We start from the raw sequence: 230,686 nt of genomic DNA on the forward strand, positions 1-230,686 counted from the left end.
GGCGTCCTGCGTCAAGAAATCACCAGGTTCGCCAACTGCGAGAAGGAACTCGATGGCGCGAATCTCCCCCTGCGCGACATCATGCCAGCAGACGAGCGCACGACAACGGACACCCGCCCCGTCACCACCCGGCTGGAGCGGCTCGCCGCCATGGACTTCGCCCACCGCCTCGCCGCTGTCCTCAAGCAGCCCGGCACGAGCCAGCAGACCCTCGCCGGCGCCGTCGGCGTCCACGTCACCCACCTACGCCGTTATCGCCCAAGCCAGCTGACTAATCAGCGGCGCGCACGTGCCGGGCGGGCACGCAGTCGGCGAGCCACACCAACTCGTTGCCTTCAAAGAACGTCGTCCCGTCCGAGGCGGCTGCCGCAGCGTCGACAACCAGCAGCACCGGACTAGCGCTCTTGCGTCGACCCACCTTGACTGCGGTCTCGCGGTCCACCGAAAGGTGAACGAACTGGCGCCGCATCGGGCGTAGCCCATCAGACTGGATGACTTTCCAGGTCTCCGGCGCGGTTCCATGGAATAGCAGCTGGGGCGGCGACGCCGGACGTCGCTGGATACGGCCGGGCACAGAGTGGCCGTAGAGCGCTCGGATGCGATCACCATCGAGCTCGTGACGCCGCTTCTTGCTGTTCGTGATCATCCGCTCAAGCCCGTCGCCGTCAACCGACCCCCAGGAGCCGCCCCTCTCACGAAGTGACGTAAGTAGCTGGTCAACCGGCGCCCAACCCTCTTCGTCCATCTCGAGCTCGTAAAGCCAGGGCTCGTGACGCAAAGCGTGAGAGACAGCCCGGCTCAGTTCCGCATCATTCAATGTCACGAGGCAGCTTCTTCCGCCAGCATTGAGACGTCCTCGGCAGCGACCTCGTACGCGCCTGCGCCGTCGAGGTAGATCAGGAAGTGTCGGATCTTCCAGCGGCCCCAGGTCTCGCTCGCCTCAGCGTCGAGGAGTTCGGCAAGCCAGGACGAGGGCTCAACTTCGACGACAGTGTCGTAGGCCCCCTGCACGTGCCAGGAGGTGCAGTGGCCTTCGGCACGGAACCTGAAGGCTCGAACGCGACTGAAGCGGAGCCCCGAGCGGACGCGGACACCATCGCGTTCGAACTCAATGCGCAATTCTGCAGATCCCCCTGGATGGACGAACTCGGGATCATCTTCGAGCGCAGTCGACGCGACGGGCAGGGTGATGAGCGGCTTCTTCTCCATAGCGGCGGCCATCAGTTCGAAAACACGTAGCCGCTGCTATTGAGACCGTTGCGACGGAGTTGCTCGTTGAGGAGCCCCTCGAAGAAGTCGTCGCCTGTGCGGTCGAGGACGTTCCAAGAGCTTCGTGGGACGCCGGCCCTCGTCAGCGCAGTCGCCGACCGCGTGTTCAGAATCAGCGTGTTGCCATCGCGAACGACGACATTGATCGGAACGTCCTTCGGCGTGAGCGCTCCCGAGCGGAGGTCTCCGGCGACATCATTGATTGTGCGGCCCTCGAACAAGCCGCCCTTCTGGAAGCCCTCGCGGACCGCTGTCTGAGCGAACCTCGCGCCGGCAATGTCTACGCCGTTTGCGGCGTTCCTTTCTGCAAATCGGGTGAGTGCTCTACCTACTGCGCCTCTCATGATTCCGAACAGGCCGTCTTTGGCGAGGCCGCGGGCGGCCAACTTCGCCGCGAGACGGCCTGGTAGGGCCGCGAGAGGGCCGCCTGGAAGCGGAATCAGGTATGGCGCGACGACCACCGCACCATGGGTGAATTCATTCTCACCTTGCTCGATGAGCTCGGCGCCGCGATCTTGCCGTGCGCGCCCGCCTGGCGTTACCGGGTCACCTGACAGACCGAGGGCAGCTCCCTCGAACATGTGTACAGGACTCACTACGAGCGACGCGACGCCGCCGGCAAACTCCTGCGCGAGATCGCGGATTGTTGCAGAGACCGGATCAATGTAGGGCCCGGTTCCCTGGTTGCCCCCATAGAGACTGAACTCGTCTGAGTCATACGCACAGGTGTACGGGCAGTCGTGTCCGTATGCAGCATCCACGACCTCGTTGCGGTATAGGCCGCTGGGGTCCGATCCAGAGATCGGGTTGTTGCGTGCATAGGTGTAGGGGTTGAAGGACTGAGGATCCCCCGGGTCGAGGACGGGGTCTGGGGTGCCCAAGGTGTTGAGGTTGGGCGTGTAGTTGCGTTGATCCAGGCGGATGTCGCCGGTGGGGTCGTGCGGGTGATTGAGATATCCGGCCCGATTGCCGGTCGCTGGGGCCTGCGTTGTGGTGAGGTCGCCGTAGGGGTAGTAGGTGGGCCGGGCGATGTCGCCGGCGGTGTTTCCGTTGGCGCCTTGGTTGTAGGTAAGACGGATGCTGTTTTGGGCGTCGGCGGTGAGCCACGTCCACTGGGCGTCGTGGTTGGTGCCGCCGGCGGTGTTGCTGGCACTGGTGGTGGTTTGAGTGGCGATGGGTGTGCCGTCGGGGGTGGTGAAGGACCGGACGCTCTCGGTCTTGTTGAGGAACGTGGTTCTGGTGATCTCCGTGTCGTCGGCTAGATCGATGGTGGTGACTTCGCGGCCGACCTTGTTGGGGTCGCTGCTGAAGACGCGGCGGGCGAAGCGGGTGCCGTCGGCGTTGTAGGCCTGACCTTGGGTGTCGGTGAACAGGCCGTTGATGCCGCGTTCGGCTTGGGCGTAGGTCAGTTGCCCGAGGTGGTTGTAGGTGTAGGCGTAGGCGGTGTTGTTGAGCAGGCCGCTGAGGATGCCCGCGAACTCGTCGGGTGACCAGTGTTCGATGCGGCCGTTAGTGTCGTTGACGATCACGCCGGGGATGGGCATCGCGTTGGGCCAGTTGAAGTTCGCGCCGAGCGCTTGGTGGGTCAGCTTGGTGGTGTGGTGGGGTCGCAGCCCGGCGTCGTCGGCGTTGGCGTCCTCGGTGAGGTAGTTGACCTCGAGGGGATCCGAGCTGAGGAGCGTGGTGTGGAGGTTGTCGGTAACCCTGGTGAGCCGGTCGCCCTGGTGGCCGTAGGTCAGGTCGTAGGTGGCCGACACCGGGTTGGGGAGGGTGGTGTTGAGGTAGCCGACCACGTCACCGGGTGCTGCTTCGGGATCAGGGCAGCCGGCGGCGTCGCCGGTTTGGGCGTGGGTCAGGCGGTTGAGACCGTCGTAGTGGTAACACCAGAATCCGGGGTGGTCAGCGAAGTCGCTGGTGGTTTCGGCGTAGCCCTCGATGCTCGTGGGGTTCCCGCCGCCGTCGTAGGCGTAGGCCAGCGACAGCCCCAGCTTTGAAGGCTGCGTCTGGCCGCCGCTGGCGGGTGGCTGCACGGTCGCGCCGACGTAGGCGAACAATCCGGTGTCGTCGGCGAAGTCATAAGCCCGGGTGAGTCCACTGACCAGGGTGGCGGTTTGGGTCGTGTCGGTGTACTCACCAGAGGTGAGGGTGTCTGTGCGGCCGATGTTGTTGTAGGCGATCTGCGCAAGCCGAAGCGGGGGTTGGTTGGCTTCGATGAGCCGCATGGTCCGCAGGCGTGCGCCGGTCGTGTAGCTGTAGCCGATGCTGGCTGCTGGTAGTCCGGGGACGGCGGGGTAGTCGATCTGGGTGGGCTGCCCACCAGCGTTGTAGGCCGTGGTGGTGGTGCGGGTGATGGTGCCGTTGACGTTCTCGTCGGTGATCCAGCCCGCGTAGCTTTCACTGGTCGAGGTTGCCAGACCCTCGGGGTTGTAGGCGTTGACGCTGGCGAGGTGGGTGTGGGCGGTGCCGAGCGGAATAGTCGGTGGACGGATGCTGTCGTCGACGTCGTGGCTGATGCTGGTCACCAGCCCGGCGCTGTTGATGACGGCGGGGTCATCGTAGGTCCAGGTCGTTAGGACCGGTGGGGCGTCGTCGTCGGGGTCGGTCTCGTCAACGACGCTGGTGGCTCGGTTGAGCCGGTCGTAGTTGGTGGTGATGACCGAGGTGGGGTGTAGGGCGATGGGCCGGTAGGCGCCGTTGGTGGTGAGGTCGAGCGCGTCGGCCTTGGTGCCGATTTCACCAGTGGTGACGGTGCGGGGGTTCCCGGCGTCGTCGTAGGTGGTGGTGGTCAGGCCGGTGTCGGGGTCGAGTGCCCAGATCTGGCGGCCGACCATGTCGTAGCCGTACGACCACGTGTAGGACGCGGCGTCGATGGTCTTGGTGGCGTGGTCGAGCTCGCCGCGGGTGTTGTAGGTGTAGCTGACCGCGTCGTCGGGGGTGTCGGTGACATCGGCGGTGTCGTGAAGTTCCACCGCAGTGGGGCGGTTCCACACATCCAGCAGGGTGAGGGTGTTCCCGCCGACAGGCGGGTCGACAGTGGTCTTGTCACCGCCGTACATGCTGCTGGTGTCCGCCACCGTGCTCGTGTAGGACTTGTCCTCAGACAGGGTCGGGCGACCCGCGCCATCGAAGCTGGTTTGGGTGTAGCGCACCACCGTGGACATGTCCGCATCGAAGACCGTGGCGAACCCGGTGCCGCCGTCGGTGGCGGGCATCGTGTACCGGGCCAGGCCACGTTCGTCGTAGCCGGTGGCGGTGACAATCCGTTTCGTCGGGGTCTCGGGTTGGGGGACCTGGGTCTCGACCTGGCGGCCCCAGCCGTCGTAGAAGCTGTAGGAGTCGTCGTAGGTCCCGACACCGGAGGTGTTGACGCTGCGCAGCGTCTGGGTGCGGATCCTGGAAGGGAAGGTGTTGGAGTTGGTGTAGATGTAGCGCACCGAGGGGTTGGTGGTGCCGGTCTGGTCGGGGGTGTAGACCTCGGTGGCCTGCCCCAGCGGGTTGTACTTGATCTGGGTGTGCCCGCCGTTAGCGTCCACGACCTCAGTCGGTAGGCCGCGGCCAGGGTCCAAGGTGGTGGTCGTGACCATATCGCTGCTCGACCGCGAAGGATTGAGCACGTTCTGCTGGGTGACCTGCATCGAGGTGATCGCCTCGGGGCTGTCTGTTCCCCAGTTGTACATAGTCTGGGTGGTCAGTTCATGGGCGGTGTCCCCGGGGCCGACGGTCTGGGTCACCCGGCCATAGGAGTCGTAGGCGCTGGTGGTGTGGATGACGTTCACGCCTGTGGTCGGGTTGCCGGCCGGAGTGACCCAAGTGTCGGTCGCGGTCGGCAGACCTCGGGTCAGGGTAGTGCCGTCGTCGTAAGTCACGGTGGAGCGGCTGACGATCGCCGTGGTGCTGGAGTCGGTGGTCGGGCAGTTGCCCTTGAAGCCCTTGTTTTCATTCGGAACGCGGATCCAGGCCGTCGCATCGGTCTGGTAGCGGGTCATCTCGCATTTGTCGTCGGCGGTTCCGGTGTCGCCGTGGTCCCACACTGAGCGCAGCGCCCCGTTGAGAGGGTCTGTCCGCGAGGTGGGCCATCCTGTGGGCGGTGTCACCAGCGGGTCGTAGCGGTAGTAGCCGTAGTCGATCGTGTGCGTACGGGAACCGTCGAGGTCACCGTCCTCGTCGTAGATCGCGGTGTGAGTCTTAACCGTCTTGGTGACCCGCATGCGGGCGGCCTCGTTGGCCGGGCTCTCCTCGTCGCCGACGGTGACGATGCGGTCGTAGTCGGTGTAGGTCCGCTCGATCAGGCTGCCGTCGCCGTTGAAGGCGGACGTCTCCGCGGTCAGGCCCTCGAAGTCGTTGAGGTCCAACGGCTCCGCCGTCGTGGTGTCGTTAGTCCCGTCATCAGCGAACTCGTCGGTGTCCAAGTGCACCTTGTTGCGAGGCAACGCAGGATTGTCGACCTGGGCGACGCTCGTGGGGGCGAGGTTCATACCCCGGAACCGAGTGACCTTCTGCCGCGCCACATCGGTGGTGCCGTCACCCACCAGCGTCCCATCCTTCGTAGCGGCACGCGTGTGGATGATCGTGGTCATGTAGCCGCGCCAATCGCTCCACGACTCCAGGTCGGTCGGCACGTTCTTCGAACCAGCAAACCGCCACGCCGGTGAGCCCTGGTAGTCATAGTCGTAGACACCGACCTTGCCCAACGACACCCCTGGGGTGGTCGTGGACCCCATCCGCAGCCCTAGGGTGTCATCGCCAACAGCCATCCTGGTGACCACGTACTTGTGGTACCAACTGGTCTCCGTCTTCGAACGATCGCCGGCCTTGTGGCTTAGCTCGGCGAAACACTCACGGGTTCTGGCGGTGATGGAGTCAGGCTCGATGTCGGTGCCGTTGGGCTTGACGATCGCCGTGCTGCAGGCTTTTCCGGTTACGTGTCCGTAGGTGACGTCGAGGCGACCGCCGGTCTCGTTGCGCACCGAAGCGATGCGGAACTTCTCGAACGCCTCGATCCCTGAGGCGACGACCTTGTTCGGTTTGGCGACCCCGGTGAAGGTGAGATCGGGCAGCGATTGAGATCCGGCGCCGGTGTACCCCGTGCGGGTGATCGACTTCAGCCACAAGTCTGCGGGACTGGTGCCTGCACCTGAAGCATCGGGGTCGGGAAGGCTGTAGGTCAGGTCGTAGACATCAACGGTGTCCCAGGAGGCGTCAGCAAGCCGAACACTGGTGGTGACCTTTGAATACCGCTGGGTGGTGAAGAACGACGGCCCCGTCGCGCACCCCGGATCGTTCAGCGAGTTGCAGATCAGGTCGGTGGGTACGTCAGGCCACGCGTCGTGGTTCGCGGTCGGGCTGTTCGTTCCCGTGCAGGCCACGGGGTTGGCCTGCAGCTCGAGCGTGCAGCGGTTGCCGTGGTCGAAGACCACCTTCATGTGCGGGGTCTTCTGCGCGGTGGTTCCCGAAGACTTGAACCCGTACGCCACGGTGTTCAACAGCCCGCCGCTCACATAAGAGGTCGGCGCGGCAAAATTGCCGTTGAGGTAGTACTTGTTGGACTCGGTCGTGTAGCTGTAGGTAATCACATTGCCCGACGGGTCCACGACCCGGTCCAAGTTCCATCGCCAAGCCTGGGGGCAGTTGGAGCCAGACGCGGCATTGCAGGGTTCACCGGCGTCGTTGCCGAACACTGGCACCGTCCAAACCGCATTCGCGGCATCCGCATAGCCGAACCAGTACTGGGTGCCGTCCGGGGTGTTGACCCTGAATCCTTCGTCGTCGTTGTCGGCGTTGACCACGGAGCTGTTCGACGGCCCGTTGACGCCGTTGAATCGTTGGATGCGCCACCCCGGGTCCGACTTCAGCCGGAATCGATCCCCGACCCCGGTCGGAACCAGACGCGCGACCTGACCGTTCAGCGACAGTGTTAGCTCATCGACGACTTTGCCGTCTTCGGTGTGCCAGCACAGGTCGTCTTTGTTGGAGTCGTTGAACGCGGGATCATCACCGCAGGAGGCGTAAGACCGGGAGATGTATCCCGGGTCCAAGCTCCAACCCACACCCGCAGGCGACGCCTGGCCGTTCTCGGCCTTGGTCATCCCGTCCACCGCGGCCGAGGAGTACACCATGCTCAAACTGGGTGCCGCACCACCCACGCTCGGCGGAACCTTGAACCCGTAGGAGTAGGAGAATTCCCCCGACCCCGGGCCGACCTGCCACTCCCCCGCCGGCGCCACCGGCGTCGGACCATACCCACCGGGCGCCGAGGACAAGCTGTACACCACACCGCCGACCGGATCCGTTGACAGCGACAAGCGGGCCGGGAGCGCGTCTCCCGCCTGACCCAGGTCAGCCGGCTCCTGGACCGTGGGATCCTCTGCTGCGGGGTCCTCGCTGTCGGATCCGTCCTGGTTCTGGTCGCCGTCGGTCGACCTCGTCAAGGACGAGTCGTCGATGGCGGCCAGACCGGTTGCAAGGTCCTCAGTGCTGATGGTGGTGAATCGAAGCAGGTCCTCGGCAGTGTTGTTCGCCGCAGGGATCTGGATGCTCTGCGCACACTCGGCCAGCTCCGGAGTTGTGGCGTAGCACGCCGGATAGGCACGGATCACCAGGCGGTCAGACCAGCCCGCCCCGTAGAGGCTGTCGAAGCTGGAGTAGTCCACCCGCACCCCGGCACCGGCAACCTCTCCAGTGGGGTCAGCAGTAGGTGCCACCGATAGCAGCACTACGCCATCGGACAAGTCGTCAGCGCGGTCCCAGGTGATTTCAACCTCAGGCTCGCCCACCACGTCGTCAGCGTCGGTATCGGTATCGGTGGCGCTCGGCGGACTATTCGGGTTAGAACCGTCTTCGCTCGGGTCACCGGTGGCGACGGCAGATGGCCCATCAGAAGGCTGATCGGTCGGTGCCTCATCGGAAGGCTCCTCTGAAGAACTGTCCGAGGCCCCATCCGAGGGAGGCGCGTCATCGGCGGGCTGCTCGGTCATGACCCCGTCAGGAACCCGCACCTCCACCGGCAGCTGCGGCACATCAGTCCACGACGGGTCAGCCTCGATTTGTCCGACAGTGTCAGCCGGCACATCGCTCAGTTCATCAGCAAGCCCGTCAACGGCGGCTGTCGGGTCCTCGGCCGCAGGAAGTTCTTGGATCGGCACACCCACCGCTTCCGGCACGTCCGGGTTCGGTCGATCCAACGACGCCGCAGCCGACGCCGACGCGACCAGCCCCGGGGCCCCGGGCACCAGCGACAAGCCAGCACCGACCACCACCAGCGCGAGCGCACCAACCAACTGACGACGCATCCGAACCCTCCCCGAGCCGAAATCAAGGTCCACACCTTTACCCAGCCGCTACGGAAACCGCAGCGGAATCTGAAAATCTCCTGACTTCCCACAGCAGGCAATCCCGCGTCACGAGCCAGCGCCGCGTCTCTACGCAAACATCGTCCTCCTCCGGTTCGACCGCTCCCGCCGTTCGCAGGCCTTGGATCATCCCGTCGTCATAGCGCCACCTATCGAACCGGCCCGCTGACCATCCAGAGCGGTCTCAACCCGCCTACGGGCCGTCCTCGCAGGACAGGCGCACCCGAGACCGACCCTGACGCATCTGCCGACTGGGCCCACACTCGCCTCGCGGGGTCCAACCGTCTCGCGGGACCACAGGACTACCGACCTCCCCCAGCGCCAGAAAACCAAGTCTTTCCCGGCGACGATCATCGGCTTGCGGATCGCCCGCATGCACGAGAGACCTCGCCAAGACCTTCGTGACAGACGACCCCAAGAGAGCACCGTGTCGAGCAGCCAGCATCACCACCGAAACGGATCTCCCCATGCTCTACGTCACGACTCCGGGCACCACCGAACCGCTCCACCCTTGCACCGGTGAGCGATACGACCTGAGCGGTCAGTTCGTGGCATGCAGCGCCGCCTGCCGGGCCCATTGGGACACCGAACAAGTCGACGAACGGGACTGGGACAGGCCCCTCAGCAACCACGCGCTCGCAGGATTTGGCTCCTGACTGGTACCAAGCTGGCGAACGAACTTCTCCCAGTCGATCCAAGAAACGTCGACCTCCGCGACTTCTGCATCATCTACTACAACGACCAGAACGTTTTCGACGCCGCCGGCCACGTCGTACCCTCCTGGGTAGTCAGCTTCTTCTACGAGGAGAACCTCGAGTGGCACTTCGCGGCACTCTTCACCGCGCCGACCGACGCTGCCGCGTTCGCCGCAGACGTCTCCCGGCCGCGCCCTCGCCCGTGAGCTCGTCCGCCTGGCACGCTGAGCAGGTGCGCTGCATCGGTTCGCCATCACCAGTGAGGCGACGCTCGGGTCCGCAGCGACGGCCTAGCGGGCCGGACACCGCTCCCTAGGCCACTGCCTGTTCCACCCAGTCCAGTGAGAACGGTCTCGGGGAGGCCACCATCTGTGATGTCGAAGTCGACGTCCTCCCCCAGGCCGCTCAAGAGGTCGTGCAACGTCGCGAACGCGCCGTCCAACGACACCGCAGAGACCGTGATCGCCACGTGGAAGGAGTACCGGCTCACCGCGTGCCGTGAATCTAGCTTCTCTTTCATCAGGCCGACCGTGCGTGGCCAGAGCCGGACGACAACCAAGTAGCACGCACCATCGGACGCGCCCTCAGAACCGCGGGGCCGCTCTCGGACCTCGCACTGCGCAAGGAGCTGGCCCGGGAGAACTCCCCCGGGCCCGCCACCGCTCTTGCGGCTGCATCCAACTGGGTTGAATCGTCCCCGGCGCGTCCACCAGCGCTAGGGCCGGTCGAACGCCGCCGACCATGCAGCAGACCGTCCGGCGCCCCGACAACCGCGCAACGGCCGCCCGCGTCATCCCAGCGCGGCCCCGAGGCGCCTCTTACACACGGTGCCGGTTGCACACCTCAGTTAGGTCTGCGAGGCGAGGGCCTGCTGCACCTCTCCGCGCCGAACAGACCCGCGTCGTGCGCGAGCCAGCAAGCGTCTAGCCGCGAGGGCGACTAGGTGTACGGGACAATGTTGGCATGGCGCCCGCGGATCCTGACGATGATCTCACCATTCCTTTTCGCGACGTGTCTGTCGCGCTCTCCGCGATCGAGAAGATCGCGTCAGCGATGGACTTCGAGGAGGGGATCGCCGACGCGATCACCCGCGCGCTACTCACAGCCGACCCCACGAGTGCAGATCTGCTTCCCGAGGTTGGGGCCGTCGTCGATGCCGAGAGCGCCCGATTACATCTGCATCGGATCGCCGCCCGCTTGCGCGAGCATGTCCCAACGACCAATGCGCCGCTCGCTCCGCCGCCGGTGACACAGCCCGAGCATGTCCATGGCGGCATAGAGGTCCGCCGTCCCAGTCGCAGCTATGCCCTAGAACACGACGAACTCGCCCGCTTCGCGGTCCCATGGTTGAACATCACCTGGGAGCACATCAATGCCTACACGGAAGTCCTCGAATTTGCGGAGACGGAGCGCCCACTGCAGACACATCTAGCCCAGTATCCTTTGCTGCTTGCTCAGCATCTCGGGGGTGGGCACGGTCGGTGGGTCATTCCACAGAAGCGTCTGGGCGCGGAGTATGTGCCTGACTTCGTCATCGCGGAGAAGCACTCTGGCGGTTTCGTGTGGCAATTTGTCGAGTTGCAGAGCCCGCAAGCCAAGCTCTTTGTTCCCAGTTCCGGCCGCCAGAGTGCACAACTAGATGAAGGCCTACGCCAAATTCTGGAATGGCGACGATGGTTGGAATCTAACCTCGACTATGCGCGCCGGCCGAGATCGCAGCATGGACTCGGACTGACTGAAGTCGGACCTCGCGATAAGGGGTTGCTCATCATTGGGCGTGAGCGCGACCTAGACGATGTCGATCGTCAACGTCGCCGTCAGCTTAGTGAAGTCAACAGCATCGCCATCCACACCTACGACTGGCTCGCCAGGGAGGCAGGCGCACGGGTCCGAGAACTGTCGTCCGCCAAGCACACCGAGGCGACCCCTGATTGAGCCACGATGAGGTCTGCTGCACGAGGCAGCGACAGCGAGTCTAACCGCGCGCCGAGTTACGTAAGGGTCGCGAGCCGCAGGAACGGTTCTCCATGGACGGAAGCCGCCTTAATCTTCTCGCGGAACGCGTCGCGGATCTCGATCGAGCCGACGCCGGCGCCGTTCGTCGGCGGACCGTTCCGGTTCACTCCCCTCGCGAACCTGATCGAGATCCTGGAGGATCCCCCCGGAAGAGTCGTAGCCGAGCGCCAGAACTCAGGTTCAGACTTCTGGCTGGCGCGGACTCGCTTCGACCAGGTCAGCGACGTGATTCAGCGCGTTCGCAAGTCTTACAGTCATGTGGGCGAATGCTTCTAGCGGCGACATCCCGTCGATGCCGAGCCTGGCGCTCGCGGCGTCGGCTTTCGACCCGCCAAGGTGAGCGACGCCTCCAGCCGAACGGAACGCCTGAAGTGCAGCGAAGACCTCTGCAGTGTCTTCGGTGTCACCCAACGATGACAGTAGGCGGCGCAGGAGCGCGATCGACTTCTCACCAGGCTCGCTTCCACCGAGGAACTTCTTCAACGGCGCCGGATCCATCCCATCAACCAGGGACTTTGTCAGCGTGATTGTCGGAGCGGTCAGGGCAGACGGATCGTTGCTCGTCGGGCCAAGGAGCGCCTCGAACTCGGTGGCCGCCTGCGAATCAAGGCCGCGCCAGAGCGGTGCGCCGAGCAGCGCACTGGTCGCCTCGGCTGCCCTGCGGCGGGCTCGCCGAAGGTCGCCGACCGGGTCAGGAGAACCAACGGACTGGTTCAAGAAGTCTCGACGGAATCGCCCTTCGTCCATTTCTCCTTCCGGAGGGATGTTGTGAGCAAGCCAGTGCGCCTGTTCACCTTCGGGCAACGCCCCCAGTTCGCCGAGGTAGACCTCGATCAGGCCAGCGGTGTTGGTGCTGATGTCGAGGCCCCACAGATCCAGGCACCAGATCCGACTGGCTGTCACCTTGTACCGGCTGGGCTCGCTCGCGTATCGGTTGAGCACCTCCCGGCTGAAGTAGACCGGTGTCATCGAATGGAGGCGCGAATTGTCGGCGTGGTCGCCCAGCAACCTGGGGTTGCACGTGTGCCGTCTCATGTCGCCCGTGCCAGGGTCGACCGCGTAGACGTACTCGACGTAGTTCTTATCCGCGTTCCGCGCTTCGATCCGGCGCACCCGTGCCGTCACCGTGCCTTCGACGACGTATTTGCCCATCACATTCGAGAACGCGGAGGCGTCGCCGATGAAGCCATCGTCCATGATCGCGAACCAGTCGAAGTTCGACCAGGTCGTGCGGTGGTTGTCGTCGACCCGTTCGAACTGATCGATCTCGACGGTCGTAAGGATGGTGTAGTCCATCTGAACGAGCAGTTCGCGACCGGACGCAGCTAGGAACGTGCGCATCTCCAGAGCGGACACATCGACTTTCCATTCGTCCATGGAGATCGCAATCCGGATCAGCTCGACACTGCGCCCTGCCGAGTCGAGGTACGACCAGCCGCCCTCGCTGGGGAACGCGTCCCAGTACCAAAGGAACGTGGGCGTGATCTCGAATGTGGGGAGAACGAACCTGTGGTGCTCGCGGACGGCTGCGAAGAACATCAGTCCGTCGTCGCCGTCGCGGCTCGCGGTCAGACCGTCGGAGAACGTGCCGTCGCTCCAGAGCTCGACTTTGCCAACATCGCTTCGCCCCGACCAATGGGTGCCCGACTGCAGCACATGCTCGCGGAAGCCAGCATCGATGAGGACGCTGTGAGTTCCTCCGTACATGTCGTCGGAGCGATGGAAATGCTCCTCGATGGTCAGCCAACCCGTCGGGTCATGACACACGCGCAGCAGTTCGGTTCTCGGCCAAAGCCCTGCAGGATAGTCGCCGTCAGGACGGGCCCACAGGCGTCCCAGACTCGGCGGGCCGTCGTGGACTTCGTAGCCCGGGGTCGAAGGAATGTGCACCGTCGAAGTATGGGCCGAAGCACGGACACCACGTCGCATTCGATTCCGCTCGCTCGACATGCTAAGGCAGGTCGGTAGTCCCGTTGGGCGAACCAACTCCAGTCGACGCACGTCTTTCCGCCGCCTGTGAATCTCACAACGGATGCGGCTCCCGTAGGGCAACGCAACGCGAAACGAGCCCGGGAGGATTCTCCCGGGCTCGTCGCCACCGCTGCTGCGGTACTGCGCTGCGCGTTCGTCAGCGCTGGGGTCGGTCCAGTTGGCCGGCCGTGAGATCAATAGTCCCCCGCCGCGCGCACCGCGCAATCAGCCGCCACGACAGGCGAGGGCATCGAGTGACCCCGGCCTGATCGACCGGTAGCCCTGATCTCAGCCGCTTGCCCACTCGCGAATGCCAAACCGCCGCAGCACCTGATTGCCGCGCCGAAGGGACCTCGGACGGTCGCGGTGGAACGGGCTCCGAGGTTGCCACGCAGCTAGCCCTTTCCCGGTAGCGGTCGCCCAGCCGGAGCCACCTAAGATGCAGGACGGCGCGCGCCGACGGCCCGTAGAGCTGGGCGTGCTGTCGGCGGACAACTAGATCGATCCTCGAAAGACTTAGCGCTCCCCTGACGTGGAGTGCGAGAGCCGTCTGCGGCCTATCCCGAGAATCCTTCCAGCCCGGCTGGCTGGTACCGGAGCACGCGCGGGACACGCCATTACGGCTGCGAACGCCGAAGAAGCAGTTGAACAGCTTCAAGGTGGAGGGTGTTGACAGCGCCAGCGATGCTGAGGAAGTAGTCGTCATTGACGGAAAGGACAGCATGAAAACCGCCCGGAACACTGCGACTTGCAGATTTGTCGGAGGCCCGGAGGTAGGCTCCGATTCGGCAATGCGCAAGACCGGATAAAGCCTTCCAGATCGCCTGAAACATCACTCCTTCATGCTCGCCGTCGCGAGCGCACGACAGCCGAGACAGTTCCTCCAAAATCTTCGGCCCAGCTGGTGGGTAGCTCAACCCCATCTCTACCGCTTCGCGGCGGTAGACGGCCTCGTTTCGCGCCGCCGCTTTTGCGAACTCCCGCTGCAGAAGAGACGCATCCCCCTCGTTGCCCTCGTCGAGGACAGGTAGCAGATCCTTGTAGTAGAGCGCGTGCTCACGCTCATCCATGACCTCCACTCGCAGCGCCCGTTGACGTCGTTCGATCCCATCCTCGGGATCGAGAATCCACGCGGCGTAAAACGAGGCCTCAAACGTCGCGCGCAAGAGGTTCCAGGGCGCAGATAGGCTCAGCCCGTGGGCGCTCCCCAGCAGAGAAACTAGAGCCCGATGGTTGTCTCGTGCGATCGCGAGAAAGCGTTCCACCGACATGTAGACCCGGTGCCCCGCGATCTGCGCCTCGTCAAACATTCGTGCATGGAAGATGGGGGACGGCCGTGCACCCACGGACTGCAACGTCCGGTAGCCGCTGTCGAGCAACTGCCACTGTGGGGCGAGCGAGGTCAGATCTGTGGTGCCGGTCGAGATCGCGTCGTCTATCACTAATCAGGTGCCAGACGACGCGGCCCGGCTACTCGGCTGACGGAAGATCTCGACGACGCGCGCGCGAAGTAGGCTCTCCGCCAGCCGACCAGCTTCGGCTTCTGCGGTGACGATCTCGGTGCGAAGGAGGATTTCACCGCCGAATCGGACCTCGCCGTGCCACCGCCCGGGAACCTCGTCACACACCGCAAACAGGTCGAAGTCCATCGCGCCGCGGGTCGTCGGCACTCGTACTGCGAGTCCTGGCCGGAGTTCCTGACTGTTTGATGCAAAGTGAGTCACCGTAATCATGGGACCATGTTGCAGGATGGCTCCGACACATCCGCGCGGCCGAGGAGCTCTCTCGGTGGGTGGAGTCGGTGTGGGACGTCATGCTGCCCCATCTGGATCGAGTCGGACGGCCGAGGTCCTGCGCCACGACTATTGGCGCTCGGCTGCTAACCGTTCCAGTGCGGAAACGACAGGTCAGCAACGACCTGGAGGCCCCGCGCGGTGCGCCACCTGCCAATTCCGGGTCCGCAGACGGGAGCGTGTGTGGCATGCTCCAAGCCGCTCGCGTCAAGGAGAGGGACCGATGGCCTACAAGCAGTTGCCGATCGTTGAGGTTGCGGTCGCTGACCTCCGCCTCGACCTGGACAACTACCGGATCCCGGTGAAGCCCGACGACGAGGCAGCCGCACTCAAGTACCTGTTCGCCTCAGAGGACGTCATCGGCCAGGCGAAGTTGTTTCTTCGGGACGGTTACTTCGACAACGAAGTCCCGATCGTCGTCAAGGAAGGTCGCCACTACGTCGTCCTGGAGGGAAACCGCCGAGTCAGTGCGCTCAAGGCGATCGCGGACGCTGGGCTGGTGCCTGAGCATGAGCACGAGGTCAACGAGCTGCTGACTCGGTACGCGTCAGAGATCGCGAACATGCCGACGGAGGTCCGGGTCATCGTTGCTCCGAGCCGCGCGGCCGCAGCGCCGCACATCGCTCGCCTTCATACCGGCATCCCCAAGCGCCGCTGGAGCCGTGATCAGCAAGCCAACTATTACAATTCACTGCTCGGTCCCCAGGTGACCGTTGACGACCTGAAGGCGCTCTACCCCGGCGTCGACGTCGTGCGCTTCCTGCGGATGGTCGCGATGCGTCGCTTCCTGACCGGCGTAAAGTTCAAGGACAAGAGTCTCCGCGACTACGTGCGCAGTTCATCCTTGACGATGTCGGCATTCGAGTACGCGTACCGTCCCACGCTACTGGCAGCCGCACTGGGCGTGACCTTCGACGGCGCGCGGATCAAGCCGACGCGGAAGGAGCCTGAGCGGATCGGCGCCTCGATCACGTCGCAGCAGCGCGATGCGGTCGAGTACCTCATGGCGGGGTTCCGCGCGGGTGACTTCAATACCCGCTCGCCGGAGTTCAAGAAGGGGACGGACGCGCAAGCCCGGCTGCTGGCGACTCTCCTCGGAGTCGCACCGGGCGATCAGGATCTGGACGAAGATGACGAGCCGCACGACGACGACGCCGAAGACGAGGCGGAGGACGACGGCGACGGCGACGGCGGATCGGGAGGCAGCGGCCAGGAACCGCCTGGAAGCGGCGGAACTGGCCCGCGCGGACCGAATCACCCCGATCGCAAGCGGCTCTCCATCGCTGGCTTCTCGTTCGCCAAGGCGCCTGCCAACCTCGAGAAGCGCTACCAGGAGCTTCGAAAGATCTCGGTGGCCGACACCTCCACGGCAGCGGCAATGCTGATCCGCTCCGTGCTGGAAGCGACGATCAAGTTTCACTTCAGCGGGACACCGAAGGCCGTCAGTGGAGAACTTGGCCGTGTGATGCCAGCAGTGGTTGCGGAGTACGGCAAGCAACGCCCTCTCAAGGACGTGATCAACACCATCGCGAGCGGGCCGGTCACCAAGCCCGGCAGCGTGAACTGGTTCAACGCCGCCGCGCACAATCCCGACTACCCGATTACCGAGGCCGAGGTTCGCCAGGCCTACAGCCTTGTTGAGTCGCTGCTCAAGCGCCTGCTGACGCCCTACACGCCTCCGACGACTCCGTGAGCACGCGGCCGACCTGCTCGGAGGCCACGACCAACTCCGAGGCCTTGCCGGGATACCGCGCGGAGTAGTTCAGATCGAGCGCAGCCTGGAAGTGCTTTCCGTAGAGGCGCTGGATGAAGGGTGACTCGTCGTAAGTCATAAGCCAGTGCGCGCCATTGATGCGGTTCACCGCTTCAGCAAGCGCCTGGTGGTCGCGCCCATCGAAAGCATTCAAGTACAGCTGCGATCCTGCGTGGACGTACGGCGGGTCGATGTAGAGGAACGAAGTGCGGCGCCGTCGGTGACGCTCGATCACCGTGCGGCCGTCGAGTGCCGTGACCTCAATCGCGCCAGCAAACTCGCTGAGCGCGCAGATCCTGCCCGCCAGCGTGGAGCGATTGAACCGGGCATCGATCTTGTACCTCCCACCCTGGTCCTGCCCACCGATCACCCCTGCGTTGAGGACTCCCGACCTGTTAGTGCGGTTGAGGTAGAAGAACGCGCGCCCGAGCTGATCCAGGTCCGCGGGTTTGGATCGGTAGACCCCACGCTGCGACCGCCACTCCTCGATCGTGAGCGGCACCTCCATCACCCAGTCAACGAACGCGGCATTGTGATTGACAACGGAATGCCAGAAGGCATGCACGGCCGGGTCGATGTCGTTGATGACAAGGCGACTTACTAAACCTTCTCGGAGCAGCGCTATGCCGGCTCCAGCGCCGCCCGCGTACGGCTCGACATACGTGCAGTTTCGTACGCCGAGTTCCCCGATGACGTCTGCGAACAAGCCAGCCAGCGCTGCCTTGCCGCCCGGGTATCGCAACGGCGAGAGGGTCCCGTAGCGCCTCGCAGCCACAACCCGAACTGTGCCGGTCATTTGATCGTCTCCTGACGTCGCCGGTAGTCGGCTGTGCGGCACCGACCCGAGCAAAACAGCGCTCCGGCTCGTGCAACGAACTCGCTGCGACAGCTGAGGCAGCGGTGCACCCTGCCGCGCCGTCGCAGGGTCTCAATGCGCACGGCATCGCGCAACTCGTCCAAGCCGTCCGCGCTCAAGGACTCAACAGATCGAAGCATGTGACAGTTATAACTGTCACGCAGATCGAAGCGTAGGGTCCGCCTCGGCGTGGCGCCGACCCGTCGTCGCCAACGCCCACACTCGCCGCGATCGGGGAGGCGCCACTCGACAGCGGGGACGCCACACTCGCAGGCGTGGCGGTGAGCAGGTCCGGGCGTCGTGCGGAGTCGGGAGAGCGCGCCCGCGTAGGTGCGATTCCCGCACTTCCACCGCCGTTGCCACGGCGTAGCAGCGCGGACGTTCGTCGGTCCCGTGCCGCCGGTCTCCCAGAGCCGTCGATAGTGCGCCCGGCACGACTCGCCCATGCGCGAACGCCGACCTACCGCACCTGATTGCCGCGCCGAAGCGACCTCGGACGGTCCCGGTCGAACGGGCTCCGAAGTTGCCACGCAGCTAGCCCGTTCCCGGTAGCGGTCTCTCCGGTTCGTGCAGGCTAACCCCGTTGACACATTGTTGCTTCTAAACAACAGTGGGTTGTATGGGCGAAGCCTTCCTGACCCCGACATCGACCGACCCGGTCGCCGCAGTTCAACTCGCCAGAGCCTGGATGGCCCTAGCAAGACGAGCAAACAACACGACTGCCAGTCTCAGCGGCGAGGACGGCGCACAGGACAACTCATGCACAACCCACCCGACCAAGCTCCCCACCGCGCCACCGGGCTGTTCGGCATCAGAGAGAGCGACGAATGGGACCGCCAGCTCTTCGACGCGATGCGACAGCAGACCTACGCCAGATTCCGCCACGTCCCAGAAGTCCAAGCAATCATCGCAGCAGGCCTCGCTCCCCTCGACGCGCCAGACTCCTTCGAAGTGACGTTCCAACCCGACGGCCAAGAACCCATCACCGAGACCGTCGTGATCGAACACCTCAGCCGCGGATCAACCAAAGCGATCCTGTTCCACCACCGCGACTACTGGCACCTGTGGTCACAAGCCTCCGCCGCCAAGACCGGCGACCAAGGAATCAACGACTTCACCGCCATCCTCATCGACGTCATCGAACGGATTCGTCCTCTCAACCTCTACGCAGCCAACGTCTCCCGACTCGTCCGATCCCTCAGCCAAGGACACCGCCTCCAAGCAGCCTTGGACGGCAACGTCGACACCGTCTGGGCCGGCGACCTCCCCTTCGCCTTCACCGGACCGCACAAAGTCGTCGGATCGATGATGTTCTCAATGTTCGCCATGATCGCCTCGATGGAACGCGACTGGATCGTCCAGCGTCTCCTCGCCGGACGCATCGCGAAATGGCGCCGCAACGAATGGCCGTTCGGCAAGAACACAATTCCCTTCGGCTACCGGCTCGACGACGCCCGCCGACTCGTCCCCGACCCCGAGCTCCGTCCGACCGTCCGCGAAATGCTCATGATCCTGAGCAACTACGACACCCCACCCTCAGAGCTCGTACGCCAACTCAACCGCATCGGCGTGACCGGGATGCGCAAACACCGCCGCCTCGACATCAACATGCCCGCCGGCGCCCTCGCCTCCCCCGACTCCTTCATCACCTCCCTCTACGCGTGGGCGCCGCTGTGGATCCAAGGCGAATACCTATGGCGTGTCTCCAACGCCTTCGCCGACATGGACGAGATCGCCGGACTTCCCGTCGTGCGCCACCCCAACAACGACGAGGATCCCGGCGAAGTCCAGATGCTCTACTGCCCCGGAGTCCCCGACAACGGTTGGGCCGAACCCGAAATCCTCGCCTCCTTCGCCGCCGCCGCAACCGCCCGCACCAAACGACTCAAGAGCAACGACCGCACCCCACCCCGGCCCCTCTCCCCCACCGTCAGCAACTCCTCGGCCGACCCGGTCCTGCACAGCCAGCTCATGAACTCTCTCCACGCCCGACTCCTGGACAACACCCACCGAGACCGCCGACGCGCCGCCCGAGCCCAACAACGCATCGCCCCCTTCGCAGGGCGCGAATGGACCGAGGGCGAATGGCACTACGAGCTCCAAGTCCTCCACACCGGCACCTACCGGCTCATCCGCTGGCCCAACAGCCGCCAGGAGGGCCGATGAGAGCCGGACGACCGATCAGCAGCCCCATCACCACCGACGCCGGCCACTCCCAAGTCGTCGCCTACCTCGACAGCCACCAGCTCACCACCGGATTCGTCGACGCGTTCACCGCCGCATGCCGCACCGGCATCGGCGCCAAACAACTCGCCGGACACACCACCTTCCACCGATCACGAGGCCACCTCACCGTCGACGTCATCGCCCAGCGCATCACCGCGCTCGAACGGCTCGAAGCAGAAGCAAACAGGCGCGCCAGCCGAGCCCACCAGTTCTCGCTCGACGCAGCCGACGAAACCGAAGGCCAGCAATACCGAGCCAGCGCACGAGCCGCACGAGCCGAAGCCCAAAAACACCAAACCGACATCGCCGCCCTCCGCTCCGCCCCGCCCCGCCCCAACCAGGCCGAAACCTTCGATGCCTACACCGACGTGCTGCTCAAGGCGATGCACCGGCTCGCCACCTGCAACAACCGGGTCACCCAAGAGGAATACAGCGCACTGAAGACCCTCATCCCCCACCTGACCATCACCCGCCGCGACGGTGAGTACTGGGCCAGCGCCACCGTCAGAGTCAACACACTCGACGGCATCGCCGAACTAGGACCCATCCAATGGAAAATCGGCGGCGCAGGCATCGGAACCCAGGTGCTCACCAGCCAAATCGAAATGCCAACCGAATCCCACCACACCTCTCGCCGACTCCTGGTCCACCAACTGCGAGAGGCCGGCACCACCCACGAAGCAGCGCTCGTCCTCGCCAACGCCCCGTTCCCCGCGCTCCCCCACGTCGTGCTCGGACACCTCACCGGAAGCCCGCCACCCGAATGGGTCGGCGACCAATGGCGCGACCCGACCTTCACCGCTTGGGTGAGCCAGGTCTACGCCCATCGGGGATTCACCTGGCTCGGTCGCGGCAAATACACCAAGGTCTCCCGCGCCCGCCAAGCAATCACTGCCTTCGCCGCACGCCACCACGACTTCACCCTCGCCGACCTGCGCGCAGACCTGCCCCTCGACGAGCGCTTCCAGATCCGGCGCTACTGCCGACCCGAGCGCGCCGCCAGAGCAAACATCCGCCCCTGGATGCCCATCCTGATCGAGTCCACACCGCACGCTCGCCGCCTGGACCAAGCCACGTTCAACGGCGTGCAGTGCACATGCGGACGCATCGCAACGATCGTGACCCGCGTCCCAGAAATCCCCTCCGACCTGTTATGTGCCTGCCTGCGGATCCCCGACCCGGTGACCTGCCCAGCACCGCCCGAACTCAAGTTCCCCGACGAATACCGCCACCTCGAGCTGCCCGCCGAGGACTGCATCGCCGAGCTCCGACGACGCCACGACACGTGGCACCAGCGGATGCCCCCCGCCATCCGAGACCTCTTCGACCAGCGCGACCTGCTCAGCGTCGGCGCCACCGAAACAGCACTACGAGCACGAGTCGGTCGCGACACCCACGTGTTCCGCTCCCTGCGGTCCTTGGAAGAACACCAGCTCATCAAACGTGATCACAACCGCCCAACACTGTGGACCTACACCGAGAACGGGCACCAGATCGCCACAGGCAACGAACCAAGACCAGGGCCACGAACCTGGCTCCCTAGCGGCGATCGCACCCCCGACGTCTCGGATCGCGGCCAAGGAGCATTGGAGTGCCTCGAGCTCCTCTCGACGGGACCGACGTTACGGAGTTGAGATGGCTTCAGCATCCTCGAAACGGCTGAACCCAACACCGTCTCCCAGTCTTCATCTCGAATCCCGAGTCGAGGCATGTGCGTCGCATAGACCAGCTTCGCGAATGACCGAGTCGATGTCCCCGTCCAACCGGTCCTGCAGCGCGAAACCGAATCACCCGAGGCAGTCGATCACGCGCTCGAGCGCGGTGCGTTCATCGTCGGCGAGGACGCCTTGCGTCTCCATACGAGGAGTGTCGGCACCTTGGGCGCCTCGCGACGCCGCTGGCGCGATCCCGAGGGCGACGAAGAGCGCAGCGGGCCTTGACGCGCTGCGATTAGCAAAGAGCGCATCTACCCTCACAGTGAGGAGCAGAGGGAAAGAGTGCGCCTAGCAACTACCCGACACAGCGACTGTCCTGCCGATGCCGCGCGGCTTGAACCAGCCAAGGAACAGAGTAGGTACCGGCGGCAAGGTCGACCGTGGGAACGACTCCGATCGGCAGGCGCTCCGTGTGCGGTTACCGCGGCTACCGACCGCCCCAAGCTCAAGGAACGCGATCAGCGCCAGGAGAGCCCGAACGCGACTGCAGCAGGGCTCGCCCGACGGCGCGGCACATCCATCGGCTACCCGTCCCAGCTTCATGTCCCTCCCCGAAATCACAAGTTTCGACGACGAACGACGCCTGTCAGGGTTAGCCTGGCACCCGAGGGGACCGCCCGGTCGACTTTCGGCTCTCGCAACTGCGATTTGCCACGCGCTCGGCACGCTGGCGAAGTCGGTGGCAGCGTTGTCAATGAACCGTGACTGCGAAGCAGTCCTGGCTTGCGCCCGACAACCCATCCATCGACGACTTCACCCACAGATTGGAAGGTACGTCGAATGGCTTGGAACCCCCGCGCCGCGGACCACCGCAATATGTTCGTCGCGGCGTTGTGCACTACCGCTTTGGCCGCCGGAGGCCTGGCCGTCGGCCCAGGCGAAGTCTCGCCGGCTGGGGCGGTGCCTCTGCCGCAGAACGCCGCGGACGACCCCGAGCCGGTCGCAGAGCTGGCCACGGCAACAAGCAACACGTATCGTCAGCCAGACGGATCCTACGAATACGTCGGGTACGCGACCCCCATCAACTATCTCGACTCTGACGGCACATGGCAGCCCATCGACAACCAACTCGTATCGTCGCCTGCCGCCGCGTATGCGGTCGAGAACGCTGAGAACGACTATGTCGTCAAGATCCCCGAGGACGCTGGTTCCCACCCAGTCAAAATCGTGACCGCCGGGCAATGGCTCTCCTTCTCCATGGCCGGCTTGGACGGCTCGCCCGAAGTGGACGGCACCGAAGCGACCTTCACCGAAGCTCCCCTCGGAGTGAACGAGGTCACCTACGATTCGCGACCTGACGGAGTCAAGGAATCGATCGTTTTGAACGCGCCGCCGTCTGCTGCGCCCACCTACATATACGGCCTGGCCGTCAGCGCCGGACTAGAACCGCGCATTCGACCGAGCGGCGAAATAGAAATTGTCGATGCGGCCACCGACAAGACCGTCTTCGAGTTGCCTGCACCATTCATGACGGATGCGGATAACGTCACGTCGAACGACGTGACCTATGACCTGAGCGCCAACGGGAGCGAATGGACTTTGCTCGTCCGACCGTCGCTCGCCTGGCTCCAGAGTGACGATCGCGCGTATCCGGTCGTAGTCGACCCCACCGTCGTAAAAAATCCGACGACCGACGCTTGGATCACCGAGGCCTCGCCCACACAGGTCAACGCGGGCGGAGCTTATCTCAAGGTCGGCGGAGGATCCGGAGATCGATCGCGTTCCTTGCTCAGATTCGACATCTCGAGCATCCCGGCCAACGCCGTCGTGCAAAGTTCCGACGGGTCGCAGCCCGCCCTCCTTCAGATGTATCTCGACGCCAGCCTTTCCGAGGGCACCGGGACAACGACGCTCGTAGCAGCTCGCGTGAGTCGCCTCGAGCCTTGGACGCCTGGTGCGCTGAACTGGGCCAACCGAGGAAGCGGAACCCCGTGGACGAGTGCGGGCGGTGACTACGGAGAGATGAGTCCTGCCCTCACCGTCAACCTCGGAATAGCGAACTACAAGAACTTCAACGTGCTTGAGACGGTCCAGAACTGGGTCAACAAGCCAGCCTGGTACGACAACAACGGGTTCATCGTCATGCAGCAGCCCGATTCGACCAAGAAGCTGTGGTTCCATTCTCTCAACACCACTACCGGGTACCCGCCAAAATTGGTCGTCAAATATCAAATGCCACCGAACAAGCCGACGAACCTCACCATCTCCCCAGTCGACTCGACTCAAAAGGTCAGCGATAGCGCGCCTACTCTGTCGGCGAAGGTCACTGACCCAGATGGCGGTGCACTCCACGCGCAATTCAGCATCCTCGACAATACCGGAACGCAGGTTTGGACCGCGTCCGGTTCAACGGTCACGAGCGGCTCTCTGTCGACAGCCCACGTTCCTGACGGCGTGATTTCCGCCGACAACTCCTATAATCTTCAAGCGATCGCAGTCGACGACGCGCTGTCGTCCAAGGCATCTGCCTCTCTCGCGTTCGACACAATCGGCGGGAGTATCGCGGTCGCGGGGTTGACTGTCGGTCCGGACGGCTGGATCACTTACAACGATGACTCGGTCCAGACCGACCTGAATCTGACACCTGGCACCATCACCACCCTTAACGGCACCGGGTCGACGGACGGATGCAGTTTTGACGAGGAGTCAGACTTGGAAAATGACGGGCCGGCGATCTTCGTGGAGGTCGGGTACAACCCGGTCACGTGCCAAGAACGCGTGCAGATGACGCCGCTCACACAGGCTGCAACGGACGAACTGGAGGCCCAAGATGCTTCAGCCGAATCCGCGGGAAGCTCGACAGAGTCCGGCCCGTCTTTCTACTACGCGGGAAATGCTGATGCGCCCGTTTCAGAACCGGATGTGAATGCGCCGTCGTTGGCGGCATCGTCCTACCCGAATCATGCGTGGGTGAAGGCGCGGTGGATCGACCCTGTAAACATTACGATCACATCTTTGAAAGAATCGATGAACTGGGAATATGGATATAATCCAACAGGGACGTTCTCTTCCGTTTCGCATGCGTGGAAATATTCACTTGACGTAACACACACGGGGCCTGCCGATTGGCACAACTTCGGTCATGACGCCAATCACGTTTGGGACAGCGTCAAGCGGAGTTATTGGAATAGCAGCTTTGCAACAATCATCGTTGGCGCTCTCGGCCCCGCGGGGTGGGCAGCGTGTGGCTTCTGGACGTCTCCGCGAGCTGACTTCAGCCACAACTTGACCCTCAAAGGCGACAGTTGGGGCGGCGCGGACGCATATATCCACAGCAGGAAGCACGGGGCGTGCACCAACCTGGTTCATCACAAGGTCAATACCTCATGGGATTGAGAGTCCGTCGGTCCGACGGGGCACTAAGGAGGTCTGCGATGATCCATTGGGTCAGGCTGTTGACAGTTGCGATGGGCCTTTGCTGCGTGGCGGCGTTCGGCGGGTGTGGCAACGACTCCGGCGGCAGCAGGGATCTCCTCGGTGCGCCGGCACACGCAGCACCGGGGGACGATGACCAAATTCCGTCTGTCGCGCGCCACTACCTGCGCAACCTGTTCGCGGGCAGGTACGCGCGGGCGAGCGGGTATGTTGCTCCTAGCAGCCAGGGAGTGCTTGATGCGATGTCGCTGAGCCGCGCGGATATCCCGCCCACGACTGTTCGGAAACTGCAGATTGGAAGGATCTCGGTCAAGGGGAACACTGCGACCGCAGTGTTCATGGGCCAGCTCTGCCGTCCCTCGGGCGTGGCGCACCGATGCGTAACGAATAGGAATCCCGTTTCGCGTAAGCCCGCGTTTCGGCTACACCTGGCGTACCTCGAAGGTAATTGGCTTATAATTTTCCCGACTCCGACTGGGAGGTCCTTGTCGCAGTCGTCGACGGATGTCCCGCATTAGATGAGCACCTGGTTGGATTTCAAATCGGAGGTTGCGTGTCCGAACCCAGCACGGACAGTGACTGCGGAGGACCCTTTTGGGTTCGATCACGTGGTCGAAGAAGGGTTGCCCCCGTCAAGATTTCATGGGCGCTGAGGTCGGAGACCTTTGCGTCTCGCTCCTGTGGCGGTTGGCGAAGCCGCACGTTCGCAAGCTAGGAGATTTCATGTCGGTTCCGAGAGTCGCTCGAATCATGTCGTGGTTAGCGCTGGCCGCGGGGTCGGCGTGGGGTGTCGCCTTGATTGCTTTCGCGTGGTTGGCGCCTGTTTACGATACTGAAGGGTCGACCTCGGGAGGGGATACGAGCGGGTCCGAGACCTTGGTCGGGGAGAATGGCAGCGGAATCATCGTTGTCTTCGCAGTCCCACTTCTCGCGACCCTGCTTGTTGGACTTGTGCTGCTGTTCCGCTCTCACACGGCCGCCATGAGAGCGGCGTGGACGCTCACGGCGTTAGTGGTGATATTCAACGCATTCACGTTGCTGACTGTCGGCATCCTGATCTTGCCGATTGCGGCGGCGCTTGTTGCCGCGTGCGCCTTCGCGCGGATATCGACTTCGGCCAGCACCGGATGATGAGGCCTGCCCTGAACTGAACGGCGCGGCGTCGTTCAGCGCGAACGCGAACCTCGTGGTATCTGTTTGGGTTAGTCGTCGTCACCGGCCCGCCCGCGGAAGGATGCTACGACGGTGATGCACCCTTGATTCCCGCTCTCGCGTCGCTAGTGCGTGAGGCGACACGGACCGCCACGTCCCGCCGCTTGATCTGGACTTCGTGCCGGGTGACCAGCAGCACTTGAACGGGAAGGGGCCAGAGCGGCAACGACACCACCTTCACCTACAACTGCGGCGATCCGCTCACCGCGCTGGCGAGAGCACTGGTGCAGACCCGACGCGGCGCGCAAGTAGATAGCACGGGGAGGCCAGCAGCTGGGCGTGAGACGCCTACTAGATGTAGGAGGAACGCGGCCTTCGTTGTGAGGGCCAGGAGCGTGTTCGACGGGCAAGCCGAATGGCTCCGCTCCCGCGACGGCCGCGCCGATTCCGCCTCACTGGGCGCATCCGTTCGATCGCGACGAGTACTGCTGCTTGAAGGCCCTCCCCACCAAACGGCGGTCGCACCAACGAAGCGGTCACACCTCCGAGACGACCACCACCAAGCCGCGCCCGCGCGCTTAGGCGCCCAGGTGCGCAACAGTTCCCTGCCCCATGGTCCACGCACGGCGCGGAAGCCCTCTTTTCACCACCGCGACCAACTACGACGCAGGCCCGGGTGTGGCGCTTGGGCGTTGCCGGCCGGAGAGAGGCGCTCAGACGAGTCGCCCAGCGGGATCGCGGACGCCTGCCAGGCTGCTGTTACGCGTGTGCCTTCTCGTACGCCTCAAGGACCGCTGCCGGAACGCGTCCGCGCGTCGACACCTCGTGACCATTCTCCGCGGCCCACGCGCGCACGGCTCGCAGGTCCGTCGTCGCTGACGACCGCGTGGCGGACTTCCTGCTTCGAGTGCCTGTCCCGCTCCGCCGCGGCACCCGCTTGCCGGCGTCGACATACGGCTTCAGCGCCTTCTCGAGAGCGGCTCGATTTTTCTTGGCCAGATCGATCGTGTACTCGACACCCATGAAAGCGAAGGACACCTCTTCCGCGTTGCTTGTTCCGTCGATGTCGTCGGTAATCTGCGTAATCGTAGTGCGCGCCATAGGCGCATCATCTTCAATCGAAGCCCAATAGTCTATTCACAGAGCCGTTCCGCTGCTGACGCCACCCGACTACCGTCCGCCTCGCGCCAAATTGCAGGCATTCCCATACAGGCGCCCGATATCACCGAAGCGTCATGAGTAACTTGACGCGCATTCATGGCGCCCACCGCTGCTCCCAGCGCGTGCGAGCGAACTGCGACCCATTGCTGCTGCTACCGACCGGCCCGCTAGCCGTAGCGCGACTCGCGACCGCCTGGGTGCTCTGACACAACAAACAAGCAGCACACCACGCGTCCTATCAGACAGGCAGGACGGAGGCAGACTTGAAATAGCCGGCCATCTCGTCGTCACAACGATCGCTTCGCGGAACGTCCGAGCGAGCCGGCGCACCTACTGGGACCGTTCCGCAACAGAACTCATCCCCGCCGACCGTTGCCCTTAAGCGGCCCGCGTGCCAAGGTTGTCTTGACTCTCGGGTGACTCACTTCTCAAAGAGGTGCCAAGGTGTCCAAGACCAACGACCGCGCACTTGACATCCTGGAACGCGCAGGATGGACCGCTGGACAACAATTCGTCGCCGTCCTCCTCGCCAACGGCGCCGCTAGGCCGGTCGTGGACATCCCGTGGGAGTTCGCCATGAGCACCTCGGCGGGCGCGGCGGTCGTCAGCGTCGCCACAACACTCGTGCAGTACCTCACCAACTTGACCGACAAGCCGTTCTGGATCGACCTGGGTATCCGCCTCCTCAAAACCTTCCTCGCCTCGATGCTGGGCAGCGTCGGGGCCGGAGTGCTCGATGTTGTGGCGTTCGACTGGTCCCGAGCTCTCGATCTTGCGCTCGTCGCGGCACTGGGCGCACTAGCCAAAGGACTCCTCGCCCGCGAACCCGACTTCGCTTCCGCTACCGGACGGCCCAGCCCGTCAACGCTGCCCAACGCCACTTATCGCCGCGCCGTCGCCTAACCGCGCCACACGATCCGCGGCCGCCAAATAACAAGGGCTCTGGCCGCCCGAACCGATCACCTCCTCCGACAAGTGCGGCTCTCTTACAACGCTCCCGCCGCACCCCGCTTGGCGCGATGGCTGCAGACAACCCACCGCACCAATCGGCGGCCTCCCGCCCCCCATCAGCCAGCCGAACCACCCGGCTGGACGACCTGGCTGGACGACCTCACTGGACATCGCAGTCCGTTGGCAGCGGTGCGCCCGATTGGGCCATCACTCACAATCCGCGCCGCGCGGCCTCCCGCGCCAACTGGGCAATGCGTCCCTTCGACAGCCCGCTCACCTGCGCCAGACGCTCATACGTCCAACCCTCAGCTCGCAGCCGCGCAATCGCCCGCAGACGCGGCACCGCAATCTCCTCCAACGCATCATCAAGTGCCGCGAACGCATCACCGACCGCCGCCACCACGGCGAGCGGATCGTCAACCTCATCCAACCGGGCAGCCTCCATTGAAATCGCCCGCTTCAACTCCGGCGAAAGCTGGCCGGGTCGATATCCGGCACGACGACGGCGAGGAGGCACAACCCCACTCGATTCCGTGTAGAGGACTACACACACGCAGGCGCGCCGCTACCCCCTCGAGCACTGCCTGGCAGCCCCGGACTCGGGCGCACGCACGAAAGGGTGCCGGCCTCGTCCTCGCGGCATACGGAAAGCAAAGCTGCGCCAGCTCGGCCGTGGCGGCCTTCCAGCCCAGCGCGGTAGGAACGTCCGGTGGCGGAGCCAGCACCGCCCTACCGCTCCCGCAACTTCGCATGAGTCGGGGGTCCGTCCGCGTCTCCCCACCACCCCGGTCGCACCAAGGCGGGCGCGACTGCAGCACTCAGTCGTGAAACGGACACTGCGGATGCGCCCGCAGCTGCACACTGCGCCAACGCACCGGCGAGGGATGTCCGTTCTCGTCACGCAGGTCGGCGACGAAGTAATTGCCGCCCAGATCGCCGTCCCCGACGAGGTGGTGCATCGCGACCCGACTGGCATGGTGAGAGATCGTCGCCAGGTCGGGGCGATTGCCGGTGAAGGCCACGCTGCTGCATCGCGGCGGGTTGACCCAGCCGTGGGGATCGGCGCCCGGCACCGGCAATCGGGCGTCGGTTGGCTGCGAGGCGGAGGCGGCGCGCCATCGCTCCACGCACTCCCAGCAACCGCTGGCCGAGGTCAGCAGCGCCACGACGCCCCCGAACACGCCGGCAGTGGCAGAGACGTGGAGGAAGGGGGCGCCCTGTTGGCGTCGCACCGCAGAAAGCCAGCGGGTCACGGCTCGGTTCGCGGTCGCATCGATCACCAGGTCTGCTTTTACCAGCCGACGGTTCAGGTTGTCCAGAGTCTCCTCGAGCTCCGCGCGACGGAACCGGTCCCAGGCGCTGCCGACGTCCACCTGGTAGCCGATGACCTCACTCCACGGGTTCGCCGCACGGATCTGCGCAGCGATCAGTACGGACTTTGGCTCCCCGGCCCACGTCGCCGGCGCCGGTTGCCGAGACGCCGTCGCAACGTCGACGATGTCGTGATCGACCAGCGCGAGGCTGCCTACGCCTGAGAACCCCAGATCGTGGGCGACGTGGCAACCCAGGGCACCGAGCCCCACGACAACCACGCTGCGGGCCCCCAACGCGGCATTGGCCGGGGTCCGCACCGCGGCACTGGGTCGCACCAGGTGCTGGCTGGTGCCCAACCGGAGCTGATGGCGGGCTTGGGCACCCCCACCATCACGGCATCGAACTCGGATGAGGAACACCCACGACTCCCCCATCGATCCGAACCCGACCTCGTCGGGGACCAGCAGCCCCACGGTCTCCACCTCACGGTCCACACCGGGAAGGATCGAGGGGTCAACCTGAGGTTCCGGCACCGGCGCAAGCCGAGGAATCACCCGCCTCCAAAGGGCGGCTGCAGGCTCGGCGGGGTCGTAGTCGGGGTGTCGAATCCAACGTCCGAGCGAGACCACCGGAAATCGTTGCCGCCACGTCGCGTCCGGCACGCCACAGTGCACGGCGATGTCTTCTCCCAGGACACTCGTGACCAATCCGGTGCCCAGAAGCTCCTCGCGCAGCCCGAAGGTGAAACGCACGACCAGTGCACCCTGCTCCACACCGCTCGGCACCGGCTCATCGGGCACCAGGACCGTCGGTCCGTCGAAGGGCCGCTGGCCCGAGACAGGTTCGGGCACCGCAATCTCATCGGGCCACGACGGTGGGGTTGACGATGCGGCCACGGGCGGCGACCCTGCGGGTTGCGCACCGGTGCGCAACAGCTTCGGCACCTGCTCGCGCAACAGCCTGACCACCGTCCACTCCGGAGCCCAGTCCTCCTCGTGCACCAAGCACAGCTCTCCGCCGGCGGAGCGGTGACGGCGAAGACCAAGATCGTTGCCCCGGTCGTAGACAAGTGGCGGGAAGTACGGATATGTCTGCCGAAATCTCACCTGAAGGCGCGCACTGCGTCCGGCCGATGGTTCTCCGACCGTGGCCTCGTCCGCCCGCCCGGATGCCGACAACGGGAAGTCGACGCGGAGACGCACCGCGCCATCGCGGTAGACCACAGTGAAAGGCCACCCGGCCGTTCTCAGCTCATCGAGCTCCTGACGCCACCGCTGCGGATATCGCCGATGCCAACCGGCCGGCCGGCCCGATCGAGGCCCGCTCACACCCATGACGGCCTCGCCACCGGGCTCATCCGACCGGCGCCGGATGGTCACCCGGCGGTGCATGAAAGGCCGGCAGCGGGACGTGCTCGGTGATGGTCTCCTCAACGCGTTCTCTCGTCGACGTTCGCCGAATGGTGCGCCGAGTGATGCGCTGCCCCCCGCCTGCGGTCAGTTCGGGGTCCGAGTCGACCTCCCCCTGCGACGATGAGTCGCGATTGGCCTGGTGAACCCCCGGAGCATGCGACGAAGACGTGTCCCTCACACGATCAGGCGTCAGATCCTCCTCATGAGGCTCCGGCGCGCCACCCTCGCCCGAGCCGACACCTGGCTGGTCTGCGTCCGTCATCCCGGCTCCCTACGTGACAGGTCGTATCTTCTAAAGACCAATCTAGGTGTAGACCTCTATACAAGAGCATGTCAAGAGGCGCCCGGACCGATCGAGGCGGCGGGAAGGTCGGACTCGCTCAGACCGCGACCATCGGCGATCACCCCAGTGGAGGGCCTCCGTGGTGGTGGCCAGAGGCAGTGGCGGCCTGAGGCAGTGGCGGCCTCAAGCGGTGGCGCCGGGGTCCTCGCGACGCCGACGCAGCACGGGGGCGTTCGCGGGCCACAAAGAGGTGTCCAGCGCGAGCTCCAACTTGGCGATGCTCAACGTGTCGGGCCAGCTGGTGCCTTGCAAGATCCGATAGAGGACAGTGCGCTCGATACGGGCATGCGATGCGACTGCTGACTTGTTCTTACCTTCCAGCGCCGCCTCCAACGCCCGGGCGATCTCCACCGCGTAGGCGACAGCGTCGGGGCTGTCCTGCTGGAACTCACCGTCGGGCCAGGTCCCCGATGCCAGCCAGCGGCAAGGGGGTCGGTCCAAGTCGGAACGTCGGGGCACATCTGGAGATTAGCCGTGAGACGCGACAGTGTTGGACCGCGCCACGCCTCGCCCGCGTTGAGGGTTCCGTCGCAAACCTGCACGTCCCGCCGAGAACGTCGAGCGCCGCGGAAGAGGCCGCCCTCGCCATGCCCTGACGCTTGAGGTTCCAGGCTGGGCCCTGGGAAGACTGGCAGTCAAGGCGGGCACGGCTGCAGGCCAGTGCGTCAGGGCGTCCCAGCTACGCACTCATCCGCAGGCCCGCCGTCGATAATGTCGAACTCGACTCCCAGCGACGCCAGGAGGTCGTGGAGCTCCCCGAAGGCATCGTCGAGCGACGCGGCGCCGAGTGCCACGCCGACCTCGAAGCAATACGTGGAGTCAGCGGTGGGATCGTTGCAGAGGTTGCTCACCGCCGTGACTGTGCCGGGCCAGCCATCCACCGCAACGTCATCCGCCGCGACATCTGCGCTGCGGCGGCTGCAGTGCAGTTCCTTGCACGACGCCTGCCGCCACTCCTCCATGACCACTGTTGCCACCGTTGGCAACACGGCGTATACTTTCTCAGTGCGAACACAGAACGCAGCCAGTTCGGCCGCCTCCCTGCTGCGATCGCTTCGCGAGACGCAGGGACGGTCGCTGCGCGGAGCAGCTGAGGATCTAGGCGTCGCGCCATCGCAGTTGTCCCGCATCGAGCGCGGACAGCGAGGTATGGCTGAAGGTCTTCCCGAACGGCTCGCGCAGTACTACGGGGTCTCGGAGGACTTCATCGCCCTCGCTGAGGGGCGCGTCCCCGAGGACGTCTTGCTGATCCTTGCCCAGCATCCAGAGGAGATGACGTTCCTTCGTGACAAGTACCGCGGCAGTGTTGAAGGTCGTGCGAGCCCGGCGAGTTCAGCCGATGCCGACCTTGCGTAAGGCGGCGATATGGGGTCCGGTTCTCCGCAGCACAGGACTGGGTCCCTACACCGTCGGCGATTGTGTCGGGGAAGGCTGCTTCTGCATGGTCTTCGAAGGACACGCTCCGCCGTCTGCCGACACGGTTGCGCTCAAGGTTCTGGAGCCAGTCAACGCCGGCCTCGAGGATCAGTTCGACTTCAAGAACGAAGGGATCCTGCTGCGCAAGCTGGTCAAGTCCCGGGCGGTCGTAGACATCTTCGAGTCGCGGGTCGATGTCGTTCCGCTACAAACACCCCAGGGGATCTCGGTACCCGTTGAGGTGCACGCGCACGTGCTGGAGTACGCCGACGGAGCACTCGAGGAGCTCTTGGAAGACGACGTCATGCGGGAGGAGTGGGACTGGTCGGAGCGGTTGAGTCATTGGCGTGCGTGCGTGCTCGGCATTCACGAGATGCATCTCAAACGAGTCGTCCACCGTGATCTCAAGTCGAGCAACTGTCTGGTGTTTCTCGGCAACGCCGATGTGCCGTGCAAGGTCTCAGACCTGGGCCGGTCACGCGACCTCGACAAGCTCGCCCATGTACCTGCGCAGGACTACCTCCGCGGCCGCGGTGATCTGCGGTTCGCGCCGCCGGAACTGCTGTGGCTCACCGGGGAACCCGCCAACGCAGCGGCTTTCAAAGCCGCGGACGTCTACGCCCTCGGCTCTCTGCTCTTCGAACTCGGGACGGGGCAAGGCATCAGCGCTGCGGCCCTGCCCACGCCTGCCGAAGCGTTGCGCGAAGCCCTCGCCGACAGAGCCGCAGGCGTCAGCCGTGATCTCGCTGCCCTCAGACCACGGTATGAAATCCCGTTGAGCCACTTCCGTGAAGCCTGTCCGCCAGCCATCCGCAACGAAGCCACTGAACTCATACGTCTGCTTTGCGACCCTGTACCGAGCGAGCGTCAACCGAAGATTCTTGGACACCGCAAGTCGAACGGGCCGGGCCTCACGTGGCTCCTCAGGCGCGCCGACATCCTTGAGAGACGCCTCAAGCACAACGCACGCCGATCACCCCACCGGCCAGCCGGCTCTTAACCAGCGCTAAGGATCGAGAGTCCCCACCATGCCCGCAATTGCCCTCACCGACGGCCCCTCGGCGCCGGAATCATTCATGTCCGAACCGTCCTTGCTCAAGCCGAGCGCCGATCCCACGCCACCACACACCGCCGGCACCCGCAAACGACTCGCTGTCGAGGACGACGCCTACGCCGCTTGGCTCGACCGAGCGCACGAGGTCGTCCGTTCCGCAGAAGCGCGAACGGCCGCCGTCCCCTCCCCGACCAACTGGATCCGGCTTGCCCAGGCCCAATACGCCGCGGGAGAGGTGAGCGACGCCGGAAACAGTGCCCACACCGCGATGACCGAGGCGATCCGGCTCATCGAGAGCCAGCAGTGCAGCGCCTCCGCGATGACACTCGTCCTCGGGTCGGGCGCCAATCTGCTTGCCCGGTCGGGCCGACAGGCCGAGGCCGCGGTCCTGCTGCGGCGCGTCGGCCCACCGGAGGTTCTCGAGTTGACCTATGCCTCGCTACTGATCGACGACGAACGCCTGCAGGACGCGTTCGACGCGATTACGGGCGCGAACGACCCGCAGGCTGACGCCATGCGCGGCTACATCCTCGCCCGCCAGAGCGAGACTCAACGAGCAGTGCACTACCTTCGCAAGGCTTTGCGAGAAGCGCCCGAAGATGCAGACAGCGTCATGAACCTCGCGTCGGCCTACTGGAGGCTCGGATCCCGTCGCAAGGCGATCAACACCGCTCTGCGCGCAGCCCGGCTCGCGCCCAGCCGCCAGGACATCTCGGTCAGCTACATGACTCTCCTGCTGGAGGACAATCAACCCGACCGGGTCCTCGCCGAGCTCAAGAGATTGCGACGTGCCGGCGTGGTGGACAGCGCACGTTCGCTGATCGTGCGATGCCGGGCCGAGCTTGCCGTCGGCGACGCCAAGAAGGCGCTGACCTTCTTGCGGCGCGCAGTTGCTGCGGCGGAGAACGAAGGAGACACCGAGCTGCGTGACGAAGCGTCGGCCAATCTTCGCGTTCTCGAATGCTCTACGAGCGGACAAGACCGGGCCAGCACGCGACGGGTGGCCCTCGAGTGCGTCAAGGACGCGCCCCAGAACCTCGCTGCTGTTCGCCAGCTAGCAGCCCATAGCGCTCGGCGTCATGAAGCACACGATCTCCAGCAAGCGATCGCCAACTTGGGCGCATTGCCGGAGCTGGCGCGCTTGGACCTGGAGGCGCGGCTCGCCTACATTCGCTGCGACTTCGAGGAGAGTCTTCGGGTCGCTGAAAGAATCGTCGAGCTCGACCCGATGGCCGCGGACCACTGCGCCATGACGGTACTTCTCCAGGGCTGGCACCGCGGAGACTGGGAAGCCGCCGCACGCAATGCGAGTGCGTGGATCAAACGCGCTCCTTTCAACGATCAACTTCTCAACAACGCCGCTTATGCGATGGCCCTCGGCGGGATGGCCGCGGAGGCGCTCAAGGTGTTGGACCAGCATCCTGAGGCCGAGGACTTCGTTCCGGTAGCAACCCGCGGGCTGGCACATCTCGCCCTCGGCGAACTCGATGCCGGCATGCGCTGGTACCGCCGAGCTGCCGAGATCGCGCACGCGGTCGGCGCTGGAGACATGCTCACCCTGATGGCTCTGCACCAAGCCGCCGGCCTGAGGAAGTTGGGCGTCACCGACGTGGCCAGCGAGGAGTTCCTCGCTGCAACATCCCTGCCTGACACCCCCCTACCGGCAGATTGGGACGACCAACCTGGTTTCGTGATGATTCAACAGGGCTGCACACGCGAGGGCTGGCCGTGGCCGCCGAATCTTCATTTGTGAACCTCTGACACCTCTCACCCCCACCCCTGACGCGCGCTCCGTCCTCGCGAGTGGCCGAACGTGTCGTTGCGCAACTTGGCACGGTGTCACCTGCGACGCGCCACCACGCGGTCGATGGGCTCTGCTCCTCACGGCCGAACCTCTGCCGAGGTCGCAAACAACTGGTCGCTGGAGCTTGCCCAACTAATCCAGCAGCGGCGCTGCCGGGGACGCAACCGCGCCACCAGTCAAGACGAACTTGCTTTCCCCTGCGCGAACTCCACCCGCATTGAGACGATCGCCTCGTGACGTCTGGACCTGCAACATCGCCACGCCATCACCACGTGGCGACGTTTCTGGTGCTCGTCGCCGCCGTCATGACCCTCGACCTGGTCGTTCTCAACCTCTTAGGAGTACTCAACGGAGTCATCGTCGCCGGCCTGGCGACCGGCGGCGCGACCATTGGCCTTGCCGGGTCGGCCTTGCAACACGACGCGTGGGCGGGGCGGACAGGTGCGAAGGTGCTCGGACTGACCCTCCTGGCGACCGTCCCCGTCGGGCTCGGCTTCATGACCCGCGCCCATCCCGACGACACGAGCAAAAAGATCCCCGCCGACACGATGAACTTGGCCGCCGATCCGGACGTTATCGGCATCTCCGGAGGCTGCGAACCCTTCGCGGTTTGGGGCCAGAACCGGTGGGAACCCTACGGAGCGAAGATCCTCGCCCGACCACTCCGCGAAGCTCGCCAAGTTGGAGGTGTCGCCCCCAACAAGACGGTCTACGTGGACGGGTGGGTCCGAACCGAGGACGGCAACCTGACCAACCGGCCGCCGTGGAACAGCAACATCTGGTTCCACCTGGCAGACGGCACCGGATGGGTGTCCTTCGCAGGCACACGGGGAGCTCCCACGACACACGACCCGACCGGCGGATTCAGCGACGACGGCGGCACACCCCCACCCCACCCCGACGCTTGTCGAGCCGCACTGCGATGACCAAATTCCCCAACCATCCAGACCCGGTCCTCTGGCGCGGACCGACACCGATCGCACGGGCTCGATTCGACCCGCGCCCTGCCACCACGAGTCATCGGCGACTCCTCATCGAAACGGAGCAACGATGACCCCCTCGAGCCTGACCCAATACCTGCTCATCGTCGCCTTTGTCGTCCCCGGAATCGTCTACCAGACGGTGCGCGCACGCTACCTAGGCGAGGTTCGGCAAAACAGCGACCTTGCGGCGAAGGTGCTGCGAGCTTTGGCCGCAAGCACCCTGCTCGCCCTGCTGTATGCGATCGTCTTCGCCGACACCGTCGCGCACACCCTGACCTCAACCCCCGCGCAGGTCCGCAAGCACGCCGAAGAGCACGGATCCGGCTACGCGTGGTGGGCCTTCATTCTCGTGTTCGCTGTACCAGCGATGCTGGGTCGTCTGGTCGCCGCGTGGCCCACAGCACGGTTCCGTCTCGTCCAACTTCTTTGTCGAGCAGTCAACGCAGCCCCACAAAGCAAGTTGAAGCGGACGCGGAAGTTCGCCGAACGACTTCGCGACCGCACCTCAAACCCCCAAGGGCTGCGGTTCGAGGCGACCGTGAGCGCCTGGGACTGGGCGGTGAATCACGGCGGCACCAGCAACGGGTTCGTTCGAGTCCAAGACTCCGCAGGACAATGGTGGGGAGGAGCGTTCGGCAACTCCTCCTACTTCAGCGACTACCCCGAGGACCCGGCAATCTACGTCGAGGTGGCGTGGACACTTTCCGCCACCGGGGCGTTCGTAGAACCACAAGAAGGATCTCGAGGCGCTTGGATTCCTTGCAAAGATTGCCGCACCGTCCAGTTCCTGCAATCCAGCAACATTTCCCCCGCTTAAGGAGCGACTAGTGGCGAACGAGAAGCCGACCAACACCCCGCGGCCCGATCCGTTCCACAAACGCGGAGGCAGAGTACCCACCGGGCAGCCTGCCGGTGGACTCAAGCCGCCCCCGGGAGGCGGAGCCCAGGCCCCGAAGCCGGAACGCGAGAAGGCCGACTGAGATCGTGACGGCCCCTGCCCCGCGAGCGCGTCAGCGCCGCCGGGCCGCTGCTCAGCGGCGCTGTCAGCCACCCGGGCGTTCAGCATTGCCTCATCGCCGTTCCCAGAACTCCTCGGCGTTGTGAATAAGCCTCGCGAACCAGGCTGGCTGACTTACGGAGGCGCAGGCGACCGATATGCCGGCGCGCGCGAGCAGCTGCGCCAGGCCGAGGCGCATCTGAAAACTCTTCAAGGTCATGCCGCCGATCTCACCGAGCTCGCGCAAGCCTGGTACCGGGTGGGTAGGGCGCGCAGCTACGCGCTGCACCTTCCTCCCGGCCGGCGGTTCGCCTCAGCACATGAAGCGATGCGCAACGCCGTCGACATCGGCGAGCGCGTTGGAGACATCGCTCAGCGAGCACGCTGGTGGAGCGGCTTGGGGACAGCGCTGAAGAACCTCGTCACCGACCCCGATGACCCCACGGCCCACGAGCTGAACCTCGAAGAGGCCTTAAAAGCTCACGCGAAGGCAGTCGAGCTGGCCAAGGAATCCTCTGACCATGAACTACTCGCCGCTGTCTTATCAGCTGCCGCCCTCGCCTACCACTACCGCGACCAGGGGGAAAGGCGGGACAACATCGATCGGGCTGTCGCGCTGCTCACCGAGGCGATCGGATGGCGGCTACAGCTCGGGCAGCACGCCGAAGCAGCTATCGCCGCCACCACCTGCGGGATCGTATGGGCATCGCACCCCGACTCCTCCCTCGGCCTGGACCGCGCGATGAGTTGTTATGACCTCGCGCGCCGTCACCTCAACACCGACCACTACCCCGCCCATGCCCGACGGCTCGGCCGAAGCGCGGGTCACGCGGCGCTGCGACAAGGCAAGTGGGACGCAGCCGCCGGTTGGTACGCCCTAGCGTGGGCGGGCGTGCGGCTGGCGATGTCTAGGGCCTCAGATGCAATCGACAGGCGCAACGAACTGGCCGAATACGGTGACGCCTCCAGTCGCCACGTGTACGCATTGGCTCGGGCCGGCCCCTGGCTAAAGCCGTTGCATTGGCTGACGAGTACGCCCTAGCGGCAGCCCTCGCACCCGCACCTGCCCTACCGAACTCATCGGCTGCGCTGCCGGAGGCGAGCCGCGACGCCTTGTGCTACCTCATCGGCTCCGGCGTAGGGTCCGCGGCCGTGCTGACCTGGCAGCGCACAGCGAGCGCCGGGCGGGACCGCGAATACAAGCTCGTCAACCTTCATGAGATCGACGCCGAGCGGCTCAAGAACACCCTCGCGTGGCCACAGCCGCGGCCCGCGCACGGCTCCGGCGTGGTGTCCCAACTCCTAGACGACACCGCCCTCCACGACCGCCCGCTCACCAGCTCGGGTCTCCACTTGCTGAGCACGCAACTGGCCGCTCCCATCGCCCGCGCCTGCGCGGCAGAAGGGATCGATCAAGTGACGCTGATCCCCCTGGGCGTGTTCGCAGACGCCCCCTTGAGCGCCGCATGGGCTCTAGCGGCCTCAGGGCTGCCGACTCTTCCGCTGCCATCCGGCCACGGGCGGACAGCCACGGCGACAGTCGACGCAGTCGGCGTGGCGCCCTCGGCGCGCAGCGTTCGTAACCGAACCCCGGGCACCGCCGCGACCAGACATTCGCACCTGCTCACCGTCAGCGCCCACCAGACCGCCGCCGGTCCGCTGCCCTGGGCACATGCCGAGAGCACCGCGATAGGCCGCCTCTTCCCCGGCACCGCGACACTGCTACGCGGCGCAGACGCCACGGTCGCCGCCGTGCTGAGCTCCATCGCCCACGCAAGCCACGTTCACTTCGCAGGCCACGGCGCTTTCGCCCACGCCGACCCCATGCAGACCTATCTGGAGTGCGTCGACGGACCACTGACTCTGGCGGACCTCATCAGCGCCGGGGCGTTGACCGAAACGAGACTCTTCATCGCTTCAGCCTGCTCGGTCGGGGCGGGAGACACCTTCCGCACACCCGACCAAGCACTCGGACTGCCGACCGTGCTGCTCGACGGACACGGATGCGCACTTGTGGCCCCCATCCGACCTGTTTACGACATCGCCGCGGCCATCTTCGCCATCCGCGCAGCCGAACTCATGTGGAGCACCCCGACCCGCACACCGGCGCAGGCGGTCTGGAGAGCACAAAGCTGGCTCGCCCACACTCAGGTCGGCGACCTTGTTGCATGGGGAGCAGCTCATCCTGCGCTGCACCTCGCGGAGGCGTTCGCCGAAACTGACCCTCGGCTCAGCTGGCTTTCCCGGCCCGACATCTGGGCGCCGTTCACCTATTTCGGCCGCTAGTTGTGATGCCCAGCCAGGTTGTCCAACCGGGTGATGGGTGGGAGGCCACCGAGGGCTGAGTGGGGCCGGTGGTGGTTGTACTGGTGCAGCCATCCTGCCAGCGCTGCGCGTCGGGCGTTCTCAGAGCTGTAGAGCTTCTTGTAGGCCCATCCGTCGTTCAGGGTGCGGTGGAGTCTTTCGATCTTGCCGTTGGTCTGTGGCCGGCGTGGTCGGGTTCGCTTGTGCTTGATGCCTAGGTCGGCGCAGGTGTCGCGCCACAGGAAGGAGACGTATGCAGATCCGTTGTCGGAAAGCACGCGCTCGACGGTGACGCCGCGTTCGGCGAACCAGGCGACTGCGCGGTAGAGCACACCGACCGCGGTCACTGCGGTCTCGTCGTCGTGGCACTCGGCATAGGCGACGCGGGAGTAGTCATCGATCACGGTGTGCACGAAGCAGGTCCCGATCCTCGGATGCCGGTCGGCGGTGGTGAGACGAGTGCGGTTCCGGGTCGCTTGCCGGTTGCGCTCACCTTGTTCTACTCCGACGAACCGCCAGCCGCCGCCGTCGGGGATGCTGCCCAGCTTCTTCACATCTACGTGGATCAACTCACCGGGGCGCTCCCATTCGTAGCGGCGGGCGGGTTCCCCGGTGACCCGGTCGATGTGGGATAGCCGGTTGAGCCGGCAGCGGGTCAACACCGCGTGCACGGTCGAGGCCGGCATTCCGAGCTTCGCAGCGATCGGGACCGGTCCGAGGCGTTGCTTCCAGCGCAGGTGCACGATCTTGCGCACGACCGGCTGCGGGGTCTTGGCGTGCTGGGTGTGCCGGGCCGAGGTCCGGTCGACCATCCCTGCTGGCCCTTCGTCACGGTAGCGCTGGGACCACTTCGCTGCGGTGCGCCAGGAAACATTGAAGAACTCAGCTGCTCGAGATGGTGGCCAGCCGTCATCGACGATCAGCCGCGCCAGGCGCAGTCGGTGTTTCGGGGTCAGTGCCGCGTTAGCGTGAGCCATGAAGGCCTCCTCGTGGGTGGAAGTCCTAGACAGCTCCACTCCACATCCGGGAAGCCTTCACCTATCTACGGCTCGCCGTACCCGATCGCACAACGTGCCTGGGCATCACAGTAGTACCGCCGCGACAACTCGGTTCGAGCCGAACCTGCTCGGTCATCCCCGCGGATGAGAATGAGGAATGATGTTCGAACACGTCGAGCAGCGCCTCGGAGTACGCTGCTCAACCCATCACTCTCCAAGGCCGTGCTTTAGCCGACCAGCCTCGCGCAGCCACGGGCGGCCGGTTGCGTCACGCCGATCGACGATTGTCTCGAAGCAGTTCCGAAATCAGTTCGGCGGCCGACGCGCTCTCTGCGGCGTCCTGGTCTTCGGCAGGAGCATCCGCGTACACGTCCGGGATTGAGGCTTGCGCCACGAGCCTCTCGCCGTCCCGCGTCAACTCCTCCTGCACGCGCTCAAGAAGGTCGGTACGCCACGGGGCGATCGGCTGATGGGTGCTTGCGACGTAAGCCACGTCATCACCCTCGGCCACGTCGCTCCAGTCAAACGCGGCGAGACCCGCACCAAGCATGAGGGCGTACTGCTCCTCGGTGACCTTCTCGATGTCGGCATCGGTTTCCCGAACGGCCGCGTCTGTCGAGGCACGCAGGTAGGTCATCGCAAGTTCGATGATGGCCTCGGGGGAAGGATCGGGCGTTGCGGTCGTAGTCACGTCGCCGTCTACGCCACGAACGCGCTTGAACATGCGGCGCCGGGACGCGGCAGCACTTCGCGTGCCGCCTGCCCGTCCGCCAGCGCGAACACGAGACGATGATCCCACGGCTGCCTCCTTACCTCACACGATAGGGGCGCGTTTGAACGCCGCCAATGCTTTCCAGAAAGCGATCACATTCCCGACCAGGAGGCAGGCAACCACGACAAGCAGTACCAGCAGAAGACCGCCTTCGATCCACAGTGCGATCTCGATCCCGCGCGGTGCAGGGAAGTCGGTCGGCGGCTCGCTGAGGTGCCCGCTCCGAGCGCGGGCGGCGCTGGTGGACCACACGGCCAACAGTACGGACAAAGTGATGGACGCGGCCGCCGCCACACCGCTTCCGATGCGGGCCACAAGAGGGCCGCGCACTCCCTTCGATTGGTGGGCAACGAAGAACGACGCACCCAGAAGACCAGGGAGAGCCAACACCAGGGACGCCAGATTCTGGCCAGGAAACGCAACGAACTTGTCCCCGAACGAGCCGACGGCGACAACGGCGAGAAGCGCGAAGAGCAACCTCGCAAAGGCGCTTCCCAGTTGGCCCATGGGTTGCTCGCGAACACCGAGTTCGAGAAGTAGTCCGTTGCGTGCCCGCCGATCCGCACCGATGCGTCGCAGGTGAAGGTGTGCCAGCCCCCGGGAGTCGGGTTCCATGCCGCGAGCGCGGGCACTGCTGGCGCCGAACGGCGCAACATCGAATTTGCGGACGCGTTGCTGCTGGGCGACACCGGCTGCGATGCGCCGCGAGCACGCTACCGAGGACACGTAGTGAAGGTCGGGGGCGTGCATCCTGAAGTGGTAGCTCTGCGCCCACAACGCGACGTCGATGTTGAACCGAAGCTCTTGAGGAAGGCGCCCGGCGAGAAGTCGCACATGCTCACCGAATCCGCCGCCGGAGAGCTCGACCCGACTGACGTCGCGAACAACTTCCACTGCGGTGAACTCCGACTCGGTGTGGCACGGGACGAGGAGTGGACGTCGCCCGCACAGGAAGAACAACGACTGGAGGAAATCGTTTTGGTCGCGAGTCAATGTCTGGTCGGGTGAGGCTGTCAGCAGGGCTTGGCGCAGCGCACTAGCGATGGCCGTGGCAACCTCGCGAGACTCCGACGGCACGAGCTCGCACACGCGGTCAACGAGTTCGGGGCGAACACCCGACAGGTCGATCACCGCGGCTTGGGCCCTCAACATGGTTCGCAACGCCGTGATGGTTTCTGCCCTGCCGAGGACGAGCGGGATCACGCCATCGGTGTCTTCGATCGCGATCAGATCGTCGAGCTGTCCGACGGGAAGGAAGGCGATGGGGAACAGGAAGTCGGCGTGCGGCGTCCGGACCTCGAACTTGGTGTGCCTGCGGACCTGCTCTTCGCGAAGGTCGACGTACTCGGAGATGCGGACGATGTGCTGGGTCGGGTTGAAGACGAGCGCCAGCGTGGTCGCGAGCGAAGAGGGCCCGAGGAAGGCATCGAAGTCCCGCCGCGGAGCTTGATTTCCCACGACTGTTCCGGGCGCGCATTCGGTTGCCCCGGGCGCCGCCGCGGCTGCCCCGGGTCGGTCCGCGGTCACGGTATGCGTCTCCTGCCGAGCCAACTGGAGGCAGGTCGACTCCACAGTCGGCGCGGCGCCTTCACAGCAGCCCGCGATCTTGGAGACGAACCAGCACCTCGTTTGCCGCTGCCGTCAAGGCCGGCAGATCGTCCGCGGCAAACCACCCCTGCCCGCTGATCTCGAAGCTTCGGGTCCGGCTCGCCCCGTCACCTTGAGCCGTCAGGCTGAAGACGTGTTCGTAGTGGCGCGCCCACGGCTGGCGGTACTCCATGACGTGCTCGAGATCAGCGGGATCACACGAGACCTTGGTCTCCTCCCGCAGTTCGCGCGCGGCACCGACCGCTGGGTCTTCCATGGGGTTCAAGAAGCCGCCAGGCAACCCCCACTTGCCCCGTTCGCGACGCCGTTCCCGCACCAACAAGAACTCGTCGCGATCGTTGCGCACCCAGACCAGCGCCCCATGGCTGTACCACGCACGGGCGGGCATCGACGCGACGCGAATCAAGCGGGTACCGAGTCCTGTAGGCTTTGGGGTGGGGCGCTGCAACGACACGGCGACTTCCTTGGCTGAACGGACTCCTATCGGCGCAGCCGCGGACACCCGGGACGTTCTTGACGCCCGCAAGATTACACCGAGGCCGGTCTGCTGCCGCGCAATCACACCTCTAACGTCAAGAAAGTTCTGACAGCCCGCCCCGGCCGCCAGCAGGTGCCCCGTGCCAGCTGATCCGAACCCCTCAATGCGCACCTTGCAGGTTCAGCACGACGACGCCAACCACGATCAACGCGAGACCGCAGACCTTCACCACGTCCCAAGACTCTCCGAGCCACATCGCGCCCACAAAGGCGATAGCGGCGGTGCCGACCCCGGACCACAAGGCGTAGGCCGTCGAAACCGGCAAGCGCTGCACCACCACCGCCAGCAGCCAGATCGACGCCGCATAACCAGCGATCACCACAGCACTCCACAAGGGGTCGCGGAACCCGGCGGTGCGCGGCAGCGCCGAAGTCGCAACTACTTCTATCGCGATCGCTGCCAGGAGCAACCCGAACGCGGCGTACATGATCAAAACCCTTCACTTGTAGCATCTGCTACACACGAACGTAGCACATGCTACAGTCATGGTCATGGCCGCGAGCTCAGAGCGTCGTGAGGAGTGGACCCCCGCAGCCACTGACTACGTCCTCGCGCACGGGCTCATCGGCCTCAGCCTCCGCCCGCTCGCGGCCGCGCTCGGCACCAGCGACCGCATGCTGCTCTACCACTTCGACACCAAGGACGACCTGGTGGCGGCCGTGCTTTTCGAATCCAACGCCCGTGCGGTCCAAGCCGTCGAGGCACTCCCCCGGTCTGTCGACCTTCGCGCAGCCGTGCGCGATCTGTGGTCGGTCGCGAACTCGGCCGAGTTCGAGCCCTGCTCACGGCTTTACGTCGAGGCGGCAGCACTCGGCCTCCTCGGCCGCGAGCCCTACGTCTCCGTCGTTCGAGAGGCCAACAAGCGCTGGTTGGGATGCTTCGTCGCCCATCTGATCAAGTCCGACGTACCCCGTCCGATAGCCAAGCGTGCCGCGACAGTGATCGGCGCGGCCTTCCTCGGCCTCCAACTCGACGCGCCGCTCGACATCAGCGGCGCCGCCCGACGACGCGCTGTGGCCGATCTCGCCGACGCCGTCGCGGCGCTCGGAGGCTAGCTGCTCTGATCACGGATGTTAGGTACGGCGTGCCTGCAGGACGATGACGAAGACCTCCGGGTGAGGGGTGAAGCGACCAAGCATTCACTCGCCCACGAAACTCCGGAGGTCTTCGTGTCCCACGCTAACGCCCAACTGACTCCTGCCGGTCGTCTGCGCCTGGCAGCTCGTCGTGGACAAGGGGTGGCCGCTGCGTCGCCCCGCCGAACGCTGGAACTATTCGGTGACCACAGCGAAGCGGTGGGCCGACCGCTACCGCGACCAGCGCCGGGCCGGCATGGCCGACCGGTCCTCACACCCGAACACCTCACCGCGACGCACCCCGGCGCGGGTCGAGCGGCGAGTGCTCGAGCTGCGGGTCTGTCGACGTGGGGGACCAGCGCGTTCGCCTATCACCTGTGGATGGCGGTCTCCACGGTGCACAAGATCCTGCGCCGCTACGGCTGCCCGCCGCTGGCCTGGATCGATCCTGCGACCCGGGGTCCGGATCAAATGGGCCCGACGCAAGATCAACTCCGACGTGCACGAGGCGCCCGGCGACCCGATCCACGTCGACATCAAGAAACTCGGCCGCATACCCGACGGCGGCGGCTCGCGCATCCAGGGACGCCAACAGGGCAAGAAGAACGCCGGCAGGACCAAGTCCGGTTACTGGTACATCCACAACGCCGTCGAAGACTGCACCCGCCTGGGATACAGCGAACTCCTAACCGACGAGAAGAAGGAGACCGCGGCTGAGTTCTGGCAGCGTGCCCGCGCCTACTTCGAGGCTGCGGGCATCGTGGTCAAGCGGGTCCTGACACGACAACGGCGCCTCCTACCGATCCAAGCCCTTCGCCGCACCTCTCGGCGACGCGATCCCCCACAAGCGCACCGGGGCCCCGTACCGGCCCCAGACCAACGGCAAGGTCGAGCGGTACAACCGCACCATGCTCGAGGAGTGGGCCTACGCCCGGCCGTATGCCTCAGAATCCGAGCGCGCTGCCTCCTTCGGCGACTGGCTGCACCTACTATCACCACTGCCGCCACACCGCCCTCAAGGGCGAGTCGCCAGCCGACCTCGTACCAAACTTGTTGGGACAGAACAATTAGCCGCCGATGGGCGGGCGTTCGACCACCTTACGAACTGGTTCCGCCGGCGAAGCGGCTGTGAAGCGGTGCTGATCGCGCGAGGTGCCTGCGCGTCGCGTCCTGCAGAAGTTCGGCAATCTCTTCGCCGTCGGTGATCCGCAGGGGGATCGTGACGACGAGACGGAGTCCTCGACGGCCGCACGGCGTACGGGGACCTGCCGATACGAGTGCGCTCAGAGGGACCGCAGTTGGCGGTTGCCATCATCAGATCGAAGATGGCACCTGTGATTTAGGCTGCGTCCGTCCACACCGTTCGATCATTGATGAACTTGGCAAAGCACCAGTCACCTGTACCGTCCGGCTCCAGCCATGTGCCTTCATGATGGACGCGACAGTGCGAAGAGTGTCAGGGGCGGCGAGATCTGTGCGGAACGTCAGGGCAGTCGAGGCCGTTCCGTCGTCCTCGGCACCACTCCCCGCGCGCCGCCATCACGTCCCAACGGGGTTAACGCCATCAGGACGGAGCTCGAGCTGTCACGGACTCGGCTTTAACTGCCGCCCTCTTACCTCCTCGTGTAGCCGGGTGCTGGCAGCGAGCTTGGCGGCTTGACCTCCGCCACACGCGACCGCTGGTCGGCCTCGCGCTGAGCCGGGTCGCCCGGTATCTGCCATCGGTGACGTTGCGGCGCAGCTCGCGGCTCGCCGTCGACTTGTCGAACCCGATCACCGACGCGATTTCGCTCACCGTGAGGCGCTCGCGCTTGAGATGAGCGATTTCTTCACGATCTGCCATGATCAGCCTTCGGCCGTGGCGAAGCCTCGCCCACGGCGACGCGGGCTCGCGGACAGCACGGAGCATCATCACACCGCCCGATGCTGCAAACCATCGATACCCACCGGCCTAGACACGCTGACTTCTGCCGCAGCGTCGGTGACCGAGAGGCGAACCGCCACGTGCCGCCAGAACGCCTTCTGCTTCTCACGCGGCCAGGCAGGACGGCCGATCAAGACACCTCGATCAGATCAAGGCGTTGCACTCCCGCTCGAGTTCAAGGGCGTCCGTCGTCTCACCCAGCCGCGCGCTGCCTTCTCTCCGCACACCAGCACCGCCCCCGGCCGGACGCTTGCGGCGTCGCGGACAGGACCGGCAGTTGCGAGCGCGAGGACTCTGGTCCACGACGGTGTTGCCGGCCGGCACGTTGCTCGTGTCGCGAACATGACGCATCCCGGCTGCCACGCCAGTGCCCGAGAGGGACATGCGCCATCGCCGCCCGCTGTGCGCTGCGTCGCCATCAGCCTGACCCCGAGACCGGTCTCTTCGCGCCTCACAAACGGCACACAGCTGGCACACCCGGGGTGTTGCGGCACGTGCCGGCGTGGTGCGGCATGGCACATCCCGACCTGACAGATTCCCGCCAGCACGCCAGCCTACGAAAGCGACATCCCGAGCTAAAGGCGCGCTGACCTGGGCAAACACTGCAATCAGAGCTGCGACTGGATGCCCGAGAGGAGCTGGCGGGCCATGACGATGCGCTGCACCTGGTTGGTGCCCTCGTAGATCTGGGTGATCTTCGCGTCGCGCATCATCCGCTCGACCGGGTAGTCGCGGGTGTAGCCGTAGCCGCCGAGCACCTGGACGGCGTCGGTCGTGACCTCCATCGCGGCGTCGGAGGCGAAGGCCTTGGCCGCCGCGCCGAAGAACATCAGGTCCTTGTCGCCGCGCTCGGAGCGACCGGCCGCGGCGTACGTGAGCTGCCGGGCGGCCTCGACCTTCATGCCCATGTCGGCCAGCAGGAACTGCAGGCCCTGGTTGTCGGCGATCGGGCGGCCGAACTGCTGGCGCTCCTTGGCGTAGCCCAGCGCGTAGTCCAGCGCACCCTGCGCGACCCCGACGGCCTGGGCGGCGATCGTGATCCGGGTGTGGTCGAGGGTCTGCATGGCGTACTCGAAGCCCTTGCCCTCCTCCCCGATCAGCCGGTCGGCGGGGATCCGGACCTTGTCGAGGTAGACCTCGCGCGTCGGACTGCCCTTGATGCCGAGCTTCTTCTCCGGCGCGCCGAAGGAGACACCTTCGTCGGACTTCTCCACCACGAAGGCCGAGATGCCCTTCGTGCGGGAGTCGGGGTCGGTGGTGGCGAGGACCGTGTAGTACTCCGAGACGCCGGCGTTGGTGATCCAGCGCTTCACGCCGTCGAGCACGTAGAAGTCGCCGTCACGCACCGCCCGGGTCTTCTGGTTCGCCGCGTCGGAGCCCGCATCGGGCTCCGAGAGGCAGTAGGAGAAGCCGCCCTCACCGCGGGCGAGCGCGCCGAGGTACTTCGCCTTGAGCTCCTCCGAGCCGCCGATCAGCACCGGCAGGGAGCCCAGCTTGTTGACCGCCGGGATCAGCGAGGACGACACGCACGCCCGCGCGACCTCCTCGATGACGATCACGGTCGCGAGCGCGTCGGCACCGGCGCCGCCGTACTCCTCGGGCACGTGAGGGGCGTGGAAGTCCGCCGCCAGCAGGGCGTCGGCCGCCTCCTGGGGGTAGCGGGCCTGCTCGTCGACCTCGGTCGCGTAGGGCGCGACCTTGTCGTCGCAGATCGCGCGCACGGCCTCGCGGATCGCCTGGTGCTCCTCGGAGAGGCCGTAGTAGGGGAAGTCAGCGTTGCTCACGTCCCGATAGTAGGAAGTCCTACTTGTTGCCGACGACTCGGCTGCGCCCCCGAGACGCTCGTTGTGAGCGACCTCACGCGCCGGTCACGACCCGCGGCGCTCGCGCTGGAACCACTGCTGCGAGGGACAGACGTCCATCACCATCGGCACGCCGGCCTCGGTCGTACGGCGGAACGCCTCCTCGTCGACCACGCCCATCTGGAACCACACGCCGCCGGCCCCGATCTTCACGGCCTGGTCGGCGAACTCGCCGGCCGCCTCGGAGCGCCGGAACACGTCCACGACGTCGATCGGGAAGGGCACCTCGTCGAGCGAGGCGTAGACCAGCTCGCCGAGCACGGTGCGCTCCCCGTCCGCGCTCGGGTGGATCGGCACGATCCGCTTGCCGCGCTGCTGGAGCTCCTGGGCGATCGAGTAGGCGGTGCGCCAGGGGTCACCCCCGAGGCCGACGACGGCCCAGACCTGCCCGTCGTCGAGCATCCGGTCGATCGTGGCCCGGTCCTTCCACGCTGCGCTCATGCTGGGTCAATACCCAGCCGGCCGCGGTTCTTCCCGCGTCACCCCGCGGAGGCGTCGCGGACGACCGCGCCCTTCTCCTGGGCAGTGGCCTTGAGCTCGGCCTGGAAGGCCGTCATCCGCTCCTGCAGCACGGGGTCGCTCGCGCCGAGGATGCGTACGGCGAGCAGGCCGGCGTTGCGCGCGCCGCCGACCGCGACCGTGGCGACCGGCACCCCGGCCGGCATCTGCACGATGGAGAGCAGGGAGTCCATCCCGTCGAGGTACTTCAGCGGCACGGGCACACCGATCACCGGGAGCGGCGTGACCGCCGCGAGCATGCCGGGCAGGTGGGCCGCGCCACCCGCGCCGGCGATGATCACCGAGAGCCCGCGCCCGGCGGCCTGCTTGCCGTAGTCGAGCATCTCCTGCGGCATCCGGTGGGCGGAGACGACGTCGGCCTCGTAGGCCACGCCGAACTCGGCCAGCGCCTCGGCGGCGGCCTGCATCACCGGCCAGTCGGAGTCGGAGCCCATCACGATGCCCACCCGTGCAGTCATGGCCGAAGGCTATCGAGCGTCGGCCGCACGGCCGCGGCTGGTCGTGCCCGCTCATCCTGAGGTGCCGCGACCCGGCACCTCAGGCCGAGGCGCGGCACCCCTCGTCGTACCTAGCGTCGTCGGCATGTCACCACTGCTGTTGTCGGACCCGCTCGTGTCCGCGCTCCCCGTCGCCGAGAACGGCGAGCCTCTGGTCGAGCTGCACCCCGGCATCGCGCCCGGCGGGGCGCGGGTGCGGGCGGCGCTCGCCGACCGGCTCTATCGCGCCGACCTGTCCCTGCCCCCCGGCATCCGGCTCCTCGTCGTCGAGGGGCACCGCAGCGCCGCCGACCAGCAGCGCATCATCGACGCCTACACCGCCCAGGTGCGGGCCGCCCACCCGGGCGCGACGGGTCCCGAGCTCGATCGCCTGGTCAGCCGGTTCGTCGCTCCGATCGACGTGGCGCCGCACGTCGCGGGCGCGGCCGTCGACCTGACCCTGGTCGACGAGTCCGGGCAGCAGCTCGACCTCGGGACCACGATCGACGCGACACCCGAGGAGAGCCGAGGGCGCTGCTACTTCGCCGCACCCGACATCTCCCTGGAGGCCCGTGCGCTGCGCCTGGTCCTCGGCGACGCGCTCACCTCGGCGGGCCTGGTCAACTACCCGACCGAGTGGTGGCACTGGAGCTACGGCGACCGCTACTGGGCCCTGATGACCGGAGCCGCCCGCGCGCACTACGGCGCGGTCGGGTCCCGCGTGCCGGCGGGTGCGGTCCGGTGACCGCGCTGACCCTGGACCGCGCTCTCGACCTGCGGGGGCGCGGCGCCGCCCTCCAGGTGGACGCGTCGGCGATCGCGGCCAACAGCCGCCTCTTCGCGGAGCGCTCCGGCGGGGCCCTGATGGCCGTCGTCAAGGCCGACGGGTTCGGGCACGGGGCCGCCCTGGTCGCGCGGACCGCGCTGCGCCACGGGGCGTCGTGGCTCGGCGTCACGAGCCTCGACGAGGCGGTCGCGCTCCGCCTCGCCGGCATCGAGGCACCGGTCCTCAGCTGGCTCAACCCGGTGGCGAGCGACTTCCGGGCCGCGGTCCTGCACCACGTCGACGTGGCCGTGCCGGGGCCGGCGCACCTGGCCGCGGTCGCCGGCGCCGCGCGGACGACGGGCCGGCCGGCGCGCGTCCACCTCCATCTCGACGTCGGGCTGGCCCGCGACGGCGCCGCCCCGGCGGACTGGGCACGCCTGTGCCACGCCGCGCGGAGGGCCGAGCGCGAGGGCACCGTTCGGGTGGTCGGCGTGATGGGCCACCTGGCCCGCGGCGACGAACCGGGGCACGAGGCCAACCGCGCCGCACGCGACCGGTTCGCCTGGGGCATCGGGGTCGCCCGTCGCCACGGGCTCCGCCCGCCCCTGCGGCACCTGGCGGCGACCGCCGCCACCCTGACCGACCCGCTCAGCCGCCACACGCTCTGCCGCGTCGGCGCCGGCCTGGTCGGCATCGACCCGAGCGGCACGACGCCGCTGCGCCCGGCGCTGACTCTCACGGCCCCGGTCGTCTCGGTGCGCGACGTCGTCGCGGGCACCCCGGTCGGCTACGGGCACACCTGGGCCACTGCTCGAGGGACCCGGCTGGCCCTGCTCCCCCTCGGCTACGCCGACGGACTCCCCCGGACCGCGTCCGGGCGGGCCGAGGTGCTCGTCCGCGGACGTCGCTGTGCCGTCGTCGGCCGGATCTCCATGGACCAGGTCGTCGTCGACGTGGGGTCCGCACCGGTGGTGGCCGGCGAGATCGCCACCGTCTTCGGACCGGGCAGCGAGGGCGAGCCGACCGTCGCCGAGTGGGCAGGCTGGTCGGGCACCATCGAGCACGAGATCGTCACCGGCATCGGCGCGCGGGTGCGGCGATGAGGACCGACCGGCTCCGCGTCGCCGTCGTCGGCGGCGGCGCCAACAGCGAGCACGAGGTGTCCCTGGCCTCGGCCGCCGCGGTGCGGACGGCGCTCGGGACGTCGTACGACGTCGTGCCGATCACCCTCACCCGCTGCGGCGGCTGGCAGGACCGCGAGGGACGGCCGCTCGGCGTGCTGGGCGCGGTCGCGCTGCTCTCCTCCTGCGACGTCGTCTTCCCCGCCGTCCACGGACCCGGCGGGGAGGATGGCGCGATCGCCGCGCTGTGCGCGCTCGCCGGGCTGCCGTGCGTGGGCTCGCCCGCATCGGCCGGCGCGACCGCGATGGACAAGCACCTCACCAAGCTGGTCGCCGCGGCCGCGGGCATCGACGTGGCCGCGGGTGTGCTGCTCTCCCCCGCGACCGCCGGCGACTACCGCTGGTCCGGACCCGTCGTCGTCAAGCCGGTCGCCGCGGGCTCCAGCCAGGGCGTCTCGCTCGTGGCGGCCGCGGCCGACCTGGAGGCCGCGCTCAAGGAGGCCTTCGTCCACGACGACCGGGTGCTGGTGGAGGAGGTCGTGCACGGGCGCGAGATCGACGTCGCCGTCCTCGGCGGCCGCGACGGCGAGCGGCTGGTCGCGCCCCCGCTCGAGATCGTGGGCCCCGGGATCTTCGACTACGCCACGAAGTACGACGGCTCAGCCGACCTCCGCGTGCCGGCGGCTGTCACCCCCGACGAGGAGGCGTCGCTCGCGGCTGCCGCGGTCCGGATGTACGACGCCCTGGGCTGCCGCGGCCTGGCGCGCATCGACTTCTTCCTCACGGCGGAGGGTCCGGTGCTGCTGGAGGTCAACACGATGCCGGGCCTGACCGAGCACTCGCAGGCACCGCGGATGTTCGCGGCGGCGGGCATCGCCTACCCCGACCTCCTCGGCCGCATGGTCGCGGACGCGGTGAGGTGATCCGCCGGACCGACGGGTCCGGGTGGCACCATCGGGGCGTGCAGCACCCACCCGAACCGCCGCGGCGCCTCCCCGCCGGGACGGTCCAGGCCGTCCTGGTCGGGCTGGCGGTCGCGGTGCTCGGCACCTGGGAGGTCGGCTTCGCCGACATCCGCACCCAGATGAGCGACCGCGACCAGATCCTCTTCGTCTGCGCGTTCGCGGTCGCCGTGGCGTCCTACCGGCTCCGACCGAGCCTCGCCCTCGGACTGCTCTGGGCCCTCGCCTTCCTCCAGGTCTGGAACGGCGTGCCCCTCCTGCTCGTCGAGCTGAGCGTGGCGGTGATCGCCTTCGGCTGCGGGCGCTACGGCTCGGTCGCCACGCTCGTGGCGAGCGCCGCCTCGGTGCCGGCGATCGGCCTGCTGCTGGTGCTGACCTACGGCGCCGGCCTGGAGCTGCTGGAGGTGCCGTCGGCCAACGAGGCCTACTACTCCGCACTGTGGGCGGGCTCGCTGCGCTCGCTGCTGACCCGGGTGCTGCTCTTCGGGACGGCCCTGCTGATCGTGCCGTGGCTGGTCGGCGTGCTGGTGCGGGTGCTGCGCCGCGAGGCGCGGACGCGCGCCGAGCAGATCGAGACCGCACGGGAGCGCGACCAGGCCGAGGAGCTCGCCGAGGTGAAGGAGGGCCAGGCGCGGCTCGCGCGCGACGTGCACGACGTGGTCGGCCACTCCCTCGCCGTGATCCTGGCGCAGGCCGAGTCCGCGCAGTACCTCCCGGACGACGACCCCGCCCGGCTCAAGGACACCCTCGCGACCATCGCCACGTCGGCCCGCACCTCGCTGCAGGACGTGCGCCACGTGCTGGGCGCCACCGGCGACCGCCCGCCGAGCGGCGGGCTCGACACGCTCGTCGAGGGCGTCCGGGCGAGCGGGCACGAGGTGATCTCGACCGAGATCGGGGAGCCCCGCCCCCTGCCACCGGAGCTCGCGACCGTGGCCTACCGGGTGCTCCAGGAGATGCTGACCAACGCGATCCGGCACGGCCGGCGCGACGAGCCGCTGCACGTGGAGCGGCACTGGCAGGACGAGCTCAGGATCGAGGTCAGCAACGTGGTGGACACCGCCGGCGTGGAGACGGTGCCGATCGCGGCCCGGGACGTCGCTCCCGCGCCCGGCAACGGGCTCGAGGGCATGCGGCGCCGGCTGGAGTCGGTGGGGGGCCGCCTCGACGTGCGGCCGCGGAGCGGCGCGGGCTTCCCCACCTTCACCGTGACGGCCTGGCTGCCCACGAGCGCGACATGACGACGCCGCCGACCGCGGGCGCGACGCCCGTCGAGGACATCCGGGTGCTCCTCGTCGACGACCAGGACCTCTTCCGCGAGGGCGTGCGGGTGATCGTCGACGCGCAACCCGGGATGCGCGTCGTCGGTACGGCGGCCGACGGCCTGCAGTCGATCGAGGTCGCCGACCAGACCGATCCCGACGTCGTGCTGATGGACCTCCGGATGCCCGAGATGGACGGGGTCGAGGCGACCCGGCAGCTGCTCGCGCCCGAGCGGGCCGCCCGCCGCGCGAGGGTGCTGCGCGTCGTCGTGCTCACCACCTTCGACCTCGACGACCGGGCGGCCGCGGCGATCAGGCACGGCGCCAGCGGCTTCCTCCTGAAGGACACCACCCCGCAGCAGCTGGCCGAGGCGATCCGCACGGTCGCCGCCGGCAACGCCGTCCTCGCGCCCACCGACCTCACCCGGCTGCTCGACCGCACGTTCGCCACGCCGACGGAGCCGCCGCCGCCGTACCTCGCCCTGACCGAGAAGGAGCGGGAGATCTTCACCGCCGTGGCGCGGGGCCTGTCCAACAGCGAGGTCGCGGCCGTGGTGCACCTCAGCGAGTCGACGGTGAAGACCCACGTCGGCGCCATCCTGCGCAAGCTCGGGCTGCGCGACCGGGTGCAGATCGTGGTGTTCGCCCACGACCACCGGCTGCTCGGTTGATCCCGGGTCGTCCGGGCGGGGGTCAGTCCGAGTCGTTGCCGAGGTCGCCGCGGAACCACGCAGCGGCGTGGCGTGCCCGCTCGAGCACGTCGTCGAGGTCGTCGCCGTAGGCGTTGACATGGCCGACCTTGCGCCCGGGACGGAGGTCCTTGCCGTAGAGGTGGACCCGCAGGTGCGGGTCACGGGCGAGGGCGTGCGGGTAGCCGTCGTAGAGGTGGCCCACCTCGGGGTCGGCAGAGCCGAGGATGTTGACCATCACCGTCCAGGGTGCCCGCGGGGCGGGTGACCCGAGAGGGAGGTCGAGCACCGCGCGGAGGTGGTTCTCGAACTGCGAGGTGACGGCGCCGTCCTGGCTCCAGTGGCCGGTGTTGTGGGGGCGCATCGCCAGCTCGTTGACCAGGATCGAGCCGTCCTGCGCCTCGAAGAGCTCGACCGCGAGGATGCCGGTGACGCCGAGCTCGCCCGCGACGCGGAGCGCGAGCTGCTGCGCCTCCCCGGCGCGGGCCGGGTCGAGGTCGGGCGCGGGGGCGACCACCTCGTGGCAGATGCCGTCGAGCTGGGTGGTCGCCACGACGGGGTAGGCCGCGGCTTGGCCGCTCGGCGAGCGCGCGACGATCGCCGACAGCTCGCGGCGGAAGTCGACGAGCTCCTCGGCGAGCAGGCGCACGCCGGCGCGCTCGGCGGCCGCGAGCGGCTCGTCGATGTCGACGGCGGTGCGGACGACCCAGACCCCCTTGCCGTCGTAGCCCCCGCGGCTCACCTTGAGCACGCAGGGCAGCCCGAACGCCTCGACCTCCGCGGCCGTCGAGACGACCGACCAGCGGGGCTGCGGGGCGCCGAGGCGGACCATCGCCTCGCGCATGACGATCTTGTCCTGGGCGTGCACGAGGGCCTCGGGACCGGGCCGGCACGCCACGCCCGCGTCCTCGAGGGCATGGAGGTGCTCGGTCGGCACGTGCTCGTGGTCGAAGGTCACCACCGAGCAGCCGTCGGTCACCGACCGCAGCGTGGCGAGGTCGCGGTAGTCGCCGACGAGCCGGTCGGGGATGACCTGGGCGGCGGAGACGCCGTCGGCCTCGGCGAGCAGCCGGAGAGGTACGCCGAGGGCGATGGCCGGCTGTGCCATCATCCGGGCCAGCTGGCCCCCTCCGATGACGGCGATACGAGGAGCGGCGTCGGGCACGCCCGCACCCTACCGAGACGTTCAGAGGACGGCCGGTGCGCCCGTCTCGAAGCGGAGACCCTGCCCGCGCACAGTCGTGATGAGGGTCGGGTGCCGCGTGTCGTCGCCGAGCTTGCGGCGCACCCAGCCGAGATGGACGTCGATGGTCTTCGACGAGGTCCAGAACGTCGCGTTCCACACGTCGCGCATGAGCTCGTCGCGACTCACCACCGATCCCGCCTTCGAGATCAGGGCCTGGACGAGGTCGAATTCCTTGCGGGAAAGCTGAATCTCCCGACCGCCTCGCCACGCACGGCGACTTGCCGGGTCGAGCCGCACGTCTTGCACCTCGAACACAACCTCAAAATAGGAGTGCGAGGGCGTCGGCCGTTGGTGCTTCCCACATAATTTTGCAATTGGGCTCCGGATTCGTACCTGATCCGATAACGGCTCGCCCCGAGGGGCTCGTCGTCAGATGCGACGAGCCGTCAACGGCTCCATGACGCCGAACCCGCGCATCGGGCGCGCCGGCAGCGGCCGGGTCTCGAACTGGTCGTCGGGCAGCACGTCGGCCGTGGCCCGGTCGACGATGATCCGGTTGCGGCGCGCGACCTGGGTGAGCCGGGCCGCGAGGTTGACCGGTGGCCCGAAGACGTCCCCCAGTCGCGGCACGACAGCGCCGGTCGCGACGCCGATGCGCACGTCCGGCATCCGCTTGTCGCGGCCGACGACGTGGATGATCCCCTCCGCGGTCTCGTAGGCACGCAGGGCGTCGTCGTTCACGAAGAGCACGGCGTCGCCCATGCTCTTGATCAGCCGGCCGCCGTTGGCCGCGATGACGTCCCCGCACCGCACCTCGAAGAGCTCGACGAGGTCGCCGATCTTGTCGCGCGAGAGCTCGTTGGACAGCGCCGTGAAGCCGACGATGTCGGCGAAGCCCACGGTGAGGTGGGTGGTGTGCGGGTCGGCATCGATCGCCCGCGTCGTGTCGATGCGGGCCACGGCCGCCGCGACGTGCCGGCGCCAGGTGTAGAGCAGGACCTCGTCGAACCGGTCGCCGTACTGCTCGAAGAGCCAGGCCGTCGCCTCCGACGGCGACCTGCCGGGGCCGACCCGTTCGGCGACGACCTCCTCGATGCGGCCGAGGAGCGCGCCGACCTCCCAGTCGGCCAGCCGGGCCATGCTCAGGCCCGCGCCCCGCACCACGTTGAGCACCAGGTCGACGTCGAAGACGCCGTCGGCCACGAGGTCGGCCAGCACCGACATCGCGGCGACGTCCTGGTCGTCGTAGGCGCGCTCGTCGCCGCGCTCGGGGAAGCCGAGGGTGCGCCAGATCCGGCGCGCCAGTGCCTCGGGCAGCCCTGCCCGCCCGGCCACCTCCGCGGCGGTGAGCGTCGGCTCCGGGCCGAGGGGTACCCCTCCGACGTCGTCGCCCGAGGGCTCGTCCTCAGACACCTTCGCTGCGCGGGTGCGGGGCGCCGCGGCCGTCGAGCGCGTGGAGCAGCTCGTTGATCCGGCGCTGCGTCTCCTCGACCCGCGGGATGTCGTTGAGCCGGACCTCGCCGAAGGTCGAGGCGTCGGTCACGATCAGGCTGCCGCAGCCGAAGGGGCGATCGATGAGGTTGATCTCGATCGACAGGTCGCTGATGCGCGAGAGGGGGATGTCGTGGCCCTTGCGGGTGAGGATGCCGCGGCGGGTGATCAGCCGGCGGTCGGTCACGCCGTAGACGGTCGTCATCCAGTCGAGGAACGGCCGCAGCACGAACCAGATGATCGCGAGGGCGCAGAGCACCCAGACGACGCGTGAGGCCCACGTGCCGGCGTCACCGTCGGGGAGCACCACCTGAAGGACCACTCCGACAGCGAGGAAGAAGACCAGCGCGAGGATCGGCACGAACAGCGCCTTGGGGTGCTGCCGGGACGACACCACCAGCGTCTCGCCGGGGTTGAGCAGCTTCGATGAGATGGCCACCGGACGATCATCCCATTGCGAGCGGCATTCGGGGAGGCGTCATCCCGGAACGACGTGGACCACGTCGCCCGCGCCGACCTTCTCCAGACCGTCGGCGGTCTCCACCACCAGTCGTCCGTCGCGGTCGACGTCGACGGCACGACCGCTGATCGCCGTACCCCCGGGGAGGTCGACGCGCACGTCCTGGCCCACGGTCGAGCAGGCGGCGGCGTAGGACGACGCGAGCCGCTCGCCCGCCTCGGACCCACCGGCCTGCCACGCGTCGTAGCCCTCGCGCAGGCCCGCCACGACCGCCAGCAGCACGCCCTCACGGGTCGGCGTGCGGTCGCCGTGGGCGATCCGCAGGGACGTCGCCGTGGGCACCGGCAGCTCGTCGGGATCGGTCGTCACGTTGATGCCGACGCCGACGACCGCAGCAGCGCCGCTCCCGGTCTCGATGCGCTCGACGAGGATGCCGGCCACCTTCTTGCCCTCGATCAGCACGTCGTTGGGCCACTTGACCCGGGCGTCGTAGCCGAAGGAGTCGAGCGCCTTGGCCACGGTGTGCCCCGTCAGCAGCGGCAGCCACGGCCACGACGCGGCCGGCACCGTCGGCCGGAGCAGGAGCGAGAACGTGATCGCCGCGCCCGCCGGCGTCTCCCAGGTGCGGTCGAGGCGCCCCCGGCCCGCGGTCTGGTGGTCGGCGACCACGAGCAGTCCGTCGGGCGCCCCCTCGCGGGCACGGTCGGCCGCGACCCGGTTGGTCGAGGGGCTCTCGGGGAGCAGCTCGAGCGTCAGGTCGGGGGTCAGCGCGAGCTCCTCGGCCAGCAGCGCCGCATCGAGGGGTGGGCGCTGGTCGGCGTCTGCGGTCACGCCCACTACCCTTCCACTCGAACCTTCAGGAGGCCAAGAACCGTGACTGCCGAAGCGACCAGCACCCCCACCGACGAGTCCGGGATGCCCGACATCCACACGACCGCCGGCAAGCTCGCCGACCTCGACAAGCGTCTGGACGAGGCTGTCCACGCCGCGTCGGAGAAGGCGGTGGAGAAGCAGCACGCGAAGGGGCGCCAGACCGCGCGCGAGCGCATCGAGCAGCTCTTCGACGAGGGCTCCTTCGTCGAGCTCGACGAGCTGGCGCGGCACCGGTCGACCGCGTTCGGCCTCGAGAAGAACCGCCCCTACGGCGACGGCGTGATCACCGGCTACGGCACGATCGACGGTCGCCAGGTGTGCGTGTTCAGCCAGGACTTCACGATCTTCGGCGGCTCGCTCGGCGAGGTCTACGGCGAGAAGATCACCAAGGTCATGGACCTGGCGATCAAGACCGGCTGCCCCATCATCGGCATCAACGAGGGCGCCGGCGCTCGCATCCAGGAGGGTGTGGTCTCGCTCGGCCTCTACGGCGAGATCTTCCGCCGCAACGTGCACGCCTCGGGCGTCATCCCGCAGATCAGCCTGATCATGGGCAACTGCGCCGGCGGACACGTCTACTCCCCCGCGGTCACCGACTTCACGATCATGGTCGACAAGACCTCCGCGATGTTCATCACCGGTCCCGACGTCATCAAGACCGTCACCGGCGAGGACGTCTCGATGGAGGACCTCGGCGGTGCGCGGGCGCACAACACCAAGTCGGGCAACGCCCACTACATGGGCGCCGACGAGGAGGACGCGCTGGAGTACGTCAAGGCGCTGCTGTCCTACCTGCCGCAGAACAACATGGACGAGGCGCCGTCGTACGACGACGTGGCTGATCTCGAGTTCAACGACGAGGACCTCGCGCTGGACACCCTCATCCCCGACAGCCCGAACCAGCCCTACGACATGCACGACGTGATCACCACCGTGCTCGACGACGACGAGTTCCTCGAGGTGCAGCCGCTCTTCGCGCCCAACATCATCGTCGGCTTCGGCCGGGTCGAGGGTCGCTCGGTCGGCATCGTGGCCAACCAGCCGATGCAGTTCGCCGGCACCCTCGACATCGACGCCTCCGAGAAGGCCGCGCGGTTCGTGCGCACCTGCGACGCCTTCAACGTGCCGGTCGTGACGTTCGTCGACGTGCCCGGCTTCCTGCCCGGCACCGACCAGGAGTGGAACGGCATCATTCGCCGCGGCGCCAAGCTGATCTACGCCTACGCCGAGGCCACCGTCCCGCTGGTCACGATCATCACCCGCAAGGCCTACGGCGGCGCCTACGACGTCATGGGCTCCAAGCACCTCGGCGCCGACATCAACCTGTCGTGGCCGACCGGCCAGATCGCGGTCATGGGCGCCCAGGGCGCGGCCAACATCGTGCACCGGCGCACCCTGGCCGAGGTCGAGGCCGCCGGCGGCGACGTGGAGGCCAAGCGCGCGGAGCTGATCGACGAGTACGAGACCACGCTCGCGAACCCCTACATCGCGGCCGAGCGCGGCTACGTCGACGCCGTCATCCAGCCCCACGAGACCCGGGTCGAGATCGTCCGGGCCCTGCGGCTGCTCAAGACCAAGCGCGAGACGCTGCCGCCCAAGAAGCACGGGAACATCCCGCTCTGATGGCTGACGACGTGGAGCCCGAGGTCGCCGAGGAGCAGCGCCCGCTGCTCAAGGTCATCACGCCGACCGCGACCCCCGAGGAGGTCGCGGCCATCGTCGCCGTGTTCTCGGCGATGGGAGGCAGCGCGCCGGCGCCGGAGGAGCCCCGTTCGGAGTGGGCCTCCCCGGCTCGCCGGATGCGCGGCGCGCACGTCCACTACCGCGGTGCCTGGCAGGCCAGCGCCCGCGGCGGCCGCTGACCGCTGCTGTAACTCAGTGTTGGGTCCGCTCCCGGAGCGGAACGGCCACTCCCTCGGCGATGTGACGAGTCACAGCACCGAGGGAGCGCACCCAACACCGAGGTAGTGGTCAGGCGAAGAACACCCGCAGGTCGGCGACCACCTCGTCCGGGACCTCCATCGCGGCGTAGTGACCGCCTCGCTCGTGCTCGGTCCAGTGCTGGATGCCGGCGTTGTCGCGCTCGGCGAGCGGGCGGATCGTCTGGAAGTCGTCCTTGAAGACGGCGACGCCGATCCGGCCCCTGCTCACGACCGGCTCGGCCCCGGACCGCTGCTCCTCGAAGTGGTAGCGGGCGGCGGAGCCGTAGGTGTTCGTCAGCCAGTAGAGCGTCGCCTGCGCGAGCACCTGCTCGGGGGTGACGAGGCTGGTGCCGTTGCCGAAGCTCTCGAAGAGCTCGCTGTAGGCCAGCACCGCGACCGGCGAGTCCGCGAGGCCGGCGGCGACCGTCTGCGGCCGGGTGCCGTTCATCTGGTTGTAGCCGCCGACGGACTGGAACCACCCGAGGTGCTCGAGCGCGGCGTACTCCTTCGGGCCGAAGGCCTCGAACTCGCTCGGGTCGCCCGACGGGAAGGAGAACAGCTGCAGCACGTGCGCGCCACGGAAGCCCTCGGGATCGAGCACCGCGAGCTCGCGGCCGACCATCGCGCCACCGTCGGAGCCGTGGACTCCGTACGACGGGTAGCCGAGGCGGCGCATCAGCTGGTCGTAGGTGCCGGCGACCCGCGCCATCGTCCAGCCGGTGTCGACGACCGGGGTCGACCAGCCGAAGCCGGGCATCGAGGGGATCACGACGTGGAACGCGTCGGCCGCCGTGCCTCCGTGGGCCTCGGGGTCGACCAGCGGGTCGATCATGTCGAGGAAGTCGAGGATGGAGCCCGGGTAGCTGTGCGCGAGCAGCAGCGGCGTGGCGTCCTCCACCGCCGAGCGGACGTGGAGGAAGTGGATCCGCTGACCGTCGACCTCGGTCAGGAAGCCCGGGTAGGCGTTGACCCGGTCCTCGACCGCGCGCCAGTCGAAGGCCTGCCACCGCTCGACCATGGAGCGCAGGTAGGCCTCGGGAGTGCCGTAGTCCCAGGAGTCGCCGGGCACGGCCGGCGCGAACCGGGTGTGTGCGAGGCGCTGCTGGAGGTCGTCGAGGTCGGACTGGAGGACGGTGAGGGCGAAGGGCTCGATCTGGTTCATGTCGCCGACACTAGGAGCCATTCAGGAACAGTTGGTTCCTGATAAAACGGGTTGATGAAGAAGACGTCCGGACGGGTCCTCGAGCTGCTCGGGCTGATGCAGGCGCGAGCCGACTGGACCGGCCCCGAGCTCGCCGAGCGGCTCGGCGTCAGCGACCGCACCGTGCGCAACGACGTCGCGCGTCTCCGCGAGCTCGGCTACCCCGTCGACGCCACCCGCGGCCGCGACGGCCACTACCGACTGGGCGTCGGCGCGAAGCTCCCGCCGTTGCTGCTCGACGACGAGGAGGCGGTCGCCGTCGCGGTCGGGTTGCGCACGGTCACCGGCGTCGCCGGCTTCGAGGAGAGCGGCGCCCGTGCGCTGGCCAAGCTCGAGCACGTGCTGCCCGACCGGCTGCGACGCCAGCTCGCAGCCCTGCGCGACGCCACCAGCGCGGGGCCGGCCAACACCGACTCCAACGTCGACGACCCCGAGGTCGACCCGGCCGTCCTGACCGCGATCGCCTCGGCCATCCGCGACCACGACGGGCTGCGCGCGTTCTACCGCCCGGCCGGCACCGAGGAGCGCGTCGAGATCGAGCCCTACCGCCTGGTCGCCTGGCAGCGGCGGTGGTACGTCGTCGGGCGCGATCCCGCGAGCGGGTCGTGGTCGCCGTACCGCGTGGACTGGCTGACCCTCCGCACTCCCGGAGGTCGCCGTTTCGTGCCGGTCGACTACCCGGGCGACCTGACCGAGCTCGTCGTGCGGGAGGTCGCACGCACCGGATGGGCCGTGCACGCGCGGCTCGTCATCGACGCGCCCGCCGACGAGGTGGTGGCCCGCATCAACCCCGCCGTCGGCACCGTCGAGCCGCTGCCGGACGGGCGCAGCGTGCTGGTCACCGGGGGCGACAGCCTCGAGGTCGTCGCGGTGTGGATCGGCATGCTCGGACTCGACTTCACCGTGGAGTCGCCGCCCGCACTGGCCGACCACCTGCGCGTGCTGGCCGATCGCTACGCGGCCGCCGCGCGCTGAGATCTCCGACCACGGACGGATGCCCCGTCGCTGCCGAGGCGGAAGGATCGGGCCATGAACCGACTCATCGCCTTCGGCGCCGTGTCCTACGCCGGGCTGGGCGTCGTCTCCCTCCTCAAGCCGTCGGTCGTCCCCGCGGTCGTCGACATCACCGCGCCCACCCAGGACGCGCGCACCGAGGTCCGCGCCGTGTACGGCGGCCTGCCCCTCGCCTTCGCCGCGAGCCTCGTCGTGGCACCCGCCTCGTCGGGCACCGCGATCGGGGTGGCGACGGCCGGCATGGCCGCCGGACGGATCGCCTCGTCGGCCTTCGAGGGTCGCCCACCGAGCCTGAAGATGGCGGGCTTCATCGCCCTCGAGACGGCGATCGCCAGAGCCCTGGTGCTCGGCGCGCGGCGCTCCCGGGCCTGACCCCTGCGGACAGGCGTCACCCCGACCATCACCCTCGCGAAGATTCTCCGGTGCGCGCTGTCCGCGGCCGGACATAAGGTCGTCCTATGACGCGACCCGTGGATGCCCGCACCGACCAGTACGTCGAGGACGTCGTGGCCCTCGACCCGATCACGGCGACGTTCGCCGGCATCCCGGGTCACGACGACCGGCTGCCGGACATGTCGCCGGACGGGTTCGACGCCCGCGACGAGCTGCAGCGCCGGGCCCTGGCCGAGGTCCGGGCGATCGAGGCGACCGACGAGCGCGAGCAGATCGCGAAGGACGCCTTCCTCGAGCGGGTCGGCCTCATGGTCGAGAAGATCGACGCCGGCTACGACCGCTCCTCGTTCTCGGTGATCAGCAGCGGCATCCACGAGATCCGCGAGGCGTTCGACCTGATGCCCACGAGCACGACCGAGGACTGGCAGACGATCGGCGACCGGCTCGCCGCGGTGCCGGCCGCCGTGAACGGCTACCGCCAGACGCTGGACGCCGAGGCGGCCGCCGGACGCGTCTCCTCACGCCGGCAGTACGTCGAGGTGGCCCACCAGCTGCGCGGCTGGACCGGCCAGGAGGGCGCCACCGGCGACTACTTCGGCAACCTGGTCGCGACCGCCCCCGAGGGGATGCGCGACCGGTTGGCCGCGGTCGCGGCAGCGGCATCGGCGTCGTACGCCGACTTCGGGCGCTACACGGAGACCGAGCTGGTGCCCCGGGGCCGTGAGCGCGACGGCGTCGGCCGCGACCACTACGCGCTGGAGTCGCGCTACTTCCTGGGCGCCGAGGTGGACCTCGAGGACACCTACCGGTGGGGGTTCGAGGAGCTCGCGCGCATCGAGGCCGACATGCGCGCGACGGCGCAGCGGATCGTGCCGGGCGGCTCGGTCGACGACGCCGTCAAGGCGCTCGAGGCCGACCCGGCCCGCGACTGCGGCAGCCGCGAGGCGTTCGAGGCGTGGATGCAGGAGAAGGCCGACTCGATCCTCGCGAGCTTCGACGGCGTCCACTTCGACATCGCCGAGCCGATCCGCACGATCGCCTGCAAGGTGGCACCGACCCACGACGGAGGCGCCTGGTACACGCCGCCCTCGGAGGACTTCTCGCGCCCCGGCACCATGTGGTTCTCCTTCACCGACGACCACGAGCGCTACTCGACCTGGCAGGAGACCACGACGGTCTTCCACGAGGGTGTGCCCGGCCACCACCTGCAGTGCGCACAGGTCGTCTACCGCGCCGACCTCCTCAACCGCTGGCAGCGGCTGATGTGCTGGGTCAGCGGCCACGGCGAGGGCTGGGCGCTCTACTCCGAGCGGTTGATGGACGAGCTCGGCTACTTCGACGACCCGGGCGACCGGCTCGGCTTCCTCGACATGCAGGGCTTCCGCGCGGCGCGGGTGATCGTCGACATCGGGGTGCACCTCGGCCTCACCATCCCGGCCGACAACCCGTTCGGCTGGCGCGGCGGCGAGGTGTGGGACGGCGAGCTGGTGCACGAGTTCATGCGCGCGCACTCCCAGATGGAGGACGGCCAGCTCGGCTTCGAGGTCAACCGCTACCTCGGCTGGCCGGGCCAGGCGCCGAGCTACAAGGTGGGCGAGCGGATCTGGCTCGAGGCACGTGACGAGGTCAAGGCCAGGAAGGGGGCCGACTTCGACCTGAAGGCCTTCCACACCGCGGCGCTCGACCTCGGCTCGATCGGGCTCGACCCGCTGAAGGCCGCGCTCGCCCGGCTCTGAGCACTGCGTGCTCACGCTCGACCTCGCCCGGGCGCGGCAGATCGCCGTGCGCGCGCAGCTGCTCGACGCCGGCCGACCGGAGTCGCTCTTCGCCACCGTCGACCAGCTCACGCTGGTCCAGATCGACCCGACCGCGGCGATCGCGCCCAACGTCGACCTCGTGTCGTGGTCGCGCCTGGGCGACGGCTACGAGCACTCCGACCTGCGCTTCGCGGTGGAGGAGGAGCGCTCGCTCGTGGAGCACTCCTCCTTCATCCGTCCGATGGACGACATCGGCCTGGTCCTCGCCACCGCCCGCGACCGGATGCACGCCACCAGCTACGAGTGGCTCGAGGCCAACGCGGGCTTCCGTGCCGACGTGATCGGCCTGCTCGCCGCCGAGGGGCCGCTCACCGCGGCCGAGGTGCCTGACACGTCCCAGGTGCCGTGGCAGTCATCCGGGTGGACCAACGACAAGAACGTCGACCGGATGCTCGAGATGCTCTGCCGGGTCGGCGACGTGGCGATCAGCGGGCGGCGCGGCAAGCTCCGCACCTGGGACGTGCCCGAGCGGGTCTACCCGGCCGACCTCGAGATCCCTTCCTACGACGAGGCCAAGGCGATCCTCGACGAGCGCCGGCTCGCCTCGCTCGGCATCGCCCGGCGCACGACCAAGCTCCAGGGCGAGGAGGTCGCCGCCGCGCACCGGGGCGAGCCGTGCGTGGTCGACGGCATCGACGGTGAGTGGCGCGTCGACCCCGACGCGCTGGCCGCCGCCGACGACGACGACTTCGCGCCGCGGACGGCCCTGCTGTCGCCGTACGACCGGCTGGTCTACGACCGCGAGCGGGCGCTGGACCTCTTCGACTTCGAGTACGTGCTGGAGATGTACAAGCCCGCGGCCAAGCGGCGGTGGGGCTACTTCGCCCTGCCGATCCTGCATGGCGACCGGCTCGTCGGGAAGCTCGACGCCAAGGTCGACCGCAAGGCGCGCGTGCTCAACGTCTTCGCCATCCACGAGGACTTCCCCTGGGACCCCGACATCGGCGACGCCGTCGAGGCCGAGATCGACGCCCTCGCCGGCTGGCTCGGGGTCGAGGTGGTGCGCCGCTAGCGGCCAGAGCCGGCGACCCACGCCCACTGGACGGCGCCTTCGGGCACTTCGTCGATCAGGGTGCAGGTCAGCGCGACGACGTCGCACCGGGCCAACTCGTCGACGAGCGGGGGCGCATCGGGATCGGGCTGGTCACCTGGCACGAAGAGCAGCAGCTGGGTGTCCGACTCCCACGCCACGAACTGCCAGAACTGCGCATCCGGCAGTGCGATCGTGGTCGGGTCACGGCCGTCGGCGTACTCGAGGCTGAGGTACTTGCCGTCCCCGGGAGGCTCGTAGTCCGTGTGCAGGTAGGTCGCGTAGACCTTTCCGCTGGGCGACCACGTGCCGACGCCGCTCGCCAACCGCGAGAGGGTCCCGACCTCGTGGAAGGTCCCACCGTCGTCGACGGTGCCGAAGACGTCGCCAAGTGTCGTGCCGATGCCAGTCCCGCCCTTGACCCGCCTGTACGCCAACCCGCCCGGCCAGTTCGTCGTCCCGAGGGCGCTGGGCGAGACTCCGAGCAACGGGACCGGGTCGTCACCGGGCACCCACATCAGCGCCGAGTCGCGCTGGTCGGTCAGGAAGACCCGGCGGTCCCGGTCGATCCCGACCACGAACTCGGGCTGGGCCTTGTCGAGGGGGATCTCGACCGACGCGATCTCGCTGCGGGTCTCGACGTCCCACGCGCTGAGCCGTTGCTCGACCGACGACGTGGACTCCAGCAGCACCACCATCTCTCCGTCCGGCGAGATGGCCGGCTGCACCGCGTGCTCGCTCTCGACGATCGGCACCAGCCCGTCGCCGTCAACCAGGGCGTACTCGCTACGACCTTCCTCGTCCGTGGACCCGACGACGGTCGTTCCGGCGACGAAGAGCGTGGAGGCGAGGTCGGTCTCGATGGATTCGTCGCCCACGTGGAGCGTGCCGTCGACCCAGTACGGGATGTTGGTCGGGTCCGACCCCGTCGGCACGTCCGGGCTCGGCGCCGGCTCCGGCGCGCCGCCGTCACCGCCGCCGACGACCTGCGTGACGCCGACGATCGTCGCCACCGCGAGGGCGGCAGCTCCGACGGCGATCCCCCGGCGGCGGGCGCGATGGCGACGTCCCTTCGCCAGCACCTGGTCGTAGTCCGGGACGCGAGCGGCATCAGCGGCTGCGTGCGCGATGTCATGCATGGCTGCCTCCGAAGATGTCGCTGTCACCGAGCGCGGCAGTGAGGGCGGCGCGGCCACGGCTGAGCCTGGCCTTCACCGTCCCGAGCGGGACGCCGAGCGTCGCCGCCACGTCGGCGATCGGCATGTCGGCGAGGTAGTGGAGGGCGAGGGTCTCGCGTTGCGCTGCGGGCAGGGAGCGCAGCGCTGCCACCAGGGCGATGCGGTCATCGCTCAAGGCCGGCCGGTGCTCGTCGCCCGCGGAGTAGGTCCGGCGGAGCAGCCGTTCCCCCAGCTGCCGGCGGCGGTAGCGGGTGCGGGCCAGATTGACGGCGACCGTGCGCAGCCAGGCCTCGGGGTTGTCCATCCGCTCGAACGAGCGTCGCCGGCTCACGGCGCGGGCGAACGCCTCGGCAACGACCTCCTCCGCCTCCGTCAGGTCACCGCAGACGCCGTACAGCTGGCCGACGAGGCGCCGGTACGACGCGTCGAAGCACAGCTGGATCGGGTCCTGCGCTCCACTCGTGTCGCTGTCCATGGTCACCTCCTCGGAGTGTGTCGCATCTCGTACGACCATCGAGTGACCCCGGAGGTTGCAACGATTTCGTGGCGCGTTGCTCATCTAGGGTTCCGGACATGCCGACGTTCGTGCTCGCCTCCGCCTCCCCCGCCCGGCTCGCCACCCTGCGCAGCGCGGGGCTGGACCCGACGGTGATCGTGTCGGGGGTCGACGAGTCGCAGGCCGACGGGCTGCCGCCCTTTGAGATGGCCCTGCAGCTGGCCGAGCTGAAGTGTGCGGCGGTCGCCGGGCGCGACGAGGTGCCCGCCGACGCACTGGTGCTCGGCTGCGATTCGGTGCTCGAGCTCGACGGCGAGGCTCTCGGGAAGCCGGCAGATGCTGCCGTCGCCCGGGAGAGGTGGCACGCGATGCGCGGCCGCTCCGGCGTCCTCTACACAGGCCACTGCCTGCGCGACACCGCGAGCGGGCAGGTCGCCGCCGCGACCGCGTCGACCACCGTCTTCTTCGCTGACGTGTCGGACGAGGAGGTCGAGGCGTACGTCGCCACCGGCGAGCCGCTCCATGTCGCCGGCGCGTTCACGGTCGACAGCCTCGGCGGCGCCTTCGTCACCGGCATCGAGGGTGACCACCACAACGTCGTCGGTGTCAGCCTGCCGCTCCTGCGCGACCTGGTCATCGAGCTCGGCCACTCCTGGACAGACCTCTGGGCGTCTCGTCCCTGACGTGCCGGTCCGGAATTCGCCGATTCAGGACCCACACGTCAGGGACGACGCGACTCACTCGACAGGTAGGCCCAACCCGCGGGCGATGAGCATCCGCTGGACCTCGCTGGTGCCCTCGCCGATCTCGAGGATCTTGGCGTCGCGGTAGAAGCGGGCGACGGAGTACTCCTCCATGAAGCCGTAGCCGCCGAAGACCTGGGTGGCGATGCGGGTCGCCGTCACGGCCGACTCCGACGTGTACAGCTTCGCGATCGAGGCGGCGTGCTTGAAGGCCTGGGTGGACGGGCCACCGGGGGTGTCCATCGCGTCCTTCATCGCGGCCGCCTTGTAGGTCAGCAGGCGGGACGCGTGGAGCATGACCTCGAGGTCGGCGATCTGGAACGCGACGCCCTGCTTGCGGCCGATCGGGCCACCGAACGTCTGGCGCTCGCCCGCGTAGTCGACGCACAGGTCGACGCAGGCCTGGATCAGGCCGACCGCGAGCGCGGCGATCGCGACCCGCCCGTCGTCGAGCGTGGCGAGGAACTGCGCGTAGCCGCGGCCGCGCTCCCCCAGCAGGTGGTCGGAGGGCACCCGGCAGTCCTCGAAGCTGAGCGGGTGGGTGTCGGAGATGTGCCAGCCGAGCTTGTCGTAGGCGGGCTCGGCGGTGAAGCCGGGAGTGCCCGCCGGTACGACGATCGCGCTGATCTCCGCGCTGCCGTTCTCCCGCGTGCCGGTGCGGGCGGTCACGGTCACGACCGAGGTGATGTCGGAGCCGGAGTTGGTGATGAACTGCTTCGCGCCGTTGACGACCCACTCATCGCCGTCGAGCACCGCCTTGGTGCGGGTGGCGCCGGCGTCGGAGCCGGCCCCCGGCTCGGTCAGGCCGAAGGCGGCGAGGGTGCGGCCGGCGACGAGGTCGGGGAGGAAGCGCTGCTTCTGCTCGTCGGTCCCGTAGGTCAGGATCGGGTTGATGCCGAGCCCGACCCCCGCCTCGAGCGTGATGCCCATCGACTGGTCGACGCGGCCGAGCTCCTCGATGGCCAGGCAGAGGGACGTGAACGGGCCGTCCTCGGGCGCGAGCCCGGCGCCGCCGTACTCCTCCGGCGCGACGAGGCCGAACAGCCCGAGGTCGCCCATCTGGTGCACCACGTCGGTCGGGAAGTGGTGGTCGCGGTCCCACTGCGCCACGTGCGGCGCGATCGCGGACTCCGCGAAGTCGCGGACGGTGCGGCGGAACTCCTCGTGCTCACGGGACAGCTCGAACGTCATGGGAGGCATCGTAGCCCGCGAGGTTAACGATTGTTAACCTCCGCGGACCACCTTCCAGTTGAAGTACGGCGACCCGACCGCTCCCATCACCCGCAGCCAGGCGGGCATCATCCACTCGGTGCCCCGTGCGGTCGTCACGTCCCCGAGGTCGACGACGTCGGTGTGCCCCAGCTCGGTGAGCAGGGCCGCGACCACCTCCTTGGCGGCTGGGTCGTCGCCCGACATGAAGACCGTGCCCGGGTCGGGCAGCTGGTCGGGGTGGGCCATCACGTCGGCCGTCATCGTGTTGAGCGACTTCACCACCAGCGCCGCCGGGTGGGCACGCTGGACCTGCTCGGCCATCGAGTCGTCCTGGGGGAACGTGATGCGCGGCGGGAAGCCGCCGGAGAAGTCGAGGCCGTTGGAGATGTCGAGCACGATCTTCCCACCGAGCTCACCGGCCTGCGCGAGCACGTCGAGGGTCGCGTCGCCGTTGGTGGCGTTGACCACCAGCGCCGCCAGCTCCGCCGCACCGGCGAAGGTCGCGAGGCCGACCTCGGGGTGCGCGGCCTGCCAGTCGGCGTACTCCTGCCGGGCGGCGGTGGCGGCCGGGTCGCGCGTGCCGATGGTCACGTCGTGGCCGAGCTCGGCGAAGCGGGGGGCGAGGGTCCGGCCGACGACGCCGGTGCCGAGGACTGCGATCTGCATGTGCCGTGTCTACTCGCCGGTACGCGGGGGCACAACGTTCATAACTGAATGCCCGGTGAAGTGGTGCCCCGCAAGAGCCCTAGACTGCCGGACGATCCGAGACGACGAGGAGATGTCGCGTGCCCGAGACCAAGCCGTTGCAGAAGGTTCTGATCGCCAATCGTGGTGAGATCGCGGTCCGCGTGATCCGGGCGTGCAAGGACGCGGGCATCGGCTCGGTGGCCGTCTACGCCGAGCCCGACCGTGATGCGCTGTTCGTCCGCATGGCCGACGAGGCGTACTCCCTCGACGGCGCCACGCCGGGCGACTCCTACCTGGTGATCGAGAAGATCATCGCGGCGGCCGAGGAGTCCGGCGCCGACTCCGTGCACCCGGGCTACGGCTTCCTCGCCGAGAACGCGGCGTTCGCCCAGGCCGTCATCGACGCCGGCCTGACCTGGATCGGTCCCTCGCCCGACGCCATCGACGCCCTCGGCGACAAGGCCAAGGCCAAGCAGATCGCGCAGAAGGCCAACGCGCCGCTCGCGCCCGGCCTGAAGGACCCGGTCAAGGACGCCGACGAGATCATCGCGTTCGCCGAGGAGAACGGCCTGCCCGTCGCCATCAAGGCTGTCTTCGGTGGGGGTGGCCGCGGACTCAAGGTCGCTCGCACGCTGGAGGAGATCCCGGAGGCCTTCGAGTCCGCCACCCGCGAGGCGATCGCCGCGTTCGGTCGCGGCGAGTGCCTGGTCGAGAAGTTCCTCGACAAGCCCCGCCACGTCGAGACCCAGTGCCTCGCCGACCAGCACGGCAACGTCGTGGTGGTCTCCACCCGCGACTGCTCGCTGCAGCGCCGCCACCAGAAGCTCGTCGAGGAGGCGCCCGCGCCGTTCCTGTCCGACGACCAGGTCGCGCGTCTCTACGAGTCCTCCAAGGCGATCCTCAAGGAGGCCGGCTACGTCGGCGCCGGCACCTGCGAGTTCCTCGTCGCCGCCGACGGCACGATCTCCTTCCTCGAGGTCAACACCCGCCTCCAGGTCGAGCACTGCGTGTCCGAGGAGGTCACCGGCATCGACCTGGTCCGCGAGATGTTCCGCATCGCGGCCGGCGAGGAGCTGGGCTACGACGACCCCGAGATCCGCGGCCACGCGATCGAGTACCGCATCAACGCCGAGGACGGCGGCAACAACTTCATGCCGGCCCCCGGCACGCTGACCGCGTGGAACCCGCCGCAGGGCCCCGGCGTGCGCGTCGACGGCGGCTACGAGAACGGCGAGACGATCCCCGGCTCGTTCGACTCCCTCATCGCCAAGCTGATCATCACCGGCAAGGACCGCACCCAGGCGATCGAGCGCTCGCGGCGCGCGTTCTCGGAGTTCGAGGTCGACGGCATGCCGACCGCGCTCACCTTCCACGAGGTCATCGTCAACGACCCGGCCTGGGTCGGCGCCTCCAACCCGTCCGGCAAGGGCGAGTTCACGGTCTACACGACCTGGATCGAGACCGACTTCGACAACCAGATCACGCCGTACGGCGGCGCGCCCGGCGAGGCCGAGGAGGCCGGCGAGCGGCAGAAGGTCGTCGTCGAGGTCGGCGGCAAGCGCCTCGAGGTCGTCCTCCCCGCCGGTCTCGGCGGCCTGTCCGCAGGTCCCGCGGGCGGCGCGAAGAAGCCGAAGCGCGCGGGTGGCAAGAAGGCGGGCGCCGCCGCCTCCGGCGACTCCGTCACCAGCCCGATGCAGGGCACGATCGTCAAGATCGCGGTCGAGGAGGGTCAGGAGGTCGCCGAGGGCGACGTCGTGGTCGTCATCGAGGCGATGAAGATGGAGCAGCCCCTCAAGGCCCACAAGGCCGGCACCGTGACCGGCCTGAAGGCCGAGGTGGGCGCCACCATCGGCAACGGCGAGGTCGTCTGCGAGCTCAAGGACGCCTGATCAGCCCTGGGCGATCCACGGCGTGAAGGCGCGGGGCTGACCCAGCCAGTCGGTCAGGCCGCGCGTGGTGCCGTCGGTGCGACTGCCGCCGACGCGCACGGCGATCCGGACGTCCGTGGCGTCGCCGATCGCTGCCCGGGAGATCTTGAACCGCACGGTGTCGGCCTTGTAGTCGACCTTCATCCGGTAGTCGCCGTCCTCGACCGGGTCGCCCCACTGGCTGACAGCGAAGCCCTCGGTGTGCACCAGCTGGTAGTCGGTGCCGTCGGTGAAGCCGCCGACGAAGACATATTCCGGACCGAGGTCCTCGGGGTCGGTGCTGATGAAGATCGCGCCGGCCGAGCCGGTGCTGGGGTCGCGTCGGAGGTTGTCGTGCGTGGTCACGACGACGAGGTCGTCGGCGCCGTTGCGGATGTCGACGGCGTGGAGGTCCGACCCGTGCGGGCTGTCGTCGGGGTCGTCGATGCCGTAGCGCTCTGCGTGCGCGATGCCCGTCGTGCCGGCGATCAGGCCGGCGGTGAGGGCAACGGCCGACAGGGCGGCGGCGGTGCTGACGATCTTGTTCATCGGGGTCTCTCCTCGAGGGGTTCGGGTCGCCCTGGGGGGCCGTGCTCGGATCGAGCACGAGCAAGGGACGCGATCTCACGAGGATGGGTTGCAATCCCCTAGGGATTCGGCGAGCACGCCCCGAACTCCGCGGCCACGCAGACGGCGTACCGCGGGCTGCCGTCGACGTAGTCGCTGCCGCTCCCGGCGTCGATGTAGTGGGGTCCGACGCCCCGCACCTGGGCGAAGTCGTCGCCGCCGTAGAGGTGCGCGCGCAACCGGCCGTCCAGCGCGGCCACCGCGTCCTTGCCGTTGGTCCCCCGGTACACCCAGTCGTGATCACCGAAGAGCAGGTAGGACTCCCACCCTCGCATTCGACCGCGCGGGCCGCGCCCCAGGCGCAGGGTCGCGGTGCGTTCGCTGATGTAGACCGGCGACGTGTCGGGAGACTCGTCCACGCGGAGCGTGAGGAGGTCGAGACCCTCACCGCCGATCAGGGTCGCAGGGACTCCCGGCACGGTCACGATGTTGAGGTCGTCGTCGCCGGGACCGGCGTTGACCGAGCCGCCAGCCGGGAGCCAGAGGGCGAACGCGTCGTCACCCGGTCCGAGCCACAGGTCGACGGGGCCCGGGTCTCCGTAGAGGTCGAAGTAGTCCTTGCCGGCACCGAGCCGCACGACGTCGTGCCCCTCGCCGGCGATCACGCTGTCGTCGCCGTCTCCCCCGATGACCACGTCGTCACCGCCGAGGTCGAACACCTGGTCGGAGCCTCCGTTGCCGCACACGGTGTCGTCACCGGCGCCGGACTCGATGCCGTCGTCGCCGGCCAGGGCGACGATGACGTCGTCGCCGTCGGTGCCGACGAGGTGGTCATCACCGGCAGTGCCGACGATGGTCGCCTGCAGGCCGTTGCAGAGCCGCACCGGCGCGGCCGCCGTCGTCGCGGGCACGCCTGCGCCCAGTGCGGCCACCAGGCACGCCGCCGCTCCTCCACCGAGGACCCTCCGCATCACGTGCCCTCCCGTGCTCGTGTCCCGCCAGGGTAGGCGAGACCGCACTCCCGCGCGGCGGATCAGCCCTGACGTCAGCTCGCCACGCGCAGCCAGTAGCTGCGCCGCAGACCGGGAGCGTCGGCCGCATCGCCTGCGGTGAGGACGACGGTGTCGTCGACGACGGCGAGGTCGTAGCGGATGTAGTCGATGTCCTCCGGCACGGACCAGACGCCCGTCTGCTCGCCGGTGTCGCTGTCGAAGCGCTGGATCTCGGCCGGACCGAGGTCGGGGTCACCGACCAGCGCGTAGAGGTCACCGTCGGTGCCCCGTACCACGCGCATGACGCTCGGTCGCTCCCCCCGCTCGACGCTCGGAGTCGGCGTGACGTCGGTGCGCCACAGCTGACGTCCGGCGTCGAGGTCGAGCGCCAGGACCGAGGTCTGCTCGTCCTTGGGTGGGCCCGCCGCGACGAAGAGCCGGGAGCCGTCGACGGCCTCCGACCGCGAGTAGCTGGGCTCGAAGAGCGACAGGTACGACCAACCGATCACCGCCGCGCGGTCGAGGCGACCGGTCGCAGCATCCAGGTGGCCGACGGCCAGCCTGTTGCGGGTGAGCGAGGCGACCACCGGCGCGCCGATGCCGTCGAACAGCTCCACGTTCAACGGCGACGCGAGGTCGTGGAACCCCACGCCCTTCGGACTCTCGGGCGTGACCCAGGCGATCTCCGCCGAGCCGTCCGCCGCGGGGCGGATCCCGAACCACTCACGGCGGTAGCGCTTGGTCGTCGGCGTGCCGTGCCCCACCTCGACGATGAACAGGTCGCCGTCGGGCGGCACGGCCACGCTGTAGGTCTGGTCGTCCCCGCGGAGGTGGAGGTCGTGCTTCCCGAGGACCGTCGCCGGCCGGCCGGTCTCGTCGACGGAGCCGACCGCGTCGTCGGCCGTCCACCACACGGAGCCGGCGACGACCGCGAACGCGCGGATGTGGCGGTAGAACGTGATGTCGTAGCCGGTGAAGGTCTTCGAGATGAGCGGCACGTCGCTCACGACGTCGCCCGTCTCCAGGTCGATCAGGACGATGCGCGCACAGTCGAGCTGGTCGATGGTCATGCCGATGACCAGGTGCGCGCCGTCGGGCGACACGACGGGATCGGTGCACAGCCCGTCCTCCCGACCCTTCGCGCGCTCGGTGAAGTCGTGCTGCCAGACGGCCTCGTGCGTCGCCCGGTCGACGACGCGGATCACGTCGTCGCCGGTCGTCTCCACGACGCGGTCGTCGGTCACGAGGACGCCCGGCGGCGCGCCACCGGTCGAGCGGGTCGCGCCGAGCCGGCCGCTCCTGGCCTCGACCGCGAGCGCACCACCCTCACCGAGGGTCACCGGTGCGGGCTCGGCCGAGGTCGACGCGCCCGACCCCGGATCACCCGACCCACCGCCCTCGTCGGCCGTGCACGCGGCCAGCACGACGGCCAGCGCGACGCTGAGAAAAATGGCAGCAACCTGTCGATCCCCCCGAGACATGCCGGCCATCCTCTCCGGTCGTGCGGCGAGAGACAAGTGGGCCCGCCCAACGACCGTCTGGCAGGGTGACGACCGTGACCGACTACCGCCCCGTCGCCGACGGCCGCCCCGATCCCGGCGAGGTCTGCTGGGCCTGGGTGCCCTACGAGGACGACCCCCGTCAGGGCAAGGACCGCCCGGTGCTCGTCATCGCCGCCCGCGAGGACGACGGGGATCGGGTCGTCGACTGCCTGGTCATGACGAGCAAGGACCACGACCGCGACGCTGCCCAGGAGGCCAGGGCGGGCCGGCACTGGATGGACGTGGGCACCGGCGGCTGGGACCGCGAGCACCGCCCCAGCGAGGCGCGCCTCGACCGTCTGGTGACGCTCCGCGAGTCCGACGTACGGCGCGAGGGCGCCGCGCTCGACCCGGAGACCTACGCCGAGGTGCTCGCCGCCCGCGCGGCCCTGATCGGCTGACGCCGCTAGACCGGACGCGCGCCGGGCAGGACGACGGTCGGCGGGCAGTCGCCCCACTCGACCTCCGCGCAGCTGTTCGCGCCGCCCTGCACGGCAGCGGCGTCCTTGCGGCCGTCACCGCCGTTGACGATGTCGTCGCCGCCACCCGCGGAGACGACGTCGTTGCCGCCGTACGTCGACGCGCTCAGGTGCCCGTCCACCGCGATCAGGCTGTCGGGCTCGTCGGTGCCGACGTAGGTCCAGGAGTGGTCGCCCTTGAGCCACACCAGCTCCCAGCCGCTGATCGCGCCCGGTGAGTGCTCGGGCTCCGGACCGAGGATGAGCACCTGCTCGGCCTGGTCGACCAGCACCGGCTCGGTGCCGGTGACCGTCAGGGTCAGCAGGTCGAGGCCCTCGTCGCCGAGCAGCGTGACCGGGTTGTCGGAGCTGGTGGTGAGGTCGACCGTCTCGTCGCCCGGTCCGCCGACGACGCGGTCGCCGCCGGCCGCACTGGTCACCCAGTCGTTGCCGTTGCCACCGATCGTGACGTCGTTGCCGTCGCCGGTGAACATCTTGTCGTCGCCCGCACCTGCGCAGATGACGTCATCGCCGCCGTACGTCGTGATCGTGTCGTTGCCGCCCTTCGCGACGACGACGTCGGCGCCGCTGGTGCCGGTGATGGTGTCGTTGCGGTCGGTGCCGACGATCGTCGCGGGGAGGCCCTCGCAGGTGGCGCCGGCGGCGGACAGCTCGGCGCCCGGGTCGTGCGAGGCGACGCCGAAGAGCGTGGCGAGCACCGCCAGCCCCAGCAGCGCCGCCACCGCTGCCAGCATCGCGCGTCCGCGCATCGTGCCTCCTCAGCGTCCGAGAGTACGGCGGCAGGTCGGCCAGGAGGCCGCGCAACGCCGCCGTTCGTGGGTACCGGTGTCCCATGCCCGCGCCCTGCTGCCCCGTCGTTCCCGACCCTAGGCTGACCTCATGTTCCTGAAGGTGCTCGTCGCCAACCGAGGCGAGATCGCGATCCGGGCCTTCCGAGCCGCCTACGAGATGGGCGCCCGGACGGTCGCGGTCTTCCCCTACGAGGACCGCTGGTCCGAGCACCGGATGCGGGCCGACGAGGCCTACGAGATCGGCGAGCGCGGCCACGCCGTGCGCAGCTACCTCGACCCCGACGCGATCGTGGAGGTCGCGGTGCGCGCCGGCTGCGACGCCGTCTACCCGGGCTACGGCTTCCTCTCGGAGAACCCCGCGCTGGCCGAGGCGTGCGTCAACGCCGGCATCACCTTCGTCGGACCGCCTGCGACCGTGCTGGAGCTCACCGGCAACAAGGCCCGCGCGATCGCAGCCGCCCGCGAGGCCGGCGTGCCGACGCTGCAGGGCGTCGAGCCCTCCACCGACGTCGACGCGCTCGTCGAGGCGGCCGGCGACCTGCCGTTCCCGGTGTTCGTGAAGGCGGTGGCCGGCGGCGGCGGTCGCGGCATGCGCCGCGTCGACGACCCGGCGCGGCTGCGGGAGGCGGTCGAGGCCTGCATGCGCGAGGGCGAGGCGGCCTTCGGCGACCCCACGGTCTTCATCGAGCAGGCCGTGGTCGACCCGCGGCACATCGAGGTGCAGATCCTGGCCGACGACACCGGCGAGGTGATCCACCTGTTCGAGCGCGACTGCTCCGTCCAGCGGCGCCACCAGAAGGTCATCGAGATCGCGCCGGCGCCGCACCTCGACCCGGCCCTGCGCGACCGCATGTGCGCCGACGCCGTCCGCTTCGCGCGCGCGATCGGCTACCGCAACGCCGGCACGGTGGAGTTCCTGCTCGACCCGAAGGGCAGCTACGTCTTCATCGAGATGAACCCTCGCATCCAGGTCGAGCACACCGTCACCGAGGAGATCACCGACGTCGACCTCGTGCAGTCGCAGCTGCGCATCGCGGCGGGCGAGACGCTCGCCGACCTCGGGCTCTCGCAGGACAGCGTGCGGCTCCGCGGTGCCGCGCTGCAGTGCCGCATCACCACCGAGGACCCCGCCAACGACTTCCGTCCGGACACGGGCAAGATCACGACGTACCGCTCCCCCGGCGGGCCCGGCGTCCGCCTCGACGGCGGCACCACCTACAACGGCGCCGAGGTCAGCCCCCACTTCGACTCGATGCTCTCCAAGCTCACCTGTCGGGGTCGCACGTTCGACCAGGCGGTGCAGAAGGCGCAGCGCGCGGTGGCGGAGTTCCGCATCCGCGGCGTGCGCACCAACCTCGGCTTCCTGCAGGCCGTCCTCACCGACCCCGACTTCTCCGCGGGCGGCGTGACGACCTCCTTCATCGAGACCCATCCGCAGCTGCTGCGGGCGCGCAAGTCCGTCGACCAGGGCGGGCAGCTGCTGCGCTACCTCGCCGAGACCACGGTCAACAAGCCGTACGGCGACCCGCCCGTCACCCTCGACCCGGCGACCAAGCTGCCGCCGCTGTCGCTGGACGTGCCGGCTCCCGACGGCACCCGTCAGCAGCTGCTCCACCTCGGTCCGGAGGAGTTCGCCCGTCGGCTGCGCGCCCGCAAGGACGTCGCGGTCACCGACACCACGTTCCGCGACGCGCACCAGAGCCTGCTCGCGACCAGGGTTCGCACCATCGACCTGCTCGGCGCTGCCGGCCACGTCGCCCGGATGACCCCGCAGCTGTGGTCGGTCGAGTGCTGGGGCGGGGCCACCTACGACGTCGCCCTGCGGTTCCTGTCGGAGGACCCGTGGGACCGCCTGGCCCGGTTGCGCCAGGCGATGCCGAACATCTGCCTGCAGATGCTGCTGCGCGGCCGCAACACGGTCGGCTACACGCCGTACCCCACCGAGGTCACCGAGGCCTTCGTGCAGGAGGCCGTCCAGTCCGGCCTGGACGTGTTCCGGATCTTCGACGCGCTCAACGACGTCGACCAGATGCGCCCGGCGATCGACGCCGTCCGCGGCACCGGCACGGCCCTGGCCGAGGTCGCGCTCTGCTACACCGGCGACCTGTCCGACCCCGGCGAGAAGCTCTACACGCTCGACTACTACCTGCGCCTGGCCGAGCAGATCGTCGACGCCGGCGCACACGTGCTGGCGATCAAGGACATGGCCGGCCTGCTGCGCGCACCCGCGGCCCGCCGTCTGGTCACCGCGCTCCGCGAACGGTTCGACCTGCCCGTGCACCTCCACACCCATGACACCCCTGGCGGCCAGCTCGCCACCCTCCTCGCGGCGATCGACGCCGGCGTCGACGCCGTCGACGCGGCCGCGGCCTCGATGTCGGGCACCACCTCCCAGCCCTCCCTCACCGCTCTCGTCGCGGCGACCGACCACTCCGACCGGGAGACCGGCCTCGACATCGCCGCCGTGAGCGCCCTGGAGCCGTACTGGGAGGCGGTCCGCCGCGTGTACGCGCCGTTCGAGTCGGGTCTCGCCTCGCCGACGGGCCGCGTCTACCGCCACGAGATCCCCGGCGGCCAGCTCTCCAACCTGCGGCAGCAGGCGGTCGCGCTCGGGCTCGGCGAGCGCTTCGAGCAGATCGAGGACATGTACGCCGCGGCCAACGACATCCTCGGCGACATCGTGAAGGTGACGCCCTCCTCGAAGGTCGTCGGCGACCTCGCGCTCGCGCTGGTCGGCCTCGGCGCGGACCCTGAGGAGTTCGCGGCCGACCCGGCCAGCTACGACATCCCGGCGTCGGTCATCGGGTTCCTCCACGGCGAGCTCGGCGACCCGCCCGGCGGCTGGCCCGAGCCGTTCCGCACCAAGGCCCTCGAGGGCCGCACGTGGGAGCCCCCGACGGGCGAGCTCACCGACGAGGACCGCGAAGGGCTCGCCAAGGACCGCCGGCACACCCTCAATCGGCTGCTGTTCCCCGGGCCGACGAAGGAGTACGACGCCGCGCGCTCGACGTACGGCGACGTCTCGATCCTGCCGACGCTGGAGTACCTCTACGGCCTGCGTGCCGGCGAGGAGCACGCCGTCGACCTCGAGGAGGGCAAGCGGCTGCTTCTCGGCCTGGAGGCGATCAGCGAGCCCGACGAGAAGGGCTACCGGACCGTCCTGTGCCTGATCAACGGCCAGATGCGGCCGATCCCCGTGCGCGACCTCAGCATCACCGCCGACACCGAGGGTTCGGAGAAGGCCGACCCGGCGGACCCCGACCAGGTCGCGGCGCCGTACCAGGGCGCGGTCACCCTCGCCGTCGAGGAGGGCGCGGAGGTCGCCGCGGGCGACACCGTGGCCACCATCGAGGCGATGAAGATGGAGGCCTCGATCACCGCTCCGCGCGCGGGCACCGTCAAGCGGGTCGCCTTCAGCGGGACCCGTCCCCTCGAGGGCGGCGACCTGGTGCTGGTGCTGTCGGACGCCGAGTAGCCCTCGCCGTTCCGCTCGCCGTCGGCGGGCACCTCACCGGGTCTCGATACGCGCCCTTCGCGTGTCCACGGGCCCGTCCTCGTACCTCGGACGGCCTCGTCACGCCTCGCAGTGGGCCTTGACCTCGGTGACGCAGACGTCGCCGCCCGGGCCGCCGTCGGCGACGTCGAAGCCGTGGTCGCCGAAGATCAGGTCGTTGCCGCCGTTGCCGCGGATCCGGTCGTCGCCCCCCGAGCCGCGGAGGAAGTCGCCCTTGGCCGTGCCGGCGAGCGTGTCGGCATGGCGCGTTCCGACCATGACCTCGATGTTCTGGATGGTGACCGAACGGTTGCCCCAGGTGGCCTTGCCGCCGAGGGCAGCGGTCACGCCGCGGCGCACCTTCTGGAAGGTGATGATGTCCGCACCGCCCTGGCCGTCGGCGGTGCCGCCGCCCTTCGAGAGCACCTGGAAGAGGTCCTTGTCCTTGCCGCCACGGGCGGTGCCGTTGCGCATCACGAAGCGGTCCTTGCCCGCCTCGCCGAGCGCGACGCCGACGCGGCGGACGATGAAGACGTCGTCGCCGACGCCGCCGTGGGCGACACCGGACGACACGCGCAGCACGTCGGTGCCGCCGTTGCCGTACATCTGGTCGTCGCCACCGCCCCCGGCGAGGTCGTCGGTGCGACCGCTGCCGTTGATGACGTCGGCGAGCTTGCTGCCCTCGAACCGCTCGGTCTGGCCGATGATGTCGCTGCCGTCGCCCTCGACCGTGCCGGAGCCCGCGTCCCACGCGGCGGTGACGGGCTCGGGCGCCTCGCGGTAGCTGACGATGTCCTTGCCCTTGCCGCCGGTGACCTGGTCGTCGCCGACGTTCTCGAGGGTCAGGTCGGCGCCGCCGCCGCCGCGGATCGTGTCGTCGTCGCCCTCCCCGCGCAGGATGTCGTTGCCTGCGGCACCGCGGATGTCGTCGTCGCCGTTGCCGCCCCAGACCTTGTCGTTGCCACCCCCGGCGTCGAGCACGTCGTTGCCGTCGCCGCCGAAGAGCTTGTCCTTGCCGCCGCCGCCGCAGACGACGTCGTTGCCCTCCTTGCCGTAGAACTTGTCGTTGCCACCGAGCAGCACCACGACGTCGGCCAGGATCGTGCCGTGGATCTCGTCGTCACCGTCGGTGCCGACGATGGTGGCCGTCTGTCCTTGGCAGGTCTCCTGGGCATGGGCGGGCGCAGCGGCGACCACCGGCGCGAGGACGGCGGCAGGGGCGATCAGGGTGAGGGCAAGTGCTCGACGCATGCCTGGCTCAACGAAGCGGAGGCGCAGGAGTGCCGATCGAGCTCCTCACGCCCACGGTATGAGACGGGCTCAGCCCTCGCAGGCCCCGGCACGATCGTCGGGTGGGCTTCCTAGACCTCGCGGAACCAGGTGGAACGGAGGCTGAGGTCGTACCGGAAGTCATCGCCGGTCACCGTGACCGAACCCCGGCGACCGACGACCTTGATGCTCAGCACCCGACCGTTCCACGTGCCGTGGCCGTCGCGCTCGAGCACGTCGAGCCGCCGGAAGTCGCCGATCGAGCCGTAGGCCCGCTCGATCTTGGTCGCGGGCAGCCGGTAGCGCCACGTGTTCACCGGGTCCCAGGTGTCCTGCTTCGCAACCAGGTACGGCTGGGAGCCGGCGACGGTCCACCCGCCGTTGCTGGAGGAGAACTCCGTGTACGCCGACGCGCCGTCGCTCTGCAGCACCTCGTGCGCGGTCGCCCGGATCGCGGCGTCGCTCTCGGGCTCGCTGTTGCCGACCCCGAGGTAGACCTGGCACAACGTGGAGGAGCAGATGTCGTAGTAGGACTTCGGGTGGTCGCGGGCGTAGTCGGCGTAGGTCCGCGCCGCGACGGCCTGGGCCTTCACGGCGTCGGGGTCCCACTGGGCCGGCATCTCGCTGGGCACCACGCCGCGCAGGTAGTCCTCGAGGGAGACGACGTTCACCGTGTCGCGGTCGCCCTCGGGCGAGGTGGTCGAGCGCAGGGTGCCCTGGTAGCGGCGGGTGCCCGCGGGGTCGACGAGGGTGACCGCCTTCGAACCGCCGCTGAACTCGGCCTCGCCGGGGACGACCTTGTAGGAGTGCCAGTGGGAGGTGAGGTAGGACACCCGGGTGGCGGCGTTGCCCCGCGCTGCGGTCAGCTTCCACTTCGTCGCGCGAGGGGCGGCGTCGCCGAGCTTCCACGACCTGCCGTTCGAGACCTGCCGCACCGACAGGCTCGCCGTCTTCTTGACGACGACGTCGTCGCCGGTGTCGGAGGAGATCAGCACGCTGATCGTGCCGCTGGCGTCGCCGATCGTCAGGCCGGGGTAGTAGAACCGCAGGATCCGGCGGTAGGTCTTGCCGTGGTCGGAGGCGGCCGACTGGGCGCCGTACTGGGACATGCCGCGGCCGTGACCGAAGCCACGGCCCTTCAGCACCACTGCCGCCGGCCCCCGCTGGTCGGGGTCGTCCGCCGCGTGCGCCGGGGTCGCGACGGGAGCTCCGACGAGGAGCAGGGTGGACACCGCGAGGAGACCGATCGCCTTCACCATCCGCCCGAGGTTAGTGCCTCGATTCAAAACCCGTGGTGCGACGCCAATAGGATGGAGGGCTATGACCGAGAACCCGCAGGCAACCGATCCGACGAGCACCCAGCCCGGTGCCGTCGAGGTACCGGCGAAGCCTGCCCTCGAGGGTCTCGAGGCCAAGTGGTCCGAGCAGTGGAGGGCCGACGCGACCTACGCGTTCGACCGCACGCAGACCCGCGACAACGTGTACGCGATCGACACCCCGCCGCCGACCGTCAGCGGCAGCCTGCACGTCGGCCACGTGTTCTCCTACACCCACACCGACCTGATCGCGCGCTACCAGCGGATGACCGGCAAGTCGGTGTTCTACCCGATGGGCTGGGACGACAACGGTCTGCCGACCGAGCGACGCGTCCAGAACTACTTCGGCGTGCGCTGCGACCCGTCGCTGCCCTACGACGCCGACTTCACCCCGCCGGAGAAGCCCGATCCGAAGCGGCAGGTGCCGATCAGCCGGCCCAACTTCATCGCCCTGTGCGAGCAGCTCGTCGAGCAGGACGAGCAGGTCTTCGAGTCCTTGTGGCGCACCCTCGGCCTCTCGGTCGACTGGGACACCACCTACACGACGATCGGCAACCGGGCCCAGGCCGTGAGCCAGCGCGCGTTCCTGCGCAACCTGTCCCGCGGCGAGGCCTACCTCCAGGAGGCGCCGACCCTCTGGGACGTCACCTTCCAGACGGCTGTCGCGCAGGCCGAGCTCGAGGCGCGTGACTACGCCGGCCACTACCACCGGGTCGCGTTCCACCGGCCGGACGGCACGCCGGTGCACATCGAGACCACCCGCCCCGAGCTGATCCCGTCCGTCGTCGCGCTCATCGCGCACCCCGACGACGAGCGCTACCAGCCGCTCTTCGGCACCACCGTGACCTCGCCTGTCTTCGGCGTGGAGGTCCCGGTCGTGGCGCACCCGGCAGCCGAGATGGACAAGGGTGCCGGCATCGCCATGTGCTGCACGTTCGGCGACCTCACCGACGTCCAGTGGTGGCGTGAGCTGCAGCTCCCCGTCCGCACCGTCATCGGCCGTGACGGCCGGCTGCACCGCGACACCCCGGAGTGGCTCGGGAGCGAGACCGCGTCGGCGGCGTACGCCGACCTCGCCGGCAAGACCGTGTTCTCCGCCCGCGAGGCCATGGTCGCCAAGCTGCGGGAGACCGGCGACCTCGACGGCGACCCCACCCCGACCCAGCGGATGGCGAACTTCTACGAGAAGGGCGACAAGCCGCTCGAGATCGTCTCGACCCGCCAGTGGTACATCCGCAACGGGGGTCGCGACGCGGCCCTGCGCGACCAGATGATCGCCCGCGGCGCCGAGATCGAGTGGCTCCCGCCGCACATGCGCCACCGCTTCGACAACTGGGTCGGCGGCCTCAACGGCGACTGGCTGATCTCGCGGCAGCGGTTCTTCGGCATCCCGTTCCCGGTGTGGTACCCCCTCGACGCCGAGGGCGAGCCCGACTACGGCAGCCTGTTGCTGCCCACCGAGGCCCAGCTGCCCGTCGACCCGTCGACGCAGGCGCCCGAGGGCTACACGGAGGACCAGCGCGGCAAGCCGGGCGGGTTCATCGGCGACCCCGACGTGATGGACACCTGGGCGACGTCGTCGCTCACCCCGCACATCGCCGGCGGCTGGGTGGACGACGACGACCTGTGGCAGCGGGTCTTTCCGATGGACCTGTGCACCCACGCCCACGACATCATCCGCACCTGGCTCTTCAGCCGGGTCGTCCGCGCCCACTTCGAGAACAACGCCTCGCCGTGGTCGCACGCGATGATCTCCGGCTTCATCGTCGACCCCGACCGCAAGAAGATGTCGAAGTCCAAGGGCAACGTCGTCGTCCCCAACGAGATCCTCGACAAGTACGGCGCCGACGCCGTCCGCTGGCGCGCCGCGATCGCGCGGCCGGGCCTGGACTCGCCGTTCGACGAGACGCAGATGAAGGTCGGCCGCCGGCTGGCCATGAAGGTCCTCAACGCATCGAAGTTCGTGCTCGGCAGCGTCGGCGCGACCGAGTTCAGCCCGGCGCTCGTCGGCGAGCAGGTCGACGCCGCCCTCCTCGGTCGGCTCGGTGGCGTCGTGCGCCGCGCGACCGAGGCGTTCGACGCCTACGACTACACGACCGCGCTCGAGGTCACCGAGAAGTTCTTCTGGGAGTTCTGCGACGACTACCTCGAGCTGGTCAAGGAGCGGGCCTACGCCGACGACGGCGCCCAGGACACGGCGACCGCGTCCGCGCGGGCGACCCTGGCGCTCGCCCTCCACGTCCAGCTGCGGCTGCTGGCACCGTTCCTGCCCTACGTGACCGAGGAGGTCTGGTCGTGGTGGCAGGAGGGGTCGGTCCACCGCGCCACCTGGCCGACGGTCAACGAGCTCGGCTCCGCCGGAGCGGTCGACGGTACGGCGATCGACGCGGTCGCCGCCGCGCTGGCCGGCATCCGCGGGGCGAAGTCGACCGCGAAGGTCTCGATGCGCACCGAGCTCTCCCGTGTCGAGATCACCGGGCCCGAGCGCCTGGTCAAGCAGGCCGAGCTCGCGACCGCCGACCTGCGCGCCGCGGGCAAGATCACCGGCGACCTGGTCTTCACCGTCGACGAGGACAAGAACGAGCTCTCGGTCGCGGCGGAGATCGCCGACCAGGCCGGGTAGCTCGGTCTCCACCACCTCGTCCGCGGACCGATGAGTATCGGTCGGCGGCGCGGTCATTCCCCCACCAGTCGACGACACGAACAGGGGCGAGGAATGAGCGACGTCAAGGTCTTGGTCAGCGGAGCCAGCATCGCGGGACCCGCGCTGGCTCACTGGCTCTCCCGGCGCGGCGCCGCGGTGACGGTGGTCGAGCAGGCGCCGGCGTTGCGCCCGGGTGGCCAGGCCGTCGACGCGCGCGGGGTCGCCAAGGAGGTCATCCGGCGGATGGGCCTCGAGAGCACCGTCCGCGCGGCCTGCACGGACACCGCCGGTGCGTACGTCGTCGACGCCGACGGTGCCGTCCTCGAGACGTTCCGCGCCGAGGACGACGGCGGCGACGGCTACATCTCCGAGATCGAGATCCTGCGCGGCGACCTCTCCCAGCTGCTCCACGACGACACCTGCGACGACGCGGAGTACCTCTTCGGTGACCGCATCGCCGAGCTCACGCAGGACGCCGACGGCGTCGACGTGGCGTTCGCCGCTGGTGGTCGGCGCCGCTTCGACCTGGTCGTCGGAGCCGACGGCCTGCACTCTCCCCTGCGCGCGATGGAGTTCGGGCCGCGCGAGCAGTTCGTGCGGCACCTGGGCATGGTGCTCGGCTTCTACACCGTGCCCAACGAATTCGGTCTGGACCGGTGGATGCTCGACTACCACCAGGGCGGTCGCTCGGCCGGGCTCCGGCCGGTCCCGGACCCCACGAGGGCGATCGCCATGGTCTCCTTCGCCTCCCCTGGCTTCGAGATCGACCACCGCGACGTCGAGGCGCAGAAGCAGCTCGTGCGCGAGCAGATGGACGGTGTCGGCTGGCTGACGCCGCGCATCCTCGAGCACCTCGACGACGCCCCGGACTTCTACCTCGACCAGGTCGCGCAGGTGGTGATGGACGACTGGCACCGCGGTCGGGTCGGGCTCCTCGGCGACGCCGCCTTCTGCGCGTCGCCGATGTCCGGCGCGGGCACGGGCCTGGCCCTGGTCGGCGCCTACCTGCTGGCCGGCGAGCTCGCCACGGCCGGGTGGGACCCCGAGGCGGGCTTCGCCGGCTACCGGACGCGGATGCGGGGGTTCGTCGAAGCCAACCAGGAGCTCGGCCGGATGCACGTGCAGAGCCTCCTTCCCCAGGCCCCCGACACGCCGGCCGAGGAGCCGGACATGGAGGTCCTCACCGCGTTGATCGAGCAGGCGGTGGGCGGTCCCGAGCTGCCCGCGTACGACGACGTCCCGGACCTCGGGCCGCGGTCCGAGCGCTAGCGCGCCGAGGCGCGCTCGTGGAGCGCGCGCATGGTCTCGTCGAGCGGGGGCACGGGGCCGACCACCTCGATGCCGGGGGCGACCGCCTGGATCGGGAGCACGGCGACCGGTGACTCCGGCAGCCCCCAGCCGGCACGCCAGCTCGCGAGCTGGGTGCTGGAGGCGGCGTACACGATCCGGCCGAGGCCGACCCACGCGTGCGCGGCCGCGCACATCGGGCAGTGCTCACCCGAGGTGTAGATCGTGGCGGCTCGCCGGTCCTCGGCCGAGAGGTGGCGGGCAGCCCACTGGGCAAGGGCGAGCTCGGGGTGCGCGGTCGGATCGGCGACGCTCACCTCGCAATTCACCTCCTCGGCGAGGACGGTGCCGTCGCCGGCGACCAGCAGCGACCCGAACGGGTGATCGCCCGCGTCGAGGGCCGCGGTCGCGAGCTCGACGGCGCGCTGGAGGAACCGGAGGTCGTCGGCCGTCGCTGTCATCGCCCTATTCAAGCGCGACCCTCAGGTCGGGAGGTGGAGGTTGGCGGAGTCCGAACGCAGGCCAAATGGCTGTGCCGTGGAGGAGCCGTCGGCGTACGCTCCTTGGCCAGGCCGAGCGCGCCCCGCACATGAGAGGAGGTGGCGATGTGAAGCCCACACACCCAGCCTGACCGCCCGGTCGGGCTTCGAAAGGAGCTTCACATGTCCACCCGCCGTCTCTACCGGCGCCGGTTCCTCAACCGTCCCGGCCACCACGCCGGCGCCTACGCCATCGCCGAGGTGAAGGTGTACGCCGGCCGCGGCCAGCGCGAGGGCTACGTCTCCGCGTCCCTCGCGATCGCCGACTGCAGCCGCGTCGTCGACCTCGACTTCTACGCCGGCGACGAGTCGAGTGCCGCGAACGCCCTCTTCAAGGCTCGCCGCCTGCGCGAGATCGTCGTCGACTTCACCGAGGCCTACGAGCAGGCCGTTGCGGACCTGCGCGCGGAGCGTCGCGGCGCGGCGGAGCGCAGCGACGGGCGCGCCGAGGACGGGTGACGCGGGCCCCTAGTTGCAGGGAGCGCCCTCGCAGCACGGCCGGATGTAGCCGCATCCGTCACAGCGCTCGTGCGAGGTCTCCCACCGCATCAGCGTGCTGCAGTTGGGGCAGGGCTCGGTCAGGTCGGCCATGCGCGAAGGCTAGATCGGCCGAGCCCTGCGCCACCGCCGACTCACCGGCGTGGGGCTCGCGCTGTTGGAGACTAGGAGGCATGACGAGCATCAAGGGCTTCGACCACATCGGCGTGACCGTCTCCGACCTCGACGCGGCCACCGCCTTCTTCGTCGGGATCGGCCTGGAGGTCGAGGGGCGCGCGTCCGTCGAGGGCGAGTTCATCGAGACGGTGTGCGCCATCCCCGGCGCGCGGTGCGACATCGTCATGCTGCGGCCGCCGGGTGGGGGCACCGGGCTCGAGCTGGCCACCTTCGTGCGGCCCGACCATGCGCCGGGGTCCCCGGACGCGATGGCCAACGAGATCGGCCTGCGCAACGTCTGCTTCGAGATCACCGGTCTGCGGGCGACCGTCGACCGCCTCGCACAGGAGGGCTACGGCCTCGTCGGCGGGGTCGGCAACCACGAGGACACGTTCCTCATGGCCTACGTGCGCGGCCCCGACGGGATCGTGGTCTCGCTGGCCGAGCGCATCGGCTAGGCGGACTTCTTCTTCTTCGTCTCGCGCAGGACCAGCGTCGGCGCCACGTCGTCGTCGACGACCTCGCGGGTGACGATGACCTTCTCCACGTCACCGCGGCTGGGCACGTCGTACATCACGTAGAGGAGGACCTCCTCGATGATGGCGCGCAGCCCGCGCGCACCGGTGCCGCGCTCCATGGCCTTGTCGGCGATGGCCTCGATGGCGTCCGGGGTGAACTCCAGCTCGACGCCGTCGAGCTCGAAGAGCTTGCGGTACTGCTTCACGAGCGCGTTGCGCGGCTCGGTCAGGATCTGCACCAGGGCTTCCTGATCGAGCTTCGACACGCTGGCGATCAACGGGAGGCGGCCGATGAACTCGGGGATGAGACCGAACTTCGTGAGGTCCTCGGGCCGCACGAGCTGCAGCAGGTCCTCGGCCTCCTTCTCCTCCTTGCCGCGCACCTCGGCGGTGAAGCCGAGCGTCTTCTTGCCCACGCGCTGCTCGATGATGTGCTCGAGACCGGCGAAGGCGCCGCCGACGACGAAGAGGATGTTCGTCGTGTCGATCTGGATGAACTCCTGGTGCGGGTGCTTGCGCCCGCCCTGCGGCGGCACCGAGGCCGTCGTGCCCTCGATGATCTTCAGCAGCGCCTGCTGCACGCCCTCACCGGAGACGTCGCGCGTGATCGAAGGGTTCTCGGCCTTGCGGGCCACCTTGTCGATCTCGTCGATGTAGATGATGCCGGTCTCGGCCTTCTTGACGTCGTAGTCGGCGGCCTGGATCAGCTTGAGGAGGATGTTCTCCACGTCCTCGCCGACGTAGCCCGCCTCGGTCAGCGCCGTGGCGTCCGCGATGGCGAAGGGGACGTTGAGCATGCGGGCCAGCGTCTGCGCCAGGTAGGTCTTGCCGCAGCCGGTCGGGCCGATGACGAGGATGTTGGACTTGGCGACCTCGACGACCTCGTCCTTGGTGTGCTTGCCCTTGCCCTCGCCGATGCCCGACTGCACGCCGGCCTGCACCCGCTTGTAGTGGTTGTAGACGGCCACCGCGAGCGACTTCTTGGCCTGCTCCTGGCCGATCACGTAGGAGTTGAGGAAGTCGAAGATCTCCTTCGGCTTCGGCAGCTCGTCGAGCCCGACCTCGGTGCCCTCGTTGAGCTCTTCCTCGATGATCTCGTTGCAGAGATCGATGCACTCGTCGCAGATGTAGACGCCTGGACCCGCGATCAGCTTCTTGACCTGCTTCTGGCTCTTTCCGCAGAAAGAGCACTTGAGCAGGTCGCCTCCGTCACCGATGCGTGCCACGGGCGGTACTCCTCACGTAATTCGGACTCCCCGACGGTACTCCCTGGCGGCCCCTCGAAGGGAGGGGACACGAGCGGCGCGTCGGGCGGATCATGCTGGGGTCAGGAAGTGAGAACGGGCGTGCCCTTGAGCGAGGCGAGCACCGAGTCGATCAGACCGTATTCGATCGCCTGCTCCGCGGTGAGGATCTTGTCGCGCTCGATGTCGCGGCTGACCTCCTCGATCGACTTGTTGCTGTGGTCGCTGATCATCTTCTCGAGCATCTCGCGCATGCGCAGGATCTCGTTGGCCTGGATCTCGATGTCGGAGGTCTGGCCGAAGGTGCCCTCGGTGTAGGGCTGGTGGATGAGGATCCGGCTGTTGGGCAGCGCGAGCCGCTTGCCGTGGGTGCCTGCAGCGAGCAGGATCGCGGCCGCCGAGGCGGCCTGTCCGATGCACACCGTCTGCACGTCGGGCTTGATGAACTGGATGGTGTCGTAGATCGCGGTCAGCGCCGTGAACGAGCCGCCCGGGCTGTTGATGTAGATGCTGATGTCCTGGTCGGGGTTCATCGACTGCAGGCAGAGCAGCTGGGCGATGACGGCGTTGGCCACGTCGTCGGAGATCGGCGTGCCGAGGTAGATGATGCGGTCCTCGAACAGCTTGGCGTAGGGGTCGATGCGCCGGAAGCCGTAGGACGTGCGCTCTTCCCACTGCGGGATGTAGTAGTTCATGTGCTCAGTCCTTCTTGTGGGCGGGGCGGCCCTGGTCGGCGGCCTGGCGAGCGCTGGTGATGACGTCGTCGACCAGGCCGTACTCCTTGGCCTCGTCGGCGGTGAACCACCGGTCGCGGTCGGCGTCGTTGGTCACCTGCTCGACCGACTGGCCGGTGTGCTGCGAGATGAGCTCGAGCAGCACCTTCTTGATGTGCAGCGACTGCTGGGCCTGGATCTTGATGTCGGAGGCCGAGCCGCCCATGCCCGAGGAGGGCTGGTGCATCATGATCCGCGCGTGGGGCAGGGCGTAGCGCTTGCCCTTCGCGCCGGCACACAGCAGGAACTGGCCCATCGAGGCGGCCAGACCCATGCCGACCGTCGCCACGTCGTTGGGGATGTAGTTCATGGTGTCGTAGATCGCCATGCCGGCGTCGACCGAGCCGCCGGGGCTGTTGATGTGGAGGAAGATGTCCGCCTCGGGGTCCTCCGCCGACAGGAGCAGCAGCTGGGCGCAGATCGCGTTGGCGTTCTGGTCGCGGACCTCGGAGCCGAGGAAGACGATCCGCTCCTTGAGCAACCGGCCGTAGATGTTGTCGTCGAGCAGGTTGAGCCCGGACGCGCCATTCATCGCGGGGCCACTGGGAATCTGAGTCACGTGGCGACCCTAGCCGTCCGAGGGCCCCGAACCACGGGATCTCGGGCCCTGTTCGCCGACAGCGGACAGGGGGCGCTCAGGCCTCGGCGGCTGCCTTGAGCCCGGCCACCGTGCGGGCCATGCCCTGCTCGAGCTCGTCGGCGTGCTCGACACTGCCGCCGAGGAACGCCGGCGCGAAGGCCCTGCTCATCAAGGTGACCGATCCCGGCACCGGCCGGCGGTGGACCACGCGCGTCCGGGCGCCGGCGTCGACCTCCTCGAGCTCCCAGATCCACCGGGCGCCGCTGGACTTGGTGTCCCACGCCAGCTTCCGCCCCGGCACGACGGCGGCGACGACCGAGCGGGTCGGCCAGACGACGGCCTTGCGGCGGTTGATGCCGAGGTACCACTGCCCGACGCGCAGGCCGCCGCGCTTCAGCGGGACCATCCGGACGAGCTCGGGGCTCCACTCGCGCATCCGCGACAGGTCGGTGAGCAGCTCCCAGACCCGGTCCGGCGCAGCGTCGAAGATGGCCTCTGCCCGCAGCTCGCGGTCCGCCCGTGCATCCGTCACGCGGTCGATCGTGGCAGATCCGGCGTCAGGCGAGCCAGCGTTCCAAGGCGTGGAGGACCTCGGGGTGGTTGAGCACCCCGAAGTGGTCGGTGCTGCCGACGTGGAGCACCTCGGCGTCGGGGAACAGCTCGGCACCCCGCTTGTCGCGCCCGACAGCGGAGTGCGGACGCACCAGGTAGTCGCCGACGTAGTTGCCGACCGGGTGCCGTGCCGACTTGGTCAAGGTGGCGGCCACCAGGCGGTAGCGAGCCTCCTTGAGCGGCGGCAGCTCGTCGACGTACCCGTCGACCAGGTCGCGCACGCCTTCGGACCGCCGGTCGAGGATCTTGCCGAAGGCGGAGGTCTCGGGCAGCAGCGCCAGGAACCGGCTGCCGTGGCCGATGCCCCAGGCGATCGGGGCGCCGCGGTGCGGGGCACAGAGCGTGACGACGTCCGTCAGCCGGTCGGTCCATGCCGGCCCGTCGGTCTCCAGCACGTTGGTCGCGGCCCGCATGATGAGGCCGCCCATCGAGTGGCCGACGAGCGCGATCCGCTCGACCGGCACCGGCCACGAGGCCACCAGGTCGCGCAACAGGCCCGCGAGCTCGACGCCGTTCTGGCGGATGGGGAGGCCGGTGTTGGCCCGCAGGTAGACCGGGCTCCAGCCCTGCGCGGCCAGCGCCTCGCCGTACGTCGTGCCGGTGCGCTCACGGAAGTAGCCCCAGTAGGACTCGTTCTCGCACAGGCCGTGGAGGAACACGACGAGGCGACCGGTCGCCTCGGGGAACGTCGCCGCAAGGGTGTCACGATCGATCGGTACGTCGTGCCCGTCGATGCGCACGGCCATCGGGATCGCGAGCTGCGGCCGCTCGCGCAACAGCTCGTCGCCGATCAGACCGTTGACGGCCGAGGACACGAAGCGGCCCCGCACGTCGTCCTCGAGGCGCGGACCCGCGCCGGCCGCAGCCATCTTGTCGAAACCGCGGCTGCTCCCCCGCAGCGCGAGGCCGAGGCCGCCGTACACAGCTCCTGCGATGCCCTGGTGCAGCGCCTCGACGGGCGCGGCCGCCCGTCCGAGGCCGAGGCCGACGACTCCGTGGATCCGCCGGGCGACCGCCCGGTGGGTGTCCCGTGCCGTGCCGACGAGGATCTCGTCGGCGGCCGTGGCGGCGAGGGACAGCGCGTCGAAGACCGAGGCGCCCTGCGGCGGGGCGGCGGTGTCGGTGAGGACCATGGAAATCACCCTAGACCGTCAGTGCACGACTGTGCACTGGGGTGGCGCGTGTTGTGGGCGCGAGCCGCGGGATGTAACTCAGTGTTCTGTGCGCTCCCCCGGCAAAAGAAGCGCTCCCTCGGTGCTGTGACTGGTCACAACACCGAGGGAGCGCACTCAGGTCCGAGGGAGCGTTCGTAACCCTGAGTTACAGCTCGCGTGGCGCGCGGCGCACCAGGAGGTACGCCGCGACCGGGTCGATCAGTCCTCCGAGGACGTCTCCTCGGCACTCTCGCCGGCCTCGGCCGACGCGACCTCGGCAGCCTCGGCGGCGTCGTCCTCCGGGTCGCCGATGGTGCCGTCGGGGCGCAGGTTCTTCAGCTCGACGACGTTGCCCGAGGCGTCCTTGACCACGGCGCTCTCGACCAGCTGGGCGAGCGCCTTGCCGCGGCGGATCTCCTGGACCATCTCGGGCACGTGGTTGTGCTCGAGCATGTGGTTGACGAACTCCTGCGGGTCCTGGCCCGACTGCTGCGCACGCCGCACCATGTGCTGGGTGAGCTCGCCCTGGTCGACGCCGATCTCGCCCTTGTCGGCGATCTCGTCGAGCAGGAACTGGGCCGCGACGGCGTCGCGCACGCGGCGCTCGAGCTCGGCCTCGAACTCCTCCTGGGTCTGCTCCTCGTCCTCGAGGTACTTCTCCAGGGACATGCCGGCATAGGCCAGCTGCTGCTCGACGCTCTGGCGCCGCGCGTTGAGCTCCTCGGTGACCAGGGACTCGGGCAGCGGGATCTCGACCTTCTCCAGCAGCGCCTCGAGGACCGCGTCGCGAGCGGCGGCCGCCTGCTCGAGGCGCTTGCCGCGGGTCAGCCGCTCGCGCACGTCGTCGGTGAGCTCGGCGATGGTGTCGAACTCCGAGGCCATCTGCGCGAAGTCGTCGTCGAGCTCGGGGAGCTCCTGCTCCTGCACCTGGTTGACCGAGACGGAGACCTCGACGTCCTCGCCGACCAGGTCGCCGTTGACGAGCTGGGAGGTGAAGACCTTGTCGTCGCCGGCGGACAGTCCGACGAGCGCCTCGTCGAGGCCCTCGATCATGCCGCCGCGACCGACCTGGTAGGAGAAGCCGGTGATCTCGGCGCCGTCGACGGTCTCGCCGTCCTTGGTCGCCTTGAGGTCGATGACGACGAAGTCGTCGTCCTTCGCCGGGCGCTCGACGTCGAGCAGCGTCGCGAAGCGGGTGCGGAGCGCGTCGACCTGCTCGGTGACGTCGTCGTCGGTGACCTCGATGTCCTCGACCTCGGCCTCGAGGCCGGCGGTGTCGGGGACGGTGATCTCCGGCTTGATGTCGACCTCGGCGGTGAACTCGAGCGGGCCGTCGTCCTCGTACTTGATGACCTCGACCTCGGGCTGCGCCAGCGGCGTCAGGTCGTTGGCCTGCAGCGCCTCGACGTACTTGGTGCCGAGGATGTCGTTGAGGGCCTCGTCACGCGCGGCTCCGGGGAACTGGCGCTCGATGATCTGCGGCGGCACCTTGCCACGGCGGAACCCGGGGATGTTGATCTGCTGCGCGATCTTCTGGTACGCCGCGTCGAGGCTCGGCTTGAGCTCCTCGAAGGGCACCTCGACGGTCAGCTTGGCCCTGGTCGGGCTCAAGGTCTCGACGGCGCTCTTCACAGGCTTTCTCCTTCAATGAATGGGTGATGCGTCGGGGCGACAGGACTCGAACCTGCGATCTCCTGCTCCCAAAGCAGGCGCGCTAGCCACTACGCTACGCCCCGCCAAGAGGCACCCGACGGCCCGTCTGGGGTCGCCGGAGGCTCCTTGGAGCGGATGACGGGAATCGAACCCGCGTAGCCAGTTTGGAAGACTGGGGCTCTACCATTGAGCTACATCCGCGCGCGTGGAAATCGCGGGTGTCATCGTGCCACAGGAGAGTCGACCCTCCCCAACCGGCGAGGCTGCGTGGACCTCGGCCGTCAGCGGCGGTGGACCAGCAGGAGGGCCCGGTCGTCGTCGCGCGAGCCGACCTTCGCGGCCAGCCGCTCGGCCAGTCCGTCGAAGGACTGGCGGAAGAGGTCCTCGGCCGTGCCGAGCATCTCGTCGATCCCGAGCTCGATGTCGCGCCGCGGCTCCTCGACCATCCCGTCGGTGTAGAGCAGCAGCGCGTCGCCGGAGCTGAGGCGGCCGACCAGGGGCTCGTACGACACCCCGTCGATCAGGCCCAGGACGGGACCCTCGGTCTTGAGGACGTGCCAGCGGCCCGAGCCGGCGGACCGGTGGACGGGCGGCGGGTGACCCGCGGTCCGCAGCTCGTAGTCGCCGGTGCCGAGGTCGAGGGAGAGGTGCACGGCGGTCGCGAAGCCCTCCTCCCAGTCGCGCTGCAGGAGGTACTCGTTAGCAGCTGCGAGGAAGCGGTCGGCCGGGAGCGCGGCGAGCAGGCCGCCCATCGCGCCGGAGAGCTGGAGCGCCCGGGTGCCGGCGGCCTCGCCCTTGCCGGAGACATCGACGACCGCGACCTCGAGCCGGCCGCCGTCCGCCCGGGTGGTCGCGACGACGAAGTCACCCGCGAACGGCGAGCCACCGGCCGAGGACAGGGCGGACTCGACCAGCCAGGTGTCGGGGAGCTTCGGGATCGTGCCCTGGGCGAGGATCCGGTCGCGCAGGTCGACCAGCATCGACTCGCCCCTGCGGAAGCCGATGCCCAGCGGGCTGCGACGCGACAGGCGCAGGAGCGCCACGATGCAGAGGACGAGCAGCAGCGCGAGGCCGCCGGCGACCCCTTGCCAGACCGTCATCGCGCCGCCCTCGACCGGAAGGCCGGCTGGCACCGGCTGCACCAGAACAGGTTGCGGCCGCCGAGCACCTCGGTGCGGACCGCGCGCCCGCAGACGTGGCACGGCTGGCCGGTGCGGCGGTAGACGTAGACCTCGCCGCCGTGGTCGTCCTTGCGCGGCGGCCTCCCCATCGCCTCGGGCGTGTGCTCGGGACGGACGGTGTCGATGGTGCCGCTGCGCACCCCGTCCTGCATCAGCTCGACCAGGTCGGCCCACATCGCGCGCCACTGCCCGACCCGCAGCGTGCGGCCCGGGCGCAGCGGGTGGATCCGGTGGCGGAAGAGCAGCTCGGCCCGGTAGACGTTGCCGACCCCGGCGACCACCTCCTGGTCCATCAGGAGGGTGCCGATCGGCGCGCTGCTGCGGCCGATCCGGGCCCACGCGCGGTCGGGATCGGCGTCGGGACGCAACGGGTCGGGCCCGGTGCGCGCGACGACGGCCTCGCGCTCGGCCGCCGTCACGAGTGCGCAGGTCGTGGCGCCCCGCAGGTCGCCGTACGCCTTGCCGTCGGTCCGGACGATCCGCAACCGCACCTGACCTACGGGTGGCGGGACCTCCTCGACCGGCGCGTGGATGTCGAAGGTGCCGTAGAGACCGAGGTGGATGTGCACGAAGCGCTCGGCGCCGAAGTCGATGAACAGGTGCTTCCCCCACGTCTCGGCGCCGCGCACCACCGCGCCGTCGAGCTGCGCCGCGGCATCGGCGAAGCGTCCCTGCGGGCTGCCGACGCGCACCTGCTCGTCACCGAAGACGTCGGACACCTGCCGGGCGAGCCGGTGGAGGGTGTGCCCCTCAGGCATCGTCGGCCGCGGCGGGGGCCGACTGGGCGGAGGCCGGCAGCGGGGGGAGCTTGCCGGTGGTCTCGTACGACGACAGCTGGCCGATCCGCCGCGCGTGCCGCTCCTCGCCGGTGAAGGGCGTGGTCAGGAAGACCTCCACCAGGCGGGTCAGCTCGTCGAGCGGGTGCATCCGGCCGCCCACGGCCACGACCCAGGCGTCGTTGTGCTCCCGGGCCAGGGCCGCGGTCTCCTCCGACCACGCCAGCGCCGCGCGGATCCCCTCGACCTTGTTGGCCGCGATCTGCTCGCCGTTGCCGGAGCCGCCGATCACGACTCCGAGACTGTCGAGGCCGGCCGCTCGGTCGGCGGCGACTCCCTCGGCAGCACGGAGGCAGAAGACGGGGTAGTCGTCGAGCGCGTCGTAGACGAACGGGCCGTGGTCGACGGGCTCATGGTCGTGGTCGACGAGCCACTGCACGAGGTGGCTCTTGAGCTCGAGACCGGCATGGTCGCAACCGAGGTGGACGCGCATGGCGGTCATCCTCTCAGAACCGGTGGAGGCGCCGCGCAGCCTCTGCCACCGACCCGCTCATGGACGGGTAGACCGTGAACGCGTGCGAGAGCTGGTCGGCCGTGAGCGACTCCGCGACCGCGAGCGAGAGCGGGTGGATGAGCTCGCTGGCGCGCGGCCCGACCACCACGCCGCCGACGATGATGCCCGTCCCTGGACGGCAGAAGACCTTCACGAAGCCGTCGCGCACGCCCTGCATCTTGGCCCGCGCGTTCCCCGAGAGCGGCAGCATCACCGTCTCTGCCTGCATCTCCCCCGCGTCGATCGCCTTCTGCGACCACCCGACGGTCGCGATCTCGGGCGAGGTGAAGACGTTGGACGAGACCTGCTTGAGGTCGAGCGGCTGGACGCTGTCGCCGAGGAAGTGCCACATGGCGATCCGGCCCTGCATCGCGGCGACCGAGGCGAGCATCAGCACGCCGGTGCAGTCACCGGCGGAGTAGACCCCCCGCGCCGACGTACGGGAGACGCGGTCGACCTTGATGAAGCCGCCGTCGCCGGTGACGACCCCCGCCTCCTCCAGGCCGAGGTCGGCGGTGTTGGGCACCGAGCCGAGCGCGAGGACGCAGTGCGATCCCTGGACCTCCCGGCCATCGGTGAGCCGGACCGTGACGACGTCGCCCGCCCGGGTCACCGACTCCATCCGCGACTGCGGGAGCACGTTCATGCCACGCCGGGTGAGCACGTCCTCCAACACCTGCGCCGCCTCGGCGTCCTCGCCGGGCAGCACCCGGTCGCGGGAGGAGACAAGGGTGACCGGGATCCCGAGTGCGAGGTAGGCGCTCGCGAACTCCGCGCCCGTCACGCCGGAGCCGACGACGACCAGCTCGGTCGGCACCTCCGTGAGGTCGTAGACCTGCTCCCAGGTCAGGATCCGCTCTCCGTCGGGCACTGCGGTCGGCAGCGTGCGCGGCGCGGCCCCCGTTGCGATGAGCACGGCGTCGGCCGCCAGCGTCTCCGAACCGCCGTCCGCCAGCTCGGCGACCACGGTGCCCGGACCGTCCAGCCGCCCCCGGCCGCGCACGACCCGCACCCCGTCGCGCTCCAGCCGCCGCGCGATGTCGGCCGACTGCGCCAGCGCGAGGCTCTTCACCCGCTCGTTGACCTTGTGGAGGTCGACCGTCGGCGGGTCGCTCAGGATGCCGAGCTCCCCCGCGGCGGCGTACTCGGTCATCACCTCGGCCGTGGCGATCAGCGTCTTGCTCGGCACGCAGTCGGTGATGACCGCGGACCCCCCGATGCCGTCGGTGTCGACGACCGTGACCTCCGCGCCCAGCTGGGCAGCCACCAGGGCCGACTCGTAGCCGCCCGGACCGCCCCCGATGATGACCACGCTCGACATGGCGGTCATTGTTGCAGGGCTGGCCTCGATGCTGGGGGCTGCTCCCGCGGCGACGTGGTCGCTGTAACTCAGTGTTCGGTCCGCTCCCGCGGGGCAACGACCACTCCCTGGGTGCTGTGACCAGTCACAGCGCCGAGGGAGCGAACCCAACGCCCAGGTAGCTCCCCGCGCCCGGTCACCGCGCCAGGTAGGCCTCGACGGCAGCGTTGACGATCCGCGCGGGCGTGGTGCCCTGCTCGCGCGCGGCGGCGGCGACGCGGGTCCGCAGCGCGGCGTCGACCGCGCAGTCGTCAGGGACGGCCGCCGGCGCGGTGCGGCCCGGCCGGTCGACCGCGCGGCCGAACGCGCCGAGGGCGATCAGCGTCACGCTGCCGAGCACGTCGAGGATCGCGAGCACCCCGAGGAGCCGCCAGAACCCGCCGCCGGGGAGCTCGTCGTTCATCACCGCGCCGACAAGCATCAGCGCGACCACGCCGGCCGTCGCGAGCGTGCCCACGAGAGCCCCCTCGCGACCGGTCCCGTCGACGAGGGCGATCAGCAACGACGCCTGCGCGAGCGTGAACGCGATGATGGTGGCCGAGAGCATCAGCTGCCACGTGTCGCCGAGGTCATCACCCCAGACCATCGCCAGAGCAGCCATCGTGGCGGCGGCGGAGACGGCGGCGCCGAGCCAGCCCACGAGGGCGAGCCGGTGGCCGTCGAGGGCCAGGTAGCAGAGCATCGCCATCGACTCGATCCCGATGACGACGGTCGTCAGGAGGATCCGGGCTTCGGTGTCGCCGAACGACCCCGCCCCGACGAGGGCTCCGATGCCGAGCAGAGCGGCGATCGAGAACGACGTGATGACGCTGCCGACGACCAGCGGACGGAATTCCTTCATGCGTCCAGGGTCGCCGGCGCGGGGGCTCGAGGGATGAGCACGCGTACTCAACTCGGCCTGGCTCGGCCTGGCTCGGCTCGGCTCGGCCCGGCTCGGGGGCACTACCTCGGTGGTCGTCGTACTCCCTGGGTGCTGTGACCGGTCACAGCACCGAGGAGGCGATCGTTGCGCCGCGGGAGCGGACCGAACACTGAGTTACAGCGGGCGCGCGCCGCGGGCGGGCGGGCGCGCGGCGCGGGCGGAGCCGCGGGCGCCCGGACGGCGGCTACAGGTTGATCATGTGGCCGGCGATGCCGTGGATCGCTTCCTTGACCGCCTCGGTGAGGGTCGGGTGGGCGAAGACGTTGCGGCCGACCTCGTCGGCGGTGAGGTCCCACTTCTGGGCCAGGGTCAGCGCGGGGAGCAGCTCGGTGACGTCGGGGCCGATCATGTGGGCGCCGAGGATCTCGTTGTGCTCGGCGTCGGCGACGATCTTCACGAAGCCGACCCCTTCGCCGAGGCCCTGGGCCTTGCCGTTGGCCGAGAACGGGAACGAGGCGGTCTTGACGTCGTACCCCTTGTCCTTCGCCTGCTGCTCGCTGTAGCCGAACGAGCCGATCTGCGGCTGGCAGTAGGTCGCGCGCGGGACGAAGTCGTACTCGACCGGCATCGTCTCGGCTCCGGCGATGGTCTCAGCGGCGACGATGCCCTGCGCCTCGGCGACGTGGGCCAGCATCATCTTGCCGGTGCAGTCGCCGATGGCGTAGACGCCCTCGACGTTGGTGCGGCAGTAGTCGTCGATCTCGACGGCACCGCGCTCGGTGAGCTTCACGCCGGCCGCGTCGAGCCCGTAGCCCTCCACGCGCGGAGCGAAGCCGAAGGCCGCGAGGAACTTGTCGGCCTCGAGCACCTGCTCCTCGCCCTCGCCCGAGGCGGGCGCGACGGTTACCTTGACGCCGGAGCCGGTGTCCTCGACGTTCTTCACCGCGGTCGAGGTGAGCACCTTCACGCCGAGCTTCTTGTAGTGCTTGAGGAGCTCCTTGGACACGTCGGCGTCCTCGGTGGGGACCATCCGGTCGAGGTACTCCACGATCGTCACGTCGACGCCGAAGTTCTTCATCACGTAGGCGAACTCGACGCCGATCGCGCCGGAGCCGCCGATGATCATCGAGCCGGGGATCTCTGAGTCGAGGATCTGCTCCTCGTAGGTGACGACGTTGTCGCTCAGCGTCACGCCGGGCACCAGGCGCACGGTCGCGCCGGCGGCGATGATCAGGCTGTCGCAGGTGTACGACGTCGTGCTGCCGTCCTGCTCGACGTCGACCGCCTTCGGGCCGGTGAGCGTGCCCCAGCCGTCGATCTCGGTGATCTTGTTCTTCTTCATCAGGTAGTGGACGCCCTTGACGATCCCCTCGCTGACCTTGCGGGAGCGCGCGTGCGTCGGCCCGAACGACATCGTCGCGTCGCCCTCGATGCCGTACTTGTCCTTCTCGTGGTTGAGCGTGTGGGCGAGCTCGGCGTTCTTCAACAGCGCCTTCGAGGGGATGCAGCCCACGTTGAGGCACACGCCGCCCCAGTACTTCTTCTCCACCACGGCGACCGACTTGCCGAGCTGGGCGGCGCGGATGGCGGCGACGTAGCCACCGGGGCCGGCACCGAGGACGAGGACATCGAAGTGCGTGCTCACGAGGCGAGCCTACTCAGCCGGATAACCTGACGCCGTGCCGACCTACGCCGCGTATGGGACCAACCTCGATCCGGCTCGGATGGGCGAGCGGTGCCCCCACTCGCCGCTGCAGACCACGGGCTGGCTGACCGGATGGCGACTCACCTTCGGGGGCGAGGAGCACGGCTGGGACGGCTCGCTCGCGACGATCGTGCAGGACCCTCTGGAGCAGGTCTTCGTCGCGCTCTACGACGTGAGCACGCAGGACGAGCCGCTCCTCGACCAGTGGGAGTCGGCCGACTCCGGCCTCTACCGCAAGACCAAGGTGCGGGTCGCCACGCTGACCGGCTCGGTCGTCGCCTGGACCTACGTGCTCGACGCCTACGAGGGCGGCCTCCCGTCGGCCTCGTACCTCGGTGTGCTCGCCGACGCCGCGGAGGCGGCCGACGCGCCGGCCGACTACGTGGCCGCACTGCGCCGGCGGGCGTGCCGGTCGACCGGCCTGTAACCCGGCCCACTGCGGCGTCGTTGGACCCGCATGACGCCGCTCCCCCGTCTCGCCTCGATCGGCTGTGCCCTCGCGGCCGCGGTCGCTGCCTTCGCCGTACCCACCCCGGACGCGCCGGCCTCGGCCTCCCCGACCGCCGCGTCCACCGCGACCGAGCGGCACGCCGGCGACCTCGCGCCGCGCGAGGACCTCGACGCACCGCTGCCTCGCGGCCTCCGCGACGTGATGTGGGTCGGCAACAACTGGGACGGCACGGCGAGCATCGTGGACGCACGCACCTACGAGGTGCTGAAGAAGGGCGTCGACCTGGTCCCCGACAAGGCCCAGGAGCTGCGCGACATCCGGCTCAACCCGGTGAAGCTGGCGCTCTTCCTCGCGATCCGCGTCGGCCCGGGAGAGGGCCACGACCAGTTCGTCGACGACATGTTCACCACGCGCAACGGTCGCTACCTCGCCGTGTCGCGCCCGAGCTTCGCCGACGTGGTCTGGATCGACATCAAGAAGGCCACGCTCGGGCTGCCCGGATCGATCGTGCGCGAGCAGCCGATGGACGGCTACCGCAGCGACCACATGGCGCTCTCCCCCGGCGGCACCCGGTTGCTCGTGTCGGACTCGACGTCGCGGCAGGTCATCGAGTACGCCATGGTCGACCAGACGCTCGCCGACGGCACCCCGGTGAAGATGGGCGACCGGCTGCGGACGTTCGAGTCCGGTGAGACGCCGCACGAGAGCAACTACGCCAAGCGCGGCAGCGAGATCTTCCACGCCTCGATCGGCAAGGTCTACACGCCCGGCGACGGCACCGCCGCGCTCGACGCGATCCTCGACCCGCTCAGCGACTCGGTGAAGGGCGACCGCTGGTTCGAGATCGTGCGGGCCAAGGACTTCGCGATCCTCAAGCGCTGGGACATCGGCGAGGAGCTCGCCGAGGCGGGCTACCCCAACATGAGCAGCGCCGTGCGTCCGATGGCGATCGCGCCCGGCGGGCGCTACGTCTACTTCCAGGTGTCGTTCTTCCACGGCTACGTGAAGTTCGACACCCAGGCTCCCGACCTCAACGGCCACGCCGACTACACGCTCCGCGGCATGCCGGAGCCGTCGACCGGACGCGTCGTCGGCATCGTCAACCTGCAGAACCGCGTGCCCACGATGCCGCGCGACCTCTACGTCAACGACTCCGCCCACCACGGCCTGTCGATCAACAGCGCCGGCACCACGCTCTGCGTCGCCGGCACGATGGACGACTACGCCGCCCTGGTCGACGTCGCAACGGGCACCGCGACCTACTACGACGAGGCCTCCACCGGCCACGCCTACGACAAGCCGTACTGGACCACCGAGGGCCTCGACGACACCTGCTGGATCTCGTTGAGCGGCAGCGACGCGGTGGCCGTGCTCGACACCACCACCGGCGAGGAGCTGGCCTTCGACGGCGTCGGCAACCACCCGCAGCGGGTCCGGCACGGTTACGTGCCGGAGTCGACGATCGCGCAGTGGTGACGACCGTCGCGGGCTAACCTCCTCCACGTGACCGACCCCTCGCCGTACGACCTCGCCCAGCAGGCGGCCGCCCGACTCGCGGAGCTCACCGGCACCGCCCGGCACGACATCGCGCTCGTGCTCGGCTCCGGCTGGCTCCCCGCCGCCGAGATGCTCGGCGAGACCACCGCGGAGATCGACACCACCGACCTGCCGGGCTTCAGCGCCGCCGCGGTCGCCGGCCACTCGGGCAAGATCCGCTCGGTCCGCGTGGGCGGTCCCGACGGGCAGCAGGCGCTGGTCTTCCTCAGCCGCACCCACTACTACGAGGGCAAGGGTGTCGCGGCCGTGGTCCACGGCGTGCGTACGGCGGCAGCGGCCGGCTGCCGCGCGATCGTGCTCACCAACGGGTGCGGCGGTCTCAAGGAGACCTGGACGCCCGGCACGCCGGTGCTGATCAGCGACCACATCAACCTGACCGGCAAGTCGCCCATCGAGGGCGCCAACTTCGTCGACCTGACCGACCTCTACTCCAGCCGCCTGCGCGGCATCTGCAAGGAGATCGACCCCTCCCTCGACGAGGGCGTCTACTGCCAGTTCCCCGGGCCGCACTACGAGACGCCCGCGGAGATCGGCATGGTGCGCGCGATCGGCGGTCACCTCGCCGGCATGAGCACCACGCTGGAGGCCATCGCCGCCCGCGAGGCCGGGATGGAGATCCTCGGCATCAGCCTGGTCACCAACCTGGCGGCGGGCATGAGCGGCGCGCCGCTCGACCACGCCGAGGTGCTCGAGGCGGGCCGGGCCGCGGCCACCCGGATGGGCGAGCTGCTCACCCGGGTCGTGCCCCGCATCTGAGCGCGGCTCAGCGCACCGGCGGCAACGGCCCGAAGACCCGGTTGCAGCCGCCGCCCTTGCATCGCGACAGCACCGCGGTGCGGTGGGTCAGTGCCTTGCGGACCCGCCGGTAGTCGCGGTCCCAGAACCGGTTGTGCAGCGCGTCGGGATCGGTCCTGCGGTCGAAGAGGATGCCCTTGCGCGGCTGGCCGGCCCGATAGCCGAAGAGGTAGCGGTCGGTGGTGACGCCCCGGTAGGCCCACCCGGGGGTCGAGTCGCGCATCCGGTCGCCGGTCTGCACCAGGATCGTGTCGCGGAGCCGCCTGTCGTGCGCCCGCATCCGCTCGAGGCTGATGCCGTCGACCCGCTGCCCCGGGAGCGCGTCGCCCCAGTCGGCGAAGGTCGCGACCAGGTCGACCAGCGTGACCGGCGTGTCGTCCACCGTGCCCGGGTGGTAGCCGGGACCGCGGATGACCAGCGGCACGTCGAGGACCTGGTCGACGAGGTAGTTCTTCCCCTTCAGGCGGTGCTCGCCGAGGGCGAAGCCGTTGTCGGAGGTGAAGACGAGGTAGGTGTTGTCGAGCTCGCCCAGCCGGTCGAGCTCGCGGACCGTGTGCGCGACCGCGTCGTCGACCGACCGCAGCGCGCGCAGCCGGGCACGGAAGAGCTTGGCCGTCCACGCCCGACCGACCCTCGGCTTGCGCATCGACCTCGGCAGGTCGCCCACCCGCCGCTCGTTGAAGGCCGGTGAGTCGAAGACCGGCGGCCGGAGGTCGCTGTAGAGGTCGGCGTACTTCTGCTGCGCCACCGGCAGGTGCGGCGCCTGCAGCGTGACGTGCGGCGCGACGTGGTTGATCACGGTGAAGAACGGCCGGTTGCTCCGCGCGAACTGCTCGAAGGCGTCGTCGGAGCGCTGCTCCATGGTGCGCGTCACGTACTGGTGGCGCACGCGGTCGCCGTTGAAGAAGCGACCCCGCTCGTAGGTGTAGATGCCGCTGAGCTGGGCGTCCCAGATCGTCCAGCCCTCGGGCGCCCGCAGCGGGCGGGCGTGCTCGTAGCCGTTGAGGTACTTCCCGTGGTACGACGTCCGGTAGCCCGCCGCCTTCAGCCAGCGCCCGATGTTCTGGTCGGGCTGGAGCAGCGCCTTGAACCCGCCGAACGGCCCGTCGTTGTGGCGCACGCCGTTGTTCTGGCCGTACTGGCCCGACGACAGCTCCGCGCGTGCCGGGCAGCACAGCGGGTGGGGCGACAGTGCGTGGGTGAAGCTGACCCCCTGGTCGACCAGGAGGCGCTGGGTCTTCGGCATGTACTGCAGCTCGTCGGTCCGCATGTCGTCGGTGAGGATCAGCACGATGTTGGGCCGGCGCGCGGCAGCGGAGTCCTTGGCCAGTGACGGCGACGGCCCGCGGGTGCTCGCGAAGGCGCTGGTCACGACGGCGACCAGCACGATCACCGCGGCAACGACCGCGCCCCTCGTCGACCTCACCCGAAGAAGTTAGCCGAGAGGGTGGTAGTCCCGGTGCCGATCTCGCCGAACCCACACCGCGTCGTCGGTCTGCGTGCCCTCCGCCGCCAGCTGACGTTTGAGGACCTTGTTGGTCGCCGTGCTCGGCAGCTCCTTCGACAGCCGGACGTAGGCCGGCCACGCCTTCGGTGACAGGTCGGGCTGTTCGCCCAGGAAGCCCTCGAGCTCCTCGGGAGCCAGCTGCGCGCCGTCCCGGAGCACCAGCGCGGCCATGACCTGGTCGCCGACGAGCGGGTCGGGGACGCCGTACACCGCGACCTGGCTGATCGCGGCGTGACGCAGCAGGATCCGCTCGATCGGCGCGGTCGCCAGGTTCTCGCCGTCGACGCGCAGCCAGTCGGAGGTGCGGCCCGCGAGGTGGACGAACCCGTCGGCGTCGCGGTAGGCGAGGTCGCCGGACCAGTACATCCCTCCCTGCATCCGCTCCCGGGTCGCCGCCTCGTCGTTGTAGTAGCCGGCGAAGAACCCCGCGCCGGTGGTGTTGACCAGCTCGCCGACGCACTCATCGAGGTTGGTCACCCGACCGGTGTCGTCGACGATCGCGCGCGGGCACTCGGTGCCGGTCGCGCGGTCGTAGACGGCGACGCCCTCGGCGGGGCGGCCGATCGAGCCCGGCGGCGTCTCCGGCACCCGGGTGACCACCACGGCGTTCTCGGTCGAGCCGAACCCGTCCGCGACGACGCAGCCGAACCTCCGGCCGAACTCGGCGATGTCGCGGTCGGACGCCTCGTTGCCGAAAGCCACCCGCAGCGGGTTGTCCGCGTCGTCGGTCTGCTCGGCGGTGGCGAGGACGTAGGCGAGCGGCTTGCCGACGTAATTGAGGTACGTCGCCCCGTGACGCCGTACGTCGGCGAGGAACCCGCTCGCACTGAACCTGCGCGCGAGGGCGAGCGTCGCGCCCGCGGCCGCGGCCGGCGCGAAACCCGCCGCGATCGCGTTGCTGTGGAAGAGGGGCATCGAGCAGTAGCAGACGTCCTCCGCGGTCAGCCCGAAGCGCTCGACCAGCATGGTGCCCGCGAAGACCGGCATCCGGTGGGTCAGCCGCACGGCCTTCGGGTCGCCGCTGGTGCCCGAGGTGAAGATCAGCATGAACGTGTCGGAGGGATCGGCGTCCGGGAAGCCGTCGGTGGTGCGCGGGGCGGCCGCGACCCGGTCCGCCCACTCCGCGTCGTCCGTCAGCACGACCGGGACGCCGAGGTCGAGACCGTCGAGCAGCGGCAGGTGCTCGCCGTCGGTCAGCACCACCTGGCAGTCGGCCCGCCGGATGTCGGCGGCGAGCGCCTCGCCCCGGCGGGTGGCGTTGATGCCCACGCTGACGTGACCGCCGATCGCGCCCGCGGCGATCGCCATCGCCATCTCAGGGATGTTCTCCATCAGCAGGCCGACGTGCGGCGGGGCGTCCGGGGCCAGCACGTCCTTCAGCACGTGGGCCCGGGCGGCCGACGCGCCGACGTACTCCTGCCAGGTCCAGGTGCGGTCCTCGAACGCCAGCCCCGGTGCGGTGCTGTCGGCGTGGGCCAGCAGCAGGTCGCGGACGGTCGCCGGCGCGGTCATCGCACGGCCTCCAGCCGGGCCCGCAGGCCTTCCTCGCAGCCCTGCATCATCCGGTGGTGGTTCCAGCGCAGGAGCGGTCGCGCCACCAGCGACGCCGCGGCGAGGGCACCGGTCACGGCCACCTCCTGCTCGAAGTCGGTGCGGGTGCCGCCCTCGACCGGGGCCAGGGTCCAGCGCACCCAGCCCTCCAGGTCACCGCTGACGGCGACCTCCAACCGGGGCGCCTCGCGGGAGACGGCGTCGAGCACCAGGTCGAGGGTGTAGGGCAGCACCGAGCGGCACAGCACGCGCGCCGTGTCGGGGCCGAGCCTGGCGACCGCGCGCACCTGCGGCCACCAGTCGGGGTAGTGCTCGAGGTCGAGGACGGTCTCCGCGACCGCGGAGGGCGCGGCCGGGGTCACCCAGGACGCACGGAAGGAGTACGACGCCTGCACGCCGCAATCCTGTCCTACCGTTCAGCAGGCATACGTGCCGGTGCGCACGGCGGGCGTGGTCGGCGCGACCTTGCCGTTCTTCAGGTTGTAGCCGCGCACCCAGTCGATCTTCACGACGGACTTGTTCATCTCGACGTTGCGGTCGGCGCCCACCAGGCGCATGCGCACCGTCATCGGCACCGTCGGCCGCGCGGCGCTCGCACCCAGGGACCCGATCACCTGGCCGTTGAGGAACCAGGTGATCCGCTTGCCGGTGATCTCCAGACCGTAGGCGTAGCCGTTGCTCGTGCTCTGCGGGTAGCCGGTGAGCGTGCGCGCCCAGCTGCCGCCGGAGGTCTTGGCGCCGATCGTCAGCGTCCCGTTGCTCGGGGAGACCTCGGCGATCCGGATGTTGTTGGCGCACGCGTCGGACCCGTCCTCGGGGACCAGCTCGATGATGAAGCGGTAGTCCTTGCCGGGGCTGAGGTCGTCCGGGGTGTCGGCGCGCTCCTTGATCTCCCAACGGCCCTGCTGCATGCCCTTGCCGTGCAGGGTGAGCATGCTGGTGCCGTAGTCGGGCGCGTCGAGCTTGTTGCGGATCACGCCGCTGTGGAACTCCACCCCGCCGCCGTACTTCACGACGCGGCCGCTGCCGTCGGTGTACTCCTCCCACGTGCCGCCCCGGCGGGACTGGCCGCGGTAGGCCGCGCTGTCGAAGGACTCGCCGAACTCCCAGGCGTAGTCCCACTGGACGAAACGCCACTGGAACTTCTGGCCCGCGGTGGCGCCGTCCCCCGCCAGCTGGGCGGCTCGGGTCGTGTGCGTCGGCGCCTCGGCGGTGCCGGGCGCGAGGGCGGCCGGGCCGACGACGAGCGCGGTCGCCGCCACGGCGACGCGGAGGGCGAGGCCCCGGGTGAGTGCCTTCATCACCGCTCCCCTCCCGTCTTCGGGTCGGGCGGTGTGGTCACGGTGTCGTGGGCATCGCCGACGAGGCTGTAGACGCCGTCACTGCTCACCGCGAACACCGTGTAGCTGACCGTGCTCCCCCCGGAGAACGGCCCGAGGTCGTCGGTGTACGACGTGTCGCCGGCCAGCGGCCGGGCGATCTCGCCGCGGTAGCCAGGCGCGCCACCGCCGAAGGTGCGGGCGACCACGTAGTGGTCGATCCCTGGCACCGGTCGCCACGACAGATCAACGGTCGAGGGCGCGGGAGCCTTCGCCGAGACGCCCAGCGGCGACGCCGGACGGTCCACCACCTTCAGGTGGTAGGGGAACGTGAAGAACTCCCCGATCTCGCACGGCTGCTGACCGACGCACTGGCCGGCGTTGGCCGGGATGTACTTCTCCATCCGCACCCGGTAGTCGCCGGCGACCTGCTTGAGGTCGGCGACGCCGTCGAAGGTGATCGCGCCGTCCTTGCCCAGGGTGCCTCGCAGCAGGTCGGTCCACGCGCCGGGACCGGTCCGTCGCTGCAGCGTCATGAGCCGGCCCGGGAGGGGCGGCTTGTTCTCACCCTTCGCGCCGTGCACGGTGTCGACCTTGAGCGTGAAGCCCTCGCCCTTGACCGCGATGCCCTCGGCGATCGTCTCGTCCAGAGCCGGCACGCCGTCGGGCGTCAGGGTCTCGTAGACCCGCACGTCGGCATCCTGGTGCTTGCTCGTGAAGTGGTGGGCCGGGCTCGCGCCCTTGCCGCTCACGACGCGGAAGTAGACCGCGTTCATGGCCGGCGAGGGGAACCAGAAGTCGAAGTGCCCGCGCGCGTCGGTCGACCCGACGTTGGAGTTCTCCACGTCCGCCCAGGCCGAGCCGAGCTTCCCGGTGCGCTGCAGGTGGATCTTCTGCGGCGAGCCCGTGCTGTAGTCGAGGGTGCCGACCCAGTGGGCGGGCGTGCCGCCGTACCACCCGGCGCCGGGCGTCACGTCGAGGGACGCGCGCTGCGCGGCGCCTTCGCTGCTGGGAGCGAAGGCGAACATCGCCGCGACGAGCCCGAGGACCGGTAGCCACCCGATGGCCACGGCTTTGTGATTCATGTGAGCGAAACCTCCAGAGGGAACCTCCACGGTGCCACGACGGCGGCGGATTCGCAGGCGTTCGCGGGAAGTGGTTGACGCTTCAGCGACCGCTTCCTACTAACGTGCGGGCCATGGCATCTCCCGACGTCGACGTCCTGCTGACCCGCGCTCGTGGCTGGATGGCCGAGGATCCCGACGAGCAGACGCGCGCCGAGCTCGGCGACCTGGTCGCGCGGGTCGAGGGCGGCGCGTCCGCGGAGGACGCCGCCGACCTCGCCGACCGGTTCCGCGGCACGCTCGAGTTCGGCACCGCCGGCCTGCGGGGTGCGCTCGGCGCGGGGCCGAACCGGATGAACCGCGTCGTGGTGATCCGCGCCGCCGCCGGCCTGGCCGCCTACCTGCGGGACAAGGGCGCGGCCACGGGGAGCACGGTGGTGATCGGGTACGACGCGCGCCACAACTCCGACGTGTTCGCCCGCGACACCGCGGAGGTCATGAGCGGCGCCGGGCTCGTCCCGCTGCTGCTGCCCCGCCCGCTGCCGACCCCCGTGCTGGCCTACGCCATCCGCGAGCTCGACAGCGTCGCCGGCGTCATGGTGACGGCGAGCCACAACCCGCCCCAGGACAACGGCTACAAGGTCTACCTCGGCGACGGGAGCCAGATCGTGCCGCCGGCCGACGGCGAGATCGCGGCCCGCATCGCTGCCGTGGGGACCCTGGCCTCCGTGCCGCGGCTGCCGCTGGACGCCCACGGAGGTCGGGTGCTGCGCGAGGACGTCGTCGACTCCTACCTCGACACCGTCGCCGGCCTCGCCGACGACGGCCCCCGCGACCTGGCCACGGTCTACACCCCGTTGCACGGCGTCGGCGGCAGCTCGGTCGCCCAGGTGATGGAGACCGCCGGCTTCGACGCGCCGCAGGTGGTCGAGCAGCAGGAGCACCCCGACCCGGACTTCCCGACCGTCGCCTTCCCCAACCCGGAGGAGCCGGGTGCGATGGACCTCGCGATGGCCCTCGCCGAGCGCACCCACGCCGACTTGGTCGTCGCCAACGATCCCGACGCGGACCGCTGTGCCGCCGCCGTACCCACGTCCGAGGGGTGGCGGATGCTGCGCGGCGACGAGGTCGGCGCGCTGCTCGCCTCCCACCTGCTGAAGCGCGGCAAGGAGGGGACCTACGCCACCTCGATCGTGTCCTCGTCCCTGCTGGGGAAGCTGGCGGCCGCCGCCGGCCAGGAGTACGTCGAGACCCTCACCGGCTTCAAGTGGATCGGCCGCCTCCCGGGGCTGGCCTTCGGCTACGAGGAGGCGCTCGGCTACTGCGTCGACCCCGAGCACGTGAAGGACAAGGACGGCGTCTCCGCGCTGCTGCTGCTGTGCGAGCTGGCCGCCGAGGCGAAGGCCGCGGGCCGCACCCTCCAGGACCTCCTCGACGACATCGCCGTCGAGCACGGGTTGCACGTGACCGACCAGCTGTCGGTGCGGGTGTCCGACCTCTCCCAGATCGGCACCGCCATGACCCGGCTCCGCGACACCCCGCCGACCTCCCTCGGCGGGCTCGCCGTCGAGCGCACCGACGACCTCTCGACCGGCGCCGGTGGGCTCCCGCCCACCGACGGGCTGCGCTACCACCTCGCCGAGGGCGCCCGGGTGATCGTCCGGCCGAGCGGCACCGAGCCCAAGCTCAAGTGCTACCTCGAGGTCGTCCTGCCGGTCGCCGACGGCGACGTGGCCACCGCTCGCGAGGCCGCCGGCCGGACCCTCGCCGCCCTCAAGTCCGACATCGGCGGCGCCCTCGGGCTCTAGCCGGGAGCGGACGCTCCTACGGTGCGGGCGCTGCGGCAGGGGTGCCGGTGGCACCATCGAGGGATGAGTGACGTCGACGCCGCGCTCGAGACGGCGATCCTCGACCTGCTCGCGCACCGCGACGAGGGGAAGACGATCTGCGTGTCGGAGGCGGCCCGCGCCGTGCGACCCGACGACGAGTCCTGGCGCGAGCTGATGGAGCCCGCCCGGGCGGCCGCGCGCCGGCTGGTCGCAGCGGGCGAGGTGGTGATCACCCAGGGCGGCGAGGTCGTCGACCCGGGGACGGCACGCGGTCCGATCCGCGTCCGGAGGGTGGGGTCGCACGACGCCGGGTGACGCCGCGGGCGCCGCGTCACACGAGGAACGTGACGACGACCGCGACGACGCTGGCGACGAGGGCACCGATCTCGAGCCACGCCGGCTCTCGTCGTACGGCGGCGGCGAGCGCCTCCTGCTCCTCGGAGCGCAGCTCGATCCCCTGGGCCGACCGGGCGTCGGCGGCCCGGTGCTGCAACCGCACCTCGACCAGCCCACCGAAGGAGCGCTGCGAGCTGGTCTCGCCGAGCTGGTCGTCGCGCCGGGCCGCGAAACGTCCCCGGCCGACCGCGGTGCTGGTGAGCCGGCGTCCGCCCACGAGCAGGGCGAGGAACTGCCCGACGGCCACCTGCTCGATCGCCGCGAGCGGCACGCTGATCGTCGAGAGCGGGTTGCGGAGGAGCAGGACGTCGGGCCGGAGACCCACCGCCGGGCGCAGCATGGTGAGCCAGAGACCGACGGCGACCAGGGCGCAGACCGCGTAGGCGGCGGGGTGGTAGTCGCCACCCCACCCGGTGATCCCGGCGAGTGCGACGAGTGCGACGAAGGCCAGGCCGATGATGCCCATGATCCGGCCGCCCCACGTCGTCAGCCACTCGGTCTGCTCGTCGGCCATGTCGTCCTCCCGGTCGTCCTCCCCCTGCTGCTCGCAGAGTTACATCCTCGCGACCTCGCAACCTTATGCTGGGTGGATGTCAGCCATCGTCTCCCCCGGCCTCGCGGCCTACGCCGACGTGACCGCGAGCGAGGCCTCCCTGCGTCGCTTCCTCCACGGCCTGCCCGGCGTCGACCAGGTGGGCGCCGAAGCGCGCGCCGCCGGCCTCGGCACCCGCTCGATCAAGACCACGGCGAAGGCCTACGCGCTCGACCTGGCCATCACGATGGTCGACCTCACCACGCTCGAGGGGCAGGACACCCCGGGCAAGGTGCGCGCGCTGGCCAACAAGGCGCTGCGCCCCGACCCGGCCGACCCGACCTGCCCCTCCGTCGCCGCCGTCTGCGTCTACGGCGACATGGTGGGCGACGTGAAGGCGATCGTCGGTGACCGGGTCAACGTCGCGGCTGTCGCCACGGCGTTCCCCAGCGGTCGGGCCGCCCTCGACATCAAGCTGGCCGACACCCGCGACGCCGTGGAGGCGGGCGCCGACGAGATTGACATGGTCATCGACCGCGGCGCCTTCCTCGCCGGCCACTACCTGCGGGTCTTCGAGGAGATCGTCGCGGTGAAGGAGGCCTGCCGGCGCTCGGACGGCACGCACGCCCACCTGAAGGTCATCCTCGAGACCGGCGAGCTGCAGACCTACGACAACGTACGGCGCGCCTCCTGGCTCGGCATGATGGCCGGCGGCGACTTCATCAAGACCTCCACCGGCAAGGTGCAGCCCGCAGCGACCCTGCCGGTCACGCTCGTCATGCTCGAGGCGGTGCGCGACTTCCGCGAGGCGACCGGGGTGCAGATCGGCGTCAAGCCCGCCGGCGGCATCCGCACCGCCAAGGACGCGATCAAGCACCTCGTGATGGTCAACGAGGTCACCGGTCCCGACTGGCTGACGCCCGACTGGTTCCGGTTCGGGGCCTCGACCCTCCTCAACGACCTGCTGATGCAGCGCACCAAGCTCGCCACCGGCCGCTACAGCGGCCCCGACTACTTCACCTTGGACTGATCATGGCAACCTCCGCGCCCACCAGCCCGTCCTCGAACATCTTCGACTACGCGCCCGCACCCGAGTCGCGTGCGATCGTCGACATCAAGCCGTCCTACGGCCTCTTCATCGACGGCGAGTTCGTCGACGGCCACGGCTCGCCCTTCAAGTCGATCAACCCCGCGAGCGAGGAGACCCTCGCCGAGATCGCCGAGGCCGACGAGGCCGACGTCGACCTGGCCGTGCGAGCGGCCCGCCGTGCCTTCCGCGCCTGGTCGCGGATGCCCGGCCGGGAGCGGTCGAAGTACCTCTACCGGATCGCCCGGATCATCCAGGAGCGCAGCCGCGAGCTCGCCGTGCTGGAGTCGATCGACAACGGCAAGCCGATCAGGGAGGCCCGCGACGTCGACGTACCGATCATGGCGGCCCACTTCTTCTACTACGCCGGCTGGGCCGACAAGCTGGAGTACGCCGGGCTCGGCGCCAACCCGCAGCCGCTGGGCGTCGCCGCGCAGGTCATCCCGTGGAACTTCCCCCTGCTGATGCTCGCCTGGAAGATCGCGCCCGCTCTCGCCTGCGGCAACACCGTCGTGCTCAAGCCGGCGGAGACCACGCCCCTGACCGCGCTGCTCTTCGCCGAGATCTGCCAGCAGGCCGACCTGCCGCCGGGTGTCGTCAACATCGTCACCGGCGCCGGCGGCACGGGGCAGGCCCTCGTCTCCCATCCCGATGTCGACAAGGTCGCCTTCACCGGCTCGACCGACGTGGGCAAGGCGATCGCTCGCGCCATCGCAGGCAGCGACAAGAAGGCCACCCTCGAGCTCGGCGGCAAGGCCGCCAACATCGTCTTCGACGACGCCCCCATCGACCAGGCCATCGAGGGCATCGTCGGCGGCATCTTCTTCAACCAGGGCCACGTCTGCTGCGCGGGCTCCCGGCTGCTGGTGCAGGAGTCGGTCGCCGAGGAGGTCATGGAGAAGCTCAAGCGCCGGATGGGCACGCTCCGCGTGGGCGACCCGCTGGACAAGAACACCGACATCGGCGCCATCAACTCCGCCGAGCAGCTCGGCCGGATCCGTGCGCTCGCCGAGATCGGCGAGGAGGAGGGCGCGGAGCGGTGGTCGCCGCCGTGCGAGCTGCCGAGCGCGGGCTTCTGGTTCCCGCCGACCGTCTTCACCGGCGTCTCCCAGGCCCACCGGATCGCGCGCGAGGAGGTGTTCGGCCCGGTGCTGTCGGTGCTGACGTTCCGGACGCCGTCCGAGGCGCTCGAGAAGGCCAACAACACCCCCTACGGACTCTCGGCAGGCGTGTGGACCGAGAAGGGCTCCCGGATCCTCCACATGGCCAACGAGCTGCGCGCCGGCGTGGTGTGGGCCAACACGTTCAACAAGTTCGATCCGGCCAGCCCCTTCGGTGGCTACAAGGAGTCCGGCTACGGCCGCGAGGGCGGCCGCCAGGGTCTCGCCGCCTACCTCGAGCACGACACGAAGGCAGGTGCCTGATGGCGCGCATCGAGGTCCGCAAGACCTACAAGCTCTACATCGGCGGCGCGTTCCCGCGCTCGGAGTCGGGCCACTCCTACGAGGTCCAGGACAGCAAGGGGAAGTTCGTGGCCAACGCCGCACTGGCGTCGCGCAAGGACGTCCGGGACGCGGTCGTCGCCGCCCGCAAGGCGTTCGCCGGCTGGTCGGGCCGCACGGCCTACAACCGGGCGCAGATCCTCTACCGCATCGCCGAGGTGATGGAGGACCGGCGGCCGCAGTTCGTGCAGGCCGTGCAGCAGTCGGAGGGCGGCACGGCCGCCGCCGCCGGCCGCCAGGTCGACGAGGCCATCGACCGGCTGGTCTGGTACGCCGGCTGGGCCGACAAGCTGGCCCAGGTCGTCGGCAACGCCAACCCGGTCGCCGGACCGTTCTTCAACCACTCGGCTCCCGAGCCGACCGGCGTCGTGGGCGTGCTCGCCCCGCAGTCGTCGTCCCTGCTCGGCCTGGTGTCCGTGGTGGCCCCGGTCATCGTCACCGGCAACACGGCGGTCGTCGTGTCGTCGTACGGTCGACCCCTCCCCGCCGTCACCTTCGCCGAGGTGCTCGCCTCCTCCGACGTGCCGGGTGGGGTGGTCAACCTCCTCACCGGTGACGCAGCGACGCTCGGCCCCTGGCTGGCCGCGCACATGGACGTCAACGCGATCGACGTCTGCGGCGTCGCGGGCGACATCGACCTGGCGGTGACGTTGGAGGTCGCGGCCGCCGACAACCTCAAGCGCGTACGCCGGGCGCCCGGTGCCGAGCCCGACTGGACCGTCGCGCCGGCCCTGTCGACCATGACCGACTTCGTGGAGACCAAGACGGTCTGGCACCCGATCGGCGTCTGAGTCACCCGCACGCAGCGGTAGCCGAACGGCGCCACCCCACGCGGACTCGGATCGTCGAGGGCGACGTCGCGCCTAGGGCGTCGGGTCGGGCTTGTGCACCACGGTGACCGTGGCCGCGGCCGAGTCGACCTCGTGCAGGAACTGGTGGTTGTCCCACGTGCGCTGGAAGACGTCGTTGTAGAGCGTCGCACCCACCTGTCCGGCCGGGTCGATCGGGATCTTGAGGGACTTGTCGCTGTAGGGGGTCGACGCCTGCTGGAAGGCCGACTGCGCGTAGCCCAGGAGGCCGGGGAAGTCGAAGTCGCTCGAGCCCGTGGCGCACTGGGTGTAGTGCTCGTGATAGGTCTCGTGGGCGCCGGCGAAGGTCAGTACCAGCTTGCCCGGTTGCACCGGGGGCTGCTGCCCACCGGGCGGCACCTCGTAGGGGTTGATGTCCACGAAGAGGTATGCCTTCACGGTGCCGTTCACGGTCGACGTCAGGTCGGTCTCCCTCACGAAGACCGGACAGTCCGAGGTGCCCTCGTAGTCCTTCCACACGTCGGAGTACGCCAGCTGACCGGTGTCGTACTGGAGCGGCGACGTGACGGTGCTGTCGAAGAGGCCGATGTCGAGGGTCGCCTGCTGCGTGGCCCAGTGGCCCTCCACGTCCTGGGAGAACGTGCCGACCTGGTGAGCCGGGTAGTGGTAGCTGTGCGTGACGTCGAGGGCCACCTTGGCCTGGAAGTGTCCGCACGCCAGTGCCTTGCCGTAGGCGTCGGATCCCAGCGTCGGCGCTCCCAGCACGTCTGCCCATCTCGCGATCCCGAGCAGGATGATGATGTCGCTGAGGTGGTGGTCGACCGCGCAGCGCGCCCACGACTTGTCGATGGCGTTCTTGACGATCTTCGGCAACAGCGTGGCGAGGAGGTCTCCGCGGGCGCCCGGCTTGCCGCCGTTGAGCAGCGTGAAGCGCTCCCAGCGGAAGGCGTCGTCGAGGGCCGTGCTGGCGATCTTGTCGTCCGTCAGGGCCGCGTTGAGCTCCTGCACCACTTGGTGGTCGAAGTAGTCGTCGTAGAGCGACTGGACGTCCTGCAGCACGCTCGGGTCGGCACTTCCGCCGGCCAGCTCACTGAGCCGCTCGGACCGGAACAGCTCGGCGGCCTTGGCCTGGAGCTGCTCGAGGACCCGGGCCGGCGGGTGGGCGAGCAGGTACTGACGTCCTGCGGCGCTGGCGTCCAGCACCACTGGTGACGAGAAGTGCGAGATGGAGAGCACGGCGACGTCCGGTCCGGAGCTGCCGCCCTCGCTCGGCGGCAGGATCGGCGACATCGACAGGTCCGTGCCCCCGGTGTTGAAGACGGCGCCGGTCTGGCGCTGGAGGTTGCCCGAAGTGAGGCCGGGACCGGTGATGGTCAGGGTCCCGGGGTTGGCGAGCTGGAGACCCTCCGGCTCCAGCCGGACGCCCGCGAGGAACGAGGTTCCCGAAGGCAGGCCCGACACCGACGACAAGACGGTCATCGTGACGTCGACGTGGCCCTGCAGCGCGGCACCGCGGTTCTGGTCACCGAAGTCGCCCGGCAGGTGCAGGTGATAGCTCGTCGTGCCGGCCGCGTCGTAGGCGGTGAGGTCGAGGCCGAGGACGGGGCTGTACGTGCCGCTCAGGACCGTGGCGAATCCCGCGTCGTCCGTCGCTGTCACCGGCGGCGCCGGGTCCGGCGTCTGCGGGAAGACTCCCGGGCTCCCCGCCGTGACGGTGAGCCGGGCGGTCGACGTCCGGCAGTTGTTGCCCTCCTTGGACTCCGTCACCTTCTTCCCGTCGTCGGCGCACGCGATCACCCAGTAGGCCCGTGCCTTCGTCGTGGCCGGCACGGTCAGCGTCGTCGTGCCGGTGCTGTGGGCACCGGCGCCGAGACGCGCGACCTGGCGCGTCCCGATGCGATGGTCGCCCTTCGACCGCTTCTGGTCGGTCGAGAGGTAGAAGGCTGTCCTGCTCGCCCCGGCCTTGCCGGAGCCGACGTTCTTGGTCGTGTCGCTGACCCTGACCACACCACCGGCCGCGACGGAGTGCGCCTTCAGGCCCACCGTCTTGACCACCAGGTCCGGCTTGCCGGCGGCGTGCGCCGCCGGGGTCGGCCCGCCCGGGACGGTGGCCAGGACGGCCGCGAGTGCGGCGATGACGGGGACGACACGTCGGTTCATGGCAAGCGCCCTTGCAGCGAGGGGGGAGAGGCCTTCACCTGGTGTGTGCCAGGTCCTCACATCGTGATCCGGGCACCCGGCCCTGTCTCGGTATTGCGGAGATTCACAGGATCGGGTGCTGGGAGGCTGGGCGCGGACGGCGCCCGGCCCCCATTAGGCTGGGCCGATGCCCGCTCGCGTCATCGTGCTCGCCGGCCCTTCGGGAGCCGGCAAGTCGCGGCTCGGGGAGCGCCTCGCACAGCGGTTCGGGTGGCCGACGCTGCGTCTCGACGACTTCTACCGCGACGGCGACGAGGCGGGGCTGCCACGGATCTCGGAGGGCAGCAACGCGGGGCTCGTCGACTGGGACGACCCCGACAGCTGGCACCGCGACGACGCGGTCGCGGCGCTCGTCGAGCTGTGCCGCACCGGCACGACCGACGTGCCTGTGTACTCGATCTCCGAGAGCCGCCGGACCGGCGCCCAGCGGCTCGCCCTCGGCGGTGCACAGGTGTTCTGCGCCGAGGGCATCTTCGCCCCCGACGTGGTCCGGGCCTGCCGGGACGCCGGGGTGCTCGAGGCGGCCTACTGCGTCACCCAGCACCCCGCACTGACCTTCTGGCGACGACTGCACCGCGACCTCCGTGAGCACCGCAAGCCACCCCTGGTGCTGCTGCGCCGGGGGCTCGCGTTGGCGCGTGCCCAGCGTGACGTCGTACGCCGCGCGGTCGACGCCGGCTGTCGGGTCGCCTCCGGCGACCGGGCGTACGACGAGATCCTGGCCACCCACCCGCGCAACGGCCAGGACGAGCGTGGACTGGCCCGCTGACGTCGCGCCGGCGACCCTGCGGCAGCCGGACTCCGTCTCGTGCGGACCTACGGCCATGGTGGCGGCGCGGATGCTGCTCGAGCCGAGCTACCGTCCCGACGACCTCCCCGCGGAGATCGCGGCGACCCACCGGCGCCTGACCTCGACGCACAGCGCACGCGACCGGTTCCAGGTGCCGTGGCCACGCCGCCTCGGCACTCCCCCGTGGGCGGTCGCCAACACCCTCACGGACCTCGTCGGTCGCGAGCGGATCGCCGCCGTCGACGTCCGTCCCCGTCCCGGGATCGGCTTCGAGGTGCTCGCCGAGCAGGTCCGTCGCCGGCCGGTCGCCGTCTACCTCGGCAGCCGCTGGCTCCCGCGCCACGTGGTGCTGGCCTTCGACGAGGTGCGCCACGAGGACGCCGTCCGCGTGTTCGACCCTGCTCGCGGCGAGACCGTCACCGTGCCCCGTGACCGCTGGGCCTCCCACCGGGTCGAGGTCGCCGGGTGGTCGCACTTCTGGTTCGTCGTCTGAGCCGGCGGCCGTCCGGACCCTTCCCCAGGACCCGCGGCGGCACGGGGTTGTGTCGGACCCCTCGTGTTGAGTATCGAACATGAACCGGACCACCGCCCAGCTCCTCGACGACCTCGCCACCGACGTGGCCACTCGTCGACGCGCGGAGGTCGAGGAGTTCGACCACCTGATCGCGTGGGCCGATGCGAACGTGGTCGACGACCCTGCCGGTGCCGCGACCATCCGGGACTCCTACGTCGACACCGGGATCCCGATCGCGGGGCCCGGCGCACCCTTGGTCTCCGAGTTCGCCCTCGGTGAGCTGTCTGCCACCTTGGAGCGGTCGCTGGACTCCGGGCGTGACTACGTCGGGAAGGTCATCGAGTGCGGCTGGCGTCTGCCGACCATTCGTGACGCTGTGATCGCGGGGAAGGTCCCGGTCTGGAAGGCCCTGCGGGTCGCCGACCTGACCCGGGTGTTGTCCGCGGAGGCCGCAACCTATGTGGACCGCAACCTCGGCTTCGCGCTCCCGGGCTGCACCTGGGCTCAGGTCGACCGGCTCGTGGCCGAGGCGGTCGCCCGGTTTGACCCCGACACCGCTGAGGAGCGTCGTCAGGATGCTGCCGACCGGCGGCACTGCACCCTTCACCTGGACGGTGCCACCCTCGACGGGGTCGTCGACCAGACCGCGGTCCTCGACACGGCCGATGCTCTGAGCCTGGAGGAGGCCGTCGCGCGACGTGCCGAGGAGCTCCGACTCTCCGGTTGTGAGGAGCCGTTGGACGTGCGGCGTTCGATGGCGATGGGTGAGATCGCCCGCGGCGACCTCGCCCTCGACCTCCCCGTCGCAGACCCCCGGACCGGGGAGGTCACCAAGACCCTGAAGGGCAAGCGGCTCGAGCTCGTCATCCATGTCACCGCCACCGCCCTTGGTGCCGTCGGGTCGAGCAGATCGAGCAATGTGGGTCGGCTCGGCACCACCAACAAGCCGATCCTCCTCGAACAGGTCCGCCGATGGGCTGCCACCCGAGGGACCCAGGTCTTGGTGCGGCCCGTGGTCGACCTCAACGACCACCAGCCCGTCGACTCCTACGAGATCCCCGACCGACACCGCCGCACCGTCGAGCTCCGCGACGCGACCTGCCGGGCGCCGTACTGCACCCGCAAGGCCGAGGCCTGCGACCTCGACCACGCCATCCCCCACGACAAGGGCGGGCCCACCTGCCCGTCCAACCTCGTCCCCCTCTGCAGGCGCCACCACCGCGCCAAGACCTTCGACTACTGGACCTACGAGGTCATCAGACCCGGCCTCTACTACTGGCGATCGCGCAACGGCCGGAGCTTCCTGGTGGGCGACTCTGGCACCCATCCTCTCGGACCACCGGGCGGACACGACCGACATCCAGGACACGACGAATCACCCTGGGCCGACCCCGGCTTCCCCGAACACTGACCCACCCACCCGATGACCCCGCCCGCCAGCGGGGCCATCGGCATGCCCGAGCGCTGATCGGAAGGACCAGGTACGGCAACCGCCGCGCTGCACGGGTCGATGGGTGTTCGACGATCGCGGTCAACGGCCCGGACTCGGGCCCTCGCCACCTCACCCCCGGTGGTCGGCGTACCAGGGCTTGATGACGTCCATGATCAGCCGGTAGCGCTCGTCGTAGGGCAGGAAGGCCGACTTCATCGCGTTGACGCTGAGCCACTCGACCTTGTCCAGGCCCCAGCCGAACGCCTCGCAGAGCAGCTGGTGCTCTCGGGTCATCGACGTGCCGCTCATCAGCCGGTTGTCGGTGTTGACCGTGACGCGGAACCGGAGGTCGGCGAGCATCCCGATCGGGTGCTCGGCGATCGAGGGCGCAGCCCCGGTCTGGATGTTCGACGACGGGCACATCTCCAGCGGGATGCGCTTGTCGCGGACGTAGGAGGAGAGCAGGCCCAGCTTGGCGGTGCCGTCCTCGGCGACGGCGATGTCGTCGATGATGCGCACCCCGTGGCCGAGCCGGTCCGCGCCGCACCACTGCACCGCCTCCCAGATCGACGGCAGCCCGAAGGCCTCGCCGGCGTGGCAGGTGGCGTGGCCGTTCTCCTGGCGCACGTAGTCGAACGCGTCGAGGAAGCGGGTCGGCGGGAAGCCGGCCTCCGGGCCCGCGATGTCGAAGCCGGCCACGCCCTGGTCGCGATAGCGGATCGCGAGCTCGGCAATCTCCAGCGACGGCGCCGCCTGGCGCATGGCCGTGAGCAGCTGGCGCACGACGATCCGCCGTCCGCTGGCCTCGACCCCCTGGTCGAATCCCTCCTGCACCGCCGCGACCACCTGGTCGAGGCGGAGCCCGTGCTGCACGTGCAGCTCGGGCGCGTAGCGGATCTCGGCGTAGACGACCCCGTCGGCGGCGAGGTCCTCGACGCACTCACGGGCGACCCGGGTCAGCGCGTCGGGGGTCTGCATGACGCCGACGGTGTGCTCGAAGGTCTCCAGGTAGCGCACCAGCGAGCCCGAGTCGGCGGCCTCGGTGAACCACGTCCCCAGGGCTGCGGGGTCCGTCGCCGGCAGCTCGTGTCCGATCGTGGCGGCCAGCTCGACGATCGTCGCGGGCCGTAGCCCACCGTCGAGGTGGTCGTGGAGGAGCACCTTCGGCGCGGACCTCAGGTCGTCGGTGGTCGGCATGCCTGTAGGTTCCATGCCGACATTCTTCCCATCCGGTCAACCGATGGGGCCGAACGGCGGAATCAATGCGAGAAGGAGCGGGTCGATGCGGGTCTTCACGACGTTCGAGGAGCTCGAGGCGGCTGCGGGCGAGGAGCTCGGCGCCAGCGAGTGGGTCACCATCGACCAGCGTCGCGTCAACCAGTTCGCCGATGCGACCGGCGACCACCAGTGGATCCACGTCGACGTCGAGCGCGCGAAGGACGGCCCGTTCGGCGGCACGATCGCCCACGGCTACATGACGCTGGCTCTCATCCCGTGGCTCGGCAGCCAGGTCTTCAAGCTCGCCACGCCGGGGGCCAAGCTCAACTACGGCGTCAACAAGGTCCGCTTCCCCGCGCCGGTCCCCGTCGGCGCCCGCGTCCGCGCACACGTGAGCATCACGGGCGTCACCGACATCCCCAGCGGCAAGCAGCTGATCTCGAAGCACACCATCGAGATCGAGGGCCAGGACAAGCCGGCGTGCGTCGCCGAGACGGTCGTCCTCCTGCTGCCCTCCTGAGCCCCGGGGGCCGGACCCGGGTCAGCTCACCCGGTCGATGACGATCGGCCGGGCGTCGTACGACGTGCCGGGCGCAGCCACCTCGTAGCCGCCCTCGAGCGCGGCCAGTGCGCGGTCGAAGCGCTCGGGTGTGTCGGTGTGCAGGGTGAAGAGCGCCTGGCCCGCCGTGACGGTGTCGCCCGGACGGGCGTGCCACACGACCCCGGCTCCGGCCTGCACCGGGTCCTCCTTGCGCTCGCGGCCGGCACCGAGCCGCCATGCGGCGACACCGACGGCCATGGCGTCGAGGCGGGTGAGCACCCCGTCGGCGGCGGCCGTCACGACGTGCGTCTCGCGCGCCTCCGGGAGCGGAGCGTCGGGATCGCCGCCCTGGGCGCGGATCATGGCCTTCCAGGCGTCCATCGCCGAGCCGTCGGCCAGCTTGTCGGCCGGGTCGACCCCGGTCATGCCCGCCCCGTCGAGCATCTCGCGCGCCAGCGCGAGGGTCAGCTCCACGACGTCGGCCGGACCACCGCCGGCGAGCACCTCGACGGACTCGGCGACCTCGATGGCGTTGCCGGCCGTGTGGCCCAGCGGGACGTCCATGTCGGTCAGCAGCGCGACGGTGCGCACGCCCGCATCGGTGCCGAGCGCGACCATCACCTCGGCCAGCTCGCGCGCGCGGTCGACGTCCTTCATGAAGGCGCCGCTGCCGACCTTCACGTCGAGCACCAGCGCCCCGGTGCCCTCGGCGATCTTCTTGCTCATGATCGAGGAGGCGATGAGCGGGATCGCCTCGACGGTGCCGGTCACGTCGCGCAGCGCGTAGAGCTTCTTGTCGGCAGGAGCCAGGCCGTCGCCCGCGGCGCAGATGACCGCGCCGACCGACTCCAGCTGCGCCATCATGTCGTCGTTGGACAGCGCCGCCCGCCAGCCCGGGATCGACTCCAGCTTGTCGAGGGTGCCGCCGGTGTGCCCGAGACCGCGCCCGGACAGCTGGGGCACGGCGACGCCGCACGCCGCGACGAGCGGCGCGAGCGGCAGCGTGATCTTGTCGCCGACGCCGCCTGTGGAGTGCTTGTCGGCGGTCGCCCGCGAGAGCGCGGAGAAGTCCATCCGCTCCCCCGAGGCGATCATCGCCGCGGTCCAGTCGGTGATCTCGCGTCGGTCCATGCCGTTGAGCAGGATGGCCATCGCCAGCGCCGACATCTGCTCGTCGGCCACGACGCCCTTCGTGTAGGCGTCGATCACCCAGTCGATCTGGCTCGTGCTGAGGGTGCCCCGGTCGCGCTTGGTCGAGATGACCTCGACCGCGTCGTGCCCGCTCATGCGCCCTCCGCCGCAGCGAGGTCGTCGGGTCCGAAGGCGAGCGGAAGCACCTCGTCCATGGTCTTCACACCTTCCGGCGTCATGAGCTCCAACCGTGCGCCACCGGCCTCGAAGAGGATCTGCCGGCAACGTCCGCACGGCATGATCACCTCACCGGCCCCGTTGACGCACACGACGTGCGTGAGCCTGCCGCCACCCGTGGCGTGGAGCGAGGACACGAGCCCGCACTCGGCGCACAGGGTGACGCCGTACCCGGCGTTCTCGACGTTGCAGCCCACCAGCAGCCGGCCGTCGTCGGCGAGGCCGGCGGCGCCCACGTGGAAGCGGGAGTACGGCGCGTAGGCGCGCGTGGAGACCTCGGTCGCCGCCGTGCGCAGCGCCTCCCAGTCGACAGCCACGATCAGTCGCTCTTGATGTAGGGCTGGCCGTCCGCGGCGGGTGGTCGCACCCGCCCGATGAAGCCGGCGACGGCGATGATCGTGGCGAGGTAGGGCAGCGCGGAGAGCAGGTCGCCCGGCACCTTGTCGCCGAGGATGCCCAGCTGGTCCTTGAGGTTCTGCAGGAAGCCGAACAGCACGGCCGCGAAGGCCGCCCCGACCGGGTGCCAGCGGCCCATGATGACGGCGGCCAGGGCGATGAAGCCGAACCCGGCGGTCATCTCCCTGTCGAACGCGCCCGTCGTGAGCGTGAAGGACGCGCCGCCCAGGCCGGCGAAGACGCCACCGAGGAGCACCGCCTGCCAGCGGGTGCGGTCGACGTCGATGCCGACCGTGTCGGCGGCCTTCGGGTGCTCGCCCACCGAGCGCACGCGCAGCCCCCACCGCGTCTGGAAGAGCAGCAGCCAGACGAGCGGGACCGACAGGTACATCACGTAGACGAGGAGGTTCTGCCCGAACAGCGGCTCACCGATGTAGGGGATCTTGTGCAGGCCCGGGATCTCGACGGTCTCGAGCAGCTGGGGGTTGTTGAGCTTGTCCTTCTTGTCGTGCGGGATCTGGCCGAGCAGGAAGCTCGTGATGCCGTAGCCGAACGCCACCAGCACCACGCCGACCACGACCTGGTCGACGTGGTAGCGCAGCGCGAAGAAGGCGAGCAGCGCAGCGACGCCCACCCCGGCGATGATGCCGCCGAGCAGCCCGAAGACCGGGCACCAGAAGAGCGGGATGGCCGCGATGTTGGCCACCGCGAAGCTCGAGAACACCGACCCGAAGAAGGCGCCGGCGATGAACTGGCCCTCGATGGCGATGTTGACCACGCCCGCGCGCTCGCAGAGCACCCCGGCCAGCGCACCGAAGACGATCGCGGTGGCGATGCGGATCGTGCCCGGGATCGGGCTCGTGATCGCCGGCGCGAAGGCACCGGACGGGTCGGCGTAGGCCCACATCAGGAAGGCGCCGTAGAAGCCCAGCCCGACGACCACGCCCAGCAGCACGCCCCACATCCCGCGCGGGTAGCGGTTCACCAGCGCCAGCAGCAGGGCGACGACCGTGAGCGCGATGGCGATCAGGGACACCGGCGTGCCGCTGAAGACGACCGGCTGGTTCTCCAGCGTGCGCGGACCCTTGAAGAGGTGGCTGACCTGCGGGTCGTCGATCTTGAGCTTGAACCAGACCTCCGCCAGCAGCACGATGCCGAGGACCACGATCAGCTTGACCTGACGGCGCACGTCGGCGCGGTCGCGCACCTTCGGATCGGGGGCGGAGGTCGCGGCAGGGGTGGGGAGTACGTCGGTCATGCTGCCGCTCCTTCGGTGACGACGTCGGTCTTCTGCTTGGCTCGGCGGCGCCGGATGCGGCCCAGGTTGCGGATCAGGGTGGGGGCGGCCACGAACAGCACGATGAGCGCCTGGACCACCTGGATCAGCTCGGGCGGCACGCCTGCGGAGGCCTGCATGCCGAGGCCGCCCGCGGAGAGCGCGCCGAAGAGCAGGCCGGCGAGGACGGTCCCGAGCGGGGTGGCCCGGCCGAGCAGGGCCACGGTGATCGCGTCGAAGCCGACCGAGCCGACGACCTGGTCGGTGACCGACTGGTGCAGGCCGAGGACGGTCATGCAGGCCGCCATGCCGGAGAGCAGGCCGGCCAGGCCCATCACCATGATGTAGACCTTCGTCGTGCTCATGCCGGCCGTGCGGGACGCATCGGGGTTGGCGCCCACCGCGCGCAGCTCGAAGCCGAGCTTGCTCCGCTCGAGGATCCACCAGACCGCGGCCGCGGTGAGCACCGCCAGCGGGATGCCGAGGTGCAGCCCGGCGACCGTCGGGAAGGTCGCGCTGTCCATCGGCGGCGGCGTGATCAGGTTGTCGCTGTTGTGCTTCTGGAAGGCCTCCTTCGCGAGGAAGTAGAGGACCACGAAGCGCGCGACGTTGTTGAGCATGATCGTCGTGATGACCTCGTGGGCGCCCGAGGTGGCCTTGAGCCAGCCCACGAGAGCGCCCCAGAACGCGCCGGCCGCCAGGCCGGCGACCAGAGCCGCGAGCAGGTGGATGCCCGGCGGCAGGTCCCACGTGAAGCCGACGTAGCCCGCGGCGAGGGCGCCGACGAGCGCCTGCCCCTGCGCACCGATGTTGAACAGCCCGGCCCGGAAGGCGATCGCCACACCGAGGCCCGCGCAGATCAGCGGCGCGGAGCGCTCGAGCGTGCGCTGCAGGGCAGGGCCGGAGCCGACGGCTCCGCGCACCAGCGCCGAGTAGGCGTCCCAGACGGCCTCGGCGGAGTAGCGCAGGACGTCGCCGCCGTAGACGAAGAACGACCCCGGGTAGTTCACGAGGTTCTTGAAGGCGTCGATCACCTGCTCGTCGGACACGATGACGAGGAAGGCGCCGACCACCAGGGCCAGCGCGATGGCCAGCACCGTGTCGCGCACGGTGGGCAGCCAGGTGCTGACGCTGCGCCTGCCGGTGGGCTCCGGCTCCGGGATCAGCGTCTCGGGGGTCGGGGACATGGCCATCAGGCACTCACCTCCGGGGTCGCGCCCGCCATCAGCAGGCCGAGCTGCTCGCGCGGGGTGTCCGGCGGGACGGTTGCGACGATGCGGCCGTCGTACATCACGGCGATCCGGTCGGCCAGGGCGTAGATCTCGTCCAGCTCGGTCGACACGATGAGCACCGCCGTGCCGTTGTCGCGCTCGCTGATGATCCGCTTGTGGATGAACTCGATCGACCCGACGTCGACGCCGCGGGTCGGCTGGGAGGCGATCAGCACCTTGAGCGGGCGCGAGAACTCCCGGGCGATGACGACCTTCTGCTGGTTGCCACCCGAGAGCGACGCCACCGGCGTCTCGGGCGTCTCGGTGCGGATGTCGAACTCCTCGATGCGGTGGCGGGCGTTGGCCTCGATCGCGTCGAGCCTGAGCGCCGGGCCGGCCGAGAACTCCGGGGTGCGGTAGAGGTCGAGCACCAGGTTCTCGCGCACGCTGAAGGAACCGACGAACCCGTCGTGGGACCGGTCCTCCGGCACGTAGCCGATGCCGTCGGCGAGGCTCTGGCGCGGGCCGTGCCGGCTGATGTCCTTGCCCTCCAGCTCGATCCGTCCGGCGTCCGGCTTGACGAGCCCGAGCAGCGACTTGATCAGCTCGGTCTGCCCGTTGCCCTGGACGCCCGCGATGCCGAGCACCTCGCCGCCGCGGACCTCGAAGGAGACGTCCTTGACGACCAGGTGGCCGCGCGGGTCGACGACGGTGATGTTCTGCGCCCGCAGCACGGCGTCGCCGCCGATCTTGTTCTCCTTGTCCACGGCGAGCTGGACGGACCGGCCGACCATCATCTCGGCGAGCTCGGCCTCCGACGCCGTGGGCGGCGCGGTGCCGACCACCTTGCCGCGACGGATCACGGTGATGCGGTCGCCGACGGCCTTGACCTCACGCAGCTTGTGGGTGATGAAGATGATGGAGGTGCCCTGCGCCTTGAGCTCGCGCATGATGCCCATCAGCTCGTCGATCTCCTGCGGCGTGAGCACCGCCGTCGGCTCGTCGAGGATGAGGATCTTCGCCTGGCCGGCGAGGGCCTTGATGATCTCGACGCGTTGCTGCACGCCGACGGGGAGGTCCTCGACGAGTGCGTCGGGGTCGACGTGGAGCTGGTAGCGCTCGGAGAGCTCGCGCACCTGCTTGCGGGCGGCCTCCCGGTTGAGGATGCCGGCGCCACGGGTCTTCTCGTGGCCGAGCATGACGTTCTCGGCGACGGTGAAGACGGGGACGAGCATGAAGTGCTGGTGGACCATGCCGATGCCGGCCGACAGCGCGTCGCCCGGGCCCTCGAAGCCGGCGGGCTGCCCGTCGAGGAGGATCTCGCCCTCGGTCGGGGTGAGCAGTCCGTAGAGCATGTTCATCAGGGTCGACTTGCCGGCCCCGTTCTCACCGAGGAGGCAGTGGATCTCACCCGGTTCGACGACCAGATCGATCTTGTCGTTGGCCGTGAAGCTGCCGAACCGCTTGGTCAGTCCCTTGATCTCGAGTCGCATCGCGCGCCCGTCCCTCCTCGCCGTGCTTCACCGTTGAAGTGCACGACAGGCCGGGGTGGTCGTGCGACCACCCCGACCTGTCGACTACCGGATCAGGTCCAACCGATCAGGGCGTCTCGACCGTGATCGTGCCGTCGATGATCTGCTGCTTGAGGTCATCGATCTTGGCGGAGAGGTCGGAGTCGATGTCGGCGTTGGGGCCGTACGGCGCCAGCGCGACACCACCGTTGTCCAGCGTGCCCGAGTAGGGCTCGTTGCTGAAGGTGCCACCCGCAGCGTCGGCGATGCCCTGCTCGACGGCGACGTCCATGCCCTTCATGACCGAGGTCAGGAGGATGTCGCAGTACTCGGCGGCCGAGACACAGCCGTCGGTGTCGACCCAGATGCCCCAGGCGCCGTTGTCCTTGGCGGCCTGGAGACCACCGAGACCCGCGGGACCGGCGACCGGGAAGATGATGTCAGCACCCTGGGTGATGAGCTCCTCGGCGACGTTCTGGCCCTTGGTGGTGGACTCGAAGTCGTTGGTGAAGGAGCCGTCCTTCTTGTCGCGGTCCCAACCGAGGACCTGCACGTCGGTGCCGTTCTCCTCGTTGTAGTAGTCCACGCCCTGGACGAAGCCGTCCATGAAGATCGTCACGGTCGGGATGTTGAGACCACCGAAGGTGCCGACCACGCCGGACTTGGTCTTCGCGGCCGCGAGGTAGCCGGCGAGGAACGACGGCTGCGCGGTGTTGAAGGTCAGGCCCTTGAGGTTGGCGGGCGCGGTGTTGTTGCCCTTGTCGTCGAAGTAGGCGAAGTCGACGATCGAGTAGTCGATGTCCTTGTGCTTCTTCGCCGAGGCGAGGGTGTCGTCGGCGAGCAGGAAGCCGACCGTGGTGATCGAGTTGCAGCCCTGGTCCACCATCGCCTGGATGTTGTCCTTGAACTGCGACGGGTCGTTGGACTCGACCTCGGCGGTCTGCATGCCGTACTTGTCGACCGCGTTCACGAGACCGTCGTGCGAGGTCTGGTTGAACGACTTGTCGTCGAAGCCGCCCGAGTCGGACACCATGCAGGCCTTGAAGTCGGGATACTGCTCGGCCGCCTCCGTGGGGCTGGACGCGTCGGTCGGTGCGCTGCTGCTGGTGGAGTCGCTGTTGCTGCTGCTCCCCTTCTTGTCGCCGTCGTCCTCCCGGCTGCCACAAGCGGTCAGGGCCAGCGTTGCGATGACACCCACCGCGGCGATACGTGCCGTCTTCTTCACGGCGTCCTCCTGGATCAGAACTGTTCACGCCCCCCGGCGGGGCATCCCGAAGCACCCTAACGGCGAGTTTCGGCGGAGGGGGCCGTTGCAATCTAATTTTCTGAGGTTGTTACCGACCGGTGATCAGCGAGCGGAGCGCCACGGAGGCCATCACGCGGGCTCCGATGGCCACCGCGTGCTCGTCGATCCGCAGGTCACCCTGGTGCAGGTCGTACGTCGGCCCGCCCGGCGTGCGGGTGCCGAGGCGGAACATCGCGCCCGGCACGTTGGCGAGGTACCAGCCGAAATCCTCGCCCCCGAGGCTCTGCGGGACCTCGGTGCGGTGGTGCGTGCCGAGGACCGCGTCGACCGCCTGCGCGACGATCTGCGCGCTGGTCGCGTCGTTGACCACGGGCGGCACGCCCTGGAGGTAGTCGACGGCCGCCGTGACGCCGTAGGGGCGCACGATGTCGAGCACGGCTTCGCGTACGACGGCCTCGACCCCCGCCCACGCGACGGAGTCGAGGATCCGCACGGTGCCGGCGGCGATGCCCTGGTCGGGGATCACGTTGGGGGCCGACCCGGCGCGGAGCACGCCCCACACGACGCTGACCCCGGCGCGGGGGTCCATCCGGCGGCTCAACACCGCGGGGAGCTCGCTGGTGATCTTGGCCAGCGCGAAGGTGAGGTCGCCGGTGAGGTGGGGGCGCGAGGTGTGTCCGCCGCTGCCCTCGAGGCGCACCTCGATCCGGTCGGCGGCGCTCGTGATCGGTCCGGTGCGCACCCCGATCGTGCCGACGTCGACCGCGGGCTCGGCGTGCAGTGCGAAGATCCGCTCGACGTCCTCGAGGGCGCCGTTGTTGACCAGGTGCACCGCGCCGCCGGGCATGACCTCCTCGGCGGGCTGGAACAGCAGCCGCACCCGTCCGGGCAGCCGGCCCTGGGCGTGGACCTCGGCGAGCACCTCGGCCGTGCCCAGCAGGGCCGTGGTGTGCAGGTCGTGGCCGCAGGCGTGGGCGACGCCGGGCACGGTGCTCCGCCACGGGTCCTGGGTGATGTCCTGCACCGGTAGCGCGTCGAGGTCGGCGCGCAGCGCGATCACCCGGTCGCCCTCGCCGATCTCGGCGAGCGCCCCGCTGCGCTGCGACGGGGTCACCCGCCAGCCGGCGTGCTCGAGCCGCTCGACCACCCGATCGGTGGTGCGCTTCTCCTGCCACGAGAGCTCGGGATGCCGGTGGAGGTCGCGCCGCAGGTCGATCAGGTCGTCGGTGTGCTTGTCGACGACGTCGTTGATGACGCGCTCGAGGGGCTCGGCGCTCGGGTCGGCGGGACTGGAAGACATCGGGACGAGCGTAGTCCTGTCAGTCCTGGTCGTAGGCCTCGAGGAGCCGGTCGGCCGCCAGCGGAGCGGTCAGCTCGCCGGCGAGCACGGCCGCGCGCACGTCGGCCTGCACCGCCTTCACCCCGGCGGAGTGCCGCAGCCGCTGGTCGAGCTCGTCGCGCACGAGCGCCCAGGTGAAGTCGAGCTGCTGCTCGGCCCGCTTCGTGGTCAGACCGCCCTCGCCGAGGTGGTCGCGGTGGTCGAGGACCTTCTGCCACACGTCGTCCACGCCGACGTCGTGCAGCCCGGAACAGGTGACGACGGGCGGGGCCCACTCGCCGTGCCCGCGGACCATCCGGAGCGCCCCGGCCAGCTCCCGCGCTGCTCCCCGGGCCTCCCCCTCCCGGTCCCCGTCGGCCTTGTTCACGGCGATGACGTCGGCGATCTCGAGGATGCCCTTCTTGATCCCCTGGAGCTGGTCGCCCGTGCGGGCGAGCGTCAGGAAGAGGAACGTGTCGACCATCCCTGCGACGGTCACCTCGGACTGGCCGACCCCGACGGTCTCGACCAGCACGACGTCGTACCCGGCGGCCTCGAGGACGGTCATCGCCTGCGTCGTCGCCCGGGCGACCCCGCCCAGGGTGCCCGCGGACGGCGACGGTCGGATGAAGGCGGCAGGGTCCGCCGACAGCCGCGACATCCGGGTCTTGTCGCCGAGCACCGAGCCCCCCGTGCGCACCGACGACGGGTCCACCGCGAGCACGCCCACCCGGTGGCCGGCCGCGGTCAGGCGGCTGCCGAGCGCCTCGATGAAGGTCGACTTGCCGACGCCGGGCACGCCCGAGATGCCGACACGCACGGCCGGCGGGCCGTCGGCTCCCGCGAGCTCGGTGAGGAGCTCGCGCGCAGCAGCCCGGTGGCGTGGCGCCGTGGACTCGACGAGGGTGATGGCCCGCGCCACCTGCGCGCGCCTGCCCGCGCGCACCCCCTCGAGCAGCCCGGCAGCGTCCATCAGTGGTCGAGCTGGTCGCGCAGCTTGGCGAGCAGGTCGAGGGCCGACTCGGCGATGACCGTGCCCGGCAGGAACACCGAGGCCGCGCCCATCTCCTTGAGGGTCGGTACGTCGTCGGGCGGGATCACGCCGCCGATGACGACCATGATGTCCTCCCGGCCGTGCTCCGCGAGCGCCGACTTCAGCGCCGGGAGCAGCGCGAGGTGACCCGCAGCCAGCGAGGAGACACCGACGATGTGCACGTCGGCGTCGATCGCCTGCTGCGCGACCTCCTCGGGCGTGGAGAACAGCGGCCCCACGTCGACGTCGAAGCCCATGTCGGCGAAGGCGGAGACGACGACCTTCTGGCCGCGGTCGTGGCCGTCCTGACCCATCTTGGCGACCAGGATGCGCGGACGGCGACCCTCGGCCTCGGCGAAGTCGTCCGTCGCCTGCCGCACCTGCGTGAGCAGGGTGTCGCCACTCTCCTGGGCCTCGTCGCGGTACACGCCCGAGATCGTACGGATCACCGCCTGGTGACGGCCGTAGACCTTCTCCAGCGCGTCGGAGATCTCGCCGACGGTGGCCTTCGCCCGGGCCGCGCCGACGGCGAGCTCGAGCAGGTTGCCGTCACCGGTGTCGGCGCTGCGGGTGAGTGCCTCGAGCGCCGCCTCGACGTCGCCCTGGTGCCGCTCGGCCCGCAGCCGCTCCAGCTTGGCCATCTGCTGGCGGTAGACGTCGTCGTTGTCGACCTTGAGGACCTCGAGCGGGTCCTCGGCGGGGAGCCGGAAGGTGTTGACGCCGATGACCTTCTGCGCGCCGGAGTCGATCCGCGCCTGGGTGCGGGCGGCAGCCTCCTCGATGCGCATCTTCGGGATGCCCTGCTCGATCGCCGCGGCCATGCCGCCGGCCTCCTCGGCCTCCTGGATGTGCGCCCAGGCGCGCTCCGCGAGGTCGTGGGTGAGCCTCTCGACGTAGTAGGACCCGGCCCACGGGTCGATCGTGTACGTCGTCCCGCTCTCCTGCTGCAGGAGCAGCTGGGTGTTGCGCGCGATGCGCGCGGAGAAGTCGGTGGGCAGCGCGATGGCCTCGTCGAGGGCGTTGGTGTGCAGCGACTGGGTGTGCCCCTGGGTCGCGGCCATGGCCTCGATCGCCGTGCGACCGACGTTGTTGAAGACGTCCTGCGCGGTGAGCGACCAGCCCGACGTCTGGCTGTGCGTGCGCAGGGAGAGCGACTTCGGGTTCTGCGGGTCGAACTGGCGCACCAGCCGGCTCCACAGTGCCCGGGCCGCGCGCATCTTGGCGACCTCCATGTAGAAGTTCATGCCGATCGCCCAGAAGAAGCTCAGTCGGGGCGCGAACTGGTCGATCGTGAGCCCGCTGTCGAGACCCGCGCGGATGTACTCGACGCCGTCGGCCAGCGTGTAGGCGAGCTCGAGGTCGGCGGTCGCCCCCGCCTCCTGCATGTGGTAGCCGGAGATCGAGATGGAGTTGAAGCGCGGCATCCGCTCGCTGGTGAACGCGAAGATGTCGGAGATGATCCGCATCGACGGCGCCGGTGGGTAGATGTAGGTGTTGCGGACCATGAACTCCTTGAGGATGTCGTTCTGGATGGTCCCCGAGAGCTGCTCCGGCTTCACCCCCTGCTCCTCGGCCGCGGCGATGTAGAGCGCGAGCACCGGGAGCACCGCGCCGTTCATCGTCATCGAGACACTCATCTGGTCCAGCGGGATGCCGTCGAACAGGGTGCGGGTGTCGTAGATCGAGTCGATCGCCACACCCGCCATACCGACGTCGCCCCGCACGCGCGGGTGGTCGGAGTCGTAGCCGCGGTGGGTCGCGAGGTCGAACGCGACGCTCAGGCCCTTCTGCCCCGCCGCCAGGTTGCGCCGGTAGAAGGCGTTGGACTCCTCGGCGGTGGAGAAGCCGGCGTACTGCCGGATCGTCCAGGGCTGGGTCGTGTACATCGTCGGGTAGGGCCCGCGCAGGAACGGGCTCAGGCCCGGGTAGGTGTCGAGCGCGTCGAGGCCCTCGAGGTCGGCGGCCGAGTACGACGGCTTGACCTCGATCCCCTCCGGGCTGTGCCAGCCCTCGCCGGTCGGGGCCTCGGTGGCGGCGGCGGAGCCGGCCAGGGGCAGGTCGGCGAAGCTCTTGGGGATGGTCACGACAGCTTCTCCCTGGTCGCGGTGAGGAAGGCGAGCGCGTCGACGCCCATCGCCGCGGCGTCGTCGACCTCCGCGTCGACGGCGTCGGGCTTGCCGGCGATGATCACGTGCTGCGCACCGGCCTCGCGGAGGGCGGTGACGGCGGCGCCGCCCCACTCGGCGTAGGCCGCGTCGGTGCCGGCCAGGCAGACGACCGGCTGGCCGGCGTACGACGCCAGGAGCTCGTCGACGCCCGAGGTCGGTCCCGCGAGCTCGACCCCGATGCCACCGGCGGCGAGGAGGTTGCTCGCGAAGGTGGCGCGCGCCGTGTGCTGCGCGATGGTGCCGAGCGTGGCCAGGAAGACGCGGGTCGCGGCCGGCTGGTCGCGCAACGCCTCGAACGAGGCGCCGTAGCGCACGACCCGGTCGTTGAGCGGGTCCGGGTCGCGCGCCGGGAGCTGCTCAGCGAGGTTCGGGAACTCCGTGAGGCCGGTCAGCGGCCGCCTGCGCCGCGCGATGTCGCGCTCGCGCTCGGCGACCGTCGCGGCGATCCGGTCGCGGAAGGGCGTGAGGTCGTGACCGCCCTCCCACTCCTGCTCCAGCTCCTGGAAGGCCGCCCAGCCGGCGAGGGCGAGGTCGGCGGTGAGCTGCTCCACGGCGTACGCCCCGCCCGCGGGGTCCGCGACCGCCGCGACATGGGACTCGTCGACGAGGAGGTGGTTGACGTTGCGGGCGATCCGGCGGCCGAACGCCTCCGGCTGGCCGAGCGCGGCATCGAAGGGCAGTACGGTGACCGCATCTGCGCCGCCGACGCCGGCGGCGAACGCAGCGACCGTGACGCGGAGCATGTTGACGTAGGGGTCGTACTTGCTGAGCATCGGCCGGCTGGTCACGGCGTGCTGGCGCTGGGCCACGTCCACGTCGTCCGGCAGGCCGGAGTGCTGCAGCACGCTCGCCCAGAGCTGCCGGGCGGCGCGGAGCTTGGCGATCGTCGGGAACTGCTCGTCGGTCGCCGCGTAGCGGAACTCGATCAGGTCCGCCGCGTCGGCGAGGTCGAGCCCGTGGTCGGTGAGCCAGCGCAGGTAGGCGACGCCGACCGCGATCGACCAGCCGAGCTCCTGCACGTCGCTGGCCCCGAGGTCGTGGGCCGCGGTGGCGTCCACGACGATCGCGCGGATGCCCGCGGTCCGGGCCCGGCCGGCCAGGTCCCGGAGCTCGGCGACGGCCTCGTCGACCGCGAGCGGCAGGTCGCGCAGGAGGGCGCCGAGCGGGTCGGCGCCGAGGTTGCTGTCGGGGTGCAGGTCCACGCCGCGCTCGTCGGCGTGGGCCAGGAGCGCCTCGGCCGCCCGCGTGGGGTCGGTGGGCGCGTCGAGGACGACGGGCGCCAGGTCGAGCAGCACGCCGGCCAGCACCGCTGCGAGATCGGTGTCCTCGTCCGCCGCCACCCACAGGCTGGTGACGCCGCCGTCGAGGTCGACGAGCGCCTCCTCGTTGGCGCGCTTGGCGTCGGGGCGCGACACGAGGGAGCGGATGTCCCACGCGCCGGCGCGCCGCGGGCGCACCGACGCAGCCGCGCCGCCCGGCAGCCCGAGGGGCGTGATCGCGATGCCGTCGAGGGTCGTCCGGGTGAGCTTGTCCCAGACCTCCGCGTCGGGGTCGTCCTCACCGAGCCGGCGCGCCTTCCGGAGCACTGCGGCCGTCGCGGCCTCCCACTCCTCCTGGCTGTGCACGTCCTGCTCGGCAGCGAGGGCGAGGGGAGCCCCGCTTCTCGTGTCCGTCATGGAGGGCATGCTACGGCGACCGATCGGGCCTGGTTTCGGCGTCCACCCGTGGCATATGTCACTCCCCGCCTACTGGGGTCGTGTGCCTGAGAACGACCCAGAGGGCGGTCACAGGCACACGACTCCCCTGAGCGGCACCGCCAGCGCCGGTCGTGTGCCTGAGAACGACCCAGAGCCCGGTCACAGGCACACGACTCCCCTGAGCGCCGCCAACACCGCTCGTGTGCCTGAGAACAACCCAGAGCGCGGTCACAAGCACACGACTCCCGTGAGCGCGACCGCCAACACCCCTCGTGTGCCTGAGAACGACCCAGAGCGCGGCCTCAAGCACACGACTCCCCTGAGCGCCGCCAACACCCCTCGTGTGCCTGAGAACAACCCAGAGCGCGGTCACAAGCACACGACTCCCCTGAGCCGCACCGCCAACGCCGGTCGTGTGCCCGAGAACGACCCAGAGCGCGGTCACAGGCACACGACTCCCGTGAAGCGGCGCGCCCGGTCGTTCATCCGGTGTCCACCGGGGGCTCGGCGGGCGGCCAGCTCGGGACCCCAGGCTGGCGACATGAGGATCGCCCTGGTGACCGAGACGTTCTTCTCCGGGTCCCCCACGGACGGCAGCACCACCACCACGCTGAAGGCGACGGCCGACCGGCTCGTCGACCTCGGCCACACCGTGCGGATCATCGCGCCCGGTCCGGGCCTGGCCACCTATCGCGGTTGCGACGTCGTCCGGGTGCGGCCGCTCGAGCCGACCGGCGGGCAGGTCCGCGCGGCGATCGAGGGTTTCGCGCCCGACCTGGTGCAGGTCACGTCGCCGCGGTACGTCGGCCGCAAGGCCCTCAAGCACGCCCGGCGCGCGGGCGTCCCGACGGTCGTCGTCGAGCAGTCGCCCGTGCTCGACCTCGCCGCCGACTACTGGCGCGCGAAGGTCGCCGACCGGGCGGACACCCTGCTCGTGACCGCCCCCTGGATGGTCGGCCGGGTCGCCGACCTCGGGGCGCGGGCCACGCTGTGGGAGCCCGGGGTCGACTCCCTCGCCTTCACCCCCACGCTCCGCGATCCCTGGCTGCACGGCGCGTGGGCGCGGGCCGGCTCCGGGGACGGCGGCCGGGTGGTCGTCGGCTACGTCGGCAGCCTCGCGAGGCGTCATGGCGTACGACGACTGGCGGACCTCGCCGACGTACCCGGGATCCGGCTCGTGGTGATCGGCGAAGGCCCGGAGCGCGCGTGGCTGACGCGACGGCTCCCCGACGCCCGGTTCACCGGCCCCCTCGGCACCGGCGACCTGACCGTGGCCCTGCCGACCCTCGACGTGCTGGTGCATCCCGGTGAGCTCGAGACCGACTGCCACGTGCTCCGCGAGGCGGCAGCCTCGGGCGTGCCGACGGTCGCCCCGCGTGCGGGCGGGGCGGCCGACGTGGTGCGTCACCTCGAGACCGGGCTCCTCTACGACCCGGCCGACCCCCGCGACCTGCGCCGCGCCGTCACCGCGGTGGCCGGCGACCGGCACCGCGGGCTGCTCGGCCAGGCGGGCCGCGAGCGGGCGCTCCGTCGGAGCTGGGTGGATGCGGTCGACGAGCTCGTCGCGCACCACTACCCCGCCCGGCGCCGCTCGCGGCCTGAGGGCGTCTCGAGATACGTCCTCTCCTAGCGGCTCGGACTACTCGACGAGCGAAGGCGGCTCTGCGACCCAGCGCATCGGGTCGCCCCAGCCGAGCTCCTCGTGACCGTGCTTGGCCAGGGCCAGCGCGACCAGGGTCCGCCGGTGGGCGGCGAAGGTGAGCACGTGGGCGATCATGCCGCCGTAGGTGAACACCTCCGCCGGCTCGCAGAGGGCGTCGACGAACGTCTCGTCGAGCGCCTCCCGGTCGACGACGTCGTGCACGTGGCCGAGGTACGTCGGGCCCTCCTCGGCCAGGCGGGCGCGCATCGAGGCGAGGGACTCGTGGTCCTCGACGGACCAGTCGTACTCACGGGAGGCCATCGCGGCGTTCCACATGCCCATCTGCCCCACGAGGCGCGAGAGCAGTGAGCGGATCGTCTGCTCGTCCTCGTCGACGTCGACCCCGATCCTCTGGTCGAGCTGCTCGTCGGACAGCCGGGCGGCGACGCGGATCATCTCGCCGGTCAACCACACGTGGTGCTCGACCATCGCAGTCATCAGCTGCACAGCGGTCACCTTCCTGCTCGGACGGGCCGGGAGCCGCAGGCTGCCCGGCGGGTGGAAGTGGACGCCGCTGGGCGCGGCGATCCGGATCTGGCTGGGTTGCCTGCGCCAGGCGGCCGGCGCGACGCCGTACGCCCTGGTGAAGGCACGCGTGAACGCCTCGTGCGAGCCGTAGCCCGCCTCCACGGCGATGTCGATCAGCGGCGCGGACGTCGTGATCATCCGGTAGGCCGCGCGCTCGAGCAGGATCCGGCGCCGGAAGGCCGCCGGCGGCTCACCGGCGACGCTGCTGATCATCCGGTCGAAGTGGAACCGGGAGAAGTGCAGCCGCGCGGCCCACTCCTCGCCCGTGGCGTCGACCGCTCCCCCGACCCCGTCCGCGAGCGCGTCGGCCAGCTGGTCGACGAAGTCGTGGAAGGAGTCGGTCGCGGTCACCCGGCCATCCTCGGCGCCGCCACCCCCACCGCGCTTGATCGGGCTTGCGGAGCCCGGTCAGACGCTCGTGCGGCCGTCGTTGTCCTTGTTGCGCAGCCCGATCTTGTTGCCCAGCCACACGAGCGGGTCGTACTTGCGGTCGGCGACGCGCTCCTTCATCGGGATGATCGCGTTGTCGGTGATCTTGATGCCCTCCGGGCAGACCTCCGTGCAGCACTTGGTGATGTTGCACAGCCCGATCCCGGCCGTGTCGCGGACGGCGTCACGCCGGTCGACGGTGTCGAGCGGGTGCATGTCGAGCTCGGCGTAGCGCAGGAAGAACCGCGGCCCGGCGAAGGCCGGCTTGTTGTCCTCGTGGTCGCGCGTGACGTGGCAGGTGTTCTGGCACAGGAAGCACTCGATGCACTTGCGGAACTCCTGGCCCCGCTCGACGTCGATCTGCATCATCCGGCGCTTGCCGTCGGCGTCGCGCGGACCGAGCTCGATGCCGGGCAGCTCGCGCGCCTTCTCGTAGTTGTAGGACACGTCGGTGACCAGGTCGCGGATGACGGGGTAGGACCGCATCGGCGTCACGGTGATGGTCTCGGCCGGGTCGAAGTCGGAGAGCCGCGTCATGCACAGCAGGCGTGGGCGGCCGTTGATCTCGGCACTGCACGAGCCGCACTTGCCCGCCTTGCAGTTCCACCGGATGGCCAGATCGCCCGCCTGGGTGGCCTGGAGGCGGTGCAGCGCGTCGAGCACGACCTCGCCGTCGGAGACCTCGACCTCGTAGTCACCGAGGTCGCCGCCACTGGCGTCGCCGCGCCAGACCCGCATCTTCAGCTGGTAGCCCATCAGATCACTCCTCGAAGAACTTCTTGAGCTCGTCGGGCATCACCGGGATCGCCTTCTCGGTCATGTCGACCCCGTCGCCGGCTGCGTTGATCCGCAGCACGAGGTTCTTGCTGCCCCACTCCGGTGTCGGGCCGGGGTGGTCGTTGCGGGTGTGGCCGCCACGCGACTCCTCGCGGGCCAGCGCGGCCTTGGCCACGCACTCCCCCACGAGCAGCATGTTGCGCAGGTCGATCGCCAGGTGCCAGCCGGGGTTGTACTGCCGGTGACCCTCCACCGACATCGACCGCGCCCGCTCCTTGAGCCGCTCGACCTCGACCAGCGCCTGCTCCAGCTCGGAGCCCTCGCGGATGATGCCGACCAGGTCGTTCATCGTCTGCTGCAGGTCCTGCTGGATCGTGTAGGGGTTCTCGCGGCCCTCGACCTCGAACGGCGCCAGCGCGCTGGCCTTGGCCGTCTCGACGTCGATGTCGGAGACCTCCGGACGCGAGGGCAGCCCGGCGACGTACGCCGCCGCGGCATCGCCCGCCCGACGCCCGAAGACGATCAGGTCGGACAGCGAGTTGCCGCCGAGGCGGTTGGACCCGTGCATGCCACCGGAGCACTCGCCGACGGCGTAGAGGCCGGGCACGACGGACAGCTCGCTCTCGGGGTCGACCTCGATGCCGCCCATCGCGTAGTGGCACGTCGGGCCGATCTCCATCGGCTCCGCGGTGATGTCGACGTCGGCCAGCTCCTTGAACTGGTGGTACATCGACGGGAGCCGCTTCTTGATGAACTCCGGGGTACGACGGCTGGCGATGTCGAGGAAGACGCCACCGTGCGGTGACCCTCTGCCGGCCTTGATCTCGGCGTTGATGGCGCGGGCCACCTCGTCGCGGGGCAGCAGCTCCGGTGGTCGCCGGTTGTTCTTCTTGTCCTCGTACCAGCGGTCCGCCTCCTCGATGGAGTCGGCGGTCTCCTTCCGGAAGAACTCGGGGATGTGGTTGAACATGAACCGCTCACCCTCGGAGTTCTTCAGGATGCCGCCGTCACCACGCACCGACTCGGTGACGAGCAGCCCCTTCACCGACGGCGGCCACACCATGCCGGTCGGGTGGAACTGCACGAACTCCATGTTGATGAGCGTCGCGCCGGCGCGCAGGGCGAGCGCGTGCCCGTCGCCGGTGTACTCCCACGAGTTCGACGTGACCTTCCAGGCCTTGCCGAACCCGCCCGTCGCCAGCACCACGGCCGGTGCGTCGAAGACGATGAACCGGCCCGACTCGCGCCAGTAGGCGAACGCCCCGGCGATCACGCCGTCGCGCTTGAGCAGGTCGGTGACGGTGCACTCCATGTAGACGTCGATCCCGAGCGCGACCAGGCGCTGCTGGAGCGTGCGGATCATCTCCAGCCCGGTGCGGTCGCCGATGTGCGCGAGCCGCGCGTAGCGGTGGCCGCCGAAGTCGCGCTGACTGATCAGCCCGTCCTTGGTCCGGTCGAACAGGGCACCCCAGTCCTCCAGCTCCATGACCCGGTCGGGGGCCTCCTGGGCGTGGATCTGGGCCATCCGCCAGTTGTTGAGCATCTTCCCGCCACGCATGGTGTCGCGGAAGTGCACCTCCCAGTTGTCCTCCGGGTAGAGGTTGCCCATCGCGGCGGCGGCGCCGCCCTCGGCCATCACGGTGTGCGCCTTGCCGAGCAGCGACTTGCACACCACCGCGACCCGGGCGCCCGCGTCGTGCGCCGCGATCGCCGCGCGCAGGCCCGATCCTCCGGCGCCGATCACGATGACGTCGTACTGGTGGCGCTCGATGCCGCCCTGCGCGTCACCGGACATCTCGTTGCCCGTCATGGGGTGCCGAGAACTTGTCGTCATCTAGAAGAACCTCGGGTCGTCGAAAACGTTGGCCGCCAGCAGGGTGATGTAGAGGTCCACCAGCGCGACGGAGAAGAGCGAGTACCACGCGTAGCGCGGGTGGTTGCCGTTGAGCTTGGACACCCAGGTCCACATCTTGTAGCGCACCGGGTGCTTCGAGAAGTGCCGCAGCCGGCCGCCGACGATGTGGCGGCAGGAGTGGCACGAGAGCGTGTAGAGCCAGATGAGCGCGACGTTGACGGCCATCAGGACGGTGCCCAGCCCCATGTGGACCCCGCCGCTCTCGCCGGGCGCCGGGCCGAAGGCGAGCACGACGTCCCAGGTCAGGATGAGACCGACCACCACGGCGGCGTACCAGAAGTAGCGGTGCACGTTCTGCAGGATCAGCGGCAACCGGGTCTCACCGCTGTAGGAGCCGTGCGGCTCCGCCACGGCGCAGGCGGGCGGCGAGAGCCAGAACGCGCGGTAGTAGGCCTTGCGGTAGTAGTAGCAGCTCATCCGGAAGCCGAGCGGGAAGATCAGGATGATCAGCGCCGCCGAGAGCGGCCACCAGTCGAAGGGCTGGCCGAAGTCGGACCCTCCCTCCGCGCACTTGCCCAGGCAGGGCGAGTAGAACGGCGAGAGGTAGGGCTCGGCGTAGTAGTTCTTCCCCATGAAGGCCCGGATCGTCGCGTAGATGACGAACGAGGTGAAGACGATGAAGGTCGCGAGGGGCGACAACCACCATCGGTCCGTGCGGAGCGTTCGCTCCTCGATCTGCGCTCTGCCTGGGCCGTGGACGCCAGTCGTCACCTGCACCTCCGGATGTGGTTCGCAACTGCGAGCCCTGAGTCTGCACACTGACGGCGGTTTGTGAAAGGGGCCACACCGACCCAGTTCGCAAGCGCTCCAGGTAAGGGTCACCTAAAGGACGTACGTCACAGTGGACCGCGTTAGCGACCGCACAGCGCGAGCGGTAGCGTGGCCCGACGTGGCGAATCCCGTAACGACAAGGCCCAGACTCGTCGAGGGAGCGCGAGCATCCCGCACCTCGATCGCACTCAAGCTCCTGATGGCGATCAGCGGCCTGATCTTCGTCGGGTTCGTGCTCGGGCACATGTACGGCAACCTCAAGGCCTTCTCCGGCCACGACGCCTTCAACGAGTACGCGCACCACCTGCGCGAGCTCGGCGAGCCGATGCTCCCCCACGAGGGCTTCCTGTGGATCATGCGCGCCGGCCTGGTCATCGCGCTGGTCGTGCACGTGGCCTGTGCCATCGAGCTCGCGCGCCGCGCCCGCAAGGCGCGCCCGGTGAAGTACGTCGTCAAGAAGCACACCGGCGCGATCCCCGCCAGCCGGCTGATGCGCTGGGGCGGCCTGGCGATCTTCCTGTTCATCGTCTGGCACCTGATCAACTTCACGATCGGCAAGGTCAACCCGCAGGGCGGTCCGACCGACGACCCCTACAACCTGCTGGTCGACAGCTTCGACGTCTGGTGGATCACCCTGATCTACCTCGCGGCGATGGCCATGCTCGGCGCCCACCTCCACCACGGGGTCTGGAGTGCGCTCCAGACGCTCGGCTACACCGGTACGGCGACCAGCCGCGCCCGCGCGAAGACGATCGCGTTCGCGATCGCCATCCTCATCGCCGGCGGCTTCTCGCTCGTCCCGATCGCCGTGATGACCGGCATCATCGACTGACCGCGCAAGCAAGGGAACCTCTTCATGACCGACATGCCGGACACCACCCTCACGTCCGACCGCTCGCACGACGAGCCTTCTCCCGGCGAGTACGACGACGCCGCGGGCTACTACACCCTCGGTGAGCCGATCGCCGACACCAAGGCGCCGGGCGGCGACATCGCCGAGCGCTGGCAGACCCGCAAGTTCGAGGCCCGCCTGGTCAACCCGGCCAACCGCCGCAAGCTCTCGATCATCATCGTCGGCACCGGCCTCGCCGGTGGCGCCGCCGCCGCCACGCTCGGCGAGGCCGGCTACCACGTGAAGTCGTTCTGCTACCAGGACTCCCCGCGCCGGGCGCACTCGATCGCCGCGCAGGGCGGCATCAATGCCGCGAAGAACTACAAGGAGGACGGTGACTCCGTCCACCGCCTCTTCTACGACACGGTCAAGGGCGGCGACTACCGCTCGCGCGAGTCCAACGTCTACCGCCTGGCCGAGGTGTCGACCAACATCATCGACCAGTGCGTGGCGCAGGGCGTCCCGTTCGCCCGTGAGTACGGCGGCCTCCTCGACAACCGCTCCTTCGGCGGTGTGCAGGTCTCCCGCACGTTCTACGCCCGCGGGCAGACGGGACAGCAGCTGCTCATCGGCGCCTACCAGGCGATGGAGCGCCAGGTGAAGCTCGGCACCGTGACGGAGTACACCCGCCACGAGATGCTCGAGGTGATCGTGGTCGACGGCCGGGCCCGCGGGATCATCGCGCGCAACATGGTCACCGGCGAGATCGAGACCCACCTCGCCGACGTGGTCGTGCTCGCCTCGGGCGGCTACGGCAACGTCTTCTACCTCTCCACCAACGCGATGGGCTCCAACGTCACCGCCGCGTGGCGCGCGCACCGCAAGGGCGCCTACATGGCCAACCCCTGCTACACGCAGATCCACCCGACCTGCATCCCCGTCTCCGGCGACCACCAGTCGAAGCTGACCCTGATGTCGGAGTCGCTGCGCAACGACGGCCGGATCTGGGTGCCGAAGAAGGCCGAGGACTGCACCAAGGACCCGCGGGAGATCCCCGAGGAGGACCGCGACTACTACCTGGAGCGGATCTACCCGTCCTTCGGCAACCTCGTCCCCCGCGACATCGCCTCGCGCCAGGCGAAGAACATGTGCGACGAGGGACGCGGCGTCGGCCCGATGGTCGGCGACTTCCGCCGCGGCGTCTACCTCGACTTCGCCGACGCCATCGCGCGTCTCGGCGAGGACGCGGTCCGCGAGAAGTACGACAACCTCTTCGACATGTACGAGCGGATCACGGGCGACAACCCCTACGAGGTCCCGATGCGGATCTACCCCGCCGTGCACTACGTCATGGGCGGCCTGTGGGTCGACTACGACCTCCAGTCCTCCATCAAGGGACTCTTCGTGACCGGCGAGGCGAACTTCTCCGACCACGGCGCCAACCGCCTCGGGGCCTCGGCCCTGATGCAGGGCCTCGCGGACGGCTACTTCGTGCTCCCCCACACCATCCGCGACTACCTCGCGGACGGCCCGTTCGACCCCGTGGCGGAGGACCACCCGGCCGTCACGGAGGCGCGCGCCGCCGTACAGGACCGGATCGAGAGGTTCCTCGCGATCAAGGGCAACCGGTCGGTCGACAGCTTCCACCGCGAGCTCGGCCACATCATGTGGGAGTACTGCGGCATGGAGCGCACCGCCGAGGGGCTGCGCAAGGCGATCGACATGATCCGCGAGCTCAAGCGCGAGTTCTGGAGCGACCTCAAGGTGCTCGGCACCGCCGACAGCCTCAACCAGAGCCTGGAGAAGGCCGGCCGCGTGGCCGACTTCATCGAGCTCGGCGAGCTGATGTGCATCGACGCGCTCAACCGGCGCGAGTCCTGCGGTGGCCACTTCCGCGGTGAGTCGCAGACCCAGGACGGCGAGGCGCTGCGTCACGACGACGAGTTCGCCTACGTCGCCGCCTGGGAGTGGGCGGGCGACGCCGACTCCAACGAGATGGGCACGCCGATCCTGCACAAGGAAGACCTCGTCTACACCGCCATCGAGATGAAGCAGCGGAGCTACAAGTAATGAGCGCGGGCAACATGAACCTGACCCTGAAGATCTGGCGCCAGACCGGTGCCGACGACAAGGGCGGCATCCACACCTACGAGGTCAGCGGCATCTCGCAGGACATGAGCTTCCTGGAGATGCTCGACGTCCTCAACGAGCAGCTCAACGAGCTCGGCGAGGAGCCGATCGCGTTCGACTCCGACTGTCGCGAGGGCATCTGCGGCATGTGCTCGCTGATGATCAACGGCGAGGCGCACGGCCCCGAGGTCACCACGACCTGCCAGCTGCACATGCGCTCCTTCAAGGACGGCGACACGATCACGATCGAGCCGTGGCGCTCGAGCGCGTTCCCGGTCATCAAGGACCTCTGCGTCGACCGCTCCGCCTTCGACCGGATCATCCAGTCCGGCGGCTACATCTCGGCCAACACCGGCTCGGCCCCGGAGGCCAACTCGGTGCCGGTGCCGCGCGACAACGCCGTGCGTGCCTTCAACGTGGCGACCTGCATCGGCTGCGGCGCCTGCGTGGCGGCCTGCCCCAACGGGTCGGCCTCGCTCTTCCTCGGCGCGAAGATCACCCACCTCGGCGAGCTGCCGCAGGGCCAGCCCGAGCGGTGGAGCCGCGTGGTCGACATGTCGGCCCAGCACGACCACGAGGGGTTCGGCGGGTGCACCAACATCGGCGAGTGCACGGCCGCCTGCCCCAAGGAGATCCCGCTCGACGTGATCAGCCAGCTCAACCGCGACCTGCGCACCGCGATGAAGCACGGGCACTGACCAGCCCCTGACAACCGTCGTAGCGCTCAGCGCCTCTTCTTGAGCGTGTACGTCCGCTTCTCGGTCTCGATCGGGCCGGCGCACGAGGTGTAGGTGAACCTGGCGCCGATCTCGACCCGACCGGTCCGCCGGAGCTCGCGCCTGGCCGCGCGGGTCAGGTCGAGGGTGAGGGTCGCGACGTCCCAGTACCAGTTGCCGTCGAAGACGATCTCCTGGCGGAGCTTCCGGACACCCCCCATCCGCGCCGGCGCGACCTTGACGGTGCCGCTGCTGTAGACCGTGACCGGCACTCGCGCGGTGGCGTTGGCCGCCCCGGTGCGTGCTCCGCGCGAGACGAACATGACGCTCGGGTCGATGTCGCGGACCAGGTGCGTGCCGGGGCCGGTGCCGTCGGAGACCCACAGCTCGTTGCCGTGAGCGCTGTCGTCGACGGCGAAGAACAGCTTGCCGCCGGACGCGGTCAGCGCACCCGGCCCGCCGTAGGTGGGTGAGTCGATGTGCTCGACGAGCACGGTGCCGGCCGCGGTGCCGTCCGACCGCCAGAGGTCGGCTCCGGCCACGGAGTAGCCGCCGATGTAGAAGTAGAGCGTGTCCCCCACCGCGGTCAGCTCGCCGGGACCGCCGCTGTTCCACCCCAGGGGGAAGCCCTGGACCAGCGTCGTGCCGGCCTCGGTGCCGTCAGAGGTCCACAGCTCGACCCCACCCGCGACGCCGACGAAGAAGAACATCCGGTCGCCGGCGACGACGATCCTCGGGAGGTAGCCCTGCCCCTCACCGTCGACGTCGAAGTCCTTGACGAGCGAGGTCCCGGCCGCCGTCCCGTCCGAGGTCCACAGGTCGCGGCTCTCGTCCTCAGGGTCGTGGACGCCGAAGAACAGGGTGCCGCCGAGCTCGGTCAAGGTGGAGGGGGACCCGGACTCCGCTCCCGGCACGATGTCCTCGACCATCACCGTCCCGGCATCCGTGCCGTCGGAGGTCCACAGCTCGCGACCGTGGACACCGTCGTCGGCCGTGAAGTACAGGGTGTCGCCGACGACGGTCAGCCTGCTGGGCCCCTCGTGGAAGTCGGCTCCGGGGTAGATGTCCTTGACGACCACGGTGCCCGCCGCCGTACCGTCGGACCTCCACAGCTCCTCGCTCCCCGAGCCGGTGCGGTCGTCGCCGACGAAGTACAACGTGTCGCCCACCGAGGTGAGCTCGGTCGGGCCGTAGTAGTAGTTCTCGTCGCCTCCCGTGCCGATGTGCTTGACGAACACGGTGCCGGCCTTGGAGCCGTCGGACTTCCACAGGTCGCCGTCGTCGGCGGTGAAGTAGAGGGTGTCGCCGACCGCGGCCATGTTGCTCGGCCCGTTCTCCCCGCCGCGGGAGTCGAGGTCGTCGAAGCGCTGGATGCGGACGGTGCCGCCCTTGGTGCCGTCGGAGCGCCAGAGCGCGTCGGTCCGGTCGGTCTTGGTGATGAAGAACAAGGTGCCGCCGACATCGGTGAGCGCCCGATAGCCGTGGTCGTCGTACCGGCCGTCCGAGCCGTAGTTGTACGGGAAGTCCAGGAGCTTGACGGCGGTGGTCCCGGTGTTGTCCGCACGCCACAGTCCACGCTCGCCCGCGCCGTCGTCGGCGGTGAAGAACAACCTTCCGTCGACATCGGTCAGGTCCATCGGGTCACTGTCCGGAGTGCTGCACGGCGGGATCGGCCACTCGGCGGCTGCAGCCGACAGGTCGTCAGCGGACGCCGGTTGCACGGGACCGGCGGTCGCGCCGACGGCCAGCGTGAGTGCCGCGGCGGCCGCCGTCGTCGCCCGTCGCGACCGGACCCGTCTGCGGAGCGCCTTGGAACGGGCGACCCGCGCGCGTCGTGCCTGTTCGTTCGCGGAACGTTGGCGCCGGCTCATGTCCCGAGTACCTCCGTGTTCGTCCCTGCTCGCGTTGGTGGACAGGACCCAGACGTCGCCATCGTCGCCCTCGGAGGTGCCGAAGGTACCCGAGGCTCGAGCATCAGCGGGCCTTGAGGGTGTAGGCCCGCTCGTAGCCGCTGACCACTCCGGTGCAGGAGTGGAATGTGAACCGCGCGCCGATCGTGACCTGCCCGGTGCGCAGCAGCTTGCGCTTGGCCCGCTTGGTCAGCGCGAGGCGGAGCGTGGTGTCGATCGGGGCGGCTCCGTCGATGGTCCGGCTGGACCGTCTGACCCCGCCCGCGAGCGCCGGGCGGACCGCCAGCCGGCCGGGACTGTCGAACGAGGCGGCGAAGAGCGCAGCGGTGCTGCGCGGGTTGGGACGCGGCTTCGAGCTCACGTCCCAGTCGACCCTCCGGTTGACGTCCCGGACCAGGTGCGTCCCGGGCGCGGTGCCGTCCGAGACCCACACCTCCGAGCCGTGGACGCCGTCGTCGAAGCCGAAGTAGATCTTGTCGCCCGACGCGGTCAGGTCGTAGGGGCGGTGCGCCGTCATCGTGGGGAGCCCCGGGACCGGCACCGTGCCGGCACCCGTGCCGTCCGACCGCCACAGGCGACCCGCAGCCACGAAGTAGACCTCGTCACCGACGGCGGTGAAGGCCTGGGGATCGCTGCCGTAGGGGTCCGCGCCGATGTCCTTGACGAGGACCGTGCCCTCCGCGGTGCCGTCCGTGCGCCACACCTCGCGCCCGTGGTCGGCGTCATTGGGGCCGAAGAACACCAGGCCGCCCGCGGTGGCGAGGTCGAAGCGCTCCTCGTCGTAGTCGGGCCGTGAGCCCATCTGCTTGATGACCGTGGTCCCCTCCGGGGTGCCGTCAGAGCGCCACAGGTCGACGAGGGCGTCGTCGTCCCCGACGGCGGAGAAGTAGAGCGTGTCGCCGACAGCGACCTGCGAGTACGTCGAGCTGCCGAAGTCGCCCGTGCCGATGTCGCGGACCAGGTGGGTGCCCGTCTCGGTGCCGTCGGACGCCCACGGCTCGAGGCCGTGGACGCCGTCGTCGGCCCAGAAGAAGATCTCGTCGCCGACCTCGGTCAGATGGACGGGGTAGCTGCCGGGGCCTCCAGGGGCGATGTCCTGGACCATCACCGTCCCGGCCTCGGTGCCGTCGGACGTCCACAGCTCGCGGCCGTGGACGCCGTCGTCGAAGCTGAAGTAGAGCCGGTCCCCGACCGTCGTGAGGTGGTCGGGACCGTGGGCCGGGTGCGCGCCGAAGTCCTTGACCATGGACGTGCCGGCCTTCGTGCCGTCGGTGCGCCGCAGCGCGACATGGCCGGACCGGTCACGGGCGACGAAGAGCAGCGACCCCTCGACGTCCGCCATCTCCCCGATGCCGGTGTAGTGCTTGACGACGGCGGTGCCCTCCTTCGTGCCGTCCGAGCGCCAGAGGTCGGTGCCGCTCAGCGCTCCGCTGCGGTCGAACCCGTCGGCCGTGAAGAACATCGTGCTGCCGACGGCCTCGAGCGTGCTGTAGCTGGTGTAGCGGCGCTCCTCACCGGACAGGTCGTTGAGCCAGAACGTGCCGGCGCGGGTGCCGTCGGTGCTCCACATGGTGGGGTCGAGCGAGGTGTCGTAGGCGGTGAAGAACAAGGTGCCGTCGGCGTCGGTCAGGTCGGCCGGCCTGCTCTCGTAGGTCAGCGCGCCGCTGCAGTCGAGCTGTGAGACCCGGGGAGCGACCGCCGCCTCGGCCAGGCCGGTCCGCGGTGCGACAGCGCCCGCGGTCCCCCCGGCAGCCAGCGTGACCACCACCACCGCTGCAGTCGATCGCCTCATCGTCGGACCTCCTCGGAGCCTTTCAGGCCGGATCGCCCTGGTGCGGCAGCACCCAGACGTCGTCGCCGTCCCCGGCAGTATCACCGAAGGTCGGGCAGCGCGCGCCCGGAACGACCTGGACGTCGAAGATCTCCTCGACGGCGTTCGCGAACTCCAGGGTCGCGACCGTGGCGCCCGTCGCGAGGTCGATGACGCCGACGCCGCACTTGAGCCGGTCGTGGTAGGCGGCGATCGGAGCGCCGCCGAAGATCGCCGTCTCCCGGATCTTCGACAGGCCGACGAAAGCCAGTCCGCCGTGGATCGCCAGCCCCCGCGCGTAGCCGGGCAGCACCGCGACGACCTCTCTCCGGCCGGTCGCCACGTCGACCCGCTCGAGGCGGCCCATGCCCGAGTTGAGCACGAGCAGCCCGCCGTCGTACCAACGGGGTGAGTGGGGCATGGCGAGCCCGGTGGTCACCGGCTCGCCGGTCGCCACGTCGAGCACCGTGCCGCTGTCGTTGCGGTCCTGGCGCCACCCGCCCGGCTCGTCGGTACGGGCCATGACGGTGACGTACGCCGGCAGGCCGTCGCGCATCGCGAGCCCGTTGAGGTGGCAGCGGTCCTGGGGCGCGAGCCGGCTGATGAAGGGCGGACGCCACCGCGGCACGAAGCTGTAGCGCTCGTCGAGGCCGACCAGGCACGAGAAGCGCGTGTTGACGACCCACAGGTCGGGCTCGCCCGACGGGGCGCGCCCCCACGCGATCTCGTGGCTCTGGATCGATCCCGTCACGGAGGACGACCGCGGCAGCCAGCACCGGTCGTGGCGGCCCTCGGGCTGCATCGCGGCCGCGATCTCGGAGTGGTCGCGCAGCTCCCAGACCTGCGACTTGCCCGCGACGGCGAGGCGGTCGGGGCCCAGCGCCATCCCCATGGCGTGGTCGAAACGCCGGAAGGAGAACACCAGCTCCTCGCCGGCGACGCCGATCGCCACGACCTGGCCGGCCTGGTAGGTCGAGACGAGCAGGGCGCACCCCGCTTCGGTGAGTACGGCGGGCAGCCCCGCGCTGTGGTGGAACCCGACCTCCGTCGGCCCCGTCGGCCCCGTCGGCCCCGTCGGCCCCGCGGGCGGGGCGGGTCCGTCCTCCGGCGCGGTCACCTCATCTTCAGCGTGTAGTGCTTGGTCGTGCTGTTCACCGCACCGCCGCAGGAGCTGAACGTGAAGCGAGCCGTGACCCGCAGCTCGCCCTCGCGGCGCAGGACACGCTTGGCCGCCCGGGTCGGCTCCAGGGTGACGCGGAACGCGACCTGGTCCCTGCCGTTGCTCGCGACGTCGCGCGAGGACCCCCGGAGCCACTTGTTGCGCGCCACCGAGAAGGTCCCCCCACCGTCGGTGGTGACCCGCACCCGCACCGTGCCCCGGTCGGTGTCGGCGGTGGCCCTGTCGGAGACGTCGAACGCTCCGCCGGTGTTGATGTCCTCGACCAGGACGGTCCCGGCCTCGGTGCCGTCGGAGCGCCAGAGCTCGGAGCCGTGCACGTCGTCGTCGGCGGAGAAGTAGACCACGCCGCCGGATCCGGTCACCTCCTGCGGGGACGGCCCGTTGGCGTCGGGGGCGATGTCCTTGACGAGGGCGGTGCCGTCCGGCGTGCCGTCGGAGTGCCACAGCTCGGGCCCGTGCACCCCGTCGCGCGCGACGAAGTAGAGCTGGCCCCCGGCGGCCGCGAGGTTGGTCGGGTAGCCGTCGTACTCACCCGGCCGGATGTCCTCGACCATCGCGGTGCCGCTCTCGGTGCCGTCGGAGGCCCACAGCTCGATGCCGTGCACCCCGTCGGAGGCAGCGAAGAAGAGCTCGTCGCCCACGCCCGCCATGTAGCCGAGGCCGTCGTAGCCGTCGCCCTCGGAGCTGCCGAGGTCCTTGACCCGGATGGTCCCGGCCGTCGTGCCGTCCGAGCTCCAGAGGTCACGGCCGCCGTTGTCGGTGCTGGCCGGGAAGAACACGGTGCCGTCGTCGACGGCGACCACCGGCCCCGAGGTGCCGGAACCGCTGCCCGGCCGGATGTCCTTGACCAGGGCCGTGCCCGCCTTCGTCCCGTCGGAGGTCCACAGCTCGCGGCCGTGGACGCCGTCGCGGGCGGTGAAGTAGACCTCGTCGCCGGCCGCGACCAGGTTGCGGACCTGGCTGCTGTAGGAGCCCGACCGGATGTTCTTGACCATCACCGTGCCGGTCCTGGTGCCGTCGGAGCGCCACAGCTCCTGCCCGTGCGTGCCGTCGTCCACGGCGAAGAACAGGGTCTCACCGGCAGCCGTGAGGTAGGAGGGGCCGTTGGAGTAGTAGTCGTAGCCGACACTGCCCGACCCGATGTCCTTGACCATCACCGTGCCGGCCTTGGTGCCGTCGGAGCGCCACAGCTCCTGGCCATGGGTCCCGTCGTCGGCCGAGAAGAACAGGGTGTCGCCGATCGCCGTCAACGCTCCCTCGTCGCCGTCGTAGCCGTTGCCGACCGAGTCGAACCCCTTCACCCGCACGGTGCCGGCGGTGGTGCCGTCGGAGCGCCACAGCTCGTCCCCGTCGCCGCCGACCGTGAAGAAGAGCGTGCCGTCGACGTCGACCAGGTTGCCCGCCCCCGAGTCGTAGCCGTCGTCGTAGCCGTAGTCGCTGCTCGCGCCGAACTCCTTGACCAGCGTCGTCCCCGACGCGCCGGGGTCGGTGCGCCAGAGGGCCTGGCCGTGCTCGCTGTCGAAGGCCGTGAAGTAGAGCGCACCATCGACGTCGGTGAGGTTCTCCGGATCGCTGCCCGGGGTCGTGGCCCCCGCGCAGTCGGCGAGCGCGGTGGTCACCTGCCGGTGCGCCGTCGCGGGCGCAGCGGCCGCCGCTCCGGCGGCAGCGCCGGCGCCGGCCAGGGTGACAGCCGCGGCCACGCCCACGGCGCGCCGGGCGCGGGCCCGGCGGCGCAGGGCCTTGCCGCGGGCCACCCGGAGTCGCTGGGCGCTGTCCCGTGCGGAACGTTGTCGTCGACTCATGACCCGACCTCCCGGTTGGCCTCGTGCGGAGAGCCTGGCCGCGAGTATGCAGGTCCGCGGTAGGTCTCGTCAGCAGTTCGGGTGACGACAACCGTCGCCACTGCACTGATGACGATCGGGCGGGCCCTTCGGTTGCCCTGTCGTCGTACTCATTTCCCGGCCCTGCCGTCGGGGCGGCTCAGCCGGAGAGACCGCCCGCAGACCCGGGCGCGCCGAACCGGGCGTAGGCGGTGACCGCGACCGCGCAGACGATGGCCGCGGCGGTCTGGCCGGGCCACGCCAGGTGGTCCCAGATCCGCGCCGGCGTCAGGTCGTGCAGCGCCACGGTGGATCCGACGACCGCCACCAGGCAGGCCGCTCCGAGCGCCGCACTGCCCCGGCCGACAGCGACCGCCGCGCCGAAGGTGAGCCCCGTCAGCGTCATCGTCAGCTCGGGAAGGCGGTCCTGCCCGGCGTTGGCGCCGACGAGTGCCGCGCAGGCACCCGTCAGCGCCGTCACGGCCAGAGCCCACCCCAGGCGGGCGCGCCGCAGCCGCCGGTCGGCCCACCCCACCACGGGGATCTCGTTGCGGACGGAGAGCGCCGACAGCGTCGCCAGGGCCGGCGGCGTCAGGAACCACATCGGGATCGGTCCGCCGTAGGGCGACGGCACCCGCACGAAGGCATAGACCGACACCGCCAGGCCGACCGCGAGGAGTGCCACGCCGACCCGGAAGCCGTCGTGACCCACGACCCAGGCGCGCACGGCGCTGCCGGGCCTCAGTCGAGGTCCCACGGCAGCACGATCCGGTCGAGGTCGCACGACCTGAGCTGGTCGAAGGTCCGGACCACCCAGGAGGTGGTGGCGGCGTCGTCGAGGTGGGGCAGCCACTTCTCCATCTCCGGGCTGAAGGCCGTCGGTCGCTCGCCGTGGCGGGCGGCCGCCCACTCGGCGATGACCTGCTGCGCGTCGAGGGCGGCGAAAGGGGGCGTGTCCTGCGACCACTGCGGGCACGACGCCGGATGGGTGAGCATGAGGACCGACTCGGTGGCGGAGCGGTCCTCGCGGTCGTCGAGGTAGAACTCCCCGCTGCCGGCGGGTGCCTCGGCGTAGGGAAGCTGTTGGACGTAGCGGGCGGGGAGGTCGACGCCCGCGGACCGCAGCACCTCCGCGCCGCGGCCGATCGCGCGCTGCACCCCGGCGAGGAGCCTGCGCTCGGAGGGAGCGACGCAGACGGTCGGCGCAGTGCCGGCACAGGCGGTGGGCCCCTCCGCGGACCGCTCGAGCCGGGTGTCGCCGATGCCGGTGCCGGCGGCGAACACGCCGACGGCCGCACCCGCCGTCACGACGCCCGCGGCACCAGCTGCCGTGAGCAGGCGGATCCTGCGAGGGTACACACGCCACGGCGCCATCGCCACGCCGAGACAGACGCAGAGCGCGACCACCAGGGCGAAGCGCGTCAGGTAGACCGACGCGACGACCTGGAGCCCCACGAGGCTCCCCGTGGGCCCGAAGCGCAGCGCCTCCGGGAGCGGGGCGGGCCCGAACGCGCCGATCAGGAAAAGCGTCGGGCCCGCGGCCACGACCGTCAGCGGGCTCGGCAGGAGATGCGCGCACAGGGCGCCGAACAGTGCAGCGAGGACGAGCACCAGCACGCCGGCGAACCCGGTCCACCACTGCGCGGGCCCTCCGTGCGGGACCGAGAGGGTGACGGCGACGGCTCCGGCGAGCGTGGCGCCGTAGCCGACCACCCCGATGGCCGCGGCCTGCGCGGCCGACCGATAGGGCACCGCGTGCCCGCGGACCGTGGTCTCGCTGATCGGTCGCAGCCGGGTGACACCCAGCTGGAGACCTGCAGCGATCGACGCCAGGACGGGGCCGGTGAGCACCGTGCTGCCGGTCGTCCGGTCGACAGCACCCGCCCAGCCACCGACCCAGTCGCGGTTGGCGAGGAGGGCGTAGCCCGCCACGACCAGGAAGGGCGCGAGCAGCCACCACCTCCGTCGCCCGATCACCGGCGCACCGCCGCACGGAGCCGGAGGAAGGCCGCCTCGTAGACGGAGACCCCGGCGATCGTGCCCCCGTCCTCGCCGACCGTCCGCAGCTCCTCGACGGACCCGTCGAAGGCGATCCGGTGGTCGTCGAGCATCACCACCCGGTCGACCACCGGCACCAGGTCCTCGATCAGGTGGCTGCTGACGAGCAGCAGGTCCACCTCGTCGAAGCCCCGGATCGTCTCGCGCAACCTGATCCGTTGCTCCGGGTCGAGCCCCGCGGTCGGCTCGTCGAGGAGCAGCACGGAGGGCCGGCCGACCAGCGCCTGCGCGAAGAGCAGCCGCCGGTGCATGCCGCCGGAGAGCTCGCCGACGGTGGCGCGCGAGGAGACCGCCAGGTCGGCCAGCTCCAGCGCCCGGGCCGCCTCCGCCCGACGGGCACGCCGGGGCACCTCCTTGAGCCAGCACACGTAGTCGAGGAAGTCGTGCACCCGCAGCGACCGCGGCAGCGCGAGCGACTGCGGCATGAACCCGATGTGCGACCGTGCGGCCTCGGCAGAGCCCCCGAGGCCCGGGTAGCGGACCTCCCCCCGCGTCGGCCGCAGGGCCGTGGCGATCATGCGGAGGAGGGTGGTCTTGCCCGCGCCGTTGACCCCGATCAGCCCCACGCGGCCGCGCGGGACCGCCAGGACGAGGTCGTCGAAGACGTCGGTGCGCTCGTAGCTGTGCCCGACCCCGATCATCTCCAGCAGCGGCGCCGCGGGATCAGTAGTCAAAGGTCTCGACGATCTTGGCGCTGCAGGGGTCGTTGGCCCAGTCGTGGATCTCGCAGATGTCCATCCGGCCACGCGAGCGCCAGGCCGAGTCGTTGAGGTAGCGAGCGCGGGCGTGCTTGTACCAGTCCGAGCCGTCGTAGCGGTCGGTCTGCTTCGAGGTGTCGAACCAGAAGCAGGTGCCCGCGTCACCGCACTCCGTGCCGTTGTAGCCGTACCAGTAGAAGTCGGTCTCGACCCGCACGTCCTGCCCGCCGGGCCGCAGGTCACGGAACCACGCCGTGCTCATCGCGCGTCCGTCGCCGTAGTTGTAGTAGTGGCCGTAGGCCGCACCGGAGGCGACGCCGTCGTCGTAGACGGTGAGCGGATCGGAGCTGCTGCACCACCATCCTCCCGCCACAGCGGCCGACTGGCCGAGTCCCACCGTCGCCACGAGCGTGGCGAGCCCCAGTCCGATGCCCCGAGAAAGTGTCATCCGAAGATCCCCCCATACAGTTGTCGAGTCCTTGTTGGGACCAATAGACCACTGCTCGAACTGGGACGCAAGTGCCGACCGGGTGGGTCAGGTCCCGGAAGGGGCGGACCGCGCACGCCGCCGCGCGCTCGCCAACAGGTCGTCGTGAGCTCCCAGGGCGGGGCCGGGGACGGGGACGTCGGGCCTCGAGCGCGAGAACTTCGGCACGATGCCGGCGCTCGGCACCAGGTGGCCGGCGGCGTTGGTCAGGTGCAGCACCATCTCGCGCGCCCGGTAGTGCTCGTCCTCCAGCATCTCCGCGGCCGTGTAGATCTGCCCCGCAGGGACGCCGGCTCCGGCCAGGACCTCGAGCAGCGCTGGCGCCGGGTGTCGGGACGTCCAGTCGCCGATCAGCGCGTCGAGCTCGGCGGCGTGGCGGCCGCGGGCCTGGTGGTCGGCGAAGCGAGGGTCGCTCGCCAGCTCGGGACGCCCCAGCACCGTGGCCAGCCGACCGAAGACGGGGTCGGCGTTGGCCGCCAGGATGACGCCCGAGCCGTCGCTCGTCGGGTAGACGTTGGACGGCGCGACGCCCGGTAGCGTCGCGCCTGACCGACCGCGCGTGACACCCGCGAGCACGTGGTCCGCGAGCGTCGACTCCATCAGCGCCGCGACGGCCTCGTAGATCGCGACGTCGACCTCCTGGCCGAGGCCGCTCACCGAGCGCTCGTGGAGCGCAGCGAGCGTGCCGATCACGGCGAAGAGAGCTGCGAGCGAGTCGCCGAGGCTGACTCCGGCCCTCGCCGGCGGCCGGTCCGGGTCGCCGGTCGTGTGGCGGATGCCGCCCATGGCCTCGCCGATGCTGCCGAACCCGGCGTCCGTCGCCCGCGGTCCGGTCTGCCCGAAGCCGCTGACGTGGACCATCACCAGCCCGGGGTGCTCCTTGCTCAGGGTGGCGTGGTCCAGGCCCCAGCTCGCGAGGAGGCCGGGACGGAAGTTCTCCAGCACGACGTCGACCTCGGCGGTGAGGGCACGCAGCACCTCCCGCGCGTCCGGGTCGCGCAGGTCGAGCGCGACGGACCGCTTGCCCCGCGCGATGGTCGGCCACCACAGGCTCTCGCCGTCGAGCGTGTGGCCCCACCGGCGCATCGCGTCGCCTCGACCGGGAGGCTCGACCTTGATGACCTCGGCGCCGTAGTCGGCCAGCAGCTGCCCGGCGAAGGGCCCGGCGATGAAGCTGCCGAGCTCGAGGACACGCACTCCCGTCAGTGGTCCGGCCATGAGGCTGATTGTATACAATTCAGTCCGTGCCGTCAGCGTACGACTTGATCCGGACCGCCATCGTGGAAGGGCGCTACGAACCCGGCGCCCGCCTCGTCGAGCAGCGGATCGCCGCCGAGTTCGACCTGTCGCGCACCCCGGTCCGCGAGGCGCTCCGCACGCTCGAGGCCGAGGGCCTGGTCCGCATCGAGCGCAACCGCGGAGCAACGGTGCGCGGGCTGTCGGTCGAGGAGGTCGTCGACCTCTACGACCTGCGCGCGCGGCTGGAGGGGTACGCCGCCGAGCTGGCCGCGCAGCGCCACGACGCGGCCGACCTGACGGTCATCGACAGCGGCGTCACCGCGTTCGCCGCGGCGATGGAGACCCGCGGGGGCGCCGACCGGGCGCACGCGCTCAACGAGGCCAACGGCGCCATCCACCTCGGAATCGTCGCCGCGGCCCGGCACGATCAGCTGGCACAGCTGCTGCTCCGCACGGTCGACGCGTCGCTGGTGTTCCGCGCGTTCCGCGCGTTCGAGCCGGCGCAGACCCGGCAGTCGCACGAGTTCCACCAGCTGATCCGCAACGCGATCGCGGCGCGCGAGGCTGCCCGGGCAGGGGCGCTCATGGTGGAGCACATCCTCCAGGGCCGCGACGTCCTGCTCGCCGGCCTCCACGAGTCTCAGGCGGGCCAGACACCGGCGCGGGAGAGCTGACCGGGAACGGGCGCGCCACCCAGCCGCTCCTGCAGCCAGCGGGCGTTGTCGACGACCGCCGCGAGGTCGACGCCGGTCCGGACCCCCATCCCGTGCAGGAGGTAGAGCAGGTCCTCCGTGGCGATGTTGCCGGTCGCGCCGGGCGCGAAGGGACAGCCGCCGATGCCGCCGGTCGCCGCGTCCAGCGCGTCGATGCCCGCCTCCAGTGCCGCGACCGCGTTGGCGTAGCCGGTGTTGCGGGTGTTGTGGAAGTGCGCACGCCGCCGTACTCCGGGAGCGACCTCGTCCAGGCCCCGCACCAACCGGGCCACCTGGTCGGGGGTCCCGACGCCGATGGTGTCGGCCAGGGAGATCTCGCGGACGCCCAGGTCGGCGACGCGGCCGGCCAGGTCGAGCACGGTCGCCTCGGGCACCCGGCCCTCGAACGGGCAACCGAAGGCGGCAGCGATCGTCACGCACACGGGACGTCCGGTGCCTGCGACCAGACGACCGATCTCGGCCAGCGTCTCGGCCACGCCCATCCGCTGGTTGCGCCGCGAGAAGGTCTCGGTGGCGACCAGCACCAGGTTGAGGTCGTCGACGCCCGCTGCGGTCGCGCGGTCGAGGCCGCGCTGGTTGATGACCAAGGCGGACCGCACCCTGCCGGGTCCCGCGGCGACACCCGCGAGGACCTGTTCCGCGTCGGCCATCGCCGGCACCGCCCTCGGGTGCACGAAGCTCGTCACCTCCACGCGACCGAGGCCGGCGGCGAAGGACCGCTCCACGAGGTCGACCTTGGCCTCCGTCGACAGCTCCCGGGACTCGTTCTGCAGCCCGTCGCGCGGACCGACCTCGACGATCTCGACCTCGCTCGCCGCTGGCTCGTGACTCACGAATGTATACAATATGCCCCGTGCCGAGATCAGCCAACGCGTCCGTCGAGGCACTGGTCGCGGCCTTGGAGGTGGGTGCTCCCGGACGCGTGACGGGTGTCGTCGACGCGCGGCGCCTCCCTGCGGGAGCCTCGCGGGAGACCTGGCTGCTGGACCGCGGGGACGACGACGCCCTGGTCCTCCGCCTCGACACCCCGGGCTCGGTCGACAGCGGAGCGCTGCTGCGCGAGGCGGACTGCATGCGGGCTGCGGGAGCGGCGGGGGTGCCCAGCCCCGAGGTGCTCGCGGCCGGGGTCGGCCCCGGGCCGCTGGCGGGGGGCTTCGTCCTGATGGGCCACGTCGCCGGCGAGTCCGTGCCGCAGCGCATCCTCCGGGACGACGCGTACGCCGGCCTGCGCGACCGCTTCGCCGGCGACTGCGGCGCGATCCTGGCACGGTTGCACCGGATCGACCCCGCTCCCCTGGCGGCCGCGGGGCTCCCGGCCGGCGACCAGCTCGACGTGTGGTCCGCGGAGCTCGCGAAGGATCCTGATCCGCATCCGATCCTCGACCACGTCGGCGCGTGGCTGCGGCGGCACCGGCCCGCACCCGTCGCGCCTCGTCTCGTGCACGGCGACTTCCGGCTCGGCAACGTCATCGTCGGGCGGGACGGGATCCGCGCCGTCCTCGACTGGGAGCTCGCCCACGTCGGCGATCCGTGCGAGGACCTCGCCTGGCTCACCGTGCGCGCCTGGCGCTTCGGTCGCGCTCCCGAGGTCGCCGGCTGCGGCTCGGTGGAGGACCTGCTGACGTCGTACACCGAAGCGGGGGGCGAGCCGGTGGATCCCGAGCGACTGCTCTGGTGGCAGGTGATGGGCTGCTACCGGTGGGGCGCGATCTGCCGCCACCAGGTCGGTCGCCACCTCTCCGGCGCCGAGCGCTCCGTCGAGCTCGCCGCGATCGGCCGCCGCGTCGCCGAGGCCGAGTACGACGCGATGCTCCTCCTGGGCTGAGGCCGGCGGTCGGGTGCAGGCGTCTCGATACGCGGTGACGGGCACGCCGACCGCACGTCAGGGGGCGCCGAACTCCCAGCGGTCGCCCGCGGCGTAGCGGCGGAGGAGGCGCTTGGCGACGGACTCGATGTGCACCTCGTCCGGCCCGTCGTAGAAGCGGGCGAAGCGAGCGGTGCGGTACATCCGCCCGAGGGGCGTGTCGTCGGTCAGGCCCTGGGCGCCGTGGACCTGCACGGCACGGTCGATGACGTTGTGGAGCGTCCGCGCACCGGCGACCTTGAGCGCGCCGATCTCGATGCGCGCCTGGTCGCCGGCGTCCATCCGCTCGGCGGCCGCGAGGGTCATCAGCCGGGCGGACTGGATCTCGGTCCAGGAGTCGAAGACGTGCTGCTGCATCAGCTGCTTCTGGGCCAGCGGTGAGCCATGGGCCTCGCGCTCGTTGAGCCGCTGGCACATCAGGTCGAAGGCCCGCTGGGCCTGTCCCAGCCAGCGCATCGCGTGGAAGATCCGTCCCGGCCCGAGACGCTCCTGCGCGATCCGGAAGCCGGCGCCCCGCGGGCCGAGCGTGTTGGTGAGCGGCACCCGCAGGTCGACGTACTCCACCTCGCAGTGGTCCTCGACCAGGCCCAGCACCGGGGTGTCGCGCACGATCCGGTAGCCGGGGTCGTCGGTCGGCACGATGATCAGCGAGAACGACTCGTGGACGGGGGCGTCGGTCTCGGTGCGCACCATCACCGTCGTGTAGCGGGCGTGCTGGGCGCCGGTGGTGAACCACTTGCGGCCGTTGATCACCCAGTGGTCGCCGTCGACCACGGCGCTGGTCCGCAGCTGCGTCGGGTCGGAGCCGGCGATGCCGGGCTCGGTCATCGCGAAGCTCGGCCAGAAGTCGCCGCGCACGATCGGCTCGAGGTACGCCGAGCGCCACTCCTCGCTCGCGTAGCGGTCGAGCATGAGGGAGTCCTGCAGGGTGAAGGTGCCGAGCGCGACCTGGCCGTACTCGCTGCGGCCCTGCACCTCGTTGACGTGGACGTAGTCGAGGAACGGCAGCCCCCCGCCCCCGAGGTGCTCGGGGTGCCCGATCGCCCACAGGCCGGCCTCCTTGGCCTGGCGCTGGAGGTCGGCCATCAGCTCTGCGGCTTCCGCACCTCCGCGGTGCAGGACCGGCTCGGCCGGCTCGACCAGGTCGACGACGAAGGCGCGGACCCGCGCACGCAGCTCGTTCACGGTGCCTCCAGGTAGCGGGGGTTGACGACCGCCAGCTTGGCCTCGGCCCAGGCACGCAGCTCGCGGCGCAGGTCGGGGTAGCGCGGGTCGGACTCCCCCATCGTCGCAGCGAGCTCCGCGAGCTCCCGGTTGTCCGCCACGCCGAGGAGCGCGAGGCGCTCGGCGTGCGCCACCTCGTCGGCGGGCGCGGCCGCCAGCTCCCGCTCGACCATCGCCACCACGTTGGCCGCCACACGCCGGTGCAGCGGGTCGCGATCAGGATCGGGTACGGCGGCCAGGTGCTCGCGCACCGAGACGAGCAGCTCGACCGGGTCAGGCCGGTCGTGGGGCGCGCTGCCCCCGGCCGCGCTCACCCCTGCGGCGCCGAGGTGGCGGCGCCGACGTCGTAGGAGGCCGCACCTTCGGGGGCGGCCACCTCCACGATCGGCTCAGGACGGTCGTCGAACTCGGTGCGCAACGCCCGGCTCATCACGGCGTGCATCTCGTAGAGCGCCGTGATGTAGGTGAGCTCGAGGATCTCCTCGTCGCCCAGGTGGCGCCGCAGCTCGTCGAAGACGCCGTCGGAGACCCGCCCGCCGTCGTAGACCAGCGCGTCGGTGTAGGCCAGCACCGCCCGCTCGGCCTCGTCGAACAGGGTCGAGACCTGCCACGACGCGACCGCGGCGATCTTGTCCTCGGGCACGCCGAGGGCGCGCAGCGACTTGCAGTGCTGGGAGAAGACGAACTGGCTGCCCCTCGCCCAGCCCGCCCGGGTCTGGCCGAGCTCGCGCAGGAGCGGCGGCAGCAGCCGCTTCGGGGACCGGTACAGCCCGAAGCCCTTCACGGCGTGGTCGAGCACGTCGGGCACGAGCGCGAAGACGGTCCACCAGTCACCGGGGGTGCCCGACTCGGTGCCGGGGTCGGCGACCGGGTCGCGGCCCTCGCCGAAGAGGAAGTCGTACATCGTCGTGACGATGGGCGCGTTGTCGTCGGCCCGCGGCACCTGGCGCAGGCGGGGCACGTCTCAGGCCTCCACGGCGGCGGTCTGCGGGACCAGCTGCGCCTCGTCCGGGCCGATCTCCCGCGTCCAGGCGGCGAACTCGAGCAGGATGCCGTCGGGGTCGACGAAGTAGAGCGAGCGGATGTAGACACCGGGATGCATCTCGGCCGCCACGGTCCACGGGCTGTCGTCGTGGTTGAGGATCAGCCCGGTGCGCACGCCGGCGGCGTCGAGCTTGGCCTTGTAGTCGTCGAAGCGGTCCAGAGGGATCGTGAAGGCGACGTGGTTCATCGACGCGATCGCGCTGGTGATCTCACCGAACCCGGGCATGTCGGCGGCGGAGGCGATGCCGGGCGCAGGTGCGGGGGCGTCGGGGAACCAGAAGAAGGCGAGGTAGCTGCCCGGAGCGACCTCGAAGAAGAAGTGCTGGCCGCCGCCCTCGGGGAGCTCGACGGTCTTCACCAGCGGCAGCCCCAGCAACCCCTGGTAGAAGTCCACCGTCCGCTGCATGTCGGAGCACACCAGCGCGAGGTGGCAGAACCCGTTGATCTCGAACGGACGCTCGTCGGTCGTGCTCATCGGATCAGCTCCTCACTTCTTCTCGTTGCGACGGGCCCGCTCCTCGTAGGCCGCGCGGGCCACCGGGTCGGCCTGGGTGAGCACGGTCGCGGCGTCGTTGGTCTTCGCGAGCAGGTCCTGCACCTTGCGCGGGAGCGCCTGGGTGAGCTTGGTGGGGCCCTGCACCCAGTTGGGCACCCAGACCTCGGCCCTCGGCTTGCGAACGACCGACTCGATCGCCTTCGCGACGTCGTCGGCGGTGACCGGCTTCATGCCCTTGGCGGCAGGTACGCCGGCGGCCAGCTCGGTCTGCACGACGGTCGGCAGGATCAGCGACACGTCGATGCCGAGCGGGGCGAACTCCTGCCGGATCGCCTCGCTGAAGCCGACGACGGCGAACTTCGAGGCCGAGTAGGTCGCCCCGTCCGCCACGGCCAGCCGGCCGACGGCGGAGGCGACGTTGACGATCTGTCCCTGTCCGCGCTCGACCATGCCGGGCGTCACCGCCTTGATGCCGTTGATCGGCCCGTGCACGTTGACGTCGAAGATGGCCCGGGTCAGGGAGTCCGGCTCCTTGAGCACCGCGCCGAGCGGCATGATGCCCGCGTTGTTGACGAGCACGTCCCACGGTCCGAGGTGCGCGACCTCACCGAGGAACTCCTGCCACGACGCGGGGTCGGTGACGTCGAGGCGGGCGGCGGCGACGCGGTCGCCGAAGGTCTCGGCCACCTCGGCGGCGAGGTCGGGGTCGAGGTCGCCGATCGCGACCGACGCTCCCTGGCGGGCGAAGCGCTCGACGGTGGCCCGGCCGATGCCGCGCGCGCCGCCCGTGACGATGATGGAAAGTCCGCTGATCTGACGCGTCATGACGCCCCTCCGGCTGTTCTGACAAGGTTCCCTGTCAGTTTCTGGTCGCGACTCGCGCGTGTCAAGACTCCTGCCGCCGACGCGGGCAACTTATCGGCAGACCTGCCGATATTGACGCGAGTGTGGGCCACCCCTGAAAGTTGCCCTCGTGACCGATGCCGACGCGTGGACCACGCCGCTCCCCGAGCTGATCGACCTGCTCGAGCTCGCTCCCGCCGGCACCGACCGCTTCGCCGCCCGGCATGCGCGCGTCTCGGTGACGACCGGCCACGTCTTCGGCGGGCTCGTCGCCGCCCAGGCCCTCGTCGCGGCGGGCGCCACGGTGGACCCCGCCCGGCTGCCGCACTCGATGCACACCTACTTCCTGCGCCCCGGCAACGCCTCCCGGCCGCTGCACCTCGAGGTCGGCCGCTCCCGCGACGGGCGCTCGTTCAGCCAGCGCCAGGTGGTCGCCGTGCAGGACGACCGCCCGATCGCGGAGCTGTCCTTCTCGTTCGCCGCCGCCCGGGCCGGTCTCGCGCACCAGGTCGCCGCGCCCGCGGCGGAGGGGCCTGCCGGCGTACGGCCGGACCACGAGGTCCTGGCGGAGCTGCCTGGCGAGGTGATGCCCTACGCCACCACCCTCGACGCGTTCGAGGTGCGCACGGTCGGGTTGGGGCCGGACTGGTTCCGCGCCGTCGAACCTCCGGAGCAGCCCACCCTGGTGTGGATGCGGGCGACCGGCCCGGCGCCGGAGGACCCGCTCGTCCATGCGGCACTGCTCGTCTACGCCAGTGACATGCGCATCCTCCACCCCGCGCTGCGGCCGCACGGGCGGTCGATGTACGACGCCGACGTGCTCCCCGCGTCCATCGACCACGCGGTGTGGTTCCACCGCCCGGTCCCCGTCGACCAGTGGCTCCTGTGGCGGTGCGACTCGCCCTGGGCCGGCGACGGCCGGGCGCTGGTGCGCGCGAGCGTGTACGACGGCGCCGGCACCCTCGTGGCCTCGGCGGCCCAGGAGGGCCTGATCCGCGTGGGCGCGGACTGACCTACTCGGTGCGCACCATCTCCCGGACGGCCTTCCGGTCGGTCTTGCCGACGCTCGTCACGGGCACGGCGTCGACGACCCGGACCTCGCGCGGGTACTTGTAGCGCGCGAGACGTCCCTTCGCGAACTCCATCAGCTCCTCGGGGTCCACGGTCTGCCCGGGATGCAGGGCGACGACGGCGACGACCTCCTCGCCGCTCTTCTCGTCCGGCCGGCCCACGACCGCGGCCGCTGCGACGGACTCGTGGGCCATGAGCGCGTCCTCGACGTCGCGCGGGAAGACGTTGAACCCGCCGCGGATGATCAGGTCCTTGACCCGGTCGACCACGTAGAGGAAGCCGTCCTCGTCGAGCCGCCCCACGTCGCCGGTGTGCAGCCAGCCGTCGACTACCGTCTGCGCGGTCAGCTCGGGGGCGTTCCAGTAGCCCATCATCACGCCGTGCCCGCGCACGCAGATCTCGCCCTCCTCGCCGGTCGCGACCGGCTCGCCGGACGGGTCGAGCACGGCGAGCTCCACGTGCGGAGCCGGCTTGCCCACGCTGCCGGGACGGTTCTCCGTGGCGGTCGAGGCGGTCACGATCGAGCTGGCCTCGGTGCAGCCGTAGCCCTCGAGGATGGTCACCCCGAACGCCTTCTCGACCTTCTCCCGCAGCGCGGGCAGGAGCGGCGCTCCGCCCGAGCCGAAGGACTGCAGGGAGCTCAGGTCGTAGTCCTGGTAGGGCAGGTCGAGCAGCATCTGCATCATCGACGGCACGACGGGGCTGCTCTCGAGGCGGTGCTCCTGCACCAGCTCCAGCCACCCCTGCGCGTCGAACCAGCGCTGCATCACCGACACCTGGTGCCGCTCGGAGTGCAGCCCGGCGACCAGGACGTTGAGGCCGAACGCGTGCGAGAGCGGGAGCGGGAGGAGCGAACGGGTCGTGCCCATGGTCTCCGCGACCCGGTTCATCCCGCTGCCGGCCTCCCACAGCCCGCGGTGGCTGAGCATGACGCCCTTGGCCCGGCCCGTGGTGCCGCCCGTGTAGAGCAGCGCCGCCAGGTCGTCGTCGGCACGCGGCACGATCGCCCCCGGCCCGGCCGCCTCGATGTCGGCGAACGACGTCGCGTCGACTCCCTCGGGGACGTCGCCGACGACCACGAGGGCGATGTCGAGGCCCTCGGCCGCGCCCTGGACCATCGGCAGCAGCTCGGGACTGACGATCGCCGTCGTCGCGCCGGAGTCCTCGAGGATGTGGCGCAGCTCGGGCGGCGTCTGGAGGAAGATCACCGGGGTGACGACCGCGCCCGCCCGCCAGATGGCGTGGTAGGCCACGAACACCTCGGGGGTGTTCATCGTCAGCACGATCACCCGGTCGCCGGGCTCGACCCCGGCCGCCAGCAGCCCGGCCGACGCGCGCGTCGCGCGCTCGAGGATCTCGCCGGACCGGTGCCAGGCCCCCTCGAAGCGGAGCATCTCGTAGTCGCCGACGCGGTCGAGCCACTGCTCGGCCAGGACAGCGAGGTGGTGCTCACCCATGCCGCTCACCGGGCCGCGTCCGCAAGGGCGAGGCGGGCGACCTCGTCGTACGCCGCGACGTCGTCGCCGAGCAGCAGCCGGTCGACCTTCGCGCGCCGCCAGAAGAGATGGGCGTCGTGCTCCCAGGTGAAGCCGATGCCGCCGTGCACCTGGATCAGGGTCTCGGCCGCCCGCTCGAGCGCGGTCGCCGCCAGCCCCTTCGCGGCGTTGGCGGCCAGGGGCAGCTCGTCGGGCGAGCTCTCGGCGGCCCAGGCCGCCCACCACACCAGCGACCGCAGCTGCTCGACCTCGACGTAGGCGTCGACGAGGGCGTGCTTGACGGCCTGGTAGGAGCCGATCGGTCGTCCGAAGGCGTGACGCTGCTTGGTGTACTCGACGCCGATCTCGACCGCGCGGGCGGCCGTGCCGAGTCCCTCGGCGGCGAGGATCACCCGCCCCACGAGGAGGGCACGCTCCCACAGGTCGGCGGCACCCGCCGCGACGACCTCGGCGTCGTCGAGCGCGACGTCGGCCAGGCCGCGGGTCGGGTCGATCGGTGCGCGCTGGGTGACCGTGCCCGACGCCAGCACGACGTCGTCGCCCTGCAACGCCAGGAACCGGTCGGCGCCGACGGCGTCGAGCACCGGGCCGCCGTCGCTGACCGCCACGGCGAGGCCGCCGTCGGCGAGCCCCGCCAGCCGGGCCGGGTCGTCCCCGAGGAGCACGGCAGCGCGGGCGAAGGTCACCAGCGAGGGACCGGCGAGCACGCGCCCGGCCTGCTCGGCGACCACCGCCAGGTCGAGCAGGGTGCCCCCGCCGCCCCCGTGCTCCTCGGGGACCGTGATCGCGGCGAACCCGCTCTTCACGAGGTCCACACGGCCGGGCGGGACCGCCGCCGTGGTGTCCTCCAGCGCCGCGCGGGCAGCGGCCGGCGAGGCCGAGGAGCCGAGGAAGTCCGCGGCTGCCGAGGCGAGCGCGCGCTGTTCGTCGTCCAGGTCGAAGTACATGTGTCGTCTCCTCAGCTCACGCGCCCGCTGCCGCGAGCTCCTTGAACGTCTTGTCCTTGTCGGCCCGCGGCTCCGAGGGCAGGCCGAGGACCCGCTCGCCGATGATGTTGCGCAGCACCTCGTTGGTGCCGCCCGCGATCGCCATGCCGGGGAGCACCGCTTGGAGGCTCTGCCACGACTCCGAGCCGTCGACCGTGGCGCCGTAGACCGCGTCGTCGCCGAGCAGGCGCACGGCCAGGTCGGCCATGTCGCGCGCCGCCCTGGTGCCGGCGAGCTTGCCGGCCGACGCCTCGGGCCCGGGCAGCCGGCCCTGGCTCAGGGCGGTCAGCAGCCGGTATCCGGTGTAGCGGATGCCCAGCGAGGCGACGTACGAACGGCCGAACTGCTGCCGCACGATCGCCTGCCGCTCCGCCGACAGCCCCGCGACGTGGGCCGCGACGTGCGCAGCGATGCGCTCGGTGCTGACGCCGATCTCCGTGCCCCCGCCACCGAGGGTGAGCCGCTCGCTCATCAGCGTGGTCAGCGCCACCCGCCACCCGTCGTTGACGTCACCGAGCCGCTCGGAGTCGGGGACCACGACGTCGTCGAAGAAGACCTCGTTGAAGTCGGCCCCGCCGCTCATCTGCTGGAGCGGACGAACCGTCACCCCCGGCGCCTTCATGTCCACCACGAACATGGTGAGGCCACGGTGCTTGGCCACGTCGGGGTCGGTGCGGGTGAGCAGGATCCCGTAGTCGGAGAGGTGCGCGAGCGTGGTCCACACCTTCTGGCCCGTGATGTGCCAGTTCCCCTCGCCGTCCTGCACCGCCCGGGTCCGCAGCGCGGCCAGGTCGCTTCCGGAGGCGGGCTCGCTGAAGAGCTGGCACCAGATGTCATCGGCGCGCAGCAGTCGCTTGAGGTAGCGCTCCTTCTGGTCGTCGGAGCCGTGGTAGATCACCGTGGGTCCGCACATCCCGATGCCGATGAGGTTGATCAGTCCGGGGATGTCCGCCCGCGCCATCTCCTGGTCGATGATCGCCTGCTGCATCGGCGTGCCGCCCCGGCCGCCGGCCTCCTCGGGCCAGGTCACGCCCACCAGGCCCGCTTCGTAGAGGAGCGCCTGGCGCTCACGCGACAGGCCGTCGTCGAAGCTGCGCTGGCCGGAGCGGGATCCCAGCTGCTCCTTGTGCTCCTCGAGGAAGCCGCGGACCTCGGCCCGCCAGGCCGCCTCTTCGGGAGTGTCGTCGAAATCCATGGTGCTCCTCGGTAGGCAGGACCCCCGCGGGGGGCGCTCAGCACGGTCGAGCGACAGCGTCGCACGAAACTTATCGGCACTCAAGCATGGAAATGTCACCCGCCTTGAGACGCCAGCTCCACCCGATCCGAGCGTGACTCGGGCCCTTCGTCCCGGATCCGCGGCGGTGGAGGTCGGGAAACGAGACATCACTTGCGCACACCAGTGCCGACAAGTCATAGTCGGACCGCTCGTGTGACCCACGTAACAGGCGGTGGTGGCGGATGGGGCTGGCCCGGCGATCGCCCGACGCCGCCGTCCCGGCGGCCCCCCAGAGCTGGCAGGACGTCGTCGCCGCGCTGGAGCCGCTGCACCAGGACCCCCGCCCCAAGCGCAGCCTGGCCGCCCGTGCGGGCGACCTGGTCGACGCGGTGGGCGGGCTGATCGGCTTCTCGGCCAAGACCCTGCGGACGCTGCCGGTGCCCCCGTTCCAGACCCGCGAGTTCATCCAGCAGACCGAGTTCATCGCGTTCGTCTCGGTGCTGCCGGCGATGCTCGTGTCGATCCCCTTCGGCGCCGTCATCGCGCTCCAGCTCGGCAACCTGACCAAGCAGCTGGGCGCCGAGAGCTTCACGGGCGCCGCCTCCGCCCTGGCGACCATCCGGGAGGCGTCGCCGATCGTGACCGCCCTGCTCCTCGCGGGCGCTGCCGGCACCGCCATCTGCGCCGACCTCGGCGCGCGCACGATCCGCGAGGAGATCGACGCGCTGGAGGCGCTGGGCATCTCGACCATCCAGCGCTTGGTGGTGCCGCGCGTCCTCGGTTGCGTGGTGGTCGCGATGCTGCTCAACGGCCTGGTCAGCGTGGTGGGCGTCGTGGGCGGCTACGTCTTCAACGTCCTGGTCCAAGGGGGATCCCCCGGGGCGTTCGTCACGTCCTTCCGCACGATCGCGACCCTTCAGGACCTCCTCCTCGGCGAGGTCAAGGCGGTGGTCTTCGGGCTGCTGACCGCGCTGATCGCCTGCTACCGCGGACTGACCGTCAAGGGCGGCCCCCGGGCCGTCGGCGACGCGGTGAACCAGTCCGTCGTCATCGCGTTCGCCGCCCTGTTCGTGACGAACTTCGTGATCACCTCGATCTACCTCCAGCTCGGAGGCGGCCAGTGAGCAGCCCGGGCGACGCGCTCTACCGCCTCGGCGACGGCGTCGCCGCGCTGGGGCACCAGTTCCTCTTCTACGGCCGCGCCCTGATCGCGGTGCCGGGCGCGTTCCGGGCGCACCGCAAGGAGGTGTGGCGGCTGCTGGGCGAGGCGTCGTTCGGCACCGGCGCGCTGGCGGTCATCGGCGGCACCTTCGGCATCATCTTGCTGCTGTCCTTCTTCACCGGCACCGAGGTCGGCCTCCAGGGCTTCACCGGGCTCGACGACATCGGGGCGTCGATCTTCACCGGCTTCATCTCCGCCTACTTCAACACCCGCGAGATCGCGCCCCTGGTCGCCGGCATCTCGCTCTCGGCGACCCTCGGCGCAGGCTTCACCGGCCAGCTCGGCTCGATGCGGATCGCCGAGGAGATCGACGCGCTGGAGTCGATGGCGATCCCGCCGATCCCCTACCTCGTCACCACCCGGATGATCGCGGGCCTGATCGCGGTCGTCCCGCTCTACCTCGCCGGGCTCTTCTCGTCCTACTTCGCGACCCGGCTCATCGTGACCTCGAGCTTCGAGCAGTCCAGCGGCACCTACGACCACTACTTCCACCTGTTCCTGCCGCCGGCCGACGTGGTGCTGTCGCTGGTGAAGGCCCTGATCTTCGCGGTGCTCGTCATCCTGGTGCACTGCTACTACGGCTTCACCGCGCGCGGCGGGCCCGGAGGCGTCGGCGTCGCGGTCGGCCGGGCCGTGCGCGCCGCCATCGTGCTCGTGACGGTGAGCGACTTCTTCATCTCGCTCGCGTTCTGGGGTGCATCCGACACCGTGCGGATCGCCGGATGAGGGGGCGAGGCTGATGCGCCCGTCGCCGTACGCCGACGAGGCCCCGGGCGGCGGCATGCTGGCCACGCTCTACACCCGTCGCTGGCTCACGGTGCTCGGTCTGGCCGCGATCGCGGTCGTGCTCTGCCTCCTCGCGACCTCCGTCGCCGTCTTCACCCACGCCTTCTCCGACCCGGCCCGCGTCCGGCTCGAGGTCGACCGCGCCGGCTCCCAGCTCTCCAAGGGCGCCGACGTCAAGCTCAACGGCGTGATCGTGGGGCGGGTCGACGCGATCGAGCCGGCCGACCACGGCGCCACCCTCGAGCTCGCGATCGACCGCGACCGGTTGTCGCTGATCCCGGCCAACGTCACCGCCGAGGTGCTGCCGAAGACGATCTTCGGCGAGAAGTACGTCGACCTGGCCCTCCCGGCCGAGCCCGCGACCGCCCGCCTGGCCGACGGGGCGGTGATCCCCCGGAGCCGCACCAGCGAGGCGATCGAGACCCGCACCGTGCTCAACCACCTCGGACCGCTGCTCGACGCGGTCTCCCCTGCCGACCTCGAGACGACGCTGACCAACGTGGCCACGGCCGTGCGCGGGCGCGGTGCCGACATCGGCGAGACCATCGCGGAGGCACGGCGCTTCGCCCGCGACCTCGCCCCGCTCGTGCCGCTGGTGGTCGAGGACGCGGGCCTCGTCGCGGACGTGAGCGACTCCTACCTCGAGGCGGCCGACCCGGTGCTGCGCAGCCTGGTCCACGTCGGGGTCACCGCCCGCACCCTGACGCGCGACCAGCGCAAGCTGCGCGCGATCCTCGCGTCCTCCGAGCAGTTCGCGGCGGTGACGCGGGGGTTCGTCGACGCCGTCGGCGAGCGCGCGGTCAAGGTCGTCGCGGTCAGCCGCCCGGTGCTCGAGATGCTGGCGCGCTACTCCCCCGAGCTCGCCTGCCTGGTGCGGGGCATCACCCTCGCCACGGACCGTCTGGAGGCCGTGTTCGACGCCGGCCCCTTCCTGAAGGCCCGGCTCTACGTGTCGGTGAGCCGCGGTCGCTACAAGCCGGGGATCGACACCCCCAAGGACCTCGACCTCAGCGCCTACGGGCCCTACTGCCCCGTCATCCCGAAGGACGGCAAGGGCACGGTGCCGTGGCCGCCGGTGCCCAAGGAGCTCGACCCGATCCGCGGCACCGCCAGCCCGCTCAACAGCATCGACGGACTGCCCAGCCTCCCGGCCGGCAGCAACCCGCTCGCGGGGCTGTTGATGGGAGGGCCGGTGGGATGACCGACCGCAGCTTCAAGGTGTCGCTGATCAGGCTCACCCTCTTCACCGTCGTGACGGTCCTGCTGACCGGCTTCCTCGCCCGCACGATCCAGGGCTACCAGGACGCCGACACGGCGTCGTACTCCGCGATCTTCGGCAACGCCACGCGTCTCGAGCCCGGCGACGACGTCCGGCTCGCCGGGGTCACCGTGGGCCGGGTGACGTCGGTGACCTTGACCGGCGACGCGCGCGCGAAGGTGGCGTTCTCGGTCGACACCAACGTCACGCTCACCGACGCGACGACCGCGACGATCCGCTATCGCAACCTGATCGGCGACCGCTACGTCGCACTCGACGTGCCCCTCGGCGCCCGGGCGCTGCCGGCCGGGTCGACGCTCCCGGAGTCGCAGACCCGGCCCGCCCTCGACCTCACCGCGGTCTTCAACGGCTTCAAGCCGCTCTTCCAGGGCCTCGACGCCTCGTCGATCAACGCGCTGTCGCTCTCGCTCGTCCAGGCACTGCAGGGTGAGGGCGGCACGATCGCCTCGCTGCTCTCCGGCACCGGCTCACTCGGCCAGGCGATCGCCGAGCGCGACGCGACGATCGGCGCACTGGTGCGCGACCTGACCTCGGTCCTGACCAACCTCAACACGCACACCGGCCCGTTCAACCGGCTGGTGACGCACCTGCGGGACCTCTCCGGCGGCCTCCGCGACGGCCGCACCCAGATCCTGGACGCGCTGGCCGGCATCGACCGGCTCGCCTCCGCGACCACCACGCTGCTCGCGCAGGCACGGCCGCACCTCGCGGGCGTCGTGCGCGGGCTGAGCGCGACGGCCCACCGCCTCGCGACCCACCGCAAGGTGCTGCGGGAGAAGCTCAACCTGCTGCCGGTCAAGCTCAACGCGATCATGCGCTCGGCGCAGTACGGCTCCTGGTTCCAGTTCTTCAACTGCGGCATCGGCCTCGAGGTCGACCTCGACGGAGACGTCCCCCCGTTGACCATCCCGCCCTCCGGGCCGAGCACGGGGATCTGCGGCGGATGATCACTCCTCCGCGCAACGCGCGCACCCTCGGACTGGTCGGCATCGCCGTCGCCGTCGTGCTGCTCACGGTGTCCTTCCGCCTGTCGACCCTCTCCTCGCTCTTCTCCGGCGGCGGGGAGACCCTGCACGCGCAGTTCTCCGACGCCGCGGGGATCTCGCCGGGCGACCCGGTACGGATCGCGGGCATCACCGTGGGCGAGGTCGAGGCCGTCCACGTGCAACGCGACCACGCGCTGGTCGACCTCAAGGTGAAGACCGACGTCGACCTGGGCGACCGCACGACGGCGACGCTGAGCCTCGACACCCTGCTGGGCCAGAGCAGCCTCCTCCTGGTGCCCGCCGGCACCGGGGACCTCGCCGACGACGCCACCATCCCGCTGGAGCGCACGACCACCCCGTTCAGCGTGACCGACGCGATCCTCGGCGCGGGCCGCGAGCTCACGCCGATCAACGTGAAGGACCTCAGCGCGGCGCTGCGCACGGTCACGGCGGCGATCGACCCCGGCGCCGACGAGGTCCGTACGGCGGCCGTGGGGCTCTCCGACCTCAGCCGCGCCGTCTCGCGCCGCGAGTCGGAGGTGCGCACGCTGTTCCGCCAGACCCGGCAGATCGCGAGCACCCTCGCGGGCCGCACGACGGACCTGGTGACCCTGATCGACAACAGCGCCGTGATCACCCGGTCCCTCGTCGAGCGGCAGGACGTCATCCGGTCGCTCCTGCGCACCACCACCGGACTGACCGCGACCGTGCAGGCGGTGATCCGCGACAACGAGGACCAGCTCACGCCCGGGCTCCGCGACCTGCACAAGGTGCTCGACGTGCTGAGGAGCAACCAGGACGACCTCGACGAGTCGTTGCGGCTCCTGGCGCCCTACCTGCGCTACTTCGTGAACCTCACCGGCAACGGCCGGTGGTTCGACGGCACCTTCGCCGGCCTGGTCCCGATCGACACGCGGAAGGGGACGCCGTGACCCGCGACCCGAGACGCATCGTGACGCTCCTCCTCGCGGCCCTCCTCGTGGCCGCCGCGGTGACCTGGCTGCTGGGCCGCGACGACTCCACGATCACCGTGACGGCGGACTTCCCGACCACGGTCGGGCTCTACCCGGGCGACGACGTGCGGGTGGTCGGGGTGCCCGTCGGGAGGATCACCGAGATCCGGCCCGCCGACGGGCACGTCGAGGTGGAGATGGAGATCGACCGCGACACCCCCGTCGCCGCCGGCACCGGCGCGGTGATCGTGCCGCCCGGCCTGCTCGCCAGCCGCTACGTGCAGCTGACCGAGCCGTGGCTCTCCGGTCCGCGGCTCACCGACGGCGCCCACCTCGACGAGACCCGGACCGCCTCCCCTCTCGAGCTGGACGACGTCACCGCGCAGCTCGACGACTTCCTCGGCGCGCTCGGGCCGAAGGGAGCCGGGCGCGACGGTGCGCTCTCGCGGTTCGTCCGCACCGCCGGCCGGGCCCTCGACGGCAACGGCGGCACGCTGCGGCAGACCCTCGCCGACCTCGCCGACGCGCTCGACACCGTCGGGGAGAGCAAGGGCGACATCGTCGCGACCATCGAGCAGCTCCAGACCTTCGTCACCGCGCTGTCGGGCAGCGACGGGGCGATCCGCAGCTTCGAGCACAACCTCGCCGGGGTCACCACCGACCTCGCCGCGCAGCACGACCAGCTCGCCGCGACCATCCAGGGTCTTGCCGCCACCACCGAGGCGATCCGCGACTTCGTCCACGACAACCGCGGTGAGCTGACGGTCGACGTACGACTCCTCAAGCGGTTGACGACCACGCTCGTCGACCGCCGGCGCGACCTCATGGAGATCGCCGACCTGTCCCCGATCGGCACCGAGAACATCTTCGGAGCAGCGAACCTCGACACCGGCGTCCTCGACGCCCGGGTCGACCTGACCCCGCTGCTCGCCCACCCCGACACGGCGTTGTGCCAGATCCTCGAGGGAGCGGGCCTCCCGCAGCTCTGCCCGCCCTCGGTGCCGCGCCAGGACGGGGGTCGGTGATGTTCCACCACCTCAGCTCCCGGGCCCGCGCCCTCGCCGGCACCCTCGTCGTCGTGCTCCTGGCGGGAGCCGCGATCGTCCTGGGCCTCGACGCCCTGCCGGACGTGACGCGGTCCCGGTTGCCCGGCGCCGCCGGCGGCAGCGACACCTACACCGTGACGGCCGAGTTCCGCGACGCTCTCGACCTGGTGCCCAACTCCACCGTGCGGGTCGCCGACGTGCCGGTCGGACGGGTGACGAAGATCCGGGTCTCCCGGGCTGACGGGGGCTACGTCGCCGTGGCGACCCTCGAGGTCAAGAGCTCGGTCGACCTGCCGAGCGACACCGTCGCGACGATCAGCAGCACGAGCCTGCTGGGCGAGAAGTACGTCGCCCTGGTGCCTCCCGCGCGCGGCACCGGCAGCCTCCGGGAGACCGGGTCGATCCCGGTCACGCGGACGAGCGACGACATCGAGGTCGAGCAGCTCCTCTCCTCCATCGGCGCCCTCCTCAACGGCGGCGGCCTCCAACAGCTCTCCACCATCACCCGCGAGTTCTCGACCGCGCTCGGCGGTCACGAGCAGGACACCCGCGCCCTGCTGGGCGATCTCGACCGGATCGTGTCGGGGCTCGACGCGGGTCGCCCCGCGCTGGTCTCCGCCCTCGACAGCACAGCCCGGCTCAACCGCCTGCTGGCCAGCCAGAACGACGTCCTGGCCAACGCGGTCGACGACCTCGACCCGGCGACCGGGGTGCTCGCCGACCAGGTCGGCGACCTCCGCACCGCACTGCGCGCGCTCGACGACCTCAGTGACCGCGCCACCTCCGTGATCCGCCGCAGCACCGCCGACACGGTCGCCGACCTGCGGGCGCTGTCCCCGGTCGTGCAGGAGCTCGGCAAGGTCGCCGACCAGATCCCGCGCGACCTGACGCTCCTGGTCACCTACCCGTTCGCCGACACCGCGGTCCCCGCGTTCTCGGGTGTCTACGGCGCCTTCAAGGGCAGCGTCGTGGTGAGCCTCCAGCAGCTGCTCGAGCTGATCGTGCCGACCCCGTCGGACCCGGACGAGCCGTTCGACCCGACCAGCGCGCCGCCGACCACCGACGGAGCGCCGGCCGGCCCGCTCGGCGGCCTCGACGACCAGCTCTCCGACCTGCTCGGCGTGCCCGACCTCCTCGGCGGCCTCTCCGGACTGCTCGCGCCGCGGACGGGAGCGGCCCGATGACGCTCGTCCACCGGATCCGCATCGGCCTGTTCGCCGTCATCGCCGTCGTGTCGGTGATCGTCGCCGGCACCAAGTACGTCGGCATCCCCGAGCGCTACCTCAGCCAGTCCTACGAGATCGGCGTGGACCTGCCCGAGTCCGGCGGGATCTTCCCCAACGCGGAGGTGACCTTGCGCGGCGTGCCCGTCGGCCGGGTCGAGTCGCTCGAGCTCACCCCCGACGGCGTCCGCGCCCACCTCCAGCTCGAGAAGGGCACCCGCGTGCCCACCGGCACGCTGGTCCGCGTCAGCAACCTCTCGGCCGTCGGCGAGCAGTACGTCGAGCTGCTCCCGCCCGACGGCGGCGGTCCCTACCTGTCCTCGGGCGACACCCTGCCCGTCACTGCGGCGACCACGCCGCCGAAGGTGACCGCGCTGCTCGTCCACCTCGACCGGCTGGCGACCAGCGTCGGCAAGGACCAGCTGCGCCGGCTGGTGCACGAGCTGGGCGATGCCTTCGACCACAGCGGCCAGGACCTCTCCACCGTGCTGCTCCGCGCCCGCGAGCTGAGCCGTACCTTCGGAGACGCCCTGCCGCGGACCACCCGGTTGCTCCGCGACGGCCGGCGGGTGCTGCGCACCCAGCGCGACCTCGACCCGGACCTCCAGGCGCTCAGCCGAGGGCTCGAGCAGCTCACCCGCACGCTCGCCGACAACGACCCCCAGCTGGCGGCGCTCCTCGACGCCGGCCCGCAGACGCTCGATGCCGTGCGCACGCTGCTGGCGCAGAACCGCACGTCGGTCTCGGTGCTCCTCGGCAACCTGCTGTCGGTCGGCCAGATCGTGGCGCAGCCGATGCGGCTGCGGGGCCTGAACACCCAGCTCGTCCTGCTGCCTCGCATCATCCAGGGGACGTTCAACATCCAGCCCGGGGACGGCTACGCCCGGCTCGGCGCAGTGGTCGACACCGCCCAGGCCGTCTGCACCAAGGGCTACGAGTCGTCCGGCACCCCGCCGACCGAGCCCAGCGACGTCTCCGACGTGCCCGGCGACCCGTCCCTGCGGGCGAACCTCAACGCCCTGTGCGCGGAGCCGCCCAGCAGCGGGATCGGTGTGCGCGGGGCCGCGAACGTGCCCCGTCCCTACGGCGACCCGACCGCGCGGGTCGTGGCACGGACCAACCCGCGCGGCTTCGGGCCCGGGTCGTCCTTCCGCAACTCCCCCGAGACCGACGCGGCCAACGCGCAGGACCAGGCCTCCGCGACGCCGTCGGTCACGCGCGTGGTCGCACCGACCGACCTGCGCGGTCTGCTGCTGAAGGAGGACCTGCGATGATCGCCGACACCCCGGAGAGCGCGAGCGAGAGGCCGACGATGAGTGACGCCGAGGCGGAGGCCGAGGCCACCGCCGACCCGGCCGCGTCACGCTCCCGCCGGCTCTGGGTGCCGCTGGTGGTCGCCCTGGTCGCGCTGCTGCTGGTGGCCGGCGCCGCCTGGACGGCGGTCGCGGTGCGCAAGGAGCAGCAGGCCCAGGATCGCGACGACGACGCGCTGGCAGCCGGGCGGGAGGCCGCCGTCGCCTTCACGTCGTACGACTACCGCCACATCGACGACGACCTCGACCGCGTCGCGAGCCGCTCGACCGGCGACTTCCGGCAGCAGTTCACCAAGGCCCTCGGCGCGCTGAGCGCGGCCATCAAGAAGGCGCACGGCGTGTCGCTCGGTGAGGTGAGCCAAGCCGGCATCGTCCGCAGCACCGACGACACCGCTGTGGTCATCGCCGCGGTCGATGCCACGATCACGAACCGGTCGACCCAGGGCGAGTCCACCCGCCGCTACCGCCTCCAGATCACGCTCAACCTCGTCGACGACGACTGGCTGATCTCCGACATCTCCCCGGTGGCCTGACATGGCGCTCCCGACCCTCGACCGTCGCCGGCTCGCACTGGCCGCCCTCGGCCTGCTGCTCGCGGCCTGCCTCGCCGTCGTCGCGGCGGGCAACTGGTGGCTCCACCAGCAACGCCGCGACGACGACCGCGTCGACGACGTGGCGAGCACCGCCGCGACCACCGTCACCGCCGTCCTCTCCTACGACTACCGCCGGCTCCAGGCAGGGATGGACTCCACCACGCCGCTGCTGACCGGCGACGCCGAGAAGCAGTACGTCGAGCTGCAGCAGCCGTTGCTGAGGACGGCGCCGAAGCTGAAGGCGGTGGTGTCGGCCGACGTCAAGGCGACCACCGTGCTCGAGTCCGACGACGACTCCGCCCGGGTCCTGCTCTTCGTCGACCAGACGTCCACCAGCAAGAAGCTGACCGAACCACAGCTCGACCAGAGCCGGATCCTCGTCACCCTGACGCGTTCCGGTGACCACTGGCTCGTCTCCACGTTGGCCGCGATCTGAGGTGCCATGACATCCGAACCCGCTCCCGTCCGCCCGCGCCGCACGCAGGCCGAGCGCCGTGCCACCACGCGCTCGGCGCTGCTCGACGCGACCATCGACGTCCTCGTCGAGCGGGGCTACGCCGGCCTGACCACGACGGCCGTCTGCGAGCGCGCCGGCGTGACCCGCGGCGCCCAGGCGCACTACTTCGCCACCAAGGGCGAGCTCGTCGTCCAGGCGCTCAGCCACCTCACCGACAAGCTGGTGGCCGAGCTGATCTCCAAGCCCCTCAACGTGGGCGACGGTCCGTTGGAGCAGTACGGCGTGCTGCTCAACCGCCTGTGGGAGATCTTCAGCGGGCCGGTCTCCTACGCTCAGCTCGAGCTCTTCACGGCCGCCCGCACCGACGACGACCTCCGGCGCCACCTGGTCCAGTTCGACCACGCGGTCATGCAGACGCTGGCCGAGGCGGCCGACCGAGTGGCTCCGCAGCTGGTCGTGCGGGCGGAGTTCCCCGAGGCGATGACGACCGCGATCTCGACGATCCGCGGCCTGCTGATGCTGCGCTCGGTCGCGAGCGACCGGACCGTGCGCCGAGCCTGGCCGCCGGCCCGGGAGCAGCTGCTGACGGGGCTGGCCCTCGACGGCTGAGGTCCGGCCGGGTCAGCGCATCCGCAGCTTGCGCAGCGCCTTGAGCTGGCCGTTGCCCATCGCGACGAACTTCGACAGCGGAGCAGCGGGCGGCGGGCCGACCGGACCGATCCGCGACGCCGCGATGGTCTGCACGTCGGTGTACTTGCGCATGCCCTCCCCACCGTGGCGGCGGCCCAGGCCGCTGTCTCCGAGGCCGCCCATGCCGGCCTCGATCGACCCGGCCGCGAGCGCGGCGCCGTCGTTGATGTTGACCGACCCGGCCCGGATCCGGCGCGCGAGCGCGTCGGCGGAGGCGAGATCCTTGCTGAAGACGCTGGCCGAGAGGCCGGCCCTTCCCTGGTTGGCGATCCGCAGGGCGTCGGCGTCGTCGGCGGCCCGGTAGAGGGCGACCACGGGCCCGAACGTCTCGCCGAGGCAGAGCTCCATCTCCTCGGTGACGCCCTCCAGCACGGTCGGCGCGAACATGAACGGCCCCAGGTCGGGCAGCGCCCGTCCGCCCGCGAGCACCGTCGCGCCCTTGCCGACCGCGTCGGCCACGTGCGCGGTCACCTTGTCGAGCTGGGCCTGGGACGCCAGCGAGCCCACGTCGCAGGAGAAGTCGAAGGCCTGGCCGAGCTTCTGGCCGCTCGTCGCGGCGAGCAGCGCCTCCTTGAAGGCGTCGTAGACGTCGGTGTGCACGACGACCCGCTCGATGTGGATGCACATCTGGCCGGTGTTGGCGAAGGCCGCCTGCACGGTGCCGCGCGCGGCCTGCTCGAGGTCGGCGTCGGCGCGCACGATGAGCGGGTTCTTGCCGCCGAGCTCCAGGGACGCCCCGATCAGACGGCCGGCGGCGCGCTGGGCGACCTGCCGTCCCGTGGCCGTGGATCCGGTGAAGGCGACGTAGTCGACGTTGTCGACGACGGCTTCGCCGACGGCCGCGCCCGGTCCGGCGACGACCTGCCAGACGTGCTCCGGAAGACCCGCCTCGGCCATCAGGGCGCGCGTCCACAGCAGCGTCAGCGGCGTCTGCGGGTCGGCCTTGCCGAGCACGCTGTTGCCGGCGAGCAGCGCCGGGATCGCGTCACCGACACCGAGGTAGAGCGGGTAGTTCCACGGCGAGATGATCCCGACGACGCCCTTGGGCACACGGACCTCGCGAGCGCTCGTCACGAGCGGGACCGCCGAGCGGACCTTGGTGTCCGCGACGTACTTCGCCCCGTGGCGCGCGTAGTGACGTGCCAGGTTGCCGACCTGCAGCACCTCCTGCCAGGCGTGGAAGCGCGCCTTGCCCATCTCCCACTGGATCAGGTCGAGCACCTCGTCCTGCCGCTCGACGAGGAGGTCGTGGAAGCGCAGCACCACCGCGGCACGCGCCGCGTAGGGCAGCGCGGCCCAGTCCGCCTGCGCCGTGCGCGCCGCACGCGCCGCTGCCGCGACGTCCTCGGCGGTGCAGGCCGGCACGGGCGCGGTCGGCCGGCCGTCGTACGGCGCCGTGGCGGTGAGCTCGCCGTCGCCACCGGACACCGGGCAGGCGACCCAGCGGTTCCAGGAGGCGAGCTTGCGGTCGGTCACCCACGCCGGTCGGGCCGTGGGCCGGTCCGGTCGGACGTCGGTCGGCGGGGGGACGGTCGCGGTCATCGGGCACCTCCGGTGCGCACCAGGTTGATCGGCTGGCCGTCCTTCGGGAACGGCAGCGAGTGGTTGTCGAGCGGAGCGACGTAGGCCGGGTCGACGCTCCAGTGGTAGTTGCGCAGCAGCCGGTGGAGGATCGACTTGACCTCGAGGCCCGCGAAGTAGAGCCCGATGCACTTGTGGACGCCACCGCCGAACGGCTCCCAGGCCAGCCGGTGCGACTTGTCCTCGCGGCGCTCCGGGGAGAAGCGCTCGGGGTCGAAGACCATCGGGTTGGTCCAGTACTCCTCCATCACGTGGGAGTACTGCACGCCGACCATCACGTCCGTGCCGGCCGGGATGCGGTAGCCCTGCACCGCCGCGTCCTTGACGGTGTGGCGGACCAGGACCGGCACGGGGGCGCGCAGCCGCAGCGCCTCGCGCATCACCCAGTCGGCGGCCTGCAACCCCTCGAGCTCGGCCATCGTGGGCTCGGGCCCGAGCGCCAGCGCCTCCTCGCGGCAGCGTTGCTGCCACTCGGGGTGCTGGCCGAGGTACTGCAGCATCGTCGACGTGGTGATCGTCGACGTGTCGTGGGCCGCCATCATCAAGAAGATCATGTGGTTGACGACGTCGTCGTCGGAGAACCGCTCACCGTCCTCGGTCTCGATGTGGCACAGCACCGAGAAGAAGTCGTCGGTCAGCCTCGCGCGCTTCTCCGGGAGGTAGTGGCGCAGGAACTCCTCGAGCACCTTCCGGCCACGGAAGGCGCGGCCCCACCGGGTCATCGGCACGTCCGCGCGCACGATGCCGGCGGCGGCCTGCACGCAGGCGATGAACGCCTGGTTGACCTTGTCCATGTCGTGGCGGCTGGTGTCGTGCGCCCCACCCATGAAGATGTCGGCCGCCACGTCGAGGGTGAGCTGCTTCAGCGCCCAGTAGGACTTGAAGCGGGGATGGGTGTCCCACGACGCCATGCCGTGCTCGATGGCCGGATGCATCCGCGTGGTGTAGCTCGCCAACCGGTCGCGGGTGAAGGCCTCCTGCATGATCCGTCGGTGCATGTGGTGCTCGTCGAAGTCGAGCAGCATCAGGCCGCGGTCGAAGAACGGGCCGACGATCTTGCCCCAGGCCGGCCCGTTGGCGAAGGCCTTGCCCTTGTTGCGCAGCACCTCCTCACAACCGTCGGGCCCGAGCACGACCGCACCGAGCTCGCCGGCCGCGTTGAAGGGCGACACCGGACCGTAGGTCTCCCACTGGTGGCGCATGAAGCCGATCGGGTCGCCCGCGTAGTCGAACAGTCGGCCGAGCCAGGGCAGGCCCTTGTCGCCGGGTCCCACCACGGGCACCTCGCGCAACGCCGTCGACCCGGCCGGCTCGGCGGGGTCCGCCCCGGGGACCATCGCGTCGATCGTCACCTGCTCCATGTCAGAAGATTGATTCAGGAAGGACGTCCTGTCAACCTTCTCCCGGAAGTCGTCGTTCGCGTGAGAGGGTGGTGCCATGGCGGTGCAGTCAGGGGTCTATCGCGGCGTCTCCGCGGAGGAGCGCGTCGCCGAGCGGCGCGCCCGGCTGATGGAGGCGACCCTCGAGGTCTGGGCCGATCCGGCACGCCGGACCACCATGACCGCGGTCTGCGCGGAGGCCGGGCTCACCGAGCGCTACTTCTACGAGAGCTTCTCCGGGCTCGACGAGGCACTCCGCGCCGTGCTGGACGCCGTCGCGGACGAGATCGAGCAGACGACGACCGCCGCGGCCGCGGCAGCGGGCGACGACCCGATCGTGCGGACCCAGGCGTCGATGGTGGCGTTCGTGGACCTGATCGCGGGCGACCCGCGGAAGGGTCGCGTCGCGATCGTGGAGGCCGGCGCGATGCCCGAGCTGCGCCAGCGCCGCACCGAGCTGCTGCGCCACTTCGCCCACCGCACGGCCGAGGAGGCGCGCGAGTGGCTGCAGCTGCCCGAGCGCAGCTCCACCGAGGACGAGCTCGCCGGTCTGCTCTTCATCGGAGGCATGGCCGAGCTGATCACCGCCTGGCTCGACGGCGCGATCGAGGCCGGTCCCGCCGACATCGTCGAGGCCGCGGCGCACGCGTTCCTCAGGCTCTACGGCTGAGGACAGCGGACGCTCAGTCCTTCCCCGACCTCCTGAGCACGGCGACGAGGGCCAGCGTGGCCGCGCTGCCGGCCGCGAACGGGGTCGCCCACCGGGCCGCGGTGCCCTCCGAGGCACGGTCCGCGGCGAGGCGGTCGCGCCAGTCCATGGGCGGGGACGACGGCCCCTGCACCCGGTCCTCGGGCGCGGGACGCTCCGCGCGGGCGAGCGGGTGGACGTAGGCCCAGGCGGCGGCGTACATCACCACCCGGCTGAAGTAGTTGATCCAGACGACGAGGATCAGCGCGATGCCGAACGCCTGGAAGGCGGGCGAGCTCGCCGTCGACTGCAGCAGCAGCTGCGAGACCTGCTTGAGGATCTCGAAGCCGACCGCGCCGAGCACCGCGCCCGACCAGACCGCACGCCGCGGCACGTCGTCGGGATCGGCGAGGATCTCGAAGAGCGCGAAGAACAGCAGCGCGTTCGCCGCCACGCCGATGACCACCGCGAGCACCGTCAGCAGCCACCCGAGCCCCGCGCCCAGCCCGATCCAGTCGAGGATCTGGGACGAGGCCCCGCGCACGATCCCCGAGACACCCACGCTGAGCATCAGGATCACGCCGAGCGAGGCGAGGGCCACCAGGTCGCGCACCTTCCCGATCGCGAAGCTCGGCTGCTCGCGTTCGGGCAGCACGAACATCACCGCCAGCGCGTCGCGCATGCTCGAGAGCCAGCCGAGCCCGGAGTAGAGGACCACCACGATGCCGACGGACAGGATGCCGGGCGCGGCGTCGCGGATGTCGGTCAGCGACACCTGGCCGTCGCCGTTGCCCACCAACCCCGGGAGCACGCCGTTGATGGCGTCGACGAGGTCCGACTCGGCGCCGTCGTACACCCGGGCGGCGAAGCCGACGAGGGCGAACGCGAGCGCCAGGATCGGGAAGAAGGAGATGAAGCCGAAGTAGGTCACCGCCCCGGCCTGGATGCTGCCCTTGACGTCACCGTAGTGCTCGACGGTGCGCACCACGTGGTCCAGCCACGGGCGTTGCTCGCGCTCCCGCGCGACCTTCGACTTCACCTTGCTCACGAACGACGGCACCGAGATCACCTCATCGAGTCAGGAGCCACGGCCTGCCGCGGGCTTGAGCGGAAAGGTACGGCTGGACTGCCAACCCAGCTCGCCCTCGTGAACGTACAGGTGGAAGCCGAGCACGTCGAAGGAGCACTCGAAGCCGGCCAGGTCGGCGAACGCCCGGTCGAGCTCCGCGTCACCCAGGTGGTGGGCCACCGTCACGTGCGGGTGGTAGGGGAAGTCGAGGTCGAGGTCCAGCGAGCCGCCCCGTACGTCGGCGGCGAGCTGCTCGCACTGGGAGATTCCCTCGGCGAGGCCGATGAAGACGACGGGCGACACGGGCCGGAAGGTACCCGTTCCCCGCAGGTGTACCCGGAACGCCTCGTGGCGCTGCGCCGCCTGCTCCAGGTGCCCCTCGATGTCGTGCAGGTCGTCGACGTCGAGCGGCGGGATGAGGGTGATGTGGGTCGGCACTCCCTCCGCGGTGGGGTCGCCGATCTCGGTGCGGTAGTCCTGCAGCTGGGTCGCCCAGGGCTCCGGGATCGCGATCGCGACGCCGATGGTCGGCACGCGTCAGGCCCTCGGAGCGCCGCGGAAGGGTGCCACGAAGCCCACCCGCTGGTAGACGTCGCGCAGGGTCGCCTCCGCCACCGCACCGGCGGTTTCCGCGCCCTGCCGCAGCACGTCCGTCAGGTGCGCCTGGTCGTCGAGGAGCTCCAAGGTGCGCTCGCGGAACGGCGTGACGAAGGTGATGACCAGGTCGGCCAGGTCGCCCTTCAGGACGCCGTAGCCCTTGCCGGCGTACTGCTCCTCGAGGGCGTCGATCGGCTCGCCGCTCAGCGCGGAGTAGATCGTCAGCAGGTTGCTGATGCCGGGCTTCTCCGCAGCGTCGAACCGGATGTCGGAGCCGGAGTCGGTCACCGCCGAGCGGATCTTCTTCGCACTCGCCCGGGGGTCGTCGAGCATCTCGACGATGCCGCTGGGCGACGAGCCGGACTTCGACATCTTCGCCGTCGGGTCCTGCAGGTCGGCGATCTTCGCCGTGGCCTTGAGGATGTAGGGCTCGGGGAGGCGGAACGTCTTCTTGTAGCGGCTGTTGAAGCGCTGCGCGAGGTCGCGGGTCAGCTCGAGGTGCTGGCGCTGGTCCTCGCCGACCGGCACGAAGTGCGGGCGGTAGAGCAGGATGTCGGCCGCCTGCAGGATCGGGTAGGTGAAGAGGCCCACCGACGCGGCGCCCTCGCCCTGCTTGGCCGACTTGTCCTTGAACTGCGTCATCCGGCGCGCCTCGCCGAAGCCGGTCAGGCAGTTGAGGACCCACGCCAGCTGGGCGTGCTCGGGGATCTGGCTCTGCACGAAGATCGCGGACCGCGCCGGGTCGATGCCGGCCGCCAGCAGCTGGGCGGCCGCGCGAAGGGTGCGGTCGCGGAGCAGCTTGGGGTCCTGCTCGACGGTGATCGCGTGCAGGTCGGCGATGAAGAAGAACGGCTGGTGGTCGCGCTGGAGGTCGACCCACTGCCGCAGCGCACCGAGGTAGTTGCCGAAGTGGAAGGAGTCCGCCGTCGGCTGGATCCCGGAGAGCACCCGTGGTCGGGCGCCGCCCTCGGGCGCCGCCGGGGAGGACGTCTGCGGCAGCGTTTGCTCGGTCGTCGCGGACATGGGCGCGATTCTCTCAGGAGTCCCCGCCCGGCTCACAGCGGGCTCACGGTCGGGCGCTCAGGCCGGGGTCGCCGCACCGTCACGGCGGTGGACCAGAGCCGACCAGACGAGGATGACCAGGCCCAGCGCGCTCAGGACCGCGCCGACGAGCGCCGGCGCCCGGTAGCCCCAGCCCGCGGCGATCACGACGCCACCGAGCCACGCGCCGAGCGCGTTGGCGACGTTGAGCGCCGCATGGTTCATCGCCGCACCGAGCGTGACCGCTCCCCCGGCCACGTCCATCAGCCGCAGCTGCAGGTTGACCACGAGGACCGACCCGGTCGCCGTCACGAGGAACGCCACCGGCCACAGGGTCCAGCCGCCCGGAGCGGCGAAGAAGTAGGCGACCAGGACCAACGAGCCGAACGCCGCCGAGAGCAGCAGGCTGCGGTAGACCGACCACGCCGCGAGCTCGCCGGCCAGGGGCGTGCCGACCACCATGCCCAGGCCCAGGGCGAGCACGAACAGCGGCACCGTGCCGCGGTCGAGGCCACCCACGACGGTGACCGTCTTCGCGATGTAGGAGTACACCGCGAACATGCCGCCGAAGCCGATCGCGCCGGCCGCCATCGTCAGCCACACCTGGAGGCTGGTGAAGAACTCCCGCGCCTCCTTGCGCCCGCTCGTCTCCGAGTCGCCGGGCACCGACGGCACCGCCGCCAGCACGAGGGCTGCGGTGACGAACGCCAGGGCACCCCCGAGGACGTACGTCGCCCGCCACCCGACCTGCTGGCCGAGCCAGGTCGCGAGCGGCACCCCCACGACGTTGGCCACCGAGAGCCCCAGCATGACGCTGGCGACCGCGCGTCCCCGGCGCGCCGGGGCCACCAGGCTCGCCGCGACCAGGCTGGCGACGCCGAAGTAGGCGCCGTGCGGCATGCCGTCGAGGAACCGCGCCGCCGCGAGCACCCCGAAGCCTGGAGCGATCGCGCTGAGCAGGTTGAAGGCGCCGTACGCCGCCATCAGGCCGACGAGCATGCCGCGCCGCGGCAGTCGCGCCCCGAAGAAGGCCAGGATCGGTACGCCGATCACCACGCCGAGCGCGTAGGCCGAGATCACCCGCCCCGCGGTCGGCACCGAGACGTCGACACCCTTCGCGATCTCGGGCAGCACGCCCATCGTCATGAACTCGGTGGTGCCGATCGTGAAGCCGCCGACCGCGAGCGCCAGGATCGCGAGCGCGGGCCGCGCGGTGCGCACCGTCGGCTCCTCGGCCACGAGGGCGAGGTCGGCGTCGGTCTCGGTGCCGGTCATCGGGCGGCGGGCGGAGCGGGGGTCACGAGAGGAGACAACCACACCAGACGTCCGACCATTCCATCCACGACGTCTGCTACGAGGGCGGCCGAGGGGCCAGTCCCGCGAGCGTCCGGGCGATGACCTGGGTCATCTCACGCCGCGCGGTCGGCCGGTCGTCGGCCGCGGCGACGTACATCGCCGCCTCCTCGGCCACGGCAGTGAGGGCGTGGGCCAGCGGTCGCGGCGGCAGGTCGGCGACCGCGCCGTCGGCGATGCCCTGGGCGAGGGTGGCCTCGATGAGGGACAGCGCGTAGGGCTGGAGCAGCGCGCGCCAGCGGGCCCATCCGAGCACGGAAGGTCCGTCGGTCAGCAGGATCCGCTGCACGTCAGGCGCCTCGCACGCGTCGAGCCACGCGTCCATCGCTCGGGTCATCACGGCGGCGAACCCAAGGTCGTCCCCGGCCAGTGCGCCCGCAGCGATGTCGTCGGTGACGCCGGCCTCGACCGCCTCGATGACGGCGGCGAACAGCTCGGTCTTGTCGGCGAAGTGGTGGTAGAGGGCGCCCCTGCTCACGGCAGCCTCGGCGACGATCGCCTCGGTGCCGACGCCCGCGAAGCCGTGCTCGGCGAAGAGCCGGCGACCGGCTGCTACCAGTGCGGACCGGGTCGCGGCCGTGCGGTCCGCTTGCGTTCTTCTCGTCATTTACCTACAGTCTGTTCGTAACTTACATACACCTTGTCGGTAAGTCTCCCACGCCGAGGAGCCCGGATGCCCACCGTCGACCTGCCCACCGCAACTCTGAACTACCACGTCGCAGGCCCGGACGACTCGCCCGAACCGCCGGTCGTCCTCATCCACCCGGTCCTGGCCGACGGATCGCTCTGGCTCCCCGTCATGGAGCGCCTCGCAGCGCAGGGCGTGCGCTCCTTCGCCCCCGACTGGCCCCTCGCGTCGCACCGCATCCCGCGGCCCGCGCACGCCGACCAGTCGCCGCGCGGCGTCGCGCGACTCGTCCTCGACTTCATCGCGGCCCTCGACCTCACCGACGTCACCCTCGTCGGCAACGACACCGGTGGCGCGATCTGCCAGTTCGTCGTCGACCCCGCTCTCGACGCCGACGCCTCCCGCGTCGCCCGGCTCGTGCTCGCCAATTGCGACGCGTTCGAGCAGTTTCCTCCCCCACCGTTCACCGGCCTGTTCCCGCTCCTGCGCGACGAGTGGCGGCTCAAGACGGTCGCCGGCCTCCTGCGCGTACGGGCGCTGCGCCAGTCCGTGCTGGGGTACGGCCTGCTCGCGAAGAACCTGCCGGCAGAGCTCACCCGCGCCTGGATCGAGCCGGCGCGCACCGACCCCGGGATCCGCCGCGACGCCGTGCGGCTGTTCGGGAGCATCCATCCCGCCGACCTCCTCGACGTGTCCACCCGGCTGCCGGAGGTCAAGATCCCCGTCACGGTCGTCTGGGGCATGGCCGACAGGGCGTTCAAGCCCGCCCTCGGCCGGCGGCTGCACGAGGCCTTCGCCGACGCGGAGCTGGTCGAGGTGCCGGGAGCGCGCACCCTCCTCGCCCTCGACGCCCCCGACGAGCTCACCGCGGCGATCCGGGCCGTCGCGCGCCGCTGACCCCTGGTAGGAAGTGCGGGTGGTTCCCCCCGACGCACCACCCGATCGCCGTCCCACGGGCACGCCGCCGTACTGGCGACGTGGCGAGCAGATCACCTGGACCTACGGGCTGCCGGGCGAGCCCTCGTGGGTCTACCCGGTGACGGTGGTCCGCGACGACGCCGCGCTGTTCGCGACCTGGCTGACCGTCGGGACCGTCGGCCGGGTCGCGATCCGCGCCGACGGCCGCGAGCTGCGGGCGGACCCCGCGACGATCTTCACCGCCCCGCGGAAGATCATCGAGCGACCGTTCTTCGCCCACCACACGCTGCGCCTGCACGAGCCCGGACGCCCCTGGTCGGTGCTGGTGTTCTTCGACGCGGGGACGGGCGCCTTCGTCGGCTGGTACTGCAACATCGAGGACCCGCACACCCGCGACGCCCGCGGCACCTACTCCCGCGACCACGTGCTCGACATCTGGGTCGAGCCCGACCGCAGCCACTTCCGCAAGGACGAGGACGAGCTGGTGCTCGCCGTCGAGCAGGGCCGCTACACCGCTGACGAGGCAGCCGCCATCACGGCCGTCGCCGACGACATCGACGCCGTCATCGAGGCCTGGGGCCCGCCCTTCTGTGACGGGTGGGAGCACTTCCGTCCGGACCCGGCGTGGCCGGTGCCGGAGCTGCCGGCGTAGCCCTCAGGTGCCGGCGTCGGCGACCGGCACGCCCCAATGGTCCTTGTAGCCGTAGATCCCGGTCAGGGTGCGGCTCTCGTAGTCGCCGTTGAGGATCTCGATGTCGTGCGGGGTGATGTGCGAGGGGTGCCCCACCCCGACGGCCGCGCTCACCCGGATGAGCTCCTTGCGGAGCTGGACGAGGTACGCCGCGCAGCGATCCGCCTTCGACACGGGGTCGAGACCGCGCACCAGCCACGGGTTCTGCGTCGCGACGCCGACCGGGCACTCGTCGGTGTGGCACTTCTGCGACTGGATGCAGCCGATCGAGAGCATCGCCTCGCGGGCGACGTTGACCATGTCGGCACCGAGGGCGAAGGCCACCACGGCGTTCTCGGGGAGCCCCACCTTGCCCGACCCGATGAAGGTGACGTCATCGGCGAGGCCGAGCTCGGCGAAGGTGCCGTAGACCCGCGAGAAGCCCATCCGGAAGGGCAGCGAGATCGAGTCGGTGAAGATGAGCGGCGCTGCACCCGTGCCGCCCTCCCCACCATCGACGGTGATGAAGTCCACGCCGCGGGTGCGGGTGCGCATCAGCTCGGCCAGCTCGCGCCAGAACCCCTGGTGGCCGACGGCGGACTTGATGCCCACCGGCACGCCGGTCTCGGTCGCGACCAGCTCGACGAAGTCGAGCATCGAGTCGACGTCGGAGAACGCGGAGTGGCGCGGCGGGCTGATGCAGTCGCGGTCGAGCGGGATGCCGCGGATCGCCGCGATCTCCTCGGTGATCTTCGCGGCCGGCAGCATGCCCCCGAGGCCGGGCTTCGCGCCCTGGCTGAGCTTGATCTCGATCGCCTTGACGGGCGCCGCCGCGACGACGTCCTTGAGGAGCTCGAGATCGAAGGAGCCGTCGGCATTGCGGCAACCGAAGTACGCCGTACCGATCTGGAGCACGAGGTCGGCGCCGTTGCGGTGGTACGGCGAGATGCCGCCCTCCCCCGTGTTGTGCAGGCAGCCGGCCTTCGCCGCGCCCTTGTTGAGCGCGGTGATCGCGGCGCCGGACAGCGAGCCGAAGCTCATCGCGGAGATGTTCACCACCGACGCCGGACGGAAGGCCCCGGTGCGCCCGCGCGGGCCGCCGAGCACCTTCGTCGAGGGCAGGCTGGCGAGCTCGTCCAGCGGCGTCGGCGGCTCGAGCGGGAACGTGCGCTGCTTGATGTAGGTGTGGCCCTGGATGTGCTCGACGTCGATGTCGGTGCCGAAGCCGAAGTAGTTGTTCTGCCCCTTCGCCGAGGCGTAGACCCAGCGCCGCTCGTCACGGCTGAACGGCCGCTCCTCCTCGTTGCTGGTCACGATGTACTGCCGCAGCTCCGGGCCGATCGTCTCCAGCAGGTAGCGGAAGTTGCCGATGACCGGGAAGTTGCGCCGGATCGCGTGCGTCTTCTGGGTCAGGTCTCGGTAGGCGACCACCCCCACGGCGGCGACGCCCGCGCCGATCAGAGCCCGCACCCTCATCCCGCACCCCCGTGCCCCCGGCGGGGAGCCCGCCGGTCGTGTGACCGCGCTCGCATCAGAGCAGTCGAACGGTAGCGCGCCGGCCGGCTGTTCGCGACACCTTGTCGCAGGCTCGCGCAGACGGCTCAGCCGGCGAGGTGGCCCCACGCAGGCGCGAGGTCCGCCCAACCTCCGACCGCCACGACCCGGCCGCCGTCGAGGACGACGACCCGGTCCGCACGCGCGAGGGCGGCGCGCTTCGAGGTGGCGCCGATGACCGTCGTACGCCGCTCGCGCAGCGCCTCCCAGAGCTCGATCTCGGTGGCGGCGTCGAGCGCGCTCGAGACGTCGTCGGCCAGCAGCAGCTCGGCGTCGGCGGCCAGCGCCCGGGCCAGGGCGAGGCGCTGCACCTGCCCGCCGGACAACCGCACGCCACGGTGCCCGATCACCGCGTCCGGGCCCCCGGCGTCGGCCACGTCGGCGTCGAGCCGGGCCGCGCCGACCGGACCCGCGAGCTCGCGGTCGAACCCGAGCTGGACGTTGTCCGCGAACGTGCCCGAGAGCACACGCGGCACCTGGGCCACGTGGGCGACCCGCGCGGGCCGCAGGAACGCCTCCGGGTCGTCGACGTCCTCGCCGTTCCACCGGAGCGAGCCCCGGTGGTCGATGAGGCCGGCGAGCGCCGCGAGCAGGCTCGACTTGCCGGACCCGATCTGGCCGAGGAGCAGCACCAGCTCGCCCCGTCGTACGACGAGGTCGACGTCCTCCACGCCGATGGTCCCGTCGTCGTGGACGGCGGCGAACCCACGCAGCGCCAGGGTCTCCAGGCGGACGCGCTCGGTCGCCGGCGCGTCGGGGGCGGTGCCGGCGACCAGGTCGACGCCCGACGGCAGGTGCATCAGGTCGGCTCCGCCGGCGTGGCGGGCGGTCGCCCGCTGCCAGGCACGGGTGCCGGGAGCCTCGGTGACGACCGCGCCGGCGACCCGCCCGAACCAGTCGAAGCCGTTGACGGCGGTCGCCACGAGCAGCGCGGTGCCGAGCTCCCAGCCGTCGAGCAGGTAGATCGCCCAGGCGGCGACGACGCCGACCTGCACCATCACGATCGGGACCCCGTCGAGCACGGCCTGGACCCGGTGCTCGAACACGGCCGCCTCGATGCGGCCGCCGTCCACCCCGCGCAGGTGCTGGTGGACCTGCGGGGTGCGGCCGGCCAGCTTGACGGTGCGCGCGGACTCCACCACCGACACGAGCGCGCGGCCGAACCGGGCCCGCGCCGCCGAGGAGCGGGCCGCGGAGCGACCGGCGATGGGACGCCCGACCGACGAGGCGAGGGCGCTGGTGACCATCACGCCCAGCAGCACGGCGCCCGCCAACGCGGTGCCGCCGGCGATCGTGGTGATCAGCGCGATGAGCAGGCCGTTGACGAAGTCCACCCACCGGTCGGAGTAGCGGGCGAAGCGGTCGGCGTCCATGGTGCGGGCCACGACCTCCCCGGGCGGCGTGCGCGGCAGGCGCTTGGTCCGGGTCTGACCGATCAGCACCGACATCCGCACCCGCAGCATCACCTCGATCCACCATCGCGGATAGCGGCGGAACGCGTCGGCGAGCAGCACGGGCGCGAGCATCAGGAGGACCGCGAGCACCACGACGCTGGTCGTCGGCGACGCACCGGCCTTCAGGTCCTCGACGATCCGGCCCCACAGGTAGCCGGTGATCGCGCCCAGCGGGGCGAACACGGTGCCTCCGAGGAACAGCAGCACCGACCACGCACCCCACCAGGGACGGACCCAGAAGGCGTGCCACGTGCCGCGTGCCAGCGAGGGGCCGGTGCCGACAGGCGGGCGCGCCGGGGGCTCCCCCGCGCGACGCGCTGCGCCGATCGCGCCGTCGCCGAGGTCGGCGGCGGTGTCGTCGAAGTCCGCGGTCGCGCTGGCGTCCAGCAGCCGGCGGAACGGCCCGGTGCGCGCCGCGAGCTCGTCGCGCGGGCCGTGCTCGATCAGTCGACCGTGGTCGAGCACGGCAACGGCCTCGGCCCGCTCGATCGTGCTGAGGCGGTGGGCGACCAGCACGCCCGTGCGGCCGCTCAGCAGCCGGTCGGCCGCGGCGACCACCCGGGCCTCGGTCACCGGGTCCATGCGGGCGGTGGCCTCGTCGAGCACCACGATCTGGACGTGACGGACCAGCAGCCGGGCGAACGCGACCAGCTGCTCCTCACCGGCGGACAGGGTCGTGCCGCCCGGCCCCAGGAGCGTGTCGAGACCGTCCGGCATGCCGTCGACCCACTCGGTGATGCCCAGCTCGGCGACGGCGGCCTCGACCTCCTCCCGCGGGGTGGGCGCGAAGAGCGTGATGTTCTCGGCGAGGGTGCCGGCGAGGATCTCGGTGCGCTGGGTGACGACGCCGACCCGCCGCCGCAGCGCGTGCAGGTCGAGCGTCGCGATGTCGGCCCCGCCGAGCAGGATCGTGCCGGGCGGTGGCTCGACCGCCCGCGACAGCAGTGACGCCAGCGTCGACTTGCCGGAGCCGGTGCGACCGACCAGGGCGAGCGTGTGGCCCTCCTCGACGCGCAGGCTGATGCCCCGCAGCGCGAAGGTGCCCTCGGCGTAGGCGAAGTCGAGGTCGCGGATCTCGATGTCGAGCGCACCGGTCGGCACCGGGTCGCCCCCGACGGGCTCCTCCGGGACGGCCAGCATCTGGCGGATCCGGAAGATCGCCCCGAGACCGGCCTGGATGTCGGGCAGGTGGTGGGCGAGCTGGTTGATCTGCCCGACGAACAGCGTGGTCACGAGGAACAGGGTGATCAGCTGCGACAGCCCGAGGCGGTCGGACGCCACCAGCGCGACGCCGACGACGGCGGTGGCGACCAGCAGGCCGTGCAGCAGGGCGCCGACCCGCAGGGCGAGCTGCGCCTCGACCCGGAGGACGTCGTCGAACTTCCGGTGCACGCGGGCGGACAGCTCCGCCAGCCGTCGTACGGCGAAGGCCTGACCCAGGCTGGTCCGCAGGTCGTCGCGGGCAGCGACCCCCTCCTCGAGACCGGCGGCATGGTCGGTCCAGGCCGCCTCCTCGATCACCTTCAGGCGCGCGATCTCGCCGAGGTAGGGACGCATGACGACCACCGCGACCGCCCCCACGACCGGGAACAGCAGGAACGCTGGCCACCAGCTGAGACCGGCGATCAGCCACATCGGCAGCGCGCTCAGCGCCGTGCGGGCCGCCTGCCAGATCTGCATCCGAAGCAGCACGCCGACCTCGTGGGTGTCGTCGTCGACCCGGTCGAGGATCTCGCCGACCGCCTGCTCCGTCAGGTGCTCCAGCGGCTGGTGGAGCGCGGCGTCGACCAGGTCGGCGCGCAACCGGCCCTCCGCCCGGTCGATGACACCGGCCCAGATGACCCGTCCGGTCGTGTCGAGCAGCGCGGCGCCCACGACGGCGACCGCGAGGAGCGCGACCAGCGTGTCCGTCGGCCCCGCGGCGATCCGACCGGCGAGCACGGTGCCGACCGCCGGGCCGATCGCCGCGATGGCCAGGAGGACGAGGGCCACCAGCGTCAGGGGGTGACGCAGCCGCCCCAGGTCGACCCGCCGAGCGGGCCTGTCGGGGTGCGACGACCGGGTCGAGGGTGACGGTGAGGCGGCAGGGGTGCTGGTGAGCGTCTGCGTCATCTCGCCGACGAGCCTAGGACCAGCCGCCGACGTCGATCACCCGATTTACCGATGCGCCCGTGGCTCGGACCGTCCGACGACCGGCCGCAACGCCGACAGCCAGCCGCGGGCGTCTCGACCCGCGTGCGTTGCGTGCTGCCCCCGTTGTCAGAGCGAGGCGATCGCCTCGTTGAGGGTCTTGCTCGGGCGCATCACCGCGGAGGTCTTCTCGGCGTCGGGGTAGTAGTAGCCGCCGATGTCGGCAGGCTTCCCCTGGACTGCGATGAGCTCCTCGGCGATCGTCGACTCGTTGTCGCGCAGCTTCTTCGCCAGCGGACCGAAGGCCTCGGCCAGCGCCTGGTCGTCGGTCTGCTTCGCGAGCTCCTCGGCCCAGTAGAGCGCCAGGTAGAAGTGCGAGCCGCGGTTGTCGGTCGTGCCGAGCTTGCGTCCCGGCGACCGGTCCTCGTTGAGGAACGTGCCGGTCGCCCGGTCGAGTGCGTCGGCGAGGACCTGCGCGGCGGGCCGGCCGGCCTGCTCGGCGTACTTCTCCAACGACGGCACCAGCGCGAAGAACTCGCCGAGGCTGTCCCACCGCAGGTAGTCCTCCTCGACCAGCTGCTGCACGTGCTTCGGCGCGGAGCCGCCGGCACCGGTCTCGAAGAGGCCGCCGCCCGCGATCAGCGGGACGACCGACAGCATCTTGGCGGACGTGCCGAGCTCGAGGATCGGGAAGAGGTCGGTGTTGTAGTCGCGCAGCACGTTGCCGGTGACCGAGATCGTGTCCTCGCCCTTCCGCATGCGCTCCAGGGAGTACGACGTCGCCAGCTCCGGGCTCAGGATCTTGATCTCGAGCCCGTCGGTGTCGTGCTCGGCCAGGTAGGCGTTGACCTTCTTGATGATCTCGGCGTCGTGCGCGCGCGACTCGTTGAGCCAGAAGATCGCCGGGCTGCCGGAGGCGCGGGCGCGCGAGACGGCGAGCTTGACCCAGTCCTGGACGGGAACGTCCTTGGTCTGGCAGGCGCGCCAGATGTCACCGGCCTCGACGTCGTGCTCGATCAGCACCGAGCCGTCGGAGGCGAGGATGCGGACGGTGCCGGCCTCGGGGATCTCGAACGTCTTGTCGTGCGAGCCGTACTCCTCGGCCGCCTGGGCCATCAGGCCGACGTTGGGCACGGAGCCGATCGTGGCCGGGTCGAGCGGGCCGTGCTCCTTGCAGTCCTCGATGACCGCCTGGTAGACGCCGGCGTAGGAGGAGTCCGGGATGACCGCGAGGGTGTCGTCCTCGCCGCCGTCGGCTCCCCACAGGCGACCGCCGTTGCGGATCAGGGCGGGCATCGAGGCGTCGACGATCACGTCGGAGGGCACGTGGAGGTTCGTGATGCCCTTGTCGGAGTTGACGTAGGACATGCGCGGCCCCTCGGCCATCGCCTTCTCGAAGGCGGCCTTGATCTCGGCGCCGTTGGGCAGCCCGTCGAGGCCCGGGAGGATCGAGCCGAGCCCGTCGTTGGCCGACAGGCCGGCGGCGGCCAGGTCGGCGCCGTACTGCTCGAAGACCGGCGCGAAGAACGCCTTCACGACGTGGCCGAAGATGATCGGGTCGGAGACCTTCATCATCGTCGCCTTGAGGTGCACCGAGAAGAGCACGTCGTCGGACTTGGCGCGCGCGACGGCGTTCTTGAGGAAGGCCTGCAGGTGCGCGGCCTCCATCTTGGTGGCGTCGACGATCTCGCCCGCGAGGACCTTGAGGCCGTCCTTGAGCACGATCGGCTCGCCGGCAGTGGTCTCCAGGACGATCGAGAGGGTGTCGTCGGCCTCGAGCGTCACCGACTTCTCGTTGCTGGCGAAGTCGTGGGCGCCCATGGTGGCGACCTCGGTCTTCGATCCCTCGGCGAAGGGCTTGTTGCGGTGCGGGTGGGACTTCGCGTAGTTCTTCACCGACGCCGGCGCGCGGCGGTCGGAGTTGCCCTCACGCAGGACCGGGTTGACCGCGGAGCCCTTGACCTTGTCGTACTTCGCGCGGATCTCCGTCTCCTCGGCCGAAGAGGGCGACTCCGGGTAGTTCGGCACGTCGAAGCCCTTCTCCTGCAGCTCCTTGATCGCGGCCTTGAGCTGCGGGATGGAGGCGGAGATGTTGGGGAGCTTGATGATGTTGGCCTCGGGCGTCTTGGCGAGGTCACCGAGCTCACTCAGCGCGTCGTCGGCGAGGCCGAACTGCGCGAGGATGCGCGCCGCGACCGAGATGTCCCGCGTCTCGACGTCGACGCCCGCCTTGGCGGCGTAGGCCTCGACGATCGGCAGGAAGGAGTACGTCGCGAGCAGCGGCGCCTCGTCGGTGTGGGTGTAGATGATGCTCGACATGTTCGGGCGACACTCCCTGGCTCGGATGAGTTTTGCTTGACGTCAAGATATCGGACGCGGCCCCGCTCGGCACGTCCGGCCTGCGTCAGCCTCGCATCCCCGGTTGGGAGCGGCAAGATCGCTAGTCTTCGTCCTGTTACCTGGCGGGTTTTCGGGAGCCGACCTAAGGAGAGTGCATCCCATGTCCCAAACGACTGCACAGATGCCGGTGGCGGACACCGCGCCACCGACGCAGGTCCAGAAGCTGATCGCCGAGGGCCTCGGCACCTTCGTGCTCGTGTTCTTCGGCGCCGGCACGGCCTTCGCCAGCGGGGGCGACTACGTCGCGACCGCCCTGGCGTTCGGCCTGACGGTGCTGGTCATGGCCTACGCCGTCGGTCACCTCTCCGGTGGCCACTTCAACCCGGCGGTCTCGATCGGTGCCGCGCTCGCGGGCCGGATCGGCTGGGCGACCGCGGCGGTCTACATCGCCGTCCAGTTCGTCGCCGCCTTCGTCGCGGCCGGCGTCCTCGCGATCGCGGCCGTCCTGCTCTACGACGACGCCGAGTGGGGCGACGTCCTCGCATCCGTGTCGAACAAGTGGGACACCGGCATCGGGTCCAACGGCGCCGCCTTCCTCGGGGCGTTCCTCGTCGAGGTGATCGGCACCTTCGTCTTCGTCTTCATGATCCTGGCGGTCACCGACCGGCGCCGGGCAGCCGAGAAGATCCCCGCCCCGGTCGCGATCGGCCTCGCCCTGACCCTGTGCCACCTGCTGCTCATCGGCATCACAGGCTGCTCGGTCAACCCGGCCCGCTCGCTCGGCCCCGGCATCCTGAGCTTCAACTGGGACGACGCCATGAAGTACCAGTGGCTCTTCCTCATCGCGCCGATCGTCGGCGGTGCGGCCGCAGGCTTCCTGCACCCCATGCTGTTCGGCCGTGACGGCGCGGCCGCCCCCGGCTCGGGTCTCGACTTCCGCGGTGCGGCGGACGCCTTCCAGCAGCAGTGGGCCCAGCAGTCCGGTGGCGTCGCTGCCGCGCAGATGCCGGTCGAGCAGGCCGGCCAGCCCGCCCAGGCGCAGCCGATCATCCAGGACGGCTGGCAGTGGGACCCCGCGACCCAGCAGTGGATCCCCGCGCAGCAGCAGCCGCCGGCACCCCAGGCCCCGCAAGCCCCGCAGGTCCAGCAGCCGCCCGCCGCGGGCGGCTGGGCTCCCCCTCCGGGTGAGCAGACGCAGGTCCGCCCGCCCGACGCGTGATCAGGGGCGGTGGGCGACGAGCTCCAGGATCTCGTCGCCGCCGCTGACGGTCAGCTCTCGCACGAGCCCGATGCCCTTCGCGTACTCCACGCGCCGGAGGACATCGGGCTCGAGCGCTGTTCGGACCTGCGTGGTCAGCAGATCGGTCACGTCGCCGTACGGCACGGAGGCGGAGCCGTCGAGCGCGACCACCTCCACCCGGTCCTCGGCGACGCCCGGGGCGTACTCGACGCGGTAGCCGTCCCCCACCCGCGGCTGCGCCGGCACCGCCAAGCCCGCCTCCGCACCGTCGACCCCGGCCTGCCACGAGCCGGTGGTGTCGCGTCGCCCTCCGGCGTACGACGTGGTCTGCTCGCCGAGCAGCCAGACGTTGCCGTCGCGGTCCTGGGCGTACCAGCGGTCGCTCTCGGCCGTCACCTCGTGCCGCGGACTCACGACCGAGGTGTGCACCACGGTCGCCGCGACGCCCGCGACCTCGCGGGTGCGGTCCATCACGGTGGCCTCGACCGTGCCGCGGCGCCCGGCGACGACGCGGTCGTAGGTCCACGTGCTGCCCGGCGCGAGGGGCAGCCACCGGTTGTCGACACCCTCGACGAAGTCGGCCGGGTCGAGCGACGGCGTCGGGATGACCAGCTGGTCGACGCCGGTCGGGGCGTACGGCGCCGAGGCGCTCCCGCAACCCGTCAGCACGCCACCCGCGACCCCTCCGAGAAGGGCGACGGCCGCGAGCCGGGCTCTCCTCGTCATGGCGGCCAGTCTCGCACCACCGCCCGCGTGCGCCCGCCCCCGGCTGCGCTGCTAGCGTCGCGTGCACCGCCTGCCTCCGGCCCTGACGGCCGAGCCGCACCTCATCGAAGGAGTACCCGTGAGCGACACGCCCCTCAAGGTGGCCGTCACCGGCGCCGCCGGTCAGATCGGCTACAGCCTGCTCTTCCGCATCGCCAGCGGCGCCATCGCCGGCGACCGCCCCGTCGAGCTGCGCCTGCTCGAGATCGAGCCCGCGCTGAAGGCGCTCGAGGGCGTCGTCATGGAGCTCGACGACTGCGCGTTCCCCAACCTCGCGGGCATCGAGATCGGCTCGGACCCGGACAAGATCTTCGACGGCGTCAACCTCGCCCTGCTCGTCGGCGCCCGTCCGCGCGGCCCGGGCATGGAGCGCGGCGACCTGCTCTCGGCCAACGGTGCGATCTTCACCGCCCAGGGCAAGGCGCTCAACAAGGTGGCCGCCTCCGACGTACGCATCGGCGTCACCGGCAACCCCGCCAACACCAACGCGCTCATCGCGTCGAAGAACGCCCCCGACATCCCCGCCGAGCGCTTCTCGGCACTGACCCGCCTCGACCACAACCGGGCGATCTCGCAGCTGGCCGCCAAGACCGGCGCCACCGTCACCGACATCAAGAAGATGACGATCTGGGGCAACCACTCGGCCACCCAGTACCCCGACGTCTTCCACGCCGAGATCGGTGGCAGGAACGCTGCCGAGGTCGTCGACGACCAGGCCTGGATCGCCGACCACTTCATCCCGACCGTCGCCAAGCGCGGCGCCGCGATCATCGACGCCCGCGGCGCCTCTTCTGCCGCCTCCGCCGCGTCCGCGACCTGCGACGCCGCCCGCGACTGGCTGGGCGGCACCCCCGATGGCGACTGGGTCTCCATGGCCGTCGTCTCCGACGGCTCCTACGGCGTGCCCGAGGGCCTGGTCTCCTCCTTCCCCGTCACCACCTCCGGTGGCGACTGGGAGATCGTCCAGGGCCTCGACATCGACGACTTCTCCCGCGCCCGCATCGACGCCTCCACCGCGGAGCTCGCCGACGAGCGCCAGGCTGTCACCGACCTCGGCCTGATCTGATCCCGTCGTCCCACTAGTGCTCAGGAATCCCCGGTTGACCGGGGATTCCTGCACTTGTCGGGGTTTGCAAACCCCGATAAGTGAGGGGATCCCCGGTCGACCGGGGATTCCTGACACCCCCTACGACGGCTGGTCGGGGATGTTCATCGCGAGGACGAAGAGCGCGATCGCGACGCCACCGAGGATGAAGACGTCGACGAGACGGGGGCGTACGGCGAGCATGCCCGCGTCACGCTCGGGCAGCACGAGTCGCAGCACCGCCGCCGCGCCCAGCGCCCCCGAGACGACCCGGACGCCGAGGCGCCAGTCGTGGCCGCTCCAGGTGATCGCGATGCCGACGGCGGTCGCGACCAGCACGAGCAGGTAGAGCGCCCCGCCGATGGTCGACGGGTAGCGGCGCCGGGCCTCGGGCTCGGGCGCGGGCGGGTCGGCTGCCTCGTCGTTCAGCGTGCCACCTGCTTCTCGGCCATCGAGACGACGTTGGCGAGCAGCATCGCGCGCGTCATGGGGCCGACGCCGCCGGGGTTGGGCGAGACCCAGCCCGCGACGTCCCAGACGTCGGTGGCCACGTCGCCCGCGAGCTTGCCGTCGACGCGGGACACTCCCACGTCGAGAACGGCGGCGCCGGGCTTGACCATGTCGGCGGTGATGATCCCCGGGACACCCGCAGCGGCGACCACGATGTCGGCCTTGCGCACGTGGGCGGCGAGGTCGACGGTGCCGGTGTGGCACAGCGTCACCGTGGCGTTCTCCGAGCGACGGGTGAGCAGCAGGCCGAGCGGGCGGCCGACGGTGATGCCGCGACCGACGACGACCACCTCGGCGCCGGCGATCTCCACGCCGTGGCGGCGCAGCAGCTCGACGATGCCGAAGGGCGTGCACGGCAGCGGCGCCTCGTTGCCCAGGACCAGCCAGCCGAGGTTGGTCGGGTGCAGGCCGTCGGCGTCCTTGGCCGGGTCGATGAGGCCGAGCACGCGGTTCTCGTCGCGCCCGCGCGGGAGCGGGAGCTGGACGATGTAGCCGGTGCAGGCGGGGTCGGCGTTGAGCGTGGCCACCGCCTCCTCGATCTCCTCCTGGGTGGCGACCTCGGGGAGGTCGACCCGGATCGAGGCGATGCCCACCTCGGCGCAGTCCTTGTGCTTGCCGTTGACGTACCACCGCGAACCGGGGTCGTCGCCCACGAGCACCGTGCCGAGGCCGGGCGTGATGCCCTGCTCGGCCAGCTTGGCGATGCGCTCCCGGAGCTCACCCTTGATCGCGGCCGCGGTCGCGGTGCCGTCGAGCTTCTGTGCCGTCACGTCGTGCATCCTCCCTCAGGGACCCGGTCAGTGGGCGAAGTGGCGGGTGCCGGTGAAGTACATCGTCACCCCGGCAGCCTGACAGGCGGCGATGGTCTCCTCGTCGCGCACCGAGCCACCCGGCTGCACGATCGCCGCGACCCCGGCGTCGAGCAGGATCTGGGGGCCGTCGGCGAACGGGAAGAACGCGTCGGACGCGGCGACCGAGCCCGCGGCCCGCTCCCCCGCGCGCGTCACCGCGAGCCGGCAGGAGTCGACGCGGTTGACCTGGCCCATGCCGATGCCCACGGCCGCTCCGCCGGAGGCGAGCAGGATCGCGTTGGACTTCGCCGCCCGCACCGCGCGCCAGGCGAACGCCAGGTCGGCGAGGACCGCCTCGTCGGCGGCCTCGCCCGTCGCGAGGGTCCAGTTCGCCGGGTCGTCGCCGTCGGCCTGGAACGTGTCGGTGTGCTGCATCAGCAGACCACCGCTGATCGGCCGGATCTCCGCGCCGCCGTGCGAGACGGGCTCGGCGACCAGGATCCGGATGTTCTTCTTCGCCTGGAGCACCTCCACCGCGCCGTCGTCGTACGCCGGCGCCACGATCACCTCGGTGAAGATCTCCGCGACCTGCTCGGCCATGGCGACCGAGACCGCGACGTTGGTCGCGATGACGCCACCGAACGCAGAGACCGGGTCGCACTCGTGCGCCCGCCGGTGCGCCTCGGCGACATCGGCGCCGACGGCGATGCCGCAGGGGTTCGCGTGCTTGATGATCGCCACTGTCGGCTGGTCGCCGTGGTCGTACGCCGCGCGACGGGCGGCGTCGGTGTCGACGTAGTTGTTGTAGGACATCTCCTTGCCGTGCAGCTGCTCGGCGGCCGCGAGACCGCCGGGGCCGAAGCCGGAGCGGTACAGGGCGGCGGGCTGGTGGGGGTTCTCGCCGTAGCGCAGGACGGCGGTCTTGTCCCACGTCGCGCCGACCCAGGAAGGGAAGCCCGACCCCTGCGAGGAGTCGGTCAGCACGTTGCCCATCCAGGAGGCGACGTGCACGTCGTAGGTCGCGGTGTGCACGAAGGCCTTGGCTGCCAGCGCCTCGCGCTCGGCCAGCGTGAAGCCGCCCGCCTTCGTCGCGTCGAGGGCACGCGCATAGTCCGCGCCGTCGGTCACGATCGCGACCGAGGCGTGGTTCTTCGCCGCGGCCCGCACCATGGAGGGACCGCCGATGTCGATCTTCTCGATGCACTCCTGCACCGACGCCCCGGACATCACGGTGTCGGTGAACGGGTAGAGGTTGACGACGACCAGGTCGAACGGCGCGACGCCCAGCTCGTCGAGCTGCGCGACGTGCTCGGGCAGCCGGCGGTCGGCGAGGATGCCGGCGTGCACCCGCGGGTGCAGCGTCTTCACGCGCCCGTCGAGGCACTCGGGGAAGCCCGTCAGGTCCTCGACCTTGGTGACCGGCAGACCGAGCGACTCGATGAGCGCGGCGGACCCGCCGGTGGAGACGAGCTCGACGCCGGCGGCGGCGAGGCCGCGCACGAGGTCGTCGAGGCCGGTCTTGTCGTAGACGGAGACCAGCGCTCGCTTGATCTCGATGCGGTCGGTCACAGGTTTGCTCCTCATCGGTCGATGCATGTCGATGAGGGCACCCAGGCGGTCGATGCCGGCTCACACTCCCTGGTGGTTGTCCCACCTTCGCCAGTCGTGTGCCCTCACTCTACCGAGGCCGACCCTCCCAAACGAACCCGGCGGCCGTCGACCGTCCAGCCCTCCCGAGCCATCCGGCCGACGGTGTCGACGAGCATCGCGCGCTCGGCGACCTTGATCCGCTCGTGCAGCGACTCGACGGTGTCGTCGTCGTCCACCGGCACCGTGGTCTGGGCGACGATGGCGCCGGTGTCGACGCCGTCGTCGACGACGAAGAGCGTGCAGCCGGTGACCTTGACGCCGTACTCGAGCGCGTCGCGCGGGCCGTGCATGCCGGGGAACGACGGCGACAGGGCGGGGTGCGTGTTGACCGTACGGCGGCCGAGCGCCGGGAGGTACGACGCCCCGACCAGCTTCATGAATCCCGCCAGCACCACCAGGTCCGGCTCGTGGGCCGCGACCTGGTCGGTCAGCGCCCGGTCCCAGTCCTCGCGCGAGGCGTGGTCCTTCAGCCGCACCACGAAGGTCGGCACGCCGGCCCGTTCCGCCCGCGCAAGGCCCTCGATGCCGGCACGGTCGGCACCGACGGCGACCACCTGGGCGCCGTACGCCGGGTCGTCGCACGCGTCGAGCAGCGCCTGGAGGTTGGTGCCGGCACCGGACACGAGCACGACCAGACGCGCGGGAGCAACAGGCACGCGCCGCAGTGTAGTGAGGGTCGGTCGCTAGTCTCGGCCAGCATCAACAAGAACAGCTGGATCATCGTCAGTGCCGTCGTCGCCTCGCTCGTGCTCTGCTGCGGCGTCGGGGGCGTCGTCCTTGCCGTGAAGCGGGCCGTCGAGCGCTCCAACGACCGGCCCTCCCGCATCGACGTCGGTGCGGACTTCAAGCACGACGGCTTCGCCGCCGACGCCGGCTGGGACGTCGTCGAGCTGCGCGGCACGTTCACGGTCTCCGGCCTCTCCCTCACCAACGACGCGATCGGCGACCGCGCGGCGTTCCTCGACTTCACGCTCTACCGCCACGACGAGCTGGTCGGCACGATCAGCTGCTCCACGCACCCGATCCCGCACGGCGAGAGCGGCCGGGCCGACTGCTTCTCCGGCGACGACTACACCGCCTTCGACGCGGTCGCGGTGGCCGACACCTTCTAGCCGGCGTCAGGACCGGCGCAGCCGGCCGAGACCGGCCCGCGCGAGGTCGCCCCCGCGTCGCTGCCACCACGTCGTCGCCAGCGCGCCGAGCAGGCCTCCGATGCCGAAGGCGGTCACCGCGTGGACGAACACGTCGAACGCGAAGGGCCCGACGTCGGCCATCCGGCCCGGGCCGACGGCCCCGCCGGCGAGGCCGGTCACCAGGCCGAGCACCAGCCCGGCGACGAGGCCGGCACCGCAGCCCCGGATCGCCGCCTGGTCCCAGGCGCGGGCCGGACGGGCGCGGTGCGCCCAGGCCGAGGCCGCGAAGGCGACGAGCACCGGCGTGCCCATCAGCCAGGGCGTCCACCCGGGAGTCGGGCCGGCGTCCGGGAGGGCCGCCAGAATCGGGAAGAGCGGCAGCGGTCCGAGCACGACCGCGGTCGGGGTGACCAGGGTGCCGGTGCCGACGGTGAAGCCCGGTCCGAGCAGGTAGCCGCTGCTGAACAGCGTCGCGTTGGGGAGGACGAGGAGCGACAGGGCGCCGAGCAGCACGGTGTCGCCGGTGTCGGCGTGCAGCTGCGAGACGATGTTGGCGGCCGTCGAGAAGTCGAGCACCAGCGAGGCCACGAGCGCGACGAGCGCCAGGAGCAGCCAGGTCCGGAGGATGGCGCGCACCAGGAGCGCGCCGTCGCGCAGGGTCGCGGGCAGCGTCGGCACCCAGATCGCCGCGCGGCCGGAGCCGCGCGCCAGGGCGGGCAGCCCGATCCCGGCGCTGAGCACGACCGACCAGAGCACCACGTGGCTGCCGCTCGGCGCCGTCGTGGCGGTGGAGGCGAGCGAGGTGACGAGGACGCCGACGACGGCGTAGCCGAGGGTGAACAGACCACCCGCGATCGGCACGGTCCAGTCGCGCTCGCCGTCCTTGATGCGGTCGGCGTCGGGGCCGTGCCCGGAGATCGACTCCCCGACGCGGTGGCCGATCCGCCAGGTCGACCAGGCGCACAGCAGCGTGAGCCCGAGCGGTACGGCGGTCAGCCGCACACCCTGGACGCTGACGCCCGAGCCGTGGGCGGACAACCAGCCGAGGGCGCCGACGCGGAGCGCCCCGCTCGGCGTGCCGTGCCCGCCGGCGTCGGTGAGGAACCACCCGACGACGGCGACGGCCATGCAGACCACGAGCGGACCGGCCGCCGCCAGCGCACCGCCGAGGGTGGCGGTCGGCGCGAGGGGCCGGCGGCTCCCCAGTGCCTGCCGGAGCTCGGCCTCCTGGCGACCGCGGCCGCGCGCGGCCGGCCGGGCAGAGGTTTGCAGGGACGTCATGGCTCCTCGATCTTCGCCCGATCCGGCCACGGACCTGCGGTGCCACGCCGGGCGACCGTCCGAGACGCCCTACCGGTTGCCGACCGGGGCGGCGGTCGTCGTACCTTGGTCCGGATCATGGACGACACCGCCCTGCCGCCAGACCACCCGGCTGAGTTCGACGCCTTCTACAAGGCTGCCCGGGACCGGCTGCTGCTCCAGTCCTACGCGCTGACCGGTGACCTGGGCGCGGCCCGCAGCGCAGTGCGTGACGCGTACGTCGTCGCGTGGCACCACTGGCGCAAGGTCTCCCGTCTCGACGACCCGGAGTCGTCGGTGCGTCCGCAGGCCTGGCGCAACGCCCTGCGCCGCGCGACCGTGCGGCCCTGGCACAAGGAGAAGGGGCTCGACCCCGACAACCGCGCCACCCTCGAGGCGCTCGCCGCGCTGACCGGGCCACAACGGCGCGCCCTGCTCCTCACCCAGCTCGCCGCGGTGTCGATGGAGGAGATGGCCCGCGAGATCGGCCTGCCCGCCGACCTGGCCGAGCGCGAGCTGCAGACGGCGGCGACCCAGTTCGCCGCGCAGCGCGACATTCCCGCCTCCGCGATCCCCCTCTCCTTCGCCGCGCTGGCGAGCGTGACCCGCGACGTGCACTGGCCCCGGGTGACGATCATCCGCCGCGCCGGCGCCGCACGCCGCCGGATGCACACCGTCGTCGGCGCCGGCGTGGTCGTCGCCGCGCTGGTCGCGAGCGGCGCCGTGGTGACCGATGCCCGCGGCGTCCGACCCACGCTCGACCGCGAGCAGCCGCGCTCCCACAGCGGCGGAGCCACCCTCCCCGGCGTCGAGGTCGCGCTCCCCGACACCAGCCTGCTGCCGGCGGGACTCGTGCAGGACACGTTGAGCACCGACTGGCGGCAGGGGCCGACCACCGACAACTCCACCGGCAACGGCGTCGTTCTGCCCTGCCAGCCGACCGACTCCCGCTACGTCGACCCGCACGGCAGCGCAGCCTGGGTGCGCGTGTTCCGCAACGGACCCGTCGGCGAGGCCTCCCGCCGCCTCACCGAGGTCGCCGAGGCCTCCCGCACCCACGGCCGCGCCGAGAAGTCCTACCAGCGCCTCCGTGACTGGATGGCCGACTGTCGGACGCCGGGCGTCCGCCTCGAGTCGACCGCCGCGAGCGCCCACGTGGGCGACGCGTCGGCGGTCTTCGTGCTCTACGACGAGCACCCGGCGCCCACGACCTACGTGGTGGGCGTCGCGCGCACGGGGTTCTTCACGACGTCGGTCGCGCTGCAGACCGACGTCGACCCCGGCCTGGCCGACCGGTCCGGGGTGGCGAAGCTCCTCGGTGCCGCCGTCGACCGGCTCTGCACCCTGCCCGACGCCGGGAAGTGCGCCGACCAGCCGGCGACGCTGGCCGAGCTCCCGCCCTACCCGGCGGGCCAGGTGCCGGCCCTGCTCTCCCCGGTCGACCTTCCGTTCGTCGGCGACCCGGCGCAACCGTGGATGGGCACGCCGCCGCACGAGATCACCGGTGCCCGCACCGACATGGACGTTCTGGGGTGCGTGCACCCCGCGCTCGCGGGTGAGTACGCCGGCGCGAGGTTCAAGCTCGACCTGGCCCGCACCTTCCTGAAGGTCGACAGCGACCTGCCCGACGAGTTCGGACTCACCCAGGCGGTGGCATCCCTCCCCGAGAAGGACGCCGCGAAGCTGCTCGCCGACTACCGCCACGCAATCACCACCTGCCCCGACCGCGACGCGAGCGCCGGCACCGACGTGCGGGTCCTCGGGAAGACCGACGACGGCAGGTCGTCGTACACGGCATGGCACCTGAGCACCCGGCTGCCGGGCGAGCGCACGGTGGAGTACTCCGTCGCCTTCCTGCGGAGCGGCTCCTCGGTCTCCCAGCTGGTCTTCGTGTCCGCGCCCGGCGCGCGGATGACCGACGACCAGTTCGTGGCCCTCACCGAGCGTGCCCTGCAGCGGCTCCCCCAGCTGCCTCCCTACCCCGGCTGAGCGCGCGACACGAAAAGCTCGTCGTCCGGTGCAACCGTCACCGGCCTCCGGGCGTACCACCATCGACAACACACACCCGGGCCCGCCGCGCAGGACGGCCCGGCTCGGGCACGAGAGGGGGACGGCCGTGGAGGCACCGGAGTTCGACGAGCTCTATGCCGCGTCGTTCCGACGGATCACCAGCCAGGTCTACGCCATGATCGGCAACTACGACGAGGCCACCGAGTGCGTGCAGGAAGCATTCGCACGCGCCTGGGCCCATCGCCGCAAGCTCGACAAGGCGCAGTACCCCGAGGCCTGGATCCGTACGACGGCCTACCGCCTCGCGGTGAGCCGCTGGCGCCGTACCAAGCTCGCGAAGCGGCCCGTCGACCGCGCCGTGGGCGCCCCCACCGAGATGCCCGGCATCGACGAGTCGCACGTCGCGCTCGTCGCCGCTCTCAAGCAGCTGCCCGAGGCCCAGCGCCAGGCGCTGGTGCTGCACCACATCGCCGACCTGCCGATCCACCAGATCGCCGCCGAGGTCGGCGTCCCCGAAGGAACCATCAAGGCACGACTGAGCCGCGGCCGCACCGCGCTTGCTGCGCTGCTCACGGACGAGGCCCCCGGCGGCCTGGCTGGAGGTATGAGCCATGTCTGACCCGATCGAGAAGCTCACCCGTCTCGGCGACGCGCTGGAGGGCGCACCCATGCCACTTCCCGCTTCCGAGATCCGCGCCCGTGGCGACCGGATCCGCCGCCGCCGGCAGACCCTGGTCGCCGGCGTGAGCGCCGCGGTCGTCGCGGCCGTCGCCGTCCCGACCGTCGTCCTCACCGTCGGCGGTGACGACCGGTCCGACGCACCCGTCGCGCCGCAGCCGAGCATCTCCGACTCGGTGCCGGCCGCTCCGCTGTCCGCCGAGAACCTGCTGACCTCCGGCGACGCCGGCAAGGTCTACGGCAGCGACAGCACCTGGGTCGACTACAGCACCTACCGGGGCGACGGCCAGGGCAGCTACCACCCGTGCGCCACCGCGTCCTTCGCCAGCCTCGGCGCGAAGCCGCTCTACAAGCGGGAGTTCAACGCGGTCCCGTCCGACACCGTCACGGGCTGGATGACCGCGATCGCCGGCGAGTTCGCGACCGCGGACGACGCCAAGGCGGCCTACGACCAGCTGTCCGACGAGCTGGCGGCGTGCACCGCCAACAGCGACACCGTCGGCAAGAACTACCAGCTGCTCGCCGAGGAGGACGTGGCTGTCGGTATCGGCGACGAGGCGCACCGGATCCTCGCGTCCTTCGTGCCCTACGGCACGCGCGGCTTCAACGAGGAGCTCGAGACCGGCCTGGTGCTCGCGGGCAACCGGCTGGAGGTCGTCGTGAGCGGCGTCGGCGCCCAGGACTACGTGGAGCAGATGTCCGCGATCCTGCCCGCGGCCGCCCAGCGGCTGGTCCTCGGCGGCGGCGGCGACCTCTCCACCGAGACGCCCGCCACGTGGCCGACCACGATCCGGGCCGACTTCCCGCTGACCTCCGGCTGGCCCACCGACGACGGGAGCAGCGAGTACCGGCTCGACCCGCCCAACGCCGACAACGAGTCGATGGTCGTCGCGGCGCTCCAGGCGTGCGGCAACAAGGTCCCGCCCCCGGGCGTGATCGACCGGCTCACCTCCTCGCTGTCCTACGGCTCGGCGTCGTACCGCCGCGAGCTGGAGCTCTTCCCCACCGACCAGGAGGCGATCACGTTCCTCGCCCACGTCCGGGCCGTCTACGACGGCTGCCGCACGGAGGGCTCCGCCCCGACGATCACCACGACGCTCGGCGAGGGCGGCATCGGCGACGAGTCGATCGACGTACGGCGCGCTTCCGACGGCGTCGGCCGCACCGCCATCACGGCCGTGCGGGTCGGCAACGGTGTCGTGCTCGACCTGGTGAGCGACGAGGGCAACGGCTCGGACACCGACGCGCTCGCGACCCAGGCCCACGAGAACCTCGCCGACGTGGTCGCCGCGCTCGCCGACCTCGAGGGCACATCGGGCTCGACGGACCCGAGCACCCCCGGCCCGGACGACCCGGCCCGGACCTCGACCGTCCCGAGCGACTTCCCGCTCGACCTCGCGCTCGGCGCCCCGCCGGCCGACGACGGCGAGACCTCGGTCTCCGGGCCCGGACCGGACATCGCAGGGGCCGAGCAGGAGACCGCCTGCGGCACCGTGCTGACGTTCCCGAGCTCCGGCACCCCGGACCCGGCCCACGAGCTCGGCTACGCCGTCTCCGGCATCGAGGGGTACGACGGCCGCACGATCCACGCCTACGCGAACGCCCAGGACGCGCTCGACCACATGGCCCAGCTCCGCGACCAGCTGCAGGGCTGCGCCACCGACAGCGCCGGCGACGGCCTGTCGGACCGGATCTGGCGGTCGTTCAACTCCGACACGGGCTACGACTCGGTGACGTTCGGCTGGTACTACGAGGCGACCGCCAACCAGGGCGCGACCGCCGGGAACCTCTTCACGGTGGAGCGGGTCGGCAACGCGATCGTCACCATCCAGTGGGGCGGGGAGTACAGCGCCGACACCCAGGCGGCGAACGCGCCCGACCAGGTCGAGCTCGCCCAGCGGATCGGCGACCAGATGGACTGCGACTTCAGCGCGGACGGCTGCTGATCGATCTCGAGCGCTGAGAGCGTCTGGCGCGCGGAGACGACGGCCGGTCGGCACGGAGAATCCCCCGAGATTTCGGGGGATTCTCTGCGCCGCGGGCAACCCCGAGGTCGGGTCGGGCGTATTCACCACGACCCATTACGACCCATCACGACCGGAAGGGGTAGCCGCGATGAGGACCCGTCGCTCCACCCAGCACCTGCTCGCCGCGGCCCTCACGGCGTCCGCCCTCGCCCTGACCGCCTGCGGCGGCACCGACCCCGTCACCCGGACCGACGTCATCGACCCGGTCGTGCAGCAGGACCCGACCACGCCCGGGTCGACACCGGCCGACACACCGGCCGACACACCGGCCGGCGGGCCGCTCACCACCGTCCCCATCGACTTCCCGATCGACGCCGCCGCGGACGGGGAGGAGCCCACCAGCGACGGTGAGGTCACCGTCCACGGCCCGGCGCGCGACGAGGACGGAGTCGGGAGCCTCTCGCTCTGCGGCCAGGACGTCGTGCTGCCCGGTCAGGGCGACCATGCCCCGGACGAGGCGCTCGGCTACGCCGTCACGGGCCCGGAGTACTACATCGGGCGCAGCATCCAGTCCTTCCCGACCATCACCGCAGCCGTCGACCGCATCGCCGGGCTGCGGACCCAGGTCGAGGCCTGCTCGACCGACACCGACGACCTCGGCAACACCCGGCAGTGGCGGGTGTTCGACGCCGACACCGGCCACGACTCCCTCACGTTCGGCTACACCTACGGTCCCGACTCGGCGCCGGCAGGCGAGCTGTTCAGCGTCGTCCGGGCGGGGACCGCCCTCCTCGCGCTCCGGTTCTACGCCGAGTACAGCCCCGACTCGTTGGAGCGCTACGGCGTACCCGGGTCGGTCGACACCGTCGACCTGCTCGCACCCGAGATGTGCGTCTTCACCGCGGCGGGATGTGGCGACGGGTCGGGTACGACGACGATTCCCGACGACGTACCGCTGGACGACCGCCTGGCGGACATGACCGGCGACGGCGGCGCGTACGCGGCGGCGTACCACCCGGACCGGACGCCGCACTGACTCTCGCTCGAGCTCTGCGGTCGCGCGCTCTGGCCGGTCGCCCACAACGACGAGCTGCTGGCCTACGCCACGGGCCCGGAGTACGCCGACACCCGCGACCTGGTCACGATGCCGTCCGTCGACGACGCCGTGCGGGCGGTCGCGGCCATCCGGACCGCCCTGCAGGACTGCCACGGCGAGGACGACTCGGTGTGGACCGCGCACCGTGCGGACACCGGCGAGGACTCCGTGACCTTCACGCTGTCCTACCGGAAGGGGCTGGGGCTCTCGACCTACCAGGTCACCCGCGTCGGCAACGCCGTGCTGTTCCTGGTCGGGTACGGCGAGGGCTCGCTGGCGGGCGCTCGGGCCAGCATCGACGGACGGACGGCGCTGACCACGACGATCACGCCGTACCTCTGACGCTTGTCGGACCCGGCTGCCACGATCGGCACATGATCGATCACCTCGGCATCAACTGCGCCGACCTCGACGCCTCGAAGCGGTTCTACGACACGGTGCTCGGGGTGCTCGGGCACCGCCGGCTGATGGACTTCGGCGTGGCCGTCGGCTACGGCACCGACCAACCGGACTTCTGGCTCAGCGCGTACGACGACATGCCCCCCAACCGCGAGGTGCACATCGCCTTCGAGGCCGCCGACGCGGCGACGGTGGAGGCCTTCCACGAGGCGGCCACCCGTCTCGGCGCGGAGTCGCTGCACGCGCCCCGGCTGTGGCCGGAGTACCACGAGCGCTACTTCGGCGCGTTCGTGCGCGACCCCGACGGCAACAACGTCGAGGCCGTCTGCCACCACGCCGAGCTGTGAGACGGCGAGGGGCCGCCACCCGGCTGGGTGACGGCCCTCCAAGCCTCCGCTGGTCGAGGAGGTCGCGCTAGCGCGTGGAGCGCTGTCGCTGGTCGAGGAGGTCGCGCTAGCGCGTGGAGCGCTGTCGCTGGTCGAGGAGGTCGCGCTAGCGCGTGGAGCGCTGTCGCTGGTCGAGGAGGTCGCGCTAGCGACCGTCACGAGACCCCGTGAGGTGTCCTCGGTCTCGTGACGCTCGCTGCGCGAGCTCCTCGACCAGCGGTCGTACTACAGGTTCTGCATGATCTCCCGCATGAGAGAGGCGGTCTCGGACGGCGTCTTGCCGACCTTCACGCCCACGGCCTCGAGGGCCTCCTTCTTCGCCTGGGCGGTGCCCGACGAGCCGGAGACGATCGCACCGGCGTGGCCCATGGTCTTGCCCTCGGGGGCGGTGAAGCCCGCGACGTAGCCGACCACCGGCTTGGTGATGTGCTCCTTGATGTAGGCCGCGGCCCGCTCCTCGGCGTCGCCGCCGATCTCGCCGATCATCACGATCGCCTTGGTCTCCGGGTCGTCCTCGAAGGCCTGCAGGGCGTCGATGTGGGTGGTGCCGATGACCGGGTCGCCGCCGATGCCGATGGCGGTGGTGAAGCCGTAGTCACGCAGCTCGTACATCATCTGGTAGGTCAGCGTGCCCGACTTCGACACCAGGCCGATGGGGCCCTTGCCCGCGATGGTGTGCGGCGTGATGCCGGCCAGCGACTCCTCGGGCGAGATGATGCCCGGGCAGTTGGGACCGATCATCCGGGTGCTCTTGCCGGCCAGGTAGGCCCACACCTCGGCGGAGTCCTGGACCGGCACGCCCTCGGTGATGACGACCATCAGCGGGATCTCGGCGTCGATGGCCTCGATGCAGGCGTCCTTGGTGAAGGCCGGCGGGACGAAGAGGACCGACACGTTCGCGCCGGTCGCCTCCATGGCCTCCTTGACCGAGCCGAAGACCGGCAGCTCCTGGCCGCCGATCTCGGCGGTCGTGCCGGCCTTGCGCGCGTTGACGCCGCCGACGATCTGGCTGCCCGCGTCGAGCATGAGCGCGGTGTGCTTGGAGCCCATGCCACCCGTCATGCCCTGGACGATGATCTTGCTGTCCTTGTTGAGGTAGATGCTCATTGTTCCTTCTCCCCCGGCCTCAGGCGTTCGCGTTCGCGAGCTCGGCGGCCTTGTCGGCCGCGCCGTCCATCGTGTCGACCTGGGTCACCAGCGGGTGGTCCAGCTCGTCGAGGATCGCGCGACCCTGCTCCACGTTGTTGCCGTCGAGCCGCACGACGAGCGGCTTGGTGGCCTTGTCGCCGAGGAGCTCGAGGGCACCCTTGATGCCGTTGGCGACCTCGTCGCACGCGGTGATGCCGCCGAAGACGTTCACGAAGACCGCCTTGACCTGCTCGTCGTTGAGGATCACGTCGAGGCCGTTGGCCATCACCTGGGCGTTGGCGCCGCCGCCGATGTCGAGGAAGTTGGCCGGCTTGACGCCGCCGTGGTCCTCGCCGGCGTACGCGACGACGTCGAGGGTGCTCATCACGAGACCCGCACCGTTGCCGATGATGCCGACCTGGCCGTCGAGCTTGACGTAGTTGAGACCGAGGTCCTTGGCCTTCGCCTCGAGCGGGTCGGCCTCCTCACGGATCTCGAACTCCTCGTGGTCGGGGTGGCGCACCTCGGAGGCGTTGTCGTCGAGCGAGACCTTGCCGTCGAGCGCCTCGAGCTTGTCGCCCGCGAGCCGCGCGAGGGGGTTGACCTCGACGAGGGTCGCGTCCTCCTCCACGAAGACCTGGTAGAGCTTCTCGATCATCTCGACCGCCTGCTCGAAGACCGGCTCCGGGAACGCGGCCTCGGTGGCGATCTCGCGGGCGACCGCGGCGTCGACGCCGGTGCCCGGGTTGATCGCGATCTTCTTGACGGCGTCGGGGTTGGTCTTGGCGACCTCCTCGATCTCCACGCCACCCTCGACCGAGGCGATGCAGAGGTACTGCCGGTTGGCGCGGTCGAGCAGGAAGGAGAAGTAGTACTCCTCCTCCGGCGGGGTCGCAGGGGTGATGAGGACCCGGTTGACCGTGAGGCCCTTGATCTCCATCCCGAGGATGTTGCTGGCGTGCTCGAAGGCCTCGTCGGCGGTCTTGGCGAGCTTCACGCCGCCCGCCTTGCCCCGGCCGCCGGCCTTCACCTGCGCCTTGACGACGGTGACACCGCCGAGCTGCTCCGCGGCGGCCTTGGCGGCCTCCGCCGTCTCCACGACCACGCCGAGCGTGGTCGCCACACCGTGCTTGGCGAAGAGCTCCTTCGCTTGGTACTCCATCAGGTCCACGGACATGTCCTTCTAGATCGGGTGCGGGCCGCGCTGCAGTGCGGGTCCCCAGGCACCCTAGTAGGCTCTTCCGGCCACCGACGAGGGTGCCCATCGTGGGCGTGACCTGGGTAACACCCGGACCGGCGGCCCGATCGACATGACTAGTCCACCGTGACCGGTCGGGGGATTTCACCTGGACGTGTCCATCCGTTAAGGTCGTCGGCATTCGTCTCACCGGGTGGTCGGTCAACGCCCGCGGCAGCGAGACCCCGTGGGGGGTGGTCCGCACCGGCGTGTGAGGCGGACGACCAGATCGCCGACACGGGGACACACGAGCGCATGGGGAACCACCGAGGGGCACGGCGCGCAGCGCCGCGACGCCGCTCGGAGCGCGACGAGTCATCCGCCTCGGCCTACGTCGGCCGCCGGATCGCCGGTCGCGACGCGACCACCACCCCAGTACCCGCGTCCGCCGCGGTCACACGTGGCGACCACCAAGTCGTGCGCCCCGTCGCCGTCGAGCTGCCCACGGTCTTCACCGACACGACCACCGGCTCGCTGCGTCCGGCCGTCCCTGGCAAGCGCCGCGCCGCCAAGAAATCGCGCACCGCTCGTCTGCGCGGGGTCCCGTCCCTGCCGGCGATGGTCGGCATCGCCGCTCTCGCCATCTCCGCCGGCGGGGTGCTCAACACCTCCGGCACCCAGCTCGTCGACCACTCCGACGCCCGGATCGCCGCGCCCAACGCCGCGAGCGGCGAGATCGGCACGGGGGTCTACGACAGCCTCGGCCGCTCCCCCGTCCTCAGCCGCGACTCCGACCGCCAGGCGCTCGACGACGCGAGCGAGGCCACCCTCCAGCAGGAGGTCGAGGCCCAGGCCGAGCAGCGCAACGAGGCCCTCGGCAACCTGGCGCAGCAGGCGGAGAAGGAGGCCAAGCACATCAAGCTCAATGCCTGGGTCCTTCCCGTCGACCCGGGCTCCTACCACCTGACCGCCGGCTTCGGCGACTGCTCCGGGCTGTGGTCGCACTGTCACACCGGCCTCGACTTCGCCGGCGCCACCGGCACACCGATCCACGCGATCGCGGGCGGCACCGTCACCTCGACGGGCTACGAGGGCGCCTACGGCAACCAGACGATCATCACCCTCGATGACGGCACGGAGATCTGGTACTGCCACCAGAACGAGTTCGCCGTCTCCCCCGGAGACCGGGTCGTCGCCGGCCAGGTCATCGGCTACATCGGATCGACCGGCAACACCACCGGCCCCCATGTCCACATCGAGGTCCGCCCCGGCGGCGGTGACCCGGTGGACCCCTACGCGGCCCTCGTCGTCAACGGCGTGCACCCCTAGCAGGGACGCTCGCGCCTGCGCGAGGGGCGTCTCGAGACCCGGTGAGCCAGATGCCGACCGCAACCGCCGACCGCGACGCTCAGAGCTTCTCCACCGGGGCGTAGCGCAGGAGCAGCCGCTTCTCCCCGTCGGAGCCGAAGTCGATCTTCGCGACCGACTTGTCCCCTTGCCCCTCGACCGACACGACGGTGCCCAGGCCGAAGCTGTCGTGGGTCACCCGGTCGCCGGGCTCGAGCACCGGGATCGCCCGGGCGGGCTTCGCCTTGGCCGCGGCATCGGCGCGCGCGGCGGCGGAGCTGAAGTTGCGGCGGCCCGCCGCGGTGGGCGCGCCGAGCCGGCTGGGTGCCGTCTCGTCGTAGGCGCGCGAGGCGAAGGTCGGCCGTGACCAGCGCGCCTGGTCGGCCTCGGTGCGGCGCCAGTCGACCAGGTCGATCGGCAGCTCGCTGAGGAAGCGCGAGGCGGGGTTGTGGGACGGAGCGCCCCAGGCCGAGCGGACGACCGCACGCGACACGTAGAGCCGCTGCCGGGCACGGGTGATGCCGACGTACGCGAGCCGGCGCTCCTCCTCCAGCTCGGGGCGGTCGCCGAGCGAGCGGGAGTGGGGGAAGACGCCGTCCTCGAGCCCGGTCAGGAAGACCACCGGGAACTCCAGACCCTTCGCGGTGTGGAGGGTCATCAGCGTCACGACACCGGAGTCGGGCGGAGCGTCGGGATCGTCGTCGGGGGCGTCGGGGATCTGGTCCGCGTCGGCGACCAGCGCCACCCGCTCGAGGAAGTCGGACAGGCCGGGCTCGACGAACCCGGCGTCGACGTCCGCCGGGTCGGCGCTGGGCCCGGCGACCGGGTCCTCGGCGAACTCGCGGGCGACCGCGACGAGCTCACCGAGGTTCTCCACGCGGGTCTCGTCCTGCGGGTCGTCGGACTCCTCCAGCGACGTGAGGTAGCCGGAGCGGTCCAGCACGGTCTCGAGCACGACGTCGGGCCGCTCCCCCGCCGCCACCATCGACTGCAGCTCGGTCACGAGGGCGACGAAGCCCTCGATGTTGGTCTGGCTGCGGGTCGCCAGCCCGGGCGCCTCGCTCGCGCGCTGCAGCGCCTCCCAGAAGGTGATCTGCTCCCGGTTGGCGAGCTCGTTGATGCACTCCACGGCACGGTCCCCGATGCCGCGCTTGGGGGTGTTGAGGATCCGGCGCAGCGAGACCTGGTCGTCGGGGTTGACCAGCATCCGCAGGTAGGCGAGCGCGTCGCGCACCTCGCGACGCTCGTAGAACCGGACGCCGCCGACGACCTTGTAGGGCATGCCGGTGCGGATGAAGATCTCCTCGAACACCCGCGACTGCGCGTTGGTCCGGTAGAACACCGCGACGTCGCCCGCCTTGAGGCCGCCGTCGGTCAGCTTGTCGATCTCGTCGGAGACGAACCGGGCCTCGTCGTGCTCGGTGTCGGCGACGTAGCCGACGATCTTCTCGCCGTCGCCGGCGTCGGACCACAACCGCTTCTCCTTGCGGCCCTGGTTGTTGCCGATGACGGAGTTGGCCGCGGTGAGGATCGTCTGCGTGGAGCGGTAGTTCTGCTCGAGCATGATCGTCCGCGCGTCCGGGAAGTCCTGCTCGAAGTCCATGATGTTGCGGATGTCGGCGCCGCGGAACGCGTAGATCGACTGGTCGGCGTCGCCGACCACCATCAGCTCGGCCGGCGGGACCCGGTCGGCGTCGACGGGGCTGTCGTCGTACGCGCTGGTCTCCTCGAGGCTCTGCCCGCAGAGCTGGTGGATGAAGGAGTACTGCGCGTGGTTGGTGTCCTGGTACTCGTCGACGAGCACGTGGCGGAAGCGGCGGCGGTAGGTCTCCCGGATCTCGGGGTGGAGCTGGAAGAGCCGCACGGTCTCCATGATGAGGTCGTCGAAGTCGAGGGCGTTGGCCTCGCGCAGGCGCCGCTGGTAGAGCTTGTAGGCCGCTGCGTAGTTCTCCTCGATGCTGTTCTTGGCGTCGGCGGCGACCTCGTCGGGCTCGCGCAGCTCGTTCTTGTGGTTGCTGATCCAGTGGAGCACCGGGCCCGGCTGGAAGCGCCGCGGGTCGAGGTCGAGGTCGTTGCAGACCAGCGTGATGAGGCGCTTCTGGTCCTGGGCGTCGTAGATCGAGAAGTTCGACCGGAGCCGCTCGTAGCCGAGGTGGTCGGCCTCCTTGCGCAGGATCCGCACGCAGGCCGAGTGGAAGGTGCTGACCCACATGATGCGGGCGCGGTTGCCGACCAGCTCGGTGACGCGCTCCTTCATCTCGGCCGCGGCCTTGTTGGTGAAGGTGATGGCCAGGATCGAGCCGGGGTGGGCCTTGCGCTCTGAGATCAGCCAGGCGATCCGGCGGGTCAGGACCCGGGTCTTGCCGGAGCCCGCACCCGCCACCACGAGCAGCGGCGGACCGGCGTGCCGGACCGCTTCGGCCTGCGGCCCATTGAGCCCGTCGAGGAGCTCCTCCGCGCTCGGCCCGCGCCTCGTCGTGCGCGGCTCGTTGGTCGTCATGCCCTCGAAACCAGGCAGCGGCAGTGCGTCAGTCATCCTGGCGTCAGCCTACGGCGCACCGCCGTCACAGCGCGCCCCGGCATCGCGCACTCAGGTGTGCACGGGCGACCAGAGCACGGCTACGCAGACCTCGGCGACGGCGAGCAGCAGGAGGCCGGCCCACAGGCCCTTCGGGATCGAGGGCTTGCGCATGTTGGCCATCACCAGGACGAGCAGCACCAGGCCGATCCCGAGCTTGACGAACACCTTGGCGTGGTTGACCGGCTCGTCCCCGCCCTCGAGGACGCCGACGAGCAGGAGGCCGGCGAGGAACGCGGTGCCGATGCCGTCACGCATGACGCCGGTGACGCGCTTCTCCTCCGCGCCCGCCTGGGCGAGCAGGCCGCCGATCAGCGCGGAGAACCCGAGGATGTGGATGATCAGCAGGATCAGGTGGGCCGTGTCCATGGGCGTCACCCTAGAGAAGGCGACGGTCCGAGGCCCACTTGGTCAGCTCATGACGTGAGGAGAGCTGCAGCTTGCGCAGCACCGACGACATGTGGGTCTCGACGGTCTTGATGGAGATGAAGAGCTCTTTGGCGACCTCCTTGTAGGAGTAGCCGCGCGCGATCAGGCGCATCACCTCGCGCTCGCGCTCGCTCAGCCGGTCGAGATCCTCGTCGATGTCGGCGACGTCGATGGACCCGGCGAACGCGTCGAGCACGAAGCCGGCCAGCCGCGGCGAGAAGACCGCGTCGCCGTCGGCGACCCGCTGGATCGCGCTGACGAGCTCGGGGCCGGTGATCGTCTTGGTGACGTAGCCCCGGGCACCACCGCGGATGGTGCCGATGACGTCCTCGGCGGCGTCGCTGACCGAGAGCGCGAGGAAGCGCGGCGGCTCGCCGCCGGCCGGCGTGGACGACCGCCGGATCACCTCGACGCCGCCGCCACCGGGCAGGTGCACGTCGAGGAGCACGACGTCGGGCCGGCCGGTCGCGACGGCAGCGACCGCAGTGTCCACGTCCTCGCCCTCGCCGACGACCTCGATCACGCCGCTGCCGGTGGCCTCGAGCTCGGCGATCACGCCCCGCCGGAACATCGCGTGGTCGTCGACGACCACTACCCGCACGCTCATTCAGGCCCCCTCGTCCTCACGTCCGAGGTGCAGGCGCACCTCGGTGCCCTCGCCCGGCGCGGACCGCACCTCGGCGGTCCCCCCGTGCCGTTGCATCCGGTCGATGATGCTGCGACGCACGCCGAGCCGGTCCTCGGGGGTCGCGTCCGGGTCGAAGCCGGCGCCGCGGTCGCGCACGAAGACGTCGACGGCGCCCGCGGTGATCTCGGCATAGACATCGACCCGGGGTACGCCGGCGTGCTTGGCCGCGTTGGTCGTCGCCTCGCGCGCGGCCGCCACGACCGGGCGCAGGGTCTCGTCGAGGTCGCAGTCGCCGACGGCGACCACGTCGACCGTCAGGCCCCAGGCGTCCTCGATCTCGGCGGCCATCGCCCGCAGCGCACTGCCGACGGTGCTGTCGTCGAGCGACTCGGTCGAGAAGAGCCAGGCCCGCAGGTCGCGCTCCTGGGAGCGCGCCAGTCGCGCGGCGTCCGCGGGGTTCTTCTGGATCAGCGCGAGGGTCTGGAGCACCGAGTCGTGCAGGTGCGCGGCGACGTCGGCACGCTCCTGGGTGCGCACCCGCTCCTCGCGCTCGTCGCTCAGCTCGTTGGCGAGCCGGTAGATCCACGGTCCCACGACGATCGCGAGGCCGCCGAGACCGAGCAGCACGGCGACGGTCACGTCGCGCGCCAGCGAGAGCGACCCGCCGCGCAGGGAGAAGAGCACGATCGCGACGACGATGAGGCCGGCGCCGGCGGCGAGCCGGGCGTACGACGCCCAGCCTCCGTCGCCCAGCACGATCCGCACGGGGTCGATCCGTCCGGTGGCGTCGACCCAGCGCTCGCGCTGCGCCTCGTCGGCCTGCCGCCACAGCAGGGCGACGCCGACGATCGCGATGCCGAGCGGCCACACCCAGCCACCCGCACCGAGGACCCCCTGCAGCACGAAGACGGCGCCGATGCCGAGCGCGCCGAGCACGACGACGGGCCCGAGGTCGGAGAGCCGGCGGACCGGCCCCGGCCGCCGTCCGCCGCGGCTGGCGCTCGCGAGGCCCGGTGCGAGTGCCGAGGTCGGCGGTCCGGCGGGGAGCATCGCCCACAGGACGGCGTACGCGGCGATGCCGAAGCCGCCGAGCACGGCGGCGACGACGAATCCGACCCGCACCATCAGCGCACTGAGGCCGAGGTGCTCGGCGAGGCCGGCGGCCACGCCGCCGAGGACCGGCTCCCGCAGGTCGCGGTAGGCGCGCCGCACGTCGCGGGGTGCCCGCACCCCCGGTGCGCCTGCAGTCGTGGTCATGATGGTCAATCGTCACACAACGCGCGGAGGCGCAGCAGCGGGAACAACCCTGACCGGACCCCGAGAGCGCCGGGGCGGGGATGCGGCAAGATCAGGGCAGTCCCCGATGGTGTGCGCCCGCGGGACGGCCCAACCTTGATGACATGACCACGACACCTCCTGAGGCCCCCGAGGCTCCGCAGCCCAGCGGCCCTCGTGTGACCCGCGACGAGGCCAAGGACCTCGGCCGGATCCGGCGCAGCCTCCACGACCGCAAGATCGCCGGGGTCGCCGGCGGCGTCGCGCGCCACTTCGACATCGACCCCTTGGTCGTGCGGGTGCTGTTCGTCCTGCTGGCGATCTTCGGCGGAGGCGGCCTGCTCGCCTACGCGGCGGGCTGGCTGCTCATCCCCGAGGAGGGCAGCGACGAGGGGGTGGTCCGGGTCGACCACCGCACCCGCACCGCCCTGCTCGCCATCGTCGGCGTGGTCTGCGCGCTGTCCCTGGTCGGTGACTCGTTCGGCGGCTGGGGCTTCCCGTGGCCGCTCGCCATCGTCGGGCTCGCGATCGCCGCGATCGCCGCCGCCGTCCGGCCGAAGCCGCACCCCGGCCCGCTGCCCGCCAGCGGCTGGGTGCAGCCGAGCACGGCTGCGGTCCCGCAGCCGGCCGCCAGGCCGCCGTACTCCGGTCCTCGGCCGCCGGCCCCCAGGCCCAAGGACCCCCGCAAGCGCGGGCCGATCCTGTTCTGGTTCACGCTCGGCCTGGCCGCCGTCGGCCTCGCGCTCGTCGCGACCCTCGACCTCGCCGGCTGGGACGCACCCGCATCGGCCTACCCGGCAGCGGTGCTCGCGGCCTGCGGCGTGATGCTGGTCGTGGGCTCGGTCTACGGACGGGCCGGTGGGCTGGTCTTCGTCGGACTGGTCGCGGCGCTGGCCACCCTGGTCGCAGCGGCCGTCGACGACATCAGCGCCGGGCAGGTCGACGCCCGGCCGCAGACCGCGGAGCAGGTGAAGGACCGCTACCACGTCGGCGCGGGCGAGATCGTCATCGACCTCACCGACCTCTCCCGCTCCGAGCTGGCGAAGCTCGACGGCCGCACCATCGAGGCGGAGGCCCGCTTCGGGCACGTGCTGGTGCAGGTGCCGCGCGAGGGCGTCGACGTGCACGTCACGACCGACGTCCAGGGCGGCGGCGAGAGCGTGATCTTCGGGGACCGCACCGACGGTTCCGACGAGGGCACCCGGGACGTGGGGTCCAGCACCGAGATCGACCTGGACCTGACGGTCCTCTTCGGCCAGATCGAGGTCGAGACGAAGGAGGCAGTGCGATGAGCGGACCCGAGACCACCCCGATGGAGGAACAGCCGATCGAGGGTCGGCCGGTCGACACCGGCGCCGCCACGGTCCCCGCGCCCCCGCGCGGCTGGCACCCGGTCAACATCGGCCACCTGGTGATGGGCGTGGCGTTCGTCGGCCTGTTCACGGTGTGGGCGCTGATCAGCTCCGACACCGTCGAGCTGGTGGACGCGCACTGGCTGCTGCCGCTGCCGTGGCTCGTGGCAGGTGTGGTCGGGCTGGTCGCGACCGTGCTGCGCAACGCCGGACGCCGCAACGGCAAGATGTCCGGGTGGATCTGATCTCCTTCCCCGGCCTCACCTCGCTGCCGGCCACCGACCACCCCACCCTCGTCGCGCCCCGCGTCGCCGCCGCGCTCGCCACCTGGCCGGGCGCGACCGGCGTCGCGGTGGCCGAGATCGACCCCGACCTCGCCGACACCGCCGCGATGAGCGAGGCCTACGACCTGCCGCTCGACACCGGCGTCAACTGCGTGCTGGTCGCCGGCAAGCGGGAGGGCCAGGAGCGGATCGCGGCCTGCCTGGTGCGCGCCGACACCCGGCTCGACGTCAACCACGCCGTGAAGCGTCTGCTCGACGTGCGCAAGCTGTCGTTCATGCCGATGGACCGCGCGGTCGCCGAGTCCGAGATGGAGTACGGCGGCATCACCCCTGTCGGGCTCCCCTCCGACTGGCGCCTCCTCGTCGACGCCCGGGTCCCCGACGTCCCCGCGGCGATCATCGGCTCCGGCGTACGCCGCTCCAAGCTGCTCCTCCCCGGCTCCCTCCTCGCCGACCTGCCCGGTGCCGAGGTGATCGAGGGCCTCGCGGGCTGAGCGGGCTGAGCGGGCTGAGCGGGCCGGGCGGGCTGAGCTGCCCGGGCAGGCGAGTCGTGTGCCTGAGCACGGTCCCTGGGTCGGTCTCAGGCACACGACCCCCTCTCCCGAGGACAACCGGCCGGAGCGCAACCAGCCGGAGCGCCACCCGGGACGGCATCATGGGCCCCGTGAAGCGGACTGCCGGCTGGGCCCTCGGAGCTGTCGTCGCCCTCGCCCTCGCGGCGGGGTGTGACGGCTCGACGGACGACCCCGGGGCCGGACCGGGCTCCGGCGCGACGACCGACCCGAGCGCGAGCGCCTCCACCGATCCCGGACCTGTCGTGACGTGCCCCGACGACGTTGCCCTCGACCCCGACCCGGCCCTCCCCGACGCCGTGCCCGACGGCGCCACCTCGGTGCGGCTCTGCGCGGCCGCGCCCGGCGAGGTCACGCCGCCGCTCGACGCGCTGACGACCAACGTCTCCGGGGTGGTCCAGGCCGTCAACGACCAGCCGGTCGTCACGCGGCACTGCTCCGACCGCCAGCTGCCGACCTACCAGCTCGCGTTCGGCTATCCCGACGGCACCAGCTTCGTCGTCGCGGGCCGCTACACGGAGTGCGGCGAGCTGCTCGTCGGCAGCGCCCGTCGCGCCCGCGCGGCGCCGGTCCTCGACCGGTTCGTCCGCGCCCTCAAGACCCAGCGCGCCGGCCTTCCCCGGCCGAGCAGCTCCGTCCGAGCCGCTGACCTCGACTGCGCGCAACCGCCCGAGCGGTTCACGTGGCCCCTCGCCGACCCCACCGAGCTCGCGGTCGCCGTGCTCTGCGTGGGTGCGATCGACGAGCCGGCGAAGGCGCGCCGGGCCACGATCGGCTCCGACGACCTCGCCGTGCTCGAGAGGAACATGGCCACCAGCACGACATCGACGGAGGGCATGTTCTGCCCCTACAACCCGCGCGGTCGCTGGATCGTCGGCGTCAACGGGTGGGGCGACCCGATCACGATGGAGGCCGGCTGCGTCGGGTTCGGCCTGCACGGCGCCGAGGTCTGGATCCCGCGCGGCAGGGCACGCGCCATCGTCCAGGACCTCGCCTCCCGGGCGCGCTGACAACCTTTCCCCGCCCCTCACCGCTTATGACGGTGGAGAGGAGGGCCGATGGAGCAGGCGGTGATGAGCGCGAACGACACGGCGGACGGGACCTTCGACGGTTTCGTGGCCGCGCGCGGCGACGCGCTGTGGCGCTCGGCGTGGCTGCTGACGTCGGACCGGCAGCTCGCCGAGGACCTCGTGCAGACGGCGCTGGCGAAGAGCTGGCGGTCGTGGGAGCGGGTCGGCCCGGAAGGGTTCGAGCCCTACGTGCGGCGGGTCATGTTCACCACCTACGTGTCCTGGTGGCGGCGCAAGTGGCGCGGTGAGCGGCCGACGGAGGTGCTGCCCGAGGCGGGCGTGAGTGCCCCGGACACCGACACCCGCAACGACCTGGTCTCCGCACTCGCGGGCCTGCCGAAGGGACAGCGCGCGATCGTCGTGCTGCGCTACTTCGAGGACCTCACCGAGGCCCAGACCGCCGACGCGCTCGGCATCAGCCAGGGCACCGTCAAGAGCCAGTGCTCCCGCGCCCTGACGGCCCTGCGCTCCTCTCCCCACCTGCGACGAGAGGACGACGATGAGTGACGAGAAGTGGTTGCGCGACGGGCTCGCCGACGCCGTACCCGAGCCGCCTGCCACCCCCGACCGCGCACGGCGCGCGGAGCGGCTGGCGCGCCGCCGACGCCGTACGACGGCAGCGGCCCTGGTGGGCACGGTCGGCGTCGTGGCGGGAGCCGCCGTCCTCACGGCAGCGCTCGCCGGTGGCGACGACGACAGGGCGGTGGACCGCTACGACTTCGGAGCGCCGCCGAGCGTCAGCTGTCCTCCGGCGAAGGCCGAGGACGGGGTGATCCCCGAGTCCGCGATCGACAGCCCCGACCCGGCCGCGCCGGACGCGGTCCCCGAGGGCGCGACCGCCGCCCGGATCTGCGAGGGCCCGGGCGCCGCCCTCACCTACCCCGACGACCTGCTGACGCAGGACGTGGCGACGCTGGTCGAGACGGTCAACGGCCTCGCCCGCACCGACGGACCGGCCGACGTCTGCACGATGGAGCTCGGGCCGGGCTTCCGGATCGTCTTCGGCTACGACGACGGGTCGACCTTCGTGGTCAGCGGCAGGCTCTACGGCTGCCGGACGCTGACGGTCGGCAGCGGCTACCGCGCCGACCCCGAGACCGCCGCCCACGAGTTCGACGACCTCCTCCAGGCACAGCTGGGCGATGCCGAGCCGACCACCGACACGACCGACGGGCCGGCCTGCACCACCGATCCCCCCACGCCGACGACCGGCCGCGCGGAGGACCTCGCCGAGGCCCTTCTCTGCGTCCAGGACAAGTCGGGGAGCACGGCATCCCTCGGGTTCGTCGAGATCCCGGACGACGACCTGGCCACCCTGGTGGCCGACATCGCCGCGAACGCCCACGCGACAGCGGGGATCGCCCGCTGCTACCGGGAGGAGCCCTGGATCTCCGGCGTCACCACCTCGGGCGACGCGGTGATGATCACCTACCAGTGCGACTCCTACGTCCTGCCGGACGGTCGCGCCTGGCAGCCGAGCGCCGCGTCCCAGGCGATCATCGACCGCCTCGGTGCTCGGGCAGTCCCATGACCGGAGGTCATCCGTCTCGCACCTCATAGACTGCCCTTCGTATGACGTCCCGCTGGCTGCCGGCAGCCCTCCTCGCGGTCGCGCTCGCGCTGGCCGGGTGCGACGACGCGTCACCGGGGGCCGAGCGGTCCCCGTCCCCCGCGGCGCCGGCGGACCCCACCGTCGTGACGTGCCCCGAGGCGCCAGCGATCGGGTCCATCCCTTCCGACCGACCCGACCCCGACCTCCCCGACCACGTGCCAGCAGGGGCGACGTCCGTCCGGCTCTGCCCGGGCGGCGACAAGTACACCGCCGTGCTGTCGCCCTACGACGCACTGACGACCCACGTCTCGGCACTCGTCCGCGCGGTCAACCGCCAGCCGAGCGTGGACCGGCCGCGGTGCGTACGGCAGTGGGTGCCGACCTATCGGATGGCGTTCGGCTATCCGGACGGCTCGCGGTTCCTCGTGTCCGGCTCGATGTCCAGCTGCTACCGGCTCGTCGCGGGGAGCGGGTGGCGCACCGACTCCTCCCCGCCACTCCGCACGTTCGTCCACCGGCTGCTCGACCAGCGAGCGACCGCCGATCCCCCGGGTCCGGACCGTCGCGCGGCACAGCTCTCGTGCGGCGAGCAGCACCAGTACGGCTACACCTGGCCGCTCGGTCGGGCGACCGACCTCGCCGTCGCCGTGCTCTGCTTCGGGGAGCCCAACCATCCGCGACGAGCGCGCCGCGCGGCCATCCCGGCGAAGGATCTCGCCGTCCTGCTCGACAGCATGCGGACGGACACCTTCTCCGTCGCTGGTCTGCTCGGTTGCCCGCCCGGACCGCGGCGCGAGTACTGGCTCGTCGGCGAGAGTGCCTGGCGGGACCCGATCGCGGTGACCGACCACTGCGAGGCGCTGGCCGTGGGCGGCAGCCGGGAGTGGGAACCCCGCGGCCGCGCGCGCCGGATCGTCGAGCGTCTGGTCAGTGCTGCTCGGCCAGTCCCGTGATCCGCAGCCCGGAGTGCACCTTGTACTTCCGGTTGATCGAGATCAGCACGGCGGTGAACGGCTCGAGCTGACGCGCGAGGCGCAGCTTGCCGCCGTCGATGCCGACCCGGCCGGTCACCGAGGCGGCGAGCGCCATGGCGACCTGCTTGGCCTCGACGACGTCCCCGACGACGATCACGTCCTCGTCGAGGTCGTCGGGCTCCTCCCAGAGGCCGACGGCGGAGACGTTGTGGAAGGCACCGACCACGGTCGCGTCGGGGGCGAGCTCCTGGGCGGACTCTGCGGCGGAGCCCTCGCCGTTGTTGATGACCTTGCCGTGCGCCCCGCGCTTGTCGAACGCGAGCGGGTTGACGCAGGAGATGACGGTCTTGCCGGCCAGCGGCAGCGACGCGACGAGCTCGTCGTGGCCGTCGTACGGCACGGCCAGCAGCACCACGTCGCACTGCTCGACCGCGTCGACGTTCGCCGCTCCGGTCACCTCGCCGGCCGACGCGGCGCCGGCGAGCTTCTCACGGACCTCCGCGGCGACGGCCTCGCCCTTCTCCGCGGCGCGCGAGCCGAGCACCACCGTGTGCCCGCCCTTGGCGAAGCGGTAGCCCAGGCCCTTGCCCTGCGGCCCGGTGCCGCCGATCACTGCCACGCGGTACTTGACGTCGTCCACCAGTTCTCCTCGACTAGGTCACACGATCTCGACACCGTGACAGTAGTACTGTCACAGTTGCTCCGATCACCTACCCCACCCGGAAGGGAAGCGATGAAGCTCTCCAGCTCGTTGATGTACGCCGGCAACCCCCGTGAGGCGGCCGACCAGGTCGTCGCCCTGGAGCGCGCCGGACTCGACACCATCTGGGTCGCCGAAGCCTACGGCTTCGACTCCCCCACGCTGATGGGCTACCTCGCCGCCAAGACCGAGACCATCGAGATCGGCTCGGCGATCCTCAACATCTACTCGCGCACGCCGAGCGCCCTGCTGCAGACCGCGGCGGGTCTCGACAACGTCAGCGGCGGTCGCGCGATCCTCGGCCTCGGCGCCTCCGGCCCGCAGGTGATCGAGGGCTTCCACGGCGTCCCCTACGCCAGCCAGCTCGGCCGCACCCGCGAGATCGTCGACCTCGTGCGGCGCGGCCTGCGGCGCGAGGTGCTGACCAACGACGGCATCTTCAAGCTGCCGCTCTCCAAGGAGGACGGTGCGGTCACCGGGCTCGGCAAGCCGCTGAAGCTGCTCACCCACCCCGAGCGCGACAGCGTGCCGATCTACATCGCGGCGCTCGGGCAGAAGTCCGTCAAGGGCACCGCGGAGTACGCCGACGGCTGGCTCCCGTTCCTCTACTACCCCGAGAAGGCCAAGGCGGTCTGGGGCGAGGTCGTCGCAGCCGGCACCGAGAAGCGGCCCGACGACCTGGCGCCGCTCGAGGTGGTCGCCGGGGGCATGTGCGCGATCGGCGAGGGCCCCGAGACCAAGGCGCTGCTCGACTTCGCGCGACCTCTGATCGCGCTGTACGTCGGCGGCATGGGCGCCCGCGGCAAGAACTTCTACAACGACCTCTTCTGCGACTACGGCTTCGAGGCCGAGGCCAAGGAGATCCAGGACCTCTACCTCGACGGCAAGAAGCGGGAGGCCGAGGCGAAGGTCCCGATGGAGTTCCTCGAGGCGATGAACCTCGTCGGCCCCGAGTCCTACGTCAAGGAGCGGATCGCCGCCTACCAGGAGTCCGGCGTCACCAACCTGCAGATCACGCCGGCCAGCGAGGACGCGCCCGCCCTCGTGCGTCGCATGAAGGAGCTCGTCGCCTGACGCTCCTGCGTCAGGTTGTCACAGACCGGCCCGCCGAGGTGTCTCCATGACACCCGCCGGGCCTGTCTGGTTTTTATTGGTGGCCCCACCGATGAATCCCTGGTGCAATCAGGGTCGGATCCGGCGAAACCCCGATGCCCGATGTCCGTGGTCCCTGAAAGGCTTCGCGCCATGCACCGTCAGATCGCCGGTAGGCTCACCGGCCCCATCACCAAGTGGATCGTCTTCTTCGGCGTCCTGATCGCCATGGTCGTCTTCAGCGGCCTCGGCGCCAAGCTCGGCGACGTGAAGAACAACGAGGCGTCGTCCTGGCTCCCGAGCTCGGCCGAGGCCACGGAGGTCGCCAACGAGATCTCCGCTGACGTCAACCCCAACGACATCCCGACCCTGGTCGTCTACCACCGCGCAGGCGGCCTCACCGACGCCGACTTCGCCGCCATGGACGACCAGGCCGAGGAGATCGCCCAGATCAAGGGCGTGACGGACCAGGGCGTCCTCACGCCGAACGGCGCGCGAGCGCTCGAAGGCCAGGGCGGCAACGCCCCCACCCTGGTCTCCGACGACGGCGAGGTCGCCTACACCTACCTCGTCTTCAACTTCGGCAAGGACGGCTGGAACGCCGTTCCCGACCCGGTCAAGGACATCCGCAAGATCACCAAGATCGACGGCGTCGACGTCTACGTCGGCGGCTACGGCGGACAGGCGGCCGACTTCGCGGAGTCGTTCGAGGGGTCCCACACCAACCTGCTGATGATCTCGTTCCTCGTGGTCATCATCATCCTGCTGATCACCTACCGCAGCGCGCTGCTGTGGCTGCTGCCGATCATCAGCGCGGTCGTGGCCAACCAGATCGCCGGCGGGGTCGTCTACCTCCTCGCGAAGTACACCGACATGGTCGTCAACGACCAGAGCCAGTACATCCTGAGCATCCTCGTCATCGGCGCCGGCACCGACTACGCGTTGCTGCTCGTCGCCCGCTACCGCGAGGAGCTGCGGCGCCATGCGGACCGGCACGAGGCGATGGCCTACGCGCTGCACCGCTCGGCGCCGGCGATCATCGCGAGCGCGGCGACCGTCGTCGTCGGGCTGATGTGCCTCGCCTTCGCCGATCTCAACTCGACGGCCAGCCTCGGCCCGGTCCTCGCGGTCGGCGTCGCCGTGACCCTGCTGGTGATGGTGACCTTCCTGCCGGCCGCCCTCGTCATCTGCGGCCGCTGGGTCTTCGGCCCCGGCCCTGAGCAGCAGAGCCGCCGGACCTGGTCCCGTGTCGCGCAGTGGATGTCCGGCGTCGGCCTGGTCGCTGCGGTCGCGGGCGGGTTCCTCGTCGGCGGCGACGGCGCTGCGAAGGTGCTCGGTCTCGTCCTGATGATCCCCGGCGCACTGGCCCTCGTGCTCGGCCTCCTGATGCTTGCCCAGGCCGGCATCGAGCGCTGGACCAGCGTTCACAGCCGACCCGACTTCGGCTCGGTCGAGCCCACCTCGACCGGCCTCTGGGCCAAGGTGGGCAACAAGATCGCCCCCCGCCCGCGGGCGGTCTGGGTCGTCACCTCCGTGCTCCTCGGCATCGCGTGCCTGGGCCTCTTCCAGCTCGACGCGACCGGCCTCACGACCGAGGACTCCGTGACGGACGAGATCCCGGCCATCACCGCGATGAAGCTGATGGACGAGCACGGCCTCGCCGACAACTCCAACACCATCCAGGTGGTGTCGGACACGAGCGAGGTGAGCCAGGTCCAGTCGGCCGTCGCCGACACGAGCGGGCTCGGCAGGTCGACCGACGTGAAGGACCTCGGCGACGGCCGATCCTGGTTCGAGTACCCCATCAAGAAGGACATGGCCTCGCACGCCGCGTGGGACATCCTCCAGGAGGTCCGCGACAAGGCGCACGCGGTCAGCGGCGCCGACGCGAAGGTCGGCGGATCGGCGGGGTTCTACCTCGACACCAAGACCGCGTCCGACCACGACAACAAGCTCATCATCCCGATGGTCCTCCTTGTCGTGCTGCTGATCCTGATGATCCTGCTGCGGGCCTTGGTCGCGCCGGTGATCCTGCTCGCGACCGTGGTCCTGTCCTTCGGGGCCGCACTCGGACTGTCGTCGCTGGTGTTCCAGTACCTGTTCGGGTTCGACGGAGCCGACCCAGGGTTCCCCTTGTTCGCCTTCGTGTTCCTGGTCGCGCTGGGCATCGACTACAACATCTTCCTGATGACCCGGGTCCGGGAGGAGACGATCAACCACGGCACCCGCAAGGGATCGCTGATCGCGCTCTCGTCCACCGGCGGCGTGATCACCTCGGCCGGCTTGGTCCTCGCGGCGACGTTCGGCGCCCTCGCCACCCTCCCGCTCGTCTTCCTCGTGGAGCTCGGCACGGCCGTGGCGCTCGGCGTGCTTCTCGACACGATGATCGTGCGGTCGGTCCTCGTGACGGCCCTCAACCTCGACCTCGGCAGCAAGATCTGGTGGCCGAGCAAGATCGACAGGGGTGGGCGCGACGTGCCCGAGCCCGGTGCCGAGCCGGAGAGGGAGAAGGTGCCTGCTCTCTGAGGCGTCATGGACGGACCCCCGTTTGGACTAGAACACGTTCTAGTTCGGGCGGGGGTCCGTTACTCTTGGAGCGATGTCCGACAGCCTGGCCGAGCCGCCCACCCCCCAGCAGATCCGCCGTGCGCTGGCGCGCGCCGAGCGCGGCGCCGCCCTCGACCTCGATGAGGCGACGGTGCTCCTTGCGGCGACGGGCGACGACCTCGACCGGCTCACCGCAGCGGCCGCGAAGGTGCGCGACGCGGGTCTCGTGACGGCCGGCCGGGAGGCCGTCGTGACCTACTCCCCGAAGGTCTTCATCCCGGTCACCCGGCTGTGCCGCGACAAGTGCCACTACTGCACGTTCGTCGAGACGCCGAAGCAGGCCGCGCGCGAGGGGCGGTCGCCGTACCTCTCCCCTGACGAGATCCTCGCCATTGCTGCCGAGGGCGCCGGCCTCGGCTGCCTGGAGGCCCTCTTCACGCTCGGCGACCGGCCGGAGGACCGCTGGCCCGAGGCCCGGGCCTGGCTCGACGAGCAGGGCTACGACTCCACCCTCGCCTACATCCGCGCGATGGCCGTGCGGGTGCTGGAGGAGACGGGTCTGCTGCCCCACCTCAACCCCGGGGTGATGTCGTGGGAGGAGATGAACCGGCTCAAGCCGGTGTCGCCCTCGATGGGCATGATGCTCGAGACCACCAGCCGTCGGCTGTTCGAGACCAAGGGCGAGGCCCACCACGGCTCTCCCGACAAGGACCCCGACGTCCGGCTCCGGGTGCTCGAGGACGCCGGTCGCCACTCGGTGCCCTTCACGACCGGACTGCTGGTGGGCATCGGCGAGACGCTGGCCGAGCGTGCCGAGACGATCTTCGCGCTGCGCCGCGTGAGCCGGCAGTACGGCGGCGTGCAGGAAGTCATCGTGCAGAACTTCCGAGCCAAGCCCGACACGGCCATGCGCCACACCGACGACCTCGACCTCGACCACTACCGCGCGGCGATCGCGGTCACCCGTCTCGTCCTCGGGCCGAAGGCACGGGTGCAGGCGCCGCCGAACCTGGTCGACCTCGACGAGTGCCGGCTCCTGCTCGGCGCGGGCGTCGACGACTGGGGCGGCGTCTCCCCCCTGACGCCCGACCACGTGAATCCCGAGCGACCCTGGCCCTCCCTCGACCGGCTCCGCGAGGTCACCGCGGAGTGCGGCTTCGAGCTCAAGGCGCGCCTCACCGTCCACCCGGAGTACGTCGTCGGCTCGCTGCGCGACGGGCAGGCCTGGATCGACCCGCGCGTCCACGGCCACATCGCCGCTCTCGCCGGCCCCGACGGGCTCGCGATCCCCGGCGTCCGCCCGACCGGCCTTCCCTGGCAGGAGCCCGACGGCGGTCACGAGTCGGCGGGCCGTACGGACCTGTTCGCCGCCGTCGACACCGAGGGTCGCACCGAGGACCGCCGCAGCGACTTCTCCAGCGTCTACGGCGACTGGGACGAGGTGAAGGCCGCGGCGCGCTCCACCGCCGAAATCGGGATACTCCCCCACGAACGGCACCTCGATCGGGGGAATTCGGGTGCCCTTGGTGGGGGACTATCCGCGCTCCGAGCCGCCGAGAAGGACCCCGGCAACCTGTCCGACGAGCACGCGCTGACCCTGATGACGGCCGAGGGAGACCTGCTGCGCGAGGTGGTGCGCCTGGCCGACGACCTGCGCAAGGACACGGTCGGCGACGAGGTCACCTACGTCGTCAACCGCAACATCAACTTCACCAACGTCTGCTACGTCGGCTGCCGGTTCTGCGCGTTCGCCCAGCGACGCACCGACGCCGACGCCTACTCCCTGTCCTACGAGCAGGTCGCCGACCGCGCGCAGGAGGCGTGGGAGCTGGGCGCGACCGAGGTCTGCATGCAGGGCGGCATCGACCCTGAGCTGCCCGCGACGGCGTACTTCGACCTCGTCGCCGCGGTCAAGCAGCGCGTGCCCGACATGCACGTCCACGCCTTCTCCCCGATGGAGGTCGTCAACGGCACCGCCCGCACCGGCCTCTCGATCGAGGACTTCCTCATCAAGGCCCGCGAGGCCGGCCTCGGCTCCCTGCCGGGCACCGCCGCCGAGATCCTCGACGACGAGGTCCGCTGGGTGCTCACCAAGGGCAAGCTGCCGGCGCGCACG

At 70.4% G+C, this 230,686-nt stretch carries 201 protein-coding genes, 2 tRNA genes, 1 pseudogene and 1 riboswitch (1 of these 205 cut by a window edge); of the genes and pseudogenes, 87 read left to right on the plus strand and 117 right to left on the minus strand.

Features of this window, described 5'->3' with window-relative positions; translation table 11 throughout:
• Positions 1–271: 271 nt before the first annotated feature.
• From ACAX67_RS11130 to ACAX67_RS11140, 3 genes are read right to left on the minus strand one after another with little or no spacing between them, the layout of a single operon-like run.
• Entirely contained in the window at positions 272–823 is a 552-nt protein-coding gene (locus tag ACAX67_RS11130; protein WP_370703914.1) for an RNA 2'-phosphotransferase, read from the minus strand.
• Entirely contained in the window at positions 820–1,209 is a 390-nt protein-coding gene (locus ACAX67_RS11135; RefSeq protein WP_370703915.1) for a hypothetical protein, read from the minus strand. Before ACAX67_RS11135 ends, ACAX67_RS11130 begins: the two co-directional genes overlap by 4 nt.
• Positions 1,210–1,220: 11 nt before the next feature.
• Complete coding sequence (locus tag ACAX67_RS11140; protein WP_370703916.1) at positions 1,221–8,558, minus strand: RHS repeat-associated core domain-containing protein; 7,338 nt, start codon at positions 8,556–8,558, stop codon at positions 1,221–1,223.
• Between the two features lie 1,718 nt (positions 8,559–10,276).
• On the opposite strand from ACAX67_RS11140, the gene ACAX67_RS11145 reads away from it, so the two are divergent.
• A complete protein-coding gene (locus ACAX67_RS11145) occupies positions 10,277–11,248 on the plus strand; it encodes a Shedu anti-phage system protein SduA domain-containing protein (protein ID WP_370703917.1) in 972 nt (323 codons plus the stop codon).
• A gap of 261 nt (positions 11,249–11,509) precedes the next feature.
• On the opposite strand, the gene ACAX67_RS11150 is transcribed toward ACAX67_RS11145, so the two are convergent.
• From ACAX67_RS11150 to ACAX67_RS11160, 3 genes are all read right to left on the minus strand, one after another.
• A complete protein-coding gene (locus tag ACAX67_RS11150) occupies positions 11,510–13,219 on the minus strand; it encodes a hypothetical protein (RefSeq protein WP_370703918.1) in 1,710 nt (569 codons plus the stop codon).
• Positions 13,220–13,917: 698 nt separating this feature from the next.
• Positions 13,918–14,742, minus strand: a complete 825-nt coding sequence (locus tag ACAX67_RS11155) for a hypothetical protein (RefSeq protein WP_370703919.1) — start codon at positions 14,740–14,742, stop codon at positions 13,918–13,920.
• 3 nt (positions 14,743–14,745) lie between these two features.
• On the minus strand, positions 14,746–14,949 hold the full coding sequence (locus tag ACAX67_RS11160; RefSeq protein WP_370703920.1) for a hypothetical protein: 204 nt from the start codon (positions 14,947–14,949) through the stop codon (positions 14,746–14,748).
• A gap of 367 nt (positions 14,950–15,316) precedes the next feature.
• Between ACAX67_RS11160 and ACAX67_RS11165 the strand changes: the two genes are divergently transcribed.
• Positions 15,317–16,786 (plus strand): hypothetical protein, encoded by a 1,470-nt coding sequence (locus ACAX67_RS11165; protein ID WP_370703921.1) that lies wholly within the window; start codon positions 15,317–15,319, stop codon positions 16,784–16,786.
• Here the strand turns inward: ACAX67_RS11165 and ACAX67_RS11170 are convergent.
• Entirely contained in the window at positions 16,743–17,642 is a 900-nt protein-coding gene (locus ACAX67_RS11170; RefSeq protein WP_370703922.1) for a DNA adenine methylase, read from the minus strand. The genes ACAX67_RS11165 and ACAX67_RS11170 overlap by 44 nt on opposite strands.
• Positions 17,643–18,461: 819 nt before the next feature.
• On the opposite strand from ACAX67_RS11170, the gene ACAX67_RS11175 reads away from it, so the two are divergent.
• The 3 genes from ACAX67_RS11175 to ACAX67_RS11185 all read left to right on the plus strand — a co-directional run bounded on the left by ACAX67_RS11175 (position 18,462) and on the right by ACAX67_RS11185 (position 24,979).
• Positions 18,462–19,868, plus strand: a complete 1,407-nt coding sequence (locus tag ACAX67_RS11175) for a serine integrase family protein (RefSeq protein ID WP_370703923.1) — start codon at positions 18,462–18,464, stop codon at positions 19,866–19,868.
• Complete coding sequence (locus tag ACAX67_RS11180) at positions 19,865–21,562, plus strand: hypothetical protein (protein ID WP_370703924.1); 1,698 nt, start codon at positions 19,865–19,867, stop codon at positions 21,560–21,562. The genes ACAX67_RS11175 and ACAX67_RS11180 overlap by 4 nt, the downstream gene beginning before the upstream one ends.
• Positions 21,563–22,423: 861 nt before the next feature.
• Complete coding sequence (locus tag ACAX67_RS11185) at positions 22,424–24,979, plus strand: DNRLRE domain-containing protein (RefSeq protein WP_370703925.1); 2,556 nt, start codon at positions 22,424–22,426, stop codon at positions 24,977–24,979.
• A 1,007-nt stretch (positions 24,980–25,986) separates the two neighbouring features.
• On the opposite strand, the gene ACAX67_RS11190 is transcribed toward ACAX67_RS11185, so the two are convergent.
• Together ACAX67_RS11190 and ACAX67_RS11195 are read right to left on the minus strand one after the other, a co-directional pair.
• Entirely contained in the window at positions 25,987–26,142 is a 156-nt protein-coding gene (locus tag ACAX67_RS11190; RefSeq protein WP_370703926.1) for a hypothetical protein, read from the minus strand.
• A gap of 787 nt (positions 26,143–26,929) precedes the next feature.
• Positions 26,930–27,271 carry a histone-like nucleoid-structuring protein Lsr2 gene (locus ACAX67_RS11195; RefSeq protein WP_370703927.1) on the minus strand — a complete coding sequence of 114 codons (342 nt, stop codon included), beginning with the start codon at positions 27,269–27,271 and terminating at the stop codon, positions 26,930–26,932.
• A 504-nt stretch (positions 27,272–27,775) separates the two neighbouring features.
• On the opposite strand from ACAX67_RS11195, the gene ACAX67_RS11200 reads away from it, so the two are divergent.
• Complete coding sequence (locus ACAX67_RS11200; RefSeq protein ID WP_370703928.1) at positions 27,776–28,234, plus strand: holin; 459 nt, start codon at positions 27,776–27,778, stop codon at positions 28,232–28,234.
• 259 nt (positions 28,235–28,493) lie between these two features.
• Here ACAX67_RS11200 and ACAX67_RS11205 read toward each other — a convergent pair whose 3' ends face one another.
• The 4 genes from ACAX67_RS11205 to ACAX67_RS11220 all read right to left on the minus strand — a co-directional run bounded on the left by ACAX67_RS11205 (position 28,494) and on the right by ACAX67_RS11220 (position 32,340).
• Positions 28,494–28,712 (minus strand): hypothetical protein, encoded by a 219-nt coding sequence (locus ACAX67_RS11205; RefSeq protein WP_370703929.1) that lies wholly within the window; start codon positions 28,710–28,712, stop codon positions 28,494–28,496.
• A 388-nt stretch (positions 28,713–29,100) separates the two neighbouring features.
• Complete coding sequence (locus tag ACAX67_RS11210) at positions 29,101–30,597, minus strand: HesA/MoeB/ThiF family protein (protein WP_370703930.1); 1,497 nt, start codon at positions 30,595–30,597, stop codon at positions 29,101–29,103.
• Positions 30,598–31,474: 877 nt separating this feature from the next.
• Complete coding sequence (locus ACAX67_RS11215; RefSeq protein WP_370703931.1) at positions 31,475–31,792, minus strand: hypothetical protein; 318 nt, start codon at positions 31,790–31,792, stop codon at positions 31,475–31,477.
• 224 nt (positions 31,793–32,016) lie between these two features.
• Positions 32,017–32,340, minus strand: a complete 324-nt coding sequence (locus ACAX67_RS11220; protein WP_370703932.1) for a hypothetical protein — start codon at positions 32,338–32,340, stop codon at positions 32,017–32,019.
• 16 nt (positions 32,341–32,356) lie between these two features.
• Between ACAX67_RS11220 and ACAX67_RS11225 the strand changes: the two genes are divergently transcribed.
• The 7 genes from ACAX67_RS11225 to ACAX67_RS11255 all read left to right on the plus strand — a co-directional run bounded on the left by ACAX67_RS11225 (position 32,357) and on the right by ACAX67_RS11255 (position 39,891).
• A complete protein-coding gene (locus ACAX67_RS11225) occupies positions 32,357–32,707 on the plus strand; it encodes a helix-turn-helix domain-containing protein (RefSeq protein ID WP_370703933.1) in 351 nt (116 codons plus the stop codon).
• Entirely contained in the window at positions 32,691–33,767 is a 1,077-nt protein-coding gene (locus ACAX67_RS11230; RefSeq protein ID WP_370703934.1) for a protein kinase domain-containing protein, read from the plus strand. Before ACAX67_RS11225 ends, ACAX67_RS11230 begins: the two co-directional genes overlap by 17 nt.
• 28 nt (positions 33,768–33,795) lie before the next feature.
• Positions 33,796–35,574, plus strand: a complete 1,779-nt coding sequence (locus ACAX67_RS11235; protein ID WP_370703935.1) for a tetratricopeptide repeat protein — start codon at positions 33,796–33,798, stop codon at positions 35,572–35,574.
• A 338-nt stretch (positions 35,575–35,912) separates the two neighbouring features.
• Positions 35,913–36,551 (plus strand): hypothetical protein, encoded by a 639-nt coding sequence (locus tag ACAX67_RS11240; RefSeq protein WP_370703936.1) that lies wholly within the window; start codon positions 35,913–35,915, stop codon positions 36,549–36,551.
• A gap of 124 nt (positions 36,552–36,675) precedes the next feature.
• Positions 36,676–37,425: a DUF6338 family protein gene (locus ACAX67_RS11245; RefSeq protein ID WP_370703937.1), complete on the plus strand. Its 750-nt coding sequence runs from the start codon at positions 36,676–36,678 to the stop codon at positions 37,423–37,425.
• 283 nt (positions 37,426–37,708) lie between these two features.
• Positions 37,709–38,647 carry a hypothetical protein gene (locus tag ACAX67_RS11250; protein WP_370703938.1) on the plus strand — a complete coding sequence of 313 codons (939 nt, stop codon included), beginning with the start codon at positions 37,709–37,711 and terminating at the stop codon, positions 38,645–38,647.
• Between the two features lie 110 nt (positions 38,648–38,757).
• On the plus strand, positions 38,758–39,891 hold the full coding sequence (locus tag ACAX67_RS11255; protein ID WP_370703939.1) for a CHAT domain-containing protein: 1,134 nt from the start codon (positions 38,758–38,760) through the stop codon (positions 39,889–39,891).
• Here the strand turns inward: ACAX67_RS11255 and ACAX67_RS11260 are convergent.
• The 5 genes from ACAX67_RS11260 to ACAX67_RS11280 form a co-directional block, all read right to left on the minus strand.
• Entirely contained in the window at positions 39,888–40,886 is a 999-nt protein-coding gene (locus tag ACAX67_RS11260; protein ID WP_370704533.1) for an IS481 family transposase, read from the minus strand. The two genes, ACAX67_RS11255 and ACAX67_RS11260, sit on opposite strands and share 4 nt — an antisense overlap.
• Before the next feature lie 289 nt (positions 40,887–41,175).
• On the minus strand, positions 41,176–41,598 hold the full coding sequence (locus tag ACAX67_RS11265; RefSeq protein WP_370703940.1) for a hypothetical protein: 423 nt from the start codon (positions 41,596–41,598) through the stop codon (positions 41,176–41,178).
• A gap of 123 nt (positions 41,599–41,721) precedes the next feature.
• A complete protein-coding gene (locus ACAX67_RS11270; protein WP_370703941.1) occupies positions 41,722–43,206 on the minus strand; it encodes a hypothetical protein in 1,485 nt (494 codons plus the stop codon).
• Between the two features lie 61 nt (positions 43,207–43,267).
• Complete coding sequence (locus tag ACAX67_RS11275) at positions 43,268–43,741, minus strand: NUDIX hydrolase (protein WP_370703942.1); 474 nt, start codon at positions 43,739–43,741, stop codon at positions 43,268–43,270.
• A gap of 184 nt (positions 43,742–43,925) precedes the next feature.
• Positions 43,926–44,252, minus strand: coding sequence for a DMT family transporter (locus ACAX67_RS11280; protein ID WP_370703943.1), 327 nt, complete (start codon positions 44,250–44,252; stop codon positions 43,926–43,928).
• 64 nt (positions 44,253–44,316) lie between these two features.
• Between ACAX67_RS11280 and ACAX67_RS11285 the strand changes: the two genes are divergently transcribed.
• Both ACAX67_RS11285 and ACAX67_RS11290 read left to right on the plus strand, forming a co-directional pair.
• On the plus strand, positions 44,317–44,880 hold the full coding sequence (locus ACAX67_RS11285) for a TetR/AcrR family transcriptional regulator (RefSeq protein ID WP_370703944.1): 564 nt from the start codon (positions 44,317–44,319) through the stop codon (positions 44,878–44,880).
• Between the two features lie 114 nt (positions 44,881–44,994).
• Positions 44,995–45,972 (plus strand): annotated as a pseudogene (locus tag ACAX67_RS11290) (IS481 family transposase).
• A 493-nt stretch (positions 45,973–46,465) separates the two neighbouring features.
• On the opposite strand, the gene ACAX67_RS11295 reads toward ACAX67_RS11290, so the two are convergent.
• The 4 genes from ACAX67_RS11295 to purE form a co-directional block, all read right to left on the minus strand.
• Positions 46,466–46,813 (minus strand): helix-turn-helix domain-containing protein, encoded by a 348-nt coding sequence (locus tag ACAX67_RS11295; protein WP_370704534.1) that lies wholly within the window; start codon positions 46,811–46,813, stop codon positions 46,466–46,468.
• Positions 46,814–47,433: 620 nt separating this feature from the next.
• Positions 47,434–48,609 carry an acyl-CoA dehydrogenase family protein gene (locus ACAX67_RS11300; protein ID WP_370703945.1) on the minus strand — a complete coding sequence of 392 codons (1,176 nt, stop codon included), beginning with the start codon at positions 48,607–48,609 and terminating at the stop codon, positions 47,434–47,436.
• A gap of 84 nt (positions 48,610–48,693) precedes the next feature.
• Positions 48,694–49,128: a CoA-binding protein gene (locus ACAX67_RS11305; protein ID WP_370703946.1), complete on the minus strand. Its 435-nt coding sequence runs from the start codon at positions 49,126–49,128 to the stop codon at positions 48,694–48,696.
• Positions 49,129–49,166: 38 nt separating this feature from the next.
• Positions 49,167–49,664: a 5-(carboxyamino)imidazole ribonucleotide mutase gene (purE, locus tag ACAX67_RS11310; RefSeq protein WP_370703947.1), complete on the minus strand. Its 498-nt coding sequence runs from the start codon at positions 49,662–49,664 to the stop codon at positions 49,167–49,169.
• Between the two features lie 124 nt (positions 49,665–49,788).
• Here purE and ACAX67_RS11315 point away from each other — a divergent pair, with 124 nt between their 5' ends.
• Genes ACAX67_RS11315 through ACAX67_RS11335 form a run of 5 tightly spaced genes read left to right on the plus strand, consistent with a single transcriptional unit; the run spans position 49,789 to position 54,464 of the window.
• The gene (locus ACAX67_RS11315) at positions 49,789–50,427 is read left to right on the plus strand and encodes a M15 family metallopeptidase (RefSeq protein WP_370703948.1); all 639 of its coding nucleotides are present in this window, start codon (positions 49,789–49,791) and stop codon (positions 50,425–50,427) included.
• Positions 50,424–51,551 carry an alanine racemase gene (gene alr / locus ACAX67_RS11320; protein WP_370703949.1) on the plus strand — a complete coding sequence of 376 codons (1,128 nt, stop codon included), beginning with the start codon at positions 50,424–50,426 and terminating at the stop codon, positions 51,549–51,551. Before ACAX67_RS11315 ends, alr begins: the two co-directional genes overlap by 4 nt.
• Entirely contained in the window at positions 51,548–52,492 is a 945-nt protein-coding gene (locus ACAX67_RS11325; protein ID WP_370703950.1) for a D-alanine--D-alanine ligase family protein, read from the plus strand. Before alr ends, ACAX67_RS11325 begins: the two co-directional genes overlap by 4 nt.
• A gap of 38 nt (positions 52,493–52,530) precedes the next feature.
• Positions 52,531–53,772 (plus strand): sensor histidine kinase, encoded by a 1,242-nt coding sequence (locus ACAX67_RS11330; protein ID WP_370703951.1) that lies wholly within the window; start codon positions 52,531–52,533, stop codon positions 53,770–53,772.
• Positions 53,769–54,464, plus strand: coding sequence for a response regulator (locus ACAX67_RS11335; RefSeq protein WP_370703952.1), 696 nt, complete (start codon positions 53,769–53,771; stop codon positions 54,462–54,464). The genes ACAX67_RS11330 and ACAX67_RS11335 overlap by 4 nt, the downstream gene beginning before the upstream one ends.
• Positions 54,465–54,486: 22 nt before the next feature.
• Here ACAX67_RS11335 and ACAX67_RS11340 read toward each other — a convergent pair whose 3' ends face one another.
• The 5 genes from ACAX67_RS11340 to ACAX67_RS11360 all read right to left on the minus strand — a co-directional run bounded on the left by ACAX67_RS11340 (position 54,487) and on the right by ACAX67_RS11360 (position 58,450).
• Complete coding sequence (locus ACAX67_RS11340) at positions 54,487–55,647, minus strand: 5-(carboxyamino)imidazole ribonucleotide synthase (RefSeq protein ID WP_370703953.1); 1,161 nt, start codon at positions 55,645–55,647, stop codon at positions 54,487–54,489.
• 21 nt (positions 55,648–55,668) lie between these two features.
• A complete protein-coding gene (locus ACAX67_RS11345; RefSeq protein WP_370703954.1) occupies positions 55,669–55,965 on the minus strand; it encodes a winged helix-turn-helix domain-containing protein in 297 nt (98 codons plus the stop codon).
• Between the two features lie 132 nt (positions 55,966–56,097).
• Positions 56,098–57,081: an adenylate/guanylate cyclase domain-containing protein gene (locus tag ACAX67_RS11350; RefSeq protein ID WP_370703955.1), complete on the minus strand. Its 984-nt coding sequence runs from the start codon at positions 57,079–57,081 to the stop codon at positions 56,098–56,100.
• Positions 57,074–57,598 (minus strand): PH domain-containing protein, encoded by a 525-nt coding sequence (locus ACAX67_RS11355; RefSeq protein WP_370703956.1) that lies wholly within the window; start codon positions 57,596–57,598, stop codon positions 57,074–57,076. Before ACAX67_RS11355 ends, ACAX67_RS11350 begins: the two co-directional genes overlap by 8 nt.
• Positions 57,599–57,637: 39 nt before the next feature.
• Entirely contained in the window at positions 57,638–58,450 is an 813-nt protein-coding gene (locus tag ACAX67_RS11360; RefSeq protein ID WP_370703957.1) for a biotin--[acetyl-CoA-carboxylase] ligase, read from the minus strand.
• Between the two features lie 84 nt (positions 58,451–58,534).
• On the opposite strand from ACAX67_RS11360, the gene ACAX67_RS11365 reads away from it, so the two are divergent.
• Positions 58,535–60,115: an acyl-CoA carboxylase subunit beta gene (locus tag ACAX67_RS11365; protein ID WP_370704535.1), complete on the plus strand. Its 1,581-nt coding sequence runs from the start codon at positions 58,535–58,537 to the stop codon at positions 60,113–60,115.
• Positions 60,115–60,354: an acyl-CoA carboxylase subunit epsilon gene (locus tag ACAX67_RS11370; RefSeq protein WP_370703958.1), complete on the plus strand. Its 240-nt coding sequence runs from the start codon at positions 60,115–60,117 to the stop codon at positions 60,352–60,354. Before ACAX67_RS11365 ends, ACAX67_RS11370 begins: the two co-directional genes overlap by 1 nt.
• A 109-nt stretch (positions 60,355–60,463) precedes the next feature.
• Here ACAX67_RS11370 and ACAX67_RS11375 read toward each other — a convergent pair whose 3' ends face one another.
• On the minus strand, positions 60,464–61,576 hold the full coding sequence (locus ACAX67_RS11375) for an epoxide hydrolase family protein (RefSeq protein WP_370703959.1): 1,113 nt from the start codon (positions 61,574–61,576) through the stop codon (positions 60,464–60,466).
• Positions 61,577–61,630: 54 nt separating this feature from the next.
• Here ACAX67_RS11375 and ACAX67_RS11380 point away from each other — a divergent pair, with 54 nt between their 5' ends.
• The 4 genes from ACAX67_RS11380 (at position 61,631) to ACAX67_RS11395 (ending at position 65,851) form a co-directional block, all read left to right on the plus strand.
• Positions 61,631–62,590 carry a helix-turn-helix transcriptional regulator gene (locus tag ACAX67_RS11380; protein WP_370703960.1) on the plus strand — a complete coding sequence of 320 codons (960 nt, stop codon included), beginning with the start codon at positions 61,631–61,633 and terminating at the stop codon, positions 62,588–62,590.
• A 54-nt stretch (positions 62,591–62,644) separates the two neighbouring features.
• On the plus strand, positions 62,645–63,001 hold the full coding sequence (locus tag ACAX67_RS11385) for a DUF4345 family protein (protein WP_370703961.1): 357 nt from the start codon (positions 62,645–62,647) through the stop codon (positions 62,999–63,001).
• Between the two features lie 86 nt (positions 63,002–63,087).
• Entirely contained in the window at positions 63,088–64,758 is a 1,671-nt protein-coding gene (locus ACAX67_RS11390; protein WP_370703962.1) for a DUF885 domain-containing protein, read from the plus strand.
• Between the two features lie 7 nt (positions 64,759–64,765).
• Positions 64,766–65,851 carry a DNA glycosylase AlkZ-like family protein gene (locus tag ACAX67_RS11395; RefSeq protein WP_370703963.1) on the plus strand — a complete coding sequence of 362 codons (1,086 nt, stop codon included), beginning with the start codon at positions 64,766–64,768 and terminating at the stop codon, positions 65,849–65,851.
• On the opposite strand, the gene ACAX67_RS11400 is transcribed toward ACAX67_RS11395, so the two are convergent.
• Both ACAX67_RS11400 and ACAX67_RS11405 read right to left on the minus strand, forming a co-directional pair.
• Positions 65,848–67,008 carry a hypothetical protein gene (locus ACAX67_RS11400; protein WP_370703964.1) on the minus strand — a complete coding sequence of 387 codons (1,161 nt, stop codon included), beginning with the start codon at positions 67,006–67,008 and terminating at the stop codon, positions 65,848–65,850. The two genes, ACAX67_RS11395 and ACAX67_RS11400, sit on opposite strands and share 4 nt — an antisense overlap.
• On the minus strand, positions 67,001–67,522 hold the full coding sequence (locus tag ACAX67_RS11405) for a SigE family RNA polymerase sigma factor (RefSeq protein ID WP_370703965.1): 522 nt from the start codon (positions 67,520–67,522) through the stop codon (positions 67,001–67,003). Before ACAX67_RS11405 ends, ACAX67_RS11400 begins: the two co-directional genes overlap by 8 nt.
• A 98-nt stretch (positions 67,523–67,620) precedes the next feature.
• Here ACAX67_RS11405 and ACAX67_RS11410 point away from each other — a divergent pair, with 98 nt between their 5' ends.
• The gene (locus tag ACAX67_RS11410) at positions 67,621–68,226 is read left to right on the plus strand and encodes a Maf family protein (protein ID WP_370703966.1); all 606 of its coding nucleotides are present in this window, start codon (positions 67,621–67,623) and stop codon (positions 68,224–68,226) included.
• A 54-nt stretch (positions 68,227–68,280) separates the two neighbouring features.
• On the opposite strand, the gene ACAX67_RS11415 is transcribed toward ACAX67_RS11410, so the two are convergent.
• Together ACAX67_RS11415 and ACAX67_RS11420 are read right to left on the minus strand one after the other, a co-directional pair.
• Positions 68,281–69,477: an acyl-CoA dehydrogenase family protein gene (locus ACAX67_RS11415; protein WP_370703967.1), complete on the minus strand. Its 1,197-nt coding sequence runs from the start codon at positions 69,475–69,477 to the stop codon at positions 68,281–68,283.
• A gap of 33 nt (positions 69,478–69,510) precedes the next feature.
• A complete protein-coding gene (locus ACAX67_RS11420) occupies positions 69,511–70,164 on the minus strand; it encodes an NADPH-dependent F420 reductase (protein WP_370703968.1) in 654 nt (217 codons plus the stop codon).
• Between the two features lie 119 nt (positions 70,165–70,283).
• Here ACAX67_RS11420 and ACAX67_RS11425 point away from each other — a divergent pair, with 119 nt between their 5' ends.
• Positions 70,284–72,074, plus strand: a complete 1,791-nt coding sequence (locus ACAX67_RS11425) for an acetyl/propionyl/methylcrotonyl-CoA carboxylase subunit alpha (protein ID WP_370703969.1) — start codon at positions 70,284–70,286, stop codon at positions 72,072–72,074.
• On the opposite strand, the gene ACAX67_RS11430 is transcribed toward ACAX67_RS11425, so the two are convergent.
• From ACAX67_RS11430 to ACAX67_RS11440, 3 genes are all read right to left on the minus strand, one after another.
• Positions 72,075–72,641: a hypothetical protein gene (locus ACAX67_RS11430; protein WP_370703970.1), complete on the minus strand. Its 567-nt coding sequence runs from the start codon at positions 72,639–72,641 to the stop codon at positions 72,075–72,077.
• 98 nt (positions 72,642–72,739) lie between these two features.
• Positions 72,740–73,630: a calcium-binding protein gene (locus ACAX67_RS11435; protein ID WP_370703971.1), complete on the minus strand. Its 891-nt coding sequence runs from the start codon at positions 73,628–73,630 to the stop codon at positions 72,740–72,742.
• Between the two features lie 74 nt (positions 73,631–73,704).
• A complete protein-coding gene (locus ACAX67_RS11440) occupies positions 73,705–75,132 on the minus strand; it encodes a BamB-related PQQ repeat family beta-propellar protein (protein WP_370703972.1) in 1,428 nt (475 codons plus the stop codon).
• 74 nt (positions 75,133–75,206) lie between these two features.
• On the opposite strand from ACAX67_RS11440, the gene ACAX67_RS11445 reads away from it, so the two are divergent.
• Positions 75,207–75,593: a type II toxin-antitoxin system PemK/MazF family toxin gene (locus tag ACAX67_RS11445; protein WP_370703973.1), complete on the plus strand. Its 387-nt coding sequence runs from the start codon at positions 75,207–75,209 to the stop codon at positions 75,591–75,593.
• Between the two features lie 5 nt (positions 75,594–75,598).
• On the opposite strand, the gene ACAX67_RS11450 is transcribed toward ACAX67_RS11445, so the two are convergent.
• Positions 75,599–76,420, minus strand: a complete 822-nt coding sequence (locus ACAX67_RS11450; RefSeq protein WP_370703974.1) for a calcium-binding protein — start codon at positions 76,418–76,420, stop codon at positions 75,599–75,601.
• 130 nt (positions 76,421–76,550) lie between these two features.
• Between ACAX67_RS11450 and ACAX67_RS11455 the strand changes: the two genes are divergently transcribed.
• Complete coding sequence (locus ACAX67_RS11455) at positions 76,551–79,937, plus strand: pyruvate carboxylase (RefSeq protein ID WP_370703975.1); 3,387 nt, start codon at positions 76,551–76,553, stop codon at positions 79,935–79,937.
• Between the two features lie 99 nt (positions 79,938–80,036).
• Here ACAX67_RS11455 and ACAX67_RS11460 read toward each other — a convergent pair whose 3' ends face one another.
• Positions 80,037–81,206: a calcium-binding protein gene (locus ACAX67_RS11460; protein ID WP_370703976.1), complete on the minus strand. Its 1,170-nt coding sequence runs from the start codon at positions 81,204–81,206 to the stop codon at positions 80,037–80,039.
• 110 nt (positions 81,207–81,316) lie between these two features.
• Positions 81,317–82,483, minus strand: coding sequence for a SpoIID/LytB domain-containing protein (locus tag ACAX67_RS11465; RefSeq protein WP_370703977.1), 1,167 nt, complete (start codon positions 82,481–82,483; stop codon positions 81,317–81,319).
• Positions 82,484–82,544: 61 nt separating this feature from the next.
• On the opposite strand from ACAX67_RS11465, the gene valS reads away from it, so the two are divergent.
• The gene (gene valS / locus ACAX67_RS11470) at positions 82,545–85,163 is read left to right on the plus strand and encodes a valine--tRNA ligase (RefSeq protein ID WP_370703978.1); all 2,619 of its coding nucleotides are present in this window, start codon (positions 82,545–82,547) and stop codon (positions 85,161–85,163) included.
• A 93-nt stretch (positions 85,164–85,256) separates the two neighbouring features.
• The gene (locus ACAX67_RS11475) at positions 85,257–86,453 is read left to right on the plus strand and encodes an FAD-dependent monooxygenase (protein WP_370703979.1); all 1,197 of its coding nucleotides are present in this window, start codon (positions 85,257–85,259) and stop codon (positions 86,451–86,453) included.
• Here the strand turns inward: ACAX67_RS11475 and ACAX67_RS11480 are convergent.
• Positions 86,450–86,932, minus strand: coding sequence for a nucleoside deaminase (locus tag ACAX67_RS11480; protein WP_370703980.1), 483 nt, complete (start codon positions 86,930–86,932; stop codon positions 86,450–86,452). The two genes, ACAX67_RS11475 and ACAX67_RS11480, sit on opposite strands and share 4 nt — an antisense overlap.
• Positions 86,933–87,133: 201 nt before the next feature.
• Between ACAX67_RS11480 and ACAX67_RS11485 the strand changes: the two genes are divergently transcribed.
• Complete coding sequence (locus ACAX67_RS11485; RefSeq protein ID WP_370703981.1) at positions 87,134–87,469, plus strand: hypothetical protein; 336 nt, start codon at positions 87,134–87,136, stop codon at positions 87,467–87,469.
• A 9-nt stretch (positions 87,470–87,478) separates the two neighbouring features.
• Here the strand turns inward: ACAX67_RS11485 and ACAX67_RS11490 are convergent, their stop codons facing one another.
• On the minus strand, positions 87,479–87,601 hold the full coding sequence (locus ACAX67_RS11490) for a hypothetical protein (RefSeq protein WP_367921689.1): 123 nt from the start codon (positions 87,599–87,601) through the stop codon (positions 87,479–87,481).
• Between the two features lie 80 nt (positions 87,602–87,681).
• On the opposite strand from ACAX67_RS11490, the gene ACAX67_RS11495 reads away from it, so the two are divergent.
• Positions 87,682–88,122, plus strand: coding sequence for a VOC family protein (locus ACAX67_RS11495; RefSeq protein WP_370703982.1), 441 nt, complete (start codon positions 87,682–87,684; stop codon positions 88,120–88,122).
• On the opposite strand, the gene clpX is transcribed toward ACAX67_RS11495, so the two are convergent.
• The 14 genes from clpX to lpdA form a co-directional block, all read right to left on the minus strand.
• Positions 88,119–89,408: an ATP-dependent Clp protease ATP-binding subunit ClpX gene (clpX, locus tag ACAX67_RS11500; protein WP_370703983.1), complete on the minus strand. Its 1,290-nt coding sequence runs from the start codon at positions 89,406–89,408 to the stop codon at positions 88,119–88,121. The genes ACAX67_RS11495 and clpX overlap by 4 nt on opposite strands.
• A 101-nt stretch (positions 89,409–89,509) precedes the next feature.
• Positions 89,510–90,121: an ATP-dependent Clp protease proteolytic subunit gene (locus tag ACAX67_RS11505; RefSeq protein WP_370703984.1), complete on the minus strand. Its 612-nt coding sequence runs from the start codon at positions 90,119–90,121 to the stop codon at positions 89,510–89,512.
• Positions 90,122–90,125: 4 nt separating this feature from the next.
• Positions 90,126–90,731: an ATP-dependent Clp protease proteolytic subunit gene (locus ACAX67_RS11510; protein ID WP_370704536.1), complete on the minus strand. Its 606-nt coding sequence runs from the start codon at positions 90,729–90,731 to the stop codon at positions 90,126–90,128.
• 103 nt (positions 90,732–90,834) lie between these two features.
• Positions 90,835–91,311 carry an SRPBCC family protein gene (locus ACAX67_RS11515; protein WP_370703985.1) on the minus strand — a complete coding sequence of 159 codons (477 nt, stop codon included), beginning with the start codon at positions 91,309–91,311 and terminating at the stop codon, positions 90,835–90,837.
• Positions 91,312–91,336: 25 nt separating this feature from the next.
• Positions 91,337–92,524, minus strand: coding sequence for an esterase/lipase family protein (locus ACAX67_RS11520; RefSeq protein ID WP_370703986.1), 1,188 nt, complete (start codon positions 92,522–92,524; stop codon positions 91,337–91,339).
• Between the two features lie 240 nt (positions 92,525–92,764).
• Positions 92,765–94,177 carry a trigger factor gene (tig, locus tag ACAX67_RS11525; protein ID WP_370703987.1) on the minus strand — a complete coding sequence of 471 codons (1,413 nt, stop codon included), beginning with the start codon at positions 94,175–94,177 and terminating at the stop codon, positions 92,765–92,767.
• Positions 94,178–94,208: 31 nt separating this feature from the next.
• Positions 94,209–94,281 (minus strand) — tRNA-Pro (locus tag ACAX67_RS11530).
• A gap of 44 nt (positions 94,282–94,325) precedes the next feature.
• A tRNA-Gly gene (locus ACAX67_RS11535) sits at positions 94,326–94,399 on the minus strand.
• An 80-nt stretch (positions 94,400–94,479) separates the two neighbouring features.
• Positions 94,480–95,298, minus strand: a complete 819-nt coding sequence (locus ACAX67_RS11540) for a PP2C family protein-serine/threonine phosphatase (protein ID WP_370703988.1) — start codon at positions 95,296–95,298, stop codon at positions 94,480–94,482.
• Complete coding sequence (locus ACAX67_RS11545) at positions 95,295–96,137, minus strand: Fpg/Nei family DNA glycosylase (protein ID WP_370703989.1); 843 nt, start codon at positions 96,135–96,137, stop codon at positions 95,295–95,297. The genes ACAX67_RS11540 and ACAX67_RS11545 overlap by 4 nt, the downstream gene beginning before the upstream one ends.
• Complete coding sequence (locus tag ACAX67_RS11550) at positions 96,130–96,648, minus strand: ribose-5-phosphate isomerase (RefSeq protein ID WP_370703990.1); 519 nt, start codon at positions 96,646–96,648, stop codon at positions 96,130–96,132. Before ACAX67_RS11550 ends, ACAX67_RS11545 begins: the two co-directional genes overlap by 8 nt.
• A gap of 13 nt (positions 96,649–96,661) precedes the next feature.
• Positions 96,662–98,029 (minus strand): NAD(P)H-quinone dehydrogenase, encoded by a 1,368-nt coding sequence (locus ACAX67_RS11555; RefSeq protein ID WP_370703991.1) that lies wholly within the window; start codon positions 98,027–98,029, stop codon positions 96,662–96,664.
• A 175-nt stretch (positions 98,030–98,204) separates the two neighbouring features.
• Positions 98,205–98,909, minus strand: coding sequence for a hypothetical protein (locus tag ACAX67_RS11560; RefSeq protein ID WP_370703992.1), 705 nt, complete (start codon positions 98,907–98,909; stop codon positions 98,205–98,207).
• 265 nt (positions 98,910–99,174) lie between these two features.
• A complete protein-coding gene (gene lpdA / locus ACAX67_RS11565) occupies positions 99,175–100,575 on the minus strand; it encodes a dihydrolipoyl dehydrogenase (protein ID WP_370703993.1) in 1,401 nt (466 codons plus the stop codon).
• A gap of 34 nt (positions 100,576–100,609) precedes the next feature.
• On the opposite strand from lpdA, the gene ACAX67_RS11570 reads away from it, so the two are divergent.
• The 3 genes from ACAX67_RS11570 to ACAX67_RS11580 are packed head-to-tail and all read left to right on the plus strand — an operon-like array spanning position 100,610 to position 103,399.
• Positions 100,610–101,062, plus strand: a complete 453-nt coding sequence (locus tag ACAX67_RS11570) for a gamma-glutamylcyclotransferase family protein (protein WP_370703994.1) — start codon at positions 100,610–100,612, stop codon at positions 101,060–101,062.
• 30 nt (positions 101,063–101,092) lie between these two features.
• On the plus strand, positions 101,093–102,562 hold the full coding sequence (locus ACAX67_RS11575; RefSeq protein ID WP_370703995.1) for a YncE family protein: 1,470 nt from the start codon (positions 101,093–101,095) through the stop codon (positions 102,560–102,562).
• Positions 102,563–102,589: 27 nt separating this feature from the next.
• Positions 102,590–103,399, plus strand: coding sequence for a purine-nucleoside phosphorylase (locus tag ACAX67_RS11580; protein WP_370703996.1), 810 nt, complete (start codon positions 102,590–102,592; stop codon positions 103,397–103,399).
• A 7-nt stretch (positions 103,400–103,406) separates the two neighbouring features.
• On the opposite strand, the gene ACAX67_RS11585 is transcribed toward ACAX67_RS11580, so the two are convergent.
• Genes ACAX67_RS11585 through ACAX67_RS11605 form a run of 5 tightly spaced genes read right to left on the minus strand, consistent with a single transcriptional unit; the run spans position 103,407 to position 108,900 of the window.
• The gene (locus ACAX67_RS11585) at positions 103,407–104,864 is read right to left on the minus strand and encodes a sulfatase family protein (RefSeq protein WP_370703997.1); all 1,458 of its coding nucleotides are present in this window, start codon (positions 104,862–104,864) and stop codon (positions 103,407–103,409) included.
• Between the two features lie 9 nt (positions 104,865–104,873).
• Positions 104,874–106,457 carry a long-chain-fatty-acid--CoA ligase gene (locus ACAX67_RS11590; protein ID WP_370703998.1) on the minus strand — a complete coding sequence of 528 codons (1,584 nt, stop codon included), beginning with the start codon at positions 106,455–106,457 and terminating at the stop codon, positions 104,874–104,876.
• Complete coding sequence (locus ACAX67_RS11595; protein WP_370703999.1) at positions 106,454–106,891, minus strand: SRPBCC family protein; 438 nt, start codon at positions 106,889–106,891, stop codon at positions 106,454–106,456. The genes ACAX67_RS11590 and ACAX67_RS11595 overlap by 4 nt, the downstream gene beginning before the upstream one ends.
• Positions 106,892–106,912: 21 nt before the next feature.
• Positions 106,913–107,797: a LamG domain-containing protein gene (locus ACAX67_RS11600; RefSeq protein ID WP_370704000.1), complete on the minus strand. Its 885-nt coding sequence runs from the start codon at positions 107,795–107,797 to the stop codon at positions 106,913–106,915.
• Positions 107,797–108,900 carry a hypothetical protein gene (locus tag ACAX67_RS11605; RefSeq protein ID WP_370704001.1) on the minus strand — a complete coding sequence of 368 codons (1,104 nt, stop codon included), beginning with the start codon at positions 108,898–108,900 and terminating at the stop codon, positions 107,797–107,799. Before ACAX67_RS11605 ends, ACAX67_RS11600 begins: the two co-directional genes overlap by 1 nt.
• 113 nt (positions 108,901–109,013) lie before the next feature.
• On the opposite strand from ACAX67_RS11605, the gene ACAX67_RS11610 reads away from it, so the two are divergent.
• Both ACAX67_RS11610 and ACAX67_RS11615 read left to right on the plus strand, forming a co-directional pair.
• On the plus strand, positions 109,014–110,687 hold the full coding sequence (locus tag ACAX67_RS11610) for a phospho-sugar mutase (protein WP_370704002.1): 1,674 nt from the start codon (positions 109,014–109,016) through the stop codon (positions 110,685–110,687).
• A gap of 63 nt (positions 110,688–110,750) precedes the next feature.
• Positions 110,751–111,023: a DUF3253 domain-containing protein gene (locus tag ACAX67_RS11615; protein ID WP_370704003.1), complete on the plus strand. Its 273-nt coding sequence runs from the start codon at positions 110,751–110,753 to the stop codon at positions 111,021–111,023.
• A gap of 16 nt (positions 111,024–111,039) precedes the next feature.
• Here the strand turns inward: ACAX67_RS11615 and ACAX67_RS11620 are convergent, their stop codons facing one another.
• Positions 111,040–111,618, minus strand: a complete 579-nt coding sequence (locus tag ACAX67_RS11620; protein ID WP_370704004.1) for a hypothetical protein — start codon at positions 111,616–111,618, stop codon at positions 111,040–111,042.
• Between the two features lie 76 nt (positions 111,619–111,694).
• On the opposite strand from ACAX67_RS11620, the gene deoC reads away from it, so the two are divergent.
• The 3 genes from deoC to ACAX67_RS11635 are packed head-to-tail and all read left to right on the plus strand — an operon-like array spanning position 111,695 to position 115,016.
• Complete coding sequence (deoC, locus tag ACAX67_RS11625) at positions 111,695–112,666, plus strand: deoxyribose-phosphate aldolase (protein ID WP_370704005.1); 972 nt, start codon at positions 111,695–111,697, stop codon at positions 112,664–112,666.
• A 2-nt stretch (positions 112,667–112,668) separates the two neighbouring features.
• Positions 112,669–114,147, plus strand: coding sequence for an aldehyde dehydrogenase family protein (locus ACAX67_RS11630; RefSeq protein ID WP_370704006.1), 1,479 nt, complete (start codon positions 112,669–112,671; stop codon positions 114,145–114,147).
• A complete protein-coding gene (locus tag ACAX67_RS11635) occupies positions 114,147–115,016 on the plus strand; it encodes an aldehyde dehydrogenase family protein (protein ID WP_370704007.1) in 870 nt (289 codons plus the stop codon). Before ACAX67_RS11630 ends, ACAX67_RS11635 begins: the two co-directional genes overlap by 1 nt.
• Positions 115,017–115,088: 72 nt before the next feature.
• Here the strand turns inward: ACAX67_RS11635 and ACAX67_RS11640 are convergent, their stop codons facing one another.
• On the minus strand, positions 115,089–117,194 hold the full coding sequence (locus ACAX67_RS11640) for a CARDB domain-containing protein (RefSeq protein ID WP_370704008.1): 2,106 nt from the start codon (positions 117,192–117,194) through the stop codon (positions 115,089–115,091).
• A 166-nt stretch (positions 117,195–117,360) separates the two neighbouring features.
• On the opposite strand from ACAX67_RS11640, the gene ACAX67_RS11645 reads away from it, so the two are divergent.
• From ACAX67_RS11645 to ACAX67_RS11655, 3 genes are all read left to right on the plus strand, one after another.
• Positions 117,361–118,002, plus strand: coding sequence for a uridine kinase family protein (locus tag ACAX67_RS11645; RefSeq protein WP_370704009.1), 642 nt, complete (start codon positions 117,361–117,363; stop codon positions 118,000–118,002).
• Positions 117,986–118,516 carry a cysteine peptidase family C39 domain-containing protein gene (locus tag ACAX67_RS11650; protein ID WP_370704010.1) on the plus strand — a complete coding sequence of 177 codons (531 nt, stop codon included), beginning with the start codon at positions 117,986–117,988 and terminating at the stop codon, positions 118,514–118,516. The genes ACAX67_RS11645 and ACAX67_RS11650 overlap by 17 nt, the downstream gene beginning before the upstream one ends.
• A gap of 79 nt (positions 118,517–118,595) precedes the next feature.
• Positions 118,596–119,948 carry an HNH endonuclease signature motif containing protein gene (locus ACAX67_RS11655; RefSeq protein WP_370704011.1) on the plus strand — a complete coding sequence of 451 codons (1,353 nt, stop codon included), beginning with the start codon at positions 118,596–118,598 and terminating at the stop codon, positions 119,946–119,948.
• Between the two features lie 150 nt (positions 119,949–120,098).
• Here the strand turns inward: ACAX67_RS11655 and ACAX67_RS11660 are convergent, their stop codons facing one another.
• Positions 120,099–121,166, minus strand: a complete 1,068-nt coding sequence (locus tag ACAX67_RS11660) for an adenosine deaminase (protein ID WP_370704012.1) — start codon at positions 121,164–121,166, stop codon at positions 120,099–120,101.
• An 85-nt stretch (positions 121,167–121,251) separates the two neighbouring features.
• On the opposite strand from ACAX67_RS11660, the gene ACAX67_RS11665 reads away from it, so the two are divergent.
• Positions 121,252–121,707, plus strand: a complete 456-nt coding sequence (locus ACAX67_RS11665; protein ID WP_370704013.1) for a MaoC family dehydratase — start codon at positions 121,252–121,254, stop codon at positions 121,705–121,707.
• Positions 121,708–121,728: 21 nt separating this feature from the next.
• On the opposite strand, the gene ACAX67_RS11670 is transcribed toward ACAX67_RS11665, so the two are convergent.
• The 10 genes from ACAX67_RS11670 to ACAX67_RS11715 all read right to left on the minus strand — a co-directional run bounded on the left by ACAX67_RS11670 (position 121,729) and on the right by ACAX67_RS11715 (position 134,931).
• On the minus strand, positions 121,729–123,015 hold the full coding sequence (locus tag ACAX67_RS11670; RefSeq protein ID WP_370704014.1) for a thymidine phosphorylase: 1,287 nt from the start codon (positions 123,013–123,015) through the stop codon (positions 121,729–121,731).
• A complete protein-coding gene (locus ACAX67_RS11675) occupies positions 123,012–123,413 on the minus strand; it encodes a cytidine deaminase (RefSeq protein ID WP_370704015.1) in 402 nt (133 codons plus the stop codon). Before ACAX67_RS11675 ends, ACAX67_RS11670 begins: the two co-directional genes overlap by 4 nt.
• Before the next feature lie 2 nt (positions 123,414–123,415).
• Entirely contained in the window at positions 123,416–124,750 is a 1,335-nt protein-coding gene (locus ACAX67_RS11680) for an ABC transporter permease (protein WP_370704016.1), read from the minus strand.
• Positions 124,747–125,961 (minus strand): ABC transporter permease, encoded by a 1,215-nt coding sequence (locus ACAX67_RS11685; RefSeq protein ID WP_370704017.1) that lies wholly within the window; start codon positions 125,959–125,961, stop codon positions 124,747–124,749. The genes ACAX67_RS11680 and ACAX67_RS11685 overlap by 4 nt, the downstream gene beginning before the upstream one ends.
• Positions 125,961–127,472: an ABC transporter ATP-binding protein gene (locus tag ACAX67_RS11690; protein ID WP_370704018.1), complete on the minus strand. Its 1,512-nt coding sequence runs from the start codon at positions 127,470–127,472 to the stop codon at positions 125,961–125,963. Before ACAX67_RS11690 ends, ACAX67_RS11685 begins: the two co-directional genes overlap by 1 nt.
• Before the next feature lie 106 nt (positions 127,473–127,578).
• Complete coding sequence (locus tag ACAX67_RS11695; protein WP_370704019.1) at positions 127,579–128,715, minus strand: BMP family lipoprotein; 1,137 nt, start codon at positions 128,713–128,715, stop codon at positions 127,579–127,581.
• Between the two features lie 109 nt (positions 128,716–128,824).
• Complete coding sequence (locus ACAX67_RS11700) at positions 128,825–130,036, minus strand: amidohydrolase (RefSeq protein WP_370704020.1); 1,212 nt, start codon at positions 130,034–130,036, stop codon at positions 128,825–128,827.
• Positions 130,037–130,055: 19 nt separating this feature from the next.
• Positions 130,056–131,027 carry a methylmalonyl Co-A mutase-associated GTPase MeaB gene (gene meaB, locus ACAX67_RS11705; protein ID WP_370704021.1) on the minus strand — a complete coding sequence of 324 codons (972 nt, stop codon included), beginning with the start codon at positions 131,025–131,027 and terminating at the stop codon, positions 130,056–130,058.
• On the minus strand, positions 131,027–133,171 hold the full coding sequence (scpA, locus tag ACAX67_RS11710; protein ID WP_370704022.1) for a methylmalonyl-CoA mutase: 2,145 nt from the start codon (positions 133,169–133,171) through the stop codon (positions 131,027–131,029). Before scpA ends, meaB begins: the two co-directional genes overlap by 1 nt.
• Positions 133,168–134,931 (minus strand): methylmalonyl-CoA mutase family protein, encoded by a 1,764-nt coding sequence (locus ACAX67_RS11715; RefSeq protein WP_370704023.1) that lies wholly within the window; start codon positions 134,929–134,931, stop codon positions 133,168–133,170. The genes scpA and ACAX67_RS11715 overlap by 4 nt, the downstream gene beginning before the upstream one ends.
• Before the next feature lie 562 nt (positions 134,932–135,493).
• Between ACAX67_RS11715 and ACAX67_RS11720 the strand changes: the two genes are divergently transcribed.
• Positions 135,494–136,582, plus strand: a complete 1,089-nt coding sequence (locus ACAX67_RS11720; protein ID WP_370704024.1) for a glycosyltransferase — start codon at positions 135,494–135,496, stop codon at positions 136,580–136,582.
• A gap of 9 nt (positions 136,583–136,591) precedes the next feature.
• Here ACAX67_RS11720 and ACAX67_RS11725 read toward each other — a convergent pair whose 3' ends face one another.
• The 4 genes from ACAX67_RS11725 to sdhC are packed head-to-tail and all read right to left on the minus strand — an operon-like array spanning position 136,592 to position 140,942.
• Complete coding sequence (locus ACAX67_RS11725; protein WP_370704025.1) at positions 136,592–137,533, minus strand: helix-turn-helix domain-containing protein; 942 nt, start codon at positions 137,531–137,533, stop codon at positions 136,592–136,594.
• Between the two features lie 57 nt (positions 137,534–137,590).
• Entirely contained in the window at positions 137,591–138,367 is a 777-nt protein-coding gene (locus tag ACAX67_RS11730) for a succinate dehydrogenase/fumarate reductase iron-sulfur subunit (protein ID WP_370704026.1), read from the minus strand.
• 4 nt (positions 138,368–138,371) lie between these two features.
• Positions 138,372–140,222: a fumarate reductase/succinate dehydrogenase flavoprotein subunit gene (locus ACAX67_RS11735; protein ID WP_527891017.1), complete on the minus strand. Its 1,851-nt coding sequence runs from the start codon at positions 140,220–140,222 to the stop codon at positions 138,372–138,374.
• On the minus strand, positions 140,223–140,942 hold the full coding sequence (gene sdhC / locus ACAX67_RS11740) for a succinate dehydrogenase subunit SdhC (RefSeq protein ID WP_370704027.1): 720 nt from the start codon (positions 140,940–140,942) through the stop codon (positions 140,223–140,225). It lies immediately after the preceding gene.
• 250 nt (positions 140,943–141,192) lie between these two features.
• Here sdhC and ACAX67_RS11745 point away from each other — a divergent pair, with 250 nt between their 5' ends.
• From ACAX67_RS11745 to ACAX67_RS11755, 3 genes are read left to right on the plus strand one after another with little or no spacing between them, the layout of a single operon-like run.
• Positions 141,193–141,906 carry a succinate dehydrogenase cytochrome b subunit gene (locus ACAX67_RS11745; protein ID WP_370704028.1) on the plus strand — a complete coding sequence of 238 codons (714 nt, stop codon included), beginning with the start codon at positions 141,193–141,195 and terminating at the stop codon, positions 141,904–141,906.
• A gap of 33 nt (positions 141,907–141,939) precedes the next feature.
• On the plus strand, positions 141,940–143,976 hold the full coding sequence (locus tag ACAX67_RS11750; protein WP_370704538.1) for a fumarate reductase/succinate dehydrogenase flavoprotein subunit: 2,037 nt from the start codon (positions 141,940–141,942) through the stop codon (positions 143,974–143,976).
• Positions 143,977–143,990: 14 nt separating this feature from the next.
• On the plus strand, positions 143,991–144,734 hold the full coding sequence (locus tag ACAX67_RS11755; RefSeq protein ID WP_370704539.1) for a succinate dehydrogenase/fumarate reductase iron-sulfur subunit: 744 nt from the start codon (positions 143,991–143,993) through the stop codon (positions 144,732–144,734).
• 26 nt (positions 144,735–144,760) lie between these two features.
• On the opposite strand, the gene ACAX67_RS11760 is transcribed toward ACAX67_RS11755, so the two are convergent.
• From ACAX67_RS11760 to ACAX67_RS11800, 9 genes are all read right to left on the minus strand, one after another.
• On the minus strand, positions 144,761–146,389 hold the full coding sequence (locus ACAX67_RS11760) for an ELWxxDGT repeat protein (RefSeq protein ID WP_370704029.1): 1,629 nt from the start codon (positions 146,387–146,389) through the stop codon (positions 144,761–144,763).
• Positions 146,390–146,726: 337 nt separating this feature from the next.
• Positions 146,727–148,454 carry an ELWxxDGT repeat protein gene (locus tag ACAX67_RS11765; RefSeq protein ID WP_370704030.1) on the minus strand — a complete coding sequence of 576 codons (1,728 nt, stop codon included), beginning with the start codon at positions 148,452–148,454 and terminating at the stop codon, positions 146,727–146,729.
• A gap of 22 nt (positions 148,455–148,476) precedes the next feature.
• The gene (locus ACAX67_RS11770) at positions 148,477–149,589 is read right to left on the minus strand and encodes a TIGR03032 family protein (RefSeq protein WP_370704031.1); all 1,113 of its coding nucleotides are present in this window, start codon (positions 149,587–149,589) and stop codon (positions 148,477–148,479) included.
• Positions 149,586–151,406: an ELWxxDGT repeat protein gene (locus ACAX67_RS11775; protein ID WP_370704032.1), complete on the minus strand. Its 1,821-nt coding sequence runs from the start codon at positions 151,404–151,406 to the stop codon at positions 149,586–149,588. The genes ACAX67_RS11770 and ACAX67_RS11775 overlap by 4 nt, the downstream gene beginning before the upstream one ends.
• 226 nt (positions 151,407–151,632) lie before the next feature.
• Entirely contained in the window at positions 151,633–152,229 is a 597-nt protein-coding gene (locus ACAX67_RS11780; protein ID WP_370704033.1) for a hypothetical protein, read from the minus strand.
• Complete coding sequence (locus ACAX67_RS11785; RefSeq protein WP_370704034.1) at positions 152,214–153,449, minus strand: hypothetical protein; 1,236 nt, start codon at positions 153,447–153,449, stop codon at positions 152,214–152,216. The genes ACAX67_RS11780 and ACAX67_RS11785 overlap by 16 nt, the downstream gene beginning before the upstream one ends.
• Positions 153,446–154,204 carry an ABC transporter ATP-binding protein gene (locus ACAX67_RS11790; RefSeq protein ID WP_370704035.1) on the minus strand — a complete coding sequence of 253 codons (759 nt, stop codon included), beginning with the start codon at positions 154,202–154,204 and terminating at the stop codon, positions 153,446–153,448. Before ACAX67_RS11790 ends, ACAX67_RS11785 begins: the two co-directional genes overlap by 4 nt.
• Positions 154,194–154,676 carry a hypothetical protein gene (locus ACAX67_RS11795; protein ID WP_370704036.1) on the minus strand — a complete coding sequence of 161 codons (483 nt, stop codon included), beginning with the start codon at positions 154,674–154,676 and terminating at the stop codon, positions 154,194–154,196. The genes ACAX67_RS11790 and ACAX67_RS11795 overlap by 11 nt, the downstream gene beginning before the upstream one ends.
• A gap of 87 nt (positions 154,677–154,763) precedes the next feature.
• Positions 154,764–155,933, minus strand: coding sequence for a CaiB/BaiF CoA transferase family protein (locus ACAX67_RS11800; RefSeq protein WP_370704037.1), 1,170 nt, complete (start codon positions 155,931–155,933; stop codon positions 154,764–154,766).
• Between the two features lie 26 nt (positions 155,934–155,959).
• Between ACAX67_RS11800 and ACAX67_RS11805 the strand changes: the two genes are divergently transcribed.
• A complete protein-coding gene (locus ACAX67_RS11805; protein WP_370704038.1) occupies positions 155,960–156,628 on the plus strand; it encodes a GntR family transcriptional regulator in 669 nt (222 codons plus the stop codon).
• On the opposite strand, the gene ACAX67_RS11810 is transcribed toward ACAX67_RS11805, so the two are convergent.
• On the minus strand, positions 156,595–157,500 hold the full coding sequence (locus ACAX67_RS11810; RefSeq protein ID WP_370704039.1) for a hydroxymethylglutaryl-CoA lyase: 906 nt from the start codon (positions 157,498–157,500) through the stop codon (positions 156,595–156,597). The two genes, ACAX67_RS11805 and ACAX67_RS11810, sit on opposite strands and share 34 nt — an antisense overlap.
• 20 nt (positions 157,501–157,520) lie before the next feature.
• On the opposite strand from ACAX67_RS11810, the gene ACAX67_RS11815 reads away from it, so the two are divergent.
• Positions 157,521–158,492, plus strand: a complete 972-nt coding sequence (locus ACAX67_RS11815; RefSeq protein ID WP_370704040.1) for a phosphotransferase family protein — start codon at positions 157,521–157,523, stop codon at positions 158,490–158,492.
• Between the two features lie 57 nt (positions 158,493–158,549).
• Here the strand turns inward: ACAX67_RS11815 and ACAX67_RS11820 are convergent, their stop codons facing one another.
• Genes ACAX67_RS11820 through ACAX67_RS11840 form a run of 5 tightly spaced genes read right to left on the minus strand, consistent with a single transcriptional unit; the run spans position 158,550 to position 162,120 of the window.
• Positions 158,550–159,716 carry an acyl-CoA dehydrogenase family protein gene (locus ACAX67_RS11820; RefSeq protein WP_370704041.1) on the minus strand — a complete coding sequence of 389 codons (1,167 nt, stop codon included), beginning with the start codon at positions 159,714–159,716 and terminating at the stop codon, positions 158,550–158,552.
• On the minus strand, positions 159,713–160,069 hold the full coding sequence (locus tag ACAX67_RS11825) for a DUF6285 domain-containing protein (RefSeq protein WP_370704042.1): 357 nt from the start codon (positions 160,067–160,069) through the stop codon (positions 159,713–159,715). Before ACAX67_RS11825 ends, ACAX67_RS11820 begins: the two co-directional genes overlap by 4 nt.
• Positions 160,066–160,716 (minus strand): carboxymuconolactone decarboxylase family protein, encoded by a 651-nt coding sequence (locus ACAX67_RS11830; protein ID WP_370704043.1) that lies wholly within the window; start codon positions 160,714–160,716, stop codon positions 160,066–160,068. Before ACAX67_RS11830 ends, ACAX67_RS11825 begins: the two co-directional genes overlap by 4 nt.
• A gap of 3 nt (positions 160,717–160,719) precedes the next feature.
• Complete coding sequence (locus ACAX67_RS11835; protein ID WP_370704044.1) at positions 160,720–161,274, minus strand: VOC family protein; 555 nt, start codon at positions 161,272–161,274, stop codon at positions 160,720–160,722.
• A gap of 12 nt (positions 161,275–161,286) precedes the next feature.
• Positions 161,287–162,120: an SDR family oxidoreductase gene (locus ACAX67_RS11840; protein ID WP_370704045.1), complete on the minus strand. Its 834-nt coding sequence runs from the start codon at positions 162,118–162,120 to the stop codon at positions 161,287–161,289.
• Between the two features lie 148 nt (positions 162,121–162,268).
• Between ACAX67_RS11840 and ACAX67_RS11845 the strand changes: the two genes are divergently transcribed.
• Complete coding sequence (locus ACAX67_RS11845) at positions 162,269–163,150, plus strand: acyl-CoA thioesterase (RefSeq protein ID WP_370704046.1); 882 nt, start codon at positions 162,269–162,271, stop codon at positions 163,148–163,150.
• Position 163,151: 1 nt separating this feature from the next.
• Here ACAX67_RS11845 and ACAX67_RS11850 read toward each other — a convergent pair whose 3' ends face one another.
• Genes ACAX67_RS11850 through ACAX67_RS11860 form a run of 3 tightly spaced genes read right to left on the minus strand, consistent with a single transcriptional unit; the run spans position 163,152 to position 166,886 of the window.
• Positions 163,152–164,666, minus strand: coding sequence for a class I adenylate-forming enzyme family protein (locus ACAX67_RS11850; protein WP_370704047.1), 1,515 nt, complete (start codon positions 164,664–164,666; stop codon positions 163,152–163,154).
• Between the two features lie 5 nt (positions 164,667–164,671).
• Positions 164,672–165,652, minus strand: coding sequence for an acyl-CoA dehydrogenase family protein (locus ACAX67_RS11855; RefSeq protein WP_370704048.1), 981 nt, complete (start codon positions 165,650–165,652; stop codon positions 164,672–164,674).
• 16 nt (positions 165,653–165,668) lie between these two features.
• Positions 165,669–166,886: an acyl-CoA dehydrogenase family protein gene (locus ACAX67_RS11860; RefSeq protein WP_370704049.1), complete on the minus strand. Its 1,218-nt coding sequence runs from the start codon at positions 166,884–166,886 to the stop codon at positions 165,669–165,671.
• A 263-nt stretch (positions 166,887–167,149) separates the two neighbouring features.
• On the opposite strand from ACAX67_RS11860, the gene ACAX67_RS11865 reads away from it, so the two are divergent.
• The 11 genes from ACAX67_RS11865 to ACAX67_RS11915 are packed head-to-tail and all read left to right on the plus strand — an operon-like array spanning position 167,150 to position 177,374.
• On the plus strand, positions 167,150–168,031 hold the full coding sequence (locus ACAX67_RS11865; protein ID WP_370704050.1) for an MlaE family ABC transporter permease: 882 nt from the start codon (positions 167,150–167,152) through the stop codon (positions 168,029–168,031).
• Positions 168,028–168,855, plus strand: a complete 828-nt coding sequence (locus tag ACAX67_RS11870) for an MlaE family ABC transporter permease (protein WP_370704051.1) — start codon at positions 168,028–168,030, stop codon at positions 168,853–168,855. The genes ACAX67_RS11865 and ACAX67_RS11870 overlap by 4 nt, the downstream gene beginning before the upstream one ends.
• 13 nt (positions 168,856–168,868) lie before the next feature.
• The gene (locus tag ACAX67_RS11875) at positions 168,869–170,116 is read left to right on the plus strand and encodes an MCE family protein (RefSeq protein ID WP_370704052.1); all 1,248 of its coding nucleotides are present in this window, start codon (positions 168,869–168,871) and stop codon (positions 170,114–170,116) included.
• On the plus strand, positions 170,113–171,141 hold the full coding sequence (locus tag ACAX67_RS11880) for an MCE family protein (protein ID WP_370704053.1): 1,029 nt from the start codon (positions 170,113–170,115) through the stop codon (positions 171,139–171,141). Before ACAX67_RS11875 ends, ACAX67_RS11880 begins: the two co-directional genes overlap by 4 nt.
• Complete coding sequence (locus tag ACAX67_RS11885) at positions 171,138–172,112, plus strand: MCE family protein (protein WP_370704054.1); 975 nt, start codon at positions 171,138–171,140, stop codon at positions 172,110–172,112. Before ACAX67_RS11880 ends, ACAX67_RS11885 begins: the two co-directional genes overlap by 4 nt.
• Positions 172,109–173,158 (plus strand): MCE family protein, encoded by a 1,050-nt coding sequence (locus ACAX67_RS11890; RefSeq protein WP_370704055.1) that lies wholly within the window; start codon positions 172,109–172,111, stop codon positions 173,156–173,158. The genes ACAX67_RS11885 and ACAX67_RS11890 overlap by 4 nt, the downstream gene beginning before the upstream one ends.
• Positions 173,158–174,363 carry an MCE family protein gene (locus tag ACAX67_RS11895; protein WP_370704056.1) on the plus strand — a complete coding sequence of 402 codons (1,206 nt, stop codon included), beginning with the start codon at positions 173,158–173,160 and terminating at the stop codon, positions 174,361–174,363. The genes ACAX67_RS11890 and ACAX67_RS11895 overlap by 1 nt, the downstream gene beginning before the upstream one ends.
• Positions 174,360–175,676, plus strand: coding sequence for an MCE family protein (locus ACAX67_RS11900; protein WP_370704057.1), 1,317 nt, complete (start codon positions 174,360–174,362; stop codon positions 175,674–175,676). The genes ACAX67_RS11895 and ACAX67_RS11900 overlap by 4 nt, the downstream gene beginning before the upstream one ends.
• Positions 175,673–176,248, plus strand: a complete 576-nt coding sequence (locus ACAX67_RS11905) for an Rv1363c family protein (RefSeq protein WP_370704058.1) — start codon at positions 175,673–175,675, stop codon at positions 176,246–176,248. The genes ACAX67_RS11900 and ACAX67_RS11905 overlap by 4 nt, the downstream gene beginning before the upstream one ends.
• Before the next feature lies 1 nt (position 176,249).
• Positions 176,250–176,744, plus strand: coding sequence for a hypothetical protein (locus ACAX67_RS11910; protein ID WP_370704059.1), 495 nt, complete (start codon positions 176,250–176,252; stop codon positions 176,742–176,744).
• Between the two features lie 6 nt (positions 176,745–176,750).
• On the plus strand, positions 176,751–177,374 hold the full coding sequence (locus tag ACAX67_RS11915; RefSeq protein WP_370704060.1) for a TetR/AcrR family transcriptional regulator: 624 nt from the start codon (positions 176,751–176,753) through the stop codon (positions 177,372–177,374).
• Between the two features lie 12 nt (positions 177,375–177,386).
• Here ACAX67_RS11915 and ACAX67_RS11920 read toward each other — a convergent pair whose 3' ends face one another.
• Both ACAX67_RS11920 and ACAX67_RS11925 read right to left on the minus strand, forming a co-directional pair.
• Entirely contained in the window at positions 177,387–178,997 is a 1,611-nt protein-coding gene (locus ACAX67_RS11920; RefSeq protein ID WP_370704061.1) for a succinic semialdehyde dehydrogenase, read from the minus strand.
• A complete protein-coding gene (locus ACAX67_RS11925; RefSeq protein WP_370704062.1) occupies positions 178,994–180,397 on the minus strand; it encodes a cytochrome P450 in 1,404 nt (467 codons plus the stop codon). Before ACAX67_RS11925 ends, ACAX67_RS11920 begins: the two co-directional genes overlap by 4 nt.
• 76 nt (positions 180,398–180,473) lie before the next feature.
• Here ACAX67_RS11925 and ACAX67_RS11930 point away from each other — a divergent pair, with 76 nt between their 5' ends.
• Positions 180,474–181,085 (plus strand): TetR/AcrR family transcriptional regulator, encoded by a 612-nt coding sequence (locus tag ACAX67_RS11930; RefSeq protein WP_370704063.1) that lies wholly within the window; start codon positions 180,474–180,476, stop codon positions 181,083–181,085.
• A gap of 13 nt (positions 181,086–181,098) precedes the next feature.
• Here the strand turns inward: ACAX67_RS11930 and ACAX67_RS11935 are convergent, their stop codons facing one another.
• The 5 genes from ACAX67_RS11935 to ACAX67_RS11955 form a co-directional block, all read right to left on the minus strand.
• Entirely contained in the window at positions 181,099–182,163 is a 1,065-nt protein-coding gene (locus tag ACAX67_RS11935; protein WP_370704064.1) for a YihY/virulence factor BrkB family protein, read from the minus strand.
• An 18-nt stretch (positions 182,164–182,181) separates the two neighbouring features.
• Positions 182,182–182,706 (minus strand): 2'-5' RNA ligase family protein, encoded by a 525-nt coding sequence (locus ACAX67_RS11940; RefSeq protein WP_370704065.1) that lies wholly within the window; start codon positions 182,704–182,706, stop codon positions 182,182–182,184.
• A gap of 3 nt (positions 182,707–182,709) precedes the next feature.
• Positions 182,710–183,792 carry a tryptophan--tRNA ligase gene (gene trpS / locus ACAX67_RS11945; protein ID WP_370704066.1) on the minus strand — a complete coding sequence of 361 codons (1,083 nt, stop codon included), beginning with the start codon at positions 183,790–183,792 and terminating at the stop codon, positions 182,710–182,712.
• Positions 183,793–183,849: 57 nt separating this feature from the next.
• Positions 183,850–185,085 carry an MFS transporter gene (locus ACAX67_RS11950; protein ID WP_370704067.1) on the minus strand — a complete coding sequence of 412 codons (1,236 nt, stop codon included), beginning with the start codon at positions 185,083–185,085 and terminating at the stop codon, positions 183,850–183,852.
• Between the two features lie 76 nt (positions 185,086–185,161).
• Positions 185,162–185,770 carry a TetR/AcrR family transcriptional regulator gene (locus tag ACAX67_RS11955; protein WP_370704068.1) on the minus strand — a complete coding sequence of 203 codons (609 nt, stop codon included), beginning with the start codon at positions 185,768–185,770 and terminating at the stop codon, positions 185,162–185,164.
• 66 nt (positions 185,771–185,836) lie between these two features.
• On the opposite strand from ACAX67_RS11955, the gene ACAX67_RS11960 reads away from it, so the two are divergent.
• Together ACAX67_RS11960 and ACAX67_RS11965 are read left to right on the plus strand one after the other, a co-directional pair.
• Positions 185,837–186,688, plus strand: coding sequence for an alpha/beta fold hydrolase (locus tag ACAX67_RS11960; protein ID WP_370704069.1), 852 nt, complete (start codon positions 185,837–185,839; stop codon positions 186,686–186,688).
• A gap of 19 nt (positions 186,689–186,707) precedes the next feature.
• A complete protein-coding gene (locus tag ACAX67_RS11965) occupies positions 186,708–187,361 on the plus strand; it encodes a ribonuclease FAU-1 family protein (RefSeq protein WP_370704070.1) in 654 nt (217 codons plus the stop codon).
• Positions 187,362–187,364: 3 nt separating this feature from the next.
• Here ACAX67_RS11965 and ACAX67_RS11970 read toward each other — a convergent pair whose 3' ends face one another.
• The 3 genes from ACAX67_RS11970 to ACAX67_RS11980 all read right to left on the minus strand — a co-directional run bounded on the left by ACAX67_RS11970 (position 187,365) and on the right by ACAX67_RS11980 (position 194,836).
• Positions 187,365–188,855 carry an FMN-binding glutamate synthase family protein gene (locus ACAX67_RS11970; RefSeq protein WP_370704071.1) on the minus strand — a complete coding sequence of 497 codons (1,491 nt, stop codon included), beginning with the start codon at positions 188,853–188,855 and terminating at the stop codon, positions 187,365–187,367.
• 125 nt (positions 188,856–188,980) lie between these two features.
• Entirely contained in the window at positions 188,981–192,499 is a 3,519-nt protein-coding gene (locus ACAX67_RS11975) for an ATP-binding cassette domain-containing protein (protein WP_370704072.1), read from the minus strand.
• A 147-nt stretch (positions 192,500–192,646) separates the two neighbouring features.
• Positions 192,647–194,836 carry an NADP-dependent isocitrate dehydrogenase gene (locus tag ACAX67_RS11980; protein WP_370704073.1) on the minus strand — a complete coding sequence of 730 codons (2,190 nt, stop codon included), beginning with the start codon at positions 194,834–194,836 and terminating at the stop codon, positions 192,647–192,649.
• Between the two features lie 181 nt (positions 194,837–195,017).
• On the opposite strand from ACAX67_RS11980, the gene ACAX67_RS11985 reads away from it, so the two are divergent.
• On the plus strand, positions 195,018–196,076 hold the full coding sequence (locus ACAX67_RS11985) for an MIP/aquaporin family protein (RefSeq protein ID WP_370704074.1): 1,059 nt from the start codon (positions 195,018–195,020) through the stop codon (positions 196,074–196,076).
• On the opposite strand, the gene ACAX67_RS11990 is transcribed toward ACAX67_RS11985, so the two are convergent.
• Positions 196,077–196,823 (minus strand): hypothetical protein, encoded by a 747-nt coding sequence (locus ACAX67_RS11990; RefSeq protein WP_370704075.1) that lies wholly within the window; start codon positions 196,821–196,823, stop codon positions 196,077–196,079.
• 118 nt (positions 196,824–196,941) lie between these two features.
• On the opposite strand from ACAX67_RS11990, the gene ACAX67_RS11995 reads away from it, so the two are divergent.
• Entirely contained in the window at positions 196,942–197,928 is a 987-nt protein-coding gene (locus ACAX67_RS11995) for a malate dehydrogenase (protein WP_370704076.1), read from the plus strand.
• 120 nt (positions 197,929–198,048) lie between these two features.
• Here ACAX67_RS11995 and ACAX67_RS12000 read toward each other — a convergent pair whose 3' ends face one another.
• From ACAX67_RS12000 to purN, 4 genes are all read right to left on the minus strand, one after another.
• Complete coding sequence (locus tag ACAX67_RS12000) at positions 198,049–198,285, minus strand: DUF3017 domain-containing protein (RefSeq protein ID WP_370704077.1); 237 nt, start codon at positions 198,283–198,285, stop codon at positions 198,049–198,051.
• Between the two features lie 86 nt (positions 198,286–198,371).
• Positions 198,372–199,226 (minus strand): bifunctional methylenetetrahydrofolate dehydrogenase/methenyltetrahydrofolate cyclohydrolase, encoded by an 855-nt coding sequence (locus ACAX67_RS12005; RefSeq protein WP_370704078.1) that lies wholly within the window; start codon positions 199,224–199,226, stop codon positions 198,372–198,374.
• Between the two features lie 27 nt (positions 199,227–199,253).
• Entirely contained in the window at positions 199,254–200,831 is a 1,578-nt protein-coding gene (gene purH / locus ACAX67_RS12010) for a bifunctional phosphoribosylaminoimidazolecarboxamide formyltransferase/IMP cyclohydrolase (RefSeq protein ID WP_370704079.1), read from the minus strand.
• 17 nt (positions 200,832–200,848) lie between these two features.
• Positions 200,849–200,924, minus strand: a riboswitch (ZMP/ZTP riboswitch).
• Positions 200,921–201,562: a phosphoribosylglycinamide formyltransferase gene (gene purN, locus ACAX67_RS12015; protein ID WP_370704540.1), complete on the minus strand. Its 642-nt coding sequence runs from the start codon at positions 201,560–201,562 to the stop codon at positions 200,921–200,923. Its footprint overlaps the riboswitch before it by 4 nt.
• Before the next feature lie 117 nt (positions 201,563–201,679).
• Here purN and ACAX67_RS12020 point away from each other — a divergent pair, with 117 nt between their 5' ends.
• Positions 201,680–202,009 (plus strand): hypothetical protein, encoded by a 330-nt coding sequence (locus ACAX67_RS12020; protein ID WP_370704080.1) that lies wholly within the window; start codon positions 201,680–201,682, stop codon positions 202,007–202,009.
• 6 nt (positions 202,010–202,015) lie between these two features.
• On the opposite strand, the gene ACAX67_RS12025 is transcribed toward ACAX67_RS12020, so the two are convergent.
• Positions 202,016–203,311, minus strand: coding sequence for a cell division protein PerM (locus ACAX67_RS12025; RefSeq protein WP_370704081.1), 1,296 nt, complete (start codon positions 203,309–203,311; stop codon positions 202,016–202,018).
• Positions 203,312–203,428: 117 nt separating this feature from the next.
• Between ACAX67_RS12025 and ACAX67_RS12030 the strand changes: the two genes are divergently transcribed.
• The 6 genes from ACAX67_RS12030 (at position 203,429) to ACAX67_RS12055 (ending at position 209,826) form a co-directional block, all read left to right on the plus strand.
• On the plus strand, positions 203,429–205,318 hold the full coding sequence (locus ACAX67_RS12030) for a hypothetical protein (protein ID WP_370704082.1): 1,890 nt from the start codon (positions 203,429–203,431) through the stop codon (positions 205,316–205,318).
• A 127-nt stretch (positions 205,319–205,445) separates the two neighbouring features.
• A complete protein-coding gene (locus ACAX67_RS12035; RefSeq protein ID WP_370704083.1) occupies positions 205,446–205,958 on the plus strand; it encodes an RNA polymerase sigma factor in 513 nt (170 codons plus the stop codon).
• Positions 205,951–207,963: a hypothetical protein gene (locus ACAX67_RS12040; protein WP_370704084.1), complete on the plus strand. Its 2,013-nt coding sequence runs from the start codon at positions 205,951–205,953 to the stop codon at positions 207,961–207,963. The genes ACAX67_RS12035 and ACAX67_RS12040 overlap by 8 nt, the downstream gene beginning before the upstream one ends.
• A 169-nt stretch (positions 207,964–208,132) precedes the next feature.
• Positions 208,133–209,020 (plus strand): hypothetical protein, encoded by an 888-nt coding sequence (locus tag ACAX67_RS12045; protein WP_370704085.1) that lies wholly within the window; start codon positions 208,133–208,135, stop codon positions 209,018–209,020.
• 108 nt (positions 209,021–209,128) lie between these two features.
• On the plus strand, positions 209,129–209,422 hold the full coding sequence (locus ACAX67_RS12050) for a hypothetical protein (RefSeq protein ID WP_370704086.1): 294 nt from the start codon (positions 209,129–209,131) through the stop codon (positions 209,420–209,422).
• A 32-nt stretch (positions 209,423–209,454) separates the two neighbouring features.
• Positions 209,455–209,826, plus strand: a complete 372-nt coding sequence (locus tag ACAX67_RS12055) for a VOC family protein (RefSeq protein WP_370704087.1) — start codon at positions 209,455–209,457, stop codon at positions 209,824–209,826.
• A 264-nt stretch (positions 209,827–210,090) separates the two neighbouring features.
• On the opposite strand, the gene sucD is transcribed toward ACAX67_RS12055, so the two are convergent.
• Positions 210,091–210,972 carry a succinate--CoA ligase subunit alpha gene (sucD, locus tag ACAX67_RS12060; protein ID WP_370704088.1) on the minus strand — a complete coding sequence of 294 codons (882 nt, stop codon included), beginning with the start codon at positions 210,970–210,972 and terminating at the stop codon, positions 210,091–210,093.
• A 19-nt stretch (positions 210,973–210,991) separates the two neighbouring features.
• The gene (sucC, locus tag ACAX67_RS12065; RefSeq protein ID WP_370704541.1) at positions 210,992–212,164 is read right to left on the minus strand and encodes an ADP-forming succinate--CoA ligase subunit beta; all 1,173 of its coding nucleotides are present in this window, start codon (positions 212,162–212,164) and stop codon (positions 210,992–210,994) included.
• A gap of 321 nt (positions 212,165–212,485) precedes the next feature.
• On the opposite strand from sucC, the gene ACAX67_RS12070 reads away from it, so the two are divergent.
• A complete protein-coding gene (locus ACAX67_RS12070) occupies positions 212,486–213,499 on the plus strand; it encodes a M23 family metallopeptidase (protein ID WP_370704089.1) in 1,014 nt (337 codons plus the stop codon).
• Between the two features lie 79 nt (positions 213,500–213,578).
• On the opposite strand, the gene pcrA is transcribed toward ACAX67_RS12070, so the two are convergent.
• From pcrA to ACAX67_RS12090, 4 genes are read right to left on the minus strand one after another with little or no spacing between them, the layout of a single operon-like run.
• Complete coding sequence (gene pcrA / locus ACAX67_RS12075) at positions 213,579–216,053, minus strand: DNA helicase PcrA (protein ID WP_370704090.1); 2,475 nt, start codon at positions 216,051–216,053, stop codon at positions 213,579–213,581.
• Positions 216,054–216,107: 54 nt separating this feature from the next.
• Positions 216,108–216,464 carry a hypothetical protein gene (locus ACAX67_RS12080; RefSeq protein WP_370704091.1) on the minus strand — a complete coding sequence of 119 codons (357 nt, stop codon included), beginning with the start codon at positions 216,462–216,464 and terminating at the stop codon, positions 216,108–216,110.
• Between the two features lie 10 nt (positions 216,465–216,474).
• Positions 216,475–217,131, minus strand: a complete 657-nt coding sequence (locus tag ACAX67_RS12085; RefSeq protein ID WP_370704092.1) for a LuxR C-terminal-related transcriptional regulator — start codon at positions 217,129–217,131, stop codon at positions 216,475–216,477.
• Complete coding sequence (locus tag ACAX67_RS12090) at positions 217,132–218,409, minus strand: PspC domain-containing protein (RefSeq protein WP_370704093.1); 1,278 nt, start codon at positions 218,407–218,409, stop codon at positions 217,132–217,134.
• Between the two features lie 143 nt (positions 218,410–218,552).
• On the opposite strand from ACAX67_RS12090, the gene ACAX67_RS12095 reads away from it, so the two are divergent.
• From ACAX67_RS12095 to ACAX67_RS12125, 7 genes are all read left to right on the plus strand, one after another.
• Positions 218,553–219,719 carry a PspC domain-containing protein gene (locus tag ACAX67_RS12095; protein ID WP_370704094.1) on the plus strand — a complete coding sequence of 389 codons (1,167 nt, stop codon included), beginning with the start codon at positions 218,553–218,555 and terminating at the stop codon, positions 219,717–219,719.
• Positions 219,716–220,024 (plus strand): hypothetical protein, encoded by a 309-nt coding sequence (locus tag ACAX67_RS12100; RefSeq protein WP_370704095.1) that lies wholly within the window; start codon positions 219,716–219,718, stop codon positions 220,022–220,024. The genes ACAX67_RS12095 and ACAX67_RS12100 overlap by 4 nt, the downstream gene beginning before the upstream one ends.
• Complete coding sequence (locus tag ACAX67_RS12105) at positions 220,024–220,557, plus strand: YbaK/EbsC family protein (protein WP_370704542.1); 534 nt, start codon at positions 220,024–220,026, stop codon at positions 220,555–220,557. Before ACAX67_RS12100 ends, ACAX67_RS12105 begins: the two co-directional genes overlap by 1 nt.
• 170 nt (positions 220,558–220,727) lie before the next feature.
• Entirely contained in the window at positions 220,728–221,645 is a 918-nt protein-coding gene (locus ACAX67_RS12110; RefSeq protein WP_370704096.1) for a hypothetical protein, read from the plus strand.
• Between the two features lie 63 nt (positions 221,646–221,708).
• Complete coding sequence (locus tag ACAX67_RS12115; protein WP_370704097.1) at positions 221,709–222,212, plus strand: SigE family RNA polymerase sigma factor; 504 nt, start codon at positions 221,709–221,711, stop codon at positions 222,210–222,212.
• Entirely contained in the window at positions 222,205–223,236 is a 1,032-nt protein-coding gene (locus ACAX67_RS12120; RefSeq protein WP_370704098.1) for a hypothetical protein, read from the plus strand. Before ACAX67_RS12115 ends, ACAX67_RS12120 begins: the two co-directional genes overlap by 8 nt.
• Before the next feature lie 41 nt (positions 223,237–223,277).
• The gene (locus ACAX67_RS12125; RefSeq protein ID WP_370704099.1) at positions 223,278–224,210 is read left to right on the plus strand and encodes a hypothetical protein; all 933 of its coding nucleotides are present in this window, start codon (positions 223,278–223,280) and stop codon (positions 224,208–224,210) included.
• Here the strand turns inward: ACAX67_RS12125 and npdG are convergent.
• Complete coding sequence (npdG, locus tag ACAX67_RS12130; RefSeq protein WP_370704100.1) at positions 224,185–224,871, minus strand: NADPH-dependent F420 reductase; 687 nt, start codon at positions 224,869–224,871, stop codon at positions 224,185–224,187. The genes ACAX67_RS12125 and npdG overlap by 26 nt on opposite strands.
• A gap of 93 nt (positions 224,872–224,964) precedes the next feature.
• On the opposite strand from npdG, the gene ACAX67_RS12135 reads away from it, so the two are divergent.
• The 3 genes from ACAX67_RS12135 to ACAX67_RS12145 form a co-directional block, all read left to right on the plus strand.
• Positions 224,965–226,005 carry an LLM class F420-dependent oxidoreductase gene (locus ACAX67_RS12135; RefSeq protein ID WP_370704101.1) on the plus strand — a complete coding sequence of 347 codons (1,041 nt, stop codon included), beginning with the start codon at positions 224,965–224,967 and terminating at the stop codon, positions 226,003–226,005.
• Between the two features lie 171 nt (positions 226,006–226,176).
• Positions 226,177–228,549, plus strand: coding sequence for an MMPL family transporter (locus ACAX67_RS12140; RefSeq protein WP_370704102.1), 2,373 nt, complete (start codon positions 226,177–226,179; stop codon positions 228,547–228,549).
• A 73-nt stretch (positions 228,550–228,622) separates the two neighbouring features.
• A protein-coding gene (locus ACAX67_RS12145; protein WP_370704103.1) for a bifunctional FO biosynthesis protein CofGH crosses the window boundary here: on the plus strand, positions 228,623–230,686 show its 5' portion. It continues 522 nt past the right edge of the window; the window shows 2,064 of its 2,586 coding nt (coding positions 1–2,064); it begins with the start codon at positions 228,623–228,625; the stop codon falls past the right edge of the window.

Source organism: Nocardioides candidus (assembly GCF_041321175.1).
GTDB lineage: Bacteria > Actinomycetota > Actinomycetes > Propionibacteriales > Nocardioidaceae > Nocardioides.

Bases quoted from the DNA above. Each gene is read 5' to 3' on its own strand.
- ACAX67_RS11450 (WP_370703974.1), bottom strand. From the start codon at position 76,420: ATGCGCGGACGCGCGATGCTGGCAGCGGTGGCGGCGCTGCTGGGGCTG.
- ACAX67_RS11970 (WP_370704071.1), bottom strand. From the start codon at position 188,855: ATGAGGGTGCGGGCTCTGATCGGCGCGGGCGTCGCCGCCGTGGGGGTG.
- ACAX67_RS11575 (WP_370703995.1), top strand. From the start codon at position 101,093: ATGACGCCGCTCCCCCGTCTCGCCTCGATCGGCTGTGCCCTCGCGGCC.
- purH (WP_370704079.1), bottom strand. From the start codon at position 200,831: ATGAGGAGCAAACCTGTGACCGACCGCATCGAGATCAAGCGAGCGCTG.
- ACAX67_RS11475 (WP_370703979.1), top strand. From the start codon at position 85,257: ATGAGCGACGTCAAGGTCTTGGTCAGCGGAGCCAGCATCGCGGGACCC.
- ACAX67_RS11920 (WP_370704061.1), bottom strand. From the start codon at position 178,997: ATGACCGCGACCGTCCCCCCGCCGACCGACGTCCGACCGGACCGGCCC.
- ACAX67_RS11285 (WP_370703944.1), top strand. From the start codon at position 44,317: ATGGCCGCGAGCTCAGAGCGTCGTGAGGAGTGGACCCCCGCAGCCACT.
- ACAX67_RS12135 (WP_370704101.1), top strand. From the start codon at position 224,965: ATGAAGCTCTCCAGCTCGTTGATGTACGCCGGCAACCCCCGTGAGGCG.
- ACAX67_RS12090 (WP_370704093.1), bottom strand. From the start codon at position 218,409: ATGACCACGACTGCAGGCGCACCGGGGGTGCGGGCACCCCGCGACGTG.
- ACAX67_RS11690 (WP_370704018.1), bottom strand. From the start codon at position 127,472: ATGCGACTCGAGATCAAGGGACTGACCAAGCGGTTCGGCAGCTTCACG.
- ACAX67_RS11520 (WP_370703986.1), bottom strand. From the start codon at position 92,524: ATGGTCCTCACCGACACCGCCGCCCCGCCGCAGGGCGCCTCGGTCTTC.
- ACAX67_RS12095 (WP_370704094.1), top strand. From the start codon at position 218,553: ATGACCACGACACCTCCTGAGGCCCCCGAGGCTCCGCAGCCCAGCGGC.
- ACAX67_RS11400 (WP_370703964.1), bottom strand. From the start codon at position 67,008: ATGCATGACATCGCGCACGCAGCCGCTGATGCCGCTCGCGTCCCGGAC.
- ACAX67_RS12080 (WP_370704091.1), bottom strand. From the start codon at position 216,464: ATGGACACGGCCCACCTGATCCTGCTGATCATCCACATCCTCGGGTTC.
- ACAX67_RS11795 (WP_370704036.1), bottom strand. From the start codon at position 154,676: ATGACACTTTCTCGGGGCATCGGACTGGGGCTCGCCACGCTCGTGGCG.
- ACAX67_RS11930 (WP_370704063.1), top strand. From the start codon at position 180,474: ATGGCGGTGCAGTCAGGGGTCTATCGCGGCGTCTCCGCGGAGGAGCGC.
- valS (WP_370703978.1), top strand. From the start codon at position 82,545: ATGACCGAGAACCCGCAGGCAACCGATCCGACGAGCACCCAGCCCGGT.
- ACAX67_RS11990 (WP_370704075.1), bottom strand. From the start codon at position 196,823: ATGACGAGGAGAGCCCGGCTCGCGGCCGTCGCCCTTCTCGGAGGGGTC.
- ACAX67_RS11480 (WP_370703980.1), bottom strand. From the start codon at position 86,932: ATGACAGCGACGGCCGACGACCTCCGGTTCCTCCAGCGCGCCGTCGAG.
- ACAX67_RS11615 (WP_370704003.1), top strand. From the start codon at position 110,751: ATGAGTGACGTCGACGCCGCGCTCGAGACGGCGATCCTCGACCTGCTC.
- ACAX67_RS11645 (WP_370704009.1), top strand. From the start codon at position 117,361: ATGCCCGCTCGCGTCATCGTGCTCGCCGGCCCTTCGGGAGCCGGCAAG.
- ACAX67_RS11375 (WP_370703959.1), bottom strand. From the start codon at position 61,576: ATGAACCAGATCGAGCCCTTCGCCCTCACCGTCCTCCAGTCCGACCTC.
- ACAX67_RS11685 (WP_370704017.1), bottom strand. From the start codon at position 125,961: ATGGCCATGTCCCCGACCCCCGAGACGCTGATCCCGGAGCCGGAGCCC.
- ACAX67_RS11905 (WP_370704058.1), top strand. From the start codon at position 175,673: ATGATCGCCGACACCCCGGAGAGCGCGAGCGAGAGGCCGACGATGAGT.
- ACAX67_RS11280 (WP_370703943.1), bottom strand. From the start codon at position 44,252: ATGTACGCCGCGTTCGGGTTGCTCCTGGCAGCGATCGCGATAGAAGTA.
- ACAX67_RS11140 (WP_370703916.1), bottom strand. From the start codon at position 8,558: ATGCGTCGTCAGTTGGTTGGTGCGCTCGCGCTGGTGGTGGTCGGTGCT.
- ACAX67_RS11655 (WP_370704011.1), top strand. From the start codon at position 118,596: ATGAACCGGACCACCGCCCAGCTCCTCGACGACCTCGCCACCGACGTG.
- ACAX67_RS11145 (WP_370703917.1), top strand. From the start codon at position 10,277: ATGGCGCCCGCGGATCCTGACGATGATCTCACCATTCCTTTTCGCGAC.
- ACAX67_RS11950 (WP_370704067.1), bottom strand. From the start codon at position 185,085: ATGACCGGCACCGAGACCGACGCCGACCTCGCCCTCGTGGCCGAGGAG.
- ACAX67_RS11160 (WP_370703920.1), bottom strand. From the start codon at position 14,949: ATGGACTTCGACCTGTTTGCGGTGTGTGACGAGGTTCCCGGGCGGTGG.
- ACAX67_RS11850 (WP_370704047.1), bottom strand. From the start codon at position 164,666: ATGGGTGAGCACCACCTCGCTGTCCTGGCCGAGCAGTGGCTCGACCGC.
- ACAX67_RS11980 (WP_370704073.1), bottom strand. From the start codon at position 194,836: ATGTCGAGCATCATCTACACCCACACCGACGAGGCGCCGCTGCTCGCG.
- ACAX67_RS11550 (WP_370703990.1), bottom strand. From the start codon at position 96,648: ATGCGCGTCCACCTCGGTTGCGACCATGCCGGTCTCGAGCTCAAGAGC.
- ACAX67_RS11390 (WP_370703962.1), top strand. From the start codon at position 63,088: ATGACGCGACCCGTGGATGCCCGCACCGACCAGTACGTCGAGGACGTC.
- ACAX67_RS11245 (WP_370703937.1), top strand. From the start codon at position 36,676: ATGACCCCCTCGAGCCTGACCCAATACCTGCTCATCGTCGCCTTTGTC.
- ACAX67_RS11670 (WP_370704014.1), bottom strand. From the start codon at position 123,015: ATGAGCGGGCACGACGCGGTCGAGGTCATCTCGACCAAGCGCGACCGG.
- ACAX67_RS11180 (WP_370703924.1), top strand. From the start codon at position 19,865: ATGAGAGCCGGACGACCGATCAGCAGCCCCATCACCACCGACGCCGGC.
- ACAX67_RS11505 (WP_370703984.1), bottom strand. From the start codon at position 90,121: ATGAACTACTACATCCCGCAGTGGGAAGAGCGCACGTCCTACGGCTTC.
- deoC (WP_370704005.1), top strand. From the start codon at position 111,695: ATGTCAGCCATCGTCTCCCCCGGCCTCGCGGCCTACGCCGACGTGACC.
- ACAX67_RS11295 (WP_370704534.1), bottom strand. From the start codon at position 46,813: ATGATGCTCCGTGCTGTCCGCGAGCCCGCGTCGCCGTGGGCGAGGCTT.
- ACAX67_RS11620 (WP_370704004.1), bottom strand. From the start codon at position 111,618: ATGGCCGACGAGCAGACCGAGTGGCTGACGACGTGGGGCGGCCGGATC.
- ACAX67_RS12025 (WP_370704081.1), bottom strand. From the start codon at position 203,311: ATGACGTCCCTGCAAACCTCTGCCCGGCCGGCCGCGCGCGGCCGCGGT.
- ACAX67_RS11635 (WP_370704007.1), top strand. From the start codon at position 114,147: ATGGCGCGCATCGAGGTCCGCAAGACCTACAAGCTCTACATCGGCGGC.
- ACAX67_RS12120 (WP_370704098.1), top strand. From the start codon at position 222,205: ATGAGTGACGAGAAGTGGTTGCGCGACGGGCTCGCCGACGCCGTACCC.
- ACAX67_RS11900 (WP_370704057.1), top strand. From the start codon at position 174,360: ATGACGCTCGTCCACCGGATCCGCATCGGCCTGTTCGCCGTCATCGCC.
- trpS (WP_370704066.1), bottom strand. From the start codon at position 183,792: ATGTCCGCGACGACCGAGCAAACGCTGCCGCAGACGTCCTCCCCGGCG.
- ACAX67_RS11855 (WP_370704048.1), bottom strand. From the start codon at position 165,652: ATGTACTTCGACCTGGACGACGAACAGCGCGCGCTCGCCTCGGCAGCC.
- ACAX67_RS11235 (WP_370703935.1), top strand. From the start codon at position 33,796: ATGCCCGCAATTGCCCTCACCGACGGCCCCTCGGCGCCGGAATCATTC.
- ACAX67_RS11865 (WP_370704050.1), top strand. From the start codon at position 167,150: ATGGGGCTGGCCCGGCGATCGCCCGACGCCGCCGTCCCGGCGGCCCCC.
- purE (WP_370703947.1), bottom strand. From the start codon at position 49,664: ATGACTGCACGGGTGGGCATCGTGATGGGCTCCGACTCCGACTGGCCG.
- ACAX67_RS11455 (WP_370703975.1), top strand. From the start codon at position 76,551: ATGTTCCTGAAGGTGCTCGTCGCCAACCGAGGCGAGATCGCGATCCGG.
- ACAX67_RS11230 (WP_370703934.1), top strand. From the start codon at position 32,691: ATGCCGACCTTGCGTAAGGCGGCGATATGGGGTCCGGTTCTCCGCAGC.
- ACAX67_RS12140 (WP_370704102.1), top strand. From the start codon at position 226,177: ATGCACCGTCAGATCGCCGGTAGGCTCACCGGCCCCATCACCAAGTGG.
- ACAX67_RS11195 (WP_370703927.1), bottom strand. From the start codon at position 27,271: ATGGCGCGCACTACGATTACGCAGATTACCGACGACATCGACGGAACA.
- ACAX67_RS11610 (WP_370704002.1), top strand. From the start codon at position 109,014: ATGGCATCTCCCGACGTCGACGTCCTGCTGACCCGCGCTCGTGGCTGG.
- ACAX67_RS12125 (WP_370704099.1), top strand. From the start codon at position 223,278: ATGACGTCCCGCTGGCTGCCGGCAGCCCTCCTCGCGGTCGCGCTCGCG.
- ACAX67_RS11835 (WP_370704044.1), bottom strand. From the start codon at position 161,274: ATGAGCACGACCGACGAGCGTCCGTTCGAGATCAACGGGTTCTGCCAC.
- ACAX67_RS11680 (WP_370704016.1), bottom strand. From the start codon at position 124,750: ATGACCGACGTACTCCCCACCCCTGCCGCGACCTCCGCCCCCGATCCG.
- ACAX67_RS11715 (WP_370704023.1), bottom strand. From the start codon at position 134,931: ATGACGGACACGAGAAGCGGGGCTCCCCTCGCCCTCGCTGCCGAGCAG.
- ACAX67_RS11305 (WP_370703946.1), bottom strand. From the start codon at position 49,128: ATGAGCGCAGCGTGGAAGGACCGGGCCACGATCGACCGGATGCTCGAC.
- ACAX67_RS11960 (WP_370704069.1), top strand. From the start codon at position 185,837: ATGCCCACCGTCGACCTGCCCACCGCAACTCTGAACTACCACGTCGCA.
- ACAX67_RS11720 (WP_370704024.1), top strand. From the start codon at position 135,494: ATGAGGATCGCCCTGGTGACCGAGACGTTCTTCTCCGGGTCCCCCACG.
- pcrA (WP_370704090.1), bottom strand. From the start codon at position 216,053: ATGACTGACGCACTGCCGCTGCCTGGTTTCGAGGGCATGACGACCAAC.
- ACAX67_RS11435 (WP_370703971.1), bottom strand. From the start codon at position 73,630: ATGCGGAGGGTCCTCGGTGGAGGAGCGGCGGCGTGCCTGGTGGCCGCA.
- ACAX67_RS12070 (WP_370704089.1), top strand. From the start codon at position 212,486: ATGGGGAACCACCGAGGGGCACGGCGCGCAGCGCCGCGACGCCGCTCG.
- ACAX67_RS11560 (WP_370703992.1), bottom strand. From the start codon at position 98,909: ATGAAGGAATTCCGTCCGCTGGTCGTCGGCAGCGTCATCACGTCGTTC.
- ACAX67_RS11485 (WP_370703981.1), top strand. From the start codon at position 87,134: ATGTCCACCCGCCGTCTCTACCGGCGCCGGTTCCTCAACCGTCCCGGC.
- ACAX67_RS11875 (WP_370704052.1), top strand. From the start codon at position 168,869: ATGCGCCCGTCGCCGTACGCCGACGAGGCCCCGGGCGGCGGCATGCTG.
- ACAX67_RS11915 (WP_370704060.1), top strand. From the start codon at position 176,751: ATGACATCCGAACCCGCTCCCGTCCGCCCGCGCCGCACGCAGGCCGAG.
- ACAX67_RS11380 (WP_370703960.1), top strand. From the start codon at position 61,631: ATGAAGAAGACGTCCGGACGGGTCCTCGAGCTGCTCGGGCTGATGCAG.
- ACAX67_RS12040 (WP_370704084.1), top strand. From the start codon at position 205,951: ATGTCTGACCCGATCGAGAAGCTCACCCGTCTCGGCGACGCGCTGGAG.
- ACAX67_RS12100 (WP_370704095.1), top strand. From the start codon at position 219,716: ATGAGCGGACCCGAGACCACCCCGATGGAGGAACAGCCGATCGAGGGT.
- ACAX67_RS11660 (WP_370704012.1), bottom strand. From the start codon at position 121,166: ATGCCGACCACCGACGACCTGAGGTCCGCGCCGAAGGTGCTCCTCCAC.
- ACAX67_RS11840 (WP_370704045.1), bottom strand. From the start codon at position 162,120: ATGACGCGTCAGATCAGCGGACTTTCCATCATCGTCACGGGCGGCGCG.
- ACAX67_RS12055 (WP_370704087.1), top strand. From the start codon at position 209,455: ATGATCGATCACCTCGGCATCAACTGCGCCGACCTCGACGCCTCGAAG.
- ACAX67_RS11760 (WP_370704029.1), bottom strand. From the start codon at position 146,389: ATGGACCTGACCGATGTCGACGGAAGGTTGTTCTTCACCGCCGACGAC.
- ACAX67_RS11665 (WP_370704013.1), top strand. From the start codon at position 121,252: ATGCGGGTCTTCACGACGTTCGAGGAGCTCGAGGCGGCTGCGGGCGAG.
- ACAX67_RS11925 (WP_370704062.1), bottom strand. From the start codon at position 180,397: ATGGAGCAGGTGACGATCGACGCGATGGTCCCCGGGGCGGACCCCGCC.
- ACAX67_RS11260 (WP_370704533.1), bottom strand. From the start codon at position 40,886: ATGGCTCACGCTAACGCGGCACTGACCCCGAAACACCGACTGCGCCTG.
- ACAX67_RS11460 (WP_370703976.1), bottom strand. From the start codon at position 81,206: ATGCGTCGAGCACTTGCCCTCACCCTGATCGCCCCTGCCGCCGTCCTC.
- ACAX67_RS11135 (WP_370703915.1), bottom strand. From the start codon at position 1,209: ATGGAGAAGAAGCCGCTCATCACCCTGCCCGTCGCGTCGACTGCGCTC.
- ACAX67_RS11730 (WP_370704026.1), bottom strand. From the start codon at position 138,367: ATGGGCTACCAGCTGAAGATGCGGGTCTGGCGCGGCGACGCCAGTGGC.
- ACAX67_RS11540 (WP_370703988.1), bottom strand. From the start codon at position 95,298: ATGACGGTCTGGCAAGGGGTCGCCGGCGGCCTCGCGCTGCTGCTCGTC.
- ACAX67_RS11325 (WP_370703950.1), top strand. From the start codon at position 51,548: ATGAGGACCGACCGGCTCCGCGTCGCCGTCGTCGGCGGCGGCGCCAAC.
- ACAX67_RS11590 (WP_370703998.1), bottom strand. From the start codon at position 106,457: ATGACCGCGCCGGCGACCGTCCGCGACCTGCTGCTGGCCCACGCCGAC.
- ACAX67_RS11600 (WP_370704000.1), bottom strand. From the start codon at position 107,797: ATGAAGGCACTCACCCGGGGCCTCGCCCTCCGCGTCGCCGTGGCGGCG.
- ACAX67_RS12085 (WP_370704092.1), bottom strand. From the start codon at position 217,131: ATGAGCGTGCGGGTAGTGGTCGTCGACGACCACGCGATGTTCCGGCGG.
- ACAX67_RS11860 (WP_370704049.1), bottom strand. From the start codon at position 166,886: ATGGATTTCGACGACACTCCCGAAGAGGCGGCCTGGCGGGCCGAGGTC.
- ACAX67_RS11405 (WP_370703965.1), bottom strand. From the start codon at position 67,522: ATGGACAGCGACACGAGTGGAGCGCAGGACCCGATCCAGCTGTGCTTC.
- ACAX67_RS11885 (WP_370704054.1), top strand. From the start codon at position 171,138: ATGATCACTCCTCCGCGCAACGCGCGCACCCTCGGACTGGTCGGCATC.
- ACAX67_RS12045 (WP_370704085.1), top strand. From the start codon at position 208,133: ATGAGGACCCGTCGCTCCACCCAGCACCTGCTCGCCGCGGCCCTCACG.
- ACAX67_RS11755 (WP_370704539.1), top strand. From the start codon at position 143,991: ATGAACCTGACCCTGAAGATCTGGCGCCAGACCGGTGCCGACGACAAG.
- ACAX67_RS11975 (WP_370704072.1), bottom strand. From the start codon at position 192,499: ATGACGCAGACGCTCACCAGCACCCCTGCCGCCTCACCGTCACCCTCG.
- ACAX67_RS11910 (WP_370704059.1), top strand. From the start codon at position 176,250: ATGGCGCTCCCGACCCTCGACCGTCGCCGGCTCGCACTGGCCGCCCTC.
- ACAX67_RS11510 (WP_370704536.1), bottom strand. From the start codon at position 90,731: ATGAATGGCGCGTCCGGGCTCAACCTGCTCGACGACAACATCTACGGC.
- ACAX67_RS11955 (WP_370704068.1), bottom strand. From the start codon at position 185,770: ATGACGAGAAGAACGCAAGCGGACCGCACGGCCGCGACCCGGTCCGCA.
- ACAX67_RS11440 (WP_370703972.1), bottom strand. From the start codon at position 75,132: ATGTCTCGGGGGGATCGACAGGTTGCTGCCATTTTTCTCAGCGTCGCG.
- ACAX67_RS11735 (WP_527891017.1), bottom strand. From the start codon at position 140,222: ATGACGACAAGTTCTCGGCACCCCATGACGGGCAACGAGATGTCCGGT.
- ACAX67_RS11640 (WP_370704008.1), bottom strand. From the start codon at position 117,194: ATGAACCGACGTGTCGTCCCCGTCATCGCCGCACTCGCGGCCGTCCTG.
- sucD (WP_370704088.1), bottom strand. From the start codon at position 210,972: ATGAGCATCTACCTCAACAAGGACAGCAAGATCATCGTCCAGGGCATG.
- ACAX67_RS11700 (WP_370704020.1), bottom strand. From the start codon at position 130,036: ATGTCTTCCAGTCCCGCCGACCCGAGCGCCGAGCCCCTCGAGCGCGTC.
- ACAX67_RS11170 (WP_370703922.1), bottom strand. From the start codon at position 17,642: ATGACCGGCACAGTTCGGGTTGTGGCTGCGAGGCGCTACGGGACCCTC.
- ACAX67_RS11420 (WP_370703968.1), bottom strand. From the start codon at position 70,164: ATGCAGATCGCAGTCCTCGGCACCGGCGTCGTCGGCCGGACCCTCGCC.
- ACAX67_RS11495 (WP_370703982.1), top strand. From the start codon at position 87,682: ATGACGAGCATCAAGGGCTTCGACCACATCGGCGTGACCGTCTCCGAC.
- ACAX67_RS11880 (WP_370704053.1), top strand. From the start codon at position 170,113: ATGACCGACCGCAGCTTCAAGGTGTCGCTGATCAGGCTCACCCTCTTC.
- ACAX67_RS11555 (WP_370703991.1), bottom strand. From the start codon at position 98,029: ATGTCGAGCGTGGTCATCATCGGGGGCGGTCCGGGCGGCTACGAGTCG.
- ACAX67_RS11370 (WP_370703958.1), top strand. From the start codon at position 60,115: ATGGCTGACGACGTGGAGCCCGAGGTCGCCGAGGAGCAGCGCCCGCTG.
- ACAX67_RS11630 (WP_370704006.1), top strand. From the start codon at position 112,669: ATGGCAACCTCCGCGCCCACCAGCCCGTCCTCGAACATCTTCGACTAC.
- ACAX67_RS11985 (WP_370704074.1), top strand. From the start codon at position 195,018: ATGTCCCAAACGACTGCACAGATGCCGGTGGCGGACACCGCGCCACCG.
- ACAX67_RS12030 (WP_370704082.1), top strand. From the start codon at position 203,429: ATGGACGACACCGCCCTGCCGCCAGACCACCCGGCTGAGTTCGACGCC.
- ACAX67_RS11415 (WP_370703967.1), bottom strand. From the start codon at position 69,477: ATGACGTTCGAGCTGTCCCGTGAGCACGAGGAGTTCCGCCGCACCGTC.
- meaB (WP_370704021.1), bottom strand. From the start codon at position 131,027: ATGGACGCTGCCGGGCTGCTCGAGGGGGTGCGCGCGGGCAGGCGCGCG.
- ACAX67_RS11175 (WP_370703923.1), top strand. From the start codon at position 18,462: ATGCACAACCCACCCGACCAAGCTCCCCACCGCGCCACCGGGCTGTTC.
- ACAX67_RS11800 (WP_370704037.1), bottom strand. From the start codon at position 155,933: ATGGCCGGACCACTGACGGGAGTGCGTGTCCTCGAGCTCGGCAGCTTC.
- ACAX67_RS11165 (WP_370703921.1), top strand. From the start codon at position 15,317: ATGGCCTACAAGCAGTTGCCGATCGTTGAGGTTGCGGTCGCTGACCTC.
- ACAX67_RS11410 (WP_370703966.1), top strand. From the start codon at position 67,621: ATGCCGACGTTCGTGCTCGCCTCCGCCTCCCCCGCCCGGCTCGCCACC.
- ACAX67_RS11465 (WP_370703977.1), bottom strand. From the start codon at position 82,483: ATGGTGAAGGCGATCGGTCTCCTCGCGGTGTCCACCCTGCTCCTCGTC.
- ACAX67_RS11605 (WP_370704001.1), bottom strand. From the start codon at position 108,900: ATGAATCACAAAGCCGTGGCCATCGGGTGGCTACCGGTCCTCGGGCTC.
- ACAX67_RS11750 (WP_370704538.1), top strand. From the start codon at position 141,940: ATGCCGGACACCACCCTCACGTCCGACCGCTCGCACGACGAGCCTTCT.
- ACAX67_RS12050 (WP_370704086.1), top strand. From the start codon at position 209,129: ATGCCGTCCGTCGACGACGCCGTGCGGGCGGTCGCGGCCATCCGGACC.
- ACAX67_RS11365 (WP_370704535.1), top strand. From the start codon at position 58,535: ATGCCCGACATCCACACGACCGCCGGCAAGCTCGCCGACCTCGACAAG.
- ACAX67_RS11335 (WP_370703952.1), top strand. From the start codon at position 53,769: ATGACGACGCCGCCGACCGCGGGCGCGACGCCCGTCGAGGACATCCGG.
- ACAX67_RS11490 (WP_367921689.1), bottom strand. From the start codon at position 87,601: ATGGCCGACCTGACCGAGCCCTGCCCCAACTGCAGCACGCTGATGCGG.
- ACAX67_RS12115 (WP_370704097.1), top strand. From the start codon at position 221,709: ATGAGCGCGAACGACACGGCGGACGGGACCTTCGACGGTTTCGTGGCC.
- ACAX67_RS11430 (WP_370703970.1), bottom strand. From the start codon at position 72,641: ATGAACAAGATCGTCAGCACCGCCGCCGCCCTGTCGGCCGTTGCCCTC.
- ACAX67_RS11185 (WP_370703925.1), top strand. From the start codon at position 22,424: ATGGCTTGGAACCCCCGCGCCGCGGACCACCGCAATATGTTCGTCGCG.
- ACAX67_RS11765 (WP_370704030.1), bottom strand. From the start codon at position 148,454: ATGAGGCGATCGACTGCAGCGGTGGTGGTGGTCACGCTGGCTGCCGGG.
- ACAX67_RS11895 (WP_370704056.1), top strand. From the start codon at position 173,158: ATGTTCCACCACCTCAGCTCCCGGGCCCGCGCCCTCGCCGGCACCCTC.
- ACAX67_RS11545 (WP_370703989.1), bottom strand. From the start codon at position 96,137: ATGCCTGAGGGGCACACCCTCCACCGGCTCGCCCGGCAGGTGTCCGAC.
- ACAX67_RS11385 (WP_370703961.1), top strand. From the start codon at position 62,645: ATGAACCGACTCATCGCCTTCGGCGCCGTGTCCTACGCCGGGCTGGGC.
- ACAX67_RS11315 (WP_370703948.1), top strand. From the start codon at position 49,789: ATGTCACCACTGCTGTTGTCGGACCCGCTCGTGTCCGCGCTCCCCGTC.